Annotated in this window: 180 protein-coding genes, 4 tRNA genes, 1 other RNA gene and 3 pseudogenes; 91 read left to right on the top strand and 97 right to left on the bottom strand. The window is 58.4% G+C overall.

Going from position 1 to position 194,112, the window contains the following annotated elements:
• Positions 1–354: 354 nt before the first annotated feature.
• Both GHN92_RS24380 and GHN92_RS24375 read left to right on the top strand, forming a co-directional pair.
• Positions 355–1,380: pseudogene (locus GHN92_RS24380) on the top strand (cache domain-containing protein); the annotation flags it as partial.
• A 69-nt stretch (positions 1,381–1,449) separates the two neighbouring features.
• Positions 1,450–2,235 carry a methyl-accepting chemotaxis protein gene (locus GHN92_RS24375; RefSeq protein ID WP_370688617.1) on the top strand — a complete coding sequence of 262 codons (786 nt, stop codon included), beginning with the start codon at positions 1,450–1,452 and terminating at the stop codon, positions 2,233–2,235.
• 48 nt (positions 2,236–2,283) lie between these two features.
• Here GHN92_RS24375 and GHN92_RS02420 read toward each other — a convergent pair whose 3' ends face one another.
• Positions 2,284–2,982, bottom strand: coding sequence for a GntR family transcriptional regulator (locus tag GHN92_RS02420; RefSeq protein WP_095017815.1), 699 nt, complete (start codon positions 2,980–2,982; stop codon positions 2,284–2,286).
• Positions 2,983–3,219: 237 nt separating this feature from the next.
• Between GHN92_RS02420 and GHN92_RS02415 the strand changes: the two genes are divergently transcribed.
• From GHN92_RS02415 to GHN92_RS02375, 9 genes are all read left to right on the top strand, one after another.
• Positions 3,220–4,836 carry a glycosyltransferase family 39 protein gene (locus GHN92_RS02415; RefSeq protein ID WP_153379272.1) on the top strand — a complete coding sequence of 539 codons (1,617 nt, stop codon included), beginning with the start codon at positions 3,220–3,222 and terminating at the stop codon, positions 4,834–4,836.
• Positions 4,817–5,074 carry a DUF2789 domain-containing protein gene (locus tag GHN92_RS02410; RefSeq protein ID WP_095000657.1) on the top strand — a complete coding sequence of 86 codons (258 nt, stop codon included), beginning with the start codon at positions 4,817–4,819 and terminating at the stop codon, positions 5,072–5,074. The genes GHN92_RS02415 and GHN92_RS02410 overlap by 20 nt, the downstream gene beginning before the upstream one ends.
• A gap of 100 nt (positions 5,075–5,174) precedes the next feature.
• Positions 5,175–5,606, top strand: coding sequence for a MarR family winged helix-turn-helix transcriptional regulator (locus GHN92_RS02405; RefSeq protein WP_016782970.1), 432 nt, complete (start codon positions 5,175–5,177; stop codon positions 5,604–5,606).
• Positions 5,603–7,690, top strand: coding sequence for an FUSC family protein (locus GHN92_RS02400; RefSeq protein WP_153379270.1), 2,088 nt, complete (start codon positions 5,603–5,605; stop codon positions 7,688–7,690). The genes GHN92_RS02405 and GHN92_RS02400 overlap by 4 nt, the downstream gene beginning before the upstream one ends.
• Complete coding sequence (locus GHN92_RS02395) at positions 7,687–7,896, top strand: DUF1656 domain-containing protein (protein WP_016782973.1); 210 nt, start codon at positions 7,687–7,689, stop codon at positions 7,894–7,896. The genes GHN92_RS02400 and GHN92_RS02395 overlap by 4 nt, the downstream gene beginning before the upstream one ends.
• Positions 7,893–8,795, top strand: coding sequence for an HlyD family secretion protein (locus GHN92_RS02390; RefSeq protein ID WP_153379268.1), 903 nt, complete (start codon positions 7,893–7,895; stop codon positions 8,793–8,795). The genes GHN92_RS02395 and GHN92_RS02390 overlap by 4 nt, the downstream gene beginning before the upstream one ends.
• Positions 8,792–10,237 carry an efflux transporter outer membrane subunit gene (locus GHN92_RS02385; RefSeq protein WP_095000660.1) on the top strand — a complete coding sequence of 482 codons (1,446 nt, stop codon included), beginning with the start codon at positions 8,792–8,794 and terminating at the stop codon, positions 10,235–10,237. The genes GHN92_RS02390 and GHN92_RS02385 overlap by 4 nt, the downstream gene beginning before the upstream one ends.
• A gap of 106 nt (positions 10,238–10,343) precedes the next feature.
• The gene (locus tag GHN92_RS02380) at positions 10,344–10,988 is read left to right on the top strand and encodes an NADH:ubiquinone oxidoreductase subunit N (protein ID WP_153379266.1); all 645 of its coding nucleotides are present in this window, start codon (positions 10,344–10,346) and stop codon (positions 10,986–10,988) included.
• Positions 10,989–11,117: 129 nt separating this feature from the next.
• Positions 11,118–12,599: a YdgA family protein gene (locus GHN92_RS02375; protein ID WP_153379264.1), complete on the top strand. Its 1,482-nt coding sequence runs from the start codon at positions 11,118–11,120 to the stop codon at positions 12,597–12,599.
• Between the two features lie 80 nt (positions 12,600–12,679).
• On the opposite strand, the gene GHN92_RS02370 is transcribed toward GHN92_RS02375, so the two are convergent.
• The 5 genes from GHN92_RS02370 to GHN92_RS02350 form a co-directional block, all read right to left on the bottom strand.
• Positions 12,680–15,133: a TonB-dependent receptor gene (locus GHN92_RS02370; protein WP_256666388.1), complete on the bottom strand. Its 2,454-nt coding sequence runs from the start codon at positions 15,131–15,133 to the stop codon at positions 12,680–12,682.
• 116 nt (positions 15,134–15,249) lie between these two features.
• Positions 15,250–16,194 carry a FecR domain-containing protein gene (locus GHN92_RS02365; protein WP_256666387.1) on the bottom strand — a complete coding sequence of 315 codons (945 nt, stop codon included), beginning with the start codon at positions 16,192–16,194 and terminating at the stop codon, positions 15,250–15,252.
• On the bottom strand, positions 16,187–16,705 hold the full coding sequence (locus tag GHN92_RS02360; RefSeq protein WP_095017812.1) for an RNA polymerase sigma factor: 519 nt from the start codon (positions 16,703–16,705) through the stop codon (positions 16,187–16,189). Before GHN92_RS02360 ends, GHN92_RS02365 begins: the two co-directional genes overlap by 8 nt.
• Positions 16,706–17,011: 306 nt before the next feature.
• Positions 17,012–17,102 (bottom strand) — tRNA-Ser (locus GHN92_RS02355).
• Between the two features lie 184 nt (positions 17,103–17,286).
• Positions 17,287–17,363, bottom strand: a tRNA-Arg gene (locus GHN92_RS02350).
• Between the two features lie 347 nt (positions 17,364–17,710).
• Here GHN92_RS02350 and gabD point away from each other — a divergent pair.
• From gabD to GHN92_RS02335, 3 genes are all read left to right on the top strand, one after another.
• Positions 17,711–19,153 carry an NADP-dependent succinate-semialdehyde dehydrogenase gene (gene gabD / locus GHN92_RS02345; protein WP_095000664.1) on the top strand — a complete coding sequence of 481 codons (1,443 nt, stop codon included), beginning with the start codon at positions 17,711–17,713 and terminating at the stop codon, positions 19,151–19,153.
• A 177-nt stretch (positions 19,154–19,330) separates the two neighbouring features.
• The gene (gabT, locus tag GHN92_RS02340) at positions 19,331–20,614 is read left to right on the top strand and encodes a 4-aminobutyrate--2-oxoglutarate transaminase (protein WP_153379262.1); all 1,284 of its coding nucleotides are present in this window, start codon (positions 19,331–19,333) and stop codon (positions 20,612–20,614) included.
• Between the two features lie 145 nt (positions 20,615–20,759).
• Positions 20,760–22,001, top strand: a complete 1,242-nt coding sequence (locus tag GHN92_RS02335) for an HDOD domain-containing protein (RefSeq protein ID WP_153379260.1) — start codon at positions 20,760–20,762, stop codon at positions 21,999–22,001.
• A gap of 79 nt (positions 22,002–22,080) precedes the next feature.
• On the opposite strand, the gene desA is transcribed toward GHN92_RS02335, so the two are convergent.
• Positions 22,081–23,265 carry a delta-9 fatty acid desaturase DesA gene (gene desA / locus GHN92_RS02330; protein ID WP_165446538.1) on the bottom strand — a complete coding sequence of 395 codons (1,185 nt, stop codon included), beginning with the start codon at positions 23,263–23,265 and terminating at the stop codon, positions 22,081–22,083.
• A gap of 149 nt (positions 23,266–23,414) precedes the next feature.
• Between desA and dibA the strand changes: the two genes are divergently transcribed.
• Entirely contained in the window at positions 23,415–25,337 is a 1,923-nt protein-coding gene (dibA, locus tag GHN92_RS02325) for a phosphodiesterase DibA (protein WP_153379258.1), read from the top strand.
• A gap of 7 nt (positions 25,338–25,344) precedes the next feature.
• On the opposite strand, the gene GHN92_RS02320 is transcribed toward dibA, so the two are convergent.
• A complete protein-coding gene (locus tag GHN92_RS02320) occupies positions 25,345–25,626 on the bottom strand; it encodes a hypothetical protein (RefSeq protein WP_095004408.1) in 282 nt (93 codons plus the stop codon).
• 125 nt (positions 25,627–25,751) lie between these two features.
• Here GHN92_RS02320 and GHN92_RS02315 point away from each other — a divergent pair, with 125 nt between their 5' ends.
• Positions 25,752–26,411 carry a glutathione S-transferase family protein gene (locus tag GHN92_RS02315; protein ID WP_095000669.1) on the top strand — a complete coding sequence of 220 codons (660 nt, stop codon included), beginning with the start codon at positions 25,752–25,754 and terminating at the stop codon, positions 26,409–26,411.
• Between the two features lie 143 nt (positions 26,412–26,554).
• Here the strand turns inward: GHN92_RS02315 and argH are convergent, their stop codons facing one another.
• On the bottom strand, positions 26,555–27,949 hold the full coding sequence (gene argH / locus GHN92_RS02310; RefSeq protein WP_095000670.1) for an argininosuccinate lyase: 1,395 nt from the start codon (positions 27,947–27,949) through the stop codon (positions 26,555–26,557).
• A 257-nt stretch (positions 27,950–28,206) separates the two neighbouring features.
• Between argH and GHN92_RS02305 the strand changes: the two are divergent.
• The 8 genes and pseudogenes from GHN92_RS02305 to rsd all read left to right on the top strand — a co-directional run.
• A pseudogene (locus GHN92_RS02305) lies at positions 28,207–28,338 on the top strand (sensor histidine kinase); the annotation flags it as partial.
• Positions 28,335–29,081, top strand: coding sequence for a LytTR family DNA-binding domain-containing protein (locus GHN92_RS02300; protein ID WP_095000671.1), 747 nt, complete (start codon positions 28,335–28,337; stop codon positions 29,079–29,081). The pseudogene GHN92_RS02305 and the gene GHN92_RS02300, both read left to right, overlap by 4 nt.
• Before the next feature lie 126 nt (positions 29,082–29,207).
• Positions 29,208–30,149, top strand: a complete 942-nt coding sequence (gene hemC, locus GHN92_RS02295; RefSeq protein WP_095000672.1) for a hydroxymethylbilane synthase — start codon at positions 29,208–29,210, stop codon at positions 30,147–30,149.
• Positions 30,146–30,913 (top strand): uroporphyrinogen-III synthase, encoded by a 768-nt coding sequence (locus GHN92_RS02290; RefSeq protein ID WP_178102584.1) that lies wholly within the window; start codon positions 30,146–30,148, stop codon positions 30,911–30,913. Before hemC ends, GHN92_RS02290 begins: the two co-directional genes overlap by 4 nt.
• A 16-nt stretch (positions 30,914–30,929) precedes the next feature.
• A complete protein-coding gene (locus GHN92_RS02285; RefSeq protein WP_095000674.1) occupies positions 30,930–32,057 on the top strand; it encodes a uroporphyrinogen-III C-methyltransferase in 1,128 nt (375 codons plus the stop codon).
• Entirely contained in the window at positions 32,054–33,295 is a 1,242-nt protein-coding gene (locus GHN92_RS02280) for a heme biosynthesis protein HemY (protein WP_095000675.1), read from the top strand. The genes GHN92_RS02285 and GHN92_RS02280 overlap by 4 nt, the downstream gene beginning before the upstream one ends.
• A 220-nt stretch (positions 33,296–33,515) precedes the next feature.
• A complete protein-coding gene (locus tag GHN92_RS02275; RefSeq protein WP_095017808.1) occupies positions 33,516–34,043 on the top strand; it encodes a disulfide bond formation protein B in 528 nt (175 codons plus the stop codon).
• Between the two features lie 190 nt (positions 34,044–34,233).
• The gene (gene rsd / locus GHN92_RS02270; RefSeq protein ID WP_095000677.1) at positions 34,234–34,704 is read left to right on the top strand and encodes a sigma D regulator; all 471 of its coding nucleotides are present in this window, start codon (positions 34,234–34,236) and stop codon (positions 34,702–34,704) included.
• A 59-nt stretch (positions 34,705–34,763) separates the two neighbouring features.
• Here rsd and GHN92_RS02265 read toward each other — a convergent pair whose 3' ends face one another.
• On the bottom strand, positions 34,764–35,429 hold the full coding sequence (locus GHN92_RS02265; protein WP_095000678.1) for an FKBP-type peptidyl-prolyl cis-trans isomerase: 666 nt from the start codon (positions 35,427–35,429) through the stop codon (positions 34,764–34,766).
• Between the two features lie 248 nt (positions 35,430–35,677).
• On the opposite strand from GHN92_RS02265, the gene GHN92_RS02260 reads away from it, so the two are divergent.
• Entirely contained in the window at positions 35,678–36,634 is a 957-nt protein-coding gene (locus GHN92_RS02260; RefSeq protein WP_153379256.1) for an AlgP family protein, read from the top strand.
• Here GHN92_RS02260 and GHN92_RS02255 read toward each other — a convergent pair.
• On the bottom strand, positions 36,631–37,095 hold the full coding sequence (locus tag GHN92_RS02255; RefSeq protein ID WP_095000681.1) for a TIGR02444 family protein: 465 nt from the start codon (positions 37,093–37,095) through the stop codon (positions 36,631–36,633). The genes GHN92_RS02260 and GHN92_RS02255 overlap by 4 nt on opposite strands.
• 50 nt (positions 37,096–37,145) lie before the next feature.
• Here GHN92_RS02255 and GHN92_RS02250 point away from each other — a divergent pair, with 50 nt between their 5' ends.
• The 5 genes from GHN92_RS02250 (at position 37,146) to GHN92_RS02230 (ending at position 42,052) form a co-directional block, all read left to right on the top strand.
• Positions 37,146–39,056 (top strand): ATP-binding cassette domain-containing protein, encoded by a 1,911-nt coding sequence (locus GHN92_RS02250; protein WP_153379254.1) that lies wholly within the window; start codon positions 37,146–37,148, stop codon positions 39,054–39,056.
• The gene (locus GHN92_RS02245; RefSeq protein WP_095000683.1) at positions 39,056–39,613 is read left to right on the top strand and encodes a mechanosensitive ion channel family protein; all 558 of its coding nucleotides are present in this window, start codon (positions 39,056–39,058) and stop codon (positions 39,611–39,613) included. Before GHN92_RS02250 ends, GHN92_RS02245 begins: the two co-directional genes overlap by 1 nt.
• Before the next feature lie 100 nt (positions 39,614–39,713).
• Positions 39,714–40,346 (top strand): LysE family transporter, encoded by a 633-nt coding sequence (locus GHN92_RS02240; protein WP_095000684.1) that lies wholly within the window; start codon positions 39,714–39,716, stop codon positions 40,344–40,346.
• A 121-nt stretch (positions 40,347–40,467) separates the two neighbouring features.
• Complete coding sequence (locus GHN92_RS02235) at positions 40,468–41,157, top strand: cysteine hydrolase family protein (protein ID WP_256666386.1); 690 nt, start codon at positions 40,468–40,470, stop codon at positions 41,155–41,157.
• Positions 41,158–41,167: 10 nt separating this feature from the next.
• Positions 41,168–42,052 carry a LysR family transcriptional regulator gene (locus tag GHN92_RS02230; RefSeq protein WP_095038700.1) on the top strand — a complete coding sequence of 295 codons (885 nt, stop codon included), beginning with the start codon at positions 41,168–41,170 and terminating at the stop codon, positions 42,050–42,052.
• A gap of 38 nt (positions 42,053–42,090) precedes the next feature.
• On the opposite strand, the gene GHN92_RS02225 is transcribed toward GHN92_RS02230, so the two are convergent.
• The 4 genes from GHN92_RS02225 to GHN92_RS02210 are packed head-to-tail and all read right to left on the bottom strand — an operon-like array spanning position 42,091 to position 45,243.
• Positions 42,091–42,837, bottom strand: coding sequence for a penicillin-binding protein activator LpoB (locus GHN92_RS02225; protein ID WP_153379252.1), 747 nt, complete (start codon positions 42,835–42,837; stop codon positions 42,091–42,093).
• Between the two features lie 3 nt (positions 42,838–42,840).
• Complete coding sequence (lpoB, locus tag GHN92_RS02220; protein ID WP_095000687.1) at positions 42,841–43,428, bottom strand: penicillin-binding protein activator LpoB; 588 nt, start codon at positions 43,426–43,428, stop codon at positions 42,841–42,843.
• Positions 43,429–43,463: 35 nt separating this feature from the next.
• Positions 43,464–43,835, bottom strand: a complete 372-nt coding sequence (locus tag GHN92_RS02215) for a YcfL family protein (protein ID WP_153379250.1) — start codon at positions 43,833–43,835, stop codon at positions 43,464–43,466.
• 10 nt (positions 43,836–43,845) lie between these two features.
• Positions 43,846–45,243 carry a COG3014 family protein gene (locus tag GHN92_RS02210; protein ID WP_153379248.1) on the bottom strand — a complete coding sequence of 466 codons (1,398 nt, stop codon included), beginning with the start codon at positions 45,241–45,243 and terminating at the stop codon, positions 43,846–43,848.
• Between the two features lie 372 nt (positions 45,244–45,615).
• On the opposite strand from GHN92_RS02210, the gene GHN92_RS02205 reads away from it, so the two are divergent.
• Together GHN92_RS02205 and GHN92_RS02200 are read left to right on the top strand one after the other, a co-directional pair.
• On the top strand, positions 45,616–47,514 hold the full coding sequence (locus GHN92_RS02205) for a cytochrome c/FTR1 family iron permease (RefSeq protein WP_095017801.1): 1,899 nt from the start codon (positions 45,616–45,618) through the stop codon (positions 47,512–47,514).
• 53 nt (positions 47,515–47,567) lie between these two features.
• Positions 47,568–48,020, top strand: a complete 453-nt coding sequence (locus GHN92_RS02200; protein WP_016783011.1) for a YaiI/YqxD family protein — start codon at positions 47,568–47,570, stop codon at positions 48,018–48,020.
• On the opposite strand, the gene elbB is transcribed toward GHN92_RS02200, so the two are convergent.
• Positions 48,021–48,686 carry an isoprenoid biosynthesis glyoxalase ElbB gene (gene elbB, locus GHN92_RS02195; protein WP_153379246.1) on the bottom strand — a complete coding sequence of 222 codons (666 nt, stop codon included), beginning with the start codon at positions 48,684–48,686 and terminating at the stop codon, positions 48,021–48,023.
• Between the two features lie 108 nt (positions 48,687–48,794).
• On the opposite strand from elbB, the gene GHN92_RS02190 reads away from it, so the two are divergent.
• A complete protein-coding gene (locus GHN92_RS02190; RefSeq protein WP_150628911.1) occupies positions 48,795–50,033 on the top strand; it encodes a sterol desaturase family protein in 1,239 nt (412 codons plus the stop codon).
• Here GHN92_RS02190 and GHN92_RS02185 read toward each other — a convergent pair.
• Positions 50,011–50,631 (bottom strand): DedA family protein, encoded by a 621-nt coding sequence (locus GHN92_RS02185; RefSeq protein ID WP_086799407.1) that lies wholly within the window; start codon positions 50,629–50,631, stop codon positions 50,011–50,013. The genes GHN92_RS02190 and GHN92_RS02185 overlap by 23 nt on opposite strands.
• A 454-nt stretch (positions 50,632–51,085) precedes the next feature.
• On the opposite strand from GHN92_RS02185, the gene ppk1 reads away from it, so the two are divergent.
• Positions 51,086–53,323 (top strand): polyphosphate kinase 1, encoded by a 2,238-nt coding sequence (gene ppk1 / locus GHN92_RS02180; protein WP_095000693.1) that lies wholly within the window; start codon positions 51,086–51,088, stop codon positions 53,321–53,323.
• A 61-nt stretch (positions 53,324–53,384) separates the two neighbouring features.
• Here the strand turns inward: ppk1 and ppx are convergent, their stop codons facing one another.
• From ppx to GHN92_RS02155, 5 genes are all read right to left on the bottom strand, one after another.
• The gene (gene ppx, locus GHN92_RS02175; protein WP_095000694.1) at positions 53,385–54,887 is read right to left on the bottom strand and encodes an exopolyphosphatase; all 1,503 of its coding nucleotides are present in this window, start codon (positions 54,885–54,887) and stop codon (positions 53,385–53,387) included.
• A 172-nt stretch (positions 54,888–55,059) separates the two neighbouring features.
• On the bottom strand, positions 55,060–55,785 hold the full coding sequence (locus GHN92_RS02170) for an amino acid ABC transporter ATP-binding protein (RefSeq protein WP_095000695.1): 726 nt from the start codon (positions 55,783–55,785) through the stop codon (positions 55,060–55,062).
• Positions 55,772–56,422: an amino acid ABC transporter permease gene (locus tag GHN92_RS02165; protein WP_169916205.1), complete on the bottom strand. Its 651-nt coding sequence runs from the start codon at positions 56,420–56,422 to the stop codon at positions 55,772–55,774. Before GHN92_RS02165 ends, GHN92_RS02170 begins: the two co-directional genes overlap by 14 nt.
• Positions 56,419–57,084: an amino acid ABC transporter permease gene (locus GHN92_RS02160; protein WP_095000697.1), complete on the bottom strand. Its 666-nt coding sequence runs from the start codon at positions 57,082–57,084 to the stop codon at positions 56,419–56,421. The genes GHN92_RS02165 and GHN92_RS02160 overlap by 4 nt, the downstream gene beginning before the upstream one ends.
• A gap of 21 nt (positions 57,085–57,105) precedes the next feature.
• On the bottom strand, positions 57,106–57,891 hold the full coding sequence (locus GHN92_RS02155) for a transporter substrate-binding domain-containing protein (RefSeq protein WP_095000698.1): 786 nt from the start codon (positions 57,889–57,891) through the stop codon (positions 57,106–57,108).
• A 257-nt stretch (positions 57,892–58,148) separates the two neighbouring features.
• Here GHN92_RS02155 and GHN92_RS02150 point away from each other — a divergent pair, with 257 nt between their 5' ends.
• The 6 genes from GHN92_RS02150 to GHN92_RS02125 all read left to right on the top strand — a co-directional run bounded on the left by GHN92_RS02150 (position 58,149) and on the right by GHN92_RS02125 (position 65,419).
• Entirely contained in the window at positions 58,149–58,856 is a 708-nt protein-coding gene (locus tag GHN92_RS02150; RefSeq protein ID WP_153379244.1) for a FadR/GntR family transcriptional regulator, read from the top strand.
• Positions 58,857–58,976: 120 nt separating this feature from the next.
• Positions 58,977–59,306, top strand: coding sequence for a thioredoxin TrxA (gene trxA, locus GHN92_RS02145; RefSeq protein WP_016783018.1), 330 nt, complete (start codon positions 58,977–58,979; stop codon positions 59,304–59,306).
• 233 nt (positions 59,307–59,539) lie between these two features.
• Positions 59,540–60,799 (top strand): transcription termination factor Rho, encoded by a 1,260-nt coding sequence (gene rho, locus GHN92_RS02140; protein WP_016783019.1) that lies wholly within the window; start codon positions 59,540–59,542, stop codon positions 60,797–60,799.
• Positions 60,800–60,920: 121 nt separating this feature from the next.
• Positions 60,921–62,915, top strand: a complete 1,995-nt coding sequence (locus tag GHN92_RS02135; protein WP_153379242.1) for an acyltransferase family protein — start codon at positions 60,921–60,923, stop codon at positions 62,913–62,915.
• A gap of 69 nt (positions 62,916–62,984) precedes the next feature.
• Positions 62,985–64,451: a 4-hydroxy-3-polyprenylbenzoate decarboxylase gene (ubiD, locus tag GHN92_RS02130; protein WP_095000701.1), complete on the top strand. Its 1,467-nt coding sequence runs from the start codon at positions 62,985–62,987 to the stop codon at positions 64,449–64,451.
• A complete protein-coding gene (locus GHN92_RS02125) occupies positions 64,451–65,419 on the top strand; it encodes a CDP-6-deoxy-delta-3,4-glucoseen reductase (protein WP_095000702.1) in 969 nt (322 codons plus the stop codon). Before ubiD ends, GHN92_RS02125 begins: the two co-directional genes overlap by 1 nt.
• On the opposite strand, the gene GHN92_RS02120 is transcribed toward GHN92_RS02125, so the two are convergent.
• Positions 65,416–65,898 carry a sn-glycerol-3-phosphate transporter gene (locus GHN92_RS02120; protein WP_153379239.1) on the bottom strand — a complete coding sequence of 161 codons (483 nt, stop codon included), beginning with the start codon at positions 65,896–65,898 and terminating at the stop codon, positions 65,416–65,418. The genes GHN92_RS02125 and GHN92_RS02120 overlap by 4 nt on opposite strands.
• Before the next feature lie 314 nt (positions 65,899–66,212).
• Between GHN92_RS02120 and GHN92_RS02115 the strand changes: the two genes are divergently transcribed.
• Entirely contained in the window at positions 66,213–66,860 is a 648-nt protein-coding gene (locus GHN92_RS02115; protein WP_095000704.1) for a gamma-glutamylcyclotransferase, read from the top strand.
• On the opposite strand, the gene glpT is transcribed toward GHN92_RS02115, so the two are convergent.
• Complete coding sequence (gene glpT, locus GHN92_RS02110) at positions 66,857–68,212, bottom strand: glycerol-3-phosphate transporter (RefSeq protein ID WP_153379237.1); 1,356 nt, start codon at positions 68,210–68,212, stop codon at positions 66,857–66,859. The genes GHN92_RS02115 and glpT overlap by 4 nt on opposite strands.
• A gap of 358 nt (positions 68,213–68,570) precedes the next feature.
• On the opposite strand from glpT, the gene GHN92_RS02105 reads away from it, so the two are divergent.
• Both GHN92_RS02105 and GHN92_RS02100 read left to right on the top strand, forming a co-directional pair.
• Entirely contained in the window at positions 68,571–68,942 is a 372-nt protein-coding gene (locus GHN92_RS02105) for a hypothetical protein (protein ID WP_153327179.1), read from the top strand.
• Between the two features lie 62 nt (positions 68,943–69,004).
• A complete protein-coding gene (locus GHN92_RS02100) occupies positions 69,005–69,409 on the top strand; it encodes a flagellar basal body-associated protein FliL (RefSeq protein ID WP_178102583.1) in 405 nt (134 codons plus the stop codon).
• Between the two features lie 129 nt (positions 69,410–69,538).
• Here the strand turns inward: GHN92_RS02100 and GHN92_RS02095 are convergent, their stop codons facing one another.
• The 4 genes from GHN92_RS02095 to GHN92_RS02080 form a co-directional block, all read right to left on the bottom strand.
• Positions 69,539–70,657: an ABC transporter permease gene (locus GHN92_RS02095; RefSeq protein WP_095000708.1), complete on the bottom strand. Its 1,119-nt coding sequence runs from the start codon at positions 70,655–70,657 to the stop codon at positions 69,539–69,541.
• On the bottom strand, positions 70,657–73,389 hold the full coding sequence (gene rbbA / locus GHN92_RS02090) for a ribosome-associated ATPase/putative transporter RbbA (RefSeq protein ID WP_150628626.1): 2,733 nt from the start codon (positions 73,387–73,389) through the stop codon (positions 70,657–70,659). The genes GHN92_RS02095 and rbbA overlap by 1 nt, the downstream gene beginning before the upstream one ends.
• On the bottom strand, positions 73,386–74,351 hold the full coding sequence (locus GHN92_RS02085) for an HlyD family secretion protein (protein WP_095000710.1): 966 nt from the start codon (positions 74,349–74,351) through the stop codon (positions 73,386–73,388). The genes rbbA and GHN92_RS02085 overlap by 4 nt, the downstream gene beginning before the upstream one ends.
• Before the next feature lie 246 nt (positions 74,352–74,597).
• Positions 74,598–75,047, bottom strand: a complete 450-nt coding sequence (locus GHN92_RS02080) for an EVE domain-containing protein (RefSeq protein WP_153379233.1) — start codon at positions 75,045–75,047, stop codon at positions 74,598–74,600.
• Positions 75,048–75,243: 196 nt separating this feature from the next.
• Here GHN92_RS02080 and GHN92_RS23810 point away from each other — a divergent pair, with 196 nt between their 5' ends.
• Positions 75,244–75,393, top strand: a complete 150-nt coding sequence (locus GHN92_RS23810) for a hypothetical protein (RefSeq protein WP_095000712.1) — start codon at positions 75,244–75,246, stop codon at positions 75,391–75,393.
• A gap of 43 nt (positions 75,394–75,436) precedes the next feature.
• Here the strand turns inward: GHN92_RS23810 and GHN92_RS02075 are convergent, their stop codons facing one another.
• From GHN92_RS02075 to GHN92_RS02060, 4 genes are all read right to left on the bottom strand, one after another.
• Positions 75,437–76,042 (bottom strand): 5-formyltetrahydrofolate cyclo-ligase, encoded by a 606-nt coding sequence (locus GHN92_RS02075; RefSeq protein WP_095017791.1) that lies wholly within the window; start codon positions 76,040–76,042, stop codon positions 75,437–75,439.
• Positions 76,043–76,127: 85 nt separating this feature from the next.
• Positions 76,128–76,305, bottom strand: a non-coding RNA gene (gene ssrS / locus GHN92_RS02070) — 6S RNA.
• Between the two features lie 31 nt (positions 76,306–76,336).
• Positions 76,337–76,654: a cell division protein ZapA gene (locus GHN92_RS02065; RefSeq protein WP_095000714.1), complete on the bottom strand. Its 318-nt coding sequence runs from the start codon at positions 76,652–76,654 to the stop codon at positions 76,337–76,339.
• Positions 76,651–76,860, bottom strand: coding sequence for a TIGR02449 family protein (locus GHN92_RS02060; protein ID WP_095000715.1), 210 nt, complete (start codon positions 76,858–76,860; stop codon positions 76,651–76,653). The genes GHN92_RS02065 and GHN92_RS02060 overlap by 4 nt, the downstream gene beginning before the upstream one ends.
• A gap of 134 nt (positions 76,861–76,994) precedes the next feature.
• Here GHN92_RS02060 and GHN92_RS02055 point away from each other — a divergent pair, with 134 nt between their 5' ends.
• The 8 genes from GHN92_RS02055 (at position 76,995) to gcvH (ending at position 85,933) form a co-directional block, all read left to right on the top strand.
• A complete protein-coding gene (locus GHN92_RS02055) occupies positions 76,995–77,552 on the top strand; it encodes a YecA family protein (protein ID WP_095017790.1) in 558 nt (185 codons plus the stop codon).
• Positions 77,553–77,581: 29 nt separating this feature from the next.
• Positions 77,582–78,904 carry a Xaa-Pro aminopeptidase gene (gene pepP / locus GHN92_RS02050; RefSeq protein WP_095024221.1) on the top strand — a complete coding sequence of 441 codons (1,323 nt, stop codon included), beginning with the start codon at positions 77,582–77,584 and terminating at the stop codon, positions 78,902–78,904.
• Positions 78,901–80,088: a 2-octaprenyl-6-methoxyphenyl hydroxylase gene (ubiH, locus tag GHN92_RS02045; RefSeq protein WP_095017789.1), complete on the top strand. Its 1,188-nt coding sequence runs from the start codon at positions 78,901–78,903 to the stop codon at positions 80,086–80,088. Before pepP ends, ubiH begins: the two co-directional genes overlap by 4 nt.
• Before the next feature lie 86 nt (positions 80,089–80,174).
• Complete coding sequence (locus tag GHN92_RS02040) at positions 80,175–81,392, top strand: 2-octaprenyl-3-methyl-6-methoxy-1,4-benzoquinol hydroxylase (protein ID WP_178102585.1); 1,218 nt, start codon at positions 80,175–80,177, stop codon at positions 81,390–81,392.
• 94 nt (positions 81,393–81,486) lie between these two features.
• Entirely contained in the window at positions 81,487–82,488 is a 1,002-nt protein-coding gene (locus GHN92_RS02035) for an extracellular solute-binding protein (protein WP_095000720.1), read from the top strand.
• Positions 82,489–82,634: 146 nt separating this feature from the next.
• On the top strand, positions 82,635–84,251 hold the full coding sequence (locus GHN92_RS02030; RefSeq protein ID WP_095000721.1) for an iron ABC transporter permease: 1,617 nt from the start codon (positions 82,635–82,637) through the stop codon (positions 84,249–84,251).
• 153 nt (positions 84,252–84,404) lie between these two features.
• Complete coding sequence (gene gcvT, locus GHN92_RS02025) at positions 84,405–85,487, top strand: glycine cleavage system aminomethyltransferase GcvT (protein WP_095000722.1); 1,083 nt, start codon at positions 84,405–84,407, stop codon at positions 85,485–85,487.
• Positions 85,488–85,549: 62 nt separating this feature from the next.
• Entirely contained in the window at positions 85,550–85,933 is a 384-nt protein-coding gene (gene gcvH / locus GHN92_RS02020; protein WP_095000723.1) for a glycine cleavage system protein GcvH, read from the top strand.
• Between the two features lie 78 nt (positions 85,934–86,011).
• On the opposite strand, the gene GHN92_RS02015 is transcribed toward gcvH, so the two are convergent.
• The 6 genes from GHN92_RS02015 to GHN92_RS01990 all read right to left on the bottom strand — a co-directional run bounded on the left by GHN92_RS02015 (position 86,012) and on the right by GHN92_RS01990 (position 91,487).
• Positions 86,012–87,154, bottom strand: a complete 1,143-nt coding sequence (locus tag GHN92_RS02015; protein WP_095017787.1) for a DegT/DnrJ/EryC1/StrS aminotransferase family protein — start codon at positions 87,152–87,154, stop codon at positions 86,012–86,014.
• 271 nt (positions 87,155–87,425) lie between these two features.
• Positions 87,426–87,740 carry a DUF2388 domain-containing protein gene (locus GHN92_RS02010; RefSeq protein WP_095000725.1) on the bottom strand — a complete coding sequence of 105 codons (315 nt, stop codon included), beginning with the start codon at positions 87,738–87,740 and terminating at the stop codon, positions 87,426–87,428.
• A 66-nt stretch (positions 87,741–87,806) separates the two neighbouring features.
• The gene (locus tag GHN92_RS02005; RefSeq protein ID WP_095017786.1) at positions 87,807–88,256 is read right to left on the bottom strand and encodes an NfeD family protein; all 450 of its coding nucleotides are present in this window, start codon (positions 88,254–88,256) and stop codon (positions 87,807–87,809) included.
• Between the two features lie 3 nt (positions 88,257–88,259).
• Positions 88,260–89,180: an SPFH domain-containing protein gene (locus GHN92_RS02000; protein WP_095000727.1), complete on the bottom strand. Its 921-nt coding sequence runs from the start codon at positions 89,178–89,180 to the stop codon at positions 88,260–88,262.
• 95 nt (positions 89,181–89,275) lie between these two features.
• Positions 89,276–91,045 (bottom strand): GspE/PulE family protein, encoded by a 1,770-nt coding sequence (locus tag GHN92_RS01995; RefSeq protein WP_153379229.1) that lies wholly within the window; start codon positions 91,043–91,045, stop codon positions 89,276–89,278.
• Between the two features lie 106 nt (positions 91,046–91,151).
• Entirely contained in the window at positions 91,152–91,487 is a 336-nt protein-coding gene (locus GHN92_RS01990; protein ID WP_095000729.1) for a hypothetical protein, read from the bottom strand.
• Positions 91,488–91,614: 127 nt separating this feature from the next.
• On the opposite strand from GHN92_RS01990, the gene GHN92_RS01985 reads away from it, so the two are divergent.
• Positions 91,615–92,079 (top strand): Lrp/AsnC family transcriptional regulator, encoded by a 465-nt coding sequence (locus tag GHN92_RS01985; protein WP_095000730.1) that lies wholly within the window; start codon positions 91,615–91,617, stop codon positions 92,077–92,079.
• Positions 92,080–92,243: 164 nt separating this feature from the next.
• Here the strand turns inward: GHN92_RS01985 and GHN92_RS01980 are convergent, their stop codons facing one another.
• From GHN92_RS01980 to GHN92_RS01960, 5 genes are all read right to left on the bottom strand, one after another.
• The gene (locus GHN92_RS01980; protein WP_153379227.1) at positions 92,244–93,167 is read right to left on the bottom strand and encodes a hypothetical protein; all 924 of its coding nucleotides are present in this window, start codon (positions 93,165–93,167) and stop codon (positions 92,244–92,246) included.
• Positions 93,168–93,407: 240 nt separating this feature from the next.
• Complete coding sequence (locus GHN92_RS01975; RefSeq protein WP_095000732.1) at positions 93,408–93,881, bottom strand: glycine zipper domain-containing protein; 474 nt, start codon at positions 93,879–93,881, stop codon at positions 93,408–93,410.
• A 326-nt stretch (positions 93,882–94,207) separates the two neighbouring features.
• Positions 94,208–96,556: an FdhF/YdeP family oxidoreductase gene (locus GHN92_RS01970; RefSeq protein WP_178102582.1), complete on the bottom strand. Its 2,349-nt coding sequence runs from the start codon at positions 96,554–96,556 to the stop codon at positions 94,208–94,210.
• Positions 96,553–97,392, bottom strand: a complete 840-nt coding sequence (fdhD, locus tag GHN92_RS01965) for a formate dehydrogenase accessory sulfurtransferase FdhD (protein ID WP_095020114.1) — start codon at positions 97,390–97,392, stop codon at positions 96,553–96,555. Before fdhD ends, GHN92_RS01970 begins: the two co-directional genes overlap by 4 nt.
• A 94-nt stretch (positions 97,393–97,486) precedes the next feature.
• Complete coding sequence (locus GHN92_RS01960; protein WP_150628621.1) at positions 97,487–98,374, bottom strand: LysR family transcriptional regulator; 888 nt, start codon at positions 98,372–98,374, stop codon at positions 97,487–97,489.
• Positions 98,375–98,477: 103 nt separating this feature from the next.
• On the opposite strand from GHN92_RS01960, the gene lysM reads away from it, so the two are divergent.
• Complete coding sequence (gene lysM, locus GHN92_RS01955; protein ID WP_095000736.1) at positions 98,478–98,918, top strand: peptidoglycan-binding protein LysM; 441 nt, start codon at positions 98,478–98,480, stop codon at positions 98,916–98,918.
• A gap of 76 nt (positions 98,919–98,994) precedes the next feature.
• Here the strand turns inward: lysM and yrfG are convergent, their stop codons facing one another.
• Positions 98,995–99,657, bottom strand: a complete 663-nt coding sequence (gene yrfG / locus GHN92_RS01950; RefSeq protein WP_095024216.1) for a GMP/IMP nucleotidase — start codon at positions 99,655–99,657, stop codon at positions 98,995–98,997.
• 87 nt (positions 99,658–99,744) lie between these two features.
• Between yrfG and nudE the strand changes: the two genes are divergently transcribed.
• Positions 99,745–100,311 (top strand): ADP compounds hydrolase NudE, encoded by a 567-nt coding sequence (gene nudE, locus GHN92_RS01945; RefSeq protein WP_095000738.1) that lies wholly within the window; start codon positions 99,745–99,747, stop codon positions 100,309–100,311.
• Positions 100,308–101,135, top strand: a complete 828-nt coding sequence (cysQ, locus tag GHN92_RS01940; protein WP_178102581.1) for a 3'(2'),5'-bisphosphate nucleotidase CysQ — start codon at positions 100,308–100,310, stop codon at positions 101,133–101,135. Before nudE ends, cysQ begins: the two co-directional genes overlap by 4 nt.
• Positions 101,136–101,239: 104 nt before the next feature.
• Here cysQ and GHN92_RS01935 read toward each other — a convergent pair whose 3' ends face one another.
• The 5 genes from GHN92_RS01935 to rfbB all read right to left on the bottom strand — a co-directional run bounded on the left by GHN92_RS01935 (position 101,240) and on the right by rfbB (position 107,029).
• Positions 101,240–101,695 carry a thioesterase domain-containing protein gene (locus tag GHN92_RS01935; protein ID WP_095020115.1) on the bottom strand — a complete coding sequence of 152 codons (456 nt, stop codon included), beginning with the start codon at positions 101,693–101,695 and terminating at the stop codon, positions 101,240–101,242.
• 12 nt (positions 101,696–101,707) lie between these two features.
• A complete protein-coding gene (locus GHN92_RS01930) occupies positions 101,708–103,099 on the bottom strand; it encodes a sigma-54 dependent transcriptional regulator (protein WP_153379225.1) in 1,392 nt (463 codons plus the stop codon).
• Positions 103,096–104,910 carry a cache domain-containing protein gene (locus GHN92_RS01925; protein ID WP_095017781.1) on the bottom strand — a complete coding sequence of 605 codons (1,815 nt, stop codon included), beginning with the start codon at positions 104,908–104,910 and terminating at the stop codon, positions 103,096–103,098. The genes GHN92_RS01930 and GHN92_RS01925 overlap by 4 nt, the downstream gene beginning before the upstream one ends.
• 146 nt (positions 104,911–105,056) lie before the next feature.
• Positions 105,057–105,929, bottom strand: a complete 873-nt coding sequence (gene rfbD / locus GHN92_RS01920) for a dTDP-4-dehydrorhamnose reductase (RefSeq protein WP_095001084.1) — start codon at positions 105,927–105,929, stop codon at positions 105,057–105,059.
• Positions 105,930–105,946: 17 nt separating this feature from the next.
• Complete coding sequence (gene rfbB, locus GHN92_RS01915) at positions 105,947–107,029, bottom strand: dTDP-glucose 4,6-dehydratase (RefSeq protein WP_095000743.1); 1,083 nt, start codon at positions 107,027–107,029, stop codon at positions 105,947–105,949.
• 284 nt (positions 107,030–107,313) lie between these two features.
• On the opposite strand from rfbB, the gene aguA reads away from it, so the two are divergent.
• Positions 107,314–108,420, top strand: coding sequence for an agmatine deiminase (aguA, locus tag GHN92_RS01910; RefSeq protein ID WP_153379223.1), 1,107 nt, complete (start codon positions 107,314–107,316; stop codon positions 108,418–108,420).
• Between the two features lie 105 nt (positions 108,421–108,525).
• Here the strand turns inward: aguA and GHN92_RS01905 are convergent, their stop codons facing one another.
• Positions 108,526–110,604 carry a TonB-dependent siderophore receptor gene (locus GHN92_RS01905; RefSeq protein WP_153379221.1) on the bottom strand — a complete coding sequence of 693 codons (2,079 nt, stop codon included), beginning with the start codon at positions 110,602–110,604 and terminating at the stop codon, positions 108,526–108,528.
• A gap of 257 nt (positions 110,605–110,861) precedes the next feature.
• Between GHN92_RS01905 and GHN92_RS01900 the strand changes: the two genes are divergently transcribed.
• The 4 genes and pseudogenes from GHN92_RS01900 (at position 110,862) to GHN92_RS01885 (ending at position 113,972) form a co-directional block, all read left to right on the top strand.
• A complete protein-coding gene (locus GHN92_RS01900) occupies positions 110,862–111,557 on the top strand; it encodes a DsbA family protein (protein WP_095000746.1) in 696 nt (231 codons plus the stop codon).
• 250 nt (positions 111,558–111,807) lie between these two features.
• On the top strand, positions 111,808–113,091 hold the full coding sequence (locus GHN92_RS01895; protein ID WP_153379219.1) for an OprD family porin: 1,284 nt from the start codon (positions 111,808–111,810) through the stop codon (positions 113,089–113,091).
• Positions 113,092–113,306: 215 nt separating this feature from the next.
• A pseudogene (locus GHN92_RS01890) lies at positions 113,307–113,671 on the top strand (type II toxin-antitoxin system RelE/ParE family toxin).
• Positions 113,664–113,972, top strand: a complete 309-nt coding sequence (locus tag GHN92_RS01885) for an XRE family transcriptional regulator (RefSeq protein ID WP_153379216.1) — start codon at positions 113,664–113,666, stop codon at positions 113,970–113,972. Before GHN92_RS01890 ends, GHN92_RS01885 begins: the two are co-directional and overlap by 8 nt.
• Positions 113,973–113,978: 6 nt before the next feature.
• On the opposite strand, the gene GHN92_RS01880 is transcribed toward GHN92_RS01885, so the two are convergent.
• The 4 genes from GHN92_RS01880 to GHN92_RS01865 are packed head-to-tail and all read right to left on the bottom strand — an operon-like array spanning position 113,979 to position 118,344.
• Positions 113,979–114,302 (bottom strand): DUF3325 domain-containing protein, encoded by a 324-nt coding sequence (locus GHN92_RS01880; RefSeq protein WP_095031414.1) that lies wholly within the window; start codon positions 114,300–114,302, stop codon positions 113,979–113,981.
• Positions 114,299–115,909, bottom strand: coding sequence for a PepSY domain-containing protein (locus tag GHN92_RS01875; RefSeq protein ID WP_153379214.1), 1,611 nt, complete (start codon positions 115,907–115,909; stop codon positions 114,299–114,301). Before GHN92_RS01875 ends, GHN92_RS01880 begins: the two co-directional genes overlap by 4 nt.
• A complete protein-coding gene (locus tag GHN92_RS01870) occupies positions 115,906–116,208 on the bottom strand; it encodes a hypothetical protein (protein ID WP_153379212.1) in 303 nt (100 codons plus the stop codon). Before GHN92_RS01870 ends, GHN92_RS01875 begins: the two co-directional genes overlap by 4 nt.
• A gap of 33 nt (positions 116,209–116,241) precedes the next feature.
• Positions 116,242–118,344 carry a TonB-dependent receptor domain-containing protein gene (locus GHN92_RS01865; protein ID WP_153379210.1) on the bottom strand — a complete coding sequence of 701 codons (2,103 nt, stop codon included), beginning with the start codon at positions 118,342–118,344 and terminating at the stop codon, positions 116,242–116,244.
• Between the two features lie 177 nt (positions 118,345–118,521).
• Between GHN92_RS01865 and GHN92_RS01860 the strand changes: the two genes are divergently transcribed.
• Together GHN92_RS01860 and GHN92_RS01855 are read left to right on the top strand one after the other, a co-directional pair.
• Positions 118,522–119,214, top strand: a complete 693-nt coding sequence (locus GHN92_RS01860) for a response regulator transcription factor (protein WP_095000754.1) — start codon at positions 118,522–118,524, stop codon at positions 119,212–119,214.
• Positions 119,211–120,554, top strand: a complete 1,344-nt coding sequence (locus GHN92_RS01855; RefSeq protein WP_095000755.1) for a HAMP domain-containing sensor histidine kinase — start codon at positions 119,211–119,213, stop codon at positions 120,552–120,554. Before GHN92_RS01860 ends, GHN92_RS01855 begins: the two co-directional genes overlap by 4 nt.
• Here the strand turns inward: GHN92_RS01855 and dsdC are convergent.
• From dsdC to GHN92_RS01825, 6 genes are all read right to left on the bottom strand, one after another.
• Positions 120,496–121,455, bottom strand: a complete 960-nt coding sequence (gene dsdC, locus GHN92_RS01850) for a DNA-binding transcriptional regulator DsdC (protein WP_095000756.1) — start codon at positions 121,453–121,455, stop codon at positions 120,496–120,498. The genes GHN92_RS01855 and dsdC overlap by 59 nt on opposite strands.
• A gap of 83 nt (positions 121,456–121,538) precedes the next feature.
• Positions 121,539–122,885, bottom strand: coding sequence for a D-serine ammonia-lyase (gene dsdA / locus GHN92_RS01845; protein WP_153379207.1), 1,347 nt, complete (start codon positions 122,883–122,885; stop codon positions 121,539–121,541).
• Between the two features lie 42 nt (positions 122,886–122,927).
• Positions 122,928–124,268 carry a gluconate:H+ symporter gene (locus GHN92_RS01840; protein ID WP_153379205.1) on the bottom strand — a complete coding sequence of 447 codons (1,341 nt, stop codon included), beginning with the start codon at positions 124,266–124,268 and terminating at the stop codon, positions 122,928–122,930.
• Between the two features lie 224 nt (positions 124,269–124,492).
• Positions 124,493–126,931: a TonB-dependent siderophore receptor gene (locus tag GHN92_RS01835; protein ID WP_095025192.1), complete on the bottom strand. Its 2,439-nt coding sequence runs from the start codon at positions 126,929–126,931 to the stop codon at positions 124,493–124,495.
• Between the two features lie 112 nt (positions 126,932–127,043).
• A complete protein-coding gene (locus tag GHN92_RS01830) occupies positions 127,044–127,991 on the bottom strand; it encodes a FecR domain-containing protein (protein ID WP_153379203.1) in 948 nt (315 codons plus the stop codon).
• Positions 127,991–128,491 (bottom strand): sigma-70 family RNA polymerase sigma factor, encoded by a 501-nt coding sequence (locus tag GHN92_RS01825; RefSeq protein ID WP_095000762.1) that lies wholly within the window; start codon positions 128,489–128,491, stop codon positions 127,991–127,993. The genes GHN92_RS01830 and GHN92_RS01825 overlap by 1 nt, the downstream gene beginning before the upstream one ends.
• 246 nt (positions 128,492–128,737) lie before the next feature.
• Between GHN92_RS01825 and GHN92_RS01820 the strand changes: the two genes are divergently transcribed.
• Together GHN92_RS01820 and GHN92_RS01815 are read left to right on the top strand one after the other, a co-directional pair.
• On the top strand, positions 128,738–128,935 hold the full coding sequence (locus GHN92_RS01820; RefSeq protein ID WP_095001086.1) for a type II toxin-antitoxin system HicA family toxin: 198 nt from the start codon (positions 128,738–128,740) through the stop codon (positions 128,933–128,935).
• Positions 128,932–129,342 carry a type II toxin-antitoxin system HicB family antitoxin gene (locus GHN92_RS01815; protein WP_095025194.1) on the top strand — a complete coding sequence of 137 codons (411 nt, stop codon included), beginning with the start codon at positions 128,932–128,934 and terminating at the stop codon, positions 129,340–129,342. The genes GHN92_RS01820 and GHN92_RS01815 overlap by 4 nt, the downstream gene beginning before the upstream one ends.
• A 362-nt stretch (positions 129,343–129,704) precedes the next feature.
• On the opposite strand, the gene GHN92_RS01810 is transcribed toward GHN92_RS01815, so the two are convergent.
• The 12 genes from GHN92_RS01810 to GHN92_RS01750 all read right to left on the bottom strand — a co-directional run bounded on the left by GHN92_RS01810 (position 129,705) and on the right by GHN92_RS01750 (position 141,369).
• A complete protein-coding gene (locus GHN92_RS01810; protein WP_112196099.1) occupies positions 129,705–130,493 on the bottom strand; it encodes an SIR2 family protein in 789 nt (262 codons plus the stop codon).
• Positions 130,493–131,047 (bottom strand): non-canonical purine NTP pyrophosphatase, encoded by a 555-nt coding sequence (locus tag GHN92_RS01805; RefSeq protein WP_112196100.1) that lies wholly within the window; start codon positions 131,045–131,047, stop codon positions 130,493–130,495. The genes GHN92_RS01810 and GHN92_RS01805 overlap by 1 nt, the downstream gene beginning before the upstream one ends.
• Positions 131,037–132,020: an adenosine deaminase gene (locus GHN92_RS01800; RefSeq protein ID WP_112196978.1), complete on the bottom strand. Its 984-nt coding sequence runs from the start codon at positions 132,018–132,020 to the stop codon at positions 131,037–131,039. The genes GHN92_RS01805 and GHN92_RS01800 overlap by 11 nt, the downstream gene beginning before the upstream one ends.
• A gap of 217 nt (positions 132,021–132,237) precedes the next feature.
• Positions 132,238–133,380, bottom strand: a complete 1,143-nt coding sequence (locus GHN92_RS01795) for a beta family protein (protein WP_153379199.1) — start codon at positions 133,378–133,380, stop codon at positions 132,238–132,240.
• Positions 133,377–134,597 (bottom strand): ImmA/IrrE family metallo-endopeptidase, encoded by a 1,221-nt coding sequence (locus tag GHN92_RS01790; protein WP_153379197.1) that lies wholly within the window; start codon positions 134,595–134,597, stop codon positions 133,377–133,379. Before GHN92_RS01790 ends, GHN92_RS01795 begins: the two co-directional genes overlap by 4 nt.
• Complete coding sequence (locus GHN92_RS01785) at positions 134,587–134,865, bottom strand: type II toxin-antitoxin system HigB family toxin (RefSeq protein ID WP_058418254.1); 279 nt, start codon at positions 134,863–134,865, stop codon at positions 134,587–134,589. Before GHN92_RS01785 ends, GHN92_RS01790 begins: the two co-directional genes overlap by 11 nt.
• Before the next feature lie 494 nt (positions 134,866–135,359).
• Positions 135,360–136,337, bottom strand: coding sequence for an integrase domain-containing protein (locus GHN92_RS01780; protein ID WP_153379195.1), 978 nt, complete (start codon positions 136,335–136,337; stop codon positions 135,360–135,362).
• Between the two features lie 900 nt (positions 136,338–137,237).
• A complete protein-coding gene (locus GHN92_RS01770) occupies positions 137,238–137,567 on the bottom strand; it encodes a hypothetical protein (protein WP_093425387.1) in 330 nt (109 codons plus the stop codon).
• A gap of 1 nt (position 137,568) precedes the next feature.
• A complete protein-coding gene (locus GHN92_RS01765) occupies positions 137,569–138,903 on the bottom strand; it encodes an integrase arm-type DNA-binding domain-containing protein (protein ID WP_153379193.1) in 1,335 nt (444 codons plus the stop codon).
• A 172-nt stretch (positions 138,904–139,075) separates the two neighbouring features.
• Positions 139,076–139,151: transfer RNA gene (locus GHN92_RS01760), tRNA-Thr, on the bottom strand.
• A gap of 186 nt (positions 139,152–139,337) precedes the next feature.
• A complete protein-coding gene (locus GHN92_RS01755) occupies positions 139,338–140,702 on the bottom strand; it encodes a heavy metal sensor histidine kinase (RefSeq protein ID WP_153379191.1) in 1,365 nt (454 codons plus the stop codon).
• The gene (locus GHN92_RS01750; RefSeq protein ID WP_095000765.1) at positions 140,695–141,369 is read right to left on the bottom strand and encodes a heavy metal response regulator transcription factor; all 675 of its coding nucleotides are present in this window, start codon (positions 141,367–141,369) and stop codon (positions 140,695–140,697) included. Before GHN92_RS01750 ends, GHN92_RS01755 begins: the two co-directional genes overlap by 8 nt.
• A gap of 135 nt (positions 141,370–141,504) precedes the next feature.
• Here GHN92_RS01750 and GHN92_RS01745 point away from each other — a divergent pair, with 135 nt between their 5' ends.
• Together GHN92_RS01745 and uraH are read left to right on the top strand one after the other, a co-directional pair.
• Positions 141,505–141,984, top strand: coding sequence for a heme-binding protein (locus GHN92_RS01745; protein WP_095000766.1), 480 nt, complete (start codon positions 141,505–141,507; stop codon positions 141,982–141,984).
• Positions 141,985–142,011: 27 nt separating this feature from the next.
• Positions 142,012–142,422 (top strand): hydroxyisourate hydrolase, encoded by a 411-nt coding sequence (gene uraH, locus GHN92_RS01740; protein WP_095017768.1) that lies wholly within the window; start codon positions 142,012–142,014, stop codon positions 142,420–142,422.
• 105 nt (positions 142,423–142,527) lie between these two features.
• On the opposite strand, the gene GHN92_RS01735 is transcribed toward uraH, so the two are convergent.
• Genes GHN92_RS01735 through GHN92_RS01715 form a run of 5 tightly spaced genes read right to left on the bottom strand, consistent with a single transcriptional unit; the run spans position 142,528 to position 146,698 of the window.
• Entirely contained in the window at positions 142,528–143,736 is a 1,209-nt protein-coding gene (locus tag GHN92_RS01735; protein ID WP_153379188.1) for a methyltransferase, read from the bottom strand.
• Positions 143,717–144,406, bottom strand: a complete 690-nt coding sequence (locus tag GHN92_RS01730; RefSeq protein ID WP_095000769.1) for an ABC transporter permease — start codon at positions 144,404–144,406, stop codon at positions 143,717–143,719. Before GHN92_RS01730 ends, GHN92_RS01735 begins: the two co-directional genes overlap by 20 nt.
• Positions 144,406–145,098, bottom strand: a complete 693-nt coding sequence (locus tag GHN92_RS01725) for an ABC transporter permease (RefSeq protein WP_095000770.1) — start codon at positions 145,096–145,098, stop codon at positions 144,406–144,408. The genes GHN92_RS01730 and GHN92_RS01725 overlap by 1 nt, the downstream gene beginning before the upstream one ends.
• Positions 145,099–145,155: 57 nt before the next feature.
• Positions 145,156–145,911, bottom strand: coding sequence for an ABC transporter substrate-binding protein (locus GHN92_RS01720; protein ID WP_095000771.1), 756 nt, complete (start codon positions 145,909–145,911; stop codon positions 145,156–145,158).
• 13 nt (positions 145,912–145,924) lie between these two features.
• Complete coding sequence (locus GHN92_RS01715; protein WP_095017766.1) at positions 145,925–146,698, bottom strand: ABC transporter ATP-binding protein; 774 nt, start codon at positions 146,696–146,698, stop codon at positions 145,925–145,927.
• A gap of 543 nt (positions 146,699–147,241) precedes the next feature.
• Between GHN92_RS01715 and gabP the strand changes: the two genes are divergently transcribed.
• From gabP to gltS, 4 genes are all read left to right on the top strand, one after another.
• Positions 147,242–148,633 (top strand): GABA permease, encoded by a 1,392-nt coding sequence (gabP, locus tag GHN92_RS01710; protein ID WP_095017765.1) that lies wholly within the window; start codon positions 147,242–147,244, stop codon positions 148,631–148,633.
• Between the two features lie 193 nt (positions 148,634–148,826).
• Positions 148,827–149,552: an IclR family transcriptional regulator gene (locus tag GHN92_RS01705; protein WP_095000773.1), complete on the top strand. Its 726-nt coding sequence runs from the start codon at positions 148,827–148,829 to the stop codon at positions 149,550–149,552.
• Between the two features lie 20 nt (positions 149,553–149,572).
• Positions 149,573–150,511 carry a formimidoylglutamase gene (gene hutG / locus GHN92_RS01700; RefSeq protein WP_153379186.1) on the top strand — a complete coding sequence of 313 codons (939 nt, stop codon included), beginning with the start codon at positions 149,573–149,575 and terminating at the stop codon, positions 150,509–150,511.
• Between the two features lie 57 nt (positions 150,512–150,568).
• Positions 150,569–151,777, top strand: a complete 1,209-nt coding sequence (gltS, locus tag GHN92_RS01695; protein WP_095020136.1) for a sodium/glutamate symporter — start codon at positions 150,569–150,571, stop codon at positions 151,775–151,777.
• 97 nt (positions 151,778–151,874) lie between these two features.
• Here the strand turns inward: gltS and GHN92_RS01690 are convergent, their stop codons facing one another.
• Entirely contained in the window at positions 151,875–154,112 is a 2,238-nt protein-coding gene (locus tag GHN92_RS01690) for an ATP-binding protein (protein ID WP_153379184.1), read from the bottom strand.
• Positions 154,109–154,714 carry a biliverdin-producing heme oxygenase gene (locus GHN92_RS01685; protein WP_095000777.1) on the bottom strand — a complete coding sequence of 202 codons (606 nt, stop codon included), beginning with the start codon at positions 154,712–154,714 and terminating at the stop codon, positions 154,109–154,111. The genes GHN92_RS01690 and GHN92_RS01685 overlap by 4 nt, the downstream gene beginning before the upstream one ends.
• 351 nt (positions 154,715–155,065) lie before the next feature.
• Between GHN92_RS01685 and GHN92_RS01680 the strand changes: the two genes are divergently transcribed.
• Entirely contained in the window at positions 155,066–155,311 is a 246-nt protein-coding gene (locus GHN92_RS01680; protein WP_095000778.1) for a DUF1272 domain-containing protein, read from the top strand.
• Between the two features lie 2 nt (positions 155,312–155,313).
• Here the strand turns inward: GHN92_RS01680 and GHN92_RS01675 are convergent, their stop codons facing one another.
• The 6 genes from GHN92_RS01675 to GHN92_RS01650 all read right to left on the bottom strand — a co-directional run bounded on the left by GHN92_RS01675 (position 155,314) and on the right by GHN92_RS01650 (position 160,624).
• The gene (locus tag GHN92_RS01675) at positions 155,314–156,210 is read right to left on the bottom strand and encodes an alpha/beta fold hydrolase (RefSeq protein ID WP_150629291.1); all 897 of its coding nucleotides are present in this window, start codon (positions 156,208–156,210) and stop codon (positions 155,314–155,316) included.
• 59 nt (positions 156,211–156,269) lie between these two features.
• Positions 156,270–156,740, bottom strand: a complete 471-nt coding sequence (locus tag GHN92_RS01670; RefSeq protein ID WP_095000780.1) for a hypothetical protein — start codon at positions 156,738–156,740, stop codon at positions 156,270–156,272.
• A gap of 163 nt (positions 156,741–156,903) precedes the next feature.
• Positions 156,904–156,979: transfer RNA gene (locus GHN92_RS01665), tRNA-Phe, on the bottom strand.
• Positions 156,980–157,083: 104 nt separating this feature from the next.
• A complete protein-coding gene (locus tag GHN92_RS01660; protein WP_003438557.1) occupies positions 157,084–157,356 on the bottom strand; it encodes an oxidative damage protection protein in 273 nt (90 codons plus the stop codon).
• A complete protein-coding gene (mutY, locus tag GHN92_RS01655) occupies positions 157,353–158,420 on the bottom strand; it encodes an A/G-specific adenine glycosylase (RefSeq protein ID WP_095000781.1) in 1,068 nt (355 codons plus the stop codon). The genes GHN92_RS01660 and mutY overlap by 4 nt, the downstream gene beginning before the upstream one ends.
• The gene (locus GHN92_RS01650; RefSeq protein ID WP_153379182.1) at positions 158,417–160,624 is read right to left on the bottom strand and encodes an AsmA family protein; all 2,208 of its coding nucleotides are present in this window, start codon (positions 160,622–160,624) and stop codon (positions 158,417–158,419) included. The genes mutY and GHN92_RS01650 overlap by 4 nt, the downstream gene beginning before the upstream one ends.
• 291 nt (positions 160,625–160,915) lie before the next feature.
• Here GHN92_RS01650 and GHN92_RS01645 point away from each other — a divergent pair, with 291 nt between their 5' ends.
• The 7 genes from GHN92_RS01645 to GHN92_RS01615 all read left to right on the top strand — a co-directional run bounded on the left by GHN92_RS01645 (position 160,916) and on the right by GHN92_RS01615 (position 166,666).
• Positions 160,916–162,577, top strand: coding sequence for an OFA family MFS transporter (locus GHN92_RS01645; RefSeq protein WP_153379180.1), 1,662 nt, complete (start codon positions 160,916–160,918; stop codon positions 162,575–162,577).
• A gap of 214 nt (positions 162,578–162,791) precedes the next feature.
• Complete coding sequence (gene hisB / locus GHN92_RS01640; protein WP_016783108.1) at positions 162,792–163,385, top strand: imidazoleglycerol-phosphate dehydratase HisB; 594 nt, start codon at positions 162,792–162,794, stop codon at positions 163,383–163,385.
• Positions 163,385–164,023, top strand: coding sequence for an imidazole glycerol phosphate synthase subunit HisH (hisH, locus tag GHN92_RS01635; RefSeq protein WP_016783109.1), 639 nt, complete (start codon positions 163,385–163,387; stop codon positions 164,021–164,023). The genes hisB and hisH overlap by 1 nt, the downstream gene beginning before the upstream one ends.
• On the top strand, positions 164,023–164,280 hold the full coding sequence (locus GHN92_RS01630) for a DUF2164 domain-containing protein (protein WP_095000784.1): 258 nt from the start codon (positions 164,023–164,025) through the stop codon (positions 164,278–164,280). Before hisH ends, GHN92_RS01630 begins: the two co-directional genes overlap by 1 nt.
• Positions 164,281–164,319: 39 nt before the next feature.
• On the top strand, positions 164,320–165,057 hold the full coding sequence (gene hisA / locus GHN92_RS01625) for a 1-(5-phosphoribosyl)-5-[(5-phosphoribosylamino)methylideneamino]imidazole-4-carboxamide isomerase (protein WP_088378464.1): 738 nt from the start codon (positions 164,320–164,322) through the stop codon (positions 165,055–165,057).
• 10 nt (positions 165,058–165,067) lie between these two features.
• The gene (hisF, locus tag GHN92_RS01620; protein ID WP_048383956.1) at positions 165,068–165,838 is read left to right on the top strand and encodes an imidazole glycerol phosphate synthase subunit HisF; all 771 of its coding nucleotides are present in this window, start codon (positions 165,068–165,070) and stop codon (positions 165,836–165,838) included.
• A 72-nt stretch (positions 165,839–165,910) separates the two neighbouring features.
• Positions 165,911–166,666: an ABC transporter substrate-binding protein gene (locus GHN92_RS01615; protein ID WP_095000785.1), complete on the top strand. Its 756-nt coding sequence runs from the start codon at positions 165,911–165,913 to the stop codon at positions 166,664–166,666.
• Between the two features lie 70 nt (positions 166,667–166,736).
• Here the strand turns inward: GHN92_RS01615 and GHN92_RS01610 are convergent, their stop codons facing one another.
• From GHN92_RS01610 to gpmI, 4 genes are all read right to left on the bottom strand, one after another.
• Complete coding sequence (locus tag GHN92_RS01610; protein ID WP_178102580.1) at positions 166,737–167,519, bottom strand: divergent polysaccharide deacetylase family protein; 783 nt, start codon at positions 167,517–167,519, stop codon at positions 166,737–166,739.
• 1 nt (position 167,520) lies between these two features.
• On the bottom strand, positions 167,521–168,837 hold the full coding sequence (locus GHN92_RS01605; RefSeq protein WP_095000787.1) for a S41 family peptidase: 1,317 nt from the start codon (positions 168,835–168,837) through the stop codon (positions 167,521–167,523).
• Between the two features lie 35 nt (positions 168,838–168,872).
• Positions 168,873–170,159: a murein hydrolase activator EnvC gene (locus GHN92_RS01600; RefSeq protein ID WP_095000788.1), complete on the bottom strand. Its 1,287-nt coding sequence runs from the start codon at positions 170,157–170,159 to the stop codon at positions 168,873–168,875.
• 195 nt (positions 170,160–170,354) lie between these two features.
• Positions 170,355–171,890 carry a 2,3-bisphosphoglycerate-independent phosphoglycerate mutase gene (gene gpmI, locus GHN92_RS01595; protein ID WP_095017755.1) on the bottom strand — a complete coding sequence of 512 codons (1,536 nt, stop codon included), beginning with the start codon at positions 171,888–171,890 and terminating at the stop codon, positions 170,355–170,357.
• A 148-nt stretch (positions 171,891–172,038) separates the two neighbouring features.
• Here gpmI and GHN92_RS01590 point away from each other — a divergent pair, with 148 nt between their 5' ends.
• From GHN92_RS01590 to secB, 3 genes are read left to right on the top strand one after another with little or no spacing between them, the layout of a single operon-like run.
• The gene (locus GHN92_RS01590) at positions 172,039–172,452 is read left to right on the top strand and encodes a rhodanese-like domain-containing protein (protein ID WP_086799305.1); all 414 of its coding nucleotides are present in this window, start codon (positions 172,039–172,041) and stop codon (positions 172,450–172,452) included.
• A 2-nt stretch (positions 172,453–172,454) separates the two neighbouring features.
• Positions 172,455–172,709: a glutaredoxin 3 gene (grxC, locus tag GHN92_RS01585; protein ID WP_095000790.1), complete on the top strand. Its 255-nt coding sequence runs from the start codon at positions 172,455–172,457 to the stop codon at positions 172,707–172,709.
• 41 nt (positions 172,710–172,750) lie between these two features.
• Positions 172,751–173,236, top strand: coding sequence for a protein-export chaperone SecB (gene secB, locus GHN92_RS01580; protein ID WP_003438592.1), 486 nt, complete (start codon positions 172,751–172,753; stop codon positions 173,234–173,236).
• A gap of 142 nt (positions 173,237–173,378) precedes the next feature.
• Here secB and trmL read toward each other — a convergent pair whose 3' ends face one another.
• A complete protein-coding gene (gene trmL / locus GHN92_RS01575) occupies positions 173,379–173,834 on the bottom strand; it encodes a tRNA (uridine(34)/cytosine(34)/5-carboxymethylaminomethyluridine(34)-2'-O)-methyltransferase TrmL (protein WP_095000791.1) in 456 nt (151 codons plus the stop codon).
• Here trmL and GHN92_RS01570 point away from each other — a divergent pair.
• Positions 173,833–174,270, top strand: a complete 438-nt coding sequence (locus tag GHN92_RS01570; protein WP_095017754.1) for a hypothetical protein — start codon at positions 173,833–173,835, stop codon at positions 174,268–174,270. The genes trmL and GHN92_RS01570 overlap by 2 nt on opposite strands.
• A gap of 452 nt (positions 174,271–174,722) precedes the next feature.
• Here GHN92_RS01570 and ntrC read toward each other — a convergent pair whose 3' ends face one another.
• The 4 genes from ntrC to glnA all read right to left on the bottom strand — a co-directional run bounded on the left by ntrC (position 174,723) and on the right by glnA (position 179,645).
• Positions 174,723–176,156, bottom strand: coding sequence for a nitrogen regulation protein NR(I) (ntrC, locus tag GHN92_RS01565; protein ID WP_088378458.1), 1,434 nt, complete (start codon positions 176,154–176,156; stop codon positions 174,723–174,725).
• The gene (gene glnL / locus GHN92_RS01560; RefSeq protein WP_095000793.1) at positions 176,153–177,238 is read right to left on the bottom strand and encodes a nitrogen regulation protein NR(II); all 1,086 of its coding nucleotides are present in this window, start codon (positions 177,236–177,238) and stop codon (positions 176,153–176,155) included. The genes ntrC and glnL overlap by 4 nt, the downstream gene beginning before the upstream one ends.
• Positions 177,239–177,647: 409 nt before the next feature.
• A complete protein-coding gene (locus GHN92_RS01555) occupies positions 177,648–178,064 on the bottom strand; it encodes a cupin domain-containing protein (protein ID WP_095023767.1) in 417 nt (138 codons plus the stop codon).
• Between the two features lie 174 nt (positions 178,065–178,238).
• Positions 178,239–179,645, bottom strand: coding sequence for a glutamate--ammonia ligase (gene glnA, locus GHN92_RS01550; RefSeq protein ID WP_095000795.1), 1,407 nt, complete (start codon positions 179,643–179,645; stop codon positions 178,239–178,241).
• A 332-nt stretch (positions 179,646–179,977) separates the two neighbouring features.
• Here glnA and thiI point away from each other — a divergent pair, with 332 nt between their 5' ends.
• Together thiI and typA are read left to right on the top strand one after the other, a co-directional pair.
• Positions 179,978–181,432 (top strand): tRNA uracil 4-sulfurtransferase ThiI, encoded by a 1,455-nt coding sequence (thiI, locus tag GHN92_RS01545; protein ID WP_095000796.1) that lies wholly within the window; start codon positions 179,978–179,980, stop codon positions 181,430–181,432.
• 140 nt (positions 181,433–181,572) lie between these two features.
• A complete protein-coding gene (typA, locus tag GHN92_RS01540; protein ID WP_016783126.1) occupies positions 181,573–183,393 on the top strand; it encodes a translational GTPase TypA in 1,821 nt (606 codons plus the stop codon).
• A gap of 228 nt (positions 183,394–183,621) precedes the next feature.
• On the opposite strand, the gene GHN92_RS01535 is transcribed toward typA, so the two are convergent.
• On the bottom strand, positions 183,622–184,059 hold the full coding sequence (locus GHN92_RS01535) for a YkgJ family cysteine cluster protein (protein ID WP_095001087.1): 438 nt from the start codon (positions 184,057–184,059) through the stop codon (positions 183,622–183,624).
• A 265-nt stretch (positions 184,060–184,324) separates the two neighbouring features.
• Here GHN92_RS01535 and GHN92_RS01530 point away from each other — a divergent pair, with 265 nt between their 5' ends.
• The 4 genes from GHN92_RS01530 to GHN92_RS01515 all read left to right on the top strand — a co-directional run bounded on the left by GHN92_RS01530 (position 184,325) and on the right by GHN92_RS01515 (position 188,998).
• Positions 184,325–186,772, top strand: coding sequence for a glycogen/starch/alpha-glucan phosphorylase (locus GHN92_RS01530; protein WP_095000797.1), 2,448 nt, complete (start codon positions 184,325–184,327; stop codon positions 186,770–186,772).
• A 165-nt stretch (positions 186,773–186,937) separates the two neighbouring features.
• A complete protein-coding gene (locus tag GHN92_RS01525) occupies positions 186,938–187,948 on the top strand; it encodes a class 1 fructose-bisphosphatase (protein WP_016783129.1) in 1,011 nt (336 codons plus the stop codon).
• Between the two features lie 204 nt (positions 187,949–188,152).
• Positions 188,153–188,407 (top strand): outer membrane protein assembly factor BamE, encoded by a 255-nt coding sequence (gene bamE / locus GHN92_RS01520; protein WP_016783130.1) that lies wholly within the window; start codon positions 188,153–188,155, stop codon positions 188,405–188,407.
• Positions 188,408–188,428: 21 nt separating this feature from the next.
• The gene (locus GHN92_RS01515) at positions 188,429–188,998 is read left to right on the top strand and encodes a lipocalin family protein (RefSeq protein ID WP_095000798.1); all 570 of its coding nucleotides are present in this window, start codon (positions 188,429–188,431) and stop codon (positions 188,996–188,998) included.
• A 46-nt stretch (positions 188,999–189,044) separates the two neighbouring features.
• On the opposite strand, the gene GHN92_RS01510 is transcribed toward GHN92_RS01515, so the two are convergent.
• Entirely contained in the window at positions 189,045–190,433 is a 1,389-nt protein-coding gene (locus GHN92_RS01510) for an inorganic triphosphatase (protein ID WP_095000799.1), read from the bottom strand.
• Between the two features lie 158 nt (positions 190,434–190,591).
• Between GHN92_RS01510 and argE the strand changes: the two genes are divergently transcribed.
• Both argE and argA read left to right on the top strand, forming a co-directional pair.
• On the top strand, positions 190,592–191,734 hold the full coding sequence (gene argE / locus GHN92_RS01505) for an acetylornithine deacetylase (RefSeq protein WP_095000800.1): 1,143 nt from the start codon (positions 190,592–190,594) through the stop codon (positions 191,732–191,734).
• Between the two features lie 133 nt (positions 191,735–191,867).
• Entirely contained in the window at positions 191,868–193,166 is a 1,299-nt protein-coding gene (gene argA / locus GHN92_RS01500; RefSeq protein WP_095017751.1) for an amino-acid N-acetyltransferase, read from the top strand.
• A gap of 218 nt (positions 193,167–193,384) precedes the next feature.
• Here argA and GHN92_RS01495 read toward each other — a convergent pair whose 3' ends face one another.
• Entirely contained in the window at positions 193,385–193,648 is a 264-nt protein-coding gene (locus GHN92_RS01495; RefSeq protein WP_153379178.1) for a DUF3077 domain-containing protein, read from the bottom strand.
• Positions 193,649–194,112 lie beyond the last annotated feature (464 nt).

The raw sequence follows: 194,112 nt of genomic DNA, 5'->3' as shown, positions 1-194,112 counted from the left end.
GAACTCAGTAGTGAAACGATGCATCGCCGATGGTAGTGTGGGGTTTCCCCATGTGAGAGTAGGTCATCGTCAAGATTGAATTCCGAAACCCCTGTCTGCTCACGCAGACAGGGGTTTTGTTTTTGCGCGACGTAAATCCCCAGCGCCCTTTCTGTTCGTCTGAACCCCCTTCCAAAAGCCAAACCTCAAATCGCACAGCTGCGCTTTCGTCGGATTAAGCACATTGCCATCAAACGTGGCTAAGTATTCTGCCGTCCGTGCCGACAGCCTGTTGAGCATTGCGTGCGAGCAGAGCTGCCAACAGGTTGCACACACCGTACGCATCCCAACTTTTGGCATAAGAAGTCCCATGCTATGAATCTCAAGTTCAGTCATAAAATCCTTCTGGCCGCTTCAGGCGTCGTGGTTCTGGCGTTTGCGTTATTCACGTTGTACAACGACTATCTGCAGCGCGACACCATCAAGCAGAACATCGAGTCCTCGGTGCAACAGGCTGGCAACCTGACAGCCAGCAGCGTTCAGAACTGGCTTGGTGGCCGCATTCTGGTGCTGGAGAGCCTGGCACAGAATATTGCGCAGCAAGGCAGCCAGGCTGATCTCCCTGGCCTGGTTGATCAGCCGGCATTCACCTCCAACTTTCAGTTCACCTACGTCGGGCAAGCCAATGGCGTGTTTACTCAACGCCCTGACGCGACCATGCCTGCAGGTTATGACCCCCGCGAGCGCCCCTGGTACAAGCAAGCTGTAGGCGCCGGTCAGACCATGTTGACACCTCCTTATATGGCAGCTGTCGGAGGCCTGATTGTGACCATCGCCATGCCCGTTAAAAAAGGCGGTGAGTTGTTGGGTGTGGTGGGAGGTGACCTGAGCCTGGACAGCCTGGTCAAAATCATCAATTCGGTTGATTCCGGTGGCCTGGGCTACGCGTTTCTGGTGAGCAGTGATGGCCAGGTTATCGTTAGCCCGGATAAAGATCAGGTGATGAAGAACCTGAAGGACATTTACCCGGTCAGTACTCTGCGCATCGAGAAGGGCATTCAGGAAGTGACGCTCAATGGTCATGAGCGGATTATTTCCTTTACCCCGGTGACAGGCCTGCCGTCCGCGGATTGGTATATCGGTCAATCAATAGACAAAGAAAAAGCATACGCGCCGCTGTCTAAATTCCGTACGTCTGCGTTGATTGCAATGTTTATTGCAGTGGCCGCGATTGCGTTGTTGTTGAGTTTGTTGATCCGTGTACTGATGCGTCCACTGACCACCATGGGCCGTGCGATGCAGGATATCGCCCAGGGCGAGGGTGACTTGACGCGCCGTCTGGTCATTGAGAACAAGGACGAATTCGGTGAACTGGCCAGCTCGTTCAACCAGTTTGTCGAGCGTATCCATGCCTCGATCAGCGAAGTGTCTTCTGCTACTCGTCAGGTTCATGACCTGTCACACCGCGTTATGGCCTCGTCCAACGCTTCCATTGTCGGCTCGGACGAGCAAAGTGCGCGCACCAACAGTGTCGCCGCGGCGATCAATGAACTGGGTGCCGCCACCCAGGAAATCGCCCGCAACGCCGCCGATGCTTCGCAACATGCAAGCGGTGCCAGCGAGCAGGCAGATGACGGTCGCAAAGTGGTTGAACAGACCATCCAGGCCATGACCGAGCTGTCGCAGAAGATCAGTTTGTCGTGTGCGCAGATAGAAACCCTGAATGCCAGCACCGACAACATCGGGCACATTCTGGATGTGATCAAAGGTATCTCTCAGCAGACCAACCTGCTGGCCCTCAACGCAGCCATTGAGGCTGCGCGTGCAGGCGAAGCGGGTCGCGGCTTTGCCGTGGTGGCGGATGAGGTGCGCAACCTCGCCCACCGCACTCAGGAGTCGGCAGAGGAGATACATAAAATGATCACCTCGCTGCAGGTAGGCTCCCGCGAAGCGGTCAGCACCATGAATGCGAGTCAGGTCTCCAGCGAGGAGAGTGTCGAGGTCGCCAATCAGGCGGGTGCCCGTTTGATCAGCGTGACTCAGCGCATCGATGAGATCGACGGTATGAACCAGTCGGTTGCCGCCGCCACTGAAGAGCAAACGGCAGTGGTCGAAACCCTCAATGTGGATATCAACCAGATCAACTTGCTTAACCAGCAAGGTGTGGTGAACCTTAACGAAACCCTCAAGGACTGCGATGCGCTATCGCAGCAGGCCAGCCGTCTCAAGCAACTGGTCGACAGTTTCAAAATCTGAAACCCGCAGGTCAGCAATAAGTTATCCACAGCCCTGGCGATTCATATGTCAGGGCTGTTTTGTTTTGACCATGCTCAAGTAGTAGGTAATAGCCTTCACCCCGCGCTGCAGGTGCAACTCCAGTTCTGCAATACAAGCCTCGACGTCTCTGGCCCGGGCATAACGCAACAACGCACGGTGATCGTCCTGGCACAACTTGCCAAGGTTCATCTGCTCAAGGTTGAAGCGTAGAAAACGCTCTTCTTCAATTAGCCCTGCCTCAATGAGTGCCAGCAGTTTTTTATTAGGAGCCTTGCAGTAAAGCGCCTGATGAAATTGCCGATTGAGTGTGCCGATTTTTCCGAAGTCTTTTTCGATCTCGAGCGCTTCGATATAGCCCTCGGCTTCTTCGAAATCCTCTTTGCTCAACAGTGGTACTGACAGGCGCAGTGCCTGGGCTTCGAGCAACTGTCGCAGTTCATAGGTCTCGAGCGAGTTGTCTTCAATCAAAGGAGCGACCACGGCACCCTTGTATTGCACGACCTGCAGCAAACCTTGAGCTTCCAGCTGACGCAGTGCTTCGCGTACAGGCATACGGCTGACGCCAAACAACTTCGCCAGTGCTTCTTGGCGAATGGCTGTACCGCAAGGCAAACGGCCATCAAGAATGGCGTTGCGCAAGGTTTCTTCGATCTCCGAGCGCGCCAGGTGAGCGGGTATGGGACCCGACACAACTATGCTGTTTAAGGGATTGTTTTTGACGGCCACGTTGCGACTACCTGTGCCGACGAACCGGCATACTTGTTTGGATCCAATTCAAGTTAGGTACTGACCTGATTGCTGTCAAACCTTGTTACGCATAGTTTAGCGTGACTGCGGGATAAGAGATTGCATCGGGCCACTATCTTTCTTGGCGGGTGCCCTCCCTTTTGTTATGGGCTGTGCCCTACAATCGCCGAAGTTAGAGCTGCCCGATTTGCAGCACCAATGCACAGCAGGTGAGGGATGGGCGTACTCAGCAACAACGATGTGGGTGAGCAACGGTTTGAACTCCTGTTACAGCCCTCTAACGTTTTTTCCAGCCTGATTCGTCAGCCGTGGCTGTGGTGTATTTTGCTGCTGGCCGCAGGAGTACGCTTTTACGGTTTCACCGCCTCGGCGATCTGGTGCGACGAAGGCTCCAGCCTGATGCTGAGCGACTACCCGCTGTCGGGGATCTGGTTTCATGCTGCGCACGATGTTCACCCTCCGTTGTATTTCATGCTGTTGCACGGCTGGATAGCGCTGTTTGGTGACAGCCTGGTCTCGATTCGTTCCCTGAGTGTCCTGCCCGGCATTGCCACGGTTTTTTTGGGTATCTGGCTGGTACGGCTGGTGGCCACCCCGCGGGCTGCATTGCTGGCGGGCCTGCTGCTGGCGTTATTGCCTACCGCCGTGCGCTACAGTCAGGAAGTGAGGATGTATTCACTGATGGGGTTGTGGCTGATAGCTGCCACAATCGCGCTTGTGTACTGGGTCAAGGCCCCGCATAAGTATCGCTACCCGGTGCTCTACACCGTGCTGATGGCGGCTGCTTTTTACACCCATTACTTCACAGCGTTTTGTGTAATGGCCCATTGGCTGTACCTGTTGCTAAGTGGCCGCAGCAGCGGCTGGCTGATCAGGCGCCCGGCCTGGTGGCTGGTTAACGTTGCCATTGTGCTGTTGTTCCTGCCCTGGCTGCCGGGGTTGGTGGATTTGCTGCAACATATGGATGAACTCAAGAGTGGCGGTGATGTGGGGTGGGAGCCTGCAGTCGATGCCCACTCCTTGCCCGCCATGACGTGGCAGCTGTTGATACAGGATGAAGGCGACAACCTGCCCTGGCCGTTGTTCTGGCTGGCACCGCTGGCACTGCTTGGCGGTGTCGCAGGAATGGCTGTACGCGATTCAAGCCCGCATAAATTCATCACGTTGATCGTGATCTACACCCTGCTGCCGATCCTGGCCATTTACGCCGTATCCTTTATCTCGCCTCTGTTTATCGAACGCTATGTGATGTTTGCCGCGTTGGGTTTACCGCTGCTTGTGGCGATTGCAGTCGATCAACTGTTCAAGCGCAAGCGGGCGCTGGCCATAGCGCTGCTGACACTGTTCATTGGCGCCGAAGTGACGGGCTTGCGCAGCAACTTCAGCAGCGATGCCGATCATTTTGATCGTCTGGTGGAGCACGTTAACCAGCAGTTCAAGCCCGGTGACCGGATCGTCGTCAGTGACCTGTTCTGGTACTTCAGCTTTGTCTATTACAACAAGACCGGATTTCAACCGATGCTCTATACGCCGCCCCTGGAAGATGGCACTTCAGGGCGCCCGAATGACTATGGCTTTGGCACGCTGGTAAATGGCCACGGCACAAGTATCTATGTCGATCGCCTGAGCGATATGCCCCCAGGCCCGGGTCGTATCTGGCTGATCAGCAGCAAACTGCAGCCCGACGACTTCAGTGCAATTCCCATGGATTGGCGCAAAGCACAGGACCTGGCCGTCGATGACACTCAGGCTCGTCTATATTTGACCTGCGTTGCCGCCAAATGCGGCTCTGAACCTGAATGGAGTCAACTCGATGCAAAAGCCAACCCATAGCCTGCCATCCTTGTTCAAGCAGCTGGGCCTGCCGTCCAGCCCGGAAGATATCGAAAAGTTTGTCACCACCCACTCGCCACTCAAGCCTGACCTCAAGCTTGAAGATGCTTTTTTCTGGACGCCCGCCCAAGCGGCTTTTTTGCGTGAGGAGCATCTTGAAGACGCTGACTGGGCTGAAGTTGTCGACCAATTGAATCTGATGCTGCGGCAAAAACCTGTCACGGGCCCTAAGAAATAAATAGCAACACTTGACTGTGCTCATCTGGCCGCGCAATATTAATAGTTAGCAAACTAACATTATGTGACGCCTCTTGCCTGACACTCTCGATCCACTGCAAATGAGCATCAGCACCGGCATGGTGGTTGCGACTCGCCATTGGCGTCGCGTCTGCCAGGCCACGCTGGTCAACTATGGTATTTCCGAAGCCTGCGCCATGCCGCTGCTGATCATCGGCCGCCTGGGTGAGGGTGTGCGGCAAGTCACCGTGGCCCACGCTGCCGGGATGGAAAGCCCGTCGCTGGTGCGCTTGCTCGATCAACTGTGCAAGGCTGGCTATGTGCGCCGCTGTGAAGATGCCAGTGACCGCCGCGCCAAAACCCTGAGCCTGACCGACACCGGGCGTGCTCTGGTGCAATCGATTGAAGCTCAGCTTGTACAACTGAGAAGGGCCGCTCTGGCCGATATTCCAGTGGCTGACCAGGAAGCTGCGTTGCGTGTGATCAAAGCCTTCGAAGCTGCCGGACAACTGCCTGACGGGGCTGCCTCTTGAACGGTTTTTTCAGCAGCATGCCGCCTGCCCGCGACTGGTTCTACGGGGTACGTACCTTCGCCGCGTCGATGATCGCGCTGTATATCGCCTTGTTGATGGAAATGCCTCGCCCTTACTGGGCCATGGCTACGGTCTATATCGTCTCCAGCCCCTTTGTCGGGCCCACCAGCTCCAAGGCCGTGTACCGAGCCCTGGGCACGCTGATAGGCGCTGCTGCAGCGGTATTTTTTGTGCCGCTGTTTGTCCAGACACCGTTCTTGCTGGTGCTGGTGATTGCCCTCTGGACGGGCATTTTGTTGTTCCTGTCGCTGCACCTGCGCACCGCCAACAGCTACGTGTTCATGCTCGCCGGCTACACCATGCCCATGATCGCCCTGCCGATTGTGGATAACCCGCTGAATGTGTTCGACATCGCCGTTTCGCGTACTGAAGAAATCATGCTCGGTATCGTCTGCGCGGCGGTCGTAGGCAGCATGTTCTGGCCTCGGCGCCTGACGCCGGTATTTATCGACGCGGCGGCCAAGTGGTTTGCCGATGCGAGCAATTACAGCAAGCACTTTCTGGCCCGCGATGTCGAACCCAGCAAAGCCAGTGGCCTGCGTTCATCAATGGTGGCGACGTTCAACAGCCTTGAAATGATGATTGGCCAGTTGCCTCATGAGGGCGCGCACCCGCAGACCGTGCGCAACACCAAAGAGCTGCGTGGACGTATGATCCACCTGCTGCCGGTGGTCGATGCCCTGGACGATGCACTCTATGCGCTGGAGCGTCGCGCTCCGGAGCTGCTCGACAAGGTCACGCCGTTGCTCGACCACGCCCAGGCATGGCTTGAGCGCACCCGTGAGGGCGCCTCGATCCAGCAGTGGCAAGCATTGCGCCATGAACTTGAAGCATTGCAGCCCAGCGCCGCCGCCCTGGATGATCGGCGCCAACTGGTGCTCTCCAACGTGCTGTACCGGCTGGGTGAGTGGATCGACCTGTGGCAAGACTGCCGCAGCCTGCAAGAGGCCATCTCGACCGGTAACCAGGATGTCTGGCGTGCGGTCTATCGGCATTGGCGCCTGGGTCGCCTGACGCCATTTCTGGATCGCGGGCTGATGCTTTATTCAGCGTTCTCTACCGTCACCGCGATTGTCGTCGCCTCGGTGTTGTGGATTCTGCTCGGCTGGACTGACGGCGCCAGTGCGGTGATTCTGGCCGCCGTGGCCTGCAGCTTTTTTGCTGCGATGGACGATCCGGCGCCACAGATCTACCGGTTCTTTTTCTGGACCTCGCTGTCGGTGCTGTTTGCCAGCCTCTACCTGTTTGTGATCCTGCCCAACCTGCATGACTTCCCGATGCTGGTGCTGGCGTTTGCCGTGCCGTTTATCTGCGTCGGCACCCTGACCGTGCAACCGCGCTTTTACCTGGGCACCTTGCTGACTATCGTCAACACCGCCTCGTTTATCAGTATCCAGGGTGCCTACGACGCGGACTTCATGGTGTTTATTAACGCCAACCTGGCCGGCCCCGTCGGCCTGCTGTTTGCCTTCGTCTGGACCCTGATCGCGCGCCCGTTCGGTGCTGAACTGGCGGCCAAACGCCTGACCCGCTTCAGCTGGCGTGACATTGTCAGCCTGACCCAGCCCGCCACCCTGGCCGAACACCGGCAAATGGGCGCGCAAATGCTCGACCGCCTGATGCAGCACTTGCCGCGTCTGGCCCTGACCGGGCAGGACACCGGCAGCGCCTTGCGTGACCTGCGGGTGGCCCTCAACCTGCTCGATCTGCTGGCCTACGCACCCAGGGTTACGGGCGGGCCGCAACTGTTGCTGCGCCAGGTGGTCAGTGATGTGGGTGACTACTTTTGTGCCTGCCTCAAGGCGGGTGAGCGCCTGCCAATGCCAATGGGCCTGCAAATGACCATGGACCGCACGCGTCGCGCCCTCAACGCCAATGACCTGCAAGCCGAAGGCGAGGCACGAGTGCATCTGTTGCACGCCCTCAGCGGCCTGCGTCTGGCGCTGCTGCCCGGTGTCGAATTTATTGTCGACAACGACGATCGGCCACATCCCCAGGCCCACATTGAGGGAGCGCCGCTATGATCGGTGACGTAGATATCAGCGGGGTTTTCCTGCCCACGCTCCTGGTACTGATGGGCATCACCTACTTGTTGTTTCTGGTGGTTCACGGGTTACTCACCCGTGTGCACTTTTACCGTCTGGTCTGGCACCGGGCTTTGTTCAACGTCGGTCTCTACGCTCTGTTACTCGGCGTTGTGGATTCGTTCAGTCGATATCTGATGACATGAAAAAACCTTTACTGACCCTGGGCCGTGTCGTTCTCACCTTATTGGTGGTGACGTTTGCCTGCGTCGTGGTCTGGCGCATGACCATGTACTACATGTTTGCTCCCTGGACCCGTGACGCCCACATTCGCGCCGACATCGTGCAAATCGCCCCCGACGTGTCGGGCCTGATCAAGCAGGTGGATGTGTGTGACAACCAGCCCGTCAGCCGTGATCAGGTGTTGTTTGTCATCGACCAGGAGCGCTTCAAGCTGGCGCTGCGTCAGGCCGAAGCCACCGTGGCCGATCGCAAGGAGACCCTGGCCCAGGCCCAACGTGAGAGCCGCCGTAACAAAGGCCTGGGCAACCTGGTCGCCCGCGAACAGCTTGAAGAAAGCCAGTCCCGTGAAATGCGCGCCCAGGCCGCACTGATTGAGGCCCAAGTGGCCGTGGACAGCGCCCAGCTCAATCTGGATCGTACGGTGGTGCGCAGCCCCGTCGATGGTTACGTCAACGACCGGGCTCCACGGGTCAATGAGTTCGTCACGGCGGGGCGGCCGGTCTTGTCGATCGTCGACAGCAGCTCGTTCCATATCGACGGCTATTTTGAAGAAACCAAACTCGATGGCATCCATGTCGGCCAAAGCGTCGATATCCGTGTCATTGGTGATAACGCACGTTTGCGCGGGCATGTTGAAAGCATTGTGGCGGGCATCGAAGACCGTGACCGCACCAGTGGCCAGAACCTGCTGCCCAACGTCAACCCTGCGTTCAGCTGGGTGCGATTGGCGCAACGGATTCCGGTACGCATCGTGTTTGACGACGTGCCTGAAGACTTTCGCATGATTGCCGGGCGCACCGCGACCGTGTCCATCATCGAAGATTCGGCCAAAGCCCAGCCTGCCCCGGAGCGCGCGCAATGAAAGCCGTTCGCCTGGCAGCCGTAGGACTTGGGCTGCTGCTGTCCGGTTGCCAACTGCTTGGCCCTGATTACCAATTGCCCAAAGACGCGGCCATGCAGCGCCCGGACTTGCAGGGCCAACTGGCTGGCGAGGGCGCCAACGTGGTGTCCGCCCCGGTTCCAGTTGACTGGTGGAAGCTCTATGAGGACCCCAGGCTCAATGAACTGGTGCGCCAGGCGCTGGCCTCCAACACCGATCTGCGGGTCGCTGCGGCGAACCTGTCGCGGGCGCGGGCCCAGGTTGAGCAGGCACAGTCGGCCGGTGGCTGGAGTGGTTCTGTGAAGGCGGGCGCCCAGCGCCTGCAGGAGTCCGGTGAAGCGTTCCTGCTGGCGGACAAGGTGCCGGTAGCCAATGTCGGTGATCTGGGTATCAGCACTTCATACCAGTTCGACTTGTGGGGCACTTTGCAGCGCGGGATCGAAGCGGCACAGGCCAACGCCGACGCGACTCAGGCTGCCGCCGACACCGCGCGCATCACTCTGGTGGCGGATGTGGTGCGGGCGTACACCCAAGTGTGCGCAGCCAATGAGGAACACCACATCGCAGAAGAGTCCCTCAAGCTGCAAGCGCAAAGTACCAGCCTGACCCAGCGCCTGCGTGATGCGGGTCGCGGTGATGAAACCCAGGTCACCCGTTCTGAAACCCAGTTCAAATCGTTGCGCGCAGAATTGCCCCGTTACGAAGCATTGCGCCAGTCCGGCCTGTTCCGTTTGTCGATGTTGCTGGCCAGGCCGCTGGATCAACTGCCCGCCGGTGTGGCTACCTGCGCCGAGCTGCCGCATATCGCGCAATTGCTGCCCGTGGGGGACGGTGCAGCACTGCTTAAACGCCGCCCGGACGTGCGTCAGGCCGAACGCCATCTGGCCGCTGCCACCGCCGAAATCGGTGTGGCCACAGGTTCGCTGTACCCGGACATCAGCATCGGTGCCAGCATTGGCACAGTGGGGATTATCGACAACCTGGGCACGGCTCCTACTAACCGCTGGGGCTTCGGCCCGATGCTGAGCTGGACGATTCCGACCAATGGCTCGCGAGCCCGAATTCGTGAGGCCGAGGCGGTGACTCAAGGCGCTTTGGCCAAGTTTGACGGTGTGGTGCTCAATGCCATCCGTGAAACCCAGACCAGCCTGGTGCAATACACGGCGTTGCTGCAGCGCCGTGATGCCCTGGCAGAGGCCGAGTTGTCGGCCAAAACGGCGGCCGACCAGACCCATCAGTTCTTCCAGGCGGGGCGCGAGTCATTCCTGGCCGATCTGCAGGCAACCCGCACCTACACTGACATGCGCGCGCAATTGTCGGCGGCCAACACCCAGGTTGCCATGAGTCAGATCGATCTGTTCCTGGCCCTGGGTGGGGGCTGGGAAAGTGGACGAACGCAAGCGGCGACAAACGCCAAACCCTGACAGCGTTGCTATGCTCTGAATTATCGGTATCAGAACGATGGTTCAGGGCGTTTGCGGTCTGTAGCCCTCCTCATCGTGCAGACCATGCCTGATGGGGATACTAATAATGAAAAACCCTTATGCTCCCGGCTTCTGGTGTGCAGTGGCAGCCGTGGTGCTGCTTTCGGCGACCTACTTCTACGACATCATGCTGGCGCACCAGATCGACAAGGCAATGATCTTTCTCGATAGCGCGAGTGCGTTGATTGCCGTTCTGGCCATAGTGGTGGTGGCCTGCGCCTCGGTGCAAACCCGGCAGATCAAAAAACGCCAGATCAATCAGGGCCAGACCCGCGTCCTGATCTGGGACACCAAGGTTGCCCTGCGGCGGGTAGAGACGGTATTTGACCGCTATTTCTGGGGCAGTTACTGGCAACCGGGCCGGACCTTCCAGGAGTTTATGGGCGAACTTACCGGCACCCCGCTGGAAAAAAGCCTCGAAGCCCTCAAGACCCAGTGCCTGAAACTCGACAAGGCCCTGCCATCCGAAGAGCGCCAATGGCTCGACACTGCGCGTGAGCTCTCGAATGTCGCGGCAGCGATGGCGCGTGAGCGATATCAGCTGGATTACTCGGACGTTTCTTTTAATTCTGTAGGAGAAACATGCATCGACCATGATCTGGAAGTGCTGGTGTACACCTGGAGTGCCAGTCTCAAGAGTTTCGACCACCAGCTCGACGAAATTGACCAGCGTTACGCCCAACCTGCATAAAGCCAGGTATCACGTTGGAGGAGCGTCTGCTCTGCTGCCAGTGTTAATCTGCTAGCACTTTTCGGCCCATGAAGGGCTTGGCAAAGACCGCTTTACTTTCAACATAACGGACATTGAACGGGTCAATTGATGAATAAACCATTAGGTGTGCTGGTAGGGATCGTTGTTGTCGCCGGGGCGCTGAATACCGCTGGCGCGTGGTATACCGGCAGCAAAATCGAGGGTGTGTTGCAGACCTCGATCGAGCAGACCAACCAGGAGCTGGCCAAGCAACTGCAAGGCACCACCACTCACGGCACTATTGAGCTGGTTTCCATTGAGCGCAACCTCTACAGCAGCACCGCGCACTATCGCCTGAAGATCCAGGACGACAAGGCGGGCCCGGATGCGAAGCCGGTGGAATTGCTGTTTGTCGATAATATCGAGCATGGTCCATTGCCGTGGTCGCGTATCAAGACGTTCAAGTGGATGCCAGTGATGGCGGTCAGCAATTACTCGCTGGAAAAAACCCCATTTACCGAAAAGTGGTTTGCCGCAACCAAGGATCAGGCTCCGCTCAAAGGTCAGGTCACCCTGGGTTACGACCGCTCGGTTGACGGTCATATGGAGCTGATGGCACTCGAGACCCAGCTGGACGAGCACTCCACCTTCAGCTTCTCGGGCATGACCATGCAAGCCCAGACCGATGCCGATGGCCAGAACCTCAAGGCCAAAGGCTATATGGACCACCTCAAGCTCAATGCGATCACGATTGAGAACCCGCCGGTAACGGTCGAGCTCAACGGCCTGACCCTGGCCAGTGACCTGAAGAAGACCGACTTTGGCTTCTATCTTGGGCAGAACGTGATGGCGCTGAGCGAAGGTCAGCTGACTTATGGCGTCAAGCAATCGGTGATTAAACTCAAGAACTTCGAGTACACGGATTCTGCTTCCGCCAATGGCAACCTGATGTCCGGGCGTCTGGCCTATAACGTCGGTGATATCACCCTGGATGGCAAGCCGGTGGGCAGTGCGCAAATGGTACTGACTGCCAGCAGCCTGGATATCCCGGCCATGCAGGCGCTGCTGCAGATTTATCAGAACAAGTTCCAGCCTCAGGCCGACGGCACCCTGCCGCAAACCCCGCTGACCCCGACGGAGCAAGTGCAGATGCAGCTTCAGGTTGAAAAAATTCTGGCTGCCAAACCGCAACTGGCGTTGGAGAAATTCACGATCAAGACCGCCAATGGTGAAAGCCAGCTCAACGTTGTCATGGGGCTGGCCAAGCCGACCTCATTTGAGCAGCCGCCAGTTGACGTTACCAAGCAGATGCTGACCGCGCTGGATGCCAAGCTGTTGCTGTCCAAGCCGATGATTGCTGATTTGTCAGCGGTGCAGGCACAGTTGGTTGGCCAGACCGATCCGCAAGCCATTGCCAAGATGGCCAGCATGAACAGCGAGATGGCAGGCGTGATGGCGGTGCAAACCGGGCTGGCCAAAGTGGAGGGCAACAACATCCTGGCTTCGCTCAATTACGCTGATGGCCAGGTGGATCTCAATGGCCAGAAAATGAGCCTTGAAGACTTCATCACTGCGATGAGTACCCGCTTTGGTGGTGTGGCCAGCCAGTAAAGACGCGACTTAAACTGTGGGAGCGAGCCTGCTCGCGAACGATCTTCGCGAGCAGGCTCGCTCCCACTGTCTTGCTCTGTTCAATAAGCCAATGACCAGGTCATGGTGTATGTGCGGCCACGGCCCTGATAGTCATACAGATACTCCGGGCCGTAGGTCGGCGAGTAGAACAGCGCCGCACGCTGGCCCCAGACCGTGCTGTACTCCTTGTCCAGCAGGTTCTGGATGCCGGCGCTGAACGTGCCGAATTCAGTCTCCTGGCTGCCCATCAAGTCGAACGTGGTGTAACCGCTGATCTTGTGGTCGGAATCGTCTTTAAGCGTAAAGGCATGGTTACCCTGCAAGCGCACATTGCGCCCATCACCGTGCCAGCCAACAAACGCGGTGGATTTGGACAATGACGCATACCGGGCGTCACGCTTCATCCAGTCGCCTTGCGCGTCCTCTTCCTCTGAACGCACCAGATGCAAGGTGCCGCCTGCGTCCCAACCGTTATTGAAGTGACGGGTCAGCGCGCCTTCAAAGCCAAAATCACGGCTCTTCTTGTCGGTTACATCAATCGTCAGCGTGGCAGCGTCCGTGGTGATGACCTTGTCAGACCAGATGTAATAGATCGCCGCCTGCGCGTCCCAATCCACATCGGCAAAGCGCCAGCCGGTTTCGACCTGACGGCTCTTGATCCCGGCCAACGGGTTGTCTTTGACGCTCAGCCCCGCCTTGCCGTAGTACTTGGCCGGGTCCGGCAAATCAAAGCCTTCGCTGTAGTTGACCCAGGTTTGATGGCCATTATTGAAGTCATAAATGGCGCCCAGGTTGAACAGGTTGACCGCGTAGTCGTTGCTGCCACCGGCAATGCCCTTGAACACACCGACATCGACGTCCATTTGCTGGCGCCGCGCGCCGCCAGACAGGGTCAGGGCATCGGTAAGTTTCCAGTCAAGCTGGGCGTAGGCCGAATGCCCATCAACCCGGTAACTTGGGTAGCGCGGGGACTTGCTTTGGGTGACCAGGTCCAGGCCGCCGCTTTCGGAAGAGATAGCCGAATCGAACACGCTTTGTTCGGCATTGAAGCGCTCGCGGTCGAGGTCTACGCCATAGGTCAGCTTCAGGCTGTCCCATTGTTTGGCAAACAGCGCCTTGAGGCTGGTGACTTCGAAGTTCTGCTGCGAAGCGGCGAAGTACACGCCCTTGGAACCCTGCGGTTTACCGGCGTTGTAGTACGGGAACGGATAGAAATTGTTGTCTTCCTTGCGGTACGAGCCCTGCAAGTAGAAGTCCTGGCCCAGCAGGTCGGCGTGGTGATAGTTGGCGTTGAACAGCAGGCGCTTGGAACGCGGCTCCAGGTCGGTGTCGTAGCCGCTGCGGATTTCGGCGTCTTCGAGATTGGACGGTGCTTTGTCGTGCAGGTTGGGGAAGTAAATCCCGACGCTGCCGTTGTTCCCCGAATCATAGTACTGGGCCAGCAAGTCCAGGTCCTGTACGTCATCGAGCTTGATCGCCAGGCTGCCCATCAGGTCCAGGGTGCGGTTGTATTGCAGGTCGGTCTGGGTGTTGTCGATAAATACCTGATCGCCTTTACCATCGTAAAAGGCTTCGTTCTGTTCACCGGAAATCCCCAGGCGGCCATAGACCCGATCAGTGCCGCCGCTGACGGATTGTGAAATGCGGCTGGAGAGGTCGTCGCTGTTGTTGAAACCGCTGGTGGCGGACAGCTCTGTTTCGAATTGCGCGGGGCCGGGGGTGCCCTTTTTGGTCACGATATTGATGATCCCGCCTGTGGCGCCACCACCGTACAGCGCGCTGGCGCCGGACAGCACTTCGATCCGCTCTACGTTGAACGGCGAGATGCTGTCGAACTGGCGCGACAGCCCTCGCGAGCTGTTCTGGCTGACGCCGTCGATCATCACCAGCACGTTGCGCCCGCGCATGTTCTGGCCGTAGTTGCTGCGCCCTTCGGGCGCCAGGTCGAGCCCCGGCACCAGTTTGCCGATGGCTTCCTTGAGGGTGACACCAGTGTCCAGTTGCTCCTGCAACTGCACCTGGTCGACCACCCACACGGTGCCCGGGATTTCACTGATGGAGGTGCTGGTACGGGCGCCGACGCTGACTTCCAGGGCCTTGAGTTGCAGGCTCTGAGCGGGGGCTTGAGGTTTACCCAAGATGACGGTGCGGGCATCGCTGAATTGCCAGACCAGACCGCTGTCTTTGAGTAGCGATTGCAGGGCCTGTTCAACACTCATCTCCCCCCGCAGCGCCTGGCTGTGCAAGCCGGCGACTTCGGCTGAGGTAAACAGCAGGTGCAAATCGGCTTGATCGGCAAACTGGGTGAGCGCCTGATCGAGGTCCTGGGCCCTGACGTCCACGCTGACCTGGCGGGTGTGCTGGGACGTGCCGGGCGTGGCCGCAGTTGCGGTCTGGGCACTGGCTTGCAGCGGGCCTCCCAGGCTGGCCAGCAAGGCTGTGGCTACGAATACCTGGCGCAGTCGCTGTTCGTTTAGGTGTGCGCCACGCGGCTTCTTGACGTGCTCGACCATTGCGTTTTTGATCCTTGTTCGAGGTTTTTTATATCGCGAATGGGAACGGATTCGTTCCTGGTCTTACTACGACGATATGCCCGACAGGATCTTGCAGTGCCTGTGCGAAATTATTTTCAGTGCACCCACGCCACAAAGGGCAGGTAGGTGATGTTGAGGCCGTAACGCTGTTCCAGGGTATGCAGCAGGTTCTGTGGATCGTTGAGGTCGAACACGCCGCTGATCTGCATGGCGCCGAGTGTTGCATCGGGCAGCACGATACGGCCGTATTGATAGCGCTCCAGTTCGGCGAGTACGTCCTGCAAGGGTTTACGGTTGAAGATCAGCTTGCCGCGGTGCCAGGCGGTGAGGGCATTGGCATCAACCTGCTGGCGCTCGGCGACAGCCTGGCCTGGTTGATACAGTGCCTGCTGGTTGGGTTGCAGCTCCAGGGTTTGCGTCTGGTGCTGCACTTGCACCGCGCCCGAGGCGACCAGTACACGGGTCTGAACTGCATCGCGGCGCACGCTGAAGGCCCCGCTTTTAGCCGCCACCCGGTCTTGCCCGGCCTGGACGATAAAGGGGCGCGACGGGTCATCGGCCAACTCGAACAGGGCTTCGCCCTTGCGCAAGATGACGCTACGTTGATTGCCCGTGAAGTCGACCGACAACGCCGTGGCGCTGTTCAACGTGACACGCGTGCCATCGCTCAACAGCCATTGCTGGCGCTGACCGACCCCGGTGTGATGAGTGTCGGACCAGCTTGGTACATAGTCCGTAGCGCCATACCCGAGTACGGCCAGTAGCAACCCCGCCGCCAGCCCGTTGGCCCAGCGATAAGCCCGGCGGCGCGGTCTTGCGCGATGTTGCTCGGCGCTGGCGGTCAGACCGATATCCGCCCATAGCGCTTCGGCCTCTTGGGCCGCGGTTTTGTGCGCCGGGCTCAACTGTTGCCAGCGCTGATAGTCCAGGCGCTGGCGTGCGCTGGCTTCGCCCGAGTGCAGCAGGGTCTGCCAGTCGATGGCCTGATCGTCGAGATCGTCAGGGGAGGGCGTTGAAGGCATCACGGCACGCTCAGGCATGGTTGTCTTTTAGCCAGTCACGGCAGTGGCGCAAGGCCTGGCCAATGTATTTTGCCACCATACTTGGCGACACGCCCAGTTCGACGGCGATCTGGGCTTGGGTCATGCCGTCGATGCGACTCAGCAGTAACGCCTGGCGGGCATTGGGCGACAGTTGTTGCAGCGCCTCATCCAGAATGCCGATGCGCTCGGTGGCCAGCAGCAGACCTTCGGGCGGCAGCCCCGGATCAGCGATTTGCAGTGAAGGCGGTTCGCCGCTCAGGTTGCGTGTCTGGCGCTGATCCACGCGCAAGGCATCGATGGCCAGGTTGCCCGCCACCTTGAAAATAAAGTGCCGGTCATTAAGTACCGTGACCGCCTCGGGGTCGATTTTTGCCAGCTTGATCCAGGTTTCCTGCGCCACATCCGCTGCCCGATGCCGGTCACGCAGGCGCCGGGTCAGGAACGACAACAGATCGTCGTAGTGCTCCTGAAAACTGGCCAGCAGGCTGGAGGGTGAAGGCGAGGGCATGGAGCAGGGCTCAGGCGTTAATGAGAAGCCGTATCATTAACGATTGAACCCGATGGCGCAACGACTCTTGCTGGGATGAGCATTGAGTTATAGCGGTCGACAAGTCTTGTGGGAGTGTGGCTTGCCCGCGATGGCATCAACGCGGTCTGGCAGGACGACCGCGCCGCTTGAGTCGAGAGCAAGCCCGCTCCCACAGTTTTCTGCGGACGCGACAAAACCTTGCGCAGGTGCACATCGGGTTTGATTGGGTAGGGGGGAAAACGCGGTTCCCTTGAACAAGGGAACGCATTCAGGTGCCACAAATAATGGCGGAGAACGGGGGATTCGAACCCCCGACACCCTTTTGAGGTGTACTCCCTTAGCAGGGGAGCGCCTTCGGCCACTCGGCCAGCTCTCCGCGAAACGCCGCGTATAGTAACCAGCCTTTCGTCAGTTGCCCATAGAAAATTTAACCTGATCTGCGTTTTGCGCAGAAAAGCTCAAAAAACAGGCGTGCGATCGCTCACCGGGTTCTCGGTGGGAGGCAAAATGCTGTTGGTTACAGGGTTTTGACGCGATTCCCTTGAGCAAGGGAAAAAGAATGGTGCACCAGGCGGGATTCGAACCCACGACCCCTGCCTTCGGAGGGCAGTACTCTATCCAGCTGAGCTACTGGTGCGACGCGGCCGCCATCATACTCATCTGCGTGTCAGTCGTCCATGCCGCTGATTCGTGAGGTGTTTCCTTACGCGTTATGGGCTATTAATGGGGGCCGGGCGATAAAACGGTGAAGTCTGGCAGCTTGTTCTTTTTTTCGAACAGGCTATTGTCCTTTACCCCCTTTATCCCTAGGATTCGTTTGAGATTTCAAACGCTCTTGTCTGGGTGCTGAATCGCACGGCATGTTCTTTGTGCGTCATTTAGATACTTTGGCAGTGAATGACTTCCTGACGGCAGCCTTCCACGGCGCCTTTCTACTTTAATAATTCGCTCCGCGCCTGCGCGGTGCTGTTAAGGAAAGCCCACATGCAGCTCAAAGACGCACAGTTGTTCCGCCAGCAAGCCTATATCGATGGTGCCTGGGTTGATGCGGACGGTGGCCAGACCATCAAGGTCAACAACCCGGCTACCGGTGAAATCATCGGCACAGTGCCAAAGATGGGCGCGGTTGAAACCCGTCGTGCCATTGAAGCCGCAGACAAAGCGTTGCCAGCCTGGCGTGCCCTGACCGCCAAAGAGCGTGCAACCAAGTTGCGTCGCTGGTTTGAGCTGCTGATCGAAAACCAGGACGACCTCGGCCGCCTGATGACCCTGGAGCAGGGCAAGCCACTGGCCGAAGCCAAGGGCGAAATCGTTTACGCTGCTTCGTTTATCGAGTGGTTTGCTGAAGAAGCCAAGCGTATTTATGGCGACGTTATCCCGGGCCACCAGCCGGACAAACGTCTGATCGTGATCAAACAACCGATCGGCGTGACCGCTGCCATTACCCCGTGGAACTTCCCGGCAGCCATGATCACCCGTAAAGCCGGCCCGGCCCTGGCCGCCGGTTGCACCATGGTGATCAAGCCAGCTTCGCAAACCCCGTTCTCGGCCCTGGCCCTGGTTGAGCTGGCACACCGTGCCGGCATCCCTAAAGGCGTGTTGAGCGTTGTAACCGGCAGTGCCGGCGATATCGGTGGCGAGCTGACCAGCAACCCGATCGTGCGCAAGCTGTCCTTCACCGGCTCGACCGAAATCGGTCGCCAGTTGATGGCCGAATGCGCCAAGGACATCAAGAAAGTGTCGCTGGAGCTGGGCGGCAACGCACCTTTTATCGTGTTCGACGATGCGGACCTGGATAAAGCCGTAGAAGGCGCGATCATCTCCAAATACCGCAACAACGGTCAGACCTGCGTATGTGCCAACCGCCTGTACATTCAGGACTCGGTCTACGACGCATTCGCAGAAAAACTGAAAGTAGCGGTGGCCAAGCTCAAGATCGGCAATGGTCTGGACGAAGGCACCACCACAGGCCCCCTGATCGATGACAAGGCCGTGGCCAAGGTCAAGGAGCACATCGCTGACGCACTGAGCAAGGGCGCGACCCTGCTGACCGGCGGCAACAGCCTGGAAGGCAGCTTCTTCGAGCCGACCATTTTGGTGAACGTGCCGAAAAACGCCGCTGTGGCGAAGGAAGAAACCTTCGGCCCGCTGGCGCCGCTGTTCCGTTTCAAGGACGAAGCTGAAGTGATCGCGATGGCCAACGATACGGAGTTCGGCCTGGCGTCGTACTTCTATGCCCGCGACCTGAGCCGTGTATTCCGTGTGGCTGAAGCGCTGGAGTACGGCATGGTGGGCGTCAACACCGGCCTGATCTCCAACGAAGTCGCGCCTTTCGGCGGGATCAAGGCGTCGGGCCTGGGCCGTGAAGGCTCCAAGTACGGCATCGAAGACTACCTGGAAATCAAATATCTCTGCCTGGGTATCTAACCCGGCGGGTGGTTCAAGCAGAGGGGGCACGAGAGCGATGCTTCCCCTGCGTTTCAAACTGTTAATTTTTGTGGCCGGGAGCGCCATGCCAGTCGATCATCGCATGCTGGCATGGGTGTCTGCCTGGCGCGTCAGCCTTGAACCACGCCGCTTGATCAGCGGCGAATGAGGAACACCATGAGCAACAAGACCAACGCATCCCTGATGAAACGCCGTGAAGCCGCTGTTCCGCGCGGTGTTGGCCAGATCCACCCGATCTTCGCCGAGTCGGCAAAAAACGCGACCGTTACTGACGTTGAAGGCCGCGAGTTCATCGACTTCGCCGGCGGTATCGCGGTACTGAACACCGGTCACCTGCACCCGAAAATCATTGCCGCCGTGCAAGAACAACTGACCAAGCTGACCCACACCTGCTTCCAGGTACTGGCTTACGAGCCTTACGTCGAGCTGTGCGAAAAGATCAACGCCAAGGTCCCGGGCAATTTCGACAAGAAAACCCTGTTGGTCACCACCGGTTCCGAAGCCGTTGAAAACGCCGTGAAAATCGCCCGTGCCGCAACTGGCCGTGCCGGCGTGATCGCCTTCACTGGCGCATACCATGGCCGTACCATGATGACCCTGGGCCTGACCGGGAAAGTCGTACCGTACTCGGCAGGCATGGGTCTGATGCCAGGCGGTATCTTCCGCGCGCTGTACCCGTGCGAACTGCATGGCGTGAGCGTGGATGACTCCATCGCCAGCATCGAGCGCATTTTCAAGAACGACGCCGAGCCTAAAGACATCGCTGCCATCATCATCGAGCCGGTACAGGGCGAAGGTGGTTTCTATGTGGCGCCGAAAGCGTTCATGGCCCGTCTGCGCGAGCTGTGCGACAAGCACGGCATCCTGCTGATCGCGGATGAAGTGCAAACCGGCGCTGGCCGTACCGGCACGTTCTTCGCTATGGAACAGATGGGCGTAACGGCCGACCTGACCACTTTCGCCAAGTCCATCGCTGGCGGCTTCCCGCTGGCCGGTGTGTGCGGCAAGGCCGAGTACATGGACGCCATCGCTCCAGGCGGTCTGGGCGGCACCTATGCCGGTAGCCCGATTGCTTGCGCAGCAGCGCTGGCGGTACTGGATGTGTTTGAAGAAGAGCATCTGCTGGACCGTTGCAAGGAAGTCGGCGAGCGCCTGGTAACCGGCCTCAAGGCTATCCAGGCCAAGCACCCGGTGATCGGTGATGTGCGTGCGTTGGGCGCGATGATCGCGGTCGAGCTGTTCGAAGGCGGCGATTCGCACAAGCCAAATCCGACGGCAGTGGCACAAGTGGTTGCCAAGGCTCGCGACAAGGGTTTGATCCTGCTGTCGTGCGGCACTCACGGCAACGTCCTGCGCGTACTGGTACCGCTGACCTCGCCTAACGAGCAATTGGACAAAGGTCTGGCCATCATCGAGGAGTGCTTCGCTGAACTGGCGTGAGCTGCGCACCTGACGGTGTGACCTGATAGACAAAAAAACCGCTTCGGCGGTTTTTTTGCGTCTGAAGCGTCTATTTGGGTGTTTTGGCCTGTATCCGCGTGCGCCCTTTGACTAAGGTGCCTGTATCGCACGGGGAGCAAACTGGATGACGGTTGTAGATTTAATGGCAGCACCCACTGTATTGATTGCCGAGGCCGATCCCTGGACTCGGGATTTGCTCAAGCAAGTGGTGCTGACGGTACGTTGCGACGCTCAACTGGATGTCTGTGGCGACGGTCAGCAGGCGCTTGCGCAGTTGGGCAGGAAAACTTATGGCCTGGTGATTGCTGACCGTGAGCTGCCGGGTGTAGGTGGTCTGGATCTGTTGCGCACTGTGCGCCAACGCCGCGCGGTTGCAGCGCAGCCATTTATTTTGTTGAGTGCACGTAATGACAGCGCCAGTGTGCGCGAAGCCTTGCCGCTGGCGCCAACGGCTTATCTGACCACACCCTTGGATATTGCCGGCCTGACCAGGCGCCTCAAGAGCCTGCTGCTCTCGGCGGGGCAAGAGATTTCGTGTGACGTACCGGCACTGGCGCCAGGCATGACCCTCAAGCGTTTTCTGGAGCAGCGCCGCGCGTCTTCCGATGGCGCGCCGCTAAGAGTGGATGCGCAATCGGCGCTCAAGGGCAGCCTCACGCCTGAAGGGGTGGACCTGGCACGGCTTGAGCAGCAAGTACGCACCGATCCACAAATTACGGCGGTGCTGATTGCGGCCGCCAACAGTGCGGCGCAGCACCTTGTGAGCCCGGCCCAGACCCTTGCGCAAGCCATGCAGCGGCTGGGGCCTGCGCAAAGCGTGAACCTGGTCCAGGGGCTTACTCTCAAGTACAGCGCGCAGTTGAGCGATCCTTGCCTGGCGGACTACGCCGAGCGTTACTGGGCGTTGTCCCAGCGTGCGGCAGACTATGGCCGCACATTGGCAGGCATGTTGAATCTGGATCAGGAGCGTTGTTTCTGCGCCGGGTTGTTGCACTGCCTGGGTGATCTGGCCTTGGTGCGTTGCTTGCAGGAGTGGCGCCAGGCGGGTGGGGAGCTGGATACCCAGGCTATTGATGCCTCTCTGGCCGAGTTTGGCGCAGCCTATGGTTCAGCCTTGCGCACGCGCTGGCGATTGCCGCTGGAGCTGCGGGAGTTGATTGCGGCGATGTATCACCTGGGTGGTGGGGGGTACTCGCGAGAAGCGCTGGTGATGAACCTGGCGGCGCAAGTGGCCAATCTGGAGTCGGAAGAGGGGATTGCCGAGGTGGCCGGCGGGAAGACGGCGCGTTTGTTGCGGGTGGGTATGTCGCAGCTTTCGCAGTTGATCAAGAGCCCCTCACCCTCTCCCGGAGGGAGAGGGGACTAAAGGCAAAAGCGGATTTTCGTCACATTGAAGATCAGCCCCCTCTCCTTCCAGGAGAGGGTTGGGGTGAGGGCGCTTGCTCTTAAACCGCTGCAGGGCGCAGCGAGTAGGTCTTGAGCTGGTGGGCAAAGTCGCGCAGCGACTGGATCCCGCTGGCTTCTGCCTCGTGAACCCATTCCTTGATCGCCGCCAGCATGTCGTGACCGTTGGTGCTGGTTTTGACCCAGATCTGTTGCAGGGCCAGCCGCTTCTCGTAAATCACTTTCAGTGAGTGGCTATGCTCCAGCATCTTTTCAATACGCTGATGGTGGCGGTCTTCAAGCAGGCTGGTTTCGCGCGACAGCAGACGCTTGGCGCGGCGGAACTGATGACGCACCGAATGATCGACCTTGGCCAGCTCTTGCTGCACCAGCGGTGCAATCACCAGCTTGCGGTACTGGGCCATGATCTGGAAACGGTTGTTGAGGATCGCCATGGCGGTGTCCATATCCAGATTGCCCTTGCCTTCCACCCGGTGGGCGATAGGCGCAACACGCTGAACCTTGGCCAGGCGCAAAAAGCTGAAGACCTTGATCCAGGCCCAACCCAGGTCGAACTCCCACTTCTTGACCGACATCTTGGCCGAGTTGGGGTAGGTGTGGTGGTTGTTGTGCAGCTCTTCACCGCCAATGATGATGCCCCAAGGCACCAGATTGGTGGCTGCGTCGCGGCATTCGAAGTTGCGATAACCCACCGCGTGACCCAAACCGTTGACCACACCTGCCGCCCACACCGGGATCCACATCATCTGGATGGCCCAGATAGTCAGGCCGATAGCACCGAACAGCAACAGGTCGATGACCAGCATGAGCGCCACGCCGAGCATTTTGTAACGCGAATAAAGGTTTCGCTCAATCCAGTCTTCAGGGCAGTTTTTGCCATAAATACGCAATGTTTCAGGATTTTGCGCTTCTTCACGATACAGCTCTGCACCTTTTCGCAAAACGGTCGATAACCCTTTGATAACCGGGCTGTGCGGGTCATCGACGGTTTCGCATTTGGCGTGGTGCTTGCGGTGGATGGCTGTCCACTCACGGGTATTCTGCGCGGTGGTCAGCCACAGCCAGAAGCGGAAAAAGTGTTTCAGGCCACCATTGAGCTCAAGCGAGCGGTGGGCTGAGTAGCGGTGTAGATAAACCGTGACACCGATAATGGTCACGTGGGTCATCAACAGAGTGACTGCCACCAGTTGCCAGGCTGACAAGTCGAGAAAACCGTTGTACCACATAGGCTGTTTGGCCCTCGGGAAGATGAAAAAAACTGCAACACGCATTATCACCATGCAGCCAGATAAAACCAGTCGGCCTTTCAGATAAGAGTGCCCGGATGTTTCTTACACTATAATTCCCACTTTTTTGTAGGCGCATTAACTTTCTTATGTCTGTTTCTTCTCGCGATGCCTTGCGTACGGCCTTGTTATACGGGCTGCTAGCGGTTTTCTGGCTGCTGATGACTGATCATTTATTGAACAGTTATTTCGATGATTCAGCACAGTTGGTGCGGTGGCAGCAGGTAAATGGCTATGTTTTTGCCCTGTTCAGCGCCGTACTGATTTTTTTCGCCCGGGCCCGTTTGTTCGATTTTTTGGGGATGAACCCCGGTCTGAAGCGCCAGCTTCAGGATAGGGAGCGCTTGCGTCAGGCAGCGGTGGTGTTTGACTGCACCCGTGAAGGGGTGCTGGTCAGCGACAGCCGCGGGGTGATCGTTCACGTCAACCGTGCCTTGGTTGAAATAACCGGCTACCCGGCCGAAGAGGTGCTTGGCCGACGCCCGAACATGTTCAAGTCGGGTCGCCACGGCCCCGCGTTTTATCAAGCAATGTTCAAGACGATCGATGAGCGCGGCGAGTGGCACGGCGAAATCTGGAACCGGCGCAAAAGCGGCGAGGTCTACCCGCAGTGGCAGACCGTGCGCTCGATTACCGATGACAAGGGCCAGGTCAGTTACTATGTCGCGGTTTTTTCGGATATCTCCGCGATCAAGAACTCCCAGACCGAGCTCGCACGTCTGGTTCACCATGATCCCCTGACTGACCTGCCCAACCGTCTGCTGTTCACCGACCGCACCGAGCAGGCGCTGGCTTCTGCGCAACGCCACCAGACCGGCTGTGCTCTGCTGATGATCGACCTCGATCACTTCAAGATCATCAATGACAGCCTGGGCCACAACGTCGGTGACCTGCTGCTCAAGGCGGTGGCCGAGCGTTTGCTCAGGGTGTTCGGCAAAGGCTTTACCGTGGCCCGGCTGGGCGGTGATGAGTTCGCCGTACTGGTCGACAGCTGTGAGCATGCGAGCCAGGCCGCCGGGCTTGCGCAGCAGGTGCTGGAGGTCATGAAGGGCCCGTTCGATGTCGACAGGCATCAACTCTTTATCAGCGCCAGCGTCGGCATCAGCGTGTTCCCCGGCGATGCTCTGAACGCCGAGCAATTGCTGCGCAATGCCGACTCGGCTTTGTTCAAGGCCAAAAGTTCGGGACGCGAGGGTTATGCCTTGTACACCGAGGAGCTGACGGCCCATGCCCAATACCGGGTTGAGGTGGCCAGCGATCTGCGCCGCGCCCTGGAGCAGCACGAGCTGCGCGTGTACTACCAGCCGGTGCACAACCTTAAAACCAGCCGCCTGATTGGCGTTGAAGCACTGGTGCGCTGGGAGCTCCCGCTGCGGGGGCTGTTGTCACCGGGTGAGTTTATCCCGATCGCGGAACGTACCGGGTTGATCGCCGAGATTGACGCCTGGGTGCTGGAACAAGCCTGTTGGCAGATGGTTCAGTGGCAGGCTGCAGGTGTGGAACTGTCGTTTGTGGCGGTGAATATTTCCAGCCGACTGTTTGCCCGTCCCGAGCTGTTTTCGCTGGTTTCAACGGTACTGGCAGACACCGGGCTGGATCCGGCCTTGCTGGAGCTTGAAGTGACCGAAAGTGCGGTGATGGACAACTCGCAAGTGGCCCTGGAGCAGATGCATCGTCTGCGGGTGCTGGGTTTGCGCCTGGCCATCGATGATTTCGGCACCGGTTTTTCATCTTTGCTGCGACTCAAGCGCCTGCCTGTGCAGAAGCTGAAAATCGATCAGGGCTTTGTCGCCGGCTTGCCTGGGGACAATGATGATGTGGCGATCGTGCGAGCGGTTATCGCACTGGGTCAAAGCATGGGCCTGGAGGTGCATGCCGAAGGGATAGAGCAGGTTGAGCAGGCGCAGTTCCTGCTCGACCTTGACTGCAACCTGGGCCAGGGCTACTGGTTTGGGCGTCCGATGCCTGCCAAGGATCTGGACTGGCAACGGGCGCCGGCAATTCGCCCCTGAACCGGGCTTAGTCCTTTTCTGGCGGCAGGGTCGGCAGCGCGCGCAGTGCGGCTTCGTACCACTCAGTGTTAAAGGCGCGATCTTCTTCGAGGATCGCGTCAATCTCCACGGCCAACACATGGGCCATCATCTGCAGAATATCGTCGCGCTCGTAGCCGACCAGGGTCAGTTTGTTGAACGTGGCTTTGGCAGCAGGCGGGTTGTCGCTTTCAATCTGGTTTTCAATCGCCTGAATCAGGGTGGATTCGGCGAACTCTTCTTCGTTGTCGATATCGGTTGGCTCGCTCATGGGCAGGCTCCTTGGGTAAAGGTTGGCAGTCTAACGGTATTCAGGATGCTGATGCTGCTAGCCAGCCTGATGGCGAAGCTCTATAACAGCTGCTGCCAACCCCAACACGGCCTGGAGGCTTTGTAATGCTCAAGCTTTATGGATTCGCAGTCAGCAACTACTACAACATGGTCAAGCTGGCGCTGCTGGAAAAGGGCGTGCCCTTTGAAGAAGTGCCGTTTTTCGCTGGCAAGACCCCTGAGGCGCTGGCCATCAGCCCCCGCGGCAAAGTCCCGGCACTGGGGGTTGAACAAGGGTTTATCAACGAAACCAGCGTGATCCTGGAATATATCGAGCAAACCCAATCGGGCCTCAGGCTGCTACCAGTGGATCCGTTTGAGCGTGCGCAGGTGTTGGCACTGGCCAAGGAAATCGAGCTGTATATCGAGTTGCCTGCCCGCGCCTGTTACCCCGAGGCGTTTTTCGGCATGCAAGTGCCCGACGCGATCAAGGAAAAGGCCCGCACCGAGCTGCTCGACGGTATCGCCTCCCTGGGCCGTCACGGCAAGTTCGCGCCTTATGTCGCGGGCGAGACCCTGAGCGTGGCGGATATCTACTTCGCCTTCAGCGTTGATCTGGCCTGTGGCGTCGCACACAAGGTGTTTGGTCTCGACCTGCTGGCCGACATGCCGGGTGCCAAGGCATTGCTGGAGCGTCTGCAGCAAAACCCGCACGTGCAGAAAATCGCCGCGGACAAGGACGCCGCCATGCCGCAGTTCCTGGCGTGGATCAGCAGCAAGAAATAACCAGTACACAGGGTGTCGCCCCCTATTGTGGGAGCGAGCCTGCTCGCGAAGGTCTCAAGAACATCGCGTTTATCCAGCAAAACGCGGTATCCATAACACCTTTCGCCAGCAGGCTCGCTCCCACAGGGGCGCCGCTTTGAGGCTTAACGGCTGGCCAGCAGCGCCTTGCCGCGAACTACTGCCGCTTTCACCTGCGCCGGCGCAGTGCCGCCGATGTGATCACGGGCATTGACCGAACCTTCAAGGGTCAGTACGGCAAACACATCGTCTTCGATCTGATCGCTGAACTGACGCAGTTCTTCGAGGCTCATTTCCGCCAGGTCCTTGCCGGTTTCAACGCCGTACTTCACAGCGTGGCCGACGATTTCGTGGCAGTCACGGAACGGCAGGCCACGGCGCACCAGGTAGTCGGCCAGATCGGTCGCGGTGGAGAAACCACGCAGCGCCGCTTCACGCATGATCGCGTGCTTGGGCTTGATCGCCGGGATCATGTCGGCAAAGGCGCGCAGCGAGTCGCGCAAGGTGTCGGCGGCGTCGAACAGGGGTTCCTTGTCTTCCTGGTTATCCTTGTTGTAGGCCAATGGCTGGCCTTTCATCAGGGTCAGCAGGCCCATCAGCGCACCGAATACACGGCCGCTTTTGCCACGTACCAATTCCGGCACGTCGGGGTTTTTCTTTTGCGGCATGATCGAGCTGCCGGTGCAGAAGCGGTCGGGCAGGTCGATAAACTGGAATTGCGCGCTGGTCCATAGCACCAGTTCTTCGGAGAAGCGCGACAAGTGCATCATCGCGATGCTGGCGGCGGCGCAGAATTCGATGGCGAAATCGCGATCGGAGACGTTGTCCAGCGAGTTGCCGCCCACGGCGTCAAAGCCCAGCAGTTGTGCGGTGAATTCGCGGTCGATCGGGTAGGTGGTGCCCGCCAGTGCGGCGCTGCCCAGAGGCATGCGGTTGGTGCGCTTGCGGCAGTCGACCAGGCGCTCGTAATCGCGGCTGAGCATCTCGAACCAGGCCAGCATATGGTGACCAAATGTTACCGGCTGTGCGGTCTGCAGGTGGGTAAAGCCGGGCATGATGGTCTCGGCTTCACGCTCTGCCTGTTCCAGCAGGCCTTTTTGCAGGCGGGTGATCTCGGCCAGGATCAGATCGATTTCGTCACGTAGCCACAGGCGGATATCGGTCGCAACCTGGTCATTACGGCTACGGCCGGTGTGCAGTTTTTTGCCGGTCACGCCGATGCGGTCGGTCAGACGCGCCTCGATGTTCATGTGCACGTCTTCCAGGTCGATGCGCCAGTCAAACGTACCGGCTTCGATTTCGCTCTGGATGGTTTTGAGGCCGTCGATGATGCTGTCGCGTTCGGCATCGGTCAGCACGCCGACCTTGGCCAGCATCGTGGCGTGAGCCACGGAGCCCATGATGTCATGGCGATAAAGGCGCTGGTCGAAAGTGACGGAGGCGGTGAAACGCGCAACGAAGGCGTCGACGGGTTCACTGAAGCGGCCGCCCCAGGACTGATTGGTCTTGTCGGTGCTCATGGATTCGCTCGTAATCGGCTGAGGGGAGTTACACAAATAGTTACCGCGAATCATAACAGGGTTGCCATTCATGGCGTTGACGCAGCTCGGCAGGTTTTTGTGTGAAGTGCGGTATAAATAAATTTCCGAAAGGAAATGTATCGTTTGAATACTTTCGCCTTGGCAACCGTCTACAGTTGGTCGTATGGATCAGTCATAGCAGGTCTTTGTAGATTGCCAGACGTATCCGGTATTAAATCGAGCAATCGAGGCAGGTGAATATTGCTGTGAGGTTTGCGGCACTTTTTGGCCTTCGCGCTAGTCTTAGCGTGGATCGCCGTGACAGTCGTCACATCACCTGTCTACGCTATCCTTGTGCGAGACTCACGCAGGAATACAGCGCTATATGAATGTCCTGATCGTTGATGACGAAACCCTGGCCCGCGAGCATTTGAGCCATTTGCTCAGCACGCTCGGGGGCTATACGTTGCTGGAGCCTGGCGCCACTAATGGCGAAGAGGCACTTAACCTGATCGAAAGCCTGAAACCGGATGTCGTTTTGCTCGATATCCGCCTGCCAGGCCTCGACGGGTTGCAGGTTGCAGCCAAATTGTGCGAGCGCGAGCTACCGCCTTCGGTGGTGTTTTGCGTGGCGCCTGACGAGTTTTCCGTACAGGCCCTGCAAGAGAGCGGTGTCAGCTATGTGCTCAAGCCGGTCACCGCAGATGCCCTGCGTGCTGCCCTGAAAGAGGCGCACCGGCCCAACCGCATCCAGCTGGCTGCACTCACCCGGCCTGCCGCGCAAACCGGCAGTGGCCCACGCAGTCATATCAGTGCCAGAACCCGAAAAGGCATTGAGCTGATCCCTATCGACCAGGTGATCTACTTTATCGCTGACCACAAATACGTGACATTGCGTCACGCTGGCGGTGAAGTTCTGCTCGACGAGCCGCTCAAGGCACTCGAAGACGAGTTTGGTGAACGCTTTGTGCGTATTCACCGTAATGCACTGGTGGCCCGAGACCGCATCGAGCGCTTGCAACGCACGCCCCTTGGGCATTTCCAGCTGTTCCTGCGCGGCCTGAACGGGGATGCGCTGATTGTGAGCCGCAGGCATGTGGCGGGTGTTCGCAAGATGATGCAGCAACTGTAATTCGTGCTCAAAAGGCGTGGATACGCCGTTTTTGGGCCAGGGAGGCCGAGGACTTTCTGATACAAGTCAAAGCTGTTTTGGCTGAGCTGTTATTATCAGCCGTATCTTTTCAGTACGGATTGATCCATGTCCTCTCGCGAAATCCGCATCGCTACCCGTAAAAGCGCCCTGGCTCTTTGGCAGGCCGAATACGTTAAAGCCCGTTTAGAGCAGGCTCACCCCGGTATTTTGGTGACGCTGGTGCCCATGGTCAGCCGTGGTGACAAGCTGCTGGACTCGCCGCTGTCGAAAATTGGCGGCAAGGGGCTCTTCGTCAAGGAGCTGGAAACAGCCCTGCTCGAAAACGAAGCAGACATCGCCGTGCACTCCATGAAAGACGTACCGATGGACTTCCCTGAAGGCCTGGGTCTGTTTTGCATTTGCGAGCGCGAAGATCCGCGTGACGCCTTCGTTTCCAACACCTATGCCAGCCTCGACGATTTGCCTCAGGGCAGCATTGTCGGTACGTCGAGCCTGCGCCGTCAGGCCCAGTTGCTGACTCGCCGTCCGGACCTGCAAATCCGCTTTCTGCGTGGCAACGTCAATACCCGTCTGGCCAAGCTCGATGCAGGTGAATACGACGCCATTATCCTCGCGGCTGCCGGCCTGATTCGCCTCGGTTTTGAACAGCGCATCACATCACCCATCAGCATCGAAGACAGCTTGCCAGCCGGTGGCCAAGGCGCAGTGGGTATCGAATGCCGCAGCGCAGATCCCGAAATCCATGCCCTGCTGACGCCTTTGCATCACGCCGATACGGCCGTGCGCGTTACGGCCGAGCGTGCGCTGAACAAGCATCTCAACGGTGGCTGCCAAGTGCCGATTGCCTGTTATGCCGTGCTTGAAGGCGAGCAAATCTGGCTGCGCGGCCTGGTCGGCGAGCCGAGTGGCGGTGTGTTGCTCAGTGCCGACGCCCGTGCGCCGCGTGCACACGCCAGTGAGTTGGGTGTGCAAGTGGCTGAGGCTCTGCTGGCCCAAGGGGCTGGGGATATTCTCAAAGCCGTTTATGGTGAGGCAGGTCACGAGTGACAGGCTGGCGCTTGCTGCTGACCCGGCCAGCCGAGGAATCGGCCGCGCTGGCCGCTGAGCTGGCGGCTGCCGGGATATATAGCAGCAGCTTGCCACTACTGGCGATCAGCCCGTTGACCATGACTGATGCTCAGCTTGCGCTGATTGCGGGTCTTGACCGGTATTGCGCAGTGATTGTGGTCAGCAAGCCTGCGGCGCGCCTGGGGCTTGAGCTGGTCAGCCAGTACTGGCCGCATGCGCCCCGGCAGAAGTGGTTCAGCGTTGGCGCCGCGACGGCGCAGATTCTCGCCGATTACGGCCTCGATGTTAGCTACCCTCAACGGGGTGATGACAGCGAGGCGCTGCTGGCGATGCCCGAGTTCAAGTCTGCAGTGGGGGGGGATCAGCCCAGCGTGTTGATCCTGCGTGGGGAGGGTGGTCGCGAGTTGCTCGCGGATCGTCTGCGCAGCATTGGCGCGCAGGTCGACTACCTTGAAGTCTACCGCCGCGTACTGCCGTCATACCCGCCTGCAACCCTGTCCCGGCGGGTTGAAGTGGAACGCCTGAACGCGCTGGTGGTCAGCAGTGGGCAGGGTTTTGAACATTTACGGCAGATGGCAGGCGATTCCTGGCCCATGCTTGGGTGCCTGCCGTTGTTTGTTCCAAGCCCGCGGGTTGCTGAGCTGGCTCGCAGCGCCGGGGCGCAACATGTTGTGGATTGTCGTGGTGCAAGCGCCACGGCTTTGCTGGCGGCGCTGCGGGAGCATCCCGCACCTGCTTTCTAATGCAAAGGATGGATTCGTGAGCGAAACAGTCTTGTCCAAAGAACACGTGCAGCCCGCGCCAGAAGCGCCGGCTAAAAAAACCGAACCTGCACCACAGGGTCGAGGCAATGGCCTGGCGGTTTTCGCCCTGTTGCTCGGCGCCGCCGGTGTTGCTGTCGGCGGCTGGGGGGTATGGCAGGTGCGTCAACTGCAAGCTGCCACCGCAGAGCAGCTGAGCGACGTACCGGCCCTGGCCGCGCAAACGCTTTCGATCAAGCAGGGCGAGCAGAAGCTGCTGGCGCGGCTCAACCAACTGCCTTCGGCCAGTGAACTGGATAATCAGCGCCAATTGGTCGTGCAGCTGCAAGGCGATCAGCAGCGCCTGAACCAGCGCCTGGAAACCGTACTGGGCGAAAGCCGCAAAGACTGGCGCCTGGCCGAGGCCGAGCACTTGTTGCGTCTTGCCACCTTGCGCTTGTCGGCCCTGCAAGACGTCACCAGCGCCCAGGCACTGGTACAGGGCGCGGACGCGATTTTGCGTGAGCAGAACGATCCGGGTTCATTCGCCGCTCGTGAGCAACTGGCCAAAAGCCTGACTGCATTGCGCAGTGTTGAGCAGCCGGACCGCACCGGACTGTTTTTGCAGTTGGCGGCCTTGCGTGATCAAGTGGCGCAACTCAGTGCGCTGGCCCCGGCCTATCAGAACCAGGGTGACTCGCTGGCCAGCCTCACCGCTGATGGCGATGGCGCGAGCCGTTGGTCCCGGTGGTGGGAGGAGATCTCGCACTACATCCGCATCGACTTCAATGCCGACAAAAATGTGCGCCCCCTGTTGGCTGGCCAAAGCCTGACCCAGGTTCGCCTGGCCTTGAGCCTGGCGCTGGAGCAAGCCCAGTGGGCGGCGCTCAATGGCCAGGAGTCGGTTTACACCCAGGCCCTGGCGCAGGCGCAAGATGTGCTCAAGGGCAACTTCAATGCGGATAACCCGCAGAGCAAAAAAATCCTCGAGCAAGTGATTGAACTCGGCAAGCAGCCGGTTACGGTAAAAACCCCGGACCTTGCGGCTGCCTTGAGCGCAGTACAGGCCTACCTTGAGCGTCGGCATGTGCGTGCGCAAGAGCCGGTCAAAGCGGCTGCCAGCCCGGCGCAGGAGGCACTTCCATGAAGCGCTTCTACGTGATTGTGTTCTTGTTGATTGCAGCTGCGGCCTGCATCGGCCTGGCAATTGCTGAAGATGCGGGCTATGTGCTGATCGCCTATAAAAATTTCCGTTACGAATCCAGTGTCTGGGCAACGCTCGCGCTGCTGGCCGTCCTGTGGCTGCTGGTGTGGGGAGTCAAGCTGCTGGTGGAGCTGGTGACGGCTTCTACAGGGCTGGTCAACCCGTGGTCGCGGCGCAACCGCAGCCGTCGAGTGCAGATCGCCATCGAGCAAGGCCAGATGGACCTTGCCGAGGGCCGCTGGGCCAGCGCACAGAAGCATCTGGCCCGTGCCGCCGAAGCCGAGCCGCAGCCATTGCTCTACTACCTGGGGGCTGCACGAGCGGCCAACGAGCAGGGGCACTACGAAGAAAGCGACAACCTGCTGGAGCGAGCGCTGGAACGCCAGCCTCAGGCCGAACTGGCCATTGCCCTGAGCCATGCCCAGTTGCAGGTGGACCGTGCTGACACCGAGGGCGCGCTGGTGACCTTGCAGGCCATGCATGAGCGCCATCCACACAATGTTCAGGTGTTGCGCCAGCTGCAGCGTCTGCACCAGCAGCGTGGCGACTGGACGGCGTTGATCCGCCTGTTGCCAGAGCTGCGCAAGGACAAGGTATTGCCGCCCAAGGAGCTGGCCGAGCTGGAGCGACGGGCCTGGGGGCAGAATCTGAGCCTGGCGGCCCAGCGTGAAAGCGAAGGCGAGGCGGGGTTGCAGTCACTTCAACGCGCCTGGCAACAGCTTACCTCGGCCCAGCGCCAGGAGCCCGCGCTCGTGCTGGCCTATGCCGAGCAATTGCGCCAGCTGGGCGCGCAAACTGAAGCCGAAGAAGTCTTGCGCGGGGCGCTCAAGCGCAGTTATGACAGCCATCTTGTGCGCCTCTATGGCCTGCTGCGCGGCAGTGACCCGGTGAAGCAGTTGCAGGCCGCCGAAGGCTGGCTCAAGAGCCATCCCGGCGATGCCAGCCTGCTGTTGACCCTGGGTCGCCTGTGCCTGCAAAACAGCTTGTGGGGCAAAGCGCGGGATTACCTTGAAAGCAGCCTCAAGGTGGAGCGCAACCCCGAAACCTGTGCCGAGCTGGCGCGACTGCTGGCCCAGTTGGGAGATACGGGGCGCAGTAATCAGCTTTTTCAGGAAGGGCTGAATTTGCTGGATGAGCGTTTGCTCGCATCCCCCTTGCCAGTCACTGCCACGACCCTGTGAAGAGGCCAGCCTGGCGTGTGTTTCGGCACACGTGGGGCTGCCTGCAGTATTGAGCGAGCGAGGGGCAATCTGCCTTTTCCTACATGATTTGTTCTAAAGGCTTAGTGTTTCTGTTGTGGTTTCCTTGGTTTCTTCGAGAACTATCCGCTTAGGGTCACCTTGAAAGGGCTAATGGCTTTCATCTACCGTAACCAACTGTCTCTTTTGTCATGGAAAAGCCATGTTCTTGGCAGCTTCACGTTTTATTTTCTTTTTAGCCTTTGTAGTAGGCGCCTTGGTAATGGGCGGCACTTTTTATCTCGAGTACGGGCCCGGACTCAAGCCTTGTTCGCTATGTCAGGTTCAGCGTTTTTTCTTGCTGGATTTCTGCCTCGTCAACCTGGTGGCTTTTGCCCATGGCCCCAAAGGTTTTGGCATGTTGTGTTACTCCCTTGCCTCCATGTTGTTCGCGCTGGGTGGCGCGGCGAGTGCCTTGAGGCAGGTATGGCTGCAAGAGCTGGCGCCAGATCAACTGATGCTCTGTCAGCCAGAGCTGGCCTGCATCTGGCGCGACATGTCGCCGAGTGAAATCATTTCGATGATTTATCGTGGCAGTGAGGACTGCACACATATTCACTGGACCATCTTTGACTTGAGCATTCCCGAGTTGAGCTTGCTGGCCTTTATCGGGCTGCTTGTTCTTGCCATCTTTCAGATCAGTCGCTCGATTGCCAGGGACAAATTACCCCGTGACTGCGACGTGAAGTAGCACTTGGGATTAAACACTTGTATGAATTTTCTCTCGTGGGTACCTTGAAGCAGTTGGCAAGCGGGCATAATCTGGCCCGCACGTATCACGGAGTTATGCCGCCCAATGCCCGTGCAATCGTGCAGGTTTTGGTTCACACAGGCCTGGCTGATGTCGGGTGGCATGGGCCCACAAGGGAAGAGAGATCATCATGCTCGAAAGATGCGAGAGTGCTCAGGAACGATTCAACGGCGTCCACCAACTGGTAGACCGCTGGTTGCTTGAGCGCCGTAAACTTGTGAAGGCTTATGCGGTTCTGCTGGAGCAGCAAAACAATCCCAAACGCGGGCCTCAAAAAGAGTTTTGCCAGCTGCTGGTCGACTATGTGTCCGCAGGCCATTTCGAGATTTACGAGCAGCTCAATCAGGAGGCCAAGGCCTTCAATGACGAGCGCGGGCTTGCCCTGGCAGAGACCATCTATCCGCGTATCAACGTGATTACGGAGGCCGCCCTGGCTTTCAACGACCATTGTGATGGTAAGGCCCATCGCCCTGACTGTGACAAGCTGGCAGAAGAGATCAAGGTTTTGGGCGCTCTGCTTGATGAGCGTTTTGAGCTTGAAGACTGCTTGATCGAAGTGCTGCACAGCGCGCACAAGCAGAAAGAAGCCGCTCAGGCTTAAGCAACAATCCATTTAAAAAACGGTGCGCAATGGCGCGCCGTTTTTTATTTTCGGGACGGTTACTTTCGGGTAGCGAACAGTTCGATTTCAAACACCAGTGGTGTATTGGGGGCAATCAGATCCCCGGCCCCCTGGGTGCCGTAAGCTTGGCTTGAAGGTATCGCCAGCCGCCATTTCGCACCCACCGGCATCTGTACCAATGCACTGCGCCAGCCGGCGATTACGCTGCCCAGGCGAAACCATTGTGGTTGGGTGCTGTGGTCGAACACGGTGCCATCGGGCAGTAGGCCCACATAGCTCACATACACCGAATCCTGTGGGCCGGGCTTGGCGCCTTTGCCGGGTTTTAGTTCGGTCAGGATGATGCCGTCGGCCAGCTCGCGAGCCTGGGGTTGCTGTTTTTCGACCAGCAAAAAAACTTCTTCAGCGCTCAGGGCGGCGTTGATGCCTGACGAGGCCTGCCCGGGATCTGTTTGAGCCTGATGCTGCGCCAGAATCTGGCCGATGCGCTCATCCGTCAGGGCCAGCGGTTTGCCTTGGTAGGCGGTGTGCAGGCCCTCGATCAGTGCCTGGATCTGTAGCTCGGGGACTTCCTGGCGCAAGCGTTCGCCCAGGCTGGCGCCCATGCTGTAGGCCAGATCGCGGGCGTCGTCGGGGGAGGGAGAGGGGGCTGCGTCAGCCACAGGCGCAAGGCACAACAACATCCAAAACATGTAACGCGGCATGGGGGTTCTCCGGCGTGATGTGCGAGCGATTATGCCAGCGCCCGAGCGGCGCCGATGTTTTAATTCGAAGGGGCTAAAAGACGTTTGGGCACTCTTTGAATTTAGCTGGCTTGGCCGTTAAAGATTGATCCAGCACAAGTTTTTCGACGTCATGCAACGTGCAGCTATCCTTAGTGTCAACATGCCCTAGCGGCGGTAGTTGCAGAGGTCTAGTATGAGCCGCACTCACTTCAGCCAGGAGGTAAACCATGTCGGCCAATAAGAAGCCCGTAAATACGCCGTTGCACTTGCTCCAACAGCTCTCAGGCAGTCTGCTTGAGCATTTGGAAAACGCTTGCTCCCAAGCGTTGGCTGATGCTGAGAAACTGCTCGCCAAGCTTGAAAAGCAGCGCGGTAAAGCGCAGGAAAAACTGCACAAGTCACGTGCAAAACTGCAAGACGCCGCCAACGCCGGAAAATCCAAGGCTCAGGCCAAGGCCAAGTCTGGGGTCAAAGAGCTCGAGCAACTGCTCGACTCACTCAAAGACCGTCAAAGCGAAACGCGCACTTATATTCTGCAACTCAAACGTGATGCTCAAGAAAGCCTGAAGTTGGCCCAAGGTATCGGTCGAGTCAAAGAGGCTGTTGGCAAGGCTTTGTCGAGTCGCGATGCCAAGCCTGCAGCGGCAGCGAAAAAACCGGCTGCCAAAGGGGTTGCCAAGGCTCCGGCCAAAGCACCGGCCAAAGCAGCTGCCAAGCCTGCCGGCAAAGTAGCGGCGGCTAAGCCTGCGACCAAGCCAGTTGCTGCAAAAACCGTAGTGGCCAAGCCGGCAGTGTCCAAAACGGCTGCGGCAAAACCGACCGCCAAACCCGCAGCGGCCAAACCAGTACCAGCAAAAGCCCCGGTAAAAGCGGCGGCCAAACCTGCAGCTAAACCTGCAGCGGCCAAACCTGCCGCTAAAACCGCAGCGGCCAAGCCCGCAACGGCCAAGCCTGCGGCAAAACCCGCAACGGCCAAACCTGCAGCGGCCAAGCCTGCGGCAAAACCCGCAGCGGCTAAACCTGCAGCAGCCAAGCCTGCCGCAAGAAGGCCAGCAGCTGCCAAACCGGCCGCGGCTCCGGCCAAGCCCGCCGTGACGTCCGCCGCCGCGGCACCCGCTACAACCCCGGCGTCAACTCCGGTAACCGCTACAAACTCGGCTACGACCCCAGCCAGCGCTTCTTAAGCGCGATTGATTGCGACGCGCAGCGTATGCAGCGCGTCGCAATCAGGGTGACCGGCATCGACCGTCATCTTCTGCAGCCAGGCGCAGGTATCCTGCGATTGCGTTTTCGACCAGCCCTGAGTCACGGATTCCAGGCGCCGCAACAACATCCGTTCGGCCTCCAGCTCCAATGCCTTGACCTGTACGCGCAGCGTCGCCAGTGCATCGTCGTGCGCGGCTGCTTCGCGCCAGCGTGTTCGCAGTTGTCGCAACGGCTGAACCACTTCGTGCTGCCAGGGTCCGGCACAGGCATTCAGTTGCCCAAGGCGCGCCTTGTCGAAGGCCACGCCGCGCTCCTCAAGCCAGGCTGCACACAGCAGCACACACACATCCACACCCTGGTCCTGCAATTGCAGGCAGGCCTGCTCCACCCCAGGTCGGGCATAGAGGTTCAAACAGTAATTCCACAGGTCAGTCTGCATAGTGCAATTCGCGCCAGTTGAGAGGGAAGCTGGTAGACTCCGCCGCCATTATGATCCGACTTCAGAACCTGACTTTACAGCGTGGCCCGCAACGTCTGCTAGAAGACGCCGAGCTGACCCTGCACGCCGGCCACAAAGCCGGTCTGGTCGGCGCCAATGGCGCCGGTAAATCCACTTTGTTCGCCTTGCTGCTGGGTGAGTTGACGCCTGATTCCGGGGATTGTCTGCTCCCGGCCGACTGGCGGATCGCCCATATGCGCCAGGAAATCGACACCCTCGACCGCATTGCGATCGACTATGTGCTCGATGGCGACCAGCGATTGCGCAAGGTGCAGGCCGATCTGGCCAGGGCCGAAGCTGACGAGGACGGTGCTGCGCAAGCGCGCCTGCACTCCGAGCTGGACAGCGCCGACGGCTACACCGCCGATGCACGGGCGCGCAAAATGCTCGCCGGACTGGGCTTTACCAACGAACAGATGGATCGCCCGGTTGCCGATTTTTCCGGTGGCTGGCGGATGCGCCTGAACCTGGCTCAGGCCCTGATGTGCCCGTCGGATCTTTTGTTGCTCGATGAACCGACCAACCACCTGGATCTCGACGCCATTCTCTGGCTTGAAGACTTCCTCAAGAATTACCCTGGCACCTTGCTGCTGATCTCTCACGATCGGGACTTCCTGGATGCCGTGGTCGACAACATTGCCCACGTCGATCAGCGCAAAATCACTCTGTATCGCGGTGGTTACAGCGCATTTGAGCGTGCCCGTGCCGAACGTCTGGCCCAGCAGCAACAGGCCTACGAAAAGCAACAGGCGCAACGTGCGCACATGGAAAGCTATATCGCCCGCTTCAAGGCCCAGGCCACCAAGGCCCGTCAGGCGCAGAGCCGGATCAAGGCCCTTGAGCGTATGGAAGAGCTGAGCGCGGCCCATGTGGATTCGCCGTTCGACTTCGTGTTCCGCGAAGCGGTCAAGCTCTCCAGCCCGTTGCTCGACTTGTCCGATGCGCGCCTGGGTTATGGCGACAAAACCATCCTCGAGAAGGTCAAGCTGCAACTGGTTCCGGGCGCCCGTATTGGCTTGCTCGGGCCAAACGGCGCGGGTAAGTCGACCTTGATCAAAAACCTCGCAGGCGAGTTGGAGCCACTGTCGGGTCGGTTGGCCCGTGGCGAGAATCTGGTGGTTGGCTATTTTGCCCAACATCAGCTCGACTCACTGGATTCCAAGGCCAGCCCGTTGCTGCATATGCAGCGTCTGGCGCCGACCGAGCGCGAACAGACCCTGCGCGACTTCCTCGGTGGTTTCGACTTCCGGGGTGCGCGGATCGACGAGCCGGTACTGAACTTCTCCGGTGGCGAAAAAGCCCGTCTGGCGCTGGCGTTGATAGCCTGGGGCCGCCCGAATCTGTTGCTGCTCGACGAACCGACCAACCACCTCGATCTGGAAATGCGTCTGGCGCTGACCATGGCTCTGCAAGAGTTCAGCGGCGCGGTGCTGGTGGTGTCCCACGATCGCCATCTGCTCAAGAGCACTACGGATGAGTTCCTGCTGGTTGCCGATGGCAAGGTTCAGGAGTTTGACGGCGACCTCGAAGACTACGCGCGCTGGCTGGCCGACTACCGTTTGCGCAATGCGCCGGTCAGCACCACGCTGGTCAACCCTGACAAGACCGATAAAAAGGCTCAACGTCAGGCCGCTGCAGCGTTGCGTCAGCAGCTGGCACCGCATAAACGCGAAGCTGACAAGCTTGAGAGCGAGCTGGGCAAGGTCAACGAAAAGCTGGCGAAAATCGAAACCAGCCTGGGCGACAGTGCCGTTTACGAAGCTGCGCGCAAAGATGAATTGCGTGATCTGCTGGCGGAACAGGCCAAGCTCAAAGTGCTCGAAAGCCAGTTGGAAGAGCGGTGGATGGAAGCGCTGGAATTGCTTGAGTCCATGCAAGCAGAACTGGAAGCCCTGTCCTGATGGAAGCCCTGCACTTGCCAGTGCCCGCCGAACTGATCGCACCGCTGTGGATCGGTGTGCAGATTTTGCTGATTCTGTTGGCGGGTTACTTCTCCCAACGTGTCGTGGCGCGCTTCCTGACGCGGCTGGGCGAGCGTTATCCGTTCCCGCCACAGCTGATGATGCCGCTGCGCGGCGGTTTGCGCTGGTTCATCATGGGCAGTGCGGTGATCGTCGTGCTGGAACGTCTGGGGGTTTCGGCCACCGTGTTGTGGACGGCGCTGTCGGGCTTTGTGGCGGTGGCGGCGATTGCCTTCTTCGCCATGTGGAGCGTGCTTTCCAATCTGCTGTGTGCAGTGTTGATCTTTACCGTGGGGCCGTTTCGCATTGGCGACGTGGTGGAGTTGCTCGACACGCTGGACAAGCCCGGCGTCAAAGGCCGTGTGGTGGCCATCAATCTGCTTTACACCACGCTGATCGAGCCCGCTGAATCGGGCAGTGGTAGCAGCATGGTGCAAGTCCCCAACAGTCTGTTCTTCCAGCGCTCGGTACGCCGCTGGCGAGAAAGCGACCTGTAACGCTCCCGCAGAGTCAAAACTACCCTCAGAAATTTGTGGTCAATTTTCAACCAACGCATTAGCTTAAGGGACTTGTTACAGATCTTGTCCGAGGTGTGCGATGTCGTTGGAAACGTGGTTGGCCTTTTTTGCTGCCTGTTGGGTGATCAGCCTGTCCCCCGGCGCTGGCGCGATTGCTTCGATGTCGTGCGGTCTGCAGTATGGTTTCTGGCGCGGTTACTGGAATGCCCTGGGCCTGCAACTGGGCCTGGCGTTGCAAATCGCCATTGTCGCAGCCGGTGTCGGCGCCATCCTTGCAGCCTCGTCTACCGCTTTCTATGCCATCAAATGGTTCGGCGTGGCTTACCTTGTTTACCTCGCCGTCAAACAGTGGCGTGCCCTGCCGGCTGATCTGAGCGATGACGCCGCCGTGCGTCCCATCGGCAAGCCGCTGGCTCTCGTATTTCGCGGCTTTCTGGTCAACGTCAGCAACCCCAAGGCGCTGGTGTTCATGCTCGCGGTGCTGCCGCAGTTCGTAAACCCGGCAGCGCCGCTGGTGTCCCAATACCTGACGTTGGGCGTGACCATGATCTGCGTCGACCTGATCGTCATGGCCGGTTACACAGGGTTGGCGTCCAAGGTCCTGCGTCTGCTGCGTACGCCGCAACAACAGCGCCGGATGAACCGCACCTTTGCCGGTCTGTTTGTTGGCGCGGCGGGTTTTCTGGCGACGTTGCATCGCGCTACAAACTGAAATCTGTGCAAAAAGCGCATAAGTCATATGCGCGCCCTGGCGTTGTTGCGAGGTATCGGTCTTTTTAGACTTTTACCCTCCGTTGCATCATTCCAAACCAGAGGTTCATATGACTTTTACAATGCCCAAACTACTGTCCTCATTGCTCGCCTGTCTGAGTCTGGCGGCAACTTCAGCCATCGCGGCTGAGCCTGCCGTCAATCCCAACCCCACTATCCGTGCCATGTCTGGCGCTGTTCCGATTGATCGTCTTGACCCGACCTCTACGGCTTTACTGGTGATTGATTTTCAGCAGGAGTACTTCACCGGCCGGTTGCCGATCCCGGACGGCCAGAAGGCACTCAACAAGACTCGCGAGCTTATTGCATTCGCGGACAAGGCCAGGATTCCGGTTTATCAGATTCAGCATATCGCCCCGGCGGGCTCAGCGGTTTTTGCGCTGGACGGCGAAGGTGTGAAATTCCACCCGCAGATGCTGCCTCGCGCGGGTGATACGGTGTTGCAAAAAACCACCGTGAGCGTTTTTGGCAGCACTGAACTGGACCGCCTGCTGAAGGAAAAAGGCATCAAGACGGTAATTATTGCCGGCCTGATGACCCATGCCTGCGTGGCCGGCGGCGCTCGGGACGCTGCGCCGCTGGGGTACCAGGTCGTGGTAGCATCTGATGCTTCCGCTACCCGCAGTATTACCCGGGCAGACGGCTCGAGCATTGATGCAAATAGCCTGCACCGCGCAGCCCTGGCTTCAGTCGAAGACACCTTTGGCGATGTCATGACTACGGCGCAGATCGTTAAATTGCCTCTAAAGTGAATCTCAATCGATGAATCAGTTGCTGGCCATGCGGGCGTTTTGCTGCATCGTCGAGAATCGTGGATTTTCGGCAGCAGCCGAGCAATGGGAAACCACGTCTTCGACATTGTCCCGGCATTTACAGCATCTGGAGGCACAACTCGGTGTGCGGTTGATCAACCGCACAACCCGGCACTTGAGCCTGACTGAGGCAGGGGAGCGCTATCACGCGGCCTGCCTCGACATTTTGCAGCGGCTCGACCAAGCGGCGTTGGCTGTTGCCGACGATGGCAGCGAACCGTCAGGGACTCTGCGTATCAGCGTGCCTTTGGTGATCGGGACGCTGGAGTTGGGCAATTGGTTGCCCGGGTTCCAGCAACGCTACCCCAAGATCCGGGTAGACCTGTCCTGCGAGGACCGTTTTGTTGATCTGGTGGCTGAGCGCTTCGACCTTGCACTGCGCATCAGCGGCCCCCTGGAAGACTCCTCGCTGGTGGCCAAGAAACTGACCGTATCCGATCTGATTCTGGTGGCTGCACCCGGTTATGTCAGTCGCCAAGGCTTGCCACGCCAGGTCGACGAGCTGGCCACCCATCAGTTACTCGGTTTTACGGGGAGCAATGAGTGGCGGTTGAATTCGGCGCGGGCTGATACCGTGGTGGTGGCGCTCAACGGACGTTTCAAAACCGACACCATTACCTCCCTCCACAGCGCCGCATTGGCCGGTCTGGGCATTGCCGCGTTCACACGGGCGACGGTGCAACAGAACTTGCAAAGCGGCCAGTTGGTACAGATTCTTCCCGACTACAACGCAGGCCAGCGTCATTACTTTGCCCTCTATCCGCACGCCCGCCTTCTGGCCCCCAAAGTGCGTGTTTTTGTCGAGTTCATGGCTCAGCATTACATGTCGGTCTGATCTCAGCTGTTGAGCGACAACTGGCTTGTGCTCATGGCTCAGCGCAGAATCACCGCAGCTTCATCCTCGGGTAGTCTGTTGAGTGGTGCTGGCGCGCTCTTTGGCGGCTGAGGTGCAATGCCTGTCAGTTGCTCTTGTAGTTGCCGTACCACGTCCTCGCCAAGGGTTGCGGCTACGTCGCGTATAACCTGGGGCCGGTTAAGGGACACTCTGAGATCGTGGCGGTTTGTCAGTTTGATGTCCTCCCCTTTACCCATGGCAGTGAATGCTGAGGTGACCTCAAGGGTACGGGTGTTGATCAGGCTGAAGTCAGCAACCAGCGTCAACCCCAGTATCGCCGAATAACTCCTGGTATTGGCCAGTGCGTTGAGGTCCCGGGTGAAATCAATGTCAGACACCGTGCCAAACAGAACGTAGTCGGCGCCTTTGAAATGACCGGCCTTTATGCGCTTGATGACGTCATAAACATCCGTTTTGTCGCTGGCTTTGTAAGGCGTGGCCTGCACCAGTCGGAACAACCCGGATTTGAGAATCTTTCCTTTGATATCGCCACTGAAATTGCGCAACTCGATTTGCTGGATGTAGCTGTTGCGGCTCTCGTACGTCTGGTAGCTCGCCGAGCCATTGGCGTGGTACGGGCCGGACTGAAAACGGTTACGTGCAGTGGTTGACTGGACGTATTGCTGTACGCGGGTCTCATAAGCCAGGTCGGTCACGGCTATTTTGGGGGCAGCTTGAACTTCCCAGATACAGAGCAGGCTGATAACGCATATCCAGATACGCATCGCTTAGCGCTCCGTTGTTTTGCGGATTTCTTTTTCGTCCATCCATTCCGCCAGGCCGCTTTCGAGATCGACCAGTTGCAGGTTGAATGTGTAGAAAACATCTTTGAAGTCCTTGCTGCGCTTCACAATCGAGGTAATGGAGCCTTCGAGGCGGTATTTGGCTGCGATCATGTTACCGGTCTTGCTGATCGTCGTTTTTTTGTACAAGCCGCTTTGGTTTTGCAACTGAAGTTGGTCGACCTGGCTTTGCATGTCGGTGTTGTCGCTCGCAAAACGAACGGTGCCGGTTTTCATCAGTTGGGTTTTTATCGACGTTGTTATCTGGCGGGTGTCGATGTACTCGCTGGTTTTGTTTTTCACATCGTAGACCTGCACCACCGGTCTTCCCTGAAGAATGCCGGACTGCGCAAGGGAGCGTGTCATGCTTTCGGCGATCATCTGCAGGTCAGTCGAGCCAAACTCATTGGTGATCAGTTCCACAGCCTTGGTGTCGCCATAAGTTATGTTTTTGCCGCCGATGACTGGCGAAGTGTTGGAACACCCGCTGATCAGAATCAGCATCAGGGCGAGTAATGAAGTGCGTGCAAGCATGGAATAGCTCTCCAGGTGTGACAAAGGCTACAGGCTCAGGGGGTTTTCACTTCCAGGCGGAAATCCCTGGCTTGAGGCACTGGTGCAATAGCAGGAATAAAAGTGTTTTGTTTGGCGTACAGGGTGATGGTTTTCCAGCCTTCTTCATTGGCAACTGGAAACCCGTCCTTGCCCAGCCAGGTAAAGCGGTAATAAACCAATCGGTTGTGGCGGCTGGTGTTGGTCATCTGGGCGTTTACGGTCATGAAGCCATTAACACGCGCTACGCGGATCGCTCCGGCAGAGATATGTTTGAACTTGCCCATGACCGTAATCTTGCTTGCTGCACTGTTGGGTTGTGGAGGTGACGGTGTGGCGCAGCCGATCAGTAAAAACAGCGCCAGAGCGCCCGAGAGCAAATATCGCATCGTGGGTTCCTCAGGGTTTTTGTCGGCTTATGAAAGCCAGCGGGGGGGTGACGGGTGTAGTACTGCCAGCGGTGGCATGGTGGAAAACGCGATTACCGATCGTGCGTATCGTGATGACCTGATAGCCGCGTTCGGCCCTTAAGCGTATCGGCGTACTGCCCGGGATGTCGGGCAGGCTAATTTGATGCTCACCACGGTTGAGGCGTAAACGCACCACATATGTGTTGTCTGCCAGGGTGCGCCAGGTGCGCGTATCCGCGTCTTCCAGAACAGTCGAAGCAACTCCCAGAAGCAGGCCGGCCAGCGGGTTGTCGTCATTGAGTTGTTTTTGTGCGACGCCTCGAGTGATAGCCCGCGCGCTGCTACGCAGGAGGATCCACGGCAGTTCATCGCGCAGGGCGCGACGCGACATGGTCGTGGTGGTGTTAAGCAAGGTGAGGGGATGAAGCTGGCCGTTGACGACGACATGGGTGAGGGGCGTATTGGGGGTGTAAGGCCTGATCACCGGAAATGACAGCGGCGTAATGACGAGGTTGTTGCTGATGGTTAATGGCAGTGGGAGACGTATTGAGTCTCGCGCCGGTGCAAAGCCATTTTGCAGCACTATCAGAACTTCGCTTTCATCGCTGCGGGCCTCTGGTTTGTCCAGGTTCAGCAGGTTTTGCTCGATCAGAGGTGTGTTGGGGCGCAGTTCTGCGGCCTTTCGATAGCCTGGTGCGGCAAGGCTTCGTTCACCCAAAGCCTCATAAACAAAGCCCGCCAAATAATGACTAAAGGCGCTCTGATAACTATTTTTCAGCTCCAGTACGTCGGGTGCATCAAGACTTTCCAGCGGGTAGCCACGCAGATCCTTGAACCGGGCTCGTACTCCCCTGCGTTCTGCTTCCTGCTCACGTTTCAAGTATTCCTTGTCCCGAAGTTCAGTGATCAGGGCTTCGCGTTCATGGGTTTTTTTGATTTCCGTGCGGGCACCTTCGAAATCGTTAAGGTTCAACAGATTCAGAGCCATTTGCGTACTCAACCAGACTTTCTCGTAGTCATGGCCTTCATAGCGGCGGACTTTGTCGTTGACCAGAAAACTGGAGAACTGTGCGAGGTACCTGGCGGTATCGAGCCTGACCGACTCCTCCCAGGCATAAATCAATTTGTCAGCGTTGCGCCATGCCTTCTGGCTTGCAGCAAGGTCGCCCTTTGCGCGCAATAACTCGCCTTTTTCCAGGTAGTAGAGAAGGTCTTTGTTCTGGCTGCTGTTGTTTTGTTCGAGCAGGACCAGTGCGCCATCGACATTGCCAGCCGACAACTGCTGGTTGGTGGCTTGCAGTTCGCTGTCATAACTACGAAATACCGAGCATCCAGTCAGTAAGGTGAGCACGCTCAAAATGAGAGCGTTAAGGGCGCGAGCGGTCATGGGTATGAGTGTCCCCGGGCGTATAAACCATAAATACTTGTCGATACCGCAGAGACCGGGCCCGAGTACGGGTGATCAGTTGTGGTGAAGGATCGGTATTTTTAGCAGCGTCGGCGGAGGGGAAATAGCCTTAATCAGGGCGTGATGGCTGTGTTTAATCACTTTGGGAAATTGCCTACATTTGTGGCGATAGTTAACCCACAAGCACTTGCAATAAAGGGGCTATCAATCTCCAAGGCTCGCTATGTTTGGCCAGTTCAATCGCAGAATTGCAATTCGCTGATTTACGGCGCGATCGCATACGAGGGCCTTGAGTCGGCAGCCAGTAACGGTAAACAATATGTTACTTCTCATTTCCATCCGGATTGATCGATGACCTCCCGCTCGCGTTTTTTGGCATGGCTATTGTTGCCCGTGCTCGCGTTGTGCAGCCTTGTTGCCTCTGCCAACACCCCGGAAGGCGCCTCACAAGCGCTGCACCTGATTGACTACATTGGTGCTGACTATCCGCCTACAGTTGAAAACGGCAAGGTTATTGATGAGACCGAATACCGCGAGCAACTCGAGTTTCTGGCCGTGCTCAAAGGCCTGCTCGCGGACTTGCCGCAACGCCCTGAGCGTGAGGAGCTGCTGCAAGGCGTGAACGCCCTGCAAAGCGCCATCGAACAGCGTGTAGACGGCACCGCCGTTGCGCATGAAGCACGTCAGTTGGGTGCCAAACTGGCGGTGGCCTACGAGGTCAGCCAGGCCCCCGCCATTACCCCTGACCCTACCCGTGGCGCACCCTTGTATGCCCAGCATTGCTCGGTGTGCCACGGTGAAACCGGCGCCGGTGACGGCCCTGCCAGTGTCGGTATGACGCCGCCGCCTGCGAACCTGCGTGACGCGCAGCGCCTGGACCGGCTGAGCCTCTACGCGATCTACAACACCCTTGGCCTGGGGGTTGAAGGCACCGATATGCCTTCGTTTGCTGATCAGCTGGACGAGCGTCAGCGCTGGGACCTGGCCACCTACATCGCCGGGCTGAGTGCCGACCCGAGTGCCAGCAAGGCAGACAAAACCTACAACCTGGCGGACCTTGCCCGTCAAACCCCGAATGAAGTGCTGGCGGCTGAAGGCCCCGAGGCGACCGCAACGTTCCGTGCCCAGCGGGCGCAGCCGCCGCAAGTCAAACGCGGCCCGGCGCAGCTGCTCGACTACACCAGCGCCACCCTGGATAAAAGCCTTGCGGCTTACCGCGCCGGTGACCGTGAGCAAGCCTACGACCTGTCGGTGGCGGCTTATCTGGAAGGTTTTGAACTCGTTGAAAGCTCGCTGGATAACGTTGACGCCAATGTGCGCAAAAACACTGAAAAAGCCCTGATGGCCTATCGGCAATCGCTGCAGGACGGCTTGCCGATCGAGCAGGTCGAGCAGCGACTGGAAGCGGCCAAAGTCTTGCTCAAGGAATCTGCCGGGCTGCTGGGCAGCGATGGCCTGAGCTGGACTTTGAGCTATGTCTCCGGCCTGCTGATTTTGCTGCGTGAAGGCCTGGAAGCAATTCTGGTGCTGGCCGCGATCCTGGCTTTCCTGCGCAATACCGGCCAGCAATCGGCGGTGCGCAGTGTCAACGTCGGCTGGGGTCTGGCCCTGGTGGCCGGGCTGGCGACCTGGGCGCTGGCGGCCTATGTGATTGACGTCAGCGGTGCCCAGCGTGAACTGCTGGAAGGTTGTACTGCGCTGTTCGCCAGCGTCATGGTGCTGTGGCTGGGGGTATGGATGCACGACCGACGTCACGCCGCCGCGTGGCAGGATTACATCAAAAGCAGCCTGGTCAGCGGTGGCGGTCGTTTTGGCTTCGCGATACTGGCGTTCTTTTCGGTGTACCGCGAACTGTTCGAAGTGATCCTGTTCTACGAAACCCTGTGGCTGCAAGCCGGCCCGGCGGGCCACAACGCGGTACTGGCGGGCGGCGCCACGGCACTGGTCTTGCTGATGGGCCTGGCGTGGATCATCCTGCGTGGCTCGGCCAAATTGCCATTGGCGCTGTTTTTCAGCATCAACGCGGCTTTGCTCTGCGCCCTGTCGGTGGTATTCGCCGGGCATGGCGTGAAAGCGCTGCAAGAGGCGGGCATCTTTGGCACGCGGCCTGTCGCGTTCTTCGACTTCGACTGGCTGGGTATTCATGCAGATGCGTACTCGCTGAGTGCGCAGGCCGTAGCCATTTTGGCAATTATCGTGTTGTACGGCCGAAGCAAACTGGCGGAAAAGCGTCGGGTGCAGGCTTCTTAAATCCTTATACACCTCCCCTCAGTGGGAGCGGCAACACTCAGGAGCAATTCTCTATGCGTGTCTGGATCGACGCAGACGCCTGCCCCAAGGCGGCAAAGGATCAGGTCATCAAGTTCGCTCTCAAGCGTCAGTTTGAGGTGGTGCTGGTGGCAGGGCAGAGCCAGATCAAACCGACCTACGCCCTGGTCAAACTGATTGTGGTGCCCAGCGGCCCGGATGCGGCGGATGATTATCTGGTGGAGCACGCCGTGCCCGGCGAACTGGTGATTTGCAGCGATGTGCCGTTGGCCGACCGGCTGGTCAAAAAGGGCGTTGCCGCGCTGGACCCGCGCGGCAAGGAGTTTGACCCGCAAAACATGGGCGAGCGCCTGGCGGTGCGTAATCTGTTTACCGATCTGCGCGAGCAAGGCCAGGTCAGTGGCGGGCAGGGCGCCTATGGCGAACGCGACAAGCAGGCGTTCGCCAATGCCCTGGACCGTATCCTGACCCGGCTGGCACGGGGTTGATCAGTTTTTTTGCGTCAGCTCAAGCACGCGGTCAACCATCTTGTTGATCCCCGACGCTGCTTCGCTGATGGATTTGGCGAGCATATAGGCCGGGGTGCTGACCAGCTTGCGGGCCTTGTCCTCGACAATTTCCGACACTTCACACTCTTGGTGGGTGCCACCCATTTTGGTGACGGCCGCAGCGGTATCTGCGTCGGTGCCGATGGTGCAGATCACGCCTGGGCCATAAATCTTGGCGGCAATGGCAGGTGAGATGCACATCAGGCCAATCGGTTTGCCAGCTTCGGCAAAGGTTTCGGCCAGGCTCAGCACATCAGCCTGAACCGAGCACGCAGCACCATCGGTGGCAAAGCTGGAGAGGTTTTTGGCGGCACCAAACCCGCCCGGTATGATCAGGGCGTCAAAATCCTCGACCTTGGCCTCACGAATATCCTTGATCTCGCCCCGGGCAATCCGCGCTGACTCCACCAGTACGTTGCGTGACTCGGGCATTGGCTCGCCGGTCAGGTGGTTGATGACATGCAGTTGCGCAATGTCGGGGGCAAAGCACTGCACTTTGGCGCCGCGCTGGTCCAGGCGTAGCAGGGTGATCACGCTTTCGTGGATCTCGGCGCCGTCATAGACGCCGCAGCCGGAAAGAATCACGGCAACTTTTTTAGTGGTCATGTCGATCTCCTTGTTCATGGCATTAATGTCGCCTGATTTGGCGCTTGATGCCATAGGGTTTCGCAGCAAGTGCGCCTACGCTTGATGGAATACCGCTCGGGGTGTGCCATGAAGCTGATTCTGTATGCCGTACCGTTTTTCTTTGTGCTGATTGCTGTCGAGCTGCTGGCCGACCGCTGGCGCGCAATGCACACCTATCGCCTGGCTGACACTATCAGCAGCCTGAGCGCCGGTGTGCTGTCGACCACCACCGGTTTGCTGACCAAAGGCGTGGGGCTGATCACCTACGCGCTGGCACTGAAATATCTGGCGCTGCTGCAATTGCCCGAAGACAGCCTGTGGGTGTGGCTGTTTGCGTTTGTCTTCTACGATTTTTGCTACTACTGGCATCACCGTCTGGGGCATGAGCGCAACGTGCTCTGGGCCGCGCATTCGGTGCATCATCAGAGCGAAGACTACAACCTGTCCACCGCCCTGCGCCAAACCAGCACCGGGTTTGTGCTTGGTTGGGTCTTTTACCTGCCAATGGCGGTGCTGGGTGTGCCGCTGCCGGTATTTGTCACCGTGGCCACCGTCAACCTGCTCTATCAGTTCTGGGTCCATACCCGCCATGTGCCCAAGCTGGGCTGGTTCGAGTGGTTGTTTGTGACACCTTCCAATCATCGGGCTCACCATGCGCAGAATGCTCTGTATATGGATCGCAATTACGGTGGGGTGTTCATTGTCTGGGACCGTTTGTTCGGCACTTTTCAGGAAGAAGACGACGCCGAACCGGTGATTTTCGGCGTGACCACGCCGCTGCAAAGCTGGAACCCGCTGTGGGCCAACTGGCAGTTCTATGGCCAGTTGCTGGCTGATGCGCAGCGTACCGAGCGCTGGCGGGACAAGCTGCGGATCTGGTTTATGCCCACGGGCTGGCGTCCGGCGGATGTAGCGGCGAAGTACCCGATAAACAAGCCGGACCTGAGCCGGTTTGTAAAATTCGAGGTGCCACTGGCACGGCGCCAACAGGTGTATATCGCGGCGCAATTTGCAGTTTATCTGGCGCTGGGCAGTTATTTGCTGAATCTGGGCGAGACGTTGTCGCCCCAGGCGCTGATGCTGGGCTGGGGGTATATGGCGTTGGGGCTGTTTGTGCTGGGGGCAGGTCTGGAGAACCGGCCCTGGGCGCTGAAACTTGAGTGGCTGCGCCTGGCGCTCAACCTGCCACTGGTCTGGCTGGCCCCTGTGGCCGGTCTGTGGCCGGCCAGCGCATTGGGCTGGGTCGGCCTGTCCAGTTACACCCTGTTGAGCGTGATGGGGCTCTACGTGTGCAGAAACCGTATCACTCGGCTGGCGGGTTGCTGACTTCGGCGTTACTCTTGTTTTTCTCTTCAAGAGCGGTCTGTCTGGCCAGGCGTGCATTCTTGAAGCGGCGGCGGGCCCACAGGCACAGGCCGATCAGGAGCAGGGCACCGAGCACCCACAGCTCATATTTCTTGACGTTGCCCAGCAAGCCTTCGAGCACGGCGCCAAAGTGATAGGCGGCGGTAGCAAGGGCAATGGCCCAGATAGCCGCACCAATACCGTTGAGTAGCAAATAGCGGCCCGGAGGGTAGCCTGACAGGCCGATTGCCACGGGCATGACGGTACGCAGGCCGTAGACGAAGCGGAAACTCAGGACCCAGATATCCGGGTGCCTGCGAATGTGCTCCAGCGCCTTGTCGCCCATAAGTTGCCAGCGCGGTTTGCGCGCCAACAGTTTGCGGCCGTGCTTGCGCCCCAGGAAGTACCACAGCTGATCTCCGGCATAACTGCCGAGGAATGCCACGATCATGACCAGTTTGAGGTCCATGTATCCGCGGAACGCCAAGAAGCCTGCGAGAACCAGAATGGTCTCACCTTCAAAGAACGTCCCTAGAAACAGGGCGAAGTAGCCGAATTCTTGAAGAAATTGTTGGAGCATTGTCTGGATGCTGGCGAAATGAACGCGCAGCCTACGCCTTAAGGGACGTTCGGGAAAGTATCGAAATGTGACTTTGCGTTAACAAGTCCTACAAATCATGTGTATTTGACCTACATCATTAGCGTTGTCATCTAGTGTTCATGGCGAAGCGTTATAACCATGCGCGCAGGTGATTATTGCTTCGAACCTGTGGGAGCTGGCTTGACTGCGATGGGGTTGACTCAGTCAATCTGAAACTCTGCGGTGTTTGAATCGCGAGCAAGCCCGCTCCCACAGTGTCTGCGTCGGTTGCCCAGGAAACAATTTCGACAAATCGGCCTCTAACCAGTCTCTGGCCCGCATAAAGCGCCCGGGAGCGGTTTAAACCCACAGGCGTTGATGGCATTCTGACAACTTGACTGCTGGTGTCGCTTAACTGTTACGAGAGTCAAACCCGCTCTTACAGGAACATTCAATGAATACCGAAGGACTTGCTGAAATCGTTGCCACTGAAGCTCAGCCGATTGTTGAGCCAGTCCCTGAAACCCCGCCTGAACAGCAAGCCCATGCGCCTGCTGCGGCCGAGTCGCACGCGGCGGTGCATCCGGCGATTGCCGTTCCTGGCCTTGATGACAGCAGCCTGTACATCCATCGTGAGTTGTCGCAATTACAGTTCAACATTCGCGTATTGGAACAAGCGCTGGATGAGTCCTATCCGCTGCTTGAACGCTTGAAGTTTCTGCTGATTTTTTCCAGCAACCTGGATGAGTTTTTCGAAATTCGTGTCGCAGGCCTGAAAAAACAAATCACCTTCGCCCGTGAGCAGGCCGGTGCCGATGGCTTGCAGCCGCATCAGGCGCTGGCCCGCATCAGCGAACTGGTCCACGGCCATGTGGATCGCCAGTACGCGATCCTCAACGACATTCTGTTGCCCGAGCTTGAAAAGCATCAGGTGCGCTTTATCCGTCGCCGGCACTGGAACACCAAGATCAAGGCGTGGGTACGCAAGTTCTTCCGCGACGAAATCGCGCCGATCATCACGCCGATTGGCCTGGACCCGACGCACCCGTTCCCGTTGCTGGTGAACAAGAGCCTGAACTTTATCGTCGAGCTGGAAGGCATCGATGCCTTTGGTCGTGATTCAGGCCTGGCGATCATCCCGGCACCGCGTCTGTTGCCACGCGTGATCAAATTGCCTGAAGACGTGGGTGGGGCAGGCGACAACTATGTGTTCCTGTCGTCGATGATTCACGCCCACGCCGATGACCTGTTTCAAGGCATGAAGGTGAAAGGCTGCTACCAGTTCCGCCTGACCCGTAACGCCGATCTGGCGGTTGATACCGAAGATGTTGAAGACCTGGCCCGTGCGCTGCGTGGCGAGTTGTTCTCGCGTCGATACGGCGATGCCGTACGCCTGGAAGTGGCTGACACATGCCCCAAGCACCTATCCGACTACCTGCTCAAGCAGTTCAGCCTGCATGAGACCGAGTTGTATCAGGTCAATGGTCCGGTCAACCTGACACGCCTTTTCAGCATCACCAGCCTCGACAGCCACCCTGAGCTGCAATACACGCCGTTTACCCCGGCGATTCCCAAGCTGTTGCAGAACAGCGAGAACATTTTTAGCGTGGTCAGCAAACAGGACATCTTGCTGCTGCACCCGTTTGAGTCGTTTACTCCGGTCGTCGACTTGCTTCGCCAGGCTGCCAAGGATCCGCATGTGCTGGCCGTACGCCAGACCCTGTACCGCAGCGGCGCCAACTCGGAAATCGTTGATGCGCTGGTTGATGCGGCGCGTAACGGTAAAGAAGTGACCGCGGTGATCGAGTTGCGTGCGCGCTTTGACGAAGAGTCCAACCTGCAACTGGCCAGTCGCCTGCAAGCTGCCGGTGCGGTAGTGATCTATGGCGTAGTCGGTTTCAAGACCCACGCCAAGATGATGCTGATTCTGCGCCGTGAGGCGGGGGAGATCGTGCGTTACGCGCACCTGGGTACCGGCAACTACCACGCCGGCAACGCCAAGCTTTACACCGACTACAGCTTGCTGACCTCCGACGACGCGCTGTGTGAAGACGTCGGCAAGTTGTTCAGCCAGTTGATCGGCATGGGCAAGACGCTGCGCATGAAAAAACTGCTGCATGCGCCTTTCACTTTGAAAAAGGGCATGCTGGACATGATTGCCCGCGAGACCCAGTTCGCTGTTGAAGGCAAGCCGGCGCATATCATCGCCAAGTTCAACTCGCTGACCGATCCGAAAATCATCCGTGCGCTGTACAAGGCCAGTCAGTCCGGCGTGCGTATTGATCTGGTGGTACGCGGGATGTGCTGCCTGCGTCCCGGGATTGCCGGCGTTTCGCACAATATTCATGTGCGTTCGATCATCGGTCGCTTCCTGGAGCACACACGGGTGTTCTACTTCCTCAATGGCGGCGAGGAGCAGATGTTCCTGTCGAGTGCCGACTGGATGGAGCGCAATCTCGATAAGCGTGTTGAGACGTGCTTCCCGGTCGAGGGTAAAAAGCTGATTCTGCGGGTCAAGAAGGAGCTTGAGTGCTATCTGACGGACAACACCCACAGCTGGAGCCTTCAGTCGGACGGGCGGTATATCCGCAATACGCCAACGGGCAACCAGAACCCGCGCAGTGCGCAAGCCACGCTGCTTGAGCGTCTGAGCCTGCCGGTACTGGCCGTGAGTACCGGGCCATCGGTATAACGCTGTAACGACTGTGGGAGCGAGCCTGCTCGCTCCCACAGTTGGTTTGAGTTGTGCCCGGTCAGGAAACCGTCAGCACAATTCCGACCCGGGTCAGCCATTGCGCTTCTTGTTCGAAGTCAGCCTGGGTCAGCGGGTTCTGTTCCAGCCAGCCGTCGGGGAAGATGACGTCCAGGTGATCGCCCTCGGCGCGCAGCTTCACCTGCGAGGCTTCCTGGTTGCCACGGATGTGGTAGAACAGGATCGCAAAGCGCAACAGCACGCACAGGCGAATCAGCTTGATGCCGTCTTCGCCAAATTCGGCGAACTTGTCTTTAGGAATGTTGCGACGATGGCCGCGCACCAGCAGCGCGAGCATTTGCTGGTCTTCGCGTGAGAAACCAGCCAGGTCGGAGTGCTCTATCAAGTAGGCGCCGTGCTTGTGGTAATGATAGTGGGCAATGTCCAGCCCGACTTCATGCACCTTGGCCGCCCAGCTCAGCAGTTCACGCCATACACCGTCCTTGAGGCCCCACGACTTGGCCACTTGATCGAAGGCGCGCAGCGCCTTGCGTTCAACCCGTGCCGCTTGCTCGCGATCGACATGGTAACGGTCCATCAGCGAGCTGAGGGTGCGCTCACGCACGTCTTCGTGGTGATGGCGGCCCAGAAGGTCGTACAGCACGCCTTCGCGCAGGGCGCCGTCACAGTGATCCATACGTTGCAGTTCAAGGGCGTCGAAGATTGCTTCAAGAATCGCCAGCCCGGCCGGGAAGATGGCGCGACGGTCGGGCTTGATGCCTTCGAAGTCGATCTTGTCCGCGTCGCCCAGCTTGAACAGCTTGCGCTTGAGCCAGGACAGGCCTTCGGCGTTTACTTCGCCGTTACCATGACCGCCCGCCTTGAGCGCCAGGCCAATGGCCCGAATGGTACCCGAAGAGCCGATGGCCTCATCCCAGGTCAGGCGGTGCAGGGCGTGCTCGATGCTCATGATTTCGAGACGCGCAGCCGTGTAGGCCTGGGCGTAGCGTGCCGGGGTGATCTTGCCGTCGCGGAAATAGCGCTGGGTAAAGCTGACGCAGCCCATTTGCAGGCTTTCGCGTAGCAGGGGCTCAAAACGCTGGCCAATGATGAACTCGGTACTGCCGCCGCCGATGTCGGCCACCAGGCGTTTGCCTGGCGTGTCGGCGAGGGTGTGGGACACACCCAGGTAGATCAGGCGCGCTTCTTCACGACCGGAAATCACTTCAACGGTGTGACCCAGGATCTCTTCGGCACGCACGATAAACTCGTTGCGGTTGCGCGCCTCGCGCAATGCGTTGGTTCCCACAATACGCACGGCACCCAACGGCATACCGTTGATCAGTTGGGCGAAACGCTTGAGGCAATCGAGCCCGCGCTGCATGGATTCTTCGCTGAGCTTGCGTTCTTCGTCGATGCCGGCAGCTAACTGCACCTTGTCACCAAGACGCTCAAGTATGCGGATTTCGCCGTTCTGGGCCTTGGCCACCACCATGTGAAAGCTGTTAGAACCCAGATCAATGGCGGCGATCAGGGACGGATTCCTTGCTTGGGATTGGGGCATGGTTGAGGGGTCTCGGTCGATAACCCGGCCATCGTGCCACGATCAAAGGCTCGCGCCAACGCGTGATATCACCTGCCTTGATGTGGAGCACGAAAGCAATGAGGTTAGCTGTTATCCGAGGCCTCGTGTTTTCAGGCTCTACGATTCCCGTAGCCTCGTACCTCGTCAGTGACTACAACGTTCCGATGAAATTCGCCAGTTCCGGGGTTTGCGGGTTGGCGAACAGCACTTTGGGGTCACCCACTTCATGCACCTTGCCCTGGTGCATAAACACCAGTTTGTCGCCAACTTCACGGGCAAAACGCATCTCGTGGGTGACCATGATCAGCGTCATGCCTTCACGGGCCAGCTGACGCACCACGCTGAGCACTTCATTGACCAGCTCCGGGTCGAGGGCCGAGGTGATCTCATCACACAACAGCACCTTGGGTGACATGGCCAAAGCCCGGGCAATCGCCACCCGCTGCTGTTGACCGCCCGACAGGCGCTCCGGGAAGGCGTCGAACTTGTCGCCCAGCCCCACCCGTTCCAGCATCTGGCGCGCCAGTTCGGCGGCCTTGGCTTTGGGCACCTTTTGCACCACTTGCGGGGCCAGCATGACGTTTTCGCCCACGCTCAGGTGCGGGAACAGATTGAACTGCTGAAACACCATGCCGACCTTCTGGCGCAGGCTTCGCAAGTCTGCGCGGGCGGCATCCAGGTATTCGTCATCGACCTCAATCACCCCGTCGTTAATGGACTCCAGCCCGTTCAGGGTTCTGAGCAAGGTACTCTTGCCCGAGCCGCTGCGGCCAATGATAGCGACCACCTGGCCCTGTTCGACCGTCAGGTCGATGCCTTTGAGCACGTGGTGGTCGCCGTAGTATTTATGCAGGGCGGTAACTCTAAGCAGAGGCATGCAGTCTCCTTTCCAGATAGCGCGCACTGAGCGACAGGGGGTAGCACAAGAGGAAGTAACCCAGAGCCACCAGGCCATAGACCATGAAAGGCTCGAAGGTGGCATTGGCCAGCATGCTGCCGGTCTTGGTCAATTCGGTGAATCCAATAATCGAGGTCACGGCAGTGCCTTTGATGACCTGCACCGAAAAGCCGACGGTCGGCGCGATGGCGACCCGCAAGGCTTGCGGCAGGATCACGTAGCGCAATTGCTCCAGCGGGCTGAGTGCCAGGCTGGCCGAGGCCTCCCACTGGCCGTGGGCAATCGACTCGACGCAGCCGCGCCAGATCTCGGCCAGGTAGGCACTGGTGAACAATGTCAGCGCCAGGGCCGCGGCCATCCACGGCGAAATATCGATGCCCAGCAGGGCAATGCCAAAGAAGATCAAAAACAGCTGCATCAGCAGGGGCGTACCCTGGAACAGCTCTATATAACCGCGCGCCAGAGTGCGGGCGAAGCGGCTTTTGGAAATGCGCATCAGCAACACCAGCAAGCCGATAAAGCCGCCGCCGATAAACGCAACAAGAGACAGGGCGACTGTCCACTGCAAACCCGTCAGCAAGTTACGCACGATGTCCCAGAACGTGAAATCCATCAGCGACTCCTGCTCAGGTAGCGGCGGCCGAACCAGTTCAGTAACTGGCGGATCAACAAGGCCATGCACAGGTAAATCAGGGTGGTCAGGACGTAGGTTTCGAAGCTGCGAAAATTGCGCGACTGAATGAAATTGGCAAAAAAGCTCAGCTCTTCAGTGGCAATTTGCGAGCAGACCGCCGAGCCGAGCATCACGATGATGATCTGGCTGCTCAGGGCTGGCCAAACCTTGGCCAGCGCCGGTTGCAGGACCACATGGCGGAACGCCTCGAATCGGCTCATGGCCAGTGCCGATGCTGCTTCCAGCTGGCCTTTGGGGATCGCCTGAATACCTGCGCGGATAATTTCCGTGGAATAGGCACCCAGGTTGATCACCATCGCCAGCACCGCGGCCTGCCACTCGCTGATATGCACACCCAGGCCCGGCAAGCCGAAAAAGATAAAAAATAGCTGCACCAGAAACGGCGTGTTGCGGATCAACTCGACATACAACCCGAACAACGCAGCGAAAGGTCGAATATTCCACGCCCGGACCACGGCGCCGACAATCCCCAGGCTGACGCCGAATACTGTGCCGATCGCTGTCAGTTCAAGGGTAAACAGGGCGCCGCGTAATAACAGGTCGCTGTTTTGCAGCACCGGTAAAAAGTCGAACTGATAAGCCATGATTGACCCCGTCGCAAAGTGTCAGAGGTCAGCTGGCAGCGGCTCTTTAAGCCATTGCAGCGCGTTTTTTTCCAGGCTGCCGTCAGCCTTGGCCGTGGCCAGAATCTGGTTCACCTTGTCCAGCAACTCGGGCTGGCCCTTGTTCACGCCGACGTAGACCGGTGAATCCTTGAGCTTGAGTTTCATGGCCGGGATGCGCTTGGGGTTGCGTTCGCTGATGGCGACCATCACCACGTTGCCGCTGGCGATCAGGTCCACCTGGCCTGCCAGATACGCGGCGATGGTCGAGTTGTTGTCTTCGAAGCGTTTGATGGTCACGCCGGCTGGCGCCACGTTGGTCAGTTCGATGTCTTCGATGGCGCCACGGGTCACGCTGATGGTTTTACCCTTGAGGTCATCCAGGGTCTTGATCTGCGCGTCTGGCGGGCCAAATACGCCAAGGTAGAACGGCGCATAAGCGTGGGAAAAATCGATGACTTTTTCACGATCCGGGTTTTTGCCCAAGCTGGAAATCACTACATCGACTTTGCCGGTGGTCAGATAGGGCACACGGTTGGTGCTGTTTACGGGCGTCAGTTCAAGTTTGACCTTGAGCTGATCGGCCAGCAATTTGGCGGTGTCGATATCCAGCCCGCGAGGCTGCATGTCCGGGCCGACCGAGCCGAAGGGCGGAAAATCCTGGGGGACTGCGACCTTGAGGGTGCCGCGTGCCATCACCTCATCGAGGTCACTGGCGTGAGCCGGGGCCTGGCTCAGCATCAGGCTGGCGAACAAGGCGCAAATCAAGGCGCTGTAACGCTGGGTCATGGCAATTCTCCGGAAAGGGCGCGCGGTGGTGTGCGCCGTTGAGCCAGAGCACAGGCCATGCCAACAGGGCTTTTATGACCGCCAGGGCTGATTTCAGAAGGCATGCGGCGGTCTGACTGGTCTGAACAGTGATGACGTTTTTTGCACCTCTATCGGGCGTTTCTCACAGGGCTTGAACCGGCTTGGGGCGTGACTTGCCGAGCGTTGGCAATAGCTTTACAACTACGCCTTTCCTGAGCCGATCAAGCCGAGTTGTGATGAATTCAAGCGCACGGGCCGTACCCGAAGTGGCATTGCTGGCCATTCGTAAATTGATCGTCGAAAACGCTTTTGCGCCGGGAGATGCCTTGCCGTCGCAGCGCGAGCTGGCGGTGCAGTTGGGGGTCAGCCGGGCATCGCTGCGCGAGGCGTTATCTTCGCTCAGTGCCCTGGGCGTGATCAGTGTGCAGCCGGGTAAAGGCGTGTATGTGCAGGCTGCGCAAGCAGATGTCCCGGTTGTTCCGGTTACGGACTGGCCCTATGCAGCCCAGGCCTGCCCGCAGGATATTTTCCAGCTGCGATACGCACTGGAAGGTTTCGCTGCGGGGCTGGCGGCGGTGCGCTTGACCCGCGACGAACTGGATGTGTTGCAGGACAATGTCGAGGCAATGCGCCATGAGTTACGCGCCGGGGATTTTGAGCGTGCCGCGCAGCTGGACTTCGAGTTCCATCAACTGATCCTGCGTGCCAGTGGCAATCAGGCAATGGCCACTATGCTGATCACCCGTGGCGATATTTTTCTGGAAAGCCAGAAGCTGCCGTTTATCCGCCCGGAGCGGGCCATGGAAACCTGGCAGGAGCACCGCAAAATCCTCCGGGCCCTGGCCCGTCATGCCAGCGGCCCTGCACAAAAGGCCATGAGCGAGCACATTCGCCAGGCGGCCTCGCGAACCGGGATTGCCTTCGTCACCCCCGACGGCTCCTGAAACGGGCGATATCTGCACTCATGCACCACTATAGTGAGAGTCAATCGTCCCTCACCTTCCTGAACGCGGTGATGACAGCTATGATGTGCTACGTTTTTGCTTACAACCACGGAGACTTCCATGAGCAGCGATCTTATTAAACACGTCACCGACGCTAGCTTTGAGGCCGATGTTCTCAAGGCTGAAGGCGCTGTACTGGTCGACTACTGGGCTGAATGGTGTGGCCCTTGCAAAATGATCGCGCCGGTTCTGGACGAGATCGCAGAGACTTACAAAGGCAAGCTGACTGTTGCCAAGCTGAACATTGATGAAAACCAGGAAACCCCGGCCAAGCACGGCGTACGCGGTATTCCTACGCTGATGCTGTTTAAGAACGGCAACGTTGAAGCCACCAAGGTCGGTGCGCTGTCGAAGTCGCAGTTGGCTGCATTCCTCGACGCCAATATCTAAGCGTCGATAAAAGCCCCGCTAAATGCGGGGCTTTTTCATGGCTCAAGGACTAGACGCTATGAAACTCAAGTGGTACATTCGGCCCCGCACTGGTTTCTCCATTGCCCCCTGCAAGCCGTCGCCGACGCACTCCTTATCGAATTAGTACGCGATCCTGTCGCCTTCTCTGCGGCGCGGCCTCATTAAGCCCAAAGCTTAATTTCCCTCCCCATAAATGATTACGTCATTCCTATATGAACCTGACTGAACTCAAGCAAAAGCCGATTACCGAACTGCTCGAATTGGCCGAACAGATGGGCATAGAAAATATGGCCCGTTCGCGCAAGCAGGACGTGATTTTCTCCCTGCTCAAAAAGCACGCGAAAAGCGGCGAGGAAATCTCCGGTGATGGCGTGCTGGAGATTCTCCAGGACGGCTTCGGCTTCCTTCGCTCCGCTGACGCCTCGTACCTGGCAGGCCCTGACGATATCTACGTCTCGCCTAGCCAGATTCGACGCTTCAACTTGCGCACCGGCGACACCATCGTCGGTAAAATCCGCCCGCCAAAAGAAGGCGAGCGTTACTTCGCACTGCTGAAAGTCGACACGATCAACTACGATCGTCCCGAGAACGCGAAAAACAAGATTCTCTTCGAGAACTTGACCCCGTTGTTCCCGACCGTACGCATGAAGATGGAAATCGGTAACGGTTCCACCGAAGATCTGACCGGTCGCGTGATCGACCTCTGTGCTCCGATCGGTAAAGGTCAGCGTGGTCTGATCGTTGCTCCGCCAAAAGCGGGCAAGACCATCATGCTGCAGAACATCGCGTCGAACATTTCGCGTAACAATCCTGAAGTGCACTTGATCGTTCTGTTGATCGACGAGCGCCCTGAAGAAGTAACCGAAATGCAGCGTACCGTTCGCGGCGAAGTGGTTGCTTCCACCTTCGACGAGCCACCAACCCGCCACGTGCAGGTTGCCGAAATGGTGATCGAGAAGGCCAAGCGCCTGGTCGAACACAAAAAGGACGTGGTGATCCTGCTCGACTCCATCACCCGTCTGGCCCGTGCCTACAACACCGTTATCCCGAGCTCCGGCAAGGTACTGACCGGTGGTGTCGATGCTCACGCCCTTGAGAAGCCAAAGCGTTTCTTCGGTGCTGCGCGTAACATCGAAGAAGGTGGCTCGCTGACCATCATCGCTACCGCGCTGGTTGAAACCGGCTCGAAGATGGATGAAGTGATCTACGAAGAGTTCAAAGGCACTGGCAACATGGAACTGCCTCTGGACCGCAAGATCGCTGAAAAACGCGTCTTCCCTGCGATCAACATCAACCGCTCCGGTACCCGCCGTGAAGAGTTGCTGACTGCAGACGACGAGTTGCAACGCATGTGGATCCTGCGCAAGCTGTTGCACCCGATGGACGAAGTTGCAGCCATCGAGTTCCTGGTCGACAAGCTTAAGCAGACCAAGACCAACGATGAGTTCTTCTTGTCGATGAAACGCAAGTAACACGGTTTCTCGCACAAAAATCAGGCGCCCCGCGAGGGCGCCTTTTTTTATGCCAAAAAAAAGGAAGGTTTGTGCTTAACTTCGGTCAATAAAAACAATGTATTAGCGAAATTGAGCGTATATGACTTCTCTTGTTTATCGCAGGGACATTGATGGCCTGCGAGCTGTTGCCGTGATTGCCGTAGTACTGTTCCACTTTGGTGTGCCGGGTTTTTCAGGCGGATTCGTTGGCGTCGATGTGTTCTTCGTCATTTCCGGTTATTTGATTACCTCGATCATCTGGCGCCAGCGTGAGGCGGCACGCTTCAGTTTTGTCGAGTTTTGGGCCCGTCGCGCGCGGCGAATCCTGCCGGCCTTGTTCGTGATGATGGCCGCCGTGCTGGCTGTGGGCTGGCTCCTGATGGCACCCAAGGACTACGAAGAGCTGGGGCGTTCGGTGCGCTACCAGGTGATGTTCGTTTCCAACCTGCTGTTTATGCGCCAGGAGGGCTATTTCGATGCGGCCAGCGATCTAAAACCGCTGCTGCATACCTGGTCGCTGGCGGTTGAGGAACAGTTCTATATTGTCTTTCCCTTGCTGCTGACCCTGCTGTCCAGCCGATTCAAACACTGGCGGCTGGCTTTGTTCAGCCTGTTGCTGGTGTCGTTCGGGCTCAGCGTCTGGGCCGTGGCCCAGCATCCCGAGAAAGCGTTTTTCCTGTTGCCGATGAGGGCATGGGAACTGCTGGCCGGTGCCATGCTGGCGATTGCGCCTGCCAGCCAGAAGCGCCTGACCCCGGCGGCAGCGCAAGCTATCAGCCTGTTGGGCATGGGGCTGATTCTTGTTGCCGTGTTCGGCTATGACAACAGCACACCGTTCCCGGGTGCCGCGGCGTTGCTGCCCGTGCTGGGCGTGGTGGCCCTGATCTGGGCCAATGAGCATCAGAGCACCTGGGTCGGGCGTGTGTTGAGCACGCGGCTAATGGTCGGGCTCGGGCTGATTTCCTATTCCTGGTATTTGTGGCACTGGCCGGTTTTCGTGTTTGGCAGTTATGCCGGCGCGGAGGAGTTTAGTCCCGTGCTGACGGGCGGGTTGATTGCGCTGACGTTGATCCTCGGCTATCTGTCCTGGCGTTTTGTCGAAACGCCGTTTCGTGAGCGTCGAATATTGGCTGGCCGTCGTCAGATTCTCATCGCGGCGGGCTTGGGCATTCTGGTGTTGGGTATCGCCGGCCAGGCGCTGCGCTGGACCGATGGCCTGCCGTCGCGTTTGTCCGAGCAGGCGTTGCAATATGCGCGGGCCAGCGAATGGCGACGTGAGCTGATGGCCTGCATCACCGATGACAAGAGCCCGGCCGACACGCCGTTCTGCCGTTACGGACTATCGCCCGCCGCGCCGGCTCAGTTGCTGGTGTGGGGCGACAGCCACGCCACGGCCCTGATCCCGGCACTGGAAGAAAGCGCCCGCCAGCATGGCGTCAATGTGATGCTGGCCAGTTCGGCCGGTTGCCTGCCGCTTGAGGGGCTGGAGCACGGTACGCGGTGCGCCGATTACAACCGTCGTGTCGAGCGCACCCTGGCGACCGAGCCAGTGCGCGACATCCTGTTGGTAGCCCGCTGGAGCCTGTACTTGTATGGCGATGCCAAGGGCGATCACGGCCATGCGTTGCGCGATGGCAATGGCCACTATGACCGCGCGGTCGCCGAACAACGGTTGGCCGATGGCTTGCGGGCGAAGGTCGAGCAATTGCGCAAGGCCGGGTACCGCGTATGGCTGATGAAGGAGGCGCCGTTGCAACCGTTCAATCCGCCGTACCGCCTGAGCCGCCTGGCGATGCTGCACCAGCCAACCGCCGAAGTCGGCATGCCGGTTGAAGACCACCTCAGGCAAAAAGCGTTTATCAACCGGCTGTTTGCCGATATCGCGGCTGCTGATTCCAATGTGCAGGTACTGGACCCGACCCCGCAGTTGTGTGATGCCTCGGGGTTGTGCCGGGCCGAACAGGACGGTCATTCGTTGTATACCGATGACAATCACTTGTCCGAAATCGGCGCTCGCCTGGTTCTCCCGGCATTGGCCCCGCTGTTCGATGATCTGGCGTTGCGTGCCCCGGAGCAGGCCAATACCGCCCGCTGAGCAGCGATAAGCTGCCAGCGGCCGGCATAGCAGGTAGGATGTACGCCTATTTTAGGGGTGCCACCGTCAATGAAATTCAAGGATCTTCGGGATTTCGTGCAGCAGCTAGAGCAGCGCGGAGAATTGAAACGCATCCAGATTCCCGTTTCTCCAGTCCTGGAGATGACTGAAATCTGCGACCGCACGCTGCGTGCCAAAGGCCCGGCTTTGCTGTTCGAAAACCCGACTGGCCACACGATTCCGGTGCTCGGCAATTTGTTCGGCACGCCAGAGCGCGTGGCAATGGGCATGGGCGCCGAGTCTGTCAGCGAGCTGCGGGAAATCGGCAAGCTGCTGGCGTTCCTCAAGGAGCCCGAGCCGCCTAAAGGTCTGAAAGATGCGTGGTCCAAGTTGCCGATCTTCCGCAAGATCATTGCCATGGCGCCGAAAGTCGTCAAGGACGCGGTGTGCCAGGAAGTGGTCATTGAGGGGGATGACGTAGATCTCGCCATGCTGCCGGTGCAGCATTGCTGGCCTGGCGACGTGGCGCCCCTGATTACCTGGGGCCTGACCGTGACCAAAGGCCCTAACAAGGACCGTCAGAACCTCGGTATCTATCGTCAGCAGGTGATTGGCCGCAACAAGGTCATCATGCGCTGGTTGAGCCACCGAGGCGGTGCACTGGACTACCGTGACTGGTGCGAAAAACACCCCGGCCAGCCATTCCCGGTATCCGTGGCCCTGGGCGCAGACCCGGCGACCATTCTCGGCGCCGTGACCCCGGTGCCCGACAGCCTGTCGGAATACGCTTTTGCCGGCTTGCTGCGGGGCAATCGCACCGAACTGGTGAAGTGCCGCGGCAACGACCTGCAAGTGCCGGCCACTGCCGAGATCATCCTTGAAGGCGTGATCCACCCTGGCGAGATGGCGCCCGAAGGCCCGTACGGCGACCACACCGGTTACTACAACGAAGTGGACAGCTTCCCGGTGTTTACTGTCGAGCGCATCACCCATCGGGTCAAGCCGATCTATCACAGCACCTACACCGGCCGTCCACCGGATGAGCCGGCGATTTTGGGCGTGGCGCTCAACGAAGTGTTTGTACCGATCCTGCAAAAGCAGTTTCCTGAAATCACCGACTTCTACTTGCCGCCCGAAGGCTGCTCGTACCGCATGGCCATCGTGACCATGAAAAAGCAGTATCCGGGGCACGCCAAGCGCGTAATGCTGGGTGTGTGGTCGTTTTTGCGCCAGTTCATGTACACCAAATTCGTTATCGTGACTGACGACGACATCAATGCCCGCGACTGGAACGACGTCATCTGGGCCATTACCACGCGTATGGACCCCAAGCGCGACACGGTAATGATCGACAACACGCCAATCGACTATCTCGACTTTGCCTCACCGGTTTCCGGCCTGGGTTCGAAGATGGGCCTGGATGCAACCAACAAATGGCCGGGTGAAACCACCCGTGAATGGGGTCGGGTCATCGTCAAGGATGAGGCGGTCACTCGCCGGATCGATGACATCTGGAATCAATTAGGAATAGATTGATGCGTGTAACCTTGCAGCCTTCAGGTGCGGTACTGGAAACCTTGCCTGGCGAGCGAATTCTGGATGCGGCGCAGCGTCTGGGCTATGAATGCCCGCAGAGCTGTCGCAATGGTAATTGCCACGTGTGTGCGGCCTTGCTGGTTGAAGGCCAGGTCGAGCAGGCGGGAGACGTGCGTGATCATGGCGAGTTTTATACCTGCCTGGCGGCCCCGCTTGAAGACTGTGTGGTGTTGTGGGATGGCGTGCTTGCGTTGGGAGAATTACCGGTGCGTAGCCTGGCGTGTCAGTTGACCGAGTGTGTCGATATGGGGGGCGATGTGTGGCGGGTGCGCTTGCGCGCACCTGCGGGCAAGCCGCCGCGTTATCACGCCGGGCAATACGTGATGCTGGAGCGTGAAAACGGTGACAAGTCGGCATTCTCGCTGGCCAGCGCACCGCACTCGGGGCGCGACCTGGAGTTGCATGTACTGGTGCGTGAAGACAGCGCCCGCAAGCTGATCGAGCAGTTGCAGCGCAACAGGATGGTTCGCCTGGAGCTGCCGTTTGGTGACACACACTTGTCTGAATTGCCGGACGGGCCGTTGGTGCTGATCGCTGCGGGCACCGGCATGGCGCAAATGCACAGCCTGATCGAACATTGCCGTGCCAAGGGTTTCAAGCATCCGGTGCATTTGTACTGGGGCGTGCGTCGCCCGGAAGACTTCTACACCCTGGATGAATGGGCCGAATGGGAGAAAACCCCCAACCTGTTCCTGCATAAGGTAGTGAGTGATTTGTGTGGTTGGGAAGGGCGCTGCGGCATGCTGCATGAAGCCGTGTGCGAAGACATCAGCGATCTGGCCAGTGTGCATGTATATGCCAGCGGTTCGCCGGCGATGATCTACGGCACCCTTGACGCGCTGGTGGCGGCCGGCATGGATGCGCACCAGATGCGTGCCGACGTGTTTGCCTACTGCCCACGACCTTAAAAACGCACGCCAGTGGTAATCATGGCGGCATTGAAGCCGAGCAACACCAGCTCGGCGGCTACCGGGCCGTAGTGGGCGCCGACTGAGGGAATGATCACCGGCGCAATGCCGAAGCGATTGAGGGGAATCTTGTTCTTGTACTCGCCGCGGTAACCTTGCAGCAGGCCGCCCGTCAACTTCAAGTAAACAGGATAAGTGTCGCTATCAAAGCGTTTGCCCGCGTAGGTGTAAAACGATCGCTGGCTGAATGAGTTGCGAAAGGTGGCCACTCCATAGACCAGCCCCGAAGCTTCATTGCGTTCAATACCAATCAAATCCTGATTGTTGTTGTGCTCGGAGTCAGGTGAAAAGTGTCGGGTATATACGCTGGTTTGCAGGTACCAGAACCCTTTGTCGTCCTGTGTTGTATTGTCTTGCGCCAGGGTTGTGCTGGTGTATGCAAGTATCGGTAAACAGTAGCAGAGAACTTTTTTTCGCATTTTGCACCTTCTGGTGATTATTTGAAGTGTGCGTAGGGTGCACAGCTATCCAGAGGTACCTATCCTGTTTTAATTGGTGTAGGCAGTACCTAAGCAATGTCATATATGCTTGTAGGAATTTTCTTTTTCTTATTGGGTGTTTGTGCTTATTTGGCGCGTAACCGATTCTCGCCTGGTTTGAGTCGCTGGCTTGATTATCCTGTTTCGCGCCTGTCAGCAGCCTGTCCGGTTGGTCAGATCATTGAGTGTGCAGTGATATAAGATTGGTGGATTAGTTTCTGTTACGTCATGTTTGCAGGATCCATTTCCCCGTTATGACTGTTATTGAATCTGCTGGTTTAAACTCGATCTACCCCCCGCAGCTTGATCTCGGGGCACCGTTGACTCCAGAGCAACTGCTCAACTCCGTGCACAGCACCATGGCGCGCCATCAGGGCGGGCCGGTCTGGTTATTTGCTTATGGTTCATTGATCTGGCGCCCTGAGTGCACGGCGGTCGAGCGCGTGCGTGGGCGGGTGCATGGCTACCATCGCGGGCTGTATCTGTGGTCTCACGAGCATCGCGGCACACCGCAGTGGCCAGGTCTGGTTTTTGGTCTGGATCGAGGGGGGTCGTGCAGTGGCTTTGCCTATCGCTTGCCAGAAGAAAACCTGGACGCCTCACTGCATGCCTTGTGGCTTCGCGAAATGCCGGTGCCCTCGTATCGCCCGCACTGGCTGACGTGCAGACTGGACGATGGCAGCCAGGTGCAGGCCCTGGGCTTTGTGCTGGAGCGGCATTTGCCCAGCTATGCGGGCAACCTGCCGGATGACGTGTTGAGCCAGGTGTTGGCCAACGCCAGCGGGCGCTACGGCACTACTCGCGATTATGTCGAGCAGACCGTAAGTGCCCTGCGCAGCCACGCCATGCCAGATCGAAACCTGGAGGCGCGGCTCAAGCGCTGCGTACCGATTGCGCCTTAAGCGGGAGCGGTTACCGCACGTTCTTCGCTGGCCTGGTTCTTGTGGCGCAGCGTCGGGATCATGAATGCGATGGCCAGCAGGCACGCGCTGATCAGCAGCACAAAGCCGCCATCCCAACCGAAGTGGTCAACCAGATAGCCCATGGCCGCACTGGCCGCCACCGAGCCACCCAGGTAGCCGAACAGCCCTGTAAAGCCTGCGGCAGTACCTGCGGCTTTCTTCGGTGCCAGTTCCAGTGCCTGCAAACCGATCAGCATTACCGGCCCGTAAATCAGGAAGCCGATTGAAAACAGCGCGATCATGTCCACGGTCGGGTTGCCTGGCGGGTTAAGCCAGTAAACCAGGGTTGCGACGGTCACCAGCGACATAAAGACAATGCCGGTCAGCCCGCGATTGCCGCGGAAAATCTTGTCCGACATCCAGCCGCACAGCAGCGTGCCCGGAATTCCCGCCCACTCGTAGAAGAAGTAAGCCCACGACGTGGTGTCCACCGTGAAGTGCTTGGCTTCCTTCAGATAGGTCGGCGCCCAGTCCAGCACGCCGTAGCGCAGCAGGTAGACGAACACGTTGGCCAGGGCGATATACCAGAGCATTTTGTTACGCAGTACGTATTTGACGAAGATCTCTTTGGCGCTGAATTCGTCTTCGTGGCTGGCGTCGTAACCCGCCGGGTAATCATTCTTGTACTGCTCGATCGGCGGCAAACCAACGGACTGTGGGGTGTCGCGCATGGTGACAAACGCAAACAGCGCCACCAGCAGCGCCACCGTGGCAGGTACATAGAAGGCCGCGTGCCAGTCGTTGAACCAGGCCATACCCAGTAAAAACAGCGGGCCGATCAGACCACCGCCCACGTTGTGGGCCACGTTCCACACCGATACCACACCGCCGCGTTCCTTCTGCGACCACCAGTGCACCATGGTGCGGCCACTGGGAGGCCAACCCATGCCCTGCGCCCAGCCGTTGATAAACAGCAAAATGAACATCATGGTCACACTGGATGTTGCCCAAGGTGCGAAACCGAAAATGAACATCACTCCCGCTGAGATCATCAAGCCAAAGGGTAAAAAGAAGCGCGGATTAGAGCGGTCGGACACCAGCCCCATGAGGAACTTGGATAAGCCGTAGGCAATGGCAATCGCTGACATTGCGACACCCAGTTGACCTCGGGTGTAGCCCTCATCGATCAAGTAGGGCATGGCCAGAGAGAAGTTTTTGCGCAGCAGGTAGTAACCCGCATAGCCAAAAAAGATACCGGCAAAGATTTGCCAGCGCAGTCGTCGGTAAGTGCTGTCTATTTTTTCTTCAGGCAGAGGCGCCTGGTGTACGGCAGGTCGGAAAAAAGCAAGCATTCAAGAGCTCCAAATTTCTTGTTATATCGGCGGTGCCGAACGTTACATTTTCGTTACTGAAAATGACAGGCCTTGCCCTTTAGAGCTGAAGGAAAAATCCCACATGCGATTTTCGCTTATGAACATGTCGCCTGGGTATAAAACCCCATACAAGCTGGCTTCGCTGCTCGGGTCTATCTGAAAACTATCCACAGGCTCGGCGAATACAGCGGCAACAAATGTTTTCGTAGGGTTTAAATGCAAGTTCAATAGGAACAATCCCACGCTGGAATCGGAGCTCCAGGACTGAGCTATTGGCCTGCACATCAATAGAATTTCCCCTTTGCAGCCCTATAGGGTGCGCCGCAGGGGGAAGGCTATGAAGCTTGTGCTGGGGTTTGTGGCGTTTACTGCGTGGGCTGGCGAACCTGCGCCAGATATCAACAGTTTCACCTGCCTGAAGTTAAACCGGGAAATCAGGGGCTATATTCGTCGCGGGGTCGACCTGCCTCTGGCTGAGTTGACGCTGTTCAGGCAAACCCGCAACCGGTTGATTGAAGGGTTTGAGGACGGGCTGTATTCACGCGACCAGCTATCGACTGCCATGTACGAGCTATCGAGGGATGTGGAAAAGGTGGTCAAGACCTGCCGGCGCATAGGCAGTCGTCCATTTGTGGACATGTTGCCCGCGAGCGTTCAGAAACTGCTGATGGCAACCAGAGGCACAAGTAAGTCACCCGCTGGCCGATAACGCTAGATAGGCCCTCAAGCAGCCCCGTATGCTTGCCTCCACACCGAATGAAGGAGCGAATTGTGAAAGCGTGGATCATGTTGATGCTGGCCCTGGCTTTGCCGATGGCGGCGGTCGGGGAAGAGGCGCAGGAAGGTGGCGACAAGGTCAGCTACATCAGTCTTAGCCCGCCATTTGTGGGTAACTACGGTCTGGATGGCAGTTCCAGGCTCAAGGTGTACAAGGCTGATATTTCCTTGCGCGTGACGGGTGCCGATGCAGCCAGGGCGGTCAAAGCCAATGACCCGTTGATTCGTAATCAACTGGTGGGGTTGTTTACCCAGCAGACCAGCGAAAGCCTGGGCAGTGTCGAGGCCAAGGAGAAGCTGCGCCAGGAAGCCTTGAAGCAGATCCGGCAGGTGATGAGCGATGAAACCGGCAAGCCGATGGTGGACGATCTGTTGTTCAACAATTTGATCGTTCAGTAAAGGCGCAGCTACGGGCTTGGCTTTTGTGTGGGAGCAGGCCTGCTCGCGATGCAAGCGCCTCGGTACTTCAGGTGCGTCGAGGTGAAGCTGTCGCGAGCAAGCCCGCTCCCACATAACCCGTGCCCGTGCTTACGACGCCAGACTCTTGCGAAACCGCGCCAGGGCAATGGCGAAGAACACCAGGCCGATGCCGGCCAGGGCCAGCAAGTCTGGCCACACTACGTTCACACCCGCACCGCGAAACAGTATCGCCGCGCTCAGGCTTACAAAGTGGGTCGACGGCGAGCACTGCATCACCCATTGCAGCCACACGGGCATGCTGTCCAGCGGCGTACTGCCGCCCGAGAGCAAGAGCATCGGGATGATCACCGGGATGGCCAGCAAACCGAACTGCGGTGTTGAGCGGGCCAGGGTCGCAAGGAATATCCCCAGTGCGGTACTGGCAAACAGGTACAGCGCGGTAACCAGCAAAAACAGGGTCAGCGACCCCGACAGTGGCACGCCCAGCGCCCATTTCACGATGACTTCCAGCGACACCCAGGTGCACAGCACCACCACCAGCATGTTGCTCCAGATTTTTGCCAGCATGATTTCCAGCGCCGTCAGCGGCAGTACCAGCAAGTGGTCGAGCGTGCCGTGTTCGCGCTCGCGCAGCAACGCGGTGCCCGTCAGCACAATGGCCAGGATGGTAATGTTGTTAACGATCTGTATCACCGCCAGAAACCATCCGCCTTCCAGATTGGCGTTGAACAATGCCCGGCTGGAGATCAAGGCCGGGGCTTTCGCCGCTGCGTCACCCTGGCCGGCATAGTTGAGCAGCTCACGCTGGAAAATCTGCCCGATATACCCTGCGCCCATAAAGGCCTGACTCATGGCGGTGGCATCGACGTTGACCTGCAGGCCGGGTTGGCGGCCTGCCAGCAAGTCGGCCTGGAAGTTGGCCGGTACATTGATCACAAAGGTGTATTGGCCGTTATCCATGGCCTGATCGAGCTGGTCATAAGGCAAGGCTTGTGGGGTTTTGAACTCCGGGGGCAGCAGCGATTCACTGAGCTTGCGTGACAGAGGGCTATGGTCTTCATCAATGATGGCAACGCTGGCGTTGTGCACGCCGATGATCGAGCTCGATGCTGGCATATAAATCGCCACGGTAAAGGCATAGAGCAGGAACATCAGCAGCACGCTGTCATGGCGCAGGCTGGTGAGTTCTTTAAGGCCAAGGCGCAGGATGTGCGAGAACTTGTGCATCAAACCTCCTGCTTCTTGAGCATGATCAGGCTCAACCCGGTAAACGCCACAAAAAAGCCGAACAACGCCAGGCATTGCGGCCACAGTTGGCGCAGGTCGAGCGCTTTGGTGAAGGTGCCTACTGCGATATCAAGGAAATGCCCGGCCGGGAACAGCATGCCCATTACCGCCGAGGCTCCTTCGAGTGAGGAGCGCGGCACCAGCAACCCGGAAAACTGAATGGTCGGCAGGCTGGTGATGATCATGGTGCCCAGGATCGCGGCGATCTGGGTGCGCGTGAAGGCGGAAATCAGCAGGCCCATGCTGGTGGTCGACAGTACATACAGCAGCCCGCCCAGCGCCAGGGTCAAGCCGCTGCCCTTGAACGGTACGCCAAACAGCCAGCGGTTCATGGCCACCAGCAACGCCAGGTTGACCAGGCTCACCGCCAGATAAGGCGCCTGTTTGCCCAGCAGGAATTCAAGGCGTGTCAGGGGTGTGGCGTAGAAGTTGGTGATGGAGCCCAGCTCTTTTTCACGCACGATGCCCAGCGCGGTCAGCATGGCCGGGATAAACGCCAGGATTAGCGCCATCACGCCGGGGCCGATGGCATTGACGCTGATCACATCCTGGTTGTAGCGGAAACGGGTTTCCAGTTTGACTGAGGCTTGCCGGTTTTGTGCCTGGCTACTCAATGTGGCCAATTGTTCCAGGTTGGCCTGATGCACGGCCTGCACATAACTGCGGCTGGTTTCGGCGCGAAACGGCATGCCGCCATCAAGCCATGCGGCAACCGTGGGCTGGCGCCCGGCATACAAATCCCGGCCGAACCCCGGGGGGATTTCCAGGGCAATTTTTATTTCCGAGCGTTGCAGGCGTTTGTGCAACTCATCTGCACTGCGGATCGGCGTGTGTTCTTCGAAATACCGCGAGCCACGGAATGCCTCAAGATAGGCACGGCTTTGCGGGCTCTGATCCTGGTCGTAGACGGCGAAGGCGAGGTTTTCCACGTCCAGCGAAATGCCGTAGCCAAAAATCACCATCATGAACAGCGCGCCCAGCAAGGCAAAGGCCATGCGCACCTTGTCGCGCAGCAACTCTTTGGATTCGCGACTGGCCACGGCAATCAGCCGGGTCAGGCTGAAACCCCTTTTGCTGACCGGTGGCGGCGAATTGACCGCAGGCGTGGCGACAGGCTCGGGAGAAGAGGCCGCGCTGGCGTCCTGATCGTTCTGGGCCTGTTCCAGGCAGGTGACAAACGCCGCTTCCAGCGTATCGCCGTGGAACTGGTGTTGTAGCGCATCGGGCGTGTCGCAGGCCAGCACCTTGCCGGCGTGCATCAACGAGATACGGTCGCAGCGCTGGGCTTCGTTCATAAAGTGTGTGGACAGGAAGATGGTCACCCCTTGCTCGCGGGACAACTCGATCAGCAAGCGCCAGAAATCATCGCGGGCGGCCGGGTCGACGCCCGAAGTCGGCTCATCGAGAATCAACACTTCCGGGCGATGCAGCACAGCCACCGCCAGAGACAGGCGCTGGCGCAAACCCAGGGGCAACTCGCCGGACTGTTGTGTGGCCACGTCGCCGAGATCGAAACGCTCGATCAATTCTTCGATACGCGGCTCGCTTTCGGCCGTGGGCAAGTCAAACAGTTGTGCGTGCAGCACCAGGTTTTGGCGCACGCTCAACTCGCCGTACAGCGAGAAGCTTTGCGACATGAAACCCACGCGCTTGCGGGTGGCCAGATCCTTGGCGTTCACCGGGTTGCCCAGCAATTTGGCGCTGCCTTCGGTGGCCGGCATCAACCCGGTGAGGACCTTCATGGTGGTGGTTTTGCCGCAACCGTTAGAGCCCAAAAAGCCAAAAATTTCGCCCCGGCCAATGGCAAAGCTGACGTTGTTCACTGCGGTGAAATCGCCGAATTTCAGGGTCAGGTCGTGGGCTTCGATGGCGATATCACTGTTGTCGCTGGTGCGCGGTGGAATCACCAGTGGCTCGCTGCTGTGGCCGCTGTCGCCCTGATAGTGGGTGAAGGCCTCGTCGAGCTTGCCGGTTGTGGTGACTGCCGCCAGTTCCTGGCTCAGACCGGTGGCAATCAACTTGCCGCGATCAAGCATCAGGCAGTGTTCGAACTGCTCGGCCTCTTCCATGTAGGCCGTCGCCACCAGCAGCGTCAGTTGCGGGCGCTGGCGGCGCACATCTTCCACCAGCTCCCAGAAGCGTCGGCGTGACAGCGGGTCGACACCTGTGGTGGGCTCGTCGAGGATCAGCAGGTCGGGCTCGTGAATCAATGCGCAGCACAGCCCAAGTTTTTGTTTCATGCCGCCCGAGAGCTTGCCCGCCGGGCGCTCGGCAAAACGCTCAAGGTCGGTGGCCTTGAGCAGTTCGGCCATGCGTTGCTCGCAGTCGTCTTTCGACAGGCCAAACAGGGTGCCGAAAAAGCGGATGTTTTCGCTGATCGACAGTTCCGGGTAAAGGTTGCCACCCAGGCCCTGGGGCATAAACGCGATCAGCGGGTACAGGGTGTTGCGATGCCGGCGGTTATCAATCGGGCCGCCGAGCACCTCAAGGGTGCCCTCCTGGAGCTTCTTGACCCCGGCAATCAGCCCCAGCAGGCTCGACTTGCCCGCGCCATCAGGGCCGATCAACCCGCAGCGCGTGCCTTTGGGCAGGCTGAACGTGATGTCCAGCAGCGCCTGCTGGCTGCCGTACCTGTGGCTGATGCCACTGGCGTTTAGCGCCAGATCATTCATTGCAGATTAGCCGGCCATGGTACATCGGCGGTTCGCACATAACCGGCACCCGGCATGCCCGGTTTGGCCTGGGGCACGGCACCCGGGTCGGTGAGGCGCAGCTTTACCCGGAATACCAGTTTTTGTCGCTCGTCGCGGGTTTCAACTTCTTTGGGGGTGAACTGGGATTTGGCTGCGACAAAAGTGATTTTGGCCGGCAGCGCCCGGTCGGGCAGGGCGTCGAGCACGATGCGTGCCTCAGAACCCACAGTCAATTTGCCGACCACGGAAGCGGGCATGTACAGGTTCATGTACTGGTCGCCGGGGTCGATCATCATAAATACCCGGCCACCCGAGCCGAGGACTTCGCCAGGTTCGGCCAGGCGCAGCTGGATCACGCCGTTGATCGGTGCGCGCAGGCTGCTGTCGTCAATTTCGCTGGTCAGCTGTGCGACCTGAGCCTGGGATGAACCAATCGCGGCCTTGGCAGCCGCTACCTGGGCCTGGGCGGCGACTACTGCTGCGTTGCTGGTGTCGAATCGGGCTTGTTGCTGATCCAGTTGCTGACCGCTGGCAAAACCGCGCTGGGACAGTTGGCGAAAGCGCTTGAGTTCCTGGCTGGCCAGCAGTTTTTCGCTCTGGCGCAGTTGCACGTTGGCTTCGTTGGCGGCCAGGGTCTGGCGGGCGCGCAGCACTTCGGCTTCAGCTTGCGCACGACTGGCTTCCAGGGTGCGGGTGTCCATGCGGGCCAGCAGTTGGCCCTGGGTTACCCGGTCGCCTTCGTCAACCAGCACTTCAGCCAGACGCCCGGGGATTTTTGCTGCGATTTGCACTTCTGTGGCTTCGAGGCGGCCGTTGCCCATGCTGATGCCTTCGGGGAGGCGGTCGTGCTGGGATTTCCAATAACCGAACCCGCCTGCTGCGATCAGCAAGACAGCCAAAGGGATAACGAAATAATGGGAAATACGGTGATTGCTAGACATGCCGACATCCTGTGTCACAGAGCGCTCTAGTTTGACGGTTTCAAGCCGATTGCGACTTGATGCCAGTCAAAGGAAGTCCAGAGCGTAGACGCTAAAATCGGATGCTGCTTGTCAGGTGCAGAGCCGGAGTGTTGTAGGAGCGGGCTTGCTCGCGATGGGATCGCTGCGGATCACCTGATAAACCACACCGTCTGAATCGAGAGCAAGCCCGCTCCCACACCAAGCCCTCTCCCACAGCGATTCGCTTTACAGCAACCCCATCACCACAGCCCATTGCTCACCCGTTACGGGCATCACCGAGAGGCGGCTGCCTTTTTGCACCAGCGGCATTTCGGCCAGGGCGCTTTGCTGTTTGAGGTAGTCGAGTTTGATCACCCGGGGAAAGGTCTGCTCATGGGCGACCTGCAGTGCGCTCCACGGGTTTTTCTCGACGCTGGCCTTGGGGTCGAAGTAATGACTTTCAGGGTCCAGGGCCGTCGGGTCCGGATAAGCGGCCTGGACAATTCGGCCTACTCCGGCAATCCCTGGCTCGGGGCAACTGGAGTGGTAGAAAAAGAACAGATCACCCACCGCCATGGCTCGCATGAAATTGCGCGCCTGATAGTTGCGCACACCGTCCCAGCGAGCTTCGCCGAGCTTTTGAAAATCCTTGATCGAAAATTCGTCAGGCTCGGATTTCATCAGCCAATAAGCCATCTTCTATACTCCAGAAACATGCTGTGATTATTTTGTCCGGCAACATTTTGCTAAACCGACAGTCGGTTGACGTCAGCGTTTGCTTGCGTGTGCGTGTTGCCGCAAAATGCCCGCCTTTTAAGCTTGACGCTGCTGCACGGCCTATAACAAAAACCGTTGCTGTCATCGTGTTGATTTGCCTGAAGGAGGGCAATCGATGAAACGCAAACCGGATTTACTGTGGATGCTGGTTATTTTGTTCGGTTTGGGTGTGGTTACAACAGGCTACGCGCAAAGTCTCTGGTCAAATTCGACAGACGCGCCGATTGAGCTGGCGCAACAGCAAGTACAACCCTTCAAACGCTAAAAACTGATTCCTGGGCATCGCTTTGTCAGTGATGCCTTGATTGTCAGTGGGCGACGTACCACTGCCTGTCCGAGACTGTGCCCTGCAAAGGGACATCCCAACTGGCCTGGTCCAGGCACGCCACTTTCTGACATTCGTGGGCCAGCCCCAACAGTGTCGGCTTGCGCCAGCTTTGGCGTCTTGCCTGATAGGCCAGACTGCGGTCATAAAAACCGCCGCCCATGCCCAGCCGTCCCCCCGTCGCATCAAACCCCACCAGTGGTAGCAGCACCAGGTCCAGCGCCCAGACCTTGCGTTGGCGTGCGCGGTTGATGCGGGGTTCAAGAATGCGGAAACGGTTGGGGATCAGCTTTTCGCCGGGGGCGACCCGCTGAAAGACCATTTTAGTTTTCGGCCAGGCACTGAGAACCGGCAGGTAGGTGATTTTGCCCCGACGCTGAGCTTCGCGCAGCAGCAGGCGCGGATCGATTTCACCGTCAGTGGGCAGGTACAGCGAAATGTGTTTGGCGCGGCGAAACAGCGGGTGTTGCGCCAGTTGCCGGTACAGGCCACGGGCTGCCTGGCGTTGCTCGCAGGGCGACAGGTCGCGGCGGGCTTTGCGCAGGATTCGGCGAAGTTGCGGGCGGGAAGGCGGCGCAGGTTCGTTCATATGGCGTGCTGTTCAGGATCGAGACACCGGGTGGTGGCTCGTGCAAGCCAATGCCAGCAGTTGGCTGGCATTGCGCTAGGAAATCAGGCTCCCCGACGTACCGCTGTCGGCTTGGCCCTTGAACCCGAAAGTTCAAGGTGGAAGTTGCAGTAGACCTTAAGGCTTTCCGTCTAGCGGACATGCACACCGGCCCAACGTGCAAGCTCCAGGGTAGTGCGAATCGGCTCAGGGACATCGCTAACTGGCGAATACTCCAGGGAGTGGCGCGAGTATACCCCAAAGTAACGATTTGAATCAGCTTTGGCGTTCGTTCGGATCAGTGGCCAGCACCAGATCAACGCGATCGAGCAGGTCGCGTACCTGTTCTCGGGTAGTGCTGCTGGTCTGAACTTCGGCGACTTCCTGCTTGTGCAGCAGATCATGGGTAATATTCAGTGCAGCCATTACGGCGATACGGTCGGCGCCAATGACTTTGCCGCTGCTGCGAATTTCGCGCATTTTGCCGTCCAGGTAGCGGGCGGCGCTCACCAGGTTGCTGCGTTCTTCCTGGGGGCACATGATCGAATACTCTTTATCGAGGATGTGCACGGTGACGCTACTGCTTGAACTCATGAGTCTTGCTCCAGGGCTTTGAGGCGCGAAATCATCGATTCCACCTTGTTTCTGGCGATTTCGTTTTTTTCAATGAGGTGCGCGCGTTCCTCGCGCCAAGTCTTTTCCTGAGCAGTTAAGAGTGCGTTTTGACGGTTAAGTTGCTCGACTCGGCTAATCAGCAACTCGAGTCTAGCCATCAGTGCATGCAGGTCGGTGTCTTCCATTGTGTCCTACTGTGTATTTTCTGATGGGCGGTGACTGTCAAACGAGTTGACGCCTCGATGGTCTGGCACGGCTGCCGATGCTAGGATACAAGCCCTCCATTCTAGACATAGCGCCGCTTGGCGCCTAGCTGACCATGCCTATTCAGAATTCCCCGTATCAAGCCTTTGTAACCCTGCTGACCGCCAACGGCCACTCCGTCTCGCCTGCCGAACTGCATGGCCACCTGCTGGGTCGCAGCTGTGCCGGTGCCGGTTTCGATGCCGACGCCTGGCTGGTCGAAGCTGCCGAACTGTTGGCTGGTGAGCCACAAGACAACGTACGCAATGCCTTGATCGGATTGCAAGAGATGGTCAAGGGTGAGCTGACCAGTGACGACATGACCGTCGTGCTGTTGCTGCCGACCGACGACGCACCATTGACCGAGCGCGCTGCTGCCCTGGGCCAGTGGTGCCAGGGTTTCCTGTCCGGTTTCGGCCTGACCCGCCGCGCCTATTCGCTGAGCGATGAAGCCAACGAAGTGCTGCGCGACCTGGCCGCCATCGCTCAGGTGCAAGATGCCCTGGAAGAGTCTGAAGACGGCGAAAGCGACTATATGGAAGTGATGGAATACCTGCGCGTCGCGCCGCTGTTGCTGTTCACCGAAACCAAAAAAACTGCTGACGCCGCGCCAGCCAAGCCTTCGCTGCACTGATTGATCGACAAGAGGGAAACCGTCTGCCCATGATCCATATCCCGAAATCGGAATACGCACGTCGCCGCAAGGCACTCATGGCGCAGATGGAGCCCAACAGCATTGCGATCCTGCCCGCTGCGGCGGTGGCCATTCGCAATCGCGATGTCGAACATGTTTACCGCCAGGACAGCAATTTCCAGTACCTGAGCGGCTTTCCCGAGCCTGCGGCCGTGATCGTCCTGATTCCGGGCCGGGCACATGGCGAGTACGTGCTGTTTTGTCGCGAGCGCAACGCCGAGCGTGAATTGTGGGACGGCCTGCGGGCCGGGCAGGAAGGCGCAATTCGCGACTTCGGTGCTGACGACGCGTTCCCGATCACCGATATCGACGACATCCTGCCGGGGCTGATCGAAGGCCGCGACAGGGTGTATTCGGCGATGGGCGGCAATCCCGAATTCGATCGCAATCTGATGGAGTGGATCAACGCGATCCGCTCCAAGGCCAGCCTCGGTGCCCAGCCGCCCAACGAATTCGTTGCTCTGGATCATCTGCTGCATGACATGCGCCTGTATAAATCGGCGGCAGAGCTCAAGGTCATGCGCCATGCGGCGCAAATTTCGGCTCGCGCCCATGTGCGTGCAATGCAGGCCAGCCGCGCCGGTTTGCATGAGTACAGCCTGGAGGCAGAGCTGGATTACGAATTTCGTAAAAGCGGGGCAAAAATGCCAGCCTATGGCTCGATCGTCGCCTCTGGCGATAACAGCTGCATCCTGCATTACCAGGAGAATGATGCACTGCTCAAAAGCGGCGATCTGGTGTTGATTGATGCTGGCTGCGAGATCGACTGCTACGCCAGCGATATAAGCCGTACGTTCCCCGTCAACGGCCGTTTTTCAGCGGAACAGAAAGCGATCTACGAGCTGGTTCTGGCTGCACAAGAGGCGGCATTTACCGAAATTGCCCCTGATAAACACTGGAATCAGGCCCATGAAGCCACAGTCCGGGTAATTACCGCCGGGCTGGTGGAGTTGGGGCTATTGCAGGGTGACGTTGACGAACTGATCGCCAGCGAGGCCTACAAGCCGTTTTACATGCACCGTGCTGGCCACTGGCTTGGGCTCGATGTGCATGACGTGGGTGAATACAAGGTCGAGGGTGAGTGGCGCGTGCTGGAGGCGGGCATGACCCTGACCGTCGAGCCGGGTATCTATATCAGCCCCGGCAACCTCGATGTCGCGAAAAAATGGCGCGGCATCGGCGTGCGAATCGAGGACGACGTAGTGGTCACCAAACATGGCTGTGAAATCCTGACGGGCGACGTGCCAAAAACTGTCGCCGAGATCGAAGCGTTGATGGCAGGCGCGGCATGAGCCGCGTCAATCTGGCCATCATCGGTGGCGGTCTGGTGGGGGCGAGCCTGGCGCTGGCGTTGCAGGCCGGGGCCAGGGCCCGTGGCTGGAAAATCGTATTGATCGAGCCGTTCGCCCCCGGCAACGCCTATCAGCCAAGCTACGATGCCCGCTCTTCGGCGCTCAGCTATGGTGCCCGGCTGATCTATGAACACTTGGGCCTGTGGCAGGCTATTGCTGAACGCGGTGAGCCGATCAAGGATATTCATGTATCCGATCGCGGGCGCTTCTCGACGGCTCGCTTGTCGGCCAGTGAAGAAGGCGTTCCGGCGCTGGGGTATGTGGTCGAAAACGCCTGGCTGGGCCAGTGCCTGTGGAAAAGCCTGGACCCGGACGTGATCAGCTGGCGTTGCCCGGCTGAAGTTATCCACATGCAACCGCTGGATGATGGCTATCGCCTGACCCTCAACGACGAAACCACGCTGGACTGCGATCTCGCCGTCCTGGCTGATGGTGGGCGTTCGGGCTTGCGCGAGAAACTGGGCATCCATGTGCGTCAGCAGCCCTACAACCAGAGCGCGCTGATAGCCAATATCACGCCGAGCCAGCCCCATGCTGGCATGGCGTTCGAACGTTTTACCGAAGAAGGCCCGATGGCTCTGCTGCCATTGCCTGACAACCGCTGCGCGCTGGTGTGGACGCGTTTGGGGATGGACGCGCAGCGTCTGGCAGCCCTGGATGAGCGCAGCTTTCTCAGCGAGTTGCAGGGCGTATTTGGCTATCGTCTGGGCACCCTCAAACAAGTGGGGGCGCGGCACCTGTATCCTTTGACGCTGATTGAAGCGCAGGAGCAGGTACGTCCTCATCTGGCGGTGCTGGGCAATGCAGCCCACAGCCTGCACCCGATTGCCGGACAGGGTTTCAACCTGTCCCTGCGCGATGCCCGGGCGCTGGCCGATGCCTTGTTGGGCAGTGACAAGCAACCCGGGGATTTCGCCACCCTGCTGAGTTATCAACAGGCGCAGCAACTCGACCAGCAACTGACCATCGGCTTCTCCGACAAGGTGACGCGGGTGTTTGGCAGTGAGCAGCCACTGGTGTCCTTTGGTCGCAACCTGGGCCTTCTAGGCCTTGACCTGTTGCCACCGGCCAAGCGCTGGTTTGCCCGTCAGGCAATGGGCCTGGGCACCCGCGCAGACAGTTGATGACGACCGGGGCGAGCTTGCCCCGTGTCGATCCATTTTTTCAGGTGCGGCGTACGCCGCTAGCGAGACAGGCTTAAAGCATGGAAATGCGCGCAGATCTGCTGATTGTTGGGGCCGGAATGGTCGGAAGCGCACTGGCGCTGGCGCTCAAGGACAGCGGGCTGAAAATCCTGCTGCTCGATGGTAGCCCGCTGAGCGTCAAGCCGTTTGCCAGCGAAGCGCCGTTCGAGCCTCGGGTCAGTGCCCTGTCGGCGGCCAGCCAGCGCATTTTGCAGCGTCTGGGCGCCTGGGACGGCATCATCCACCGCCGTGCCAGCCCGTACTCGCATATGCACGTGTGGGATGGCAGCGGCACCGGGCAGATCCACTTTTCGGCAGCCAGCGTGCATGCGGACGTGCTGGGCCATATCGTCGAGAACCGTGTGGTGCAGGACGCACTGCTGGAGTGCCTGCAGGGCAGTTGTATTGAAATGCTGGCCAATGCACGCCTGGAGCAGATGCGCCGTTCCGGCGACGACTGGCTGCTGACCCTGGCCGATGGCCGCACCTTGCGGGCGCCGCTGGTGATTGCCGCTGATGGCGCCAACTCGGCCGTACGTCGCCTCACCGGCTGTGAAACCCGTGAGTGGGATTACCAGCACCACGCTATCGTCACCAGCGTACGGTGTGCAGAACCGCACCAGCAGACCGCCTGGCAGCGTTTTACCGACCAGGGGCCGCTGGCATTCTTGCCGCTCGAGCGTGACGGGCAGCAGGACTGGTGCTCGATTGTCTGGTCGACCACCCCCGAACAAGCCCAATACCTGATGACGCTGGATGACGCAGCATTCAGTCGTGAGCTGGAGCTGGCTTTTGAAGGTCGTCTTGGCAGTGTACTGAGTGCCGATCCACGGGTATGCGTGCCACTGCGCCAGCGCCATGCCAAACGCTATGTCGCCGAAGGCCTGGCGTTGATCGGTGATGCGGCGCACACCATCCACCCGCTGGCCGGGCAGGGCGTGAACCTGGGCTTCCTGGATGCAGCGGTGCTGGCCGATGTGCTGATGCACGCGGTGGACCGTGGCGAACGTTTGGCGGATGTGCGTGTGCTGAGCCGTTTCGAGCGGCGGCGCATGCCCCACAACCTGGCGCTGATGGCGGCGATGGAGGGCTTTGAACGCTTGTTCCAGGCCGACTCCCTGACCGCCCGCCTGTTGCGCAACACCGGTTTGAAATGGGTGGATAAAATGCCCGAGGCCAAGGCCTTGTTTGTGCGTCAGGCACTGGGCCTGAGTGGCGACCTGCCGCCGTTGGCCAGGCCGTAACATCTGGTAACTCCTCCGGGGCGAGTTAGGTTGAGATGGCAAATGTGATTCACTACCATTTACGCCCGATTCGCATTAAGAGAGACCGCCCCTCATGTTGGCACGCAAGCGTCTACTGACTGCCCTGGCCCTGACCGTTTTTGCGAGCGGTGTTTCTGCTGCCGATGAGGTGGTGGTTTACTCCTCGCGTATCGACGAACTGATCAAACCGGTATTTGATGCCTACACCGCGAAAACCGGGGTCAAGGTCAAGTTCATCACCGACAAGGAAGCGCCGCTGATGCAGCGCATCAAGGCCGAGGGGCAAAACGCCACCGCCGATCTGTTGCTAACCGTGGATGCCGGTAACCTTTGGCAAGCTGAACAAATGGGCATCCTGCAACCGTTCACCTCCGAGGTGATCGACAAAAATATCCCGCCGCAATATCGCTCTTCTTCTCACGAGTGGACTGGTCTGAGCCTGCGCGCACGGACTATCGCCTATTCGACGGACCGGGTTAAACCAGAAGAACTGTCGACCTATGAGGCTTTGGCCGACAAGAACTGGGAAGGTCGCTTGTGTCTGCGCACTGCCAAGAAGGTTTACAACCAGTCGCTGACCGCCACCATGATCGAAGTGAATGGCGCCGAGAAAACCGAAGAAATCCTCAAGGGCTGGGTCAACAACCTGTCCACAGACGTGTTCTCGGATGACATCGCCGTGCTCGAAGCCATCAACGCCGGGCAATGTGACGTGGGCATCGTCAACACTTACTACTACGGTCGCCTGCACAAGCAGAAGCCCGATCTGGCGGTGAAACTGTTCTGGCCCAACCAGGCGGATCGTGGCGTTCACGTCAACTTGTCGGGTATTGGCCTGACCAAGTACGCGCCGCATCCTGAAGCGGCCAAGGCATTGGTGGAGTGGATGACCACCCCTGAAGCCCAATCGATTTTCGCTGGCGTAAACCAGGAATTTCCGGCCAACCCAAGCGTTCCACCTTCGGCGGAAGTGGCGAGCTGGGGTAGCTTCAAGGCCGATGCACTGCCGGTTGAAGTGGCAGGCAAGCGCCAGGCTGAAGCGATCCGCATGATGGACCGTGCTGGCTGGAACTGATCAAAATCTGAAGTAATACCTGTGGGAGCGGGCTTGCTCGCGATAGCATCGCCGGGGTTTCATTGGAAACTGCGGTGTTTGCATCGCGAGCAAGCCCGCTCCCACATTTGTTTTCACGTCGTCCCATCCACCTCCGAGAGTTTTTCGTGGCCCATCCTGCCCAACGTCGCTGGTACCCGCTGGTTTTTGTCATTGCTGCCCTGGTGCTGCTGCCGCTGAGCGTGTTGCTGCTGTCCTGGCAAAGCATTGATGCCCAGATCTGGAGCCACTTGTGGGACACGCAGATGCCGCGCCTGCTGGGCAACACCCTTACACTGATCGTCGGTGTGGGCATCGGCGTCACGCTGTTGGGCGTAAGCCTGGCCTGGTTGACCAGCCTCTGTGAGTTCCCTGGCAGGCGCTGGCTGGACTGGGCGTTGATGCTGCCGTTTGCGATTCCCGCCTATGTGCTGGCGTTTGTGTTTGTGGGCTTGCTGGACTTCGCCGGGCCCATACAGACCCTGCTGCGCGAGTGGTTCGGCATGGGCTTGCGGCTGCCTCGGGTGCGCTCAACCGGGGGGGTGATCACCGTGCTGATTCTGGTGTTCTACCCCTATGTCTACCTGCTGGCGCGCACGGCGTTTCTGGCCCAGGGCAAAGGCCTGATGGAAGCGGCACGGGTGCTGGGGCAAAGCCCGTGGCAGGCATTCTGGCGCGTGGCATTGCCGATGGCGCGCCCGGCAATTGGTGCCGGCGTAGCGCTGGCCTTGATGGAAACCCTGGCTGATTTCGGTGCTGTGTCGGTGTTCAACTTCGACACCTTCACCACGGCTATTTACAAGACCTGGTACGGTTTTTTCAGTCTGTCGACGGCAGCACAACTGGCCAGTTTGCTGTTGCTGGTGGTCATGCTGGTGCTCTACGGCGAGCGCCGCGCCAGGGGGGCCAGCCGTGCCAGCAACGAGCGACCACGGGTCACTGCCCTTTACCACCTGAGCGGGCCCAAGGCATGGCTGGCCAGTGGCTGGTGTCTGCTGGTGTTTGCCTGTGCATTCGTGATCCCGATGTTGCAACTGGTGGTGTGGTTCTGGCAGCGCGGGCGCTTTGATCTGGACGAGCGTTATGTCGGTTTGATCGTGCATACCCTGTATCTGGGGGCAATGGCGGCGCTGATTACCGTCAGCGTGGCGCTGGTGCTGGCCTTTGCCCGACGCCAGGCGCCAACCCCGGCTATCCGTGCCGGGGTCAGCCTGGCGAACCTGGGCTATGCCTTGCCGGGTTCGGTGCTGGCGGTGTCGATCATGCTGGCGTTCAGTTATCTGGACCGCGAACTGGTGATCCCTGTTTCGGGGTGGCTGGGCGGTGCGGGCAAACCGTTGCTGCTGGGCAGCCTGTCGGCCCTGTTGCTGGCGTATCTGGTGCGATTTATTGCCGTGGCCTATGGGCCGCTGGAAAACAGCCTGGCGCGGATTCGTCCCTCGTTGCCTGAAGCCGCCCGCAGTTTGGGCGTCAGTGGCCCGCGACTGTTTTTCAAGGTGTATCTGCCATTACTGCTGCCGGGCACCTTGAGCGCTGCGCTGCTGGTCTTTGTTGATGTGCTCAAGGAGATGCCGGCGACCTTGCTGATGCGCCCGTTTGGCTGGGATACGCTGGCCGTACGCATCTTCGAGATGACCAGCGAGGGTGAGTGGGCGCGGGCTTCGCTGCCGGCCTTGACCCTGGTACTGGTCGGTTTGTTACCGGTCATCGGTTTGATTCGACGCTCGGCCCATCGCATCGGTTAGGTGTCAGTCCTCCTGCATGCGGCTACAATGCGCGGCATTCGGTGCGGTCTGTCTGTCAGGCCAGGTTTCTGCGTGATGTAAAAAAGCCGCTTGTTTGGCTTGAAATGCTCCGCAGCCTGTCCGCACCTTCGCCAAGCCCGGAAGGAGAAACCCATGGGACAGCGTACGCCTCTGTATGACCTGCATCTCGCCCTAGGCGCGAAGATGGTCGATTTTGGCGGTTGGGATATGCCCTTGCATTACGGCTCGCAGGTTGAGGAGCACCATGAGGTGCGCCGCGACTGTGGGGTTTTTGATGTCTCGCATATGACCGTGATCGACATCACCGGGCTTCAGGCCAAGCAATGGTTGCAGTATTTGCTGGCCAACGATGTCGAACGACTGAACACCCCCGGTCGCGCCTTGTACAGCGCCATGCTCAACGAGCAGGGCGGCGTGGTCGACGACATGATCGTCTACCTGATGCCTGGCGGTTATCGGCTGATCGTCAACGCCGCCACCCGCGATCAGGATCTGGCCTGGATGCAGGCTCAGCTTAAGGGCTATGACGTGCAACTGCAGGAGCGTCCAGAGTTGGCCCTGCTGGCCATTCAGGGGCCACAGGCGCGACATAAGGTCGCCGAACTGGTGAGCCAGGCCCGTGCCCAACTGATCCAGCAGCTCAAGCCCTTTGAAGGGCAGAGCTGTGGCGACTGGTTTATTGCCCGCACCGGCTACACCGGCGAAGACGGCCTTGAAATCGTGCTCCCGGCCGATCAGGCCCCGGCTTTTTTCAACGATCTGGTCGGCGCCGGTATTTCACCGATCGGCCTTGGCGCCCGCGACACCTTGCGCCTGGAAGCCGGCATGAACCTCTACGGGCAGGATATCCACCTGTCGGTGTCCCCCCTTTGCGCCAATATGGCCTGGACCATTGCCTGGGAGCCTGCTTCACGCAAGTTCGTGGGGCGCGAAGCGCTGGAGGCCGAAAAGGCCGGTGGCGTGCAGCTCAAACTGGTGGGTTTGGTGCTTGAAGAGCGGGGTGTTTTGCGCGCCCATCAGGTGGTTCGCATCGCCAATGTTGGCGAAGGAGAGATCACCAGTGGTAGTTTCTCTCCCACGCTAAGCAAATCGATCGCTCTGGCGCGAGTTCCGATGGCAACGGCTGACCGTGCCGAGGTTGAGATTCGTGGCAAGTGGTACCCGGTTCGCGTAGTCAAACCGACTTTTGTTCGTCTTGGCAAAGCCTTGATCTAACGTTTACTGGCGGGCGTGCACAGAGTGCATGCCGCTGACATTTATACTTGAGGACACTGAATATGAGCCTGATCCCTGCCGAGTTGCGCTTTGCTGAAAGTCACGAGTGGGCCCGTCTGGAAGCAGATGGCACGGTAACCGTAGGCATCAGCGATCACGCTCAGGAAGCCTTGGGGGATGTGGTGTTTGTTGAGCTGGCTGAAGTTGGCAAAGTGTTCGCTGCTGGCGATACCGCGGGTGTTGTGGAGTCGGTAAAAGCCGCTTCCGACATCTACTCGCCGGTGTCGGGCGAAGTGATTGCCGTCAATGAAGCGCTGGCTGACAGCCCTGAGTCGCTGAACAGCGAGCCGTACACCAGCTGGATTTTCAAGCTCAAGCCAAGCAACACCGCCGAGCTGGAAAAACTGCTGGACGCTGCCGGCTACAAGGCTGCCATCGGCGAGTAACGAGCAAAAGATTCTCAACTGTGGGAGCGAGCCTGCTCGCGAACAAGCTTCGCGAGCAGGCTCGCTCCCACAGGGAGGTCAGGCGTTTTGCAGAACTGCTTTCACCGCTGCCACCGAACGCTCTACATCGGCCTTGGTCATCGCCGTAAACATCGGCAATGATACGATCAGGCGCCCGACACGTTCGGCCACCGGGAACATCCCTTCTTTAAAGCCCTGCGCGCGGTACAGGCTGAGCAGGTGAATTGGCGGGTAGTGGTAACCGATGCCCACGCCCAATGCCTGCATTTCTTTCATAAAGGTCGCCCGCGCCGGTTGACCATCCTTGCGCTCAGGCAGCACGAGCTGGAACAGATGCCAGTTGGTGTTGTTGAAATCCGCCACCGGCAGTTGCGCGCCGTATTCCGCTTCAAAATCCGACCCGAAGCACTCAAAGTAATGCTTGGCCAGCGCCCGACGATGGGCGGTGATGGTTTCGATATGGGCGAACTGGCCCAGACCAATCGCAGCCGCAATGTCGGTCATATTGAACTTGCCACCCAGCACGTCGACATCCAGGCCGTCGAAACCGGTACGGGTAACGCCTTGCAGGCGGTATTTTTCGGCCAGCCGCGCTTCTTCTTCATTGTTCAGTACCAGGCAACCACCTTCGGATGAGGTGATGTTCTTGTTGGCCTGAAAACTGAAAGAAACGAAATCGCCGCGTGCGCCAATGCGCTCACCTTGCCAGCTGGAGCCCAGGGCCTGGGCCGCATCTTCAACCACGCGCAGGTTATGTTTTTTGGCAATTGCGTAGAGCGCGTCCATGTCCACTGGCAGGCCCGACAGGTACACCGGAATGATGGCCTTGGTGCGCGGGGTAATGGCTGCTTCGAGCTTGTTAAGATCGATATTGCGGGTTACCGGGTCGATATCGGCAAACACCGGCGTGGCACCGACTTCGATAATCACATTGGCAGTAGCGACCCATGAAATAGGCGTGGTGATGACTTCATCGCCGGCTCCGATTCCGGCAATGCGCAGAGCGATTTCCATGGTGCAAGTGCCGGAGTTGAAAGTGCGCACCGGGCGCCCGCCAAAATACTCGGACAATTGTGCTTCGAATGCCTGCACCTTGGGCCCGCTGGTGATCCAGCCCGAGCGCAACACGTCGCCCACGGCAGCAATGGTGGCTTCATCAATGGTGGGTTTGGAAAACGGCAGGAAAGGCAGCGAGCTCATAGAGGCATGACGTCCGATGTGAGTGAATTTGAGTAACCAAAGAGCAACAGCATAGCGCTCAAGATCATACCCGCAGGATCACTCACAGCTGGTGAAAATTCTGTATGGCGGCTGAATGAGCAAGGGCCGTATTGCGTAGCAGCTGCTTTCGGCAGCTGCTACAGAAAAACTGCAACTGTGGGAGCGAGCCTGCTCGCGAAGGTCGTTCGCGAGCAGGCTCGCTCCCACAATAAGGCTTGACCTGCAACAGAGAATCTACAGATGGAGCTGTTTACTCAGCCGTGGCGTTTTTAACCAGAATCGCGTTAGCCAGGTCCATATCGCTGACTTTCAGGTTCGGGTTATCGGCGCGCACTTGTTGCATGGCCGACTCCAGGTACGGGCCACGAATTGATCCGTTACTGGCGACAAAACTGCCGGCGTCATCTTGAGCTGCGATGACTTTGCGGTCTTTTTTGAAGGTCAGGTAAGTGGACCCGGTGGTTGCGCCGGAAGACAGCACATTACGCCAGAAGCTGTCGGCCATGGCCGAACCAACAGGCAGGGACAGCAAGGCGATAGCGGCAACAGCATATTTGAGACGCATGACGGTGACTCCGGATAGATTAGCTATAGCATTTGATTGCCAATAGTGCGCAGGAGTTCCGTAACGTTACGGCACAATTTCTACGCTCAACACGGCTCCGTTTTGTTCGGTTACGCGTACCGATGTTCCCACCGGAGCGTCAGGCCCTACTGCCATCCATACGCTGTCCCCTACCTTGATTTTGCCCCGCCCTTCGACAATCGCCTGTTGCACGATAAAAGTACGGCCGATCAGCTCATGACCGCGGCGGTTCAGGTTCGGCTGGTCGCCACTCTCCCCAGTGCCACGTTGGCGCCGCCACCAGAATACCGCCGTGAGGATCGCCAGCACGCCAAACAGCGGCAATTGCAGTGTCCAGGGCAGCTCCGGGGCCAGGAACGTCAAGCCGCCCACAATCAGGGCGGCAAGGCCCACCCACAGCAGATAACCACCGGCGCCGAATACCTCCAGAATCAGCAGCACCGTGCCAAGAGCCAGCCAGTCCCAGAAGTTCAGGTCTTGCAGAAACTCCCACATGTATCAGGCCTTCCTGGTATCAAAGGTGGCTTTGACGATTTCGCTGATGCCTCCCACGGCGCCGATCACCTGGCTGGCTTCCAGCGGCATGAGGATGACCTTGCTGTTGTTGGCAGAAGCCAGTTTGCCCAGCGCATCGATATATTTTTGTGCAACAAAATAGTTGATCGCCTGCACGTTGCCTGAGGCAATGGCTTCCGACACCACTTGTGTGGCGCGGGCTTCGGCTTCGGCCTGGCGTTCGCGGGCTTCGGCTTCGAGGAACGCTGCCTGGCGGCCCCCTTCGGCTTCGAGGATCTGTGCCTGTTTTTTGCCTTCGGCGGTGAGGATTGCTGCGGCCCTTAGCCCTTCAGCTTCAAGAATTTGCGCACGCTTGATACGTTCGGCTTTCATTTGCCCGGACATGGCGGCCATCAGGTCGGCCGGCGGGCTGATGTCCTTGATCTCGATACGGGTGATTTTGATGCCCCACGGTGCCGTTGCTTCATCAACGGTGCGCAACAGTTTTTCGTTGATGCCGTCACGCTGGCTGAGCATGGCATCCAGCTCCATGGAACCCAGCACGGTGCGGATGTTGGTTTGCAGCAGGTTGCGAATGGCATGCTCGAGGTTGTTGACCTCATAGGCGGCTTGCGCCGTGTTGACCACCTGGAAGAAACACACGGCATCGATTTGTACCGTGGCGTTATCGGCGGTAATCACTTCTTGTGGGGGGATATCCAGCACGCTTTCCATGACGTTGATCTTGCGTCCGATACGATCCATCACAGGGATGATGATGTTCAGGCCCGGCTTGAGGGTATTGGTGTATCGCCCGAAGCGTTCCACCGTCCATTGATAACCTTGCGGCACCACCTTGAAGCCCATAAAGAGCACGGCAATGGCCAGGGCGACAAATAACAGGATCACAGTACCCACTTGCATAACCATTCCTTGTTTTTGAGGTGTAAGAAACAAACGAGCGTGAAGCGTAGCGATCTAGAAAATTGTCCAACTCCCTGGATTTTAGTCAAAACAACTCAAGCATGCGGGGTGACTCGCAGTGCTTCTTGCAGTGAGGTCACCCCGTCTGCAACTTTTAGGGCCGCGGCAAGCCTGAGGCTGAGCATTCCTTGTGCACCCGCCTGGCGACGAATGGCGTTGAGGTCGGCTTCGCGGCCAATCAGCCCCCTGAGTTTTTCGCTTATGACCATGACTTCGTAAACACCGACCCTCCCGGTGTAACCGGTTTCGCGGCACTGCGCACAACCAACGGCCCGGCAGATTGTGTCCGGTGCTGCCCCGGCCCAGGCCGGGGCAAAATCCTGCCATTCGTCGGGAGCCGGCGGATGTTCGGTCTTGCACTCCGGGCACAAGGTTCTGACCAGTCGCTGGGCCATGACACCCAGCAATGTGGCCTTTATCAGATAGGGGGCAACCCCGAGTTCTTGCAGGCGGCTGATGGCGCCGGGAGCGTCGTTGGTATGCAGGGTCGAGAGCACCAGATGCCCGGTGAGTGCAGCCTGAACAGCCACTTCGGCGGTTTCCAGATCACGTATCTCACCGAGCATGATGATATCCGGGTCCTGGCGCAGCAGCGCCCGCACACCGTTGGCGAAGGTCAGGTCAATGTTGGTCTGAACCTGCATTTGATTGAACGCCGGCTCGATCATTTCGATGGGGTCTTCGAGGGTGCACAGGTTGATTTTGGGGGTGGCCAGTTGCTTGAGCGTTGCATACAGGGTGCTGGTTTTGCCCGAGCCGGTGGGGCCGGTAATCAAAATAATGCCGTTGGGCCGGGTGGTCATGTGCTGCCAGCGTTGCAAGTCGTTCGGGGAGAGGCCCAACTGGTCGAAATCTTTGAGCAGGACCTGCGGGTCAAAAATACGCATCACCATTTTTTCGCCAAAGGCGGTGGGCAGGGTGGCGAGCCTCAGTTCCACTTCAGCGCCCTGGGGCAGGCGGGTTTTTATCCGGCCGTCCTGGGGTTTGCGTTTTTCGGCAACATTCATCCGGCCCAGGCTCTTGAGGCGACTGACAACGGCCATCGTTACCTGTGGCGGGAAGTGGTAAACATCATGCAGCACGCCGTCGATCCGAAAGCGCACGCAACCCTGCTCACGGCGGGGCTCCAGGTGGACATCGCTGGCGCGTTGTTCAAAGGCGTACTGAAACAGCCAGTCGACGATATTGACGATGTGAGCATCGTTGGCATCCGGTTCCCGCTCGCCTGCGCCCAAGGTCAGCAGTTGTTCGAAATTGGCCGGCGGGCTGGTCTTCTGATCGTTGAGTACAGCCCCAGTGACCGATTTGGCCAGCTGGAAAAACTCTACGTTGAGGCGCTGGATTTCCAGGGGGTTGGCAATGACACGTCTGATAGGGCGCTTGAGCGACTGGCGCAAATCGGCCTCCCAACTGCTGACCCAGGGCTGGGTGTTGGCAACTGTGATGGCTGAGGCATCGGCCGCCACCGCGATGATTCCATGCCGCTGGGCGAAGGCAAAGGACATTGCTCCGGTCACGGTGGCGACATCGACCTTGAGCGGATCAAGGCGCAGGTAGGGTTGCCCTGCATGGTTGGCGAGCCAGGCAGTGAGGGTTTCAAGATCGAGAATCCTGCCTCCCCGATCGGGATCGCAGAATTGTTGCTGCGCAAGAAATACCAGGGGGTGGAGGGTGGCACTGGACGCTTCGCGACTGCGTACCATTGCCTGCGTGGCGCAGCTTTGCTGGATACGGTTTTGCGCCAACAGCGCGGATAACAGATTGTTGAGGTTCAGCCACCGGTCATGGGACGGGGTGATGCGCATAACGGCTCCTTGAGGCATCGGCGCAGACAGGTCCTTGTCTGGCCATGTACCTGATAAAGCCTAGTTGCGCCGTGTTGGCCCGCCTGCCACCAATGGTTGCGAACTATTACCCGCAAGCTTGCATTGCCGGGTCCTTGGCGGCCTGCACGGGTTGCAGCTGCATGTCGAAGACGCTGATCAGGCTGCGCAGTTTTTCGCCGATGATCCGGGCACGGTGCCAGCTCTGTTCGTGACTGCGGATGTCAATGCTCAAGGTGTCCCCGTCACGTACCACATCCACTTGCTGCGGGATCAGTTGCTGCAGGGCAAACAGATTGAGCACCCGGCACAGCACGTCGGCATCGGCTTCGGCCTGGATACGGAAAAGCACCTGGCAAGGGGCTGCATTGCTGGCCCATACGTCGGGGCGAGGGGCGTGGGTAATGACTTCAAGATGCGGCATGCAATGGCTCCTGTTCAGACTGGAGAAATATTTACACGTCGCGGGAGAATTTTTTTATCTAAGATGTTTTGAATTGACGATAAATAGACTCGAACAAGTCTCAGCTTATTCATTAATGGGTATTTTTATGCAAAGCGAGCTGGATGCTTACGACCGACGCATATTGGCGCTGCTGCAAGAGGACGCTTCGCTGTCCAGCGCGCAGATCGCGGAGAAGGTGGGGCTTTCGCAATCGCCCTGCTGGCGGCGGATCCAGAAGATGAAGGACGAGGGCATCATTCGTGGCCAGGTCACCTTGCTCGATCGCAAGAAAATCGGCCTCAATACGCAAATTTTTGCCGAGATCAAACTCAATGCACACGGTCGCTCAAACTTCACCGAGTTTACTGACGCGATCCGCGGTTTCCCCGAAGTGCTGGAATGCTATGTGCTGATGGGAGCGGTAGATTTTCTGCTGCGTATCGTGACGGCTGATATCGAAGCCTACGAGCGGTTTTTCTTTGAGAAACTGTCGATGGTGCCGGGCATTCAAGAGGTGAATTCGATTGTGGCGTTGTCCGAGATCAAGTCCACCACCTGCCTGCCGGTCTGAATCCCGGAAAACAAAACGGCCTTCTCAAGGAAGGCCGTCGGCTGGGTTTGCGCACTGTTATCAGTGAACAAACAACGCAATCAGAATAATGATCGGAATTGGAATACCGAGGAAAAACAGCAGAAGTGAGCGCATTTTATTCTCCAGTCAACGAATAGCCCGGGTTAAACCAGCGGGGTTGTGGTGGTGGGGGTCAGATACGTCACGGCATCCCGGCGACGGCCGCCAAAGGTGGCGCACAGGCTGGCAAAGAAAGCGCCGATCAGCAGTGTGATAAACATCCACAAGGTGGACCAGGCGGCGACCTTGGCAGCGGTATCAGCGGCTTCCTTGGCTTTTACCTTGGCTTCTTCAACAGTCTGATGGGCCTTGGCGTAGACCTGGTCGACCCGTTGCTCGGCTTCAGGTTGGCTGAGGTTGGTGCGCTGGGCGATGATTTGGGCCAGGTAGGTACGGTCTTCACTGCTCAATTGGCCGTCATTGGCCAGGCTGTGGGCGAAGATGCGGGCCACGGTGCCATGGGCTGCGTCTTCGCTGACAGCGGTGCCGCGGTCATCGCGAAACAGGCTGTCGATAAAATAGTCCGAACCTTTGTCGCCATTGTTGGCTGCGGCACTGCCGGCTGCACTGCTGATCGCCGTTGCGGCGCCTGAAGCTACGCTGGCCCCGGCTTGAACGCCGCTGCCGATCACGCTGCTGACCGAGCCTGCAACCAGGGTAGCGGTTACCAGCGTGGCCACGGCCCATGCCAGAAAACCATGGGCGGTGTCGCGAAAGTAGGCTTCATCGCCATGCAGGTTGGTCCATTTGACCCGCAAACGACCGGCCAGATAACCGCCCATGCCGGAAGCAATGATCTGGGTAACGGCCAGCCAGACGATGGCGGTAATACCCAGGCCTTTGGCGCCCACCCCTTCATTGGCCCACGGAGAAACCGCAGAAAACCCAAGCCCCGCCCCCAGCATCAGCAGCAGCAGAGAGAGGACGGCAGCAGTGGCGGCGCCGGCAAAGATGGCGGCCCAGGAAACACCGGATTGACCGGAGGAATCTTGCAGGGCTGCGGGATAGTGTTCAGTTGTCCCGATCATTGTTGTTGTGCTCCTGAATGGTAGGAAGTGCAGCGTTCATTCAGGTAATTGCAGGGGATGTGCCAACCCTGTGTTGCAGGTAATTCCATATCTTTCAATGGCTTGCAAATGGTTGGTTTTTTCGGTGCATGCAGATTGCATGATCAGGGGCAAAACAGGCGGGCGTAATGCATTGAAACAATTTGCCCGGAGCAGGCGCAGGTAAAAAAAACGGGAGCCTTTCGGCTCCCGTTGTACGCATCAGTCGTGACGATGCTTGTTTTTGCGATGGCCATACGCGTGGCCACGGCCGCGATGGTCGTCGCGGTAGTAGCGACGGTTATCGCGGTCACGATAGCGGCGATCGTCGCTGTCGCTTTTATTGCCCATATAGTTGCCCAGCGCGCCACCGGCACCACCGCCAGCGGCCGAGCCTACCAGTGCGCCTGTGCTGCCGCCGACACTGCGGCCCAGCACGTTACCGCCTGCCGCACCCAGTGCGCCGCCAATGGCGGCTTCACCACGGCTGCGTTTGTCGGCACCTACGGCACTACCTGCCGCACCACCCACACCTGCACCAATCGCAGAACCGGTCGAGCCGCCGAGCTGTTGGCCAACAACGGCGCCAAGAACCCCGCCTAATGCGCCGCCTACACCGGCTTCGGTGGTGCCACCGGCCGAGGCTACGCCACTGACCAGGCCAAGGGACAACAAGAGAATCGAGGTGAGCTTCATGGATGAGCCTCAAAGAGATGACGGCGCGATCCTGAGGCTGCAAGCGGTTGGTGACAATCGAAATCCGACGAGTAGCACGAGTTGTACACAATTCTATAAGTTGTTGTTTTTGCTAGGGAACTTAATCTGTTTTCGAGGGTCTGTTAGCTAGTTCGGTTAGGTCGTTTTCGTAGGATAACGGCCTTTTTTGTGGCCGCAGTTCAGAGGCGCGCTGCTTGAATGTGGGAGCGGGCTTGCCCGCGATTCAGGCACCGCGGGATGACGGTCAAACCGCGGAGATGCCATCGCGGGCAAGCCCGCTCCCACCACAAACGAACAAAAAGTGCTCAGCTGGCCTTAGGCATGATCAGCGTTGACGGGCTGGCTGCCTCCAGGCAAATCGCCACGAACTTGGACGTAGGCGTATGGCTGCCATCGCCCGTGCTTTCCAGAGGCACCAGCGGGTTAACCTCCGGGTAGTACGCCGCAGCTTGCCCGGCAGGAATATCAAACGCCAGCAGGGTGAAATTTTTCACCCTGCGCTCGTGCCGGTCATCCCAGATCGAAACGATATCGACCTTCTGCCCCGGCTTGAAGCCCAGGCGGATGATGTCGGCTTCGTTGACGAACAGCACATCACGCTGGCCCTTGACCCCGCGATAGCGGTCATCGAGGCCATAGATAGTGGTGTTGTACTGATCGTGAGAGCGCATGGACTGCAAGATCAGGTCGGGCAGCCGGCCTGTAGCGCGGGTGCGGGCATCTACCAGGTCTTGAGGCAGTGCGTTGGGGCGGAAGTTGGCGCGCCCGGACGGCGTGTTCCACTGTCGCGCACCGGCCGAGTTGCCCAAATAGAAGCCGCCCGGGTGTTCGATGCGCGTGTTGAAGTCCTTGAAATCGGGAATGGTGTCGGCAATCAAGTCGCGAATGCGTCGGTAGTCAGCGACGACCCAGTTCCAGTCAATCGGGTGGGTGCCCAGTGTGGCCGCAGCAATGCCGGCAATGATTGCGGGCTCCGAGCGCATCTGCCTGGACAGTGGCTGCAACTGGCCATTGGAGGCGTGGACCATGCTGAACGAGTCTTCCACGGTCACCGCTTGCGGGCCTTCTGCCTGAATGTCGATATCGGTACGGCCCAGGCATGGCAGGATCAGCGCTTGTTTGCCGTGCATCAGGTGGCTGCGGTTGAGCTTGGTGCTGATCTGTACAGTCAGGGCGCAATTGCGCAGGGCCTGTGCAGTGCGCGGGCTGTCTGGAGTGGCCTGGGCGAAGTTGCCGCCCAGGCCGATAAACACCTTGGCTCGGCCTTCAAGCATGGCGTGGATGGCTTCAACCACGTTGTGGCCGTTTTCACGGGGCACCTTGAACTGGAAGCGACGCTCCAACGAATCGAGGAAGGCCACCGGCGGACGTTCGTTGATGCCCATCGTGCGGTCGCCCTGTACGTTGCTGTGGCCGCGTACCGGGCACAGGCCGGCGCCGGGGCGGCCTATATTGCCGCGCAACAGCATCAGGTTGGCGATTTCCTGGATGGTCTGCACCGAATGACGATGCTGGGTGATGCCCATCGCCCAGCACATGATTACGTTCTTGCCCTTGAGGTACATGCGTGCGGCGCGTTCGATATCAACAAGGGTCAGGCCCGATTGCTCCACGATATGGTCCCACGAGGTGTCGTCGAGGCTGGAGATGTAATCGAGAATGCCCGCAGTGTGCTCATTCAAAAATGCATGATCGAACACGGCCGGTTCGCCTGCGGCCTGGGCATCGCGCTCCCACTGCAGGAGGAACTTGGCCATGCCGCGCAACAGCGCCATGTCGCCGCCCAGTGCCGGGCGCAGGTAGGCCGTGTTGGTCGGACGGTCGCCGTTGGTGAGCATTTCCAACGGATGCTGCGGGTGCTGGAAACGTTCCAGCCCGCGCTCCTTGAGCGGGTTGACGCACACTACCTGGGCGCCGCGCTTGACCGCCTCGCGCAGTGGTTCGAGCATGCGCGGGTGGTTGGTGCCGGGGTTTTGCCCCAATACGAAAATCGCATCCGCGTGCTCGAAATCATCAAAGGTCACGGTGCCTTTACCCACGCCGATGCTTTGCGCCAGGGCCACGCCGCTGGCCTCGTGGCACATGTTCGAGCAATCCGGGAAGTTGTTGGTGCCAAACGCGCGCACAAACAGTTGGTACAAATACGCCGCTTCGTTGCTGGCCCGGCCTGAGGTGTAGAACTCGGCTTCGTTGGGGCTGGCCAGGTTGAGCAAGTGCCTGGCGATCAAGGCGAAGGCGGCATCCCAGCTGATGGGGACGTAGCGGTCGGTTTCCGGGTCATAGCTCATGGGCTCGGTCAGGCGGCCCTGATATTCGAGCCAGTAATCACTTTGCTCCAGCAGCGCGCTGACGCTGTGCTTGGCGAAAAACGCCGCATCGACCCGGCGCTTGGTAGCTTCCCAGTTCACTGCCTTGGCGCCGTTCTCGCAAAACTTGACCAGGCCGCTTTCCGGCGAATCACCCCAGGCGCAGCCCGGGCAGTCGAAGCCGCCGTTCTGGTTGGTTTTGAGCATCATGCGCAGGTTTTTCAGTGCGTTGTCGCTGGTCAACCAGGCTTGCGCCACACTGATCAGCGCGCCCCAGCCACCGGCCGGGCCTTTGTAGGGCTTGTAGCGGGGAGTCGGGGTTTTGTCGGCTTGATGGTGTGTGCTCACGGTTGTTTCTCCTGCGCGGGGCTGTAGACCCTGGGCGCGCTTTTTTGTGGCAGATGAATAAGGTTGAGGTTGTGCCGCCGCGCCCATTGCAGCGCCAGGCCCGTGGGCGAGGACAGGCTGATCAGGGTCTGGATGCCGGCGCGCAGCACTTTTTGAATCAGTTCCAGGCTGCAACGGCTGGTGACGATTGCTGTGCCACCCGTCAGATCGATTTGCTGGCGTACCAGAGCACCGATCAATTTATCGAGGGCGTTGTGCCGGCCTATGTCTTCACGACCCAGCAGCAGTTGGCCCTGGCCGTCCATATAGACTGCAGCGTGTACGGCGCCGCAGTGCTGGCCCAAGGGTTGAAAGTCGCTGATGCGCTGGCGCAGGCCTTCCAGCCACTGCGCCGGTGGCAAAGGCGCGCCGGGCAATACCTGGAGATCGGGCAAGGCCTGTTCCACCGCTTCCACCCCACACAGTCCGCACCCACTGGTGCCGGCCAGTTGGCGGCGTTGCTGCTTGAGGTTCCAGAACGCCCGGCTGGCGATTTCGACCTGAGCGTATTGGGCAGACCCTGCACCGGTCAGTTTGAGGTCGTAGATTTCGCTGGCGTCTTGAATGATGCCGCTGCCCAGGCTGAAGCCGACGATAAAGTCCTCAAGGTCAGTGGGTGTGACCAGCATCACGGCCTGACTGATGCCGTTATAGGCAATCGCCAGGGCGACCTCTTCGGCCAGTGCAGTTTGCGCACCACCACTGTGGTCCAGGTTGACGTAGTCATAGCTCTGGCTGGCAGCAGGCGCGGGCGTGACAGAAGCAGGCGCCGCGCACAGAGGGCGCTTGGCGTTCATAAGGCAGTACCGACAATCAATTGAGCTCTAAGCCTAGGCGCGACACAGTGTCGCGTCTAATCGCTAGTGCTGATCTATTGATAGATGGCGTCGATCAAGAAGAGCTTGGTGATTTCTGATAAAGCGCGAAACAGGCTTCGGCCAGCGCTGAGCGCGGTGCCTCACGACGCATGATCAAACCCAGGCGGGCCAAGGTGCGTGCATCTTCTATGGGGTGCAGGCGCAGGTGGTCGGTCAGGGCTTCCAGCCCACCCTCAAGGGGCATCACCGCGCAACAAAGCCCGCCGTGGACAGCTTGTAACAGTTGATGAACGGCATCGGTTTGCAACAGGGGTTGTGGCGTAAGGCCCCGGCTGTGGAAGTTGTGGTCGATGGACTGGCGAAAGTGCATGCCGCTGCTGAGCAGGCCCAGCGGCAAGCTGGTCAGCGCCTCCCAGCTAAGCGGCTGGTCACCGAAGTTGAAATACCGCTGGTCGTATAGCAGGCCCATGCAGGTTTCGCCCAGGGCCAGGGAGTCAAAACGTTCCTGGTCAAGGCGTTCAAGATAGGAGACACCCACGTCCAGCCGGTTGCTGGCCAGTTGCTCAAGGATTTGTTCCGAGCTCAGTGCTGACAATTCGAAGCGCAGATCGGGATGTTCCTGATGCAGACGCTGCAACAGCGGCAGGGGGTCAAAACTCGACAGCGGCACCACTCCCAGGCGCAGAGTACCGATCAGGTTACCGCGACAGGCAGCGGCTTCGGCCTGCAAACCGTCGTAGGCGGCCAACACGGTACGGGCCCAGGCCAGCACCCGCTCGCCAGGTGCGGTAAAGCTTTCGAAGCGCTGTCCGCGATTGACCAGTTGCAAGTCCAGTTCCTGTTCAAGGCTGCGCAAACGCATGGACAGGGTGGGCTGCGTGATATGGCAACGCGCGGCGGCCTGACCGAAATGTCGGGTTTCGTCGAGGGCAATGAGGAATTTCAGCTGTTTGATGTCCATCGTCGCTCCGGGTGCAATTCAGCGGGCGATTCTAGCGCGCTTGCACATGGCGTAGATGGTCTACGCTCTTGAGTCTGGATCTTCCAACCTAGGAGCGTGATGTATGAGTATTTTCAGCTTTGTGAAAGAAGCCGGCGAAAAATTGATCGACCTGCTGACACCGGGCAACGCCAATGCGGGCGAGGAGCTCAAGAAGCACGTACAGGAAGTGGGCTTGGGCAATCCGAACATCACCGCTACCGTGGAAGGCGACAAAGTGACAGTCAGCGGTGAAGTGGCCACCCAGGAAGAGAAAGAAAAAATTATCCTGGCGGCGGGTAATATCGCAGGCGTGGCCAGTGTTGAAGACAAGATCACCGTGACCGGCCCGGCTGTTGTGGCTTCGCGTTTTGTCGTGGTGAAAAAGGGCGACACCCTGAGCGCAATTTCGCTGCAGGTGTACGGCAACGCCAATCTGTACAACAAGATTTTCGAAGCCAACAAACCGCTGCTCAAGGACCCGAACAAAATCTATCCGGGCCAGACGCTGCGTATTCCTGAGTAAACCGTTTTACCCTGTGGGAGCGAGCCTGCTCGCGAATGCACTTCGCGAGCAGGCTCGCTCCCACGGGTTCAGAGATTCACAGCCCTTCCAGCAACTCGCGATAGTCCCCCAGCGCAGCAAATTCTGCAGTGTCTTTCGGGCCTTTTTGGCTGTCGGGCTGTTTCACTGCCAGCAAGTGAGCCACCCCAAAATCACGGGCACTGCGCAAAATTGGCAGGGTATCGTCGATAAACAGGCTGCGGGCTGGGTCAAAACCGATATCTGCTTGCAGGGCATCCCAGAACGCCGGGCTTTCCTTGGGATAACCGTAGTCGTGGGAACTGATAAGTCGCTCGAAATACGGGGCCAGCTCAATGCGCTCCATTTTCAACGACAGCGAATCACGGTGCGCGTTGGTGATCATGACCACTCGCTTGCCAGCTTTGTTGATGGCAGCCAGAAAAGTATCGGCATCGGGGCGCAAGGCAATCAGATGAGCGGTTTCGAGTTTGAGTTCGCGCACCGGGATCTTCAGCTCGCGGCTCCAGAAATCCAGGCAGTACCATTTCAACTGGCCCGCGTTGCCTTCAAATAGCGGCGTCAGTTCCAGATCCGCCATCGCCCGGCTGATGCCATGCAGCTCGGCATAGCGTTGGGGCAGGTGCTCCAGCCAGAAATGGTTGTCGTAGTGCAGGTCGAGCAGCGTGCCGTCCATGTCGAGCAGCACGGTATCAATGTCGCGCCAAGGTAAAACGGTCATGCAAAACTTCTCCCACAGGTAAAAATTTCCGACACAGACAATCGGAAAAGCCGGGGTATAGTACCCCGTTCATATTGAGGAGCCGCTATGCGCCAAAAACCCACCGTACTTGCCCGTGAAATTGTTGCCAGTAGCCGATTGTTTCGGGTTGAAGAAGTGCAACTGCGCTTCTCCAATGGAGTAGAGCGCACTTACGAACGGTTGGTGGGGCGCGGCAACGGTTATGGCGCAGTGATGATTGTGGCCATGATCGATGCTGAGCACGCGATTCTGGTTGAAGAATATTGCGGCGGCACTGATGAATACGAAGTTTCGCTGCCCAAGGGCCTGATCGAGCCGGGCGAAGATGTGTTGGCTGCGGCTGAACGAGAGCTCAAGGAGGAGGCCGGTTTCGGTGCTCGCCAGCTCGAGCATTTGACCGAGCTGTCCCTGTCCCCCGGCTATATGAGTCAAAAAATTCAGGTGGTCCTGGCTACCGATCTTTACGAAGAGCATCTGGAAGGCGACGAACCTGAGCCGATGCGCGTTGATCGGGTCAACCTGCGTGAGCTGTCGAGCCTGGTGCTTAACCCGCAATTCAGCGAAGGTCGTGCCCTGGCCGCGCTGTATCTGGCCCGCGATCTGCTGACCCAGCGTGGAGCATTCCAGCCGTGAGTGTCTTGCCCCATCCTTTGCTTGAAGGCGTGATCAAACTGGCCCATGCCGCTGGCGACGCGATTTTGCCGTTCTGGCGAGCGGGCGTTGAAGTCAGTGCCAAGGCCGATGATTCGCCAGTCACGGCCGCTGATCTGGCCGCCCATCACATCCTGCTCGATGGCCTCACCGCGCTGGCCCCGAGTATTCCGGTACTGTCGGAGGAAGACGCCAATATCGCGCAAGACGTGCGCGCGGGTTGGACGCGCTGGTGGTTGGTTGACCCGCTGGATGGCACCAAGGAATTCATTTGCGGCAGTGAAGAGTTCACCGTCAACATTGCGTTGATCGAGCAGGGTCGTGTGGTGTTTGGCGTGGTATCCATGCCCACCAGCGGTCGTTGCTACTACGGCGGCACGGGCCTGGGGGCCTGGCGGGCGGAGGGTGATGAACCTGTGCCCATCAGCGTGCGAAACACACCGCCTGCGGGTGAGGCGTTGACCGTAGTCGCCAGCCGCCGCCATTCCAGTCCTGAGCAGGAGCACTTGCTGGCCGGGCTGAGTGAGCATCTGGGCGAATTGAAGTTGGTCAGCGTGGGCAGTTCCTTGAAGTTCTGTTTGCTGGCTGAAGGAGCGGCTGATTGTTATCCGCGCCTGGCGCCGACTTCGCAGTGGGACACGGCGGCGGCTCAGGGTGTGCTGGAAGGGGCTGGTGGTGTGGTGCTGCAACTGGATGGTGAACCGTTCAGTTATCCGGCCCGTGAGTCGCTGCTCAATCAGTCGTTTCTGGCGTTGCCGGCGCAGGCGCCTTGGCGCGAAAAATTGCTGGATCTGGCGCAACGCTAATCCAACCCTGTGGGAGCGGGCTTGCTCGCGATGCAAGCGCTGCGGTCTTTCAGCCAGACCGCGCTGCGGCCATCGCGAGCAAGCCCGTTCCCACAAAAATCGAGTTAGCGGTGCAACACGTACTGCCCGCTAAACCTCACCGCATCTTCCCCGCCCTGAACATTGACTACCCGCGTTTCCAGGGTCAGCCGCGCGCGGCCGTAGCGTTTGTACATGGCCAAAAACCTGTTCCATTGCGCATCATCTGGCGCATCACATACCGCAATGGCGTCCTCGGTCACGGGCAGCGGGTAGCTGATATGACCTTCCTGAATCACGATATGCCCGTCTTCGATTCCCGCTTCGCGCAGGCTCAAATGCAGCCAGCCCCAGCCCGCCAGCACTGCGCCGCAGTACAGGCTGCCGCCGAACATGGTGCTCTTGTGATTGATATTGGCTTCAAGCGGCAACTGCAGACGCAACTGCCGGTCTTGCCAGCCCAGTACCTTGAGACCCATTTCCCGGGTCAGCGGGATGTCGTGATGAAGAACTGACTCCAGATAACGACTGTCGCGGTTCATGCTGCGGCCTCTTTAATCAAGTTCATCTGGATGTGGATGGCTGGCGCTGTCGAAGTTCAGCCCGTGCTTGCGCAGCTTGTCGTGCAGGGTCTTGCGCGGCACACCCAGTGCCTCGGCCAGGCTGCGCATGGAGCTGTGGGTGCGTTCAAGCTCGGCGGCGATCAGGCTTTTCTCGAAGTGCTCGACCTGCTCGCTCAAGCCGCCAGCTACTTCATTGCCCGCTGCTGGCTGGCCTTCAGCGGAGTTATCCAGAGCCAATTCAAGGCCCAGGGCAAAGCGCTCGGCGACGTTTTGCAGCTCGCGCACGTTGCCAGGCCAGGTGTGGCGCAACAATAAAGCCCGCTGCGGCGGTTGCAGCACGTTGGGCGTCAGGTCATGGCGCACACTGGCTTCGCCGGCAAAATAATCGAACAACATCAGCACATCTTCACCCCGCTCACGCAGGGGGGCGATGCGCAAGGGCGCTACGTTGAGCCGGTAATACAGGTCGGCGCGGAAGCGGCCCTGATCGGCGGCCTGGCGCAGGTCTTCCTTGGTGGCGGCGATCACCCGGATATCCAGCGGGATCAGCTGGTTGCCACCCAGGCGCTCGACCACGCGCTCTTGCAGTAAACGCAGCAATTTGACCTGCACGTCCAGGCTCATGCTCTCGATTTCGTCGAGGAACAGGGTGCCGCCATTGGCGAACTCGAACTTGCCAATGCGCCGCTTCTGCGCGCCGGTAAAGGCCCCCGGCTCATGCCCGAACAGTTCGCTTTCAACCACGGATTCAGCCAGGGCCCCGGCATTGATCGCCACAAACGGGCCGTTACGCCGCGCCGATAAATCATGCAGCGCCCGTGCAACCACTTCTTTGCCCGAGCCGGTCTCGCCGAGGATCAGCACATCGGCCTTGGTGGCGGCCAGAGCGCCGATTTGCTCGCGCAAGCGCAACATGGCCGGTGATACCCCCACCAGCCGCGAGCTCAGCAACTGGCGATCGCTCAGAGCCAGGCGCAGGCTGCGGTTGTCCATAACCAGAGCGCGCAAGGCCAGAGCACGACGCACGCTGTCGAGCAGGGCGTCACTGGCAAAGGGCTTTTCGAGAAAGTCATAGGCACCTGCACGCATGGCCTGCACCGCCAGCGGCACATCGCCGTGACCGGTAATCAGCAGCACCGGCAGTTCCGGGTCCTGGCCATGCAGTTGCGCCAGCAGCTCAAGACCGTCCATGCCCGGCATGCGGATATCGCTGACTACCACACCCGGCCAGTCCCGGCCGATACGCTCGGCCAGGCCGTTGGCTTCGGCCAGTGGCAGCACCTTGAGCCCGGCCAGGTCCAGGGTCTGATACAAAGCCTGGCGCAGATGCGGGTCATCATCGATCAGGATGACCTGAACGTGCGGATCGATGGGCTGGCTCATGACCTGGAGTCCTCTGAAGCTTGCAAGCTCACACCTGGCGCACCTGCGCGCAGGCGTAAGGTAATTAAGGCGCCGCCTTCTTTGTGGTTGGCGAACAACAATTCGCCACCAAAGGCGCGGATCAGTGTGTCGCAAATGGCCAGCCCCAGGCCCAGCCCCTGAGTACGGGTCTTGGTGGTATAGAAAGGCTCACCGGCGCGGCCCAGCGCTTCCATGCAAAAACCCGGGCCGTTGTCGCGAATGTACACAGTGACGCCTTCCGGCGTGGATTGGGCACTTAGCCACAAGCGCCGGGGCGGGCCTTTTTCGGTCAAGGCATCGAGGGCGTTGGCCAGCAGGTTACCCAGTACCTGACGCAGGCGCGTTTCACCGGCTTCAACCCAGAGCGTGGCGGCGGGCAAGTCACGGATCAGTTCGACTTCCATGCTGCGTCGACGCTTGGCCAGCAACGCCAGGGCATCGTCCAGCGCCGGTTGCAGGGCGACGCTTTCCGGTGCGTGGCGATCGCGGCGGGCGAAGGCGCGCAGGTGGGCAATGATGGAGGACATGCGCCCGGTCAGTTCGTTGATCAGCTTGAGGTTGCCGCGGGCATCGTCGATACGTTGGTGGTCGAGCAACACTTCGGCGTTTTCGGCATAACTGCGGATAGCCGCCAGCGGCTGGTTGAGTTCGTGGCTGATGCTGGCCGACATGGTGCCCAGCGCCGACAGCTTGCCTGCCTGCACCAGATCGTCCTGGGCGCGCACCAGTTCCTGTTGCGCATGTTCGCGCTCCAGTACCTCTTCACGCAGACGCCGGTTTAGCCCTTCAAGGTCGCTGGTGCGCTCTGCCACACGCATTTCCAGCTCGCGGCGGGCCTTGGCTTCAAATGCAATGCGATCCAGGTAATGACGCCGACGCTGCATCATTAAACCGATCAACAGCATGACCACCAGCAAGGTGGCGCCGCCGATGGCCAGCACGGTGCGCACCGAGCGGTCGATCAATGTGCGAGGGGCAAGAATGTTCGCCTGCCAGCCGGTTTCGTCGATGGTCTGCGTCTGTACCAGCCAGGCACTGGGGTCGAGCGCCAGGGGCTTGGGGTCGCTGGTGGGGTAGGGGAGAATGGCGAAAATGGCCTGACGTTCTTCCTCAGACAGATCACGGGTGGACCTGAAGCGCCATTCAGGGCGCGAAGTGAGAATGACCACCCCATTGCTGTCGGTCAGCAACAGTTGTTCCGGTGTTTTGCCCCAGAGTCGCTCGGTGTGGTCGAGGTCGACCTTGACCACCAGTACGCCAAGCTTTTGGTTGTCTACCTCAACCGGTGCTGCGAAGTAGTAGCCGCGTTTTCCGGAGGTCGTGCCCTGGCCGAAGAAGCGCCCGAGCTTGCCTTGCATTGCTTCGCTGAAATAGGGGCGGAAGGCAAAGTTACGTCCGATAAAACTATCGCTTTTATTCCAGTTCGACGTCGCAATAGTGTCACCATGAGCATCCACCAGGTACATGACTTCAGCGCCGGTCTGGCTGGTGATTTCACTGAGCAACTGATTGGCTTTACTCAGGGCTTGCGGGCTTTCCGGGTCAGCCAGCAGCTCGCGCAGGTCAGGCAACTGGCCCAGAATCTGCGGCAGCACCTCATAGCGATGCAGCGTGCCCAGCAGGTTGGCCACGTACAGGTCGAGCGTCTGGCGGTTTTGCCCGGCCAGTTCGCTGCGGTAATAGCGCTCGGCCAGGTGTTGCAGCGGCCACAGCAAAGGCGCCAGGCACAGCGCCAATAAGGCCAGGCTACGCCAGCGGGGTCTGCGAGGAACTGAGGAAGAGGTGATCATCGTTGAGCTGCGCTGCAAGAATACGTTGCAGTATACCCAACGAACCCTGTGGGAGCGGGCTTGCTCGCGATGCAAACGGCGCGGTTTGTCAGGCAGACCGCAGTGATGTCATCGCGAGCAAGCCCGCTCCCACAAGGGGATTGGCGTTAGCGTGGTTGCTCGGCCACGCAATCGCTCAGCGCGGCGGTCCATTCGGGTTGGGTGACTTGCCATTCTCGGGCCAGCTTGCTGCAATCCAGGCGCGAGTTTTGCGGCCGTGCTGCGGGTGTCGGGTAGGCGCTGGCAGGAATGGGTTCCAGCGTCGCGCAGGCCTTGCCCTGGGCGCTCAGGTGCGCGGCGATGGCCTGGGTAAAGCCAAACCACGAAGTTTCACCCTGAGCAGTCAGGTGGTAGGTGCCCCATGCCCCGGTTTCACCGGCTTGCCAGCGCTCGATCAATGCCCGCGTGCTTCGGGCTATGGTGCCGGCCCAAGTCGGTGCGCCGATCTGGTCAGCCACTACGCGTAATTCCGGGCGTTCTTGCAGCAAGCGCTGCATGGTCAGCAGGAAGTTTTTACCATGGGTCGAGTACACCCAACTGGTGCGCAGGATCAAGTGTCGGGCACCGCTCGCCGCGATGGCCAGTTCTCCCGCCAGCTTGCTTTTGCCGTATACGCCGAGCGGGTTGGTGGCGTCGTCTTCGGTGTAGGGCGCAGGTTTGCTGCCATCAAACACGTAGTCGGTGGAGTAGTGAATCAAGGGGATGCCCAGGGCCGCCGCTTCTTCAGCAAACACACCCGGTGCGGTGGCGTTGATGGCAAAGGCCAGTTCCGGCTCGCTTTCAGCCTGATCCACGGCAGTGTGAGCTGCGGCAATGATGATCAAGTCCGGCTTGTGCGCCCGCACCTGGGCACGGATTTGCTCGGGCTGGCTCAGATCGAGTACATCGCGGCCCAGCACAATCAGGTTGCCCAGACCGGCAAGGTGCTTTTGCAACTCAACGGCAACCTGGCCGGTTTTGCCGCTGATAAGGATGTTCAACGGGGTTTTAAGGTCAGTCACGCGATCAGGTCCCTGGGCTCGGTGAAGCCCAGGCGCTGGCCCTGATAGCTGCCGTCTTGCACGCGCTGGCACCACTCCAGATGGTCCAGGTACCACTGCACGGTTTTGCGCAGGCCGGTTGCGAAAGTTTCTTCGGGCACCCAGCCCAGCTCGCGTTCAATTTTGCCGGCGTCGATCGCGTAGCGCTGGTCGTGGCCCGGGCGGTCCTGGACGAAGGTGATCAGGTCGGCAAACTGCGCGACGCCCGCCGGACGCTCGGGCGCCAGTTCTTCGAGCAGGGCGCAGATGCTGCGCACCACGTCGATGTTCTTTTGCTCGTTATGCCCGCCGATGTTGTAGGTCTCGCCTACGACACCTTCGGTCACGACTTTCAGCAGGGCGCGGGCGTGATCCTCGACGAACAGCCAGTCACGCACTTGCAGGCCATTGCCATACACCGGCAGCGGCTTGCCGGCGAGGGCGTTGAGGATCACCAGCGGGATCAGTTTTTCCGGGAAGTGGAACGGCCCGTAGTTGTTCGAGCAGTTGGTCAGCAACACCGGCAAACCGTAGGTACGGTTCCAGGCGCGGACCAGATGGTCGGACGCCGCCTTGCTGGCCGAGTACGGCGAGCTTGGCGCGTAGGGGGTAGTCTCGGTGAACAGATCGTCGACGCCGTGCAGGTCGCCATACACTTCGTCGGTGGAAATATGGTGGAAGCGAAATGCGCTTTTTTCCGGCTCAGGCAAGGTCAACCAGTAAGCGCGGGTGGCTTCCAGCAGGCTGTAGGTACCGACGATATTGGTCTGGATAAAGTCCGACGGGCCATCGATGGAGCGGTCAACGTGTGACTCGGCCGCCAGGTGCATGATCGCCTGCGGCTGGAAACGCGCAATGATCGCGCTGACCGCTGCCTGATCGACGATATCGGCCTGCACGAATTCGTAGCGGGTATCGGTGGCAATGCTTTGCAGCGATTCCAGGTTACCGGCGTAGGTCAGCTTGTCGAGGTTGAGCACTTCATGCCCGGTATTTTTGATCAGATGACGGATCAACGCTGAACCAATAAAACCGGCGCCGCCGGTGACTAAAATGCGCATGTGGTGATTCCTTATTCCCTGAAGGCACTTAAACGTATGAGGTATAGCTTGTGGGGATGCGGCGGGGGGTGCAAGTGGGAGCTGTCGGGAAAATAGCGGTAGGGATAAAAATGCAGATTAATATCTGTTTATTCACGGTTTAAATACGCGTTGAAACTTATAAAGTGTTTTTGTTGTCGATATTTATCGGCTATAAGTGTGCTCGCCGTTGACGCAAAGCTGAGCTGCGTCCACTGTCCTGTTTGTTTCGCACTCAAAACCCAAGACGTTTTCCAGGAGTCCAGATGACCACTTTGCACAGTTCGCCGCGCGCTGACGGCTTTTACATGCCTGCCGAATGGGCTGCGCAGACCCAGACGTGGATGATCTGGCCTGAACGTCCGGACAACTGGCGCCTGGGCGGCAAGCCGGCACAGGCGGCGCACGCGGCTGTGGCCAAGGCCATTGCGCGTTTTGAACCGGTGACCGTCGGGGTGTCGGCAGCCCAGTACGAAAACGCCCGCTCTCAGCTCGATGTGCCGAATATTCGTGTGGTCGAAATATCCAGCGACGATGCCTGGGTACGCGACAGCGGTCCGACCTTCGTGATCAACCGCAGTGGCGAAGTGCGCGGCGTAAACTGGGATTTCAACGCTTGGGGCGGCTTCGACGGTGGTTTGTACTTCCCGTGGAACCGTGACCAGCAAGTGGGCAGCAAGGTACTGGAAATCGAACGTTGCCCGCGTTACTACACCGAAGGTTTTGTGCTTGAAGGCGGCTCAATCCACGTCGATGGTGAAGGCACGCTGATCACCACGGCCGAATGCCTGATGAACCGCAACCGCAACCCGCATCTGTCACGCGAAGAAATCGAAGACGTGCTGCGCTCGCATCTGGCTGTGGACAAGATCATCTGGCTGCCGGACGGCCTGTTCAACGACGAAACCGACGGCCATGTGGATAACTTCTGCTGCTACGTTGCTCCGGGTGAGGTATTGCTGGCCTGGACTGACGACGAGCGTGACCCTAACTACGTGCGCTGCCATGCGGCGATGAATGTGTTGGCGACCAGCACTGACGCCAAGGGGCGGCCGTTTGTGGTGCACAAAATGCCGATCCCGGGGCCGATGTATGCGACCCAGGAAGAGTGTGACGGTGTTGATAAAGTGGCTGGCAGCCAGGACCGTAATCCGACTGAGCGTCTGGCCGGTTCCTATGTGAACTTTCTGATCGTCAACGGTGGCATCATCGCACCGAGCTTTAATGACCCTATGGATGCAGAGGCCAAGGCCATCTTGCAAAAGATCTTTCCACAGCACGAAGTGGTGATGGTGCCGGGTCGTGAGTTGTTGCTGGGTGGCGGCAATATCCATTGCCTGACTCAGCAACAGCCTGCGCCGTACAAAATCTGAGGGATGTGGGAGCGGGCTTGCCCGCGATAAATGCGCTGCGGTCTCTCTGACATACCGCAGTGATTCAATCGTGAGCAAGCCCGCTCCCACAGGGTCAGTACTTATTCAGAACTTGTACGTCCCCGTCATCACCAGGCTGCGCGGCTCGCCCGGCATGATCTGCGCGGCACTGGTGGCCGACGCATAGTAATAACGGTCGGTCAGATTGGTCAGCGCACCGCTCACATCCCAGTCTTTTTCGCGATACCCCGCCAACGCATCCCAGCGCCCGTAGCCCGGCAATACCACGGTGTTCTGGTTATCGGCATAACGCTGGCCCACCAGGGTCAGGCCCGTTTCGGCGTACCAGCCCATCTCCGGCTTCCAGGTAATAAACAGGCTGCCATTGTGCTTGGCCACGCCATTGATGCGTTTGCCCTCAAGCCCGTTGTTGTCCTTGACCACCGTTGCATCCTGCACACCCACGCCGCCGCGCATGTACCAGTTGCCGCCCAGCTTGCCGCTGGCGGTCAGTTCGATGCCGCGTGAGCGTTGCAGGCCGGAGAGCAGGGTGATGGTCGGGTCGTCCGGGTCCTTGGTGCGGCGGTTGTAGAGTTCCAGCTCATACACCGCCAGGGTGGTGCTCAGACGCTCGTCCAGCCAGTCGCTTTTGACGCCGATTTCCTTTTGCTTGGTCAGCTCCGGACTCAGGTCGTTGGTGTTGCCTGCAGCACCGGGGGTGATGCCGATCAGGCCGCCGCCCACCGGTGAGAAGGTCTTGGTCCACGAGGCGTAGAACGAGTGGTTTTGCAGCGGCGTCCAGACCACGCCAAGGCGCGGGCTGGTGCTGTGGCTTTGGCGTTCTTCGGTCGGGATCAAGGGCCTGAGATGGTTGGTGGTCTCGACGTTAAAGCGGTCGTAACGCAAGCCGGCCAGTACCTGCCATTGATCGTTGAGGCGAAGCTGGTCCTGGACATACAGGCCCTGGCTCTCGACTTCGGTGTGGTTGTCGCTGGAAATTACCATCGGCCCGGTCGGGCGCAGGCTACGATCGGGGTTGTACACATCTACTGGCGGTACGCCCCCGGCTTTGTAGAGTTTGGGGTCGCGGCGCTGGCTGCCGAGTTCCAGCCCGGTCAGCAGGCGGTGCTCCAGGCCAAAGGTGTCAAAGCCGCCTTCGATTTCGAGGTTGTTGAAAATATTGCGGGTGGTCATGTCCTGCTGCCAGCTCTGGCGGTTCACCTTGTTGATTTTCGGGTCGTAGCCGGTCAGGTAGGTGTTTTCGAACTGGCTGTCGAGCTTGAACACGCCCAGGGTATGGCGCAGTTGCCAGTTGTCGCTCAGTTCATAGCTGAGGCGCGAGCGCAGGTTCTGGACTTTATCGTCGATAAAATCGTTTTGCCCGCCGTAGGTGGTGCCACGGCTGACATCCGCCGGGCGCCCGTCGATGCTCGGAATGCCGCGATCCGGGGTACGGTTGTAGCGGTTGTATTCGTATTGCACCAGCCAGTTCAGGTCGGGGGTAATTTGCCAGCTTATCGATGGCGCGAACAGCTGACGGTTACCGCTGACGTGATCGCGAAAGCTGTTTTTGTCTTCGTTGCCCATGTTCAGGCGCAGGCTCACGGTGTCACTCGGGTCAGCGCTAAGGTCGGCATACGGGCTGCGCAAATCTTCGCTGCCGCCCTGGGCCTGAATGCTCGACTGGCGGCCGGACTGGGGCATCTTGCTGACGCGGTTGATGATCCCGCCCTGGCTGCCACGGCCATACAGCACGGCCGCCGGGCCCTTGAGCACTTCAATACGCTCGATATTGTGCAGGTCGCGTACGTATTGGCTGTCGTCGCGAATACCGTCCAGATAAAAGTCGTTGCTGGCGTCAAAGCCGCGGATGCGCAGGCTGTCAAAACGGGTGTCGGCAGTGCTGCTGATGTTGGGAATCCCGCTCAAGGCTTCGCCGATGCTGTTGATGCCGTAATCGAGGACGTTGCTGGTTTTTACCGAGTCGATGGCTTGCGGCACATAACGCGCCGGAGTCGAGGTGCGAGTCGCGGTGGTGACATCCTTGACCCGTGGGTCATCGGCCTCAGCTTCGCTGGCGCTGATCGACAGCTCCGGGAGCACAGTGGTGGCGTTACTGAATCCGGCGTACAGCAAGGCACACAGCCCCAGATTCAAGGGTGTTAAACGGCAGGGGGAGAGCATGGTTGAGGGGTGTCCGGGCGGTTGAGAGGGTCGTTATATTTTTAGGGCGTGAATGGTAATGGTTCTTGTTGCCCTATGTTAAGAATTACCAATAGCGCGCCCTGCAAATATGTTTCTGTTTGTTTCTCTGCCCTGCAGCCCTTACAGCACCTGATTCGCCCGGTTCGCGCAACACACTAAAAGGCATACCGATGTTTTTCCCCTGGCCCTGCAAGACTAGGCTGGCGTTCTGTTTTAGTGATGACCCGGAGCCCTACATGACCGCTACACCTGTCCTGCATTACATCTACGACCCCCTGTGCGGCTGGTGCTATGGCGCCAAGCCGCTGATCGACGCCGCGCGCGATATTTTGCCGGTCGTGGCCCACGGTGGCGGGATGATGGCAGGCGCACATCGCCGAGCTGTGTCGGCGCAACTGCGCGATTACGTGATGCCCCATGACCAGCGCATTGCCCAATGCACCGGGCAACCCTTTGGCGAGGGTTACTTCGAAGGCTTGCTGCGCGACACCACGGCAGTATTCGATTCGGCGCCGCCGACCACCGCCGTGCTGGTTGCCGAACAATTGGCCGGGCGCGGCCTGGAGCTGTTGGGGCGCCTGCAAACGGCGCATTACGCAGAAGGGCGGCGGATTGCCGATAAAGACGTATTGCTGGCAGTGGCGACCGAAATGGGCCTGGATGTCGATGCATTCCGCGCCGCTTACGCTGCGATGAGCGGCGATGTAACGCAGGCCCACTTCAAGGCCAGCCGGGCATTGTTGTCCCGGGTTGCTGGGCAGGGCTTTCCGACTGTTGTACTGGAGCAGTCCGGCCAGTATCAGGTGATCGACCTTGGGGAGTATTTGGGCAAGCCTGAAGCTTTTGCTGCCTGGTTGCGCCAGTGCGCTGGCGTCACCGGTACAGACACAATCGTTTCAGCGCCAGCCTGTGGCCTGGATGGTTGTCAGTAACAATTTCTGACACTTCGGTCAAAGCTTTGAAAAGCCTTGGCAATTAACAAATTTTTCACGAAATTGACACCTCGCCTTCACGGCAGCTAGGATCCCTGCCAACGCCTGTGGCGATAAGCCATACACCAACTTTTCGAAAGACCTGCACACAGTCTTCGTGCGGGTCTTTTTGTTTATGTGAAGCAACCACCACTCAATGTTTCAGCTTGAACCCCACAGCGCGCTTCTATTCAGAAATAAGGAAAATAATATGTTGAACAAACGGATAGGTCTTCTCGCTCTGGGCGTACTCAGTGCTACCCAGGCTATGGCTAACGATCAAGCTGACGCAAAAGGTTTTGTAGAAGACAGCCACCTCAATGTACTGGCGCGCAACGCCTACATCAGCCGTGACTACAAAAACCACCAACAAGACAAAGCTGAATGGGGCCAGGGTTTCCTCGGCACATTCACTTCGGGCTTCACCCAGGGCACCGTAGGTGTGGGTGTGGATGCTTTCGGCATCTACGCACTGCGTCTGGATGGCGGTCGCGGCAACAGCGGCGCGGGCGGTATCGATTTCTTCAAGCAGGGCGCCAGCGGTAAAGCGGCTGACGACATCGCCAAGGCTGGCGCTGCGGTGAAGGTTCGCGTGTCCAACACTGTGCTCAAGTACGGCGATCAAATGCCTGCGCTGCCGGTGTTGATGTATGACAACTCGCGTCTGATGCCGGAAAGCTTCACCGGTACCCTGTTGACCTCCAAGGAGATCAACGGTCTGGAAATCAACGTCGGTCGCTTCACTGCAGAGTCGCGTAAAAGTGCTGAAGCACGCGACAGCGGTGACTTGAAAAGCATCAACGTGTTCGGCGGTAGCTACAAGTTCACCGACAACCTGTCGGCGTCCCTGTACGGCTCCGAGATGGAAGACGAACTGAACAAGCAATACGTGGGCGTAACCTACGCAATCCCGCTGCAAGACAAACAGTCCCTGACGTTTGATTTCAACGGCTACCGTACTCACGTAAAAGAAGACTACGCCCGTGACGTGCTGAAGGTTGACGGCCAGGACAACAAGATCTGGAGCCTGGCAAGCACCTACGCTTTCGGCGCGCACACGGTGACCCTGGCGTACCAGAGCAGCACCGGCGAAATCGGCTACCCGTACGGCGGCTATCGCAACGCAGGCGGCGTGGGCGACGGTGGCAACACCATCCTGCTGGCCAACTCCTACTGGTCCGACTTCAATGCCAAGGACGAACGTTCGTGGCAGCTGGGTTATGGCTTCGACTTCGGTCCCGTTGGTATTCCGGGTCTGACCTACAACATCGCCTACGTGCGCGGCACCAACATCGACGACGGTTCCGACCGTGGCCGTGGTACCGAGCGCGAAATCTTCAACCAGGCCAAGTACGTCGTACAAAGCGGCCCGGTCAAAGACCTGAGCGTGCGTCTGCGTGGCTCGTGGTTGCGCGTATCGAACAACGCCAGCGAGTACAACGTGGGCGGCAACGAAGTACGTGTATTTGTTGATTACCCGATCAGCATTTTCTGATGCTACCGACCTGTTGAACAGGTTGGACATCTGAATAAAAACGCCCCGACTGGTTCGGGGCGTTTTTTTTGGCCGCGATTAACCGCGGCGTGAGGAACGCATCCGGATGAAACCATCACTCACACTTGGGTTGGACCGAGAACTAGTTGGCCATTATCGGAAGTGTTTAAGATTATTCCCTTGAGATTATATTCCTTTGGTGGCATATTTTGAGCATGACATGGAACGTTGAGTACACCGACGAATTTGGCCTATGGTGGGAAACGCTCAGTGAAAAGGAACAGGTCAGCGTGGCGGCCAGTGTCAAATTGCTAGAGCTGCTCGGTCCGGCCCTGCGCTTCCCCCATTGCAGCGATATCAAGGGGGCACGCTACGGTAACCTTCGCGAACTACGCGTGCAGCATGGAGGTCGCCCCTACCGGGTGCTTATGCCTTTGACCCACGCCGCTGCGCCTTGCTGTTGACGGGCGGTGACAAGACCGGTCACGACCGATGGTATGAAGAGAATGTCCCTTTGGCGGAAATTCTCTACGAAGTCCATTTGCAGACACTGATTGAAGAGGGCCAGGAAAATGGCTAAAAAATTTGCCGAACTTGAACCGCGCATGTCCCCAGAGGCGCGTGAGCAAACCCAGGCTTTATACCATCAGCATTTGCAGGAAATGCCTTTGCACGAGTTGCGCAAAGCTCAGGCGCTGAGCCAGGAGACACTGGCCAAAGCGCTGAATATCAACCAGGCGGCAGTTTCCAAAATGGAGCGGCGCACTGACATGTATATCAGTACGTTGCGTAATTACATTCAAGCCATGGGTGGCGAGCTGGAAATCATCGCGACTTTCCCGGATGGTCAGGTAAAAATAGAAAACTTCGCGCACAAATAACGCGTTCTAAAATACCCAAACCGCCAATGCCATTGAAGGCCCTGCAACGGCCAGCGGCACGATCAGGCGCGGCCGGTATGTCAGCAATATCACCAGCCCGCCAGCCGCAACGCTGAGCACTGCCGCCCACAAGGCGATACCCACTGACGGGCCCAGTTCGATAACGCCGGGGATCACCGCGCCAACCAGCAGCAGCCAGCCCAGCAGGCGCAATAGCTGGCGCTTGAACGGGCCGCCTTTGTCTGCAAACACCTGCCCATGATGGCGCTCGGTACTCAGGCTGAGTGCGCTGAAACCACTGAAACTCAACGCCAGGCATATCCAGATCATGCTGCGCTCTCTTGTCGGGTGTTGACCGTACGCGGTTGGCGCTGTGGCCGTTGCAGCGGTTGATGGCGGTTGAGTTTCCAGGCCGCGTAGCCAAGCAGCGCTGCACTGGCGAGCAAGGTCAGGTCCATGCCCGCCAGCAACCATTGGCCCTGTGCAAGGCTGGCCAGCAGATGGCTGTGTGCAAGGCCGAAACTGAACAGCGGCAAGGCTGCAAATAACCCTGCAGCTACCCAGAGCTGTTCAAGCCAGGCTCGTTTGTGGCTGCGCAGCAGTGGATGAACCAGGCACAGCAACCAGATGATAAAGAAGCTGCGAATTTCCCAGGCGCTGCGCTGGGTCATGTCCACGGGTAATAACCGATTAGCCCAAAAATAGGCGGCAATGGCCAGCGGCAGACCCGCAACAGTGCCGACATTGAGCACCTCGACCAGACGATGGCCGATGGGTGTGCGCCCCAGTTTCTGCCGTTCCGGCAGGCGTTTGACCACCCATAGCACCAGCCCGGTGGCAATCATTGCCGTACCCACGACCCCGCTGATAAAGAAAAACCAGCGCAGCGGAGCACCGGCAAAGCGGATCAGGTGCAGGCTGGAAAACACGTTATAGATCGCGTTGGGCGTGCTGATCGCAGGGGCGGGTGGGCTGTTCAACAAAGCACCACTCACACCGTCAAAACGCAGCCGTTCGCTGTTGCCCCGGTCGATCAGGCTGTCGCCACCGCGTTCACGCAGCTCGATGACGGCATCCGATGTGCCGGGCCGGGTCACGCTGATGCTGCTGACTCCTCGGGGCCAGCGCTGCTCGGCCTGGGCCAGCAGGGGGGCAACGTCCGTCAGTGGCACCTGCTCGCCCAATGGCTGATCGCCTGCACCCATTGCTGGCGCAGTACGGGCACCGCGTCCGCCGCTTTCGTTGAAGAACTTTTGGGTATCACCGCGATAGGCGCTTTCAACGCCCCAGGGCATCAACATAAACATCAGCAGCAACAAACCGCTGTAAGTGATCATCAAGTGAAACGGCAGGGCCAGCACTGCAGTGGCATTGTGCGCGTCCAGCCATGAGCGTTGTCCCTTGCGTGGACGAAAAGTGAAGAACTCCTTAAAGATTTTTTTGTGGGTGATCACCCCGCTGACAATCGCCACCAGCATCACCATGGTCGCAATACCGACGATCCAGCGCGCCAGCACTCGCGGCATGCCGTACAGCTCAAAGTGAAAACGATAAAGAAAACCGCCGCCACGGGTTTCCCGCGGGGTCACCGGTTCGGCCGTGCCCGCATCCAGGGCCACGCTTTGGCCGCCCCTTTTGACGACCGGCTGGCCGATGTCGAACCACTGTGCCTGCGCCCCGGCATTGCGTTCGCCGGGCAGGGTGAGGGTCCATTGCGCAGCGTTGGGCGCCAGGCTTTGCATGGCTTGCGCAAGGCGCTGCGCGGTCTGGTTGTCGGGCACAGAGGCGTGCAGTTCAGGTTTCATCCAGAACGTGATTTCTTCCTGAAAAAAACTCAGGGTACCGGTCAGGAACACGGCATACAGCAACCAGCCGAGTAACAGCCCGACCCATGTGTGCAGCCAGGCGTTGGCCTGACGAAAACCGAGGGCCTTCATGGCATGACTTCCCGCAGCAGCAGGTGGAGGGCCGGCGGCACGCAGCAAGCCAGGGCAACAAGCCAGGCCCGGATTGCAGATGCGGCGCTAAATGCCCAGATTGCCATCGCGCAATACAGCGCAAAGGCCAGCATGGTGGCGCTCAGCACTGCCTGCGCCCGAGGCCCGGGCAGCAACAGACTGAGGCTCGCCGCCGCCAAGGCGGCAAACAGGTAACTGCCAAAAATGGCCAGTACGGTGCGTGCGGCAATGGCCAGACGGTAGGCCGTCTGCGGCGCATGATTAAGGGCATCGCTCATATGAATACCTTGGGCGCGCAGCCCGGTTCAGGGTCAGAACGTATAGTTGGCTTTGACCCAAAAGCGTCGGCCGTCTTCGGCATAGGAATAATCGGAGTCCACATCCTGCTCCCTGACCTGATTGGTCAGGTTATAGCCGACCAGGCTCAAGGAAAGATCCTGGGTAGCTTGCCAGGTGGCGCCCATATCCACGGTAGTGATGGCTTGCTCGCTTTGTGACACGGCGCCGCCCTGACCCCAGGCAATGCTGGTTTCTTCACCGCGATAGCTGACGGTGGCGAAGCTGGAAACCGAGTCGATGATTTGCCAGTCCAGCGTCGCGCTGCCAGAGTGCTTGGGCGTGGCTACCAGAGGCTGGCCCTCGGCCAGTGGGTAGCCAAAGCCTAGAATGGTTGCCTCGCCGCTCGACACTTTGGAGTGCAGGTAGGTGTACTCGCCCTTGAGCTGCACCCGGTCGTTGAAGCGATAACGGGCAGCGGTCTCGATGCCGCGCACCGTGGCACCGGTGATATTGAAATAGGTGCTGTAGATGCGCCCGGTGATCGGGTCTGCGGGTACCGGGCTGCCGTCCGGGTAGTACAGCTGGCGGGTGCCGGTGTTGGCGATCTTGTTTTCGTAGTCGGTGTCGAACAGCGTGACATTACCGCTGAATTTTCCACCGGCGTCGTAGTAAAGGCCGATTTCGCGGTTTTCGCTTTCTTCCGGTTTCAAATCCGGGTTGCCCCAGGTGTAAGCACCACCGCGTTGCGGCAGGCCGATATTGGGGTTGGTCTGGGTGATGGTCGGCGACTTGAAGCCCTTGGCCACGCCGCCTTTTAGCGTCCAGTCCGGATTGAGGCGCCATACGCCGTAAAAGCGTGGTGTCCAATGGCGACCGAAGAACTCGTTGTCGTCCATGCGAATACCGGTGGTCAGGCTGAAGCTGTCAGTCATGCTCCATTCGTTCTCGGCGAACAGCGATTTTTCTGTCATCGAAGTGCCAATCCCAGCACCCTGCGGGCTGGCGTAATAACCGTCTGCCTCCAGCTCGTCTTTTTTCCACTGGGCGCCGGCAACAAATACGTTGCGGTCAAACGGCAGGCTGATTTTGCTTTCGAATACCGAGTTGGTGACTTCAGGCGTGACGCTCTGATTGCCGGTCTGGACATCGCTGGCGCGGGTCGCTTCTTCGCGATACAGGCTGATATCGGTAGTACCGAAATCCCAGTTGCCGGTGTGGGCCAAAACATAAGTATCGCGGGTGTACTGGTTGTTGTTTTTCGCGGCTGTAGGCGCCAGGCTTTTGCCCGGGTTGTTCCAGAACTCCTGCTCGGTGCGGCCGGCTTCGAGCATGAACTCCTGTTGCTCATCAGGGGTCAGCCACAGGCGTGCGGTGCCGCTGTGGCGGGTCGATTTGGAGAAGCCGTTGAGGATTTTGTCCTCGTCGCGTTGCTTGTCGTAGCCCCAGAGCTGAATGCCGAGACGGTCTTCGACCAGCGGACCGGACACGTACCCGTCCAGTTGCGTGCTGTCACCTGCTTTGGAGCTGTCCTGGAAGGTGTGGTCCGCGGATACCGAACCTGACCATTGCCGCGCCACTTTGCGAGTGATGACGTTGATCACCCCGCCCAGTGCTTCGGAGCCGTAGAGCGTGGACATCGGGCCGCGCACCACCTCAATACGATCAATCGCTTCGACGGGCGGTATCCAGTTCATGCCCAGGCCTTCGGAGGTGCCGCCCTTGAGCGTGACCTGGCTGGTGTTCTGGCGACGACCGTCAATCAGGATCAGGACGTGGCTGGACTCCATGCCGCGAATGGAAATCTCGCCCTTGTCACCGCCGATGATGCTCACGCCTTCAACATTGCGTACCGCATCGGCGAGCGAGCGGAACTGCTTGTTTTCCAGCTCTTCGCGGGTGATGACCGAGATACTGGCGGGGGCATCGCGCACGTCCTGGCTGAAGCCCGAAGCCGTAACCACCGTTGAGCCGACCTCCAGTGGCGCGGCATTGGCCGTTGCCCCGGAAGGTTGTTCTTCTTCATCGGCGCAAACTGCCGTCAGGGGCAGGCCAAGGCTGACCAGTGCGGTAAAAATAGCCAGAGGCTTGCGGGCAAAAGGAGAGGGGGCAACGGTGCTGCGGCGGTGGCAGTTCATAAACAGCGTTCCTGGGATTCTTGCTATTGCGCAAATGAAAATAATAAGCTGTCTCAGTTGCGTTTCTTGTTTGCGAATGTTGCCAGCTCAACCTGACCGGAACCTGACGAGCCCCTGTTGATTTCCCCCTGCGCCGTTTTTTATCGTCGTGGCTGACCTTTTTGTGGATTGAAGTAAATGAAAGTGCTGGTTGTTGAGGATCACCGGGCACTGCGCGGTTTGCTGATCGAGCATCTGGTGCAGGCCGGATTTGCCGTGGATGGCGCCGAAGATGGGCGCACGGCCCAGGCTTTGCTGGAAGTCGGCAGCTATGACGCGATGATCCTGGATCTTGGCTTGCCGGACATGGACGGGATGTCACTGCTGGCCATGCGTCAGCACAGCGCCAATGCCGATTTGCCGTGCATCATCCTGACTGCGCGGGATGCCCTGCAAAGCCGGGTCAACGGGCTGAATGCAGGCGCGGACGACTACATTCTCAAACCCTTCGACATGCAGGAACTGGAGGCGCGATTGCGCGCAGTCTTGCGTCGCCCCGGCAGTCGTGTGAGTACCCTGTTGCGTTGCAACAACCTGGCATTCGAACCTGAAACCCGGCACTTGAGCGTTGATGGCAACACCCGGATAACGGTGCTGGCCCGGCGCGAAGCCATGTTGCTGGAAGAAATGCTGCGCATTGCACCGCGTATCGTGATCAAGGAGCAACTCGAAGAGAGGCTTTATGCTTTCAATGAGCCGGTGACCCTCAACGCCATCGAAGCGCTGGTCTCGCGGTTGCGCCGCAAGCTCAGTGAGGCGGGCGCCCATAGCCGCATCGAAACGGTTCGCGGCTTGGGTTATCGCCTGCTCAGTGTCGATAACCGGGCATGATTAAACGCAGCCTGCGCTGGCGCCTGCTGACCGCGTTGCTGTTGGTCTTTGCTCTGGGTTTCGGCAACCTGGCGATTTACCTGTACGGCACCCGCGACGAACTGCGCCGCGGGGTGATGACCATTGAAGCGCAGGTGATTGCCGATGGTTTTCGGGTGGACAGCGACCCTGCCAGCCTGCCGCGCCAGTATGCCGGTGGCGAACTGTCTTATTCGTTGTACTCGGCCGATGGTCGATTGTTGTGGAAGTCCGAAAACCTCAAACATCCCCGTCGGCTCAAGCAGCCAGGTGCGAACCCGGGCTGGATGCGCTGGAGCGCTTTCAGCGGGCGGGTGGTGAGCGTGCCGGTGGAGTTGCCCGACGGTGCCATATTGATGGTGGCCAAGCAGGATAATCTTGAGCGCGAAGTGATTGGCAACCTGCTGGCGGCCCGCTTGCGCCAGAGCCTGGTGATGATGGTACCCATCGGTTTGCTGTCATTGGGCCTGATCCTTTTATTGCTGCACTGGACCTTGCGTCCGGTGCGGGTGGCGGCCAAGTTGGCGCGCAGTATCGGGCCGGCAAACCCAGAACAACGTATCCCGCTGGACAACCTGCCGAGTGAAATCCAGCCCCTGGCGGCTGCGGCCAATACGGCGCTTGATCGTTTGGCTGCGGCCTACACTGCCGAACGGCGTTTCGTGGCCGACGCAGCCCATGAACTGCGCACGCCGTTGACCGTGCTGGATTTGCGCTTGCAAGCAGCCCGGCGCACAGGGCAGGTCGAGTGGCCTGCGCTGGACATGGAAATGCGCCAGATGCGCCGTTTGGTGACTCAGCTACTGGAACTGGCGCGTCAGGAAGGCGAGGCCGCCCAAGGCCATAACGGGCAGCAGCGCACCCATCTCTCGCGTCTCACTCGCGAAGTCTGTGCCGCGCTGTTACCGCTCTTTGAGGCCAGTGGTCGGGTAATCGAGGTGGATATCACCGCAGGTTGCGAATGCCGGGGCAATCCCGATCAGTTGCGTGAAGCCTTGGGCAACCTGCTGGAAAACGCGCTGGTCCACGGCATGGGCACTGTTCAGGTGACCCTGCGCAGGGTTGTCGGGCACTTGCAGCTGGAGGTCAGCGACCAGGGGCAGGGTATTGCGCCAGAGGAGCGCGAAGCCATGTTCCTGCGCTTTCGCAAGGGCCGGCAAAGCAGCGAAGGTACCGGGTTGGGGCTGGCGATTGTGCGTCAGATCGTGCAAAACGCAGGTGGTCATGTAGCGTTCGTACAGGCGCCAAACACCACCATCAGGGTCAGTTTGGCCGTTGCTCAATCGTCTGTTCCTGAGCGCACATGTGCAGCCAGTTCATAAACACCTGCAAGCGCTTGGGCACCACATTGAGCGGTGGGTGCACCAGATAATAATCATAGTGACCGTACTGCCTGAAACCGCCAAAAGGCAGCACCAGTTCGCCGCGATCAACACGTTTTTGCACCAGTTGCTGGCGCCCGATGGCGATCCCCGCGTGGCTCATAGCGGCCGTGACGCACAGGTCCGAACGGTCGAAGGTCAGGGTACGTTTGGGCAGTGCCGCGAGCAGGTTGTGTTGTTCGGCCCACAGGGTCCACTCGGCATCATAGGCGGCATGGTCCCAGGCCAGGGAGTCGTGCAGGGTGGTGCAGTTACTCAGGTTTTGCGGGTTTTCGTGCAGACGGTGGCGCTGCGCATATTCCGGGCTGCACACCGGCGCCATGCATTCGCGCATCAGCCGCTGGCTGGTGAGGCCGGGGAATTCGCCGTTGGCGTAGTACAAGGCCAGATCTATTTTGCGTGTGCGAAAGTCGACATTGTCATTGCCCACGCGCAGGTCCAGTGAGACCAGCGGATAGCGCTCGATAAAGTCGGCCAGCCGGGGCACCAGCCAGCATTGGGCCACCGATGGCCTGGCATAGAGCGCAATGGCTCCGGCAATTTCTGGCTGTGACGAGCGTTCAAGGGCTTCGGACAATTCCCCCATCGCACTTTGCAGAATTTCGAAAATTCGCTCGCCTTCGTCAGTCAGGCTGACCTGGCGGGTAAGGCGCTGGAACAGCTTCATATTCAACGCCGTTTCCAGCCGGCTGATGCGGTGGCTGACGGCGCTGGCGGTCAGGCAAAGTTCCTGCGCAGCGCGGGCAAAACTCAGGTGTCGGGCGGCCACCAGAAAGGTATGAAGGTTGGCGAACTGGCTGCTGTTGAGCCGTGAGCTGATGCGGGGAGGAAGATTAAGCACGGTAGTTTGCCCTCAAGCCAAAGGCCGACTTCTTGCAGAATGTGGCAATGAGTCCATCTTGCCACATCCGCTTTACGCCTGAGTCAGCCCAGTAACTCACGACCCTTGGCCAGATAGGCGTCCATCTCGGCCGCAGGCACCATATTTCCTCCCGTTGCCCACACCAGATGGGTGGCGTTGGCCATGGCCTGCGGGCTCAGGCCAGCGCGGGCCAGATAGCCTTGCTGCTCGCCCAGTACCCGGGCAATACCTGGCACACCTGCCAGTGCGGAAGGCTCAAGGCGCAAGCCTTCACTGCGTTCCATCAGGGCCAGCAGGCTGTACATTTCCTCGTCGCTGACGGTGTAGAAGCCGTCGAGCATGCGCTGCATGGCCTTGCCGACAAAGCCGGAAGCGCGGCCCACGGCGAGGCCGTCTGCGGCGGTGACGTTATCGATGCCGAAATCCTGCACGCTGACTTCGTCGTGCATCCCGGTGTACACACCCAGCAGCATGCAGGGCGAGTGGGTCGGTTCGGCGAAGATGCAATGCACTGCATCACCAAAGGCCAGCTTGAGGCCGAAAGCCACGCCGCCGGGAGCGCCCCCCACACCGCAGGGCAGGTACACAAACAGGGGATGCTGGGCATCCACGGTGATTTGCGCCGCGGCGAACTGCTGTTTCAAACGCTCGCCGGCCACTGCGTAGCCGAGGAACAGATTGACCGAGTTTTCATCGTCGACGAAATGGCAACTGGGGTCGGACTCAGCCTGCTGGCGACCCTGGGCCACGGCCACGCTGTAATCGCTTTCGTACTCCACCACCGTCACGCCATGGGAGCGCAGCTTGTCTTTCTTCCATTGCCGGGCATCGGCCGACATATGCACGGTCACTTGAAAGCCCAGCGCAGCACCCATGATGCCGATCGACATGCCGAGATTGCCGGTGGAGCCAACGGCGATTTTGTACTGTCCAAAAAAGGCCCGGGCCTTGTCGCTGTGCAGCAGCGCGTAGTCGTCGTCGAGCTTAATCAGGCCACCGGCCAGGGCCAGGTCTTCGGCATGCTTGAGCACTTCATAGATCCCGCCGCGGGCCTTGATCGAGCCGGAGATGGGCAGATGGCTGTCGCGCTTGAGCCACAGCGCGCCATTGAGGCTTTGCCCGTAACGCTCGCCGAGCAACGGCTGCAAATGCGTCAGGGGCAGGATGTCCGACTCGATAATGCCAGCACTGCCCTCTGTCTCAGGGAAGGCAACCCGCAGGTAGGCAGCAAACCGCTCAAGGCGTGCGCTGGCATCGGCCACGTCGGCACTGCTCAGGCCTGTATCGCCAAGCGCCTGCGCCACCGGTGCCACCCCGGGGTTGAACCAGGTGGTTTCTTGCAACGCGACCAGTTCGCGGATCAGCGGGAAGCTGGCGCACCAGTTTTCAAGTGTTCTGCCCAAAATCATGGCGGGGTCCTTTAAACGATAAGTCTGAATATACGGTTTGAATCAAACAAAGCGCGACAGCAGCAGGGTCAGCCCCAGCGCGATCGATGAAGCCAGTACGGTGGCGGTGGTAAAGGTTTTCAGGGCGTCGGTCAGGGATACACCCAGGTACTCCTTGACCACCCAGAAGGCCGAATCCGTGACGTGGGTCCAGCCCATGGCTCCGGCACCGATGGCGATGCAGATGATCTCCTTGCTCACGGTCGGGTGAGCTCCCAGCATAGGCAATACCATGCCTGCGGCGCTGATCATGGCCACTGTTGCCGAGCCGACCGCGAAGTGCATCAAACCAGCCACCAGCCAGGCCAGCACGATGGGGTTCATATTCAATTGGGTCAACGAGGCGGACAGCGCGCTACCCACGCCACTGTCGATCAGAATGCCATTGAATGCCCCACCGGCACCGATGATCAGCAGGATACTGGCCAGCGGCGGAAAACTTTTTTGCGTGTAAGCCAGCAGGTCGGCCATGGTCAAACCGCGGCGCAAGCCCAGTGCCCAATAAGCGAATACCACGGCAATCGACAGTGCGATCAGCGGGGTGCCCATAAACGAAATCACGCTGAATGCGGTGGATTCATGGGGCAGGCCGGCAGCGAAACTTTTACCGACCATCAGCAGCAACGGCAGGGCGATGGTCAGCAGGGTGACGCCAAGGCCTGGCAGGTCGCGGGTTTTGCTGTCTTCGCAATGCTCGTTCAAAAAAGCTTCCTGAGTGGCTGGTGCTTCGGTCTTGCACACCAGTTTGACCCACAGCGGCCCGGCAATCATCGCGGTCGGCAGCGCGACAATCAGACCGTACATGATTACTTTGCCGACATCGGCGCCCAGCATCCCGGTGATCGCCATCGCAGCAGGGTGTGGCGGCAACATGCAATGCACCGCCATCAGCGACACCGCCAGAGGTACGCCCAAGTACAGCAGGTTGATGCGAGTCTCTTTGGCCACTACATAAATCAGCGGAATCAGAAGCACGAACCCCACCTCGAAAAACACCGGGATGCCTGCGATAAATCCGACGAGCATCATCGCCCACGAAGCGCGGTCCTTGCCCAGGGTGTTCAACAGGGCCTGAGCGATGCGCTCCGCACCGCCGGACTCCTCCAGCATCTTGCCCAGAATCCCGCCCAGGCCAATGATCGTTGCCAGAAACCCGAGGGTTCCGCCGACACCGGCTTCATACGACGAAGCAATTTTTACCAACGGCATGCCTGACCCGATTCCCACCACAAAGCTCGCAGCGGTCAAGGCCAGAAAGGCATGAACGCGGACTTTGACGATAAGGAAAATGATCAGCGCGATGGCGCAAAACAACACCAGCAAAAGAGTGGGACCGCTGTGCATGGGAGGTGCTCCGGGAAGCGCTTTTATTGTTGAAATAAGTGATCGTCGTCACTTTGCTTCCGGCAATTAGAGGTTACATCTCCGTAGGCTGACAAAGGATGGTTTTTCACGGGACAGATGATGTGGGGTCATCTGTTGGAGGGTAAAACAGGTGGGAGCGAGCCTGCTCGCGAAGGCTTTAAGAGTTTCGCGAGCGGGCTCGCTCCCACAATTGGATATGCGTGTCAGAAATCCCAGCGAGTGGTCAGCATAAAGTTGCGCGGCTCGCCATAAATCGCCGAGTTATAGAACCCGATATTGGTGTAGTAATACTTGTCGAACACGTTGTTGACGTTAAGCGTGGTCGACAGGTTTTCCGTGAATTGATAACGGGTCATCAGGTCCACCACCCAGTAGGGCTTTTGCGAGAAGTCTTCGTACCTGTCCTTGGGGCCGTTGAACATCTCTTGCCAGGCCGTGCTCTGCCAGCGTGCACCACCGCCCACGGAGACTTTGTTGAGGTCGCCCTTCAGTTTGTAGATGGTGTAGAAGCTCAGTTGGTCTTCGGGTTCGAAGGTCGAGATCTTTTTACCGTTGTCATCGCGTACCACCTTGTGCGTGTAACCGGCCTGCAGGCTCCAGCCCGGGCTCAGCTCGCCGGATATCTCCAGCTCGTAGCCCTTGGTTTTAGCCGCAGTGCCCTTGAAGGCATAGTTGGGCGGGGTGGGTTGCAGGTTGTTCCAGGCATCGTCGGGGATGGGACGGTTGCTTTCCTTGACCTCAAAATACGCCAGGCTGGCGTTCAGGCGGCCATCGAAGAACTCGCTCTTGAGGCCGATCTCGTAGTTTTCACCCTCGTCTGGGTCAAGCATTTTGCTGTTGCGATCCAGGTTGTAGAACTCCTGGGGCATGAATACATCGGTGTAGCTGGCATAGGCCGTCAGGTAATCGGTCAGGTCATAAGTAATGCCCGCATAGGGAATCAAGCGTCCTGTTTCGCGATAGGTATTGGTGGTGCCCGTAAGGGTGTAGTCGACCACCCGTCCGCCCAGAAAAACTTTCAGCTCATCTGTGACATTCAGGCGCGTGGTTGCATACATGCCGGTCTGGCGCACGGTGTCATCGCTGATTTGAGATGCGTTGCCCCAGTCAGGTTTGGCCAGATGGCCGTCCCAGTTGAAGTAATCCACCAGATTGGGGGTGGAGAAGGTCACGTCCCAATAGCCTTTGCCTTTCCAGTTGGCGGTACTGATGGAGCCGCCCAACACCAAATCGTGTTCACGGCCGAGAAACTCGTAGGGGCCGCTGACATAGAGGTCGGCCGCGTCGCTGGTGGTTTCGCCCTTGTAACGTTGAGCATTGATATTGGCGGTGCCATCAGCCGCAGGCTGGTTGAACTGAATCGCTCCCAGCTGGGCATCGTAGCCATTGATCTTGTGGTCCAGTTGCAGCTTGCCCACCCAACCACTGCCCAGGTCCTGTTCCAGGGTCGCGAACACCGTGCGGGTGTATTGCTGCCAGCTGCTCCAGTCGGTGGCATTGCTGAATGAGCGTTTGGCGCTGTTGATCTCGCCCGCGTAGTTGTACAGCGGGAAGCTCCCCGACCAGGTGGAGCCCTGGGGTTTGTTGTCCTGATAATCGGCGCCCACGGTCAGCAAGGTGTCTGGCGTCAGGTCGACTTCGAGGATGCCGTAGAACACCGAACTCTGGTTGGAGTAGCGGTCGATATACGATTGCCGGTCCTGATAGGCCGCTACCGCACGACCGCGCACATTACCGGTTTCGGTCAATGGGCCGCTGAGGTCTACTTCAGTCCGGTAGTTGTCCCACGAGCCTGCGCCTGCGGTGATATGGCCGTGAAAATCATGGGTGGGTTTTTTACGCACCAGGTTGATGGTGCCGCCCAGGGACCCCGCCCCGCTGAGCAAACCTGAAGCGCCCTTGAGTACCTCGATACGGTCATAAATAGCCATGTCGCTCAGGGTATTACCCGCTGAATAGGCAACGTTGCGTACGGCGGAGGGGATGCCGTCGTACTGGAAGTTGTTGATCGAAAAACCACGCGAGTAGTAGTTGGTGCGGTCCGTGTCGTAGGCCGAGACGGTAATGCCCGGTGTATGGCGCATCACGTCGTCAACATTGTCGAGGGCGAAGTCATCCATATGCTGGCGGGTGATTACGCTGATCGATTGCGGCGTTTCCCGCGGTGTGAGCACCAGGCGAGTGGCCGTGGCGATAGCGCCCGGCGTGTAGGAACCGGTGCCTTCGGTAACGGTACCCAACTGGTTGGTGACAACTTGAGTGGCCCCCAGCTCCAGCGCGGCCTCACTGTTGCTGGCGACCAGTACATAACCCCCGTTGCTCTGGCGCTCGGCTTGCAACCCGCTATTGGCAAGCAAGCGCTCCAGGCCTTCCTCGACGCTGTATGAACCTTCAAGCCCGCCGGTCTTGAGGTGACGGGCCTGTTCGGTATCAAACGAAATCGTAACCCCAGCCTGCACACCAAACCGGGTCAGGGCGCTGCCCAGAGGGCCAGGAGCAATCTGGTACTGCGCCTGGCTTTGCGCTGCGGCCTGGGCCGGTAGCAGCGCCAGACCGGACAGGCTGGCGAGGGACGCGCCAAATACCGCCAGGCGCACAGCGCGGGCTATTTTGGTGGTGGTATTGAGGGGGAGCGGGGGCATTCGATGATCCTTGCGTGGTCATGGCACAAACGCGCTGTAGTCGCGGCTTATGTCATTGACGGATGAGAATCTAAATCAGCAAGGTTAAAGTTCAAACCATTTGCACCTGAGCTTATGCCGGTTCGATGCTGGCCCAGTAGCGGGTGAAGAAACGAACGTTGACTGGCAGGGTTTTACCCAGATTCTCCAGCACCGTATCGGTGTCATCGATACGAAAGGCCCCCGAGATGCGTAAGTTCTGAACGGCTGTTGCACAACGCAGTACGCCCGGACGGTAACGGCCCAACTCCTCGATAAAATCGCCCAGGCGCCAGTCGTCCACGCTCAACATGCCTTGTACCCAGGCGGTTGAGGCCGCAGGCAAAGGCTGAACCCTGCCGATTTCATTGCTATCGAAAGTGACTTGTTGTCCGGTCTCCAGACGCAGGGGCTGATGGATCAGCTCAAGCGGGCGAATTTCCACGGCGGATTGCAGCACCCCGACTCGCGTGTGCTCGGGCAATTGGCGCACGCTGAAACGGGTGCCAAGGGCGCGCACGCTGCCGTCCTCGGTCTGCACGATAAAAGGACGCTGCTCAGGATCCTTGGCGGTCTGAATCAAGATTTCACCCTGGTGCAGACGAATCACGCGCTGTTTGGCGTCGAAGTGGATATCCAGCGCCGTGTTGGCGTTCAGCTCCAGTTGTGAGCCATCCTCAAGGCGCAGCGAACGCCGCTCACCGACGCCGGTACGCTGCCCCGCAAGCATCGAGCGATAGGGCACCTGCTCGGCCGCCAGCCAGGTACCGCTGCCAACGGCCAGCAGCATGCCAAGGATTTTCAGCACATCACGGCGTTGGGTTTTCGCGGCGTCGAGGCTGGAGAGAGCGGCCTCCTGGGGCATCAATGCCCATTGGCGCTGGAACCTCTCAAGCCGTGCCCAGGCCGCTTCATGTTGTGGGCAGGCTCTCAACCAGGCCTGCCAGTCCCGGGTGCGAGCCTCGTCGGTGGTGCCGTCATTAAGTTGTACATACCAGGTGGCAGCAGCCTCCAGCGCCTTGAGATCCGGGGCAGGGGACATCAATTGTCGACCAGCAACAGGCAGCGGGTCATGGCGCGAATCAAATGATTTTTCACCGTGGTAACCGACACCTCGAAACGCTCGGCGACGGCCACATAACTCAAGCCTTCGAGCTGCACGGCGAGGAAAATTTCCCGCGTTCTGGGGCCCAGCTCATCGAGCAGGCTGTCGATCGAAATCAGCGTTTCGATAATCGACAGGCGTATTTCTGGCGAAATATCCACAGGCTCGGGCTTGAGTGCCAGCGCCTGCAGATAGGCTTGCTCGATGGTGCGGCGGCGCACTTTGTCGATCAACAGCGAGCGGGCAATGGCGCTCAGATAACCACGGGGCTCCCGAATGGGTGTGTCATGGCGTGCAGTCATGACCCGCAGGAACGTGTCCTGGGCCAGGTCGCAGGCATCCGCCGTATTGCCCAGGCGCACGCGCAACCAGCCCTTTAGCCAACTGTTGTGATCGCTGTACAACCGATGAAGAGCTGAAGGGTCGAGCGCCGACATAATGATGCAACCAAAATGTAATTGGTAATCGATCGCATTATTGTGATGGGACAGTATTTATGCAAGGGGGAGGTTCATTGGAGGGGGGGGCGGACAGCGATAATACTGCTGGAGATAGAGTCGTTCGGGTGCACAGGGTGTAACACAACTCTAAGCCGATCGCGTTTTTTGGTGTGTAGTGTGTGTATTTTCCGATTGCACCATTTTTCAATGGTGTGTAGCGTACACACAATGCGTGGTGATCAAGTGCGAAGTCGGGAGCTTATTGAATTATTGGTGGCAGATGGATGGTTTGAGATCGCAATCAAGGGAAGTCACCATCAGTTCAAGCATCCAGCCAAAGCGGGTCGGGTAACGGTTCCACATCCCAAGTCAGAAATTGCCAAAGGGACGCTGCACAACATTCTCAAATCCGCAGGTCTCAAGGGAGAGTTACGGTCATGAAATTTCCAGTGGTCATACATAAAGACGCAGATTCCGAATTCAGCGTAACGGTGCCTGATGTGCCAGGCTGTTTTTCTGCCGGGAGCACTTTTTCGCAAGCGCTGGATAACGTGCAGGAAGCATTGGCTTTGCATCTGGAAGGCATTGTTGCGGACGGCGGCGAGCTGCCGCAGGGCAAGGACGTGGATGCCCACCTGGAGAACCCGGATTTTGTCGGTGGAATATGGGCAATCGTTGACTTCGATTTGACGCCTTACCTCGGCAAGTCGGTTCGGTTCAACGCTTCTTTGCCAGAAAACCTGTTGCAGCGCATTGATGAACGAGTGAGCAGGGACCACCGCTATGCATCCCGTTCGGGGTTTCTAGCAACAGCTGCATTGCGCGAGCTGAGCGTTCAGAATTTTTAATCGGCTCAAGACCATCACCATGTGGTGCTCTTGAGTCTTCTCCAAACCCTGAAAACAAAAAAGGCCCACCTTTCGGTGAGCCTCTTCTGGTGTTGCGTATGGTGCCGGCACCAGGAGTCGAAAAATCGGACTTTTTTAATTCAATACAATGAGATAACAGCTATGGTTAATCTGCTATACCCCTAAAGCTACCCTAAGATTTTGCAGTTTTTTCGCTAGGGATTATTCCCATAGCAGGTGCAACGATGTGGTTAATAAATTTCAGAGTCTGCTTTTAGACTTTTGGCCTGCTGAGAGCCATCTTTAAAATCAGGCCGAAGTCGTAAATTTCTTTGATTTAGGCTGCTAAAGCTGCATTTGAGTTATACAAAATTCTCTAAAAATTCCGCGAGAGCATCTCCTTGGGAGTCTACCTGAGAAGAAAGCATGTTAATTCCCCATTGGTTAAGAATGGCTTCTTGGACGGGGTTTGGTCTAGGTGAAAATATGTATGACCGAGGCTGTGCCTCACTATTGCAGTTGGCCTTCCAGATTTTGGATAACTTGTAGAATAGAAACCTTAAATTTATATCGGCAAGTCGGTAACCAATGAATAGTACTGATTTGCCAAGCACGTCCGATCGCAATTTAATATCTAGAGGTGTTTCGAATTCTAATCTTTCAAAATAACTAGTTTCATCAAGTACTATCGAGGTGTCATCATCGAAGTCTCCGTGAAACTTAATTATTTGAGTGCTTCCAGGTCTTATCTTAGTTACGTCAGATACTGATGCTATTTTGGTGTATGGCTTTTGGAAGTGATCGAATGTGTTTTCGAGCCATCGATCATAGTTTGTAGTATAAATTATTGGAAAGTTGGCTTTTGCAATCAGTTCATGAATTTTCGACGATTCGATATTGATAGTCGGAGCATGCCAGCTTCGGTCCATCCAGCTTCGGAGGGGACCGATACTACCTTTTTTGATCCTATAATATTCGGCAAGGGCGTAATGATCGCCAAATGTCTTATAAATCTCAGGGTCATACCCTAGTTCTTGAGCGATTTTGTCGATCAGTTCGCCCCAAGATGGAAGCCCCAGATTGGTGGATACTCCAGCACCAACGAAAAGTATAACGTTGCCTTGCTTAAAAGATGATAGTAATTGTTCCATCAAGTATTTCCATCTTTAAGAAACTGTTTAAATTTATCGAATGCAATACGCCTCATCGATATGTCATTTTTTCTATCCCCCATTTCCGCGAAAGTTTCAGTAAAGCCTTCTGGAATAAAAACACAATCCCACTGAAAGTCTCTGTTTCCTCGGGGTTCAGCAGATATGGTGCCTTTTATTGCACCTTCAAAAAGATGGATTTTCATAGAGTCGCAATATCCAATTATCGTTTTTGCGACCAAGTTAGTATTTTCCCCGGATCCAAACAGGGTCGAAAATTTGTCAGCTTGAAGCTTGTCCCAAAAAATCTGCGTTAATCCACCTGGGAAGCCATTGAGGCTGTCAATATAGAGACCAGTATGCTCGACGAAAACAGGGCGTCCTATTATATTGAAAGCCTTCAGTAATTTATCTCTGACCAAACTATCAACATTCTCGGTTTGGATTTCATCAATTGAGTATCGGGCAGCAACGACCTCTACCCCAGTATCCTGAAGTATTTGTTGGACTTCTTGGACTTTGAAGTTGTTTTTTGAAACAAATCTAATTTTCATTTTGATCTTCCATGAAGCTATATTTTCTTTGTAAGGTGAGCATGTTCTCGAGGATGGCACTATTTTCTGTTTCTTTATAGAACTCATTATAGTCATCGCTAATGCTCGCACCGTGAATCGCCGGATTGTCCGAGCAAATAACGAATGGTACACCGAATTTTATGAACTCACATACAGGGTGGGACTCGCTTGATTTTACAGCACCTGTTAGGCGGTTGCTAATAGGGCATACCTCTACACATATATCGCGCTTGTGCATCAATTCCATGATTTTCGTTGATTTGAATGCGGCTGTACCGTGTCCAATCCTGTCAGCATCAAACTCGGTGATAGCTTCTATAATATTTTGGGGGTTGCCTGTTTCCCCTGCGTGTATAGTGACTTTTAATCCTAAATCAGATTTTGCTTTCCGATATAACTGAGGGAGCTCTGTTGGAGATACGGTATCTTCGTTGCCAGCTAAATCTAGTCCTACTATTATTCCAGGCTTACCAATAGATGCATAAGCGGCTAAGAGGGTGCGTAGATGTTCCGCAGCGTAATCCCCGCGTGACACCGTTAATATCAGCCCGCCCCTAATACCGTATTTTAATGAGGCGCTGTAAATCTCTTCGGTCAACCACAAAAGCGCCTCGGGTACTGTGACGTTATTAAGAAGTGCAAGATAAATTACGCTACTCCGCAACTCGACAAACTTTACATTTTGAGCTGCTAGGTTTTCGAATGCACTAAAAACCATTAAATTGAGAGCTGTGCGACCTTGAGGAATAAGCCTTAAAACTTGCCAAGGCTTTAGATATGTCTGAAGGTCAGGGGAAGGTGTAAACCTGGTGAGGTCTCTTTCTAAATTAAAATTATCAGGAATTTCTGCTCCCTGCTGCTGGAGTAAATCAATAACTAGTCGAGTACTGACGAGGCCATTTAAGTGTACGTGTAGCTCACCCTTTTCCATGCTTTTAAAATCGTGTTCCATCAGAGAGGTCTTCATCAATAAAAAGTTGATCTAGAGGCTAAATTGCGCTGGTAATATGAAGGGTGCGAAATAGGCATTAAAGATCTCTAGACTTGGAAAATCCTTGGGTGTCGATTTTATTAGATTTATGCTCATCGAGTCCGGACGTACTGCTGGGGGGCATCCCATACCCCCTTTTGATATATTGGGTCAGAAGCTAATTATCTTGGAAATTACTTCAAGAGCTCAATTCGCTTTCTTCTAAACTTGAACCAATAACGGATAGCTCAAAGTTGTTAACTTCGGCCATCACATAGGCCAGATGGTGGCTAGTGTCATTGGTAATCCATTGTGGGTGCCCCCCCATACACTCTTTCTTGCTGCATTCTAAAATACGGTTATCACCCCAGCTAAAGGTTTCCCCCATATAGTATCTAGACTCAACAACAGTTTTGGCGACCCCCCACATTTGTTGACCTTTTCCAGGAAGCTTCATGGAGTGACCGCGAACTATGAAAAAGTGCTTATCGATCGTATATCTGATTTTTCCATTAGCGTGAGGGTTTCGAATGCCTTCGTTACTCGACGGACCTCGTACACCATAGTCACTGTAGATGATCCGCAATTTCGGATTGCTTTGACGGATCGCTTGCCATACCAACATTTCTTTGCGTGGAATGATATCTGATGTATCGGGTTTCTTTACAGCTAGATCAATTGATTTAGGCAGTGAGCATCCTGATACAGCAATGTAGCTGAATGCGTATTTTTCAAGGATAGAAAGAATCGAATCTACCTTATCCAGCATGTCTACAACGGACCAACCGGTCACGTCGCCAAAATCAATTAGGCAAGAGCAGTTGCTTGGTTCAAGTGACAAACCGTCTAAGATAGACTCAATGTTCTCTTCGAAAAACTCTGGCTCTTCGGTGTCCTCTAAGGCTTGAAGATCAAGGCGTATACAGGACTGATGTAAAAGTTCTGGATCTAAGTTTTGTAGTGCCAATCGATAAGCTTGGTTTTCCCAGCGGTCATATCCGATTATTGGACGGATATTAACTCCGAGCGCAGTGAGTCTGCCATAAATATATTGGACGATATGCTCTCCAGACTCTACAGTCGCGTCTGGTTGCCAATGGAAGGCATCGACCATCGATGTTCTGCCTTTCCATACAGCGGCAATCCTATCAGTCACTTCGTTTAGGTACGCTGTGGTCAGATGAGCGCATCCTTCAAAACGCTTTGCTTCAGTAATGTTCTTGCCGATACGTGGGATTTCAAACAAAGGGCAAGTTCGGTCGGCAGTTATCTTGCTCATTTGAGCAACTGCTTTGAATTCGCTATCCATTGCTTTGAGAACAGGTATGTATCGAGGGGTCATTTGAAAACCTCGTAATCAGCTGTGGATAAAAACAACGATTTTACTTGGTGCTGCCCTGTCAAATCTGGAAAGCTACTATAATTTCCAGATTCTTTCCTCAATCTACCGGCAATTATAGCTGGATGGATTCTAAGCTCTCTTGCTAATGCCTCTATGTTTTCTCTATTTGGGGAGATGAAGGCATCACTTCTTCTCCAGATTCCTCTAGGAATAAATGCCTCTCGCGCCAATCGATTGGCTTCCGCTTCACGCCGATCCTCCGACTCTGTATTAAGATCGTCTAAAAAGGCATCTTCATTCCCTACATGCTTCCAAATATGGGCGACCTCATGAAGCAGCGTGAACCAGAAGTTGTCTAGCCTATCGTATCTCAGTGTTAACGCGACAATTGGAGTGCCATCATTATCTTTCAGAGCTGCACCGTCCAATTGAGTGCCTTTAAGGTGAGGCTCAATTACTACTGCTATTCCTTGCCTTTCCAAATATTCTACAGCAAGTAGCGGGCCGCGTTCCGACCAGCTAAGTTGTGCGAGCTCTCTTAAAAAATTGCTGGAAATATTTTCACTGTTGAACGGGCCAAGTTTTGGTTTTCTTATACGTGCGGATTGTATTACTCTAGCTAGCCAAGCATAAAGGGAGTATTGGGTTGTTGGAGATTTTGCTTCTCCCGAAAGCGTTCTTCGAAATGCTGCGGCTCCGAACTGTAATCCTGCGTCTGAGATGAAATGTTTAACAATCTCTTCAACCGAAGTTTTTGCTTGAAATGAAAAGTTTTGCAGCCATCCCCTACGTGTCATTTCTTTAATTGGAAATTTCGACCAATCTATATCTTGTTTTGTTTGCTCGTTATCAGGACTTGATAAACCTATAAGAGTTTCTGCAGATATGCCCAGTCCAAGTGATAATGCTCGAATCATTTGAACGGTTAAAGGTCTTTTTCTATTTAAAACTTCTGAAACCCGACTGCTGGTACCGAAGTAGGGAACGAGGTCTGCCTGCTTCAATCCCTTTTCTTGCATGCGAAAGAGAATTGCATCAATTGGATCTGGCGGCTCAACTGGGTACTTACTATTTTCGTAGGCTTCAAGTAGGACAGTGAGTACTTCAAGTCTGTCACTATCAGTAGTGTAAAGGGATGGATTTTTGGCCATCAGTACCTGAACTTCTTCAAGGTATGCTCGGTACTGTTCGTCTGTCCGGATAACCTTAGTGTCCATGGGTGTCTTCGCTAACTTTTAGATCTGTAATAAGGGCTACACCCTGCGGGAAGACGATTAACAGTTGTATCGTTAAGCCGCCATTACATACAGGGAATAAAAACGTACCATTGCCAGTGTTTTTGGCATTTGGGAATTGGCTGCTCACTTCAGTGGGATGCTTCCAGTGAGCGCTCATGACCTCAGACGCCCAGGTTCGCACCCACTTCTCAATTTCGCTGCCGATGCCTTTCAAGCTGGCTAGCTTTTCACGTCCGATGAGTCGCATATTTTTTCTTCCCGATTTGGGAGGATAATGCTCGGATTAGATAAGGCTGTCAATATCCCAATTTGGGAAAACCATCTATGCGTAAGCGTCAGTGCTTTTCCCATGAAGGCTTTCGCGTGATGGTTGGCTCTCTTGGGGGTGGGGCGGAAATCCACAAGGTCGTTTCTCCTTGTTTTGACTGACTATCATTCCCACAAGCTATGGGTCTAGAGCAGACAATTTGATGGTACGTAACGTCCAGGTCTTTCCGGCCCTTTTGCAAACCAAATGCGCGGTAACCAGATAGTAGGCCCGTGTGTAGGGGGAGTGCTGGGCTAGATGAATGTCGAAAAACCAGACGAGATGCTTTCGTTGCCAGGTCCAAGGATTGTCTCGTTGCCAGCGATCAGAGATCGCCGCTTGAATGATCTTTGCCTGGCGTATGTGACGCTCGCGTGTGGCATGCGATCCGGTCAGGACGGCAGCCAAGAAAAGCTCGATGTCGAATGGCTTACTCACGTCCTACCGCCGATATAAGCTGACACAATGTCGACCCTGCCGTGGCCCAGTTCATAGCTGATTTGGGTTCTGGTCTCCTGATCGAGACGCGGGTCGAGCTGGTAGCATCTGCCTCCGTTGATCGGCGCTTGATGTTGGGAGAGTTGCTCATAGCGTTCGCACGCATAGGCCGCCCGCAATTCGTGAAACCCTTTAAGGTTGTGCGTATGGAGGATGTCCCGGGCAGGCCGAACGACGCACTGCCTGAAGTCGCGAAAGCTTTCGTGCGGAGCTAACAGGTTGCGGCTACCGTCGGGCGAGACTTGTTCGGCAAACCTCAGCGCGTCACGAATATGATCATCTACCGTAATCCATCGATGTGCCGACGCACCCGAGCGCCCACCTTTGGTGCCATCCTGGATGTTGATCCTGCCGAATTGGTTTGCCTCACGTTTTAGGCGTACAAGGTCGGCCAAGATAGCCTCTCGCAAGCGCATTCCTGTGGCTCGTGCCAACTGTGTAATAGCGGCGGCACGGGGATGCTGTTCGCGAAGCGCGTCGATAATGCGTATCACCTGTTCACGATCCTGAACTTGCGGTATCGCTGAGCGGACCGTGGTGCGCTGCATTCCCAGTTCTTTGCTCGGACTCGGTACTTTTACATACTGATCACCGCGAAGCGCGGCCATGGTCCGATTCACACTAGACAGTCGGTTTTGTGCAGTGGCGATGGCCAGCTCGCCTTGTTCAACTTGATTTCGGAGGTGCCCGGCGTAGTCCTGCAAGGTCTGCCGATCAATTTGCCGCGCATCGTTGAACCCCGGTCCATCTTTTGATCGACACCATCGTACAAATGCTTGCCACCGATCACTGTGTGCTTTGACGGTCCCGTAATGCCCGCCGCCAAACAGATCTCGTAGCGCTTGCGGCCCGGCATAGCTCAGTTGCCGACCATAGCCAAAATTGCGCCCGTCACGTTTACCTACCAACGCCATGATCAAACTCCTCTTGAAGTCGAAACGTTGAAGCTTTTTCCTCACGTCATCCCGCCAAGGATGTTGAGTGTTATCAGGGATCAAGGCCCCTGCGACCTGTGAGGGTTGTCCACTGACGCGGGACTGGCGGCTCTTTACGGCCGGGAGCTTGGGCATCTCATGATCTGACCTCCTGAGCACTTCCGAAGACGTGGGCGGGTGGAGGCTGCACTGGCTGACGAGACCAGTACCGCGAGATCCTGAGTCGGGTGAAGGCAGGGATGCGATGATCGGGGCATGCCTGACTGTCAGTCAGGTGCAGCCCATTCCGTGGACTGCGGCACCATCATCTGCATCGCTGTTGCTGGTGACTTCGGTGTTTGTCACACCGATTGTCACGAGGAGGAATTGGCGCAAAGCCTTGTACAAGGTGGGCTGCAGCAGTGGTACGAGCGCCCGTCTCTTTCCGGAAGAAAGAGACGGGCGCAGGTTGGCGCAAGGAAATGGCCAAGCGGATAGGTTGCTGCAGAGCAGCTATGAAAGGGGATGAGTTGCCGCAGTGGGCACACTGGTAAAAGTAGGCATCCATCACATCGCTGTGACCGTACGAGCCGCCGGACGCTAATCGCACTTTGGGAGAACCACCACCGTGTGGCGTAGCCTTAAAGGTTCTGGCTACCTGGGTTGCTGTCGACGACAGCGCTTTGCCCGATCTTTTCTACGCCTGTGGATAATTCGGGTCAAGACTCCAATTTTCGGGAGTTCTGCGGCTGTGGATGAAATTATCCACCGGTGGAAATCAGTGGTTTTCCACAGACAGTTGTGTGGGCTTTAGATTTTTTTAAGTGAGGTCCATCCAAACAGGGCGGCTTTGCAGCCCTGTTTGGATGGACCCGCGTGGCAGAGTAGATTGCGAGAGTCTTACGGATGTACGCTTGCTTTACTGCGGCACTTTAAAAGCCAAAGCAATGTCAGCACCGTCGGCCAAAACAACGTGTTGAGAATGTCGTGAGCGCTTGCCTGCCAACGCCAGTATCCAAGGCTTTCAATATCGTCTCGTCTATCTACCCACTCGCCAGCACACGCAATGATAAAAACAACCAGCCAGCCAATGTATGGTCTGAATCGCCGGGTGATGGCGATCAACGTTAAATAGACCGCCATGCCCACATAGATGTGCAGGGCGTCTTTTGACAACCCGGTTGCCGACACGATGGCGAGCTTGATGCTTTGTGTGGTTGAGGTGTCCATATCAATTTTTCCTCTCTACGCCATTGCCAAGCTTCGCCTTCATCCGAGTAACATTCGCCCCAATCTGATTTGCGAATTCGTGTGGAGTGACATGCTTCTGCCGGTTGGCCTCCAGATATCGACTCCACCAGTTCATGATCAGCCTGCGCTCCTCGATGAACTCGGCCTTGTGGATGTATGCGGCGCGGACGTTATTGCGCTCTTTGTGGCTCATCTGCCTTTCAATGGCTGTCTCCGACCACAGCCCTGACTCAATCAGCGCGCTGCAGGCCATCGAACGAAATCCATGCCCACAGATATCGGTTTTGGTGTCGTATCCCATCGTCCGAAGCGCGTTGTTCACGGTATTTTCGGACATGGGCTTCCAAGGTTTGGCATCCCCCGCGAAGACCAATGCGAATTTGCCTGTGAGTGCATGGATTTTTTCGAGTAGCGCCACTGCTTGCGGCGATAAGGGTACTAAATGGATATCCCCTGCCATCTTCGTACCCCTTGTGGAAAAGGGTACTCCCTCCAACGCGGGTCGAGTGTCCGGTATCTCCCAGGTGCCGCGCTTGAGGTCGAACTCGCTCCAGCGTGCGAAACGCAGCTCGCTGGATCGTACAAAAACATGCAGCGACAGCATCACCGTCAGACGGGTAAGTGCGCGGCCTTTATAGGTGTCGATCCGCTCTTGCAGTTCCGGCAGTCGCGATAAGGGTAGAGCGGGGCGATGTACCACCCGCGGGGCTTTGATCGAGCCTTCGAGATCGTAAGCAGGGTTGATAGTGATAAGCCGGAGGCGCTTTGCCTCGCGCATGATGCTCTGCAGGTAGTTTTGTATCCTTAAAGCAACGTCGATCGTTCCGCGCTTCTTGATCGCTTCCAAGGGCTGCATAAGGTCATGGGTGTCGAGATCAACAATGGCGCGTGCGCCGATTAGCGGGAATACGTGGGTTTTGAGGCGGCTCATCACAGTCTTGGAGTGGCCCGGTGCCCACTTGGCCGACATTTCCGTGTGCCAGTCCAGCGCAACGCTTTCAAAGGTTCTGCCTTTGATCACAGCTTCCGCCTTGGCTTGGTACTTGGTCTCTATGGGATCAATGTCATCCGCCAGCATTCGCTTGACCTCCAAGCGCTTGCGGCGCGCGTCGGCGAGACCAATGACGGGATAGTTGCCGAACGAGGTCAGTCCTTCCCGTCCGTCAGGTTTGACGTAACGGAGCCGCCAGCCTTTGCGGCCATTGGGTTGGACTAGGAGGTAGAGGCCATCGCCGTCGAAAAGCTTGTAGGCGCGGTCTGTAGGTTTTGCCAAGCGGCAAGCTGCGTCGGAGAGCGGAGCTGTGGTGCGCGACATAAGGGTACTCCCTTTTATCGAAGTGACCTGTATCCCAAACTCTACCCTTAAAACGGTTGGAATCCACCAGTTTCTGACGGAAACCGTTGGAACGCCAAAACGAAAAAACCCGCCAGAAGGCGGGTTTTTCGGGGATTCCAGAGATTTTGAAAGCCTTCTCTGGAACCTTGTATGGTGCCGGCACCAAGAGTCGAACTCGGGACCTACTGATTACAAGTCAGTTGCTCTACCAACTGAGCTATACCGGCGTTATGGGCGACGAGTATACCCGGATGTTTGGGCTTGTAAACCCCTGATAACAGACTATTTTCACGTTTCTGACCGGCGCTCGGTGAAGGAGGGGGGCAAGTGCTCCGTCGTGACCCGATTTTTCGCCGAATTGGTCAGCGCCGACACTTCGTCGCACCGCCGCGCCCACAGGAAAACTAAAAAGGTTATTGAGCAAACCCCAGTTCAAACAGCGTGCCGCTGGTATCACTGACCACCCGCACCTGGCCGCCATGCAATTGCATGATCGAATGCACAATCGCCAACCCGAGCCCGCCCGAGTCCCCCGGTTGGGCCCGTGAAGGATCGACCCGGTAAAAACGGTAAAACAACTTGCCCAGATGCTGCGCCTCAATCGGCGGGCCAGGGTTGTGCACACCGATCCAGCAAAACCCGGCATCGTCATGGCGCTGCAAGCGTACGGTAGAGCCCGGTTGAGCATGGCGCACGGCATTGGCCAGTAAATTGCCCAGTGCCCGCTGCAGCAGCTGTTGATCGGCCATCAGCGAGCCGCTGAGCTGATTGTCCAACTGCAGCTGCCGGTCCTCAGCCAGTGCTTCGAAGTAATCGCACAGCTCGTCGCCCACCTCACCAAGGTCCAGCACTTGCAGCTGCAACGGGCGCTGGCCGTGTTCGGCGCGGGCGAGAAACATCAGGTTTTCGGCCATACGGTTGAGCCGCTCGTACTCTTCGATATTCGACGCAAGTACTTCCTGGTACTCAGTCGGGCTGCGTGACTGGTTCAGTGCCAGGCTGTTGCTGCCCAGCAGGTTGTGCAACGGCGTGCGGATTTCATGGGCCAGGTCGGCGGAGAACTGTGACAGCCGCGCAAAGCTGTCTTCCAGGCGTGTCAGCATGGCGTTGAGAGCCTGCACCGGCTCCTTGAGTTCGGCAGGCACGTCATGTGTGGCCATGCGCTGGTCAAGGCTGCGCGGATCGATGCCAGCCATGGCGTGGGCCAGCTCACGCAAAGGCTCAAGGCCGCGGCGCAACAGCAGCAGGCCAAGGCCGAAAGCCAGCAGCGCGCCCAGGCCCACGGCGCCATATAAACGCATACGGTAGCTAGCGAGCATTTGCTCACGCTCATCCAGGCGTTTGCCTACGGTCACCCTGAGGATTTCATCGGCCGGGCCTCGGGCCATGCCGGCGAGCAGCACTGTGTAGTCCAGTGTCTGGATATCGGCACGCTGTGGCGCCCGGTCCTGAGCAATGGGCGGTATATCAGGCAAGTCCTGCCGGTGCGGGTTAATGGCGATAAGCGGGCTGCCATCTGCCCGCTTGACCAGTAGCACACTGTCCAGGTTGCCCAGCATGTTCTGGTAGAGGCGCGGGCGTTCTTGCAGGGCTTCGAGGCTATCGCTGTCATGCAGCAGGGCGCGCACTTGTTCAAGGCGCCCGAGCAGCGCCTGGTCATCACGAAACGCCAGTTCCGAGGCCAGGGAGCGATACAGGAACACCCCGATCACACTCAGTACCAACGCGCAGGTCATGGCGATCGCCAGCGCCAGACGCCAGGCGATGGATTTACTCATCGGGTGCTTCCAGTTGATAACCAACGCCGCGCACGGTGTGGATCAACTTGGGCATGTAGGGATCGTCGACCTTGGCCCGCAGGCGACGCACGGCGACTTCGACCATATTGGTGTCGCTGTCGAAATTGAGGTTCCACACTTGGGAGGCGATCAGGGTGCGGGACAGCACCTCGCCCTGGCGGCTGGCCAGCAGTTGCAGCAGGGCGAATTCCTTGTTGGTCAGGCTGATGCGCTGGCCACCCCGGCTGACGCGACGGCGCAGCACGTCGATTTCAAGATCGGCGATGGCATACGACTCGGCCTCGCGTAGCGGGCCGCGACGCAGCAGCGTGCGCACCCGGGCGAGCAACTCGGCAAAGGCGAAAGGTTTGAGCAGGTAATCGTCGGCGCCTAGCTCCAGACCGCGCACGCGGTCTTCGATAGCATCCCTGGCGGTCAAGAACAGCACCGGTGTGGCGCCGCGCTGGCGAATCAGTTGCAGCAGTTGCCAGCCATTGAGCCCCGGCAGCATCACATCAAGGATGATCAGGTCGTATTCCTGCTGTTCGACAAAATAGCGCCCGTCCAGGCCGTTGAGTGCCACATCCACGGCAAAGCCGGACTCCTTGAGGCCCTTGGCCAGGAAATCGGCGGTCTTGGCTTCATCTTCAACCACTAGCAAACGCATCGCACACCTCGATCAATCGTCTGCACAGGCTAGGCGCCTTCGTCGGTGTTGCCTATTACAAACTTGTAATGCAACTGACGGGGTTCTGACGAGGAGCGCTGGTTAAGGTGGGCCCATTCGTACAGGAGCTTGCCCATGATGTTGAAAACCTTGTTGTTGTGGACTGCCGTTGGCGTTGCCGGCGTGGCCCAGGCGGCGCCGAATCTGGCGCGCCATGCCGATCTGGACCTGGCCACCGCCCGCCAGTTGGCCGACGCGACCCTCAAGCACTGCACCGGGGCGCTGAGCGTGCTCGACCGGGGTGGCAACGTGCTGATGGCGCAGCGTCCGGAAGGCGTTGGCCCGCACAACCTGCTGGCGAGCCAGCGCAAGGCGTATACCGCGCTGTCGACCAAAACCCCGACCCGCCTGTTTGCCGAGCGTGCGCGTAACAACCCCGAGGCCGCCAATCTCAACTCCATTGCCGAGCTGTTGCTGCTGGGCGGCGGTGTGCCGTTGTTCGCCGAAGGTGAACTGGTGGGCGCGCTGGGCGTGGCCGGGGCGGGCGGTGCTGAGCAGGACGAAGCCTGCGCGATCAAGGCTGCCGGGCAAGTTGGCCTGACCATTCAACGTTGATCAGATTTTAACCACTGAGGACTTACCATGAAATCGTTGCGAATCACCCTGGCGGCTTTAAGCCTGAGCGCTGTGTCGAGCCTGGCGCTGGCTGCCGGCAATCCGTTGAGCGTGCATGTGCTGAATCTTGAAAACGGTCTGCCGTCCCCGGGGGTCAATGTGACCCTGGAAAAGCATGTGGGCAAGGATTGGCAGCCGCTGGCGCAAGGCGTGACCAATGAGCAGGGACGTATTGGCGAGTTGTTCCCGGGCAAGCAGGCGTTCGAGGCGGGGGAGTACCGGGTGGTATTCAAGACCGGCGATTATTTCAAGAAGGCAGGGCGTGACACGTTCTTCCCGGAAATCCCGGTGATTTTTGAAGTGAAGAATGTGGATCAGCATTACCACATCCCGTTGTTGCTCAGCCCTTATGGTTTTTCGACATATCGCGGGTCGTAGTCCTGCGAAACCCTTTGTGGGAGCGGGCTTGCTCGCGATGAGATCGCTGTGGATTAACTGTCAGACCGCAGCGCCTGAATCGCGAGCAAGCCCGCTCCCACAGGGTTATCCACAGCGCTGCGCAAGCACCATCAAATTGCGCGGCGTCAGCTGGCTGTCGCAGAACTCGCCAACCTGCACTGCATAGCCGTTCTCCTCCAGGTACAAGGCGCGATCCAGCACCAACCACAGCTCCAGCGGGCGGCGAAACAGCCCGCGCACCAATTCCAGGTTGCGCACCTGCGCCAACCTCTCCCAGCCTGCGGCTTCCAGCGCCGGCCAGTCTTCTTCGCCACTTGTGGATAAGTTCTTCAGCGCCGCCAAGTCCGAGCAGTACTCGGCAAACGGCTTGTTCAGCCAACTGCTGGGCAGCGAGGGTATGGATAAGTACTCATCACACTGACGGCGCTGGCGCTGCCACAGATCAAAACCCAAGCGCCGTGCCATCGACTGGTCACGCTGAAGGCGCACGCGGGTGCCGGCGGTCACGGTTTCGCTCATGGGCAGGCTCAGGTCTTCCAGCGACAGTTGCAGGGAAGATGCCTTGGCGGCTGTGGATAACGCTTGATAGTGCGACCCGCCGATGCGGTTGTAGCAGCAGGGGGATACGGCAAGTTGTGCACAACCCGCCGCGCTGGCCAGTTGCAGCAGGCGCACATGCAAATCGCCGCAGGCGTGCAGCGCCACGGGTGTCATTTGGGGTGTGAGCTGCCGGGCTGCTGCTTCAGCGAGCACATCTTGCTGAACATGACGGGCCGCCAGTTGATGACGCTGGCTCAGGTGTTGGCCGGATTCGATCAATGCCGGATCATATTCCAGGCACGTCAGTTGTTGCCCGGCACTTAACAGCCGGCGCCCCAAATGCCCCTTGCCCGCACACCAGTCCAGCCAGTGGGTTGGCGCTTGTGCAAAGGTCAGGCTCTGGGCGAAGGCCTCGATCTGTTGCCATTTGCGCCCGGGTACATCCACTTGTAAGCGCGGGTTTGCGGGCGCAAGGGCTTGGGCCGCTAGTCGTGGCACTGCGCTCAGGGCAAGGGAAGTCGCCGCCAGTTCAGGGACCGGCGCAGGGGCGGGCAGGTGTTGGGGGTGGTTGTGGCTGGCTTCGGCGTCTTGCAGCGAACGCTGGCGCAACCACTGCGCCAGTTCCGGGTGTTGCGCTTCCCACGGCACGTTCAACTGAGTGAAGGGCCGTGGGCGCCAGAGGTGCTGGTGGTTTTGCAGAAACCCGTCCAGCGCCTCGAAGCGGGCAAGCAGGTCAGCGCCCTTGGCAGGCATCGACGCGCAACCAGCGCTCCAGCAGTTTGAAGCCCTGGATCAGCACAAACGACATGACCAGGTAAATTGCCCCGGCAGCCAGGAACATGTCCACGGTCTGGTAGTTGCGGGCAATGATGGTGCGGGTCATGCCGGTCAGTTCCAGCAGGGTCACGGTACTCGCCAGCGAGCTGGCTTTGAGCATCAGGATCACTTCGTTGCTGTAGGCCGGCAGACCGATGCGTGCAGCGCGTGGCAGGACGATATGCACCAGGGTCTTGAAACGCGACATGCCCAGGGCCCGTGCTGCCTCGATTTCACCTGGCGGGATGGCCTGGATCGCGCCGCGCAGGATCTCGGCAATGTAGGCAGCGGTGTGCAGGGTCATGGTGATGATCGCGCACCAGAACGGGCTGCGCAGGTACGGCCACAACGCGCTGTCACGCACCACATCGAACTGCGCCAGGCCGTAATAGACCAGAAACAGCTGGATCAGCAACGGCGTGCCGCGGAAGAAAAAGATGTAGGCGTAGGGCAGTGAGCGCACATACCAGAGCTTGGATGAGCGGGCGATGCCCAACGGGATGGCCACGATCAGACCGGCGATCACCGAGATGGCGGTCAGCTCCAGGGTCAGGGTCGCACCCTGCATCAGCTTGGGCAGCCACTTGAGGATTACTTCCCACTCCATTACGTCCTCCTCACGAAGCCGCGCGCTGCGCGTTTTTCAAGCACGTGCATGGTGCCCATGGCCAGTACGGTAAGGCCCAGGTACATCACGGCTGCCACCATGTAGAAGGTGAACGGGTGTTTGGCGAAGGTCACGGCGTTTTGCGCCTGACGCATGATTTCTTCAAGGCCGATGACCGACACCAGCGCGGTGTCCTTCATCAGGATCATGAACAGGTTACCCAGGCCGGGCAGGGCAATACGCCACATTTGCGGCAGCACCAGCTTGGTGAAAATCCGCGGTTTGGACAGGCCCAGTGCCATGCCCGCTTCGCGGTGGCCCTTGGGAATGGCCAGGATGGCACCGCGGAACACTTCGGTGGCATAGGCACCAAAGCACAGGCCCAGCGCGAGTACACCCGCCGCAAAGGCGCTGAGGGTGAGGTCGGGCATGCCGATGTATTCGCCGATGGTGCGCACCAGGTTCACGCTGCCAAAGTAGATCAGCAACACCCAGAGCAGTTCGGGCACGCCGCGAACCAGGGTCGAATAGGCGCCGCCCAACCATCTAAGCGGTTTGAAGGGGGAGGTCTTGGCCAAGGCACCGAGCAATCCGAGCACCAGGCCCAGACACAGCGCGGTAAGTGCCAGTTTGACGGTCATCAGCGCGCCAGCGGCAAGCGCCGGGCCGAATCCGTATAAATCGATAGTCATGGGGTAGGCAGGCTTTGCTAGGGACCGGCGCGCCTACAGGCGCACCGGTCAGGCAGGTCAGTAGATGCTGAACGGGAAGTACTTGTCGTTGATCTTCTTGTACGTGCCGTCTTCAACGATTTGCTTGAGGGCCAGGTTCAGCTTGGCACGCAGTTCGTTGTCGCCTTTGCGCAGGGCGATGCCGACCTTGTCGTCTTCGTTGACCGGTTCACCCTTGAACTCGTATGCCTGGCCAGCCGGGCTTTTCAGCCAGTCGTAGTTGGCGTACTTGTCAGCCAGCAGCGCGTCTACACGGCCCGAAGTCAGGTCGAGGTAGGCGTTTTCCTGAGTGTCGTACAGGGAGATGGTGGCGTCGGTACCCAGGTTGTCATCCAGCCAGGTCGCAGCCTGGGTTGAACGCTGAGTGCCCAGGGCCTTGCCCTTGAGGGACGCGAGGTCGGTTTTGAAGTCGACTTTTTTCGGCGCGATGAACTGCTGCTTGTTGGAGTAGTACGGGTCGGTGAAGTCCACCGCTTGCTTGCGCTCGTCAGTGATCGACAGCGACGACACGATGAAATCGTACTTTTTGGCGTTCAGTGCCGGGATGATGCCGTCCCAGTCGGAGGTGACGATTTCACACTCGGCTTTCATCTTGGCGCACAGGGCCATGGCGATATCCGGGTCGAAGCCCACGACTTCACCACTGGCGTTCTTGTTGTTGAACGGTGGGTAAGCGCCCTCAATGCCGACTTTGTACTTGTCTGCAGCCAAGGCGTTGGCGCTGAAAACCAGTGTGGCGGCAGCGGCCATGAGAAGCTTTTTATAGTTCTGCATTCGTGTTGCTCCGTTAGCGGTTGCTGGACATGAATTGTTTACAGCGCGCCGAAACCGGGTTGTCGAACACCTGTTCTGGCGACCCTTGCTCTTCGATCAGGCCCTGGTGCAAAAACACTACTTCGCTGGACACCTGACGGGCAAAGCCCATTTCGTGGGTGACCAACAGCATAGTGCGACCTTCTTCGGCGAGTGCGCGGATCACACTAAGTACTTCTTGAACCATTTCCGGGTCAAGTGCCGATGTCGGTTCATCGAACAGAATCACTTTGGGCTGCATGGCCAGGGTGCGGGCAATCGCTGCGCGTTGCTGCTGGCCACCGGACAATTCGGACGGATAGGCATGGCGTTTTTCGGCAATGCCGACTTTGGCCAGCAATGCTTCGGCCACTTCGATGGCCTCGGCCTTGCTTTGCCCCAGTACGCGACGTGGCGCCTCGATAATGTTGTCGAGGATGGTCATGTGCGGCCACAGGTTAAAGTTTTGAAACACAAAACCCAGTTCGCTGCGCATGCGGTTGATCTGCTTGCCGTCGGCCGCGATCAGTTCGCCATTTTTGGCTTTCTTGAGTTTGAGCTCTTCCCCGGCGACCACGATCTGGCCTTCGTGGGGGTTTTCCAGAAGGTTGATGCAGCGCAGCAGAGTGGACTTGCCGGAACCGGAAGAACCCAGGATCGAGATCACGTCGCCGTCGCGTGCGGTCAGCGAGATACCCTTGAGTACCTCAAGCTCGCCGTAGCGTTTGTGCAAGTTGCGGATTTCAAGCGCGGGCGTGGCCAAAGCCATGTGCGTTCCTCTTTGTGTTCGGGTGCGATCCTGCTGTTGGGCGGCCTTCCTGGCGCAGGCCAAGCTAGCATAGGGTTGCAGAGGCAACCAGCCGCCCTGAAGACACAAAAGGCGCGAGGGTGGCAGTTTGTCGCATCGCTACAGCAGAGTGTCGCGCCGACAACAACCGACCCTGTAATTCGCCGTTCGGCCAGACAGGTGTCGCTTAAAAAAGGTCGCGATGTTGCCAGCTTTGGCCCGGTGTTGGAAGCGCGAACCTACTAAAGGTTAAAGATGTGCACTGCTTTTGGGCCATATGGGGTGTTTTGGGTATTTTTGGTGCGTCGAGACCCTTGTAGCTGAGTGTTTCGGTAACGACTTGGCGAAATGCCATTGCGCTCAATGGCTTGCAATGTCTGTTGCAAATCGTTGCAGCCCGCGGAAACCGTGCATGTGTCACATTCTGGCTCAGTTATTGCGTCAAGGATTCTAAACGCCCCGTTGGTTACTTTTTACGAAAGTCAACGCGGGTGCTCGGAATGGCTTCAATGAAAGGTAGTCCCAATGAGCAATACGCAATCCTCTAGCGGCCTGGAACAAGGGCTCAAACCACGGCATGTGACCATGCTGTCGATTGCCGGTGTTATCGGCGCCGGTTTGTTTGTCGGTTCCGGACACGCGATTGCCCAAGCGGGCCCTGCCGTGTTGCTGGCTTATGCCGCAGCAGGCACCTTGGTCGTGCTGGTGATGCGCATGCTGGCCGAAATGGCCGTTGCCTCACCTGATACCGGTTCGTTCTCCACTTACGCCGACCGTGCCATCGGGCATTGGGCTGGTTTTACCATTGGCTGGCTGTACTGGTGGTTCTGGGTCCTGGTGATCCCGCTGGAAGCTGTCGCCGCAGGTACCATCCTGCATGCCTGGTTCCCGGGTACGGCGATCTGGGTGTTTACCCTGGTCATCACCCTGTTGCTGACCGCCACCAACCTGTTCAGCGTCAAGAACTACGGTGAGTTCGAGTTCTGGTTTGCGCTGGTCAAGGTGCTGGCGATTATTGGCTTTATCATTTTGGGTCTGCTGGCCATTTTCGGCTATCTGCCTACCAGCCAGGTCAGCGGTGTCGCGCATCTGTCCGATACCATCGGCTTTATGCCCAATGGCATGGGCGCTGTTCTGGCTGCCATGCTGACCACCATGTTCTCGTTCATGGGCACTGAAATTGTCACCATCGCGGCGGCGGAATCCAAAGATCCGAGCAAGCAGATCACCAAGGCCACCAATTCGGTGATCTGGCGTATTGGCCTGTTCTATCTGGTATCGATTTTCATCGTTGTGGCCCTGGTGCCGTGGAACGACCCGAGCCTGGCGCAGTTGGGTTCCTACCAGACCGTACTTGATCGCATGGGCATCCCGAATGCCAAGCTGATCGTTGATATCGTGGTACTGATCGCCGTAACCAGCTGCCTGAACTCGGCGCTCTACACCTCTTCGCGCATGCTCTACTCCCTGAGCAAGCGTGGTGATGCACCGGCTGCGGCCAAGCGCACCAATGCTGCGGGCACGCCTTACTGGGCGGTGATGATGTCCACGGGTGCAGCTTTTGTAGCGGTATTTGCCAACTATGTGGCGCCGGCTGCCGTGTTCGAGTTCCTGCTGGCCAGCTCTGGCGCGATCGCGCTGCTGGTGTATCTGGTGATTGCCGTGTCGCAACTGCGCATGCGCCAGAAGCGTACGGCCCTGGGCGAGAACATCTCGTTCAAGATGTGGCTGTTCCCGGGCCTGACCTATGCGGTAATCGTCTTTATCGTGGCTATTCTGACGGTCATGCTGTTCCAGGAAGCGCATCGCGTTGAAATCATGGCGACCGGTATGCTGAGCATTCTGGTGGTGGTGGCAGGCCTGCTGGTGGCACGCCGTCGTCGCATTGAGAAGTTGGGGGCACCGGTACTCAACTGAGGCCAGGACGGTTCTCGCGGTTGAATACCCAGAAAAGCCGTCATCCTTCGGGATGGCGGTTTTTTTGTGCCTGTAAGGGGGGCAATTTGCGACCGCTGATCACTATCTGGCGGTTTTTTCCCATTCAGTGGGAATCGAATTTCAGCTAATGGGAAACACCGTGCACCATGCAGGCAAGAGCATGGGGCCGATAATGAACTACAACACGCCAACTGATCGCTTGCTGCAAATCCTCGTCAGCCTGGGGCAATCCGCCGAGGCGATCTCCGCCAAGGCGCTTTCCGAGCAACTGGGGCAACCGCTGAGCAGCACCTATCGCCACCTCAACACCCTGTTGCGTTGGGGCCTGGCCGAAGAGAACGGCCAGGGCCGCTATCTGCCAGGGCCAGCCTGTTTGCAGCTGGCGAAAAAATTTGACCGCGAAGCGGTGCTGGTAACGCTGGCCAAACCTGAACTCAAGCGTCTGGCCGAGCAAAGCCAGGAGAGCGTGGCCTTGATGGTGCCGAGCAACGGTCAGGCGATTTGCATTGAGCTGGTCGACAGCCCGCAGCCGCTGCGCTGCTGTTACCAGAAGGGGCTGGCCCAGCCGCTGCTGGTCGGCGCTTCTGCGCGGGTGCTGCTGGCGTATATGGATGAAGCGCACAGTGTGTCGGCGCTTCTGGCGCAAGGCGTCGAGCCTGAAGAAGTTGCCACCTATCAGCGCAGCTTTGCCCAGATCCGTGCTGCCGGTTATGCCGTGAGTGTGAGTGAGATCGACGACGGTATCTGGGGCATCAGCGCGCCGTTGCTCGACAGCCGCAATCGCCTGCAAGGCGCCATCAGCCTCATGGCCCCGGCTACCAGGGCACACACCCGCAGTGAACGCCTGATCCGCTGGACCCAGGACGTTGCCCTGCGCCTGAGCGCCCGGCTCGACTGAATTTGACTGGAGTTTCAAACATGACGGTTGTACCCGACATGTCCTTGTGGACAGGCCGTATTGATGCCGCTGAAGGGCAGGGCGCGTTGCGCTGGCATCAATGGGTCAAGCCTGTGGCCGATGGCCTGCCAGCGGGGGCTGCATTGATTGGTTTGGCCAGCGATGAAGGGGTCAGGCGCAATCAGGGCCGTACCGGTGCCCGCAAGGGGCCGGTGGCCTTGCGCAAGGCCTTGGCTAATCTGGCATGGCACGGTCACGCGCCGCTGTACGACGCCGGTGATGTGAGCTGTGCGGGCGATGATCTGGAGGGCGCGCAGCAAGGCTATGGCCAACAGGTCAGCCATTTGCTCGACCAGGGGCATTTACCGCTGGGCCTGGGTGGCGGGCACGAAATCGCCTTTGCCAGTTTCAGTGGTCTGGTTGATCACTTGCGCCGCAAGCACCCGCAGCCACGCATTGGCATTCTCAATTTCGATGCGCATTTCGATTTGCGCCACGCCGAACAAAGCAGCTCAGGCACACCCTTCCGGCAGATTGCCGAGGCTTGCCAGCGTTTCGATATGCCGTTCACCTATTGCTGCCTGGGTGTCAGCCAGTTGAACAATACCCAGGCCCTGTTTGAACAGGCCGGGCGCCTGAATGTGCGTTACCGCCTTGACCGGCAAATGAACAGCTGGGACATCCCCGCCTGCGAAGCGTTGATCGATGATTTTTTGCAAGATGTCGATCACCTCTACATGACCCTTTGCCTCGATGTCCTGCCCGCCAGCCAGGCACCCGGCGTCAGTGCGCCGTCTGCCCATGGGGTGGACATGCAGATCATCGAGCACCTGGTACGCCACGCCAAAGCCAGCGGCAAATTGCGCATGGCCGACATCGCCGAGCTCAACCCGAGCCTGGACATCGACAACCGAACCGCCCGCATTGGCGCGCGTCTGCTCGCCAGCCTGATTGATTAAGTTTTGCGCAAATCCCTGAAACCGCTTGTTGAATCATAAGAAAAAGAGAAATTCGCCATGCTGACATTCGAACTGGATGCGCTGAGCACCCTTGCTCTCGCGTTGCTCCTGCTGGGCCTGGGTGCCCAACTGAAAAAGCGCAGCTACTGGCTGCGTCAATTGTGTGTTCCTGCACCGGTCATCGGTGGTTTTGGGTTTGCCTTGGTGATCTGGTTATTACGGGATCAGCAACTGCTCAACCTGAGCCTCGACACCAGCCTGCAAACCCCGCTGATGGTGGCGTTCTTCACCACCGTAGGTTTGGGTGGCAGCCTGGGGTTGTTGCGCAAGGGCGGCAAGCTGCTGTTTATCTATCTGGGCGCGTGCTGGGGCCTGGCGCTGGTGCAAAACGTGGTGGGAGTGAGTGTGGCCAAGCTGCTGGGCATCGACCCGCTGCTGGGGATCATGGCCGGGGCGGTGTCACTGGAGGGCGGCTTTGGTGCGGCGGCAGCCTTTGGGCCGATTGCTGAAAACCTGGGGGCGGTCGGGGCTACGACTGCCGCGCTCGCCGCTGCAACCTTTGGCATGGTGGCCGGCGGTTTGCTCGGCAGCCCGCTGGCGCGCTGGTTGATCGAGCGCAACAAACTGGTGGTCAAGGCCGAAGCCGCGGGCAGTCTCAAGGCGTTCGAAGACGTGGTCCACACCCCTGTGGCCGCGCTGGATGCCGCAACCCTGCTGCGTTTGCTGACCTGCATTGTGGTGATTATGGTGCTGGGGTTCTGGCTGGGCTCCAGCTTGCAGCAGCAACTGGGTATCGTCTTGCCGAGCTATGTGGGGGCCATGTTCGTCGCGATCATCCTGCGCAACCTCAATGACCGGGCCCAGCTGATCGAGGTGCCCGACCATGCCGTCAGCACTATCGGTGATGTGTGCCTGGGCATGTTCCTGACCATGGCCATGATGAGCTTGAAGTTCTGGGAGCTGGAGAAGCTCGGCTTGCCGTTGCTGGTGATTCTGGTGGTGCAGGTGGTGATCATGATCCTGCTGTGCGTGTTCGTCCTGTTCCGCCTGTTTGGCCGCAACTACGACGCCGCGGTCTTGTGCGCTGGTTTCATGGGGCACGGGCTGGGCGCGACGCCCAATGCCGTGGCCAATATGGGGGCCATCTGCGATCACTACAAAGTCTTCTCGTACAAGGCCTTTATCATCGTGCCGCTGTGTGGGGCGGTGCTGATCGATATCGTGGCGATCCCGATGATCACCTGGTTTATCAACGCCTTCAGCTGACGGGTTGAATGTAAAACGGCCGCTCTCCCGTCAAGGAGGCGGCCGTTTTTATGCAGCATTCAGGTGTGATAGCTGCAGGGCATTGTGCTGTTAACCATCAGACCATTCTTGGGACCGTGAAGCGAAACTCGCTGCCTTCTCCCGGTGTACTTTCGGCCAGTAGCTGGCCGCCATGGGCCTTGATGATGCCCTGGGAAATGTACAGCCCCAGGCCCGTGCCCAGCGCGTTGCCTTCTTTAGCCGTCCAGTAGCGGTCGAAGATATGTGGCAGCTGTTCGGGGGCTATGCCCTTGCCCGAATCTCGCACGCTGAACACGATATCGTCCCCGTTGGACATGGCTGCTACGCCGATCTTGCCCTGTGCGGGGGTGAACTTGATCGCATTGCCGATCAGGTTGGAAAGCACCTGGAACAGGCGTTCGGGGTCGGCGCTGATTTTCAGGTCGGGCTCGGCGTGGAAAGTCAGTTCCACGGCCTTGTCCAGCGCCAGCGGCGCGAGCAACGACAGTGCCTCTTCAAAAATCTGGCTGACTTCCAGTGGCTGCGGGCTGATGGTGTAGCGACCGGCTTCGATTTTCGAGGTGTCGAGCAAATCGTCGAGCAGCACGTTCATGCGGCTGCTGGCCTGCTGCATGGTGTCGATGGCCGAGGTGATGCGTCGCGATGTGTGCGGGCCGTCGCTACTGAAGGCCTTTTGCATCATGCCGCAGAGCATCGAGATAATGGTCATGGGGTTGCGCAGGTCGTGGGAGACCACCGCCACCAGCTCGTCGCGTGCGCGCACGGCCTGTTGCTCGCGCAGCACCTGGCGCGACAGGTCGTTTTCCAGGGCCGAGCGGCGCAGGTCATTGGCAGCAAACAGATCGCCGTGGCTCCATTTGCTGGAGATGCCGTCCATCTCGACTTTCCAGATTTCGAACGAGGTGCGCGGGCTCAGGCGCAGGCCGTTGCTGCCGGCTTCCAGGTTCAGCGGTTTATTGGGGTCGCCGCTCCACTGGATGCTTTCTTTGACTTCGCGGCGAAACCACAGCACGGCGTTGTCCACGGGCTTGGGCAGGGTCATGGCCAGCAGGCCGCTGGCGATGTCCTTGTACTGTGCTGCCGGGGCGTGCAGGGTGCTGAGGTTGTGGCTGGAGAAGACTGGCTGGCCGCTGTCCTTGAACCATTGGTACAGCGCGCGAGTGTCTTCCGGGGAGGGGCACTGACCATAACGGTGCAGCACCTTGTCTTCCAGAATCGCCACGCCGCTGGCGCCAGTCAGATCCATCAAGGCTTCGGGCATTTGTGCCAGGCCTTCAAACACGGCTGCGGTGCTTTGCACCATGGCGGCGTTGAGGCGCACCAGGGCATCCATCTTGGCTTCGCGCTGACGGCTGATTTCCAGGGTTTGCAGGGCGCTGATCTGCAGGGACAGCACCTGACCGATGGTCTGGCAGGCCATGCGCAGTTCATGGGGGACATGCAGCGTCTGGCGATGCCCGCAACTGATGAGTCCCCACAGGCGCTCGCCATCCATCAGCGAGATGCTCATGGACGACAGCACGCCCATGTTCTTCATGTACTGGCAGTGAATCGGAGACACGCTGCGCAATACGGCCCCGCTCAGATCCAGTGCCTCGCCGGTGTCCGGGCGCAATGTGGGAATCAGCGGTACGGGTTGGTAATCGGCGTTCGGAATAATGCGCAGCCAGTGGGTGCGGTACAGCTCGCGGGCTTGTTCAGGGATGTCGGAGGCAGGGAAAAACATGCCGTTGAACAATTCCATCGCTGGCGAGGAGGCTTCCGCGATGACCTGGCCGTGGCCTTCATCCTGAAAACGGTAGATCAGAACCCGGTCGTAGTCCGTCAGTGCCTGGATCTCGCGCACGCAGATTTCATACAGTGCGGTGAGGGTCTTGGCCCCTTGCAGGCGTTGCAGCATACGGCTCAGGTTGCGCACCTTGCCCATGGTGCTGTGAATTTCTGAGTCATCGGGTTTGAGTTCCAGCTCCAGAACCAGAATGCCCTGGTCACGGTGCAGCAGGCCTTCGTATTCACGCCCCAGCAGGTTCAGGGCCAAAGGCGGAGCATCGGCCAGCGTGGTGTAGACGGCGGCCTGCTGCACTGCGTTGGCGGCTTCGGAGCCGCTGAGGGCGGCCAGTGGCAGGCCCAGCAGTGATTCGGCACTGACGCCGAACAGGGTCAGCACATTGGCACTGACCTGCTGGATCTGCAGCCCCGGCTCCGTCAGTGTCACGAGCAGGCCGTGGGGCTGGATCGCCCCGGGAAAGCGAATGGGTTCATCAGCACAATTGGCCAGCAAGCGTTCAAAGGCTTGAGGGTCCTGTGGGGTCATAATAAAACCTCCTGACGTTCGAGCCAGTGCTCGAAACAGCTAAATGTTGAGCTGGCAGCCTGTACGGCCTGGTCTCGCGCTCGGGCGTCCAGGGGCACGCTGCCCAGAAACTCCAGGAATGCCTTCCATTGCCGCCCGGTGGCCTCGCCGTACACGTAAAGGAAAGCGCAGCCGTTGTGTCCCTCCAGGCCCAGTCGTTGCGACATCTGCTTGCGCAGCACGTTGCCGCCCAGAGTGGCGCCTTCCAGCACATACAACACACCCAGTACGCAGGCGGGGCTGTGCAATGCCGGAAGGGTTTCGCACAGTGCAAGCGACTGGATGCTGACCCCCAGGGCCTGCAGATCCCGACGCAGCGCGGGTGTTTTGAGTCGTGCCTGCAGGTCGAAATCGTGGGTCATCCAGGGGCTGTGTTGTAGTCGCTCCTCCAGCTCGTGATAGAAGCCGTAGTAAGCGCTCAACAGGCGCGTGTAGCGTTCAAGGTCGAGTGTATTGCTGAAGAACGGCAGGCGTTTTTCAAGGGCTACATGGCGTGTATGAGTGCCAGCGCGTAGCTCGTGCAGAACGGGCGATACCGCTGATAAAGGTTGGTCTTCTGACATGCCTTGTAAGACGGCTCTCTGTGTGGCGCGTGAATTAGGCGCTCATAACTGTAGGAGGTCATGGTAATAAAAAAGTGCAATTATTTTGCTACAAAACCGGGCAGAACAGTGGTTGTTTGAGTGCGCCCAGGCTCGACTTTTCCCCGTAGCAGGATGCTTATTGGGTAGGCTCAATTCGTGACGCGCTGCGTCACAGCTTCTAAGGTTTGCAATGGCGAGGATGTGTATCGCAGGTCGGATACATTTAGGCCATTCCCGAATTCAGCTCTCTTGGCTTAGATCGGGGTTGGTTTTTCGTAGGAAGCGTCTTAAATGTAAAGATGAAAATTACCGGTTCAATGTGAGGTGCTTATGCTCGAATTACGCCCCAATTGCGAATGCTGTGATTGCGATTTGCCGCCAGATTCAGCACAAGCGCGGATTTGCTCATTCGAGTGCACCTTTTGTGCGACGTGTACGGAGCAGCATCTAGGTGGTCTTTGCCCCAATTGCGGGGGCGAGCTGTTGGTCCGGCCGCGTAGACCGGTGAGCAAGTTGGCGAGCAATCCGCCGTCCAGTGAGCGGGTGTACAAACCTGAAGGCTGTGCTGCGCGTTGATTTTAAAGCCCCTCACCCTGGCTCTCTCCCGAGGGAGAGGGTGCTTTTACAGAGACTGTCTGCCCCGGGACATCCCCGTTCAATTCCCCGCGTTGCAACCACTGCAAGGCAATCGGCCATAGGCTGTCCTGAAAGCGGCTATGGAAAAACGCGAAATGACCTATGGCTGTTTCGCCAATGTCTTGCGGCTGGATACGCAGATGCGTACGCGAGCTGGCACTGAAGTAGTTCAGCAGGCGTTCGATGGCCGCGACAGTACCAAAAGGATCGTCAGTGAAGCTGATGGCGAGGGTTTTGGCCGTAACCGAGCAAAAGGGCAGGGCAGCGAAGCTTCGGGCGCTGGGGAGTTTTTCGTAGCGGGTACTGAAGGCGCCCCAGTCCTTGACCACCCCCGCCGGGGTATCTTCGAGCCAGCCCAGGCGCTTGCCGGGGAAGTAGCCGCACATGCGGGTCAGCAACGGCATGACCCCGTGCCATTTGGCGAGCATCTGCCAGCGCTGTGCGGGTGCGTAGTCGCGCCAGTGGGCATATTGCGCGCCGACTGTGACCAAATGGCGAATCGCCGGCCCGGAAGCCGCCAGGCCCGCCGCACAACCGCCAAAGCTATGGCCCACCACGTCGATCGGCTGGCCGGGGTACTCGCGCAGTGCGCGCTTGAGCACCGCTTCTGCGTCCAGCGTGCCCCAGTCCGACCAGGAGGCCGTAAAACCGCGCAACGATCCGCTGCGTGAGGCGCCGATGCCGCGGTAGTCGAACAGCATCACGTCCATGCCCTTGCGGAACAGGTATTCGGCAAACCGCGAGTAATACTGGCAACGCACCGAGGTGGCGGCGTTGATGATGATCACTGCTCGCGTGCTGTCCGGTATGCGCTGGCGCCATTCGAAACCGCCCAGCAGGTAACCGTCAGCAGCAGGCTCGGTGAACGCCCGGCTGACAGGTTCGGGCAGGGCTGCTGTCAGTGTGCGCTCCGGGCGTTGCGTTCTGTCAGCAGGCGCGAAGCTTCGACGTAGGCTTTCTGGAATGCCGGGGTTTCGATCCAGGCCACGGCGCTGTCTTCATCATCGCCATGTACGGCAATGCGGTATTCGATCAGCAAGCCCATCAGAAAATCGGTGGCCGGCTCTTCCTCTTCTTCCGAGATCACCAGTTCCAGTACCGGGTACTGCAGGAATACCGCACACAGGGTTTGCAGGTTGATGGCTTCGGCGGCTTTCATGGCCTGGAACAGGTCATCGTAGTCAGCGGGGTCAAAACCGTTGTCTAGGATGTCCTGGAAGTTGAAGGTGCTGAGGTCGATTTTCACGTCATCGAACGGGTTGTCGATCAGGGCGCCAGCCGAGGCTTTGGCCGGTTTGCCCACGCGATTCTGCTTGGCCTTGGTTTTGGCCCGCTGCGCGTTTTTTTGCTGCTTTTTTGGCGATGACATGAAGGTGTGTCCTTTGCAGGCTGATGAGAGGATTGAACCCCATCTCTTTGCAATCGCCAAGAGAGGTGGCGCCGCCGGGTATAAATAACGGCCAAAAAAAAACCCGCACTAGGCGGGTTTTCTTTGTTTTGGCGTGGTGTGAACACCACATCAAAACTGAATGTGGTGCCCAGAGACGGAATCGAACCGCCGACACGGGGATTTTCAATCCCCTGCTCTACCGACTGAGCTATCTGGGCAACGGGGCGCATTAGAAGCCTTTTTCGATAACCCGTCAAACACTTTTTTGAAAAATATTTAATTATTACCGTCGCTTACGGATCAAAGCCTTTAAAACCGGGGTTTATTCGGTTGGCGGAACGTAGCCTTCGGCTTGTGCGTATTCCTCGCCGCTGAAGAACTTGTCCATTTCGCCCTGCAAATATTTACGGTCTTCGGCGTTCATCATGTTCAAGCGCTTTTCGTTGATGAGCAGGGTCTGGTGTTTTTGCCAGTCAGCCCAGGCTTTGGCCGAAACGTGGTCAAAAATGTCCTGGCCTTTGGCGCCCGGAAACGGAGCGCGCTCAAGGGCAGGCAGTTCTTCTTTGTACTTGCGGCAAATGATGGTGCGGGTCATGACGTCTCTCCAGCGTTCAATAGGTCGGCTGCGCGTTTGAGCAGCTTCTTGACCGGGGCGGCAAGGCCCAGGCGCGGCGGGGTGGCGAGGTTATACCAGAGCCAGTCGGCCTCGGCCACGTGATGGCCGGACTCCTTGACGTGGATCAGCCAGGGTTCGATGGCCAGTTGGAAATGGCTAAAGGTATGGGTCAGGCCGGTCAGTTCGTGTTGCGCGCCCAGGGCCAGCGAGTGTTGCAGCGCCAGATGCTCGATGTCCTGCAGGTCATCGAGCTCGGGCAGGCTCCACAGGCCGCCCCACAAGCCGGTCGACGGACGGCGGTAAAGCAGGATTTCGCCCCCGGCATTGGCCAGCATTGGCATCAGCGTGCGCTTTTGCGGGATGACTTTGCGCGGTTTGGGGATCGGATAGCGGGTTTCCAGGCCCAGCAAGTGCGCTTCACAGCCGCTTTCAAGCGGGCACAACAGGCAGCTGGGCTTGCTGCGGGTGCAGAGCGTGGCGCCCATGTCCATCATCGCCTGGGTGTAGGCGTTGACGCGGTCGTGGGGGGTGAAGCGCTCGGCAGTGGCCCACAGTTGTTTGGCCACCTTGGGCTCGCCGGGGTAGCCCTCTTGCGCCGTGTAGCGCGCCAGTACCCGCTTGACGTTGCCGTCCAGAATCGGTGCCCGCAGACCCATGCTCAGGCTGGCAATCGCACCGGCTGTGGATAAACCGATACCGGGTAACTCGACCAGTTTTTCCACATCCCGCGGAAATTGGCCGTCATATTCGGCGACAACAATTTTGGCGGTCTTTTGCAGGTTGCGCGCACGGGTGTAGTAGCCCAGGCCGGTCCACAGGTGCAGTACTTCGTCTTCCGGTGCAGCGGCCAGGGCCTCGACCGTCGGCAGTGAAGCCATAAAACGGTCGAAGTAGTTCAGCACGGTACTGACCTGGGTTTGCTGCAGCATGATTTCCGAGACCCATACCCGATACGGGGTGATGCCCTGTTGCCAGGGCAGGTCGTGGCGACCGTGCTGGTCATACCAGTCCAGCACCGCGGTTGAAAACTGCTCATCTCTCATCGGTTGAACAGCCCTTTGAGCGCGTTCTTGAGCTCGGGGCTGACCTTGTCACCGAGCTTTTCTTCGAGTTTGTCAGTGAGCTTGTTGCCCGCCACTTTGGCGGCAACCTTGCCCAGCCCTTCCTTGTCCAGACGGCAGGCCTTGGCCCCCAGCTCCAGCGGGCCACGGCAGCGTAATGGCAGTTCGATGCCGACAAAGTTCTTGCCGACCTGGCAGGCCGGATCGGGCATGGCGCGGGTGTCGCCTTCGATGATGATGCCGATGCGGTAATCCATGCCCAGTACGCGCAGGTCGATGTCGCCATCGCCTTTGACGCTCAGGCCGGGAATGCGCACGATCATGTCCGGGTTGCTGGCCACGCCGTTGCGGAACACCAGGGTGCCCTTGAGCTCCTTGAATGGCGTGTCTTTGCCCAGGGGTGTGCCGCTCAGGGTTTTGCGGTTGAGTACCGAAATACCCTTGCACAGCTGTTGCTCAAGGTTGGCGTTGAGCAGCACACCATCATTAAGCATAAAGCTGGCGGTGCCGTTGAGGCTGGAAATCAGCTCGCTCTGGCTGTTGCCGCTGCCAGTGACGTTGCTGTTGAGGGTTAGCAGACCGGTCACCGGTGGTTTTTGCCCCTGGCTTTGCAGGATTTTATCCACCGGCACATTGGTAATGCGGGTCTGCAGTTTGACCACCGGTAGCATGGGTTGTACGTCCAGGCTGCCATTGGCGGCAAAGCTGCCTTTGTAAAGGTTACCGCTGAGGTTTTCCAGGGTCAGGACACCGGCTTTGCTGTTGGCCTTGAGCACCGCGTTTTGTATCGGCAGTTTGCTCAGGGTCAGTTGGCCAAAGCTGATATCAGCATTCAGGTCGAGCGCCTTGAGGCGGGTGACCGGAATGATCCTGGCGGTGCTCCAGCCGCTTTTGGTCGGAGCCTCCGGCAGCGGCGTGTCGCCCGATGCGGCCAGGGCGCCGGCTTCGCTGCTCTGTACTTCAGCCTTGCGCGCAACGCTGGCGCTGCTGGCTTCGGCCGACTTGGGCGGCATGTAGCGATCAGCGTCGAATGTGTCGCCTTTGAGCTGAATACGTACGGCTTGTTTGGCGAAATCGTCAATGGCGACGAGGCCGGTGAAGGTGCTGTCGTCGACTTTCAGGTTCAGCTCGTCAAAGGTCACGCTGCTGGGCGTGCCCGAAAGGCGACTGACCAGTTCGACCTTGCTCAGGCTGTTCGGCGCCATGGCAGGTAGCGGGTGGCCGATGCTGTCGAGGAACCGGGCCAGATCAAGCTGGGCAATCGACAGGCCGCCACTGATTTGCGGAGTGGTATCGAGGCTGTTGGCCTTGAACTCACCCAGGGCGCGCAACTGGTTGGCTGAAATCTTCAGGCTGCTCCATTCGGCGACGTTCGCAGCCAGATCAACCAGAATTTGCCCCTGTGCGGCGAACGTCATGGTCTTGCCCTGCAGCGGCTCACCGGAGGCTTCGCCGGTGACCTTCATGTCTTCAAACTGATAGCGCTTGAGTACACGGTCAAAGCGCAACTTGCCGTCAACTTCGGTCTTGACCCGCATCACCGGCTGGTTGGTGCCCAGGAAGGCGGTCAGCTTGACCGGGATACTGGTAGCTTCGTGAACCGGGCCGGTGCTCAGCTGGATGCTCTCGGCGCTGAACTGCTTGCCGCTTTGCTCGTCGTTATATTCAACCCGGGCGTTGTTCACGGTCAGGCTGTCGATATCGAGCTTGAGGGGCTGGCCGGCGCTTTCAGGCTTGTTGCTCGCAGCGGGCTCGGTGCCGGTGGTTGGCGCGGCGGCGGTGGCCGGCTTGCCGATGTCCTGCCAATTGCCGTGGCCGTCCTTGTCGCGGGTCAGGCGCAGGTTCAGGCCTTCGACGCGCACGTCGCTCATCTGCACTTCTTTGCGCAGCAGCGGCAGTACGCGCACGGACAGACCGAGCATCTGAAGATCGGCGAAAGGCTGGGTCGGCGCTGCGAGAGTGGCAACGCTGGCGTCGTGCAGTTCCAGGCCAAGCCAGGGGAAGAGGCTCCAGCCGATGTCGCCATTGAGGGTCAGCTCAATGTGGGCTTTGTCACGGGCTATCTGGCGGATCTCGTCTTTATAGTCGTTGGGATCGAACAGATGGCTGAGGGCAAAGCCCAGGGCCACGATGATCAGCAACAATCCGAGAAGCACCAGACCCAGGATTTTGCCGAACGCTTTCATGGGCGAGTCCTTGTAAGTCTGTGTGAGAGTAAGTTTTAAATTCAGCCGCAGAGTATAGCGCCACGCGCACGCCGACTGGGGGGTGGATAGTAGCGGATCAGTTGCTCGGCCAAAGACCACATCAGGTTAGGGCCAGGCTGGCGATCAAATGGTAATCTTCGCTTGTTTTTCGGGCCTTCTGCGGCACATTGCCGCGTCTCGATCCAATAAAAACGACTGTGTGCCACAGAGCGCCAAAGTCAGGGAGCGAGCGTGCCGGGGAAATAACTTCATTACCTGGGGGAAACACCTATGAATATCAGCATTGCTGCGGGCAGTTCTGCTTCGCCGCCTGCGTTCCTGTCCAAGGAGCGCATCATCGCCAAACCCGGCTTCAACCGCTGGCTGGTGCCGCCAGCTGCTCTGGCCATCCATCTGTGCATCGGCATGGCCTATGGCTTTTCGGTGTTCTGGCTGCCGTTGTCCAAAGCCCTGGGCGTGACTGCACCTGTGGCTTGTGCGCCAGACATGAGCTTTATCGCGCAAGTGTTCTCGTCGCAATGCGACTGGCCGATTTCGATGCTCGGCTGGATCTACACCCTGTTCTTTATCTTCCTCGGTTGCTCGGCCGCGGTATGGGGCGGCTGGCTTGAGCATGCCGGGCCTCGCAAGGCCGGTGTGGTGTCGGCCTTGTGCTGGTGCGGCGGTTTGCTGATTTCTGCATTGGGTATTTATACCCATCAGATCTGGCTGATGTGGCTGGGTTCTGGGGTTATCGGCGGTATCGGCCTGGGGCTGGGTTATATCTCGCCGGTGTCGACACTGATCAAGTGGTTCCCGGACAAGCGCGGCATGGCTACGGGCATGGCGATCATGGGCTTTGGGGGCGGGGCAATGGTGGGCGCACCGTTGGCTGCGGCGCTGATGAACCATTTTGCCGGGTCGGAAGGCGTGGGGGTGTGGCAGAGCTTTGTGGCCATGGCGGCGATTTACTTTGTGTTCATGATTGGCGGCGCGTTGTCGTACCGCGTTCCACCCACCGGCTGGAAGCCCGAGGGCTGGAAGGCGCCGGCAAAAAAAGCGGCCAACGCGATGATCACCCAGCGCCATGTACACGTAAGTGTGGCGTGGAAAACTCCGCAATTTGCGCTGGTATGGCTGGTTCTATGCCTTAACGTATCGGCCGGTATCGGCATTTTGGGCATGGCCTCGCCATTGCTGCAGGAAGTCTTCGCGGGCAAGTTGCTGGGCAATGATCTGACCTTCAGCCAGCTGGATGCAGCGCAGCTGGCGCAGATCGCCGCGATTGCAGCAGGGTTCACCGGTTTGCTGAGTCTGTTCAATATTGGCGGGCGGTTTTTCTGGGCATCGTTCTCGGATTACCTGGGCCGCAAAAACACCTACTTTGTGTTCTTCGCCCTGGGTTTTGCGCTGTACGCGATGATTCCGAACCTGGGCCATCTGGGCAACGTATCGCTGTTCGTGGCGGCGTTCTGCATCATTCTGTCGATGTACGGCGGCGGGTTTGCCACAGTGCCAGCGTATCTGGCCGATCTGTTCGGTACGCAGATGGTCGGCGCGATCCACGGTCGCCTGCTGACCGCCTGGGCGGCTGCGGGCGTGCTGGGGCCGGTGCTGGTCAACTACCTGCGCGAGTATCAGTTGAGCATCGGGGTGGAGCGTGCGGCGGCGTATGACATCACCTTGTACATCCTCGCCGGTCTGCTGGTGTTGGGCTTTATCTGCAACCTGCTGGTACGCCCGGTGGCCGACAAATACTTCATGACCGACGCCGAGCTGGCCGCCGAGCAGGCACTGGGGCACGACAAGGGCGCGGACGCCAGTACGTCGCTGGAGTGGAAAGCCGCACCGGGCAGTCAGCCATTGGTGATTGCAGCCTGGCTGGCCGTGGGCATCCCCTTGTTGTGGGGCGTGTGGGTAACGGTGCAGAAGACCGCGGTGTTGTTTCACTGATTGATGTGTTGAGTCAGCGCTGACGCCATCGCGAGCAAGCCCGCTCCCACAGACGGATTGCGTCTCTGTGGGAGCGGGCTTGCTCGCGATTCAGGCGGCGCGGCCTGTGCGTCAACGCGCATTACGTCAGCCACCGCACCCTTAATGTTTCTGTTTGCCTGACCCGTGCCTATAATGGCCACCTTTTTCGCCCAATGATTTTGCGGAGCTGGTGATGGCCGAACGTAAGGCGTCAGTCGAGCGCGATACTCTGGAAACCCAGATTAAAGCCTCGATCAACTTGGATGGTACCGGTAAGGCCCGATTCGATATCGGTGTTCCTTTTCTTGAGCACATGCTCGACCAGATCGCCCGACATGGGTTGATCGACCTGGACATCGAGTGCAAAGGCGACCTGCATATCGACGATCACCATACCGTCGAAGATGTCGGCATTACCCTGGGTAAAGCCTTCAGCGAAGCAGTCGGCGATAAAAAAGGCATGACCCGCTACGGTCACGCTTACGTCCCGCTGGACGAAGCGCTGTCCCGTGTAGTCATCGACTTTTCCGGTCGTCCTGGTCTGCAAATGCATGTTCCCTACACCCGCGCCACCGTCGGCGGCTTCGATGTTGACCTGTTTCAGGAGTTCTTCCAGGGCTTCGTGAACCACGCCAATGTCAGCCTGCACATCGACAACCTGCGCGGCACCAACACCCACCACCAGATCGAAACCGTGTTCAAGGCTTTCGGCCGCGCCCTGCGCATGGCCGTGGCGCTGGATGAGCGCATGGCCGGGCAAATGCCTTCTACCAAGGGCGTGCTCTGATGCAGACAGTGGCGGTAATCGATTACGGCATGGGTAACCTGCACTCGGTGGCCAAGGCGCTGGAGCACGTTGGCGCCGGTCGGGTGCTGATTACCAGCGATGCCAGCGTGATTCGCGAAGCCGACCGCGTAGTGTTCCCGGGTGTGGGTGCGATCCGCGATTGCATGGCCGAAATCCGTCGCCTGGGTTTTGACTCGCTGGTGCGTGAAGTCAGTCAGGATCGTCCGTTTCTCGGTATTTGTGTCGGCATGCAAGCCTTGCTCGACAGCAGCGAAGAGAACGGCGGTGTTGATTGCATCGGCCTGTTCCCGGGCGCCGTGAAGTTCTTCGGCAAGGACCTGCACGAAGACGGCGAGCATCTCAAGGTGCCGCACATGGGCTGGAACGAAGTGCAGCAAAAAGTGGATCACCCGCTGTGGCACGGCATCCCCGACCTGGCGCGTTTCTACTTTGTACACAGCTACTACATTGCGGCGGGCAATCCTCGCCAGGTAGTCGGTGGCGGGCATTACGGCGTCGATTTCGCCGCAGCGCTGGCCGAGGGCTCGCGCTTCGCGGTGCAGTTCCACCCGGAAAAAAGCCATACCCACGGCTTGCAGCTGCTGGAAAACTTTGCGGCCTGGGATGGCCGCTGGTAATGGCGCCGCGCAAAAAGCCGCCGATTCTCACGCTCACCCCTGAGCAAGAGAACGAAGCCAACAGCAAGATCAAACGCTTTATGGAAGACCGCTTCGAACTGGACCTGGGTTCGTTCGAGGCGGCTGAAATCCTTGAGCTGTTCACCCGCGAAATCGCCCCGCATTACTACAATCGGGCGATTTTCGATGTGCAGGCGCACCTCAAAGAGAGGTTCGAGAGCATCGAAAGCGACCTGTGGGCGCTCGAGAAGAACTGATTTCCGAGTCTCAGACTCCCGAATTTGAAGGTTTGCCACATGCTGATTATTCCCGCTATCGATCTTAAAGACGGTGCCTGTGTACGTCTGCGCCAGGGCCGCATGGAAGACTCCACGGTATTTTCCGATGACCCGGTGAGCATGGCTGCCAAATGGGTAGAGGGCGGTTGCCGCCGTCTGCACCTGGTCGACCTCAACGGCGCCTTTGAAGGCCAGCCGGTCAACGGCGAAGTGGTCACTGCCATTGCCAAGCTGTACCCGCACCTGCCGATCCAGATCGGCGGCGGGATTCGCTCCCTGGAAACCATCGAGCATTACGTCAAGGCGGGCGTGAGCTATGTGATCCTGGGCACCAAGGCAGTGAAAAACCCTGAGTTCGTGGCCGAGGCCTGCCGCGCGTTCCCGGGCAAGATCATTGTCGGCATGGATGCAAAAGACGGCTTTGTGGCCACTGACGGCTGGGCTGAAGTGAGCACCGTGCAGGTCATCGACCTGGCCAAACGATTTGAAGCAGACGGTGTGTCGGCCATCGTTTATACCGACATTGCCAAGGACGGCATGATGCAGGGCTGCAACGTGAGCTACACCGCCGCATTGGCCGCTGCCACCAGCATTCCGGTGATCGCTTCGGGCGGCATCCACAACCTGGGTGACATCAAGGCCCTGATGGACGCCAAGGCACCGGGCATCGTGGGCGCCATTACCGGTCGCGCCATCTATGAAGGCACGCTGGATGTGGCCGAGGCGCAAGCCTTCTGCGACAGCTACAAGGCCTGAGGAGAGACCCATGGCGCTGGCCAAACGCATCATCCCTTGCCTGGACGTGGATAACGGCCGGGTCGTAAAGGGCGTCAAGTTCGAGAACATTCGCGATGCCGGCGACCCGGTAGAGATCGCCCGTCGTTACGATGAGCAGGGTGCTGACGAGATTACCTTTCTCGATATCACTGCCAGCGTCGATGGGCGCGACACCACGCTGCATACAGTCGAACGCATGGCCAGTCAGGTGTTTATCCCGTTGACCGTAGGTGGCGGGGTGCGCTGCATCCAGGACATACGCAACCTGCTCAATGCCGGTGCCGACAAAGTCTCGATCAATACCGCAGCGGTGTTTAACCCGGAGTTTGTGGGCGAAGCGGCGCAACATTTTGGCTCGCAGTGCATTGTGGTCGCCATTGATGCCAAGAAAGTCTCCTTGCCGGGCGAAACCCCGCGCTGGGAAATTTTCACCCACGGCGGGCGCAAGCCAACCGGGCTCGACGCGGTCGAGTGGGCCATGAAGATGGAAGGCCTGGGCGCCGGCGAAATCCTGTTGACCAGCATGGATCAGGACGGCATGAAAAACGGCTTCGATCTGGGGGTTACCCGCGCAATCAGTGATGCACTGGGCATTCCGGTGATTGCCTCGGGCGGTGTCGGTAACCTCCAGCATCTGGCTGACGGCATTCTGGAAGGTCACGCCAGTGCAGTGCTGGCGGCGAGTATTTTCCACTTTGGTGAATACACGGTGCCAGAGGCCAAGGCGTACATGGCAGAGCGCGGAATCGTGGTTCGCTAAGGCCAAAGGCTACTGGACAGCATGGCGTGCCCACGGCACTCTTGAGCACGCCATGGATTCAGGTCGCCTGTCATGTTTAAACGCTTTGTGCCTATTCTCGTCAGTTCCACCATGTGGCTGGCGAGTACCGCTTTTGCGGCTGATACGTCGAACTCATCGATCGTGTTACTGACTGAAAACTTCCCGCCGTACAACATGGCCAAAAACGGCAAGAATTTTGCGCAGAACGATAATATTGAAGGTATCGCCGTCGATATTCTGCGTGAAACCTTCAAACGTGCCGGCATCCCCTACAGCATGACCCTGCGTTTCCCTTGGGAGCGTATCTACCACCTTGCCCTCGAAAAACCCGGATACGGTGTGTTTGTCACCGCCCGCGTGCCCGAGCGTGAAAAGCTGTTCAAGTGGGTCGGCCCTATTGGTCCTGATGACTGGGTGTTGCTGGCCCGAGGGGATAGCCCGATTACCCTGACGTCCCTCGAACAGGCCCGCCAGTATCGTGTGGGTGCTTACAAGGGCGACGCCATTGCCTTGTCCCTAGAGAAGCAGGGGCTGGCGCCGGTGATTGTGCTGCGCGATCAGGACAACGCCCGCAAGTTGCAGGCCGGGCAAATCGACTTGTGGGCCACAGGTGCTCCAGCTGGCCAATTTTTGGCACGTCAGGTAGGGATTTCAGGGTTCAAGACGGTGTTGCGTTTCAATCAGGCCGAGCTGTTTTTGGCGTTGAACAAAGACGTGCCGGACGAGGTGGTGAGCAAGTTGCAGAAGGCGCTGGATGAGTTAAAGGCAGAAGGCGTGGATGAGAAAATCCGCGCAAAGTACCTGTAACACACAGAGCGTGTAGCCGCTGACGAGGAACGAAGGCTGCGCTCCTCAGCGGCTACAAATGGCACGGGTCTCAGCGATAAACCCCATCCTTCCCATGCCCGGCCATCGCCTTGTTGCTGCGCACGCCGATCATTTGCCTGATATCGATCCAGTCAATGCCCTGGGCCTTGAGCTTGGGCAGCTCCCGTTCAAGCACGGCGAGGGTTTGCGGGTAGGGATGGCCGATCATCACCGCCGAACCTTGCTTGCGCGCCAGATTGATCGCGGTGTGCAGTTGTGTGGTGATCGCCTGCTCGGTGCGTACGTCATCGAGAAACACATCCCGCGAAACACTGGCCAGGCCGATTTTTTGCGCCTCGGCCGCCGCGACCGTCTGCGCGCTGGTGCGGCTGTCGACAAAGAATTTGTGACGTTGCTGCAAGTTGCCCATCAGCCAGGCCATCGCTTGTGGCTGGGAGGTCATGCGGCTGCCCATGTGGTTGTTGATACCGCTGGTGTAGGGCACTGCCTTGAACGCGGCGTTGAGGCGCTTTTCAAGTTCGTCGACAGGCAGGTCCGGGTGCCAGGCAAAGGGCCCGGTGGCCGGGTCCATTGGCATGTGCAAAATGACGATCTTGCCGGCCTTGTGGGCTTCGCGGGCAAATTCGGCAGCATGGGGGGTGTCGGGCATCACGGCGGTGGTGACCGGGCCGGGCAGCGCCAGCACGCGGCGGTCCCGGGGCAGGTTTTGCCCAAGGTCATCGATAATCAGGCTCAGGTAAGCCTTGTGCGGTGTGGCGGGCGCGCTGACCGGTGCCGCGTGGGCGGTACCGGTCAGGCAGCAGAGCAGGATGAGGGCCAGGGAAAGACGCACCTCAGTTGCCGCGTGTGATGCTCAAGCCTTTAAGCAGGCTCAGGGCCTGGCTCAGCTGGAAGTCATCGTCCTGGGGCATCGGCTTGGCTTTGGGGCCGGAGCCGGTCGGCTTGTCGGCACCGCCGTTACCATTGCCGAGGTGACCTTGCAGGTCGGCCTCTTTGTAGTACTCGGTGTCTTGCTCGCGGGTGATCCTGGCGCGGCTGACTTCGATGTCCGGAACAATGCCCTGGGCCTGGATCGAGCGCCCGTTCGGAGTGAAGTACAGCGCTGTGGTGATCTTCAGCGCGCGGTCATTGTTCAACGGCAGTACGGTTTGCACCGAGCCCTTACCGAAGCTGGTGGTGCCCATCACCACACCACGCTTCTGATCCTGCAAGGCACCGGCGACGATCTCTGACGCCGAGGCGCTGCCGCCGTTGATCAGTACCACCAATGGCACGCCTTCGCTCAGATCCTTGCCGGTAGCCGAGAAACGCAGCTCAGAGTTGGCGATACGGCCCTTGGTATAGACGATCAGACCTTTGGTGATGAAATGGTCTACCACTTCAACTGCCGACTGCAGCACGCCGCCCGGGTTGTTGCGCAGGTCAAGGATGATGCCCTTGAGGCGCTTGTTGCCGTTTTCCCTGCGCAGTTTGGACAGCGCAGCGGCCACTTCTTCGCCAGTCTTGACCTGGAACTGGGTAATGCGGATGTAGCCGTAGCCGTCTTCAAGCAGCTGGGCCTTGACGCTCTTGACCTGGATATTGGCCCGGGTCAGGGTTACGTCAAACGGTGCGCCACCGTTGCGTACCAGGGTCAAAGTGATTTTCTGACCGATCTTGCCGCGCATTTTGTCTACGGCCTCGGTCATGCTCAGGCCACGGGTGGGCTGACCATTGATCTTGACGATTAAGTCACCGGCCTGGATGCCGGCTTTGCTGGCAGGGGTGTCGTCGATTGGTGAGACGATCTTGATGTTGCCGTCTTCAGTGCCGACTTCAATGCCCAACCCGCCAAATTCGCCGCTGGTGCTTTCCTGCAGCTCGGCGAAATCTTCCGGCCCCAGATAGGCAGAATGCGGGTCGAGGTTGCTGAGCATGCCCTTAATGGCATTCTCCAGCAGGGTTTTGTCGTCTACCGGCTCAACATAGGCGGCCTTGATCCGATCCATGACCTCGGCAAATGTGCGCAGCTCTTCCAGAGGCAGCGGTGCCTTGGCGCTGGTAGCAGCCCCGGCTGGCGGAATGCTCGGCTCGGCAGCAAATGCCAATGGCGAGCCGATCAGCAGAGCGATCGTCAGGGCCAGCGAGTTGAGGCGGGACAAATGCGGCATGTTGAGCGAACTCCTACGTATTAAAGGTGATGGACTCATCCCTGAGTGCGACACCATTGTGCAGGGTCGCTTGGGCGTCCCTGCTGACGAATAGCAAAATACAGTGCTGGCGTGGCCTGACCACCGCTGTTGCCCACGGTGGAAATTACCTCGCCGGCTTTTACAACGTCGCCGGCAGACTTGAGCAACGTCTGATTGTGGCCATACAAGCTTAAGAAACCATTACCGTGGTCCAGAATCACCAGTTGGCCTGCACCGCGCAGCCAGTCGGCAAACACCACGCGCCCGCCGTGTACGGCGTGTACCTGGGTGCCGGCACCGGCGCTGATCATCACGCCGTCCCACTTGGTGCGCGAGTCGTCGCCACGGGTTTCACCGAAACGTGCAAGCAGTCGACCATCAACTGGCCATGGAAGTTTGCCCCGGGCTTGAGAAAAAGCACCGCCGTAAGACGCACCTGCGCTGGAGACCAATGGCCCCGGTGTGGATTGCACCGGTTTTCGCGGGGCATCGGTAACGACCGATGCAGCCTCGCGCTGGCGTTTTTTCTCGGCTTCCTGCTGCGCAATCAGGGCTTTTTGCCGCGCCTGCTCGGCTTCGCGGGCCTGGCGGGCGAGGGTTTCTTCGATGGTCTTGAGGACTTTCGCCAGATCGGCCTGATCCTGCTCGCGGGCCTGCAACTTCTGGTCGCGGTCCTTTACGTCGGTATTGAGCTTGGCCAGCACTTGCTGGCGCTCTGCACGCACCTTGTCGAGCTCGGCGCGCTGGGTGTCCAGGCTGCTTTTCTGGGTCAGCAGTTGCGCTTGCTGCAAGTTGATATCGGCCTCGACATTGGCTAGTTGGCGCAGTGTCTCGTTGAAGCCTTTGAGCTGGGCCAGACGGGCTTCGCTCAAGTAGTCGTAATAAGTGAGGGTTCGGGCGAACTTCTCGGGGTTTTGCTGGTTGAGCAGCATCTTCAGGTATTCCTGACGCCCACCCTGATAGGCGGCGCGGGCCTGAATGGCGATCAGGCGTTGCTGTTCAAGTTTTGCGCTGTGGAGTTTTTTTTTCTCGCTATCTAGGCGCAGCAGCTCGCCTTCACTCTTTTTTAGTTCTTGTTGCAGGGTTTCAACCTGCTTCTCCAGCTTGCCGATTTCGGTTTCGGTACCGCGCAGGTCTTTCTGCACGCCGGACTTTTCTTCCTGCAGCTTGCCCAGGAGCTTTTTCAGCTCGCTGATATCCTGGCGCGTGGCATCCAGCTGCTGTTGGGTTTGCGCGCGCTCGTCGGCAAACGCCGGTTGGAGCATGCATGCGAGGGTCAAGGCTATAAGGGCGCGAAGCATGGGGCGGGCGACACCTGGGGAACGGGACGGCCTAGTATGCCCGCCCTCGTCACCTATAAGAAATGGATGAAGGTGAAATTGTAGCCGTTGATCCTGTGGGAGCGGGCTTGCTCGCGATAGCATCACCACGCAATGCCTGATGCACCGCGTCGCCGGTATCGCGAGCAAGCCCGCTCCCACAGGCATTGCGTTGTTTTAAGCGTCGACCAGAATCGATTTGCCGGTCATCTCTTGCGGCTGTGGCAGCCCCAGCAGTTTGAGCATGGTGGGTGCCACGTCGGCCAGCACGCCGCCTTCGCGAACTTTGAGCGAGCGCTTTCCTACATAGATAAACGGCACGGGCTCACAGGTGTGGGCGGTATGCGCCTGGCCTGTGGACTCGTCTTCCATCTGCTCCACGTTGCCGTGGTCAGCGGTGATCAGGGCTTCGCCGCCGACCTTGTCCAGTGCTTCCACGATACGGCCCACGCAGGCATCCAGGCATTCAACTGCCTTGACGGCTGCGTCGAATACGCCGCTGTGGCCAACCATGTCGCCATTGGCGTAGTTGACCACGATCACGTCATAACGCTGGTTTTCGATGGCATCGACGATATGGTCGGTGACTTCGGGGGCGCTCATTTCCGGTTGCAGGTCGTAGGTGGCGACTTTCGGCGACGGCACCAGAATGCGCTCTTCACCCGGGAACGGCTCTTCACGGCCGCCCGAGAAGAAGAAGGTCACATGGGCATACTTCTCGGTTTCTGCAATGCGCAACTGGGTTTTGCCGTTTTTGGCCAGGTAATCGCCCAGTACGTTTTCCAGGCTGCCGGGCGCGAATGCGCTGGGTGCCGGGATACTCGCAGCGTATTGGGTCAGCATCACGAAACCGGCCAGTTTTGGCTGGCGGGCGCGGGCGAAGGCGTTGAAGTCATCTTCAACGAATACACGGGTCAGCTCGCGGGCGCGGTCGGCGCGGAAGTTCATAAAGACCACGGCGTCGCCGTCTTCCACTTTCACCGGCTCGCCGATGGTCGTGGCTTTGACGAATTCGTCGCTTTCGCCACGTGCGTAGGCAGCTTCCAGGCCTTCCTGGGCGGTAGCGGCGTTGAACTCGCCCTTGCCGTCGACGATCAGGTTGTAGGCCTGCTCTACGCGGTCCCAGCGATTGTCACGGTCCATGGCGAAGTAACGGCCGATCAGGCTGGCGATACGGCCTTTGCCCAGGTCCTTGAACGCTTCGTCCAGCAGTTCAATGGAAGATGAGGCACTTTTTGGCGGGGTGTCGCGGCCATCAAGGAAGGCGTGCAGGTAGATTTTTTCTGCGCCGCGCTTGAATGCCAGCTCGGCCATTGCGATCAGGTGGTCCTGATGGCTGTGAACACCACCATCGGACAGCAGGCCCAGGATGTGCACGGCCTTGCCTGCAGCCACGGCCTTGTCGACCGCGGCGCAAATGGTCGGGTTTTCAAAGAACTCGCCATCGCGGATGGATTTGGTGACACGGGTGAAATCCTGATACACCACGCGGCCGGCGCCCAGGTTCATGTGGCCGACCTCGGAGTTGCCCATCTGGCCGTCAGGCAGCCCGACATCCATGCCCGAACCCGAGATCAGGCCGTTCGGCATGCTCGCGCAAAGACGATCCAGCACCGGTTTCTTGGCCGAATAAACGGCGTTGTATTCGTGACTTTCACTGTGACCGAAGCCATCCAGGATGATCAGGACCAAAGGTTTAGGCGTGGTAGTCATAGATCCCACTCGTGGCTGGTTTATAAGAAGGTATACAGAGGACGCGCAGTTTAAAGCGAAGTTCATGTGGCGTCACCGCCGGGCGGGGTTTGGCCGACCAAGGTGGCTGTGTATACTGGCCCACATTTTACGACCCTGGAACCTTCTGATGGTTGAGCACCTGATTGCATTTGCGACTTCCCACTACCTGCTTGTAGGCGCGTTTGTCATCCTGCTGGCGCTGTTGATCGCCCACGAGATGAGCCGTGGCGGGCGCAGCATCAGCACGGGCGAACTGACCGGCCTGGTCAATCGCGACGAAGGTGTGGTGATTGATATTCGCCCGGCCAAGGATTTTGCCGCCGGCCACATCGTGGGTGCTATTAATATCCCGCAAGACAAACTGATGGCGCGCATTGCCGAGCTGGACAAGCACAAGGGCAAGACCATCATTCTGGTCGACGCTGCCGGCCAGCACTCGGGCGGCCATGCCCGTGAGCTGCTCAAGGCTGGTTACAATGCTGCCAAGCTGTCTGGCGGCATTTCCAGCTGGCGCGCTGACAACCTGCCAGTGGTGAAGTAACTATGTCCAAGGTCATCGTTTACTCCAGCGACTATTGCCCTTATTGCATGCGTGCCAAGGCTCTGCTTGAGAACAAGGGTATTGCCTTCGAAGAGATCAAGGTCGACGGCAAGCCACAGGTACGTGCCGAGATGGCTCAGAAGGCAGGCCGCACGTCGGTTCCGCAAATCTGGATTGGCGACAAGCATGTTGGCGGATGCGATGACCTGTTTGCTCTGGAGCGCGCAGGTAAATTGGATGCGCTGCTGAACGTCTGACTCTCATTCTCTATAAGCCCCAAGATCAACAAGGATCTGTGATGACTGACCAACAGAACACCGCTGCTGTTAGCGATGAAGACACCGCTCCACAATTCTCCCTGCAGCGCATCTACGTGCGTGACCTGTCGTTCGAAGCGCCAAAAAGCCCGGCGATCTTCCGTCAGCAGTGGGAGCCGAGCGTTGGCCTGGATCTGAACACCCGTCAAAAGCCGCTGGAAGGCGACTTCCACGAAGTGGTTCTGACCCTGTCGGTTACCGTGAAAAACGGTGACGAAGTGGCGTTTATTGCTGAAGTGCAACAGGCCGGCATCTTCCTGATCAAAAACCTTGATCCAGCGTCGATGAACCATACCCTGGGCGCGTTCTGCCCGAACATCCTGTTCCCGTATGCCCGCGAAACCCTGGACAGCCTGGTGACACGTGGCTCGTTCCCTGCGTTGATGCTGGCTCCGGTGAACTTCGATGCCCTGTACGCGCAAGAACTGCAGCGCATGCAGGAAGAAGGCAGCCCGACTGTTCAATAAACAGCCGATTGCCAAAAAAAAGCGCCTGAGGGCGCTTTTTTTGTGTGTGGGAGCGGGCTTGCTCGCGATTGAATCGCTGCGGTGCAACAGGTACATCGCGTAGCTTTCATCGCGGGCAAGCCCGCTCCCACAGGGTGTGTGTTTACTTGAAGCCTAGCTGGCGCCAGGCCTCATACACGGCGACCGCTACGGTGTTAGACAGATTCAGGCTGCGGCAGCCTTCGCGCATAGGCAGGCGCAGGCGGTGCTCGCCGTCCAGGCTGTCGAGCACTTCGGGCGGCAGGCCACGGCTTTCAGGGCCGAAGAGAAAAGCATCGCCCTCGGCAAACTGCACGTCGTGAAACGGTCTGGAGCCTTTGGTGGTAAAGGCGAACAGGCGCGGATGGCCCAGGCTTTCCAGGCAACTGGCCAGGTCGGCATGACGCTTGAGCGGCGCATACTCGTGGTAATCGAGCCCGGCACGGCGCAAGCGCTTGTCGTCCAGCTCAAAACCGATAGGCTCGATCAAATGCAGGTGGCAGCCGCTGTTGGCGCACAGCCTGATAATGTTGCCGGTATTCGGCGGAATTTCTGGTTGAAAAAGGATGACGTGAAACATGCACGGCTCCGAACTTAAAGATGGACAGCATTCTACGCTTGAAGAGGACCCGCGACCGAAACTATGGCCACGGGTTTTAGGTTCTTTGGCGATAGTCGGTGTGATGGTGGGGATGATGATCGGTCGATTGACCGCGCCAACCCCTGTGGAGCTGCAGCAGGTGGACGTGCTGCCCGGCGGCCTGGTGGTGTGGTTCAGCGCCGAGCCCAAGCTGCATGGTGAGCTGGTCGACGGCACGCTGGGGTTGCTGTTTGATGCCAGGGGCAAGGTGCAGAGCGGCCAGTTGACGTTTAACGGCAAGAGCGTGAACTGGCGGGTGCGTGATACGGATGGCGGGTTGCTGCTGACCCTGGTGGCGGCCCGTGCCTTGAAGGGCGACTGGGCCGGGGCGTCGCAAGATGGACGCTGGCGGTTGCAGGTAAACCTGCGAGAGTAATAAAAGAGGGAATTCCAGCCTGCCTGTACCGGGTTCCCCAAAAGCGCTGTGCGCGTTGATGCAAAAGGCATCAAGGCTGCGGTGTAAAAGTGGGGAGTCTTGACCTGCCTGTATCAAGGTCCCCTAAAGCGGTGTTGCGTGTAATAGGTATTGCAGGGCGCGTGCCAGTTTTTGATTTTTTGTAAAAATTGCCCCTTGAGTACGCAAAAGCCCCGGAATCCGGGGCTTTTGTTTGGGGGCTGATTTTTTCCCCGGGTTTGGCGCAAACCCTTGGGCTAGAGCTGTGCACGATATTGGGGCGGGTTGCTTGAGGGTGGTGCGGTCAGATCAAGAGCCCCTAACCCTCTTCCACAGGGAAAGGGGACTAAAGGCAAAAGCAGATTTATGAAACACCACCCATCAGCTCCCTCTCCCTACGGGAGAGGATTGGGTGAGGGCGCTTTTGAACGGCTTCAAGCCTCGTCGCCCTCATCCTCGTCGCCATCGATCTTCATGCCCAGTTCCTTGATCTTGCGGGTCAAGGTATTGCGGCCCCAGCCCAACAGCACGGCAGCGTCGCGACGGCGGCCTGCGGTGTGCTTGAGCGCCGTCTCGATCATGATCCGCTCAAAGGTCGGCACTGCACTGTCGAGCAGGTTGGACTGGCCACGCCCCAGCGCCTGGTCAGCCCACTGGCGCAGTGCCTGCTCCCAGTTGGTGACAGGGGAGGCGTCCTGTTGCAGGTTGAGCAACTCGGGAGGCAGGTCGCCGATATGCACTTCGCGACCCGAAGCCATCACCGTGATCCAGCGGCAGGTGTTCTCCAGCTGGCGCACGTTGCCTGGCCAGGGCAGGTTTTTCAGGTACTGCTCGGTCTCGGCCTTGAGCAGTTTTGGCTCTACGGACAGTTCTTGCGCGGCGCTGCTGAGAAAGTGCCGGGCCAGGGTCGGGATGTCTTCGCGGCGGTCTGACAGGCGCGGAATATGGATGCGGATTACGTTCAGACGGTGGAACAGGTCTTCACGAAACTTGCCGGCCTGCACCAGGGTTTCAAGGTTCTGGTGTGTGGCTGCGATGATGCGAACATCGACCTTGACCGGCGTGTGCCCGCCAACCCGGTAGAACTCGCCATCGGCCAGTACCCGCAGCAACCGGGTTTGGGTGTCCGCCGGCATGTCGCCGATCTCATCGAGGAACAGGGTGCCGCCATCGGCCTGCTCAAAACGGCCCCGGCGCAGGTTTGCAGCGCCAGTGAAAGCGCCTTTTTCATGGCCGAATAGCTCGGATTCCATGAGGTCCTTGGGGATCGCAGCCATGTTCAATGCGATAAATGGCGACGCGGCCCGCGGGCTGTGGCGGTGCAGGGCGTGGGCCACCAGCTCTTTGCCGGTACCTGATTCACCGTTGATCAGCACCGTGATGTTGGAGTGGCTCAGGCGGCCAATGGCACGAAACACCTCTTGCATCGCCGGGGCTTCGCCGATGATTTCCGGCGTCGGGGCCAGCGTCGGCGCTACGGCCAGGCCTTGCTGCTCCTGGGCGTGCTGGTTGGCGCGCTTGACCAGAGACACGGCGTCATCGACATCAAACGGCTTGGGCAGGTATTCGAATGCGCCGCCCTGATAGGACGCTACCGCGCTGTCCAGATCGGAATGAGCGGTCATGATGATGACCGGCAGGCGCGGGTGCTGTTCGCGGATTTTGGCGAGCAGGTCCAGACCGCTGGAGCCGGGCATGCGGATATCGGAAATGATCACGTCAGGCTGTTGGCGAGCCAGTCGGCTCATGACCCCATCGGCACTGTCGAAACTTTGTGTGGTCATGCCTTCCTGTTGCAAGGCTTTTTCCAGTACCCAGCGGATTGAACGGTCGTCGTCGACGATCCACACGGTTTCACTTCGGCTCATGTCGATGCGGCTCCTTGTTCCAGTGGTAGAAAGATCGAGAAGAGTGTGTGGCCGGGGTGGCTTTCACACTCGATCAACCCCTGGTGCTGACTGATGATGTTTTGCGTGATGGCCAGGCCAAGCCCGGTACCGTCCGGGCGGCCGCTGACCATCGGGAAAAACAGGGTGTCTTGCAGCTCGAACGGTATGCCCGGGCCGTTGTCGATAATTTCGATTTTTGTCACCAGCCGGTGGCGTATGTGGCCAATGGTGAACTGGCGCATGGCGCGGGTGCGCAGGCTGATGCGGCCCAGGCGCAGCTCATTCTGGCTGCCGATGGCCTGCATGGCGTTGCGCACGATATTGAGTACTGCCTGGATCATCTGTTCACGGTCGATCAGCAGGTCAGGCAGGCTGGGGTCATAGTCACGCACCAAAGTGATGCTGCCCTGGGTCTCGGCTTCGACCAGATTGCACACGCGTTCCAGTACTTCGTGGACGTTGGTCATGGCCAGCGACGGCAGTTTGTTGGAGCCCAGCATGCGGTCGACCAGGTTACGCAGGCGATCTGCTTCTTCGATGATGACGTTGGTGTAGTCGCGCAGGTTTTCGTCGGGCAATTGCCGGGCCAGCAGCTGGGCCGCACCGCGAATGCCTCCCAGAGGGTTCTTTATCTCGTGGGCCAGGCCGCGTACCAGCATCTTGCTGGTTTCTTGCTTGGACAGCTGGGCTTCTTCTTTGGTGATGCGCAGCAGACGGTCGCGGGGGTGTACCTCAAGCAACAGCATGGTGCCGCCATTGCTCAAGATGGGCGTTACGGCATAGTCCACCGTCAGGTTCTGGCCCGTCAGCGAGGTCAGCATGGCTTCGCGTTTGGTAAACGGGTGCGCTTGCTCAACTGCCTGGCGCAGCGAGTGCAGAGCCTCGGTGGACTCCGTAAAGAGCTCGCTGATGAACTGGCCGTGACTGCGTTGACCGCTGATCGCCAACAGCATCTCTGCCGCCGGGTTCATGTACTCAAGGCGCAAATCAGCATTGAGTAAAAGCGTGGCAGTGGTCAGGTTGTCGAGTAACAGTCGGTGCAGGGCGTCACTGATGGTCATGGGCCGATCCCGGATTGCGTGCGCGGTGAAGCGCTGGTGCAAGGAAAATGCAAAAACCAAACCAAGGCTCCGAAAAGAAGCGTCGCTCCCCTGAAATAGGCGTTTACAAGCTGGGCGCATATCGCCGCAGCCCGGCATGCGAGTGTTTATGAACCAAATTGGGCTGGTAAGTGCACTATCAAACTATAGTCGCACCAATATAGTGCAATTTAGATGAATGGATTCAGTTGCCTGAAAATGTGCGCGGGATATTTGCTATGGGTGCAGCCAGAGGTTGTGTGCCGCGTTCGAGCGCACACCGGTCATAAGCCCCGAGTGCGCGATGCGACACAGGCAGCGCCCACTCTGAGGTGACCACCGTTTTGCGTTTCGAACGCAGCTTCCGGTACCTGCTACGGGCCTTGCGTGGTTAATGGGACAGCGGCATGCCGGGCGTGCCTGCATAGAACACGATCAGTTCTACCGGGGCCTTGCCGCTGGTGCCTCGATGGGAAGTATTGACCATCTCGGGCAGTACCTGGCCAGGTTTGAGCGTGGTTTTGTGCATGCCGTCTTCGGTTTCGACCAGCAGTTCACCAGCGACCACGTAGGCGATATTGGGCATGGGGTGCGTGTGCCATTTCAGTGCGGTGTTGGCCGGGAGTGTGATTTTGACCACGGTGAATTCCGGCTTGCCGTCCGGCCAGGTGTAAGGGGTGCCTGTCCAGGATTGGCCTGTCTTGAGCAGTTGTTCGACCGTTACTGCAGTGGGTGAACTGTTGCAGCCCAGCATGAGCAGGCAGGCGCATGCCAGCAGCAGGGTTTTGAGGGCGAGTAAGGGGTGCATGTCAGTCTCCATTGGTTGAGTGGCGACAAACTACCGGTCACTCAGCAGGGTGGCTGTCAGGTGCAGGCACGAATCCAGAAGCTCTGATCCGATGCTTGTGTAAGACGGCGCCCACAAAAAAGCCTCCCGAAGGAGGCTTTTTCAAATCACGCCGCTTGCGCAGGCGTCACCGGATTAGCAGCTGTAGTACAGCTCGTATTCCAGTGGGTGTACGAAGGTACGAACCTGGATTTCTTCTTCGCTTTTCAGGGCGATGTACGCGTCGATGAAGTCGTCGCTGAAAACGCCGCCTTTGGTCAGGAACGCGCGACCTTTGTCCAGTTCCTCCAGGGCCTCTTTCAGGCTGCCGCACACTTGCGGGATCTCTTTGGCTTCTTCAGGCGGCAGGTCATACAGGTTTTTGTCCGCTGCGTCGCCAGGGTGGATCTTGTTCTGGATACCGTCCAGACCAGCCATCATCAGTGCCGCGAAGCACAGGTACGGGTTGGCTGCTGGATCCGGGAAGCGTGCTTCGATACGGCGAGCTTTAGGGCTGGACACGTAAGGAATACGGATCGAAGCCGAACGGTTACGAGCCGAGTAGGCCAGCATTACCGGTGCTTCGAAGCCTGGTACCAGACGCTTGTAGGAGTTGGTAGCCGGGTTGGTGAAGCCGTTCAGGGCCTTACCGTGCTTGATGATACCGCCGATGAAGAACAGGGCAGTGTCGGACAGGCCGGCATAGCCTTCGCCTGCGAAGGTGTTCTTGCCATCTTTGGAGATGGACATGTGAACGTGCATACCCGAGCCGTTGTCGCCGTACAGAGGCTTTGGCATGAAGGTAGCGGTACGGCCGTAGGCATCTGCCACGTTGTGTACGCAGTATTTCAGGGTCTGAACTTCGTCAGCCTTTTTCACCAGGGTGTTGAACTGCACGCCGATTTCGTTCTGGCCAGCAGTTGCCACTTCGTGGTGGTGAACTTCGATAACTAGGCCCATCTCTTCCATGGCGTTGCACATGGAGGTACGGATTTCGTGGTCATGGTCGAACGGCGGAACCGGGAAATAACCGCCTTTGACGCCGGGACGGTGGCCTTTGTTGCCGCCTTCCACGTCCTGGTCGGACATCCACGAACCCTGTTCGGAGTAGATCTTGAACATGGAGCCGGAAATGTCGGACTTGAACTTCACCTGGTCAAAGATGAAGAACTCTGGCTCCGGGCCAACGAAAACGGTGTCGCCGATACCGGTGGACTTCAGGTATTCCTCGGCACGGGTAGCGATGGCGCGTGGGTCGCGGTCATAGCCTTGCATGGTCGACGGTTCGATGATGTCGCACACCAGGATCAGCGTAGGCTGTTCGGTGAACGGGTCCAGAACAGCAGTGCTGTCGTCTGGCAGCAGGATCATGTCGGACGCTTCGATGCCTTTCCAGCCAGCAATGGAGGAGCCGTCGAACATTTTGCCGTCGGTGAAGAAGTTTTCATCCAGCGCATCACGGGCCGGCATGGTCACGTGGTGCTGAGTGCCTTTGGTATCAGTGAAGCGCAGATCAATCCACTTGACGTCATGATCTTTGATGAGTTGAACCGACTTCGACATAGTGTCCTCCGGGGTGGCTTAGGGCTGGTAGTGGAATGCCCTTAATAAGTGGTTGATGCCGGCGCGAATACTCTGCCAAGGCAACCTGCCTCACAAGGGAGCAAATTGCATGCCAGTGCCCCGACTTGGGCGTAATGCGCCAATCTCAAGCAGGTAAGCGGGGCAGACTACCGATTAGCCGCGTTTATCGCACCCAAATGAAGCGAAATCTGGCGTTTATGTTCTATTTTGGTGCGATGAAAACCGTTTGTACGATAACTGGTTAAACCTTGAGCAATTTCCGCTATAATCCGCGCCCCCCTTTTTTGGCAGGCTGCTCGCGCGCTGTTTTCATGAAACTAATCGTTAAAGTCTTCCCCGAAATCACTATCAAGAGCCGTCCGGTTCGGATGCGTTTCGTCCGTCAATTGGCCAAAAACATCCGTACTGTGCTCCGCGATCTGGACCCGGCTGTGGTGGTGACGGGCGTGTGGGACAACATCGAGCTGCAAACGCGCGTAAGTGACCCTAAAGCCTTGAAAGAAATGACCGAACGCCTGAGCTGCATGCCGGGCATCGCGCATTTTCTGCAGGTTGACGAGTACCCGTTGGGCGACTTCGACGACATCGTTGAAAAGTGCAAATTGCACTTCGGCGATGCGCTGGCGGGCAAGATCTTTTCGGTGCGTTGCAAGCGCGCTGGCAAGCACCCGTTTACCTCGATGGAAGTCGAGAAATACGTCGGCAGCAAGCTGCGTCGTGAGTGCGGTGCGGCCGGAATCGAGCTGAAAAAGCCAGAAATCGAAGTTCGCATTGAAATTCGCGACCAACGGTTGTTTGTGATTCACAACCAGCACGACAGTATTGGTGGCTACCCGTTGGGTTCGCTCGAGCAGACCCTGGTGCTGATGTCCGGTGGTTTCGATTCTACCGTGGCGGCCTACCAGATCATGCGTCGCGGCCTCATGAGCCATTTCTGCTTCTTCAACCTGGGCGGACGTGCCCATGAACTGGGCGTGATGGAAGTCGCGCACTATATATGGAAGAAGTACGGCAGCTCCCAGCGCGTGCTGTTTGTGAGCGTTCCGTTCGAAGAAGTTTTGGGCGAAATTCTCGGCAAAGTCGATAACAGTCATATGGGCGTCATTTTGAAGCGTATGATGTTGCGCGCTGCAACGCGTATTGCCGAACGCCTCGATATCGAAGTGCTGGTGACCGGTGAAGCGATTTCCCAGGTGTCGAGCCAGACGCTGCCCAACTTGTCGCTGATTGATTCGGCTACAGACAAGCTGGTGTTGCGCCCGCTGATCGCCAGCCACAAGCAGGACATCATCGATCTGGCAGAAGAAATCGGTACGGCTGACTTCGCCAAGCATATGCCTGAATATTGCGGGGTGATTTCGGTCAACCCCAAGACCCACGCCAAGCGCAACCGCGTGGAGTATGAAGAACAACAGTTTGATATGGCCGTGCTTGAGCGTGCGCTCGAGCGGGCCAAACTGGTGCCGATTGATCGGGTAATCGATGAATTGGGCCAGGACTTGCAAGTCGAAGAAGTCAGCGAAGTGCTGGCGGGCCAGATCGTAATCGACATCCGTCACCCGGATGCTCAGGAAGATCAACCGCTGGAACTGGCTGGCATCGAAGTACAAGCGTTGCCGTTCTATGCTTTGAACAGCCGCTTCAAGGAACTGGATGACACCCGTCAGTACCTGTTGTATTGCGACAAAGGCGTGATGAGTCGCCTGCATGCTCACCATTTGCTCAGTGAGGGACATGCCAATGTGCGCGTTTATCGACCGAGCTAAGAGCCCGGGGCTGTATGCCTGTGGCCTGCGTCACCGGCCCCCCGACGCCGCCGTCAAGCTGTAACGGCTTGCACGGACTCTACTGTTAATCGCTGCCTGGACTCAGTCAGCACACCGAATCCTCTGATCGAGATACACAAGTGATCGAAAATCTACGTAACATCGCCATCATTGCTCACGTTGACCACGGTAAAACCACCCTGGTAGACAAACTCTTGCGTCAATCCGGCACCCTGGAGCGCAACGAGCTTAACGACGAACGCGTAATGGACTCCAACGACCAGGAGAAAGAGCGCGGTATTACCATTCTGGCGAAAAACACCGCCATCAACTGGAACGGCTACCACATCAACATCGTGGATACCCCGGGCCACGCCGACTTCGGCGGCGAAGTTGAACGCGTAATGTCGATGGTTGACTCCGTTCTGCTGCTGGTTGACGCTCAAGACGGCCCTATGCCGCAAACCCGTTTTGTGACCAAGAAGGCTTTCGAAGCCGGCCTGCGTCCAATCGTGGTCATCAACAAGGTTGACCGTCCGGGCGCACGTCCGGACTGGGTTCTGGACCAGATCTTCGATCTGTTCGACAACCTGGGTGCTACCGAAGAACAGCTGGACTTCAAAGTGGTTTACGCCTCTGCCCTGAACGGTATTGCTGGTCTTGACCACACCGACATGGCTGAAGACATGACCCCGCTGTACCAGTCGATCGTCGACAACGTACCAGCACCAGCCGTAGACCGTGACGGTCCGTTCCAGATGCAAATCTCGGCACTGGACTACAACAGCTTCCTGGGCATTATCGGTGTTGGCCGTATCGCTCGTGGTCGCGTCAAGCCGAACACCCCGGTTGTTGCCATCGACGCTGACGGCAAGCGCCGCAACGGTCGTATCCTGAAGCTGATGGGTCACCACGGTCTGCACCGTGTAGACGTTGAAGAAGCTTCGGCAGGCGACATCGTTTGCATCAGCGGTATGGATTCGCTGTTCATCTCCGACACCCTGTGTGATCCGATGAACGTTGAAGCGATGAAGCCGTTGACCGTTGACGAGCCAACCGTTTCCATGACCTTCCAGGTAAACGACTCGCCTTTCTGCGGTAAAGAAGGCAAGTTCGTGACTTCCCGTAACATCAAGGAACGTCTGGACAAAGAGCTGCTGTACAACGTTGCTCTGCGCGTTGAAGAAGGCGACTCGGCTGACAAATTCAAAGTATCGGGCCGTGGCGAGCTGCACTTGTCCGTACTGATCGAAACCATGCGTCGTGAAGGCTTCGAAATGGGCGTTGGTCGTCCAGAAGTGATCATCCGCCTGGTTGACGGCGTCAAGCACGAACCGTTCGAAAACGTCACCATCGACCTGCCTGAAGAATCTCAGGGCAAGGTGATGGAAGAGATGGGTCTGCGTAAGGGCGACCTGACCAACATGGTGCCGGATGGCAAAGGCCGTGTGCGTCTGGAATACAACATCCCTGCTCGTGGTCTTATCGGTTTCCGTAACCAGTTCCTGACCCTGACCAACGGTGCTGGTATCCTGACCTCGATCTTCGACCGTTACGACGTGATGAAGTCGGGCCACATGTCCGGCCGTCAGAACGGCGTTCTGGTATCGGTTGAAACTGGCAAGGCGCTGACCTACTCCCTGGAAACCCTGCAGGCGCGTGGCAAGCTGTTCGTTGAGCACGGTCAAGAGATCTACAACGGTCAGATCGTTGGTCTGAACAGCCGTGACACCGACATGGGCGTTAACCCTACCAAGGGCAAGAAGCTCGACAACATGCGTGCTTCGGGTAAAGACGAAACCATCGCTCTGGTTCCACCTGTTCGCTTCACTCTGGAACAGGCTCTGGAATTCATCCAGGACGACGAGCTGTGCGAAGTGACTCCTAAGTCCATCCGTCTTCGTAAGAAGATCCTGGACGAAGGCGAGCGTACCCGCGCTGCTAAAAAGGCCAAAAACTAAGTTACTTAGTTAGCGGTTACAAAAACGCCCCCGACCTTGCGGTCGGGGGCGTTTTTTTATGGTCGGGATTTGACTCGTTCATCGCTGCCCGTGCTGCGGCGAGCGCGGTCTGTCAGGTCATTTGCGTACAGGCCATCGCAGGAAAGCCCGGCTCCCACAGGGGGCTGTGGTAATTGTGGGAGCGGGCTTGCCCGCGAAACGATCTGTCAGTCGATTCTGCGCTGCAGGTTAAAAATCCATCAGCTTGACGCTGCTGTTCTTGCGCTCAACGGCCTTGGGCACATACGCGCAGTAACCTGGGCGCGGGCCAATCCGCGGATGGTTGCGGCAGGTATCCGGGCGAATCTCATAAATCGTGCACATGCGCGATTTGCGGTCCAGGTACAGGCAGTCGTTATTGCTCATGCGCTGCAGGGTGAAAATCCCGGACTTCTGGTTGAAGCGCTCAACGATCCCTTCCTTTTGCAGGCGCTTGGCGATGTTCTTCGGCGGGTCGCCCATCTCGAACTCGTCAACGATGCCGATGCGGATCAGGTCTTTGATTTTGACCTCGACCGGCAAGGTGCAGCAGCTGGAAATGCAGGAGCCGCACATGGGCGCGGAGTATTTGGCCCAGGTATCGAGACGGTCGATTTCCGCGGCGGCGATCAGGTTGGACTTCATCAGACTTGTATTCCAGCGTGCATCAGGGCGCGCGATCATACCGGGGTTGCTGAAGGAGTGAACAACCATTTGCCGGTTTTTCGATCAGAGCCATGTTTTAAAGCGTTCAACTGCGAATGTGCCTCGTTTTGGGGCGGCATTCACTTTGTCAGCTTTTTTTAAATAATCGCCGAAAAAAGCCCGAATCAAAGCACTTTGTTTCTGTTGAAGCGTCTAGGCTGACACCACTCGCTCTTCAAATCGCCCCATCTCGATTGAGGTTGTATCGATGCCCCAGGAACCGCTTGTTCGTGACGCACAGGTGGCGGCTTTCCGTGCCGCTGTAGTAGCCAAGCTGACTTACGCGGTGGGTAAGGACCCGGAACACGCGTTTGACCATGACTGGTTTGAGGCCATAGCCTTGGCCGCCCGCGACCATATGGTCGAGCACTGGATGGACAGCACCCGGCAGATTTATCGCAAGGACCAGAAACGGGTGTACTACCTGTCGCTGGAGTTTCTGATCGGTCGCCTGCTGTACGACAGCCTGAGCAACCTGGGGTTGCTGGAGGTGGCGCGTGAGGCACTGGGCGAGCTTGGCGTGGATCTGGAGCGCATCCGTGTCCTGGAGCCGGACGCGGCCCTTGGTAATGGTGGCCTGGGTCGGCTGGCGGCGTGCTTTATGGAAAGCATGTCGACCCTGGGCATTGCCGCCCACGGCTATGGCATCCGCTATGAGCACGGGCTGTTTCGCCAGAGCATTGTCGATGGCTGGCAGCAGGAACAAACCGAGAACTGGCTGGATTTCGGCAACCCGTGGGAGTTCGAGCGTGCTGAAGTGCTGTACTCGGTGGGTTTTGGCGGTTCGGTTGAAACCAAACAGGATGAACAAGGCCAGCTGCGGCAGATCTGGTGGCCGGGCGAGACGGTGCGGGCTATTGCCTATGACACGCCTGTTGTGGGCTGGCGCGGGGCCAGCGTCAACACCCTGCGTCTGTGGCGGGCGAGGGCCCTGCACGATCTGAACCTGGGCCGCTTCAACGCAGGCGATCATTTGGGGGCGGTGGCCGAAGTGGTACGGGCCGAGAGCATCTCCCGCGTGCTGTACCCGGCTGACAGCAACGAGGCTGGCCAGGAGCTGCGTCTGCGCCAGGAATTCTTCTTTGTCTCGGCCTCGTTGCAAGACCTGCTGCGCCGCCATCTGCACGTCCATGAGACGCTGCTGAACCTGGCCGAGCATGTGTCGATCCAGCTCAACGACACCCACCCCTCGATCGCCGTGGCCGAGCTGATGCGTATCCTGGTTGATGAGCACGGCATTGAATGGCATGCGGCGTGGCAGGTCACCGTCGACACCTTGTCCTATACCAACCACACGTTGCTTCCGGAAGCGCTGGAAACCTGGCCTGTGGGCTTGATGGAGCGGCTGTTGCCGCGCCATATGCAGATCATCTACCTGATTAACGCACACCATATCGATGCGCTGCGGGCCAAGGGCATTCATGATTTTGACGTGTTGCGTGCCGTTTCGCTGATCGAGGAAGACCACGGCCGCCGGGTACGCATGGGCAACCTGGCATTTCTCGGTTCCCACAGCGTCAATGGCGTTTCCGGGCTGCATACGCAATTGATGCGCAGCACCGTGTTCGCCGAGTTGCACAAGCTCTACCCGGAGCGCATCAACAACAAAACCAACGGCGTGACCTTCCGCCGCTGGCTGTTCCAGGCCAACCCGCCATTGACCGCCATGCTGGTGGATGTGCTGGGCCCGGATGTGCTTGATGAAACCGAACACAAACTGATCAGGCTGGAGCCTTTTGCCGAGCGCTCCGATTTTCGCAAACGCTTCGCCGAACAGCGCCTGCAAAGCAAATGCACCCTGGCGGCGCTGATTTATGAGCGCCTGGGGGTCGTGGTCAACCCTGAAGCCCTGTTCGATGTGCAGGTCAAACGGATTCACGAGTACAAGCGCCAACTGCTCAACCTGATGCACACCGTAGCGCTGTATCAGGCCATTCGGGCCGAGCCGGGCAACCAATGGGTGCCACGGGTGAAGATTTTTGCCGGCAAGTCGGCGGCCAGTTATGAACAGGCCAAACTCATCATCAAACTGGCCAATGACATCGCCCGTACCGTCAACAATGATCCCACCGTACGCGGTCTGCTCAAGGTGGTGTTTATCCCCAACTACAACGTCAGCCTGGCCGAAAGCATCATTCCGGCGGCTGACTTGTCCGAACAGATCTCCACGGCAGGCTACGAAGCGTCGGGCACCAGCAACATGAAGTTCGGCCTTAACGGCGCGCTGACCATTGGCACAATGGATGGCGCCAACGTCGAAATGTGCGAGCGGGTGGGTGCCGACAATATGTTTATCTTTGGTCTGAGCTCGCAGCAGGTCGAAGCGCGCAAGCGCAATGGCGAGTTCCATGCAGCACCGGATGTCGCGGCCTCACACAGGCTCAATGACGTGTTGCAGGCGATTCGTGGCGGGGTGTTCTCCCACGACGACCCTGCGCGCTACACCGGCCTGGTGGATTCGCTGATCGAATATGACCGGTTCCTGGTGTGTGCCGACTTCGATGCCTACTGGGATGCCCAGATGCGCGTGGAGCACCTGTGGCACGACAGGGAAGAGTGGTGGCGCAAATCCGTGTTGAACACGGCACGCATGGGCTGGTTCTCATCGGACCGGACCATTCGCGAATACGCGACCGAGATCTGGAAAGCGTTGTAGGAAGTTTCACGCGCTGTGGGAGCGAGCAAGCCTGCTCCCACAGGGTCTCTGGTGGCTGTTTTGGAACCCGTTCGGCCAGTTCTGAGTCTGATTAGAAGATTTGCACGGCAACACGCGCTAAACTGCGCGGGTTTTTCGCCCCCTCCCCCTTGTTCGGAGCCTTACATGTCCCGCGTTACCCTGAGTCGCTATTTGATCGAGCAGACCCGCAGCAACAACACGCCTGCTGATTTGCGTTTCCTCATCGAAGTGGTGGCGCGTGCTTGCAAAGAGATCAGCCACGCCGTATCCAAAGGCGCCCTGGGTGGTGTTCTGGGCAGCATGGGCACCGAAAACGTGCAAGGTGAAGTGCAGAAGAAGCTCGATGTGATCTCCAACGAGATCCTGCTTGAAGCCAACGAATGGGGCGGTCACCTGGCCGGCATGGCGTCCGAAGAAATGGACAATGCCTACCAGATCCCGGGCAAATACCCGAAAGGCGCGTACCTGCTGGTATTCGACCCGCTGGACGGCTCGTCGAACATCGACATCAACGCACCAGTTGGCACTATCTTCTCGGTACTGCGTTGCCCGAACGAATACCTGACCCAGAACGAACCTTTGAATGAAAAGGCCTTCCTGCAGCCAGGCACTCAGCAAGTCGCTGCCGGTTACGCCATCTACGGCCCGCAGACCATGCTGGTTCTGACCCTGGGCGACGGCGTCAAAGGCTTTACCCTGGACCGCGAAATGGGCAGCTTCGTACTGACCCACGAAGACATCACCATTCCTGACGCTACCCAGGAATTTGCCATCAACATGTCCAACCAGCGTCACTGGGAAGCCCCGGTACAGCGCTACGTTGACGAACTGCTGGCAGGTGAAGAAGGTCCGTTGAAAAAGAATTTCAACATGCGCTGGATTGCCGCCATGGTTGCCGACGTGCACCGTATCCTGACCCGCGGTGGTCTGTTCATGTACCCGCGCGACAGCCGTGAGCCGTCCAAGCCGGGCAAATTGCGTTTGATGTACGAAGCCAACCCGATGTCGTTCCTGGTGGAACAGGCTGGCGGCGCATCGACTGATGGCCATCAGCGCATTCTCGACATCCAGCCAGAAGGCCTGCACCAGCGTGTAGCCGTGTACCTGGGCTCGAAAGAAGAAGTCGCACGCATCACCGCTTACCACAAAGCGTAAGCCCCTGTGGGAGCGGGCTTGCTCGCGATAGCATCGACCCGGTATGTCAGGCATACCGGGTTGCCTGTATCGCAAGCAAGCCCGTTCCCACTGTTGTTATCCCTCCTGAAATAAATCCCTGCGTCCTGCGGGAACCAGCCTGCGCTTTTCTCTTCTAAGCTTGGATCAAGCGGCACTGCCGACTTTCTTTCTCAGGAGCTTTCCATGAAGTTGCGTTCTCTGGCGTTGTTGTCGTTCTGTGTCTTGCTGGCCGCGTGCAGCAAAATCAATCAGCAAAACTACTCGAAACTGTCGACCGGCATGACCAAGGCCGAAGTCGAGCAGTTGCTGGGCACCCCGACCGATTGCTCCGGCGCGCTGGGCATGTCGAGCTGCACCTGGGGCGATCAGAAGAGCTTTATCAGCGTGCAGTACGCAGGCGACAAAGTGCTGATTTTCTCGGGCCAGGGTTTGAAGTAAGACCGATCAGGAGCGTTTACGATGAAACGTCTTTTAGTCAGTCTCGGGGCTGCGCTGTTATTGGGCGGGTGTGCAAGTTCCAGCAGCGATTCGCTGGCGCCCAACACCGTCTCCAGTGTCGACCTCAAGCGCTATCAGGGCACCTGGTATGAATTGGCGCGGTTGCCGATGTTCTTCCAGCGCAATTGCGCGCAGTCCGAAGCCCATTACAGCTTGAAGCCGGATGGCGACGTGGCGGTGTTGAACCGTTGCCGCACCGCAGAGGGCAAGTGGGAGGAGGCCAGGGGCACGGCAACGCCGCAAGTGGAGGGCAAGACCGACAAGCTGTGGGTCGAGTTCGACAATTGGGTATCGACCCTTTTGCCGGGTGTGACCAAGGGCGATTACTGGGTGTTGTACCTGGGCGACAACTACAGCACGGCGCTGGTAGGCAATCCCGACCGTAAATACTTGTGGTTGCTGTCGCGTAAACCGCAGGTTGATCAGCAAACCCGTGACGAGTTGCTCAGCAAGGCTCAGCAGCAAGGCTATGACACCACACGCTTGATCTGGCGCACGCCGGATGCGGACATGCCCAAGGGCACGAAGTAAGGCAGGAATGTCCCTCAGCAGGCGCTGAGGGACACAGGCCGGGCGCTTAAGCGCGCAGCAGGGTCTTCCAGGCGCGGTTCTGGTACACGGCGATGGCTTGCTGCTTGCGGGCGTTGAGCAGTTCGTCGTTGCTCTCGGCGTCTTCAGAAATCGGCAGGTTGGCCAGTTCCTGCAGCTTGTTCATCTCGCCGTACAGACGGTCCAGCTCCGGGATTTCCAGCACGTTACGCGCCAGACGCAGCCAGGCCTGAATACGCTCGATGCGCGGCAGTTGCTCGGCCAGGTCTTCGGGTTGCTGCTGGTAGCGGTTCAGACGCAAGGCAATCGCTTCGTCCGACAACAAACGCGGCAACCAGCTTTGCAGCTGCGCAGCGCCCTGGCGGTTGCCCCGGGTGGTGCCACGGTCCACAGTCCAGCTGCGCTCCATCAACCAGCGCGAAGTGTTCAGGGAGAACTGGCCCCAGCGCGGGTCTTCCAGTTCCTCGAGGAACTGCTCCGGTGCGGCTTTGCGCACATCTTCGTCGTCCTGACCGATCTGCACCAGCGGGCGCCAGTCTTCCAGCAGGGCGTCCAGCGCAGCGCGCAAGGCGCTGGTGGACTGACGTGGTGCGGCTTGACCCAGGCTGCTGACCAGTGCACGCAGGTCGATCAATTGCTGAACCCAGTCTTGCAGCAAACGCCAGTGGCCATTGAAGCGATACTGCTCGGCCAGGCGCTGGCTATTGCCCAGCAAGTGCCAGGCCAGGGCGGCGAAGGCATCGTCCAGGGGTGTTTCTGGCGTCAGCACCGGGGCTGGCAGGGTGACGGCGTAGCTGTTGGCGTCGAACAGGCGATAGCCGCGCTCGGCCTTGCTGATATCACACGGCATCAGGGCCAGCTTCTCGGCCAGTTCGGCGGCCAGTTCCAGCAGGGCAGACGGCTCGCCTTCGCGCAGTTCGAGCTCCAGCTCGCAGATTTCTTCCTTCTGCTTGCCGGCAATCACATGGCCCAGGTCCAGAGCGGCTTCGATGACCACTTTGGCTTTGCCACGGCCCCAGGAAATTTCAGCACGTTCGCGTACGAAATCCGTGGTGAAAATGGGCTTGAGAGTTTTTTTGTCCAGCTCGGCCAGCTCTTGTGGCCAGCATTCGCCGTCGAGCTTCTTGATGTCGAGCTTGGCTTTGGGCAGGTTCCAGTCGTACTCGTTGCGTACGGACAGGCCAGCAACGCTTTCGCCGCGGGTCTTGAGGGTCTGGATCACGTCTTCGCCATCACGGCGCAGGCGCAGGGCAACCTTGGCCTTGGCCAGGTCGCGCTCAGGTGTATCGAAGTACTGGTTCAACAACTCACGGCTTTCCCAGCCACTTTTGTTGCGCTTTTTCAGCAAAGGGTGCTCGCGCAAGGCGGCGAGGGTTTCGCGGCTGACGCGCAGTTTGATTTCGGTTTCTTTTTGCATGGCCGGAAAATCCAGGAACGGTTGCGCAGCCGGGAAAAAGTGTGGCTGCCAAGGCCGTGCAGTGTACAGGACTCGCCGCCCCGGCGGGCCGCGAGGGTTTATTCTGCGGCGCAGATAGCTCTATGATGGGCCTCGCCCCGCCTACAGGAAGTCAGCGCATGCCCTTACCTTCCATGAAAGAGCAGTTCGCTGCCTTGATCGCCGTACCGTCGGTCAGTTGCACCCAGCCGACACTGGATCAGTCCAACCGCGGGGTGATCGATTTGCTGGCCAGCTGGCTTGGCGATTTGGGTTTCAACTGCGATATCCAGCAGGTCAGCCCCGGCAAATTCAATTTGCTCGCCAGTTTTGGCAGTGGCCCCGGCGGGCTGGTGCTGGCCGGGCACAGCGACACCGTGCCCTACGATGAAGCGCTGTGGCAGACCGATCCGCTCAAGCTGACAGAGGTGGATAACCGCTGGGTTGGCCTTGGCAGTTGCGATATGAAGGGCTTTTTTGCGCTGGTGATCGAAGCAGTGCGGCCTTTGCTCGATCAGCCCTTCAAGCAGCCACTGCTGATTCTGGCCACCTGTGACGAAGAAACTTCGATGGCCGGGGCCAGGGCGCTGGTCGAAGCTGGTCGCCCGCTGGGCCGTGCTGCGGTGATTGGTGAACCGACCGGGCTCAAGCCGATCCGCATGCACAAGGGCGTGATGATGGAGCGCATCGAGATCCTCGGGCAGAGCGGTCACTCATCCGACCCAAGCCTGGGCCACAGCGCGCTGGAGGCCATGCACGACGCGATCAGCGAACTTAAGGGGTTGCGTCAGCAGTGGCTCAATGAGTACCGCAATCCGCAGTTCAGCGTGCCGCAACCGACCCTTAACTTTGGCTGTATCCATGGCGGCGACAACCCCAACCGGATTTGCGGCCAGTGCTCGCTTGAATTTGACCTGCGCCCGCTGCCGGGCATGGACCCGAATGCGCTGCGGGCCATTATCCGCAGCAAGCTGCAACCCCTGGCCGAGCGTCATCAGGTGAAGATCGATTTCGCGCCCATTGCCGCCGGAGTGCCGCCCTTCGAGCAGGATGCCGATGCCGAGTTGGTGCGCGTGGCTGAGCGCCTCACCGGGCATCGTGCGCAAGCAGTAGCGTTTGGCACCGAAGCGCCTTATCTTCAGCAGCTTGGTTGCGAAACGCTGGTATTGGGCCCGGGTGACATCGCCTGTGCGCATCAACCAGGGGAATACCTGGAAATGTCACGTTTGCAGCCGACAGTACGTCTACTGACTCAATTGATCGAACACTATTGTCTGAAATAGTGAAGATACCCATACGATTTATCCACAAGGAGAGCCGCGTGTTGCCAACAATGTTTCGACGATAGCCATCAGCCCGTTGTGCGTTTGCTGTTCTAGCCCTTTTTAGGCGATTTATTTTCTACAGGCTCTGGTTATGCACGATTACGTTAACTGGTTGCGTCACGCGTCTCCCTACATCAATGCCCACCGCGATTGCACCTTTGTTGTCATGCTCCCTGGCGACGGTGTGGCACACCCCAACTTTGGCAATATCGTCCACGACCTGGTGCTGTTGCACAGCCTGGGTGTGCGTCTGGTGCTGGTCCACGGTTCGCGCCCGCAGATCGACAGCCGCCTTGAGGCGCGTGGCCTGGTGCCGTATTACCACAAGGGCATGCGTGTGACCGATGCATCAACGCTCGAATGCGTGATCGATGCTGTCGGGCAACTGCGCATTGCGATTGAAGCGCGCTTGTCGATGGACATGGCGTCTTCGCCGATGCAGGGTTCGCGTCTGCGCGTAGCCAGCGGCAACCTGGTCACTGCGCGGCCGATCGGCGTGCTCGACGGTGTGGATTTTCACCATACCGGCGAAGTGCGCCGGGTGGACCGCAAGGGCATCAACCGCCTGCTCGATGAGCGCTCGATTGTGCTGCTGTCGCCCTTGGGTTACTCGCCCACCGGTGAGATTTTCAATTTGGCCTGTGAAGACGTCGCCACCCGTGCCGCCATCGACCTGGCGGCGGACAAACTGCTGCTGTTTGGTGCTGAATCGGGTTTGCTCGATGCCGAAGGGCGGTTGGTGCGTGAGTTGCGTCCACAACAGGTGCCGGCGCATATGAAACGTCTGGGCAGTGACTACCAGGCCGAATTGCTGGAAGCCGCCGCCGAGGCCTGCAGTGGCGGCGTGGCTCGTAGCCATATCGTCAGTTATGCCGAAGACGGTGCGCTGTTGACCGAGCTGTTCACCCGTAACGGTGGCGGTACGCTGGTGGCGCAAGAACAATTTGAAGTTACGCGGGAGGCGGCGATTGAAGACGTCGGCGGCCTGCTTGAATTGATCAGCCCGCTGGAAGAGCAGGGCATCCTGGTGCGTCGTTCGCGTGAAGTGCTGGAGCGTGAGATCGAACAGTTCAGTGTGGTGGAGCGCGAAGGCATGATCATCGCCTGTGCGGCGCTGTACCAGATTGCCGATTCGGATGCGGGGGAGCTGGCGTGTCTGGCGGTGAACCCGGAGTACCGTCATGGCCGTCGTGGCGATGAGTTGCTCGAACGTATTGAAAACCGCGCCCGTGCCCAGGGGCTGAAAACCTTGTTCGTGTTAACCACGCGCACTGCTCACTGGTTCCGTGAGCGCGGGTTTGAGCCTAGCGGTGTAGAGCGCCTGCCGGCGGCGCGGGCGTCGCTGTACAACTACCAGCGTAACTCGAAGATCTTTGAGAAAGCGCTGTAAGGCGCCAGCTGTTCAGGCTCTGGGCTGGAGAAGATTCGTAGCAGCTGACGAGTGGAACGAGGCTGCGTTCGGCGGCGAAGCCGTCGTAAAGTCAAACACCGTGGTGTGCCAGTTAAACTTGGAACTCTGGTTTTACGGTCGCTGCGCAACCGAACGCAGCCTCGTTCCACTCGTCAGCTGCTACGGATAACTGCAACTGCGGTGCTCAACAAGCCCCGTCAAAACTCCCGCAAACACAAATCATCTATTACCGCCTTGCCCATGTCGCACAAGTAATGTGAAGCCCAGGCATGGCGCTCGCAGTTCTTGTCCAGCGCGGCATCCAGCGCCAGTTTTTTTGCGCAATAAAGCAACGCCGACACCTGCTCCAGCGCCTGGCGCAGCGGTATGTCGGGGTTGACGCGGAACAGCTCGTGGTTGTCCTGGCCGCAGGGGCCGAAGGTGACAGTGCCGAGAGTTTTGATTGGGGGATGATCAGTCATTGAGTGCGCTCCTAATTTAATAAAGAGCTGCCAGATTTTGTTCTCAGTAAAAGGTGGCAGCCATGCGCGAGCTGAGAAAACGGGACAATTAGGCAAACCCGCCAGGCCTAGGGCCTCACGCGCACAGCCGCCATAACACGATGGGCTGGTGCATAAAAAACGCCATCGACTGGATCGGTTGGCGTTAGCGCGCGAATTGTTCCTCGGATTCTCAAGTCCGGCCACTGTTTTTTCAGTGACGACGCACTGTACGCCGGCCTTCAAAATCCTTAAGCCGTCCCTTGCCTCAGTGGGCGTAGGAACTGACCGCCCGCGCTCGCATGAACACCTCCGGTCTGTCCCCTCTCCCTCCGGGAGAGGGCTAGGGTGAGGGGCTTTTGATCTGCCTAGGCTCTGTACGTAAACCCAAGAAATACGATTTTCTGTAAAATACACCGCCATTAAAGCCAGGAGGCCAAGATGGC

Origin of the sequence: Pseudomonas sp. FSL R10-2964 (assembly GCF_009600035.1) — a bacterium.
GTDB lineage: Bacteria > Pseudomonadota > Gammaproteobacteria > Pseudomonadales > Pseudomonadaceae > Aquipseudomonas > Aquipseudomonas bubulae.
Note: the sequence above shows the minus strand (reverse complement) of the source record. Positions and strands in the feature narration are given on the sequence as shown.

Coding starts and splice junctions, on each gene's coding strand:
- GHN92_RS01735 (WP_153379188.1), bottom strand. CDS start 143,736: ATGCCTGCCAAGGGCGCTGACCTGCTTGCCCGCTTCGAGGCGCTGGAC.
- GHN92_RS01790 (WP_153379197.1), bottom strand. CDS start 134,597: ATGGACACTAAGGTTATCCGGACAGACGAACAGTACCGAGCATACCTT.
- GHN92_RS01975 (WP_095000732.1), bottom strand. CDS start 93,881: ATGAAGCTCACCTCGATTCTCTTGTTGTCCCTTGGCCTGGTCAGTGGC.
- desA (WP_165446538.1), bottom strand. CDS start 23,265: ATGTGGTACAACGGTTTTCTCGACTTGTCAGCCTGGCAACTGGTGGCA.
- GHN92_RS01875 (WP_153379214.1), bottom strand. CDS start 115,909: ATGAAGGCCCTCGGTTTTCGTCAGGCCAACGCCTGGCTGCACACATGG.
- GHN92_RS02235 (WP_256666386.1), top strand. CDS start 40,468: ATGCCCAAACTACTGTCCTCATTGCTCGCCTGTCTGAGTCTGGCGGCA.
- nudE (WP_095000738.1), top strand. CDS start 99,745: ATGCGCCAAAAACCCACCGTACTTGCCCGTGAAATTGTTGCCAGTAGC.
- GHN92_RS01925 (WP_095017781.1), bottom strand. CDS start 104,910: ATGATCACCTCTTCCTCAGTTCCTCGCAGACCCCGCTGGCGTAGCCTG.
- GHN92_RS02395 (WP_016782973.1), top strand. CDS start 7,687: ATGATCGGTGACGTAGATATCAGCGGGGTTTTCCTGCCCACGCTCCTG.
- GHN92_RS01680 (WP_095000778.1), top strand. CDS start 155,066: ATGCTCGAATTACGCCCCAATTGCGAATGCTGTGATTGCGATTTGCCG.
- GHN92_RS02320 (WP_095004408.1), bottom strand. CDS start 25,626: ATGAGCGAGCCAACCGATATCGACAACGAAGAAGAGTTCGCCGAATCC.
- fdhD (WP_095020114.1), bottom strand. CDS start 97,392: ATGAACGCCAAGCGCCCTCTGTGCGCGGCGCCTGCTTCTGTCACGCCC.
- GHN92_RS01715 (WP_095017766.1), bottom strand. CDS start 146,698: ATGGCTTTGGCCACGCCCGCGCTTGAAATCCGCAACTTGCACAAACGC.
- argE (WP_095000800.1), top strand. CDS start 190,592: ATGCCCTTACCTTCCATGAAAGAGCAGTTCGCTGCCTTGATCGCCGTA.
- GHN92_RS02015 (WP_095017787.1), bottom strand. CDS start 87,154: ATGAGCTCGCTGCCTTTCCTGCCGTTTTCCAAACCCACCATTGATGAA.
- GHN92_RS02210 (WP_153379248.1), bottom strand. CDS start 45,243: ATGACCGCTCGCGCCCTTAACGCTCTCATTTTGAGCGTGCTCACCTTA.
- GHN92_RS02245 (WP_095000683.1), top strand. CDS start 39,056: ATGGAAGCCCTGCACTTGCCAGTGCCCGCCGAACTGATCGCACCGCTG.
- GHN92_RS01815 (WP_095025194.1), top strand. CDS start 128,932: ATGAAATTTCCAGTGGTCATACATAAAGACGCAGATTCCGAATTCAGC.
- GHN92_RS02135 (WP_153379242.1), top strand. CDS start 60,921: ATGACTTCTCTTGTTTATCGCAGGGACATTGATGGCCTGCGAGCTGTT.
- gpmI (WP_095017755.1), bottom strand. CDS start 171,890: ATGACTACCACGCCTAAACCTTTGGTCCTGATCATCCTGGATGGCTTC.
- GHN92_RS02185 (WP_086799407.1), bottom strand. CDS start 50,631: ATGCTCCAACAATTTCTTCAAGAATTCGGCTACTTCGCCCTGTTTCTA.
- pepP (WP_095024221.1), top strand. CDS start 77,582: ATGATCCATATCCCGAAATCGGAATACGCACGTCGCCGCAAGGCACTC.
- rho (WP_016783019.1), top strand. CDS start 59,540: ATGAACCTGACTGAACTCAAGCAAAAGCCGATTACCGAACTGCTCGAA.
- GHN92_RS02260 (WP_153379256.1), top strand. CDS start 35,678: ATGTCGGCCAATAAGAAGCCCGTAAATACGCCGTTGCACTTGCTCCAA.
- GHN92_RS01605 (WP_095000787.1), bottom strand. CDS start 168,837: ATGCCGCATTTGTCCCGCCTCAACTCGCTGGCCCTGACGATCGCTCTG.
- GHN92_RS01530 (WP_095000797.1), top strand. CDS start 184,325: ATGCCCCAGGAACCGCTTGTTCGTGACGCACAGGTGGCGGCTTTCCGT.
- ppx (WP_095000694.1), bottom strand. CDS start 54,887: ATGCCCCAATCCCAAGCAAGGAATCCGTCCCTGATCGCCGCCATTGAT.
- GHN92_RS02205 (WP_095017801.1), top strand. CDS start 45,616: ATGACCTCCCGCTCGCGTTTTTTGGCATGGCTATTGTTGCCCGTGCTC.
- GHN92_RS01860 (WP_095000754.1), top strand. CDS start 118,522: ATGAAAGTGCTGGTTGTTGAGGATCACCGGGCACTGCGCGGTTTGCTG.
- GHN92_RS02155 (WP_095000698.1), bottom strand. CDS start 57,891: ATGACCCAGCGTTACAGCGCCTTGATTTGCGCCTTGTTCGCCAGCCTG.
- GHN92_RS02120 (WP_153379239.1), bottom strand. CDS start 65,898: ATGCGAAAAAAAGTTCTCTGCTACTGTTTACCGATACTTGCATACACC.
- GHN92_RS01810 (WP_112196099.1), bottom strand. CDS start 130,493: ATGGAACAATTACTATCATCTTTTAAGCAAGGCAACGTTATACTTTTC.
- GHN92_RS01770 (WP_093425387.1), bottom strand. CDS start 137,567: ATGGACACCTCAACCACACAAAGCATCAAGCTCGCCATCGTGTCGGCA.
- GHN92_RS02190 (WP_150628911.1), top strand. CDS start 48,795: ATGAAGCTGATTCTGTATGCCGTACCGTTTTTCTTTGTGCTGATTGCT.
- ubiD (WP_095000701.1), top strand. CDS start 62,985: ATGAAATTCAAGGATCTTCGGGATTTCGTGCAGCAGCTAGAGCAGCGC.
- GHN92_RS02010 (WP_095000725.1), bottom strand. CDS start 87,740: ATGCGTCTCAAATATGCTGTTGCCGCTATCGCCTTGCTGTCCCTGCCT.
- hisA (WP_088378464.1), top strand. CDS start 164,320: ATGCTGATTATTCCCGCTATCGATCTTAAAGACGGTGCCTGTGTACGT.
- aguA (WP_153379223.1), top strand. CDS start 107,314: ATGACCACTTTGCACAGTTCGCCGCGCGCTGACGGCTTTTACATGCCT.
- GHN92_RS02415 (WP_153379272.1), top strand. CDS start 3,220: ATGGGCGTACTCAGCAACAACGATGTGGGTGAGCAACGGTTTGAACTC.
- hemC (WP_095000672.1), top strand. CDS start 29,208: ATGTCCTCTCGCGAAATCCGCATCGCTACCCGTAAAAGCGCCCTGGCT.
- GHN92_RS01990 (WP_095000729.1), bottom strand. CDS start 91,487: ATGCCGCATCTTGAAGTCATTACCCACGCCCCTCGCCCCGACGTATGG.
- GHN92_RS02360 (WP_095017812.1), bottom strand. CDS start 16,705: ATGCCCTCGCCTTCACCCTCCAGCCTGCTGGCCAGTTTTCAGGAGCAC.
- GHN92_RS02000 (WP_095000727.1), bottom strand. CDS start 89,180: ATGCAAGTGGGTACTGTGATCCTGTTATTTGTCGCCCTGGCCATTGCC.
- glnA (WP_095000795.1), bottom strand. CDS start 179,645: ATGTCGAAGTCGGTTCAACTCATCAAAGATCATGACGTCAAGTGGATT.
- GHN92_RS01690 (WP_153379184.1), bottom strand. CDS start 154,112: ATGACCCCACAGGACCCTCAAGCCTTTGAACGCTTGCTGGCCAATTGT.
- bamE (WP_016783130.1), top strand. CDS start 188,153: ATGAAGTTGCGTTCTCTGGCGTTGTTGTCGTTCTGTGTCTTGCTGGCC.
- GHN92_RS01730 (WP_095000769.1), bottom strand. CDS start 144,406: ATGGAGTGGGAAGTAATCCTCAAGTGGCTGCCCAAGCTGATGCAGGGT.
- GHN92_RS02055 (WP_095017790.1), top strand. CDS start 76,995: ATGCCTATTCAGAATTCCCCGTATCAAGCCTTTGTAACCCTGCTGACC.
- trxA (WP_016783018.1), top strand. CDS start 58,977: ATGAGCAGCGATCTTATTAAACACGTCACCGACGCTAGCTTTGAGGCC.
- GHN92_RS02365 (WP_256666387.1), bottom strand. CDS start 16,194: ATGCCTGAGCGTGCCGTGATGCCTTCAACGCCCTCCCCTGACGATCTC.
- GHN92_RS02390 (WP_153379268.1), top strand. CDS start 7,893: ATGAAAAAACCTTTACTGACCCTGGGCCGTGTCGTTCTCACCTTATTG.
- ntrC (WP_088378458.1), bottom strand. CDS start 176,156: ATGAGCCGAAGTGAAACCGTGTGGATCGTCGACGACGACCGTTCAATC.
- GHN92_RS02255 (WP_095000681.1), bottom strand. CDS start 37,095: ATGCAGACTGACCTGTGGAATTACTGTTTGAACCTCTATGCCCGACCT.
- GHN92_RS01865 (WP_153379210.1), bottom strand. CDS start 118,344: ATGAACTGCCACCGCCGCAGCACCGTTGCCCCCTCTCCTTTTGCCCGC.
- GHN92_RS01795 (WP_153379199.1), bottom strand. CDS start 133,380: ATGACCCCTCGATACATACCTGTTCTCAAAGCAATGGATAGCGAATTC.
- rsd (WP_095000677.1), top strand. CDS start 34,234: ATGCTCGAAAGATGCGAGAGTGCTCAGGAACGATTCAACGGCGTCCAC.
- GHN92_RS02230 (WP_095038700.1), top strand. CDS start 41,168: ATGAATCAGTTGCTGGCCATGCGGGCGTTTTGCTGCATCGTCGAGAAT.
- dsdA (WP_153379207.1), bottom strand. CDS start 122,885: ATGATTTTGGGCAGAACACTTGAAAACTGGTGCGCCAGCTTCCCGCTG.
- GHN92_RS02280 (WP_095000675.1), top strand. CDS start 32,054: ATGAAGCGCTTCTACGTGATTGTGTTCTTGTTGATTGCAGCTGCGGCC.
- GHN92_RS01745 (WP_095000766.1), top strand. CDS start 141,505: ATGATGTTGAAAACCTTGTTGTTGTGGACTGCCGTTGGCGTTGCCGGC.
- GHN92_RS01825 (WP_095000762.1), bottom strand. CDS start 128,491: ATGTCGGCGCTCGACCCTTCAGCTCTTCATCGGTTGTACAGCGATCAC.
- GHN92_RS02215 (WP_153379250.1), bottom strand. CDS start 43,835: ATGCGATATTTGCTCTCGGGCGCTCTGGCGCTGTTTTTACTGATCGGC.
- gcvH (WP_095000723.1), top strand. CDS start 85,550: ATGAGCCTGATCCCTGCCGAGTTGCGCTTTGCTGAAAGTCACGAGTGG.
- thiI (WP_095000796.1), top strand. CDS start 179,978: ATGAAACTAATCGTTAAAGTCTTCCCCGAAATCACTATCAAGAGCCGT.
- GHN92_RS01725 (WP_095000770.1), bottom strand. CDS start 145,098: ATGACTATCGATTTATACGGATTCGGCCCGGCGCTTGCCGCTGGCGCG.
- GHN92_RS01750 (WP_095000765.1), bottom strand. CDS start 141,369: ATGCGTTTGCTAGTGGTTGAAGATGAAGCCAAGACCGCCGATTTCCTG.
- trmL (WP_095000791.1), bottom strand. CDS start 173,834: ATGTTTCACGTCATCCTTTTTCAACCAGAAATTCCGCCGAATACCGGC.
- GHN92_RS01930 (WP_153379225.1), bottom strand. CDS start 103,099: ATGAGCCAGCCCATCGATCCGCACGTTCAGGTCATCCTGATCGATGAT.
- GHN92_RS01935 (WP_095020115.1), bottom strand. CDS start 101,695: ATGAACCGCGACAGTCGTTATCTGGAGTCAGTTCTTCATCACGACATC.
- GHN92_RS02075 (WP_095017791.1), bottom strand. CDS start 76,042: ATGAACGAACCTGCGCCGCCTTCCCGCCCGCAACTTCGCCGAATCCTG.
- gabD (WP_095000664.1), top strand. CDS start 17,711: ATGCAGCTCAAAGACGCACAGTTGTTCCGCCAGCAAGCCTATATCGAT.
- GHN92_RS01840 (WP_153379205.1), bottom strand. CDS start 124,268: ATGCACAGCGGTCCCACTCTTTTGCTGGTGTTGTTTTGCGCCATCGCG.
- lysM (WP_095000736.1), top strand. CDS start 98,478: ATGAGTATTTTCAGCTTTGTGAAAGAAGCCGGCGAAAAATTGATCGAC.
- gabP (WP_095017765.1), top strand. CDS start 147,242: ATGAGCAATACGCAATCCTCTAGCGGCCTGGAACAAGGGCTCAAACCA.
- gltS (WP_095020136.1), top strand. CDS start 150,569: ATGCTGACATTCGAACTGGATGCGCTGAGCACCCTTGCTCTCGCGTTG.
- GHN92_RS02115 (WP_095000704.1), top strand. CDS start 66,213: ATGACTGTTATTGAATCTGCTGGTTTAAACTCGATCTACCCCCCGCAG.
- GHN92_RS02095 (WP_095000708.1), bottom strand. CDS start 70,657: ATGCACAAGTTCTCGCACATCCTGCGCCTTGGCCTTAAAGAACTCACC.
- GHN92_RS01660 (WP_003438557.1), bottom strand. CDS start 157,356: ATGACCCGCACCATCATTTGCCGCAAGTACAAAGAAGAACTGCCTGCC.
- GHN92_RS01780 (WP_153379195.1), bottom strand. CDS start 136,337: ATGGCGTTGGTAGGTAAACGTGACGGGCGCAATTTTGGCTATGGTCGG.
- GHN92_RS01830 (WP_153379203.1), bottom strand. CDS start 127,991: ATGTCCCCTGCCCCGGATCTCAAGGCGCTGGAGGCTGCTGCCACCTGG.
- hisF (WP_048383956.1), top strand. CDS start 165,068: ATGGCGCTGGCCAAACGCATCATCCCTTGCCTGGACGTGGATAACGGC.
- GHN92_RS02080 (WP_153379233.1), bottom strand. CDS start 75,047: ATGGCTTATTGGCTGATGAAATCCGAGCCTGACGAATTTTCGATCAAG.
- GHN92_RS02315 (WP_095000669.1), top strand. CDS start 25,752: ATGCTCAAGCTTTATGGATTCGCAGTCAGCAACTACTACAACATGGTC.
- GHN92_RS02085 (WP_095000710.1), bottom strand. CDS start 74,351: ATGTCTAGCAATCACCGTATTTCCCATTATTTCGTTATCCCTTTGGCT.
- gabT (WP_153379262.1), top strand. CDS start 19,331: ATGAGCAACAAGACCAACGCATCCCTGATGAAACGCCGTGAAGCCGCT.
- GHN92_RS02005 (WP_095017786.1), bottom strand. CDS start 88,256: ATGTGGGAGTTTCTGCAAGACCTGAACTTCTGGGACTGGCTGGCTCTT.
- GHN92_RS01855 (WP_095000755.1), top strand. CDS start 119,211: ATGATTAAACGCAGCCTGCGCTGGCGCCTGCTGACCGCGTTGCTGTTG.
- GHN92_RS02035 (WP_095000720.1), top strand. CDS start 81,487: ATGTTGGCACGCAAGCGTCTACTGACTGCCCTGGCCCTGACCGTTTTT.
- glnL (WP_095000793.1), bottom strand. CDS start 177,238: ATGACCATCAGTGACGCCCTGCACCGACTGTTACTCGACAACCTGACC.
- GHN92_RS02410 (WP_095000657.1), top strand. CDS start 4,817: ATGCAAAAGCCAACCCATAGCCTGCCATCCTTGTTCAAGCAGCTGGGC.
- uraH (WP_095017768.1), top strand. CDS start 142,012: ATGAAATCGTTGCGAATCACCCTGGCGGCTTTAAGCCTGAGCGCTGTG.
- GHN92_RS01555 (WP_095023767.1), bottom strand. CDS start 178,064: ATGCACCCCTTACTCGCCCTCAAAACCCTGCTGCTGGCATGCGCCTGC.
- GHN92_RS01525 (WP_016783129.1), top strand. CDS start 186,938: ATGTCCCGCGTTACCCTGAGTCGCTATTTGATCGAGCAGACCCGCAGC.
- argH (WP_095000670.1), bottom strand. CDS start 27,949: ATGAGCACCGACAAGACCAATCAGTCCTGGGGCGGCCGCTTCAGTGAA.
- grxC (WP_095000790.1), top strand. CDS start 172,455: ATGTCCAAGGTCATCGTTTACTCCAGCGACTATTGCCCTTATTGCATG.
- GHN92_RS02335 (WP_153379260.1), top strand. CDS start 20,760: ATGACGGTTGTAGATTTAATGGCAGCACCCACTGTATTGATTGCCGAG.
- GHN92_RS01985 (WP_095000730.1), top strand. CDS start 91,615: ATGCAAAGCGAGCTGGATGCTTACGACCGACGCATATTGGCGCTGCTG.
- GHN92_RS02405 (WP_016782970.1), top strand. CDS start 5,175: ATGAGCATCAGCACCGGCATGGTGGTTGCGACTCGCCATTGGCGTCGC.
- GHN92_RS01805 (WP_112196100.1), bottom strand. CDS start 131,047: ATGAAAATTAGATTTGTTTCAAAAAACAACTTCAAAGTCCAAGAAGTC.
- dibA (WP_153379258.1), top strand. CDS start 23,415: ATGTCTGTTTCTTCTCGCGATGCCTTGCGTACGGCCTTGTTATACGGG.
- GHN92_RS02240 (WP_095000684.1), top strand. CDS start 39,714: ATGTCGTTGGAAACGTGGTTGGCCTTTTTTGCTGCCTGTTGGGTGATC.
- hutG (WP_153379186.1), top strand. CDS start 149,573: ATGACGGTTGTACCCGACATGTCCTTGTGGACAGGCCGTATTGATGCC.
- GHN92_RS01570 (WP_095017754.1), top strand. CDS start 173,833: ATGCACGGCTCCGAACTTAAAGATGGACAGCATTCTACGCTTGAAGAG.
- GHN92_RS01515 (WP_095000798.1), top strand. CDS start 188,429: ATGAAACGTCTTTTAGTCAGTCTCGGGGCTGCGCTGTTATTGGGCGGG.
- GHN92_RS01685 (WP_095000777.1), bottom strand. CDS start 154,714: ATGTCAGAAGACCAACCTTTATCAGCGGTATCGCCCGTTCTGCACGAG.
- GHN92_RS01870 (WP_153379212.1), bottom strand. CDS start 116,208: ATGAGCGATGCCCTTAATCATGCGCCGCAGACGGCCTACCGTCTGGCC.
- GHN92_RS02065 (WP_095000714.1), bottom strand. CDS start 76,654: ATGAGTTCAAGCAGTAGCGTCACCGTGCACATCCTCGATAAAGAGTAT.
- GHN92_RS01900 (WP_095000746.1), top strand. CDS start 110,862: ATGACCGCTACACCTGTCCTGCATTACATCTACGACCCCCTGTGCGGC.
- GHN92_RS02060 (WP_095000715.1), bottom strand. CDS start 76,860: ATGGAAGACACCGACCTGCATGCACTGATGGCTAGACTCGAGTTGCTG.
- rbbA (WP_150628626.1), bottom strand. CDS start 73,389: ATGAATGATCTGGCGCTAAACGCCAGTGGCATCAGCCACAGGTACGGC.
- hisH (WP_016783109.1), top strand. CDS start 163,385: ATGCAGACAGTGGCGGTAATCGATTACGGCATGGGTAACCTGCACTCG.
- GHN92_RS02375 (WP_153379264.1), top strand. CDS start 11,118: ATGAATAAACCATTAGGTGTGCTGGTAGGGATCGTTGTTGTCGCCGGG.
- ubiH (WP_095017789.1), top strand. CDS start 78,901: ATGAGCCGCGTCAATCTGGCCATCATCGGTGGCGGTCTGGTGGGGGCG.
- GHN92_RS02125 (WP_095000702.1), top strand. CDS start 64,451: ATGCGTGTAACCTTGCAGCCTTCAGGTGCGGTACTGGAAACCTTGCCT.
- GHN92_RS01960 (WP_150628621.1), bottom strand. CDS start 98,374: ATGGACATCAAACAGCTGAAATTCCTCATTGCCCTCGACGAAACCCGA.
- secB (WP_003438592.1), top strand. CDS start 172,751: ATGACTGACCAACAGAACACCGCTGCTGTTAGCGATGAAGACACCGCT.
- GHN92_RS02300 (WP_095000671.1), top strand. CDS start 28,335: ATGAATGTCCTGATCGTTGATGACGAAACCCTGGCCCGCGAGCATTTG.
- GHN92_RS02370 (WP_256666388.1), bottom strand. CDS start 15,133: ATGGTCGAGCACGTCAAGAAGCCGCGTGGCGCACACCTAAACGAACAG.
- GHN92_RS01590 (WP_086799305.1), top strand. CDS start 172,039: ATGGTTGAGCACCTGATTGCATTTGCGACTTCCCACTACCTGCTTGTA.
- GHN92_RS01705 (WP_095000773.1), top strand. CDS start 148,827: ATGAACTACAACACGCCAACTGATCGCTTGCTGCAAATCCTCGTCAGC.
- GHN92_RS01615 (WP_095000785.1), top strand. CDS start 165,911: ATGTTTAAACGCTTTGTGCCTATTCTCGTCAGTTCCACCATGTGGCTG.
- GHN92_RS01885 (WP_153379216.1), top strand. CDS start 113,664: ATGGCTAAAAAATTTGCCGAACTTGAACCGCGCATGTCCCCAGAGGCG.
- rfbB (WP_095000743.1), bottom strand. CDS start 107,029: ATGCGCATTTTAGTCACCGGCGGCGCCGGTTTTATTGGTTCAGCGTTG.
- GHN92_RS01895 (WP_153379219.1), top strand. CDS start 111,808: ATGTTGAACAAACGGATAGGTCTTCTCGCTCTGGGCGTACTCAGTGCT.
- argA (WP_095017751.1), top strand. CDS start 191,868: ATGCACGATTACGTTAACTGGTTGCGTCACGCGTCTCCCTACATCAAT.
- GHN92_RS01510 (WP_095000799.1), bottom strand. CDS start 190,433: ATGCAAAAAGAAACCGAAATCAAACTGCGCGTCAGCCGCGAAACCCTC.
- GHN92_RS01995 (WP_153379229.1), bottom strand. CDS start 91,045: ATGCGCATCACCCCGTCCCATGACCGGTGGCTGAACCTCAACAATCTG.
- GHN92_RS01880 (WP_095031414.1), bottom strand. CDS start 114,302: ATGATCTGGATATGCCTGGCGTTGAGTTTCAGTGGTTTCAGCGCACTC.
- GHN92_RS01670 (WP_095000780.1), bottom strand. CDS start 156,740: ATGTCATCGCCAAAAAAGCAGCAAAAAAACGCGCAGCGGGCCAAAACC.
- yrfG (WP_095024216.1), bottom strand. CDS start 99,657: ATGACCGTTTTACCTTGGCGCGACATTGATACCGTGCTGCTCGACATG.
- elbB (WP_153379246.1), bottom strand. CDS start 48,686: ATGACCACTAAAAAAGTTGCCGTGATTCTTTCCGGCTGCGGCGTCTAT.
- GHN92_RS01600 (WP_095000788.1), bottom strand. CDS start 170,159: ATGCTTCGCGCCCTTATAGCCTTGACCCTCGCATGCATGCTCCAACCG.
- glpT (WP_153379237.1), bottom strand. CDS start 68,212: ATGCTTGCTTTTTTCCGACCTGCCGTACACCAGGCGCCTCTGCCTGAA.
- GHN92_RS01755 (WP_153379191.1), bottom strand. CDS start 140,702: ATGAGTAAATCCATCGCCTGGCGTCTGGCGCTGGCGATCGCCATGACC.
- GHN92_RS01645 (WP_153379180.1), top strand. CDS start 160,916: ATGAATATCAGCATTGCTGCGGGCAGTTCTGCTTCGCCGCCTGCGTTC.
- ppk1 (WP_095000693.1), top strand. CDS start 51,086: ATGAATACCGAAGGACTTGCTGAAATCGTTGCCACTGAAGCTCAGCCG.
- GHN92_RS01650 (WP_153379182.1), bottom strand. CDS start 160,624: ATGAAAGCGTTCGGCAAAATCCTGGGTCTGGTGCTTCTCGGATTGTTG.
- GHN92_RS01630 (WP_095000784.1), top strand. CDS start 164,023: ATGGCGCCGCGCAAAAAGCCGCCGATTCTCACGCTCACCCCTGAGCAA.
- GHN92_RS23810 (WP_095000712.1), top strand. CDS start 75,244: ATGAAACGCAAACCGGATTTACTGTGGATGCTGGTTATTTTGTTCGGT.
- GHN92_RS01905 (WP_153379221.1), bottom strand. CDS start 110,604: ATGCTCTCCCCCTGCCGTTTAACACCCTTGAATCTGGGGCTGTGTGCC.
- GHN92_RS02200 (WP_016783011.1), top strand. CDS start 47,568: ATGCGTGTCTGGATCGACGCAGACGCCTGCCCCAAGGCGGCAAAGGAT.
- GHN92_RS02380 (WP_153379266.1), top strand. CDS start 10,344: ATGAAAAACCCTTATGCTCCCGGCTTCTGGTGTGCAGTGGCAGCCGTG.
- GHN92_RS01980 (WP_153379227.1), bottom strand. CDS start 93,167: ATGATCGGGACAACTGAACACTATCCCGCAGCCCTGCAAGATTCCTCC.
- GHN92_RS02040 (WP_178102585.1), top strand. CDS start 80,175: ATGCGCGCAGATCTGCTGATTGTTGGGGCCGGAATGGTCGGAAGCGCA.
- mutY (WP_095000781.1), bottom strand. CDS start 158,420: ATGAGAGATGAGCAGTTTTCAACCGCGGTGCTGGACTGGTATGACCAG.
- GHN92_RS02265 (WP_095000678.1), bottom strand. CDS start 35,429: ATGCCGCGTTACATGTTTTGGATGTTGTTGTGCCTTGCGCCTGTGGCT.
- GHN92_RS24375 (WP_370688617.1), top strand. CDS start 1,450: ATGGCCTCGTCCAACGCTTCCATTGTCGGCTCGGACGAGCAAAGTGCG.
- GHN92_RS02170 (WP_095000695.1), bottom strand. CDS start 55,785: ATGCCTCTGCTTAGAGTTACCGCCCTGCATAAATACTACGGCGACCAC.
- GHN92_RS02385 (WP_095000660.1), top strand. CDS start 8,792: ATGAAAGCCGTTCGCCTGGCAGCCGTAGGACTTGGGCTGCTGCTGTCC.
- GHN92_RS01835 (WP_095025192.1), bottom strand. CDS start 126,931: ATGCCCCCGCTCCCCCTCAATACCACCACCAAAATAGCCCGCGCTGTG.
- GHN92_RS02150 (WP_153379244.1), top strand. CDS start 58,149: ATGAATTCAAGCGCACGGGCCGTACCCGAAGTGGCATTGCTGGCCATT.
- GHN92_RS02105 (WP_153327179.1), top strand. CDS start 68,571: ATGAAGCTTGTGCTGGGGTTTGTGGCGTTTACTGCGTGGGCTGGCGAA.
- lpoB (WP_095000687.1), bottom strand. CDS start 43,428: ATGCTTGCACGCACTTCATTACTCGCCCTGATGCTGATTCTGATCAGC.
- GHN92_RS01785 (WP_058418254.1), bottom strand. CDS start 134,865: ATGCGACTCATCGGACGTGAAAAGCTAGCCAGCTTGAAAGGCATCGGC.
- GHN92_RS02275 (WP_095017808.1), top strand. CDS start 33,516: ATGTTCTTGGCAGCTTCACGTTTTATTTTCTTTTTAGCCTTTGTAGTA.
- GHN92_RS02160 (WP_095000697.1), bottom strand. CDS start 57,084: ATGGCTTATCAGTTCGACTTTTTACCGGTGCTGCAAAACAGCGACCTG.
- gcvT (WP_095000722.1), top strand. CDS start 84,405: ATGGGACAGCGTACGCCTCTGTATGACCTGCATCTCGCCCTAGGCGCG.
- GHN92_RS02225 (WP_153379252.1), bottom strand. CDS start 42,837: ATGCGTATCTGGATATGCGTTATCAGCCTGCTCTGTATCTGGGAAGTT.
- GHN92_RS01765 (WP_153379193.1), bottom strand. CDS start 138,903: ATGTCGCGCACCACAGCTCCGCTCTCCGACGCAGCTTGCCGCTTGGCA.
- GHN92_RS02250 (WP_153379254.1), top strand. CDS start 37,146: ATGATCCGACTTCAGAACCTGACTTTACAGCGTGGCCCGCAACGTCTG.
- hisB (WP_016783108.1), top strand. CDS start 162,792: ATGGCCGAACGTAAGGCGTCAGTCGAGCGCGATACTCTGGAAACCCAG.
- GHN92_RS01495 (WP_153379178.1), bottom strand. CDS start 193,648: ATGACTGATCATCCCCCAATCAAAACTCTCGGCACTGTCACCTTCGGC.
- GHN92_RS01800 (WP_112196978.1), bottom strand. CDS start 132,020: ATGGAACACGATTTTAAAAGCATGGAAAAGGGTGAGCTACACGTACAC.
- GHN92_RS01720 (WP_095000771.1), bottom strand. CDS start 145,911: ATGCAGAACTATAAAAAGCTTCTCATGGCCGCTGCCGCCACACTGGTT.